Origin of the sequence: Ancylobacter rudongensis (assembly GCF_900100155.1) — a bacterium.
GTDB classification, from domain to species: domain Bacteria; phylum Pseudomonadota; class Alphaproteobacteria; order Rhizobiales; family Xanthobacteraceae; genus Ancylobacter; species Ancylobacter rudongensis.
Genome location: NZ_FMTP01000002.1, coordinates 113,718 through 338,785, shown reverse-complemented (window position 1 = coordinate 338,785; position 225,068 = coordinate 113,718). Strand labels below are relative to the sequence as shown.

The following is a 225,068-nucleotide window of genomic DNA, read 5'->3' as shown; positions in this document are numbered from 1 at the left end:
TGCCGAACTTGCAGCCGACGGCCCCGGTGCAGGCCACCAGCCCGGCGCGGATCGCGGTGGCGCTGGAGGTGAGGCCGAGCGCTTCCAGCGCCGCTTCGACGAGGGGGATGTTGGCGTCGGCGACGCCCGAAAGGATCAGATTCTGCCAGACGGTGAGGCGCAGATCGCCGTCGCCGAGATCGCGGGCGATGCGGGCAAGGCCATGCATCTGCTCCACGGTCATCTTGCCGACGGGCAGCACCACGCCGACCCAGTTCAGCCCCGCCTGCTTCTGCGGGTGGACACCGACATGGCCGAGCCGGTCCGGCACCGGACGCGGGGCGATGGCGTGGGCGGGGACGCGGTGGAGCGTCGCGCCCAGCTTTTCCTCGGTGGCCGCGAGGAACCTCTCGAAACCCCACGCATCGAGCAGATATTTCAGCCGTGCCTTTTTGCGGTCGGTGCGGTCGCCATGGTCGATGAAGACCCGCACGATGGCGTCGGCCAGCATCGTGGCGTCGGGCGGGCGGACGATGACGCCGGTGTCGCGGGCGAGGTCGAGATGGCCGGTAATGCCCCCCAGCACCAGGCGGAACCACACGCCGGGCTCCACGCCGAAGCCGTCGGCCACCTCCACCGCCTGGAAGCCGATATCATTCGTGTCCTCCAGCGCGCCGATCCGCCCGCCGCCATCGAAGGCGACATTGAATTTGCGCGGCAGGCCGTAGAGCGAGCGGTCGGCGAGGATGTGGTGGTGCCAGTCGAGCGCGTAGGGGCGGGTATCGAGCAGTTCCTGCGGGTCGATGCCGGCGGTCGGCCCGCCGGTCACGTTGCGGATATTGTCGGCGCCGGCGCCGCGCGAGGTGAGGCCGAGCCCGATCAGCCTCTCCAGCAGGATCGGCCCATCGGTGGCGGGGATCTCGCGCAGCTGCAGATTGGCGCGGGTGGTGACGTTGCTGTAGCCGCCGGCATGGGTGGCCGCGATGTCGGCCACCCCGGCGAACTGCCAGTATTTCAGGATGCCGTTGGGAATGCGCAGCCGGCACATGAAGCTGTCCTGCGTCGGCGCGACATAGAACAGGCCGTGGAACTTCCACCGGAAAATATCCGGCCCCTTGGGAAACACGCCGTCGCGGGCGTGCTGCTTCATCCGGGCATAGGAATCGAGGCCGAGTTCCTCGCGCTTGCCCTTCTCCTCGGCCACCAGCTTGCGCCCTTCCGCCTCCACGCGGGCCATGGCCCGGTGGGCGCTGGCATCAGGGCCGGTCGCAGGCGTTGCAGGGGGGAGGGCTGAGCCTGGGGCTGGCGCCGGGCTGCCGGCAAGGCCGCCCGCCGCCCGGGTGGCGGCGAGGCCGGAGACGAAGCCTTCCAGATAACGCTTCTGCTCGGCGGTGAATTCGGTGCCCATCACGCGGCCTCCGCAGTGTCGAAATCGGTCATGAAAGTGGGGCCGAAAGCGAGGTCGGCGCGCTGGGCGCCTATGTCTCGGCCGGATCGGATGAGATCGAGGTAGAACAGGCCGTCGGCGGTATCGCCGAACAACACAGCGCCGATCAGCCGGGTGCCCTGGCCATCCTGGCGCAGGATGAGGCGGCGGTAGAGGCCGATGCCGGGATCGGACAGCACGATGTCCTGCGTCCCCGCGCCGCCGGTGAAATCGCCGGCCGAGAACACATGGACGCCGGAGACCTTGAGGTTGGTGGCGGTGATGCTGCCCTCATAAGCGGCGGCTCGCCCGGCGAGGCAGCGGGCGAGCACGCGGGCATGGTCATAGGCGGGTTCGACCAGCCCATAGACCTGTCCGCGATGCTCGGCGCATTCGCCGATGGCGTGGATGTCGGCGTGGCTGGTGGCGAGCCCGTCATCGACCATGACGCCCCGGTTGCAGTCCAGCCCGGCCGCGCGGGCGAGGTCGGCATTGGGCCGCACGCCGCAGGCGACGATGACGAGATCGGCCGGCAGGAGCCGCCCGTCGCTGAGGCGCAGGCCCGCGACACGCCGGCCCTCGGCGCTCTCCTGACCCTCGATCGCGGCGGTGGAGGCGCCGAGCAGGACTTCGATGCCGCGCGCCTCGACGGCCTGTTTGAGCAGGGCCCCGGCGCGCGGGTCGAGCTGGCGTTCCATCAGCCGGTCCATCAGATGGATGACCGTGGTCCGCGCGCCCGCAGCCGCGACGCCGGTCGCCGCCTCCAGCCCCAGCAGGCCACCGCCGATGACGATGGCGCGGGTGCCGGGCTTGGCGGCGGCCAGCAGAGCGTCAACATCCGCCCTTTCGCGGAAGGTCATGACACCGGGAAGCTCCATGCCCGGAATCGGCAGGCGGATCGGGTGCGAGCCGGTCGCCAGCACGAGCTTGGAGAAGCCCAGCGACGAGCCATCCGCAAGGTTCACGCGGTTCCGTTCGGTGTCGATGGAGAGGGCGGGGCGCCCGTAGATCAGCGTGACGCCGCGCGCCTGCCACCAGTCGCGGTTGCGCAATTCGATGTCGCCGGCCGTGACCTCGCCGGCCAGCAGCGAGGAGAGCAGCACGCGGTTGTAGGCAAGGTGAGGCTCGGCGCCGATCACGGCCACCGAATAGCGGCCGAGGCCCTGGTTCGCCAGTTCCTCGCAGAACTTGGCGGCGGCCATGCCGTTGCCGATGACGATGAGGGGGGCGCTCATGCCGCCCTCACGCCGCTTCGACGAAGCGGTGGCGCTCATAGAGAAACTTGAGCACCGCCTCGCGGCATTTGAGGTAGGCCGGGTCGGTGACAAGTTCCAGCCGGCGGCGCGGCCGGGGCATCGGCACGTCGAGCACGTCACCGATATGGGCGGCCGGGCCGTTGGTCATCATCACGATGCGGTCGGAGAGCAGCACCGCCTCGTCGACGTCATGAGTGATCATGATCACGGTGTTGCCGAGGCTGGCATGGATCTGCATGACGGAATCCTGCAGATGCGCGCGGGTCAGCGCGTCCAGCGCCCCGAAGGGCTCGTCGAGCAGCAGCACCTTGGGCTGCATGGCCAGCGCGCGGGCGATGCCGACGCGCTGCTTCATGCCGCCGGAGATTTCCGAGGGGCGCTTGTCCCGGGCATGGCCCATCTGCACGAGATCGAGATTGTGCAGGCACCAGTCATGGCGCTCGGCGCGCGACTTCACGCCGGAGAACACCTTGTCGACCGCCAGCCGCACATTGTCATAGACGCTGAGCCAGGGCAGCAGCGAGTGGTTCTGAAACACCACGGCGCGGTCGGGGCCGGGGCTGTTGACCTCGGCTCCCTCAAGGATCACGCCGCCATGGGTGGCCGGTGTCAGCCCGGCGACGATGTTGAGCAGCGTGGACTTGCCGCAGCCGGAATGGCCGATCACCGAGATGTACTCGCCCTTGGCGATGTCGAGCGAGACCTCGCGGAGCACGTCGGTCGTGCTGCCGCCGCGCGCGAAGGATTTGTCGATGTGGTCGAGCTTGAGATAAGCGGTCATGGGGGCCTCCTCAGGCGGCAAGGTCACGCGGCCTGCGTGCCGCGGGTGACGAAGGCGCCGATGCCGGCCACGATGCGGTCGAGGATGAACCCGACCACGCCGATATAGACGAGCGCCACGATGATGTCGGACAGGCGCGAGGAGTTCCACGCGTCCCAGATGAAGAAGCCGATGCCGACGCCGCCGGTGAGCATCTCGGCCGCGACGATGGCGAGCCAGGACAGGCCGATGCCGATGCGCAGGCCGGTGAAGATGTAGGGCGCCGCCGCCGGCAGCATGATCTTCCAGAAGAACTCCAGCGCGTTGAGCCGCAGCACCAGCGCGACGTTGCGGTAGTCCTGCGGGATGTTGCGCACGCCGACCGCCGTGTTGATGATCACCGGCCATATCGCGGTGATGAAGATCACGAAGATCGCCGAGGGGTTCGAGTCGCGGAAGGCGGCGAGCGCGATCGGCAGCCAGGCGAGCGGCGGCACGGTGCGCAGCACCTGGAACACCGGGTCGAGGCCGCGCATCGCCCAGATGGACTGGCCGATGACCACGCCGAGCGCGATGCCGACCACCGCCGCCAGCCCGAAGCCGATCGCCACGCGCTGCAATGACACCAGCACCCGCCAGCCGAGGCCGATATCCTGCGAGCCGTTGACGAAGAACGGGTTGACGATGAGATCGTAGGATTCCTGCCAGATGGTGGAGGGCGGTGGCAGCGTGGCGCCGGGGCCTGCGCACAGCAGTTCCCAGATGCCCAGCAACAGCAGCAGCACGAGTGTCGGGGGCACCACCGAAACGGCGAACCCATACGCCATCGTCTGAAGGCGGTTCGGCTTTGCGGCCTTGCGCGGCATGGCGAGCGTCACGACGTCGGCGCTCTTCGGCCGGGGAGCGATAGCGGGCTTGGTCTTCAGGGCGGAGACGGACATGCGGGGGTCCTTTATCGGGAGGAGCGGCGTGCGGCCGCTCACGCCACGCGCTTGATGTCGAGGCTGGCGAGGTAGGCGGTGGGGTTCTCGGGATCGAACACCTTGCCGTCGAAGAAGGTCTCCTTGCCGCGCGACGAACCCGCCGGGACGTCGGTGATCCCCAGCGCCGAGGCGGCGGCGCGCCAGATGTCCTCGCGGTTCACCGTGTCGACGAGACCCTTCACGTCGATGGCCGGGTCGAACTTGCCCCAGCGTATGTCCTCGGTGACGAACCAGGCGTCGTGGCTCTTGAAGGGATAGGAGGCGTGGTCGGCCCAGAACCGCATATACTGGTCGGAACCCTTCACGACGCGGCCATTGCCGTAGTTAATGTCGCCGCGCGTGCGGCCGATGATGTCGGCAACCGGCACGTTGAACCATTGCCGCTTGCCGACGATGGCCGACATCTCTTCCTTGTTCGCCATCTGGTCGCACCATTGCTGGGCTTCCATCACCGCCATCACGATCGCCCGGGTGGCATTGGGATTGGCATCGACGAAGTCGGCGCGCATGCCGAGCGCTTTCTCCGGATGGTTCTTCCAGAGTTCGCCGGTGGTGCAGGCGGTGAAGCCGATGCCCTGGTTGACGAGCTGCTCGTTCCACGGCTCGCCCACGCAGAATGCGTCCATGTTGCCGACCTTCATGTTCGCCACCATTTGCGGCGGCGGCACCACGATGGTGGAGACGTCCTTGTCGGGGTCGATGCCGGCGGCGGCCAGCCAGTAGCGCAGCCACAGATCATGCGTGCCACCGGGGAAGGTCATCGCGACCTTCACCTCCTTGCCGGCCTCCTTTTTGGCGGCGAAGGCGGCCTTCAGCGCCGAGGCGTCGGCGGTGACATTGAGATCCTTGTAGTCGTTGGAGACCGAAATCCCCTGCGCGTCGAGATTGAGCCGCGCCAGGATATACATCGGGGTCGGCACGCCGTTCTGCGTCACCTTGCCGGTGGAGATGAGGTAGGGCATCGGCGAGAGGATATGAGCGCCATCAATGCCGTTGGCGGCGCCGCCGAGCACGAGGTTGTCGCGGGTCGCGCCCCAGGAGGCCTGTTTGTTCACCTCGACATCGGGCACGCCATATTTGGCGAACAGGCCCTTTTCCTTGGCGATGACCAGCGGCGCCGCATCCATCAGCGCGATGTAGCCGAGCACGGCCCTGGTGGTCTCCGGCGTCGCCGCATGGGCATCCGGGACGCCGCCGGGGAAGGCCATGCGGACCGCATCGAACAGTGCGGCGGTCGCCAGCGTCGCGGCGGAGGATGTCAGCAGCGAACGCCGGGAAATGCCTTTGCCCGCCCCGGCGGGGCGGACGGACGGGCGGCGGATGGACGGAAGACGGAGTGTCATGGCTGAGCCCTCGGAAGTCTTCGAGAAGCCGCGCGTGCCATGGAAGCCAACGCGGCGACGAAACGCATCGAATTGCCGATCCCGACGGGTTGAACCGTCGCGGAATCAGCATCTTTGCTGCAGACCCACCGCTGGGCTTCGAAAGGAAAATGCCGGGGTCATCGTTGGCCGACCGGCACGACTACCCATACAAGACCCGTGCCAGTCTCTGGCTCTATTCCAAATCCGGTTCAGAAGTCATGTGACATCAGATACTTGCGCGGCCGCGTCACCGTGTGTTCCTGGGCTGGCAACGCGGTGTCGTCGGGGCGAGAGCGGCGCAAAGTCAGGCATCATGTGGCGCGCAATTGCGCAGGCGGTCTATGTCGATCTCACGCGCCGGAGATAATCGTCGATGTCGTCGGGGGTGAAGGGCTCGCCGAACCGGGTATTCACCGGGTCTCCGGCCGGCCCGGATGACACGGGAGCGGTGCCCAGGGCAGCATCATAGACATCGGCGCGATAGACCGCCCCGGCCTCCGCGGCGCCGGCGGCCGAAAAAGCGGTCTGCCCCGCCCGCACCATCTGGGCGTAGATCCACGCGGCGTGGCGGGCATCGGGCCGACTGGCACCGTCGCGATGCAGCACGAGGAAGTCGCGGTTCTCGCGTGGCAGCCCGGCCTGCGTCGTGTCCAGCCGGCCCTGCAGGATGCGGCCGAGTGTTTCCGCCGGCAGTCCCAGAAACTCCGGGGACGACAGCAATTGGGCCAGTTCGACATGGTTGGCGGCCGTCTCGCTCCAGCGCGCGGCCGCGTGCAGCGCCCGCACCAGACGGCGCAATACGTCCGGCTCCGCCTCGGCGAACCGGGCGTGGACGCCCAGCACCTTTTCCGGCGCCCAGCCAAAGATCTCCGGCCCGAGCAGGGCGATGCGCCCGACGCCGGCTTCCACCGCCACCGCGTTCCAGGGCGAGCCGACGCAAAAGCCGTGGATCAGCCCGCTGCGCAGGCTCTCCACCGTGAAGGGGGGCGGCACCACCACAAGCCGCACGTCGCGGTCGGGATCGAGCCCGCCCGCCGCCAGCACATGACGCAGCATGTAGGTGTGGGTGGAGAAGGAGTAGACGGTGGAGAAGGTGAGCGGCTCCAGCCCCTGCGCGGCCCGCGCACGCACCATCTGGCCCAGCGCCTGCGCCACGCCGAGGCCGGACGACAGGTTATGGCCCGTCGCTTCCATCGCCTCATAGATCGGGTGCGCAAGGGTGATGGCGCTACCGTTCAGGTTCAGCGCGAAGGGAGCCACCAGCGGCACGCGGACATGGCCCAGCCCGAGGCTGGAGGCGATGGCGAGCGGCGCCAGCATGTGAGCGCCGTCGAGCAGGCCGACATTGACCTTGTCGCGAATATTGGCCCAGGACACCTCGCGGTGCAGGTCGAGTTCCAGCCCCTCGGCGGCGGCGAAGCCGAGCTTGGCGGCGGCGACCAGCACGGCGGCGTCGGTGAGGGGGATGAAGCCGATGGCGAGTCGTCTCATGTTTTATGCGGCCTCATTTGAACAGGTCCGCCGCGGTGATGACGGATTGGGCAATGTCAACCATGCGCTTCTTCTCGTTCATCGCGGTTCGACGCAGCAACGCATAGGCAGCCTCCTCGTCGAAACCCTTCATTTTCATCAGAATGCCCTTGGCCCGATCGAGCGTCTTGCGCTCCTCAAGCGCGGTGCGGGTCTGTTCCAGCTCGTCGCGCAGTCGCGAGAAAGCCCGGAACCGGCTGATCGTCATGTCCACGATCGGCCGCACGCGCTCCTTCTTCAGCCCGTCGACAATATAGGCGGACACCCCGGCCTCGATCGCCGCCTCGATGGTGGAGGAATCCGACTGGTCGACGAACATGGCGACCGGCCGCTTCACTTCGCGGCTGACCTGGAACATCTGCTCGACCACGTCACGGCTGGGGTCTTCGAGATCAATCAGGATCACGTCGGGGTCTATGGCATGTAGCCGGGCGAGCAGGTTGGTGTGCTCCGCCAGCCGCATGACGTGGACATAGCCGGCTTCGCGCAGTCCCGCTTCGAGGATGGCGGCTCGTAATGGGCTGGCATCGACGATGACGATCTTCAGGCCGGGATCGTTCGTCAGGTCTTGGCGCAAATCGAAATCCACGGTCCACGTTCGAGGGAACGGCGAGCGGTGGAGCTAGCAATCTTTGCGCCATCTCGCCTTTTCGCGGCCCGGGCTGCCGATTGCTGCGGGGTCGGGGAGGCGCGATGCGGAGCGGCTCGGTCCCGTTTCACGCCAAGCCGCGTCGCAATACGGCCAGCCAATCCGCCTCTGTCACGACCCCCAGCGGGCGACCTGCCGCGTCGACGATGAAGACCGCGTGGGCGCCGTCAACGGCGAAGCGGTCGAGGAGACCGACGGCCGGCGTTTCCGGCGATGCGGTAACGGCGGCGGTCATCAGTACCTCGAGCGCCTCGCCGGGGGTCGCGAGTTCCCGCAGCCCGATCGCGCCGACAATTCGTCCGTCGTCGTCGAGGAGGGGCAAGCGGCGCACATCGTGCTGGACGAGCAGCGCGCGCACCTCATCCAGCGGCATGGCGAGGGGGGCGGCAACGACGCCTGCGTGCATGATGTCGGCGCAGGTGAGGTCCCGATAGGAACGCGCCAGCGCTTTCTGCTCCATCTCGCGCAGCAGCCGCTCAAGGTCGTTCACGTCGATGTCGAAGGTCTCCCCGGTCCGATCGAGGGCGGCGGCCAGATCGGTGCGGCTGAATGTCCACGGCAGTTCGTTCTTCGCCTTGGCGGGCGGCGCGGCGACATGGGGATAGGAGTGCCCGGAAAAGCGGTGATAGATCCAGGCCGAGGCGACAAGAACGACCGCGTTGAGCCCGACCGGAAGAAGCGGGAAAGCGTAGCTTGAGGACGCGCCCGCGAAGAGACCCACGAGGGCGGCCGCCCCGCCCGGCGGATGCAGGCAGCGCAGAAGCGACATCAGGCCAATCGCGGCACCCACCGCCAGGCCGGCGGAAAGCGCCGAAAGCGGCATCGTATGAGCGACCAATAGCCCGACCAGTGCGGAAAGGGTGTTGCCGCCGATCGCCGGCCAGGGCTGCGCCATCGGGCTGGCGGGCACGGCGAACAGAAGCACGGCCGAGGCGCCCATGGGTGGCACCAGCCACAGCGCCTGCTGCCCGTCGGTCGCGGCGAATCCGCAGATCAGTCCAGTCAGCGCGATGCCGGCCAAGGCGCCTGTGCACGCCAGCGTTCGGTCACGCAGATTCGCGCCCGCCAGGATGGGCCGAAACAGTTTCAGGCGGGAGCTTTCGGACACGATGACCTCGGAAATGTCGTTAGGGCGTAAGGGTTTCACGGCCGGACCTGCGCGACATGGATCGGCAGCCGTCCGGCTGAACTCCAGAGCTGAGCGGCGATCAACGACGGGGGAATGTCGACGCTCATGCTATCCTCTCCCTCGGAGCGCCGGCGCCGAGAGACAGGATCAGGTGCTGGAAGCCGTGTTTGCGCTCCACAACACTGGCGAGGGTGTAATTGTCCAGCACAGCGAAAAAAGCCGCCATCGCCTCGTCCAGCACGGGCGACACGCCGCAGCCGCCCGACAACGCGCAGCCGCCGCAATCGACCAGATCGACATCATCCTCGGTGTGACGCAGCAATGCGCCGATGCGAATCTCGCTGGCAGGCCGCGCCAGCCGGTAGCCGCCGGTCCGGCCGCGCACGCTCGCGACATAGCCGGCTTTTCCGAGGTCGTGCAGGACTTTGACCAGATGGTTCTGCGAAATGGAATAAGCGGCCGCGATCTCGGAAATCGCGCAGAGCCTGTCGTTGCGGGCCGCGAGGTACAGCAGCGCGCGCAGGGCGTAGTCGGAATAGCGTGTCAGTTGCATGGCCGCCTGTCTGGACAGTTTCCAGTCCGCTGATACTTGTATATCATATACATGATTAAAGTGGAGGCAAGCATGACCGAAAATGGCGCGAAAACAGACAGTCATGAACGCGCACTAGGCAAGGCGGTGCGACCCTTCGCGATCGAGAGCCGCCGCAAGGAGAGCGAGGTCATCACCTCGTTCGTGCTGCGCCCGCTCGACAAAGAGCCGCCCGCCCCACATGTCGCCGGCCAGCATCTGACGCTGTTCGCCGATATCGGCGCCGCGGGCCGGCAGAAGCGCAACTACACCATCTCGTCCGCGCCGAATGGCGAGACCTACCGTATCTCGGTGAAACGCGAGCCGGAGGGGAGGGTGTCGACATGGCTGCACGACGAAGCGGTCGTGGGCACGATCCTCGACATCGCGCCACCGGCCGGCGCCTTCGTGCTCCCCACAGGCGATGAGCGCCCCCTCGTCCTGCTGAGCGCCGGCGTTGGGCTGACGCCGATGGTGGCGATGCTCGAGGCCCTTGCCGCCGCGAACCGCAGGCTCCCCCTGCAGTTCGTTCATTGCACGCAGAGCAACGCGACCCACGCCTTCCGCGAGCCTGTGCGCGCGCTTGCCGCCGCTGTGGGGGCTGAGACAACCTTCTTCCATACGCGGGCAGGCAAGGAGGAGGTTGCCGGGCGAGACTTCGACATCGCCGGACATTTGACGCTGGACTGGCTGCAAACGCATTCCCCGATCGCCGAAGCCGATTACTTCCTCTGCGGCCCACGGGCCTTCCTCAGGAGCTTCGTGCCGGGCCTCGCCACATCAGGCGTTCCTGCCGAGCGCCTCCATTACGAGTTCTTCGGAGCGGTGGAAGACCTGTTCGACGAGTCCGCGTCGGCCCCGCCCTCGGCTCCACCTACGGCTCCCACTGTGGCGGCCCGCCGCTCGCGCGCCGGTGCGGGCATTGCGCGCCAGGCGATCGGCGACGCGTTGATCGACAGCCCGGCCGATGCCGTCGTCGCCAGCGACGCCGAGGGCGCGATCACGCTGTGGAACCCGGGCGCCGAGCGCATCTTCGGTTTCACCGAGCAGGAGGCTCTTGGAAGCTCGCTCGACATCATCATTCCCGAGCCGTTCCGCGCGCGGCACTGGGAGGGATACCGCGAGACCGTCGCCTCCGGCCAAAGCCGCTATGGCGCCGGCGACATGCTTTCCGTGCCCGGCCTCACCCGGGACGGGCGGCGGATCTCGCTCGAATTCACCATCGCCCTGCTCAAGGACGAGGCCGGCAAGGTGACCGGCATGGTGGCCGTGCTGCGGGACATCACGCCGCGCTTCGAGGAAATGAAGGCGCTGAAGAAGAAGGTGGCAGAGTTGCAGAGGCCTTCGGAGGGGTGATGGAAACAACGCGGAGTTGTCATTGCCTACAAAGCACTGGATGCCAACGGATCGCTTCGGACGGTCGCAAACGAAAAAGCCGCCGAAACCAAAGGGTTCCAGCGGCTTTTCGGTAGTCCCCGAACCGTCTGCGACGGTTAAATGGTGCCCAGGAGAGGACTCGAACCTCCACGGTGTTACCCACACGGACCTGAACCGTGCGCGTCTACCAATTCCGCCACCTGGGCATGTGCCTTGCGGCACGGCGGCGAGAGATAGTCGTGTGGACTCCCTCTTGTCAACGCACCTTTCGCCCGAGATGCCACGAAGCGGTGGAAATCTCCCTCGCCCGGTCCCGCGCCGGTCCCATGCGCGCCGCGCGCCGGCCCTCGGGGGGCGGTGCGCGCAAAAGCCCGGCATGCCGGCGCGCGCGGACGCTGGACGCTGCCGCAGCGGCGCGCTAATCGTCGTGGCATGCCAATGCCGGGCCGGGAGACGTCACATGGTCGACACCACGAGGGAATTGCCGCTGGAGAGCGAGGCCGCGCTGGTGCGCCGGGCCGCGCCGATGGAACGGCTGGTGACGGTCTATGGCGGCTCGGGCTTTGTCGGCCGCCATGTGGTGCGCGCGCTGGCGCGGCTGGGCTGGCGGGTGCGGGTGGCGGTGCGCCGGCCCGATCTCGCCGGCCATCTGCAGCCGCTGGGCGCGGTGGGGCAGATCATCCCCGTCCAGGCCAATCTGCGCTACCCCGCCTCGGTGCTGCGGGCGGCGGAAGGCGCGGAGGTGGTGATCAACCTCGTCGGCGTGCTGCATGAGAGTGGCCGCCAGAGCTTCGAGGCGGTGCACGCCTTCGGCGCCAAGCAGGTGGCGCTGGCGGCCCGGGAAGTCGGCGCGCGGCTGATCCACGCCTCCGCCATCGGCGCCAGCGCCGATTCGGAAGCCTTCTATGCCCGCAGCAAGGCGGCGGGCGAGGCGGCGGCGCTGGAGACGGTGCCCGGCGCCGTGGTGATGCGCCCGTCCATCGTGTTCGGGCCGGAGGATGATTTCTTCAACCGCTTCGCCGCCATGGCGCGGCTTTCCCCGGCGCTGCCGCTGATCGGCGGCGGCGGAACCCGCTTCCAGCCGGTCTTTGTCGGTGATGTCGCTGACGCCTTCGCCAAAGCGGTGGACGGGCAGGCGCGGCCGGGCACGGTCTATGAGCTGGGCGGGCCGGAAGTGAAGACCTTCAAGCAGCTGATGGAACTGCTGCTGGCCGAGATCGACCGCAAGCGCCTGCTGGTGCCGATGCCGTCGGGGCTGGCCTCGTTCAATGCCCGCCTGCTCGAAATGCTGCCGAACCCGCTGCTCACCCGCGACCAGGTGCGGCTGCTCGGCTATGACAATGTGGTCTCGGAGGCCGCCAAGGCCGAGGGGCGCACGCTGGAAGGGCTGGGCATTGCGCCCACCGCGCTCGGCGCCATACTGCCGGGCTATCTCTGGCGCTACCGCAAGGCCGGCCAGTTCTCCCGGCCGGAAGCGGCCTGATCTTCCGATACGGGGTATAGAAAAGCCGCCGACGCGCCCGCGCCGGCGGCTTTTTCATGCGTCCCGGCTTGCCTCAGCCGACCAGCGCCAGCGCCACCAGCCCGGCGCCGCCCACGCCGATGCGCCACCAGCCGAAGGGCGCGAAGCCGTGGCGGGAGACGAAGGCGATGAGGCTGCGCACCACCGCCAGCGCGGCAATGAAGGCGGCAATGAAGCCGACCACGATCAGGGCCGTGTCGTCGGCGTTGAGCGCGTCGTGATTCTTGTAGAGGTCATAGGCGAAGGCGCCGGTCATGGTCGGCAGGGCGAGGAAGAACGAGAATTCCGCCGCCGCCGGCTTGCTGGCCCCCAGCAGCAGCCCGCCGACAATGGTGGAGCCCGAGCGCGACACGCCGGGAATCATGGCGAGGCACTGGATGAAGCCGATCTTCAGCGCCAGCTTCGGTGGGAAGGCCATGGCGTCCTCATAGGCCGGCTTCATCTTCAACGTATCGACCCACAGCAGCACGATGCCGCCGAGAATCAGCATGATGCAGATCAGCGCCGGCGTTTCGAACAGCACCTCCTTGATGAAGCCATGGGCGAAGGCGCCGATAACCGCCGCCGGCAGGAAGGCGACGAGGATGCCGAGGACGAAGTTGCGCGAGCGCGGGCTCGACGGCAGTGTCAGCAGCACCTTCAGGAATCGCTGGAAATAGACCACGACAAGGGCGAGAATCGCGCCGAGCTGGATGACGACCTCGAACACCTTGCCTTCGCTTTCGAAGCCGAGGAAATGGCCGGCCAGCAGGATGTGCCCGGTGGAGGAGACGGGCAGGAACTCGGTAAAGCCTTCCAGCAGGCCGAGAAGGAAGGCTTCGAGCAAGGTGCCGAACGACATGAGGCGCTTTCCGTGGGAGAAGATGTGCAAGGGGCGGGCGCCGCCGCGCGGGGCGACGCGGGCGCATCCTGTCCGCTTCGCCCGGCCCGCGCAACGTGACGCTGTGGCAGGTGGCGCGGAGGGCTTGGCGACAGCCGCCGGAAATAAAGGAGCGTTGCCGTAGGCGCCGAGCTGCGGCAGACATGAATCCGCCTCAACTGGCGGGTTCCCTCAGTTTTGGTCGGCGTTGCCGTAAAATGGCGGCGTTTGGGGAGTTTTCAATGAAAAGTCTGGTGGCGGGCGCCCTGCTGTGGCTGGCGCTTGCGGGGGCCGCGGTGGCGCAGGACCGCGGTTATGTGACGACGAATGTAAATTTGCGGGCCGGGCCCGGCACGGATTACCCGGTGGTGGTCGTGCTGGGCGAGGGCGCGCCGCTCACCATTTTCGGCTGCCTCAGCGACTATAGCTGGTGCGACGTGGCGGTGGACGATGTGCGCGGCTGGGTCGCGGCGGCCTATATCGAGACGGATTATCGCGGCCGGCGCGTGGAATTCTACGATTACGCGCCCACCATCGGCGTGCCGATCGTCGCTTTCAGCTTCAATGATTACTGGGGAACCTACTATCGCGGCCGCCCCTGGTATTCGACCTATGACCGCTGGGGCCCGCCCTACCGGCCGGGCCCCTATCCCGGCCCGCGTCCGGGACCGGGCTGGGGCCCGCCGCCTCCGGGTGGCTGGGGTCCTCCGCCTCCCGGAGGGTGGGGCCCCCGTCCGCCAAACTGGGGGCCGGGCCATCCCGGTTGGGGCGGCCCAGGCAAGCCGGGCGGACCTGGTGGTCCCGGCTGGGGTGGACCGGGCAAGCCCGGTGGGCCGGGCAATCCGGGTGGCCCCGGCTGGGGCGGTCCGGGCAAGCCGGGCGGTCCCGGAGGTCCGGGCGGACCTGGCGGTCCCGGCTGGGGTGGACCGGGCAAGCCCGGCGGCCCCGGTGGTCCCGGCAATCCGGGGGGGCCCGGAGGTCCGGGCGGACCTGGTGGTCCCGGCTGGGGCGGTCCAGGCAAGCCGGGCGGTCCCGGTGGTCCGGGCAATCCCGGTAATCCCGGGCGTCCGGGCGGTCCGGGTAATCCCGGCGGCCCGGGTTGGGGTGGTCCGGGGGGGCCGGGAGGTCCCAATGCCGGCCGTCCGCCGGGTGGTGGCCGCCCTGAGCAGGGGCGTCCTCCGGGCGGCGGCCGTCCCGAGCAGGGCCGTCCTTCCGGTGGTGGTCGTCCTGAGCAGGGCCGTCCGCCGCAGCAGGGCCAGCGTCCGCCGCAGGGCCAGCCGCAGCAGGGGCAGAAGCCCGGTCAGGTGCGGGGCCCTTGCATCAAGGGGTCCCCCAACTGCGCCAATTGAGAGCCGGCGCGGGACGCCCGGCGGCTTCCGCCGGGTCCGCGCTGCCGCGCAGAGCGGCGCGATGCCCGGGGAATACGGCCGGGCATCACTGTCGCACCCTTGAAATAATCGCGCCGCTCCTGTAGAGGGTGCGGCCTTCAAGAACCGCCCGGCTACAAGGGCTGCCGTGGCGGTTCGAACGCTCACACTAGATTGGGCCGGGACATCCCCTCGCGGGAGCGCCGCCGGCCGTGGAGATCGAGCCAAATGCCCAAGATGAAGACCAAGTCCGGAGCGAAGAAGCGCTTCAAGCTCTCCGGAACCGGCAAGGTGATCATGGCCCAGGCCAATAAGCGCCATGGCATGATCAAGCGCACCAACAAGCAGATCCGCGACCAGCGTGGCACCACGGTCATGTCCGAGCGTGATGCCTTCAACGTTCGCAAGTTCTTTCTGCCCAACGGCTGACGCCAGCCTTAGCCAGTCCCAGGAGAAATTCCCATGGCACGTGTCAAGCGCGGCGTAACTTCTCACGCCAAGCACAAAAAGGTGCTCAAGGCGGCGAAGGGCTATTATGGCCGCCGCAAGAACACCATCCGCATCGCCAAGCAGGCCGTCGAGAAGGCGCAGCAATACGCCTATCGCGACCGTAAGGTTAAGAAGCGTAATTTCCGCGCGCTCTGGATCCAGCGTATCAACGCCGCGACCCGCGAGCTCGGCTTCACCTATGGCCGCTTTATCGACGGTCTCAGCAAGGCCGGGATCGAAGTCGACCGCAAGGTGCTCTCGGATATCGCCATCCACGAGCCCGCCGCCTTCGCGGCGCTGGTCGAGCAGGCCAAGGCGGCGCTTGAGAGCGCCGCAGCGGAAAAGCAGGCCGCCTGATCTTTCGGCAGTGCCGAGACCAAAATCGAGAAGCCCCGCGCGCGAGCGTTGGGGCTTTTCGCGTTGGTGTAGCTCGGCTAAGACACCGCGGGTCAGGTGCTGTCATCCTCTCGCGCCGTCATCCTGAGGTGCCCCGCGTGGGCGGGGCCTCGAAGGATGTCGTCCCAGATGAACATCCTTCGAGGCTCACTGCGTTCGCGCCTCAGGATGACGGCAGGCGGGCGGAGGTCATGGCCTCCGTTCCGCCTCTTCCCTTCTGTCCACATCGCATTGCCGTCGAGGTCGATTCATGTCTGTTGCTGCCCTTCCCGATCTCGACGCGCTGGACCGCGAGCTGACCGCCGGCATTGCGGCGGCGGCCGACGAGCCGGCGCTGGAGACGATCCGCGTCGCCGCCCTCGGCAAGAAGGGCTCGGTTTCCGAGCTGCTGAAGAGCCTGGGCAGCATGAGCCCGGACGAGCGCAAGAGCGCCGGCCCGGCGATCAACGGCCTGCGCGACCGGCTCAATGAGGCGCTGGGCGCCCGCCGCACCGAACTCAAGGCCGTCGCGCTGGCCAAGCGCCTGGAGACCGAGCGCGTCGACGTCACCCTGCCGGTGCGCGAGACGCCCGCCGAACAGGGCCGCCTGCACCCGATCAGCCAGGTGATCGACGAACTCACCGCCATCTTCGCCGATATGGGCTTCGCGGTGGCGGAAGGGCCGGACATCGAGGACGACTTCCACAATTTCACCGCGCTGAACTTCCCCGAGGGGCACCCGGCGCGCGAGATGCACGACACCTTCTACCTGCCGACACGCGAGGACGGCTCGCGCCTCGTGCTGCGCACCCACACCTCGCCGGTGCAGGTGCGCACCATGCTGGCCAACAAGCCGCCGATCCGCGTCATCTGCCCCGGTCGCACCTATCGCTCGGACAGCGACCAGACCCACACGCCGATGTTCCACCAGGTGGAAGGGCTGGTCATCGACAAGGGCTCCAATCTCGGCCACCTGAAGTGGATTCTCGAAGAGTTCTGCAAGGCGTTCTTCGAGGTGGACAATGTGAAGATGCGGTTCCGCCCGTCCTTCTTCCCCTTCACCGAGCCGTCGATGGAGGTCGACATCCAGTGCGACCGCTCGCGCCCGGGCGAGATCCGCTTCGGCGAGGGCTCGGACTGGCTGGAGATTCTCGGCTGCGGCATGGTGCACCCGAATGTGTTGAGGAATTGCGGGCTGGACCCGGACGAGTATCAGGGCTTCGCCTGGGGCATGGGCATCGACCGCATCGCCATGCTGAAATACGGCATGCCGGACCTGCGCGCCTTCTTTGAGGCGGATGCACGCTGGCTCGCCCATTACGGCTTCCGCCCGCTCGACTTCCCGACACTGGCGGGAGGGCTGAGCGCGTGAGCAAGGCACCCGTCTGGTCGATCGAACGACTCACGGCAATGGAGACGGCGCAGCTCAAGCAGCTGCTCGCCAATGCGCAGGCGCGCGGTGCCGACGCGCTGGCGGCGCAGTGCGAAGAGGTTCTGGCCACGCGCGGCCCGGTGAAGAAGCCGGCCGGCACCTCCTCGACCTCTTCACCCGGCAAGCGTGCGGCGCGGGACTATGTCTCAGTGTTCCATTTCGTCTGCGAGAATGACCGCGGCGTCAGCACCGATGGCGAGGGCTTCTTCTGGACCGGCTCCTGGGTCGTGCCCGAGGACGAGGTCATCAAGAGCATGAATGCGGGCGGCAAGCTGGCGCTGCACGGCTCGCGCGCCGACAGGTCCTATCGCCAGGGCAAGATCCTCGACTATCGCAAGAGCGATGGCGATTCGGCGAAGAAGCGGAATATCGGCTTCGAGTTTCTGGTGGCCGCCGACGACGTGCCCCTTGCCTGGCCCGGCGGCGGGACGGGCGAGAAGGGCTACACCTGGGCCAGCCACGCCCAGAGCAAATGAACGAGCGGAACGGTAGGGCACTCCCATGAAATTCACCCTCTCCTGGCTGCGCGAGCACCTTTCCGGTGACTATTCGCTCGACGACGTGACCGGCGCGCTCAACCGCATCGGACTGGAAGTCGAAGGCGTCGAGGACAAGGCGGCCAAGCTGCGCGGCTTCACCATCGCCTATGTCGTCTCCGCCGTTCAGCACCCCAATGCCGACAAGCTGCGCGTGTGCATGGTCGACACCGGCGCCGGCGATCCGGTGCAGGTGGTGTGCGGCGCGCCGAACGCCCGCACCGGCATGAAGAGCGTGTTCTCCCCGCCCGGCACCTATGTTCCCGGCAAGGACATGACGCTAGGCATCGGCACCATTCGCGGCGTCGAGAGCCGGGGCATGCTGTGCTCGGCCGCCGAGCTGCAGCTCTCGGAAGACCATGACGGCATTCTCGACCTGCCCGAGGATGCCCCCATTGGCGCGACCTATGTCGACTGGATCGGCCTTGACGACCCGGTGATCGAGATCGCGGTGACGCCGAACCGGGCCGATGCGCTCGGCGTGCACGGCATCGCCCGCGACCTCGCCGCCGCCGGGCTCGGCACGCTGGTCGAGGACGAGATTGCCCCGGTGCCGGGCGTGTTCCCGTGCCCGGTCTCGGTGACGATCGCGGAGGACGCGCCATGCCCGGCCTTCGCGCTGCGGCTGGTGCGCGGGGTGAAGAACGGCCCCTCGCCGGACTGGCTGCAGGCCAAGCTGCGCGCCGTCGGCCTGCGCCCGATCAACGCGCTGGTGGACATCACCAACCTTCTGACCCTCGACCAGAACCGCCCGCTGCATGTGTTCGACGCCGCCAAGGTGCAGGGCAACCTCGTCGTGCGCCGCGCCATGGCGGGCGAGAGCCTGCTGGCGCTCGACGGCAAGACCTATGGGCTTGATGAGACCATGTGCGTCATCGCCGACGACCGGGCGGTGGAATCGCTCGCCGGCGTGATGGGCGGCGAGGAATCGGGCTGCGACGAGGCGACCGTCGATGTGCTGGTCGAATCCGCGCTCTGGGAGCCGATCAACATCGCCCAGACCGGCCGCAAGCTGGGGCTGAACTCGGATGCGCGCTTCCGCTTCGAGCGCGGCATCGACCCGGCCTTCACCCTGCCGGGGCTGGAACTGGCGACCAAGCTCATTCTCGATTTGTGCGGCGGCGAGCCGTCCGAGGTGGTGCTGGCCGGAACGATCCCGGACACCACGCGGGTGATCGCGTTTCCGCTCGCCCTGACCGAGAAGCTGACCGGGCTGGTGGCCGAGGACGACGAGCAGGTGGCGATCCTGCGCCGGCTCGGCTTCTCCGTTGCGGGCACGGGCGGCACGGTAGAGGTGACGCCGCCCAGCTGGCGCGGCGATATCGAGGGCAAGGCCGATCTGGTGGAGGAGGTGATCCGCATCGCCGGCCTCGACCGCGTGCCCTCGCTTCCCTTCCCGCGCGACGAGACGGCCCGCAAGCCGGTGCTGACCACGCTGCAGCTGCGCACCCGCAAGGGCAAGCGGGCGCTGGCGGCGCGCGGGCTGGTGGAGGCCGTCACCTGGTCCTTCGTGCCGAAGGCGCAGGCGGAACTGTTCGGCGGCGGCAGCGCGACGCTGGCGCTGGCCAACCCGATCGCCGCCGACCTCTCCGACATGCGCCCCAGCCTGCTGCCGGGCCTTGTCCGCGCGGCGCAGGCCAATGCCGATCGCGGTTTCGGTGACGTGGCGCTGTTCGAGCTCGGCCAGGTGTTCAAGGGCGACCGGCCGCAGGACCAGTTCATCGCCGCCACCGGGCTGCGCCGGGCCAGCGCCAAGCCTTCGGGCGCCGGGCGGCACTGGGCCGGCAAGGCGGGCGCGGTCGACGCGTTCGACGCCAAGGCCGATGCGCTGGCGCTGCTCGCCGCCTGCGGCGCGCCGGTGGCGAACCTTCAGATCTCGACCGATGCCCCGGAATGGTTCCACCCCGGCCGCTCCGGCACGTTCCGGCTCGGGCCCAATGTGATCGGCCATTTCGGCGAGCTGCACCCCTCGGTGCTGGAGGCACTGGACGCGGCCGGGGACGGCAAGTCGCCGCTGGTCGGGTTCGAGATCCTGCTCGACCGCATTCCCGAACCGAAGGCCAAGGCGACGCGGGTCAAGCCGCTGCTGGAGCTTGCCGCCTTCCAGCCGGTCGAACGCGACTTCGCCTTCGTCGTGCCGCGCCATGTGGCGGCGGGTGACATGGTGAAGGCGGCTGCCGGCGTCGACCGCAAGCTGATCGCCGGGGTGAACGTGTTCGACCTCTATGAGGGGCCGGGGATCGACGCCGACAAGAAGTCGGTGGCGCTCTCGGTGACGCTGCAGCCGCGCGAGAAGACGCTGACCGATGCCGAGATCGACGCGGTGGCGGCTAGGATCGTCGCCGAAGTGACGAAGAAGACCGGCGCCACGCTGCGCGGCTGAGGCGATAGACGCTATCCCCCGGGCTTGGCCCGGGGATCCACGTCTTGTTTCGGTTCGCTCGGAAATCGTCGATGTCCGGGCCCGGTCCGGTCCGGACGGTGGTGGCGAGCCACCGGTCCCGCCCCCGTGAGGGGGCGGGTGCGGGTCAGCTGGCCCGGTCGCGGCAGTACTTGACCACGGTGGCATCGAAGCTGCCCGGGCGGGCCATCACTTCGGCACACTGTTCGCCTTTTTGCCTGCGATCGGTCTTGGACGAGGAACTGCCCGGCGTCGTTCCGGTCGTGCCGCCCGGCGTTTCGGTAGCGGGCGTTTCGGTGTTGGGAGTTTCTCCGCCGGGAGTCTCGCCACCGGGGGTCTCGCCGCCCGGAGCCTCGCCGCCCGGAGCTTCGCCATCGGGAGCCTCGCCACCGGGAGCCTCGCCGCCCGGAGTCTCGCCACCCCCACCGGGAGTCTCGCCGCCGCCACCGGGCGTGCCGCCATCACCACCGGGAGTACCGCCGCCGTCACCGCCCGGGGAGCTGTTGTCGCCGCCGCCGGAACCGCCACCGGGCGATCCGCCGCCGCCGCTGTCGCCGCCGCCGCCATCGCTGGAACCACCATCACCGGAGCCGCCGCCCGTCGCGTAAGCCGGAACCGCCACCATCAAGCAGGCGGTAAGCATGCCAACGCCGATGAGGCGGGCGTTAAGTCGGATAATATTCTTCTGTATATTCTGCACGTGATGCTCACAAGGAAAGACGCGTTCAGGAAATCTTCAGCATCGTCCGTGCAGACAACAAGGGAAGTCTGAATTTAGTTTCAAAATATATCGTCGACAATATTAAATTATATTACACAATTGGGATAGAACTGTCCGTAAGCACGGAACTGTTTTCGATGGTGGAATGATCTTCCGGGCTCGTCGTCCGTCGCGCCTTACGCCGGCCCGTCGCCGAACAGGCGCAGCGCCCGGGTGGCGGCGGCCTCGCCGGAGGCCCAAGCGCCGCCCAGCGTGCCCCAGCCGCTGACAGGCACATACTCGCCGGCGAGGAAGATCCGGTTCTGCACCGTATCGGCAAAGACGCGGCGCTGCGCGCCCTGGCCGGGCAGGGCGGCACTGAGCGCGCCGCGGACCAGCGGGTCCTGCCCCCAGTTCGAGGCCACGACCTCCGATACCACCGCCTCCGCCGTGGGGAAATTCGCCCGCAGCCAGTCGCGCGCCAACGGCAGCGCCGCCGCCGCGCCCTTTTCGGCAATGGTCCGCGCGGGGGCGTCGCCAAAGGTGAGGACATGCAGGTCGCTGCCATTGATCCGGCCGCGCAGCAAGGCGGGTGGGGCGGTGCCGGCCGCCGTCAGCACGGCTTCATTGGGCTGCAGCGCCAGCGGATTGCCGGGAAGCAGGAACGCCACCTGTTCGAGATGCCCGGCGGGGATTGCCCGCAGCGCTGTGACGAGGCGCGCCGGCAGGCCGGGATTGAAGCGGATCGCCCCGGCCGCCAGCACCGGCGCCGGCACCGCCAGCACGATGGCGCGCGCCCGGATCGGCGTGCGCTGCCCGCGCACCGAAACGCTGTGGAAGCGCCCGCCATGGGTGACGAGCGTGACCGGCGCGTCCTTCTGCACATTGAGCCAGGCGCCGAGGCCCTCCATCAGCGTGCCGATTCCGGCCGGGCTCGTGGTGTCGTCCGGCGGGGCGTCGCGGCGGGCGAGATCGAGCGCGGAGAGGGTGGCGAGCGATCGCCCGCAGCCCAGCGGGCCGAGGAACTGCGCCACCGTGGCGGCCCAGGGGCCATTCGCTCCGGGCGTGCCCTTGGCCGGCGGCGGCGCGTTGGCGAGTGCCTGCGCGGCGGCGATATCCTTGCCGCCATCGACCGATGTCAGCATGTCGCGCCGCGCCGTGCCGAGCGCCGATGCGAAGGCGTCATAGGCGCTCTCGCGCACCTCGCGGCCATGGGCGAACAGGCGGCGCCCGGAGGGCAGGGCGATCAGCGTCTGCCCGGCGCCCTGCGCGCTGGCGGCGAGCGTGCCTTCGCTGCGGGCAAAGCCCCCCGCGCCGAGATCGACCCTGAGGCCGAAGGCATCCTCGGTCCGAGCCCGGCCGCCCAGCCTCGGCGAGGCCTCCAGCAGCACATAGGAGCGCTTGGCCTCGGCAATGCGCCGTGCCGCGGCGATGCCAGCGGCGCCGCCGCCGATGATGACGACCTCGACATCGCTCGCGCCGGTCTGGGCGAGGGCGGGCGCGGGCAGCAGCGCGGCGGAAGCGGCGGCGAGGAAATGGCGGCGGTTCAGCGTGCCGGGGTGGCGCGGTCGGGTCATGCGGCAAGCACTCAAGCGGTGAGGCGCGCAGGCTAGCACGCCCGGCCCATCGGGCGAAGCTGCGGCGCCGCCGGATCGGTCCGCGCGCGCCGATGCCGGCTAAGCGCTTGGCGTGAATCATGTTTTGTTCAGGGGAGAACGAATCGGGACTCACGGCTCGGTGCAGGAATGCAAGGGCCTCGATCGCCCGCGCCGGCGGCCGACCTTGCGTCATTGCCTTGAGAGATCGGGCGGCGCGCCCTACTTACGTGCGGTCGCCAGAGGGGAACTTTGATGCTGCGGGACGCGATCACGGCTTTCGCCCAGACCTTTTCGCCGGCCTATCGCCGGGTGCTGCTGCGCTCCGTCGGCCTCGCCATCGGTCTGTTGGTCGCGCTGGGCATCGGCGCGCATTACGCGCTGACCTATTTCGTGACGCTGGATCTGCGCTGGGCGGAGATCACGGTCGATATCCTCGCCGCCTTCGGCATCTTCATCGGCGCGATCTTCCTGGTTCCGCCCGTGACCTCGCTGGTGGCCGGGCTTTTCCTCGACGATGTCGCCGCGCAGGTGGAGCGCACCGATTTCCCGCTGGAGCCGGAAGGGCAGGCGCTGCCGATCGGCCGCTCGCTGGTGCTGACGCTGAAATTCTTCGGCGTGATGCTGGCGGTGAACCTCGTCGCGCTGCTGCTGCTGCTGGTGCCGGGGGTGAACCTCGTCGTGTTCTATGTCGCCAATGGCTATCTGCTCGGGCGGGAATATTTCCAGCTCGCGGCGATGCGCTACCGCAGCGAGGACGAGGTGGCGCTGATGCGCCGGCACCATGGCGTCGGCGTCTTTCTCGGCGGGCTGGTGATCGCCGCCGTGGTGTCGGTGCCGATCCTCAACCTGATCACCCCGGTCTTCGCCACCATCTTCATGGTGCGGCTGCACAAGCGGCTCTCCCGGCAGGGCTGAGGCTCAGGCCGGGGTCTTTTCCGGCCAGCGGCAGAGATCGGCGATCAGGCAGCGCGAGCAGTCGGGCTTGAGTGCCTTGCAGACATAGCGCCCGTGCAGGATCAGCCAGTGATGGGCGTGCAGCAGGAAGCGTTCGGGAATCGTCCGCTCCAGCCCCAGTTCCACCTCCAGTGGCGTCTTGCCCGGCGCCAGCCCGGTGCGGTTGGCGATGCGGAACAGATGGGTGTCGACGGCGATGGTCGGCAGGCCGAAGGCGATGTTGAGCACGACATTGGCGGTCTTGCGGCCGACGCCGGGCAGCGTCTCCAGCGCCGCGCGGTCGGCCGGCACCTGCCCGCCATGCTCGGCGATGAGGCGGCGGGAGAGCTCGACCACGTTCTTCGCCTTGCCGCGATAAAGGCCGAGGGTGCGGATGTGCTGGGCCACGCCCTCCTCACCCAGCGCCACCATCGCCTGCGGGGTCGGGGCGGCTTTGAACAGGCCGCGCGTCGCCTTGTTGACGCCGACATCGGTCGCCTGCGCCGAGAGCACCACCGCGACCAGCAGGGTGAACGGGTCGTGATAGTCGAGTTCGCCCTCCGGGTGCGGGTTGGCCGCCTCGAAGCGGGCGAAGGCGGTGGCGATCTCCTCATGGCTCCACGGACGGAAGGCGCCGCCCAGCGCGGCGGCCGCCGCATTGGCCACCGCGCGCCGGCGGGCGGGGCGGGTGGCGGCCTGCGCCTCCAGCACCGCCCGGGCCGGGCTGGTCTTGGAGGTGCTCGCCTTCGGCCTGCCGACCTTGGCCGTGCTGACCTTGACCGTGCTGACCTTGACCTTGGCGCCGTCGGGCACCTTTTCCGAGGCCTTGGCGCGGCGCGCGGAGGTGCCGTCGCGCGGGCCGGCCTTCGCCGCCGGCCGCGTTCGCGGGCGCGCGTTACGACGCACCGAATCCTTGTCCTCATCCGCCATTTTCGACCTATAATGCCCGCCCATGAGCGCTGCCAATACCGCCTCCCCGAATGAGAGCGCCGGCTTCGACGAGCCGGAACTGTTTTCCGTGCGCTACCAGCCCCATCGCTCGCTCGGGCCGCGCGGCTTTCTGGTGGTGATGTGCATCGTCGCCGGCATCAGCTTTGTCTGCGGCCTCGCCTTTCTGATGATGGGGGCATGGCCGGTGTTCGGCCTGTTCGGGCTCGACGTTCTCGCCATCTGGTGGGGTTTCCGGCTGAATTTCCGCGCCGCCCGCGCCTGCGAGGAAATCACTGTGACGCCGAGCGTCATCCGGCTGCGCCATGTCGCGGCGGATGGCACTGAGTACCGGGAGGAGCTGAACCCGCTCTGGACCCGGCTGACCTGCGACGAGATCGAGGATTTCGGCGTGCAGCGGCTGGCGCTGGAGATGCGCGGCCGGCCCTATGTGGTCGGCAGCTTCCTGCACACGGCGCAGCGCGAGGAACTGGCGGAGAACCTGGCCCGGGCGCTGGCCGAGGCCAAGCGTGGGGTGGCGCGCTCGGTGGTCTGACGGTTCCGTCGAAATCGGGTGGCCCGGGGCTGGCGGGCGTGGTCGGATGCAGCCAGCTTGAGGAGAACGCCCGTGCTCGCGCCCAATCTCGACGCCGCCCACCCCCTGGAAATCGCCGCCGCCGATTATGAGATCGTGCGCCGCGCGGTGGAATATGTGAATCTGCGCTTCCGCGACCAGCCGGAGGTGGAGGAGATCGCCCGCGCCTCCGGCGTGCATCCGCGCGCGCTGACCGAGCTGTTCCGCCGCTGGTGCGGCCTCACCCCGAAGGACTTCCTGCAAGCGGTGACGATCGACGCCGCCCGGCGGGTGCTGACCGAATCCGACAATGTGCTTGATGCCGCCTATGAGCTCGGCCTTTCCGGTCCGGGGCGGCTGCACGATCTGTTCGTGGTGCATGAATCCATGTCGCCCGGCGAATGGAAGACCGGCGGCGCCGGGCTGGTGGTGCGCTACGGCTTCCACGCCTCGCCCTTCGGCAGTGCCCTCGCCATGGTGACGCCGCGCGGCCTGTGCGGCCTCGCCTTCGCCGATGAGGGCGAAGAGGACGCGGCGCTGGCCGACATGCGCCGGCGCTGGCCCAATGCCATCTATATCGAGGACCCGGTGGCCACCGCCCCCTATGCGGCGCGCATCTTCGATCGCGGCGCCTGGAGCCCGGACGATCCGCTGCGCATCGTCTTCATCGGCACCGATTTCGAGGTGAAGGTGTGGGAGACGCTGATGCGCATTCCGCTCGGCAAGGCCACCACCTATTCCAGCATCGCGCAATGCGTGGAGAAGCCGAAGGCCGCCCGCGCCATCGGTGCGGCGGTGGGCAAGAACCCGATGTCCTTCGTCGTGCCGTGCCATCGCGTGCTCGGCAAGAACGGCGATCTTACCGGCTATCACTGGGGGCTCACCCGCAAGCGCGCCATTCTCGGCTGGGAGGCGGGGCAGCTGTGCAAGGAATGGGGCGGCAGCTGAGCGCCCGCGCGGGCTAGATCATTTCACTGTTTCATTGAAACGGTGGAATGATCTAATTCGTTGTCTTGTCGCGTTTTCTTCACGCGAACCGGTATCCACTTCGCTCGAAAACGCTCTAACGCTGCCCGGCGATGGCCGGATGGCGGGCTTCGGGCAGCGGGAACAGCGCGTCATAGGCCCAGTTGAACGCGAAGGCGTAGACGAGGAAGAACACGGTCAAGGCGAGGTCCATCAGGAAGGCCTCGACCAGCCCGACGCCGAGATACCAGGCGACGAAAGGCACCAGTACGAGCACGAGGCCAGCCTCGAACAGAAGGGCGTGTACGACGCGCAGCCCCAGCGTCTTGCGCACCGAGCCGCGCAGCCGCGCCAGCGCATGGTCGAAGCCGAGATTGAACACATAGTTCCAGCTGGCGGCGATCAGCGCCGCGCCGGCGCCGATGGCGCCCATGTCGAACATCGGCACGCCGAACACCCACGCGCCGAGCGGGGTGATGAGCGACAGAGCGATGATCTCGAAGCTGACGACGTGGCGGATGCGATCGGCGGTCCCGCGCATGACGGTTTTCCCCTTCATGTCGGGCCGTCCCGCGTGGGTTCCCGGGAGGGGGAAGCCGTCTTCACATCGCTCATATGGGTCTGCTTCCGTCTGCGGCAAGGCCGGCCGGCGACGCGCGCCGGCCGGGAGGCAAGCCGGCGATCTGCCGGCAAGGTCTGCCCGCGAGGCAAGCCGGCACGGTCAGCCGGCGAGGTCGGTGATGCTCTCCACCGTCGAATCCGCCTTCAGCCGGTAGATAACAGGCGCGCCGGTGGCGAGTTCGCGATGGGTGATGGTCTCGGGCGTGTGCTTCTCGAGCACCATGATCAGCGCCCGCAGCGAATTGCCATGGGCGGCGACCAGAACCCGGTTGCCCTGCAGCACCTTCGGCAGGATCTCGGTGACGTAATAGGGCAGGGTGCGGGCCACCGTATCCTTCAGGCTCTCGCCGCCGGGCGGGGGCACGTCATAGGAACGGCGCCAGAGATGCACCTGCTCCTCGCCCCATTTCACCCGGGCATCGTCCTTGTTGAGGCCGGACAGGTCGCCATAGTCGCGCTCGTTCAGCGCGAGGTCGCGGGTGATCGGCAGGTCGGTCTGGCCAAGCTCATTCAGTGCGAGGTCCAGCGTCTTCTGCGCCCGCGACAGCTGCGAGGTGAAGGCGATGTCGAACTGGTAGCCCTCCGCCTTCAGCCGCGCGCCGGCCTTCTTCGCTTCCTCGACCCCGAGGGCGGTGAGATCCGGGTCGCGCCAGCCGGTGAACAGGTTCTTGAGGTTCCACTCGCTCTGGCCGTGGCGCACGAGGACGAGAAGGCGTTCGGACATCGGGTCGTTCTCCGGGTCGATCAGAAGTCGGTGAGGCCGAGGACATCGGTCATGGAATAGAGGCCGGGCTTGCGCCCGCGCGCCCAGCGGGCGGCGGCCAGCGCCCCGCGGGCGAAGATGCCGCGATCCTCGGCCTTGTGGGCGAGTTCGATCCGCTCGCCGGCGCCGGCGAAGATCACATTGTGCTCGCCCACCACCGTGCCGCCGCGCAGGGTGGCGAAGCCGATATCGCCCGGCTGGCGCGGGCCGGTGAGGCCGTGGCGGGTGAACACGCCATTCTCCGCCAGCGTGACCCCGCGCCCCTGCGCGGCGGCCTCGCCCAGCAGCAGCGCGGTGCCGGAGGGAGCGTCGATCTTGCGGTTATGGTGCATCTCGACGATTTCGATGTCGAAATCCTGATCGAGCGTGCGCGCCACGCGCCGTACCAGCGCGGAGAGAAGGTTGACGCCGAGGCTCATATTGCCCGAGCGCACGATGGCGGCATGGCGGGCGGCGGCGGCGATGCGCGCCTCCTCCTCCGGCGAAAAGCCTGTCGTGCCGATGACATGCGCGATGCGCGCCTGCGCGGCGAAGGCGGCATAGGCGACGCTGGCGGCGGGAATGGTGAAGTCGATCACCCCGTCGGCGGCGGCGAACAGCGTCAGCGGGTCGTCCGAGACTTTGAGGCCGAGCGGCGGCAGGCCGGCGAGCTCGCCGGCGTCGCGGCCGAGGAATTCGCTGCCGGGCTGGTCCACGGCCCCGACCAGCAGGAGATCGGGCGCCTCGCTGATGGCGCGCACCAGCACCCGGCCCATGCGGCCCGAGGCCCCGACGACGACGAGCCGCATCTGCGTCATGAACGCCAACTCCCTGTTTCCACGCGCGGTATAGCGGCGTTCACCCGCCACGAAAAGTGCGCTATCACCTTACATTCTTCGCCTCAGGACACCGAGTGTCTTGACGCCTGCGCGGGGCCCCTGTACAGCTCGCGCAACTTTACGAAGGAGCGGCGCCGCAATGCGCAAGAATATTACCCTTATCGTAGGATGGCGCGTCGCCGCGGAGTTGGCCTAACGGCTGCTCCGCTCAACGGTGACGCGCGGAAATGGCCCCTGACGGGGCCTTTTGATTTTCTGGCACTCCCTCGACCCTTCCGCAAACGACGCAAGAGACGACGAGCGTAAAAAGGAACAAGACCATGATGCGCGAGATGACCGGCGCCGAAATGGTGATGCAGGCCCTGATCGATCAGGGTGTCGAGCACATGTTCGGCTATCCCGGCGGCGCGGTGCTGCCGATCTATGACGCCATGTTCCACCAGAACCAGGTGAAGCACATTCTCGTGCGGCACGAGCAGGGTGCGGTGCACATGGCGGAGGGCTATGCCCGCTCCTCCGGCAAGGTGGGCGTGGTGCTCGTCACCTCCGGCCCCGGCGCCACCAATGCGGTGACGGGCCTCACCGACGCGCTGCTCGATTCCATTCCGCTGGTCTGCATCACCGGCCAGGTTCCGACCCATCTCATCGGCTCGGACGCCTTCCAGGAGTGCGACACGGTCGGCATCACCCGGCCCTGCACCAAGCACAACTACCTCGTCCGTGACATCAACGACCTCGCCCGCGTGATGCACGAGGCGTTCTATGTCGCGCAGAACGGCCGCCCGGGTCCCGTCGTCGTCGACATCCCGAAGGACGTGCAGTTCGCCAAGGGCATGTATGTCGGGCCGGAGAACATCCAGCACCGCACCTATCAGCCGCGGCTGAAGGGCGACCCGGAGAAGATCAAGACGGCGGTCGAGATGCTGGCCAAGGCCAAGCGCCCGATCCTCTATACCGGCGGCGGCGTGATCAATTCCGGCCCCGAGGCGAGCCGCCTGCTGCGCGAATTCGCCCGGCTGTCCGGCTATCCCGTCACCTCGACGCTGATGGGCCTCGGCGCCTTCCCGGCCTCCGACCGGCAGTGGCTGGGCATGCTGGGCATGCACGGCACCTATGAAGCCAACATGGCTATGCATGATTGCGACGTCATGGTGTGCGTCGGCGCGCGCTTCGACGACCGCATCACCGGCCGCCTCGACGCCTTCTCGCCGGGCTCGAAGAAGATCCACATCGACATCGACCCGTCCTCGATCAACAAGAACGTCAAGGTCGACCTGCCGATCATCGGCGATGTGAAGCATGTGCTGGAAGACATGCTGACCGTGTGGCGCGGCATGAAGGCTGAGCCGGACCGGCAGGCGATCGCCTCCTGGTGGGGGCAGATCGACAAGTGGCGGGCCCGCAAGTCGCTGGCGTTCCAGCCCTCCGACCGCATCATCAAGCCGCAGCAGGCCGTCCGGGCGCTGTACAATGCGGTGAAGGACAAGGACGTCTACATCACGACGGAAGTCGGCCAGCACCAGATGTGGGCGGCGCAGCACTTCCACTTCGAGGAGCCTAACCGCTGGATGACCTCCGGCGGCCTCGGCACCATGGGCTATGGCCTGCCGGCGGCGATCGGCGCGCAGGTGGCCCATCCCGACAGCCTGGTGATCGACATCGCCGGCGAGGCCTCGATCCAGATGTGCCTGCAGGAAATGTCGACGGCGCTGCAGTTCAACCTGCCGGTGAAGATCTTCGTGCTCAACAACGAATATATGGGCATGGTGCGGCAGTGGCAGGACCTGCTGCATGGCGGGCGCTACTCCCATTCCTATTCGGAATCGCTGCCGGACTTCGTCAAGCTGGCCGAGGCCTATGGCGGCGTCGGCATTCGCTGTTCCAACCCGGCCGATCTCGACGGGGCGATCCAGGAGATGCTGAACGTCAACCGTCCGGTGCTGTTCGACTGCCTGGTCGACAAGATGGAGAACTGCCTGCCGATGATCCCGTCGGGCAAGCCGCATAACGAGATGATCCTGCCTGATCATCCCGAGGCGCTGGACGAGGCCATCGACGAGGAAGGCAAGATGCTGGTGTGAGGTGCGTTTTCGTCGCCTTCGCTTCCTTCCCTCATCCCCGGGCGCGACCCGGGGACCCAGTGTCCGGGTGACGCCGACGTCTGGGTGGCCGGGTCAAGCCCGGCCATGAGGAATGATGGATATTTCGCTTTTCAGCAGCCCCCTTTTCAGAGTGCCCCATGCCTCCCGTTATCGAGCCTGCCGAGCGCCACACCCTGTCCATGCTGGTCGACAACGAGCCGGGCGTTCTCGCCCGCATCGTCGGCCTGTTTTCCGGGCGCGGCTACAACATTGACAGCCTGACCGTCTCCGAGGTCAGCCATGCCTCGCACCTCTCGCGCATCACCGTCGTGACCACCGGCGCGCCGCCGATCATCGAGCAGATCAAGAGCCAGCTTGATCGTCTCGTGCCGGTGCACCGGGTGGTCGACCTCACCGTCGCCGGCAAGTCGGTGGAGCGCGAGCTGGCGCTGATCAAGGTGCGCGGCAAGGGCGAACTGCGCCAGGAAGCGCTGCTGATCGCCGACAGCTTCCGCGCCCGCACGGTCGACACCACGCTGGAGAGCTTCGTGTTCGAGATCACCGGCAAGCCGGAGAAGATCGACCAGTTCGTCTCGCTGCTGGAGCCGCTCGGCCTGGTCGAGGTCTCGCGCACCGGCGTTGCCGCCATCGGCCGCGGCGCCGAGGGCATGTGAAGGACAGGCGCGGCGGCCCGGCCTGCCGCGCCGCCGCCCTCAGCCGGCGAAGCCGCCTGAGGTGAGGAAGGCGTGCTCTTCCTCCGACATGGCGCGGCCCAGCACCGGATTGCGGTGCGGGAAGCGGCCGAAATCGCGGATGATGTCGTGGTGGATGACGGCGTGGTGCAGGCCTTCCTCATCGCCCGCCGCTTCGCAGAGCGCGACGCAGCGCTGCTGGTCCGCCAGCTCCTCCGAATGCATGAATGGCACATAGAAGAAGCGCCGCTCCGGCAGCTCGAAGGCGCGGTCGAAGCCGCGCGCGATGGCGGTATCCGCTACCGCGCGCGCCTGTGCGTCGGTGGCGAAGGCCCGTTCCGAGCCACGGAACAGGTTGCGCGGGAACTGGTCGAGCAGCAGGATCAGCGCGTAGCAGCCCTCCGCCGTCTCCTCCCAGCCCGTCAGCGTGCCGGCGGCCGCCGCCTCATAGGCGGTGAGGAAGCGGGCGCGGATGGCGGCGTCGAAGGCATCGTCCTTGGCAAACCAGCGGTCCGGCCCGGCCTCGCGCCAGAACGCGATGATGTCGTCGGCGGTGGGCAGGCTTATGTTCGGCAGGGGCATGGCGGGGGCTCCGTTTTCTGTCGACGGTCCCGGATAGGACGGCGCGCGGGCTAAAGTCGAGCCCCACGCCTGTGCTGCGCTGCACACGAACGCTTGGCCTGTCCGGTCAAGCCGTGTGAAGATGGTGTTTCGCGGGGTGCGTCGCGGCGCCTCGCGCCGTCGCCACGCGAGAGCGACGGAGGCGTGGGAAACGTGAGCGAGCGTGCAGGCGCGGTGCCGGCGACGGCAGCAGGCAAGCCCCTGTGGCTGATGGCGGCGCCGTTCATCTTCCTGCTGTTGTGGTCGGGCGGCTTCGCCGTCGGCAAGATCGGCATCCTCTCCACCGGCCCCTTCACCCTGCTGGCGATGCGCTATGGGCTGGTGCTGGTGGTGCTGCTGCCACTGCTGGCCTGGTTCCGCCCGGCGCGGCCCCGCACGCGGCGGGAATGGCTGAACCTGTTCATCGTCGGCTTCCTGATCCAGGTGCTGTATTTCGATTTGAGCTATTTCGCCTTTCGCTATGGCATTTCGGCCGGCGCGCTGGCGCTGATCGTCTCCATGCAGCCGATCGTGGTCGGCCTTGCCGCGCCGGTCTTTGCCGGCGAGCGCGTCGGCCTGCTGCGCTGGGGCGGGCTGCTGCTGGGCCTTGCCGGCGCCGGGCTGGTGATCGTCTCGCGCGCCGCCATCGAGGTCACCTCGCCCGGCGTCATCCTGCTGGCGGTGGGCGCGCTGCTCGCCATGTCCACCGCCTCGCTCTATGAGAAGCGCCACGGCATCGCCCAGCACCCGCTGGTCACCAATTGCGTGCAATATGCCGTCGGCTTCGTGTTCACCCTGCCACTGGCGCTCCTGCTCGATGACGGCCATGTCGACTGGTCGGTCCCCTTCGTGGCAGCGCTGGCCTATCTGGTGATCGGCAATTCGCTGATCGCCATCTCGCTCTATCTCGCCATGATCCGCGCCGGCGAGGTGGCGAAGGTCTCGGCGCTGTTCTTCCTGGTACCGCCCTGCTCGGCGCTGATTGCCTTTTTCCTGCTTGGCGAAGAGATGCCGCTGCTCGCCTGGGCCGGCATGGCGCTGGCGGCGTCCGGCGTCGCGCTGGCCTCGGCGCAGCCCCTGACATGGCGGGCCCGCCTCAACGCCCTTCGCCGCCGCTGATGGGGGAACACCGCCGGCCCGCTTGCGGAGTGGCGGGCGGTGCTGTACGAGAACCGTAACGTACGGTACGGACCCTTTCCGCCCATGGCTTTACCCCCGGACACGCAGGACGAGACGTTCACGGAGCGCCAGCAGGCGGTCCTCGACGCCGTGCTCGCGCTGATGGTGGAGCAGGGCGGCGAGCTGACCATGAACGCGGTGGCGCGCCGCGCCTCCTGTTCCAAGGAAAGCCTGTATAAATGGTTCGGCGACCGCGACGGGCTGCTGACCGCGACCGTGCGCTGGCAGGCCTCCAAGGTCCGCACCGGCAATTATGACCGCACCCGTCTCGACGCGCTCGCCCTGCGCGACAGCTTCATCCGCTTCGCGGCCAACTGGCTCGGGGTGATTTCCAGCCCGACCTCGATCGCGCTCAACCGCTTCGCCATCGCGCAGGCCGGCGCGCGCGCGCCGGGCGGCGGCCTTGGCGCGATCATGCTGGCCAATGGCCGCTTCGCCATCGGCGCCCGGCTGAAGCCGGTGCTGGAGGCCGGCCGCGAGGCGGGGCTGATCGACTTCGACGACACCGAGACCGCCTTTCGCAGCTTTATCGGCCTGGTCGGCCGCGACGTGCAGATCCGCCTGCTGCTCGGCGACACGCTCAGCCTGACGCCGGCGGAGATCGAGCGCGACGCCGCCCGCGCCACCGACCAGTTCCTCGCCCTCTACGGCACGGCCAACGCCGCGCCGGCCTGCCAAAAAACCAACGCATGACACAAGGAGACACCCATGCGCGTTTATTACGACCGCGACGCCGACGTTAACCTGATCAAGGGCAAGAAGGTCGCCATCATCGGCTATGGCTCGCAGGGCCGCGCCCATGCGCTGAACCTCAAGGAATCCGGCGTCAAGGAGATCGCCATCGGCCTGAAGCCGGGCTCGGCGACCGCCAAGAAGGTCGAGGCCGACGGCCTCAAGGTGATGACCGTCGCCGACGTGGCCAAGTGGGCCGACCTGATGATGATGGCCACCCCGGACGAGCTGCAGGCCGACATCTACCGCGACGAGATCGCCCCCAACATCCGTGACGGCGCCGCCATCGCCTTCGCCCACGGCCTCAACGTGCATTTCGGCCTGATCGAGCCGAAGGCCTCCGTCGACGTGGTGATGATCGCCCCCAAGGGCCCCGGCCACACCGTGCGCGGCGAATACCAGAAGGGCGGCGGCGTGCCCTGCCTCGTGGCCGTGCACCAGGACGCCTCGGGCAATGCGCTCGACCTCGGCCTCAGCTACGCCTGCGGCGTCGGCGGCGGCCGCTCGGGCATCATCGAGACCACCTTCAAGGAAGAGTGCGAGACCGATCTGTTCGGCGAGCAGGTGGTGCTCTGCGGCGGCCTCGTGGAGCTGATCCGCGCCGGCTTCGAGACGCTGGTGGAAGCCGGCTACGCCCCGGAGATGGCCTATTTCGAGTGCTTGCACGAGGTGAAGCTGATCGTCGACCTCATCTATGAGGGCGGCATCGCCAACATGAACTACTCGATCTCCAACACCGCCGAGTGGGGCGAGTACGTCTCCGGCCCGCGCATCATCACCGCCGAGACCAAGGCCGAGATGAAGCGTGTGCTCACCGACATCCAGACCGGCAAGTTCACCTCCGACTGGATGCAGGAATACAAGGCCGGCGCCTCGCGCTTCAAGGGCATCCGCCGCCTGAACGACAGCCACCAGATCGAGCAGGTCGGCGAGAAGCTGCGCGGCATGATGCCGTGGATCGGCGCCAACAAGCTGGTCGACAAGTCGAAGAACTGAGGTTTTTCGCTTTCGGAAACAACGTCATGGCCGGGCTTGTCCCGGCCATGTTCGTTCCCGGCTACCAAATGTTGTCATCCCGGCCGAAGGCGAAGCCGCAGAGCCGGGATCGCCGGCAGAGATAGCCGCTTCCCGCACGCGATCCCGGATACGGCCTTGTGGCCGTTCCGGGATGACGATTTGGGGTAAGTCTGGGTCCCCGGGTCAAGCCCGGGGATGAGGGCGGGGGAGGGAGCGCCAGAAGGACGGCAGCGAACGGCAGGAATTGCCCCGCCTCAGGCCGCCGCCTTCAGCCCCGGCTCATTGGCCCTTCTGGCCCTTGTGGTAGACCACATAGACATAGACCGGGATGTCGAGCTCGCTCAGATGCCGCGCGATCAGCGGCTTCACCTCGGCCCAGTCCAGCCCGCCGACGCCGGTGGCGAGGCGCGGCAAGGCGAGGCTGGCGATACCTTCCGCCTCGACATGGCGCGCCAGCGCCTTCAGCGCGTGGCCGACATTCTCGGTCGTCGCCCGGCCGGGCCGGCCAAGCGCGTTTTCCGCCGCTTCCTGCGTCAGCAGATTGACGATGCGCGCCGCGCCGCCCTCTTCCGCCACGCCACTCCACACCCAGAGCCCGCCGGCCTTGGGGTTCTCGATGCGGCAATAATGGCGGAAATCCTTCGCCAGCGAGGGATACCGCTCGCGCAGCGCCAGAGCGAGGCCGGTGTCGAAATGATCGTTGGGCGCCACGCCATGGGCGATCGCGGCGGCGCCGCTCAGCAGGATGTCGCCTTCCACTTCGTGGATCTTGGCCATTGGGGTTCCTTCCTCGGCTGCGTTGGTTGCGCCCTGTGTCGGGGAAGCCGGGCCCGGTGTCGTTGAGGAAACGCAAGCCCGGTTCGCTCGCGAGCCAGCTCAGTAGCCCAGCGCCTTCACCGCCGCGGCGCCGGGGCCGAGGATCACCAGCGCCCACAGCATGGCCGAGGTGATGTTCACCATCTGGAACTGGAAGGGCGGCATGGCGAACATGCCGGCGATCAGCGGCACGATGGCGCGCAGCGGGCCGGAGAAGCGGCCGAAGAACACGCCCCAGATACCGTAGCGCAGGAAAAGGCGCTCGCCGCGTGCCAGCCCTCCGGCGAAGCGGTTGAGCGGCCAGCGCTGGCGGGCGCTGCCCTTCAGGCGGAAGCCGATCCAGTAGGACACGCTGTCGCCCAGCGCCGCGCCCGCCGCCGTTGCCGCCCAGACCGGCAGCAGCGGCACGCCGCCGGCGGCGATGAGCGGGGAGAGGCCAAGCAGGACGAAGGTGGCGGGAATGACGAGCGAGACGATGACCAGGGATTCGCAGAAGGCGAGCAGGAAGGCGACATAGGGCGCGTAATGCGCATGGGCCTCGACGAAGGCGATCACGTCGCGGGCATAGGCGTGAAATTCCGGCACGCGGCTAGAGCCGGTCGCGCAGGGCGTAATAGCTCATGCCGGCCACCAGCAGCGGCCAGCGCATCAGCGGCCCACCGGGGAAGGCCGGCACCGGCAGGCGCGCCAAAAGGTCGAACTCGCCGAGCTGGCCCCGCACCGCCTCGCCCAGCAGCTTGCCGAAATAGGGCGCCAGCATCACCCCCTGGCCGGAATAGCCGGCGGCGGTGAGCACGCGCGGCGAGAGCTTCCGCACGAAGGGCAGGCGGGTCATGGTGATGCCGAGAATGCCGCCCCAGCCATAGTCGATGCTGACATCGGCGAGCTGGGGGAAGATCTTCAGCATGTAGGGGCGTACGAACGCGCCGGGGTTGGGCCGAAGCCCGCGCTTGTAGCTCTCGCCGCCGCCGAACAGCAGGCGGCCATCGCCCGAGAGACGGTAGTAATTGACGACGAAGCGGCTGTCGGCCACCGCCGCGCCGTTGGAAATGATCTCCCGCGCGCGTTCGCCGAGCGGCGCGGTGGCGGCGATGTAGTTGGCGATCGGCATCACATGGGTGTCGACCCGGCGGTCGAGCCCGTCCTGCAGCCCGTCGCCGCATTCCAGCACCCAATCCGCCTCCACCGAGCCGGCGGCGGTGATGACGCGCACCTTCGCACCTTCCTCGATGCGCAGCGCGCGGGAGCGCTCATAGAGCCGGGCCCCGGCCCGCCGCGCCGCCTCGGCGAGCCCGAGCGCGAGGTTGAGCGGGTGCAGATGGCCGCCGCCATGGTCGATCATGCCGCCATGATAGGCGTCGGAGCCGACCATCTCCCGCAACTCCTCGCGCGTCAGCGGCGCGGCGTGGGGATAGTCGTAGACCTCGTTGAGCTTTCGGGCATAGGCGTGGCTATGGGCGACATAGCCCGGCTTGTGGTCGGCGACGATGAGGCCGGGGCGGACGTCGCAGTCGATGGCGTGGCGCGTGATGAGATCGTGCAGCAGCGCCTTGGCGTCCTCCGCCATCCGCCAGAGCGCCTTGGCATCGTCGAGGCCGACACGCGCCTCCAGCCAGTCCTGGTCACGGCGCTGGCCGGTGTGGATCTGCCCGCCATTGCGGCCCGAGGCGCCCGAGCCGACGCGCCCGGCTTCCAGCAGCACCACGTCGAGCCCGGCCTCGGCCATATGCAGCGCCGCCGACAACCCGGTATAGCCGCCGCCGATGACGCAGACATCCGCCCGCGCCCCGCCCTGCAGCGGGGGGAGGGGGGAGGAGCGGTTGGCCGTGGCAGCGTACCAACTCGTGGGGTGATCGGTTTCGGACGCCATGCCTGCCTCTTGCCGGGCTTTCATCGCCGCGCGAACAGCCGCTCGATATCGGCGAGCGCCAAAGTGACGAAGGTCGGCCGGCCATGATTGCACTGGGCGGCGTTGGGCGTTTCTTCCATTTCGCGCAGCAGGGCGTTCATCTCCTCCACCCGCAGCCGGCGGCCGGCGCGGACCGAACCGTGGCAGGCCATGGTGGCGGCGATATGGAGAAGCCGGCGCTCCAGCGGCAGCGCGTCGTCCCATTCCGCCGCGTGCTCGGCGAGCTCGCGCAGCAGGGCGGTGATGTCGGCATCGCCGAGCAGCGCCGGCACCTCGCGCACCAGCAGCGCGCCGGGGCCGAAGGGTTCGATCACCAGGCCGAGCTTTTCCAGCGCCGGCGCCCGTTCCGCCAGCCGCGCCGCCTCGGAGGGGTCAAGCTCGACCACCAGCGGCACCAGCAGCATCTGCCGAGCGAGGCCGTCGCGCGCCATGGCGGCCTTGAGCTTCTCATAGACGATGCGCTCATGGGCGGCATGCTGGTCGATCACCACCACCCCGTCGCGGGTCTGGGCGATGATGTAGGTCTCGTGCAGCTGCGCCCGGGCGGCGCCGAGCGGGCGCTCCAGCGCCTCCGGAGCGGCCGGGGCGGCATTGGCGCGGGCATCGGCCGCGGGGGCGAGGGCGAGGCCGAGGCCGAGGCCATCGAAGCCGCGCCCGTCAGCGCCCGGCAGGTCGAAATCGAAGCGCGACGGCGCCTCGCGCAAGCCGGCCTCGGTCGGCGCGCTGCCGGCAAAGCCTTCCGGTGCCGCCCAGGAGCGCGACCAGTCGTAATTCCCCGGCCGCGCCTCGGGCCGGTAATCGGTCGAGAAGTCGCGCCGGGCGAACTGGGTCAGCCGGTCGGCGGCGGTGGAGGTGGTGCGCGGCACCCCTGAGGTGAGCGCGTCGGTGAGGGTGCGGACGATCAGCGCGCGGATATTGCCGGCGTCGCGAAAGCGCACCTCGGTCTTGGCGGGGTGCACGTTCACATCCACCTCGCGCGGGTCGAGGTCGAGGAACAGCGCCGTCACCGGGTGGCGGTCGGAGGGCAGCAGGTCGGCGTAAGCGGCGCGGATGGCGCCGATCAGCACCTTGTCCCGCACCGGGCGGCCATTGACGAACAGATATTGCGACAGCGAATTGGCCTTGGAATAGGTCGGCAGGCCGGCCAGGCCCGACAGCCGCGCGCCCTCGCGCAGCCCCTCGACATCGAGCGCGTTGCCGCCGGCTTCCTGCCCGAGCACATCGGCGATGCGGGCGCGCCGCCCGGCCGGGTCGCGCGCGCGGGCGGGCCAGGTGAGGGGCGGGCGATCATCGGTGACGAGGGTGAAGCCGACGTCGGGCCGGGCGAGCGCGAGGCGCTTGACCGCATCCACCGCCGCCGCCGTTTCGGCCCGTTCGGATTTGAGGAATTTCAGCCGCGCCGGGGTGGCGAAGAACAGGTCGCGCACCTCCACCCTTGTGCCGAAGCCGAGCGCCGCCGGGCGCACCGGGGATTTGACCCCGCCCTCGACGCGGATTTCGAAGGCGCTGTCGGCCTCGCGCGGCCGGCTGGTGATCGACAGCCGCGCCACCGAACCGATGGAGGGCAAAGCCTCGCCGCGAAAGCCGAGCGTGTGGATGGCGAGCAGGTCCTCGCCATCAAGCTTGGAGGTGGCGTGGCGCTCTACTGCAAGGGCGAGGTCCTCGGCATTCATGCCGCAGCCATCGTCGGTGACGCGCATCAGCCGGCGGCCGCCGCCATCGATGATGATCTCGACCCGCGTGGCGCCGGCATCGAGCGCGTTCTCGACAATCTCCTTCAGCGCCGCCGCCGGGCGCTCGACCACCTCGCCCGCGGCGATGCGGTCGACCAGGGTGGAAGGCAGAAGGCGCAGCGGCATGAGGAGATCCGGCAAGGTCCGATTCGGGAGGCGCGTGCGGGCACTATAGCAGGGGCGCGCGGGCGATGCCCGGTCGGGTGGGCCATGGATGGCGTCTCCGGCCATCGACGTCCTGATGTGCCGGCGCAGCCAGAGCGTCCCTCATGCCCGGGCTCGACCCGGGCACCCAGGCTTCACCGTTGGCGCCAGCATGGGAGTCTGGATTCCCGGGACACGCCCGGGGATGAGGGAAGGCAATAGGCTGGAGGGGACGCGCGGGAAGCGGCGCGGCGTGAGGCGGCCCCGGCCTACCCCGCCGCCGCCAGCCGCTCGGCCTTCTGGCGCTCGATTTCCTGCCGCTTGGTCATGATCGAGACGACGATCACCACCACGGTGACGATGGCGATGAGGATGGTGCAGGCGGCGTTGATTTCCGGCGTCACGCCGAGCCGCACCTGGCTGTAGATCCGCATCGGCAGGGTGGTGGCGCCGGGGCCGGTGGTGAAGCTGGCGATGACGAGGTCGTCCAGCGACAGAGTGAAGGCCAGCATCCAGCCGGAAATCACCGCCGGCAGGATGATCGGCAGCGTCACCACGAAGAAGGTCTTGAAGGGCGGGCAGCCGAGATCGAGCGCCGCCTCTTCCAGCGAGCGGTCGAAGGTGACGAGGCGCGACTGCACCACCACCGAGACGAAGCACAGGGTGAAGGTGATGTGTGCCAACGTGATGGTCCAGAAGCCGCGGTCGATGTCGACCGCCACGAACAGCAGCAGCAGCGACAGGCCGGTGATGACTTCCGGCATCACCAGCGGCGCATAGACCATGCCGGAGAACAGGGTGCGGCCGGTGAAGCGGCCATAGCGGGTCAGCGTGATCGCCGCCAGCGTGCCCAGCACGGTCGCCACCGTGGCGGTGAGGAAGGCGACGCGCAGCGTCACCCAGGCGGCGTCCAGCAATTGCTGGTTCTGGAACAGCTGCCAGTACCAGTGGGTGGAGAAGCCCGCCCACACCGTCACCATCCGCGAGGCGTTGAAGGAGTAGATCACCAACAGGACGATGGGGATGTAGAGGAAGGCGAACCCCAGCGCGATCGAGGTGACGTTGAACCAGGAGAGTCCCTTGCGCATCAGCGTCTCTCCACTTCGCGGGCCTGGAGGTTCTGGTAGAAGACGATCGGGATCACCAGCACCAGCAGCAGCAGCACCGCCACCGCCGAGGACACGGTCCAGGAGCGGTTCACCGAGAATTCGGTCCACAGCACCTTGCCGATCATCAGCGTGTCCGAGCCGCCGAGCAGATCGGGGATGACGAACTCGCCCACCGCCGGAATGAAGCAGAGCAGGCAGCCGGCGAACACGCCCGGCAGCGAGAGCGGCCAGGTGATCTTCCAGAACGCCGCGAAGGGCGGGCAGCCGAGATCGGCGGCGGCCTCGAGCAGCGTCTCGTCCATCTTTTCCAGCGCCGCGTAGAGCGGCAGGATCATGAAGGGCAGGTAGGAATAGACGATGCCGATATAGACCGCCGTGTCGGTATTGAGGATCTGCAGCGGCGCGTCGCGGTTGATGATGCCGAGCGCGAACAGCAGCTGGTTCAGCAGCCCCTCGGGCGAGAGGATGCCGATCCAGGCATAGACGCGGATCAGGAACGAGGTCCAGAACGGCAGGATCACCAGCATCAGCAGTGTCGGGCGGAGCGATTTCGGCGCCCGCGCCATGCCATAGGCGATCGGGTAGCCCACCAGCAGCAGCAGCAGGGTGGAGATGCCGGCGATCCAGAGGCTGGAGCCGTAGGCCTCGATGAACTCATTGTCCCAGGAGAGCACATAGCCGTAATTCTCGAAGGAGAGTTCGGCGAAGGCCTCCTTGAACGCCGCCCAGCCTTCCGCCAGATCGAAGGTCGGGAAATAGGGCGGCTGGGCGATGGCGTCCTGCGACAGGCTGATCTTGAAGACGATCAGGAACGGGACGAGGAACAGCGCCAGCAGCCACAGATACGGAACGGCGAGGACCAGCCATCGCCCGGTCGCCTTGCTTGCCATCGGGGCCTCCTCAGCTGGTCAGGACCACGCCGGCATCGGGCGAGAAGTACACATAGACCTTGTCGTCCCAGGTGATGGGGCGCTCGACCATGCGGGTGAGGTTGGGCTTGGCGGCCTTGACCCGGACGCCGCCGGGCAGCTCGACATGGTAGATCGAGAGGTCGCCGAGATAGCCGATGTCCCAAATCTCGCCCTGGACGCAATTGACGTTGGTATCCGCCGGCGGATCGAGCTCGACCCGCATCTTTTCCGGCCGCAGGGCGATGGCGACGCTGTCGCCGGGCTTGGCGGCGCAGTCCTGGGCGATGCGGAAGCGCCGCTCCGGCGCCGCCACCGGGCGCAGCGTCACCATGCCGGGCTCGACCGTCTCGACCGTGGCGTCGAGAATGTTCACGTCGCCGACGAAATCGGCGACATAGCGCGAATTGGGGTGCTCGTAGATCACCGCTGGCTGGTCGACCTGCACCAGGCGGCCCTGGTTCATGACCGCGATACGGTCGGCCACCGTCATCGCCTCTTCCTGGTCGTGGGTGACGATCAGGAAGGTCATACCGAGCTCCATCTGGATGTCCATGAGCTCGAACTGGGTCTCCTCGCGCAGCTTCTTGTCGAGCGCGCCGAGCGGCTCGTCCAGCAGCAGCACCTTCGGCCGCTTGGCCAGCGAGCGGGCGAGCGCGACGCGCTGGCGCTGGCCGCCGGAAAGCTGGTGCGGCTTGCGCTTGGCGAATTTCTCAAGCTTGACCAGCTTGAGCATTTCCTCGACCCGGGCGTCGATCGCGCCCTTTTCCATCCGGTCCTGCTTCAGGCCGAAGGCGATGTTGTCCCACACGGTCATATGCGGGAACAGCGCGTAAGATTGGAACATCATGTTGGTCTGCCGCTTGTAGGGCGGCGTTCCGACGAGGTCCTGTCCGGCCAGGGTGATCTGGCCCTCGGTCGGATCCTCGAAGCCGGCGAGCATGCGCATCAGCGTGGTCTTGCCGCAGCCGGACGGGCCCAGCAGGGCGAAGAATTCGCGCTCATAGATGTCGAGGGAGAGGTTGTCGACGGCCACGAACTCGCCGAAGCGCTTGGTGACGTTCTTGTAGCTGATCAGCGGGACGGCCTGCGGGTCGTTCCAGGGAGCGAATTTCCGGCGGATGCCGCCAATGGTCTTCTGCGTCTTTTCGGCGACGCCGGTGCTCATGCTGACTGATCCCGTTTCCCCCGCCGGCTATGTCGGCCGGTAGACGCTAACCGGCTTCTCGTGACGGCTCAACGGCAGAATGCGAACAATTTTACCATGCCTTTAAAGGTGGCGACGCGCCGCCGCCTTGACGGCCATAAGCGGGGCGTGATTGCCTCTGGCGGCGCAGAAAGCGCATCAGGAAGGCAATCATGGCCAAGAAGAAGCGTTCCGACAAGGACGCGGTCGACAATCCCCGCGGTGTGGCGTCCCTCGCCGAGGCGAAGGCGTGGATGGGCGCGCGCGGCATCACCGAGATCGAATGCGCCGTCCCGGACCTTGCCGGGGTGGGGCGCGGCAAGATCATGCCGGTGTCCAAGTTCCTCTCGGGCCCGACGATGAACCTGCCGCTCAGCGTGTTTTTCCAGACCATCTCCGGCGACTACCCGCCTTATGACAACCTCGTCGATTCGGTGGTGGTGGACAGCGATCTGGTGATGGAGCCGGATTTCTCCACCCTCGCCATCGTGCCCTGGGCGCAGGACCCGACCGCCCAGATCATCCACGACGCCTATCACCGCGACGGCCGTCCGGTGGAGCTGGCGCCGCGGCAGGTGCTGAAGAACGTGGTCGATCTCTACGCCAAGAAGGGCTGGAAGGCCGTGGTGGCGCCGGAGATCGAGTTCTACCTGGTCGAGCCGAACATCGACGCCGACTACCCGCTGAAGCCGCCGATCGGCCGCTCGGGCCGGCCGGAAATCGGCCGCCAGTCCTATTCGATCCAGGCGGTGAACGAGTTCGACGCCCTGTTCGAGGACATGTACGATTATTCCGAGGCGCAGGGCCTGGAGATCGACACGCTGATCCATGAGGACGGCGCGGCGCAGATGGAAATCAACCTGCTGCACGGCGATCCCATCGTGCTCGCCGACCAGGTGTACCTGTTCAAGCGGACGATCCGCGAGGCGGCGCTGCAGCACAAGATCTACGCCACCTTCATGGCCAAGCCGATCGCCGACGAGCCGGGCTCGGCCATGCACATCCACCAGTCCATCGTCGATGGCGAAACCGGCAAGAACATCTTCTCCGACTCGGATGGCGACCCGACGCCGGAGTTCTTCTCCTTTATCGCCGGCCAGCAGCGCTATCTGCCGGCTGTCATGTCGATCCTCGCGCCTTACGTGAATTCCTATCGCCGGCTGACGCGCGATTCGATGGCGCCGATCAACGTGCAGTGGGGCTATGACAACCGCACCGCCGGCCTGCGCATTCCGCCCTCCTCACCGGCGGCGCGGCGGGTGGAGAACCGGGTGCCGTCCTCCGACGCCAACCCCTATCTGGTGATCGCCGCCTCGCTCGCCTGCGGCTATCTCGGCATGGTGGAAGGGCTGCGCCCGACCGAGCCGCTGGAAGCCGACGCCAAGGGCCTCGATTTCGAGCTGCCGCGCGGCCTGCTCGAAGCGGTGGCGGCGATGCAGCATTCCGAGGAGATCGCCACCGTGCTCGGGCCATCCTTCGTGAAGACCTATACGGCGGTGAAGCAGACCGAGTTCGACACCTTCATGCGGGTGATCTCGCCCTGGGAGCGGGAATATCTGCTACTGAACGTGTGAGGCAGGGCCCCCTCCCCGCCGGGGAGGGGGCCGTTATCGCCAGCCTGCTTCGAGGCCGGCCTTGCGGCCGGCACCTCAGCATGACGAAGGGCGTGACGGGCAAGCCCAGCCGGCACGCCGTCATCCTGAAGTGCGAGCGCAGCGAGCCTCGAAGGATGCCGCACAGGTTCCCGAACCGCGGGGATCACGTTTCCAACGGCCTCGACCGCTCACGCCTCCACCTTCTCCTCGGCCAGGATCTCCCGCACGCGCGGGATCACCTTGGTGCCGTAGAGCTCGATGGCGCGCATCATCCGCGCGTGGGAGAGCGGCCCGGCGCTGTATTTCAGGTCGAAGCGCTGGAGGCCGAGCGTCTTCGCCGTCTTCGCTATCTTGCGCGCCACGGTTTCCGGCGATCCAAGATAGAGCGAGCCGTGCGCGATCTCGTGCTCGAACGCGTCGCGGCCATAGGCAGGCCAGCCGCGCTCGGCGCCGATGCGGTCATGCATGCGCTTGTAGTCGGCATAGAACTCCTCGCGCGCCTGCGCATCGGTCTCGGCGATATAGCCATGCGAATGCACGCCGACCGGCAGCCTTTCCCCGCCGAGCTGGCCCACCGCCTTGTGGTAGAGCTCGACATAGGGGGCGAAGCGGGCCGGGTTGCCACCAATGATGGCCAGCATCATCGGCAGGCCATAGCGCGCCGCCCGCACCACCGATTCCGGCGAGCCGCCCACCCCGATCCAAGTCTTCAGCGTGCCCGTTTCCACCAGCGGATAGACGTGCTGGCCCTTGAGCGGCGGGCGCAGATCACCCTGCCAGCTGACGCCCTCCGGCGAGCCATTGTCGCGCAGCAGCGCGGCGAACAGGTCGAGCTTCTCGGTGAACAGCGCCTCATAGTCCTGCAGGTCGAAACCGAACAGAGGGAAGGATTCGGTGAAGGAGCCGCGCCCGAGAATCACCTCCGCCCGCCCGTTCGACAGCGCATCCACCGTGGCGAAACGCTGGAACACCCGGATCGGGTCGTCGGAGGACAGCACCGTCACCGCCGAGCCGAGGCGGATGCGGTTCGTGCGCGTGGCGATGCCGGCCAGCACCACTTCCGGCGCCGAGACGGCGAAATCGTCGCGATGATGCTCGCCCACGCCGAAGAAATCGATGCCGACCTCGTCGGCCAGAACCGCCTCCTCCACCACATCGCGGATCACCTGCGCGTGGGAGAGTGCCTTGCCGTCGGCGCCTGACGTCACGTCGCCGAAAGTGTCGAGGCCGAGTTCGAGAAGCTGTGCCATGGGAGAGGGTCCCCTTGTCTCCGGCATCGTGCCGGCGCTCCCCATATGGACCGGACCGCGCGGGCGTGCATCCCCGCCGGTGCAAGGACGGGATTTCACTTTCGCAAACACGTGCAGGCAGAAAAAAAGCCCGCTGGACCAGCCAGCGGGCTTCAAGTCGGCGACACGAGGGGGTCGATGTCGCCGTAGACTCGGTCGGCCTGATGTGGCCGCGAAGGAGTGGCGGGCATGATCAGCCGCAGGAGACGGTATCGTCGCGGCGCGGGGTGACAGGCATATGGCTGGCGGTGCCGTCGCGGCGGGATTCCTGACGCGCGTTCTGCGCCGCATCCTGGCGGGCGGCCTCACGCAGCGCCTCGCGCATGGTCATGCGGCGGGCGGCGCGGCGTTCCACCGCACGCACCACGAGCAGGGCGGTCGGGTCCTGCCAGAGCGGGCCGGACGAGGCGTCGAGCACATCGCCGCGGGTGAGGCCGATGTCGCGCAGCATGCGATCGTCGAACCCGCCGAGCTGGGCGAGATGGCGCCGGCGGGCAACCGCCTTGATGAACTGGATGGAACCCATGACAACGGCGATCAGCAGACCGCTCGCCGCGGTACCGAACGAGGAGAACGCGGTTCTCCGAACTTCGCCAACATACGACATCGTAACCTCCATGTGCCGGCCGCGCAGCGACGACGTTGGGCTTTCTGATCGCGGGAAGGCGCTGGAGCCACCCGATATCGACATCATCCGTTCGCGGCGGGATTGTTATGGAGGACGGCAATCGATCACACTAGCGAATGTTTATGATCGCTGATATCATCAACGTTGATGATAGGCCGTCGTGAGGGCTCCGATGAGCGTGTTGCTGGACATTGATCAATTAAGAACATTCATTGCAATCGCTGAAACTGGCAGTTTCACGAAAGCCGCTGACGTGGTGCACAAGACCCAGTCGGCGGTGTCGATGCAGATGAAGCGGCTGGAGGAGCGGGTCGGCCGGGCCATCTTCGCCCGCGATGGGCGCGCCTCGCGCCTCACCGACGAGGGCGACCGGCTGCTCGATTATGCCCGCCGCATCGTCAAGCTGAACATCGAGGCGATGGCGAGCCTCGCCTCGGCCGAATTGTCGGGCCGGGTGCGGCTTGGCGTGCCGGACGACTATGCCGACCGATACCTGCCCGAGATCATGGCGCGGTTCTCCGCCACCCATCCCAATGTCGAGCTGACCGTGGTCTGCGATCCCTCGACCGATCTCATCGACCGCATCGACACCGGCGATCTCGACCTCGCCATCATTACCGATTGCGAGACGATGAATCGCGAGACCGAGATCATCCGCCGCGAGCAGCTGCTCTGGGTCGGCTCCACCCGCCATTCGCTGCATCTGGAAACCCCGGTGCCGCTGGCGCTGGGGCGGCAGACCTGCAATTGGCGGCAGGAGGCGATCTCGATGCTGCAATCCGCCGACCGGCCGTTCCGCATCCTCTACACCTCGTCCAACTCGACGGCGGTCTCGGCGGCGGTGCTGGCCGGGCTCGCCATCTCGGTGCTGCCGGAATCGGGCCTGCGCCCGGGCATGCGGGTGCTGGGGCCCTCCGACGGCTTTCCGACGCTGGCGCCCTGCCGCATCGGCCTGCTGCGCAACCGGCACGAGGCCTCGCCGCTGGCCGATGCGCTGGCGCATCATATTGTGCAGGGGCTCGACAATATTTCCGAGACGGCGATCGCGGCGGAGTAGGCCTCCCCCGCGCGTGGCTGTGCCTCAACAGGCGTCTGCCTCAATAAGCATCCTCGACGAACACCGGCTCGACCGAGCGGTTCCACGCGCCCTCATAGCGCGCCAGCAGCAGCTCGGCCGGGGTCTGGCCGGCTTTGAGGCTGGCCTCCAGCGGGGCGAGGAAGCGGCTCTCGTCGCGGCCCTGGCTGTCGCGATAGTCGCGGCGGACAAGGCCGGCGCGGGCGATCTCGACCACGTCGCGCGCCAGATCCAGCATCGAGCGGCCGGCGATCTCCGCCTTGAAGCCGAGCCGGGGCACGTCGTCGCGCAGCTTTTGCCGCTCCTCGGCGCTCCAGCCCTTGGCGAGGTCCCAGGCGGCGTCGAGGCTGGTGGTGTCGTAATAGAGCCCGGTCCACAGCGCCGGCAGGGCGCACAGATTGCGCCACGGCCCGCCATCGGCGCCGCGCATTTCGAGGTAACGCTTCAGCCGCACCTCGGGGAAGATGGTGGAGAGGTGGTTGGCCCAGTCGGAGACGGTGGCGCTATCGCCCGGCACGGCCGGATGCCGGCCGGCGAGCAGGTCGCGGAAGGACGAGCCGGCGACGTCGATATAGGCGTCGCCGCGCTTGATGAAATACATCGGCACGTCCAGCGCGTAGTCGACATAACGCTCGAACCCCATGCCGTCCTCGAAGGCGAAGGGCAGCATGCCGGCGCGGTTATTGTCGGTGTCGCGCCAGATTTCCGAGCGGAAGGAGAGGAAGCCGTTCGGCTTGCCTTCGGTGAAGGGCGAATTGGCGAAGAGAGCGGTGGCCACGGGCTGCAGCGCGAGGCCGACGCGCAGCTTCTTCACCATGTCCGCCTCGGAGGCGAAATCGAGGTTCACCTGCACGGTGCAGGTGCGGAACATCATGTCGAGGCCATGCGTGCCGACCTTCGGCATGTAGTTCGACATGATCTTGTAGCGCCCCTTGGGCATCACGGGCGTTTCCGCCAGCGTCCATTTCGGGCTCATGCCGAGGCCGAGGAAGCCGAAGCCCAGCGGCGTCGCCACCTCGCGCACCTGGTCGAGATGGCTGTTCACCTCGGCGCAGGTCTCGTGAATGGTGATCAGCGGCGCGCCTGACAGTTCGAACTGCCCGCCCGGTTCCAGCGAGATTGCCCCGCCGCCGACCGTATCGGCGAGGCCGATAATGGTCTCGCCTTCCATGATCGGTTCCCAGCAATTCAGCGCCTGCATACCTTCGAGCAGGGCGCGGATGCCGTTGGCGCCTTCATAGGGCACCGGCTCATGGCCCTTCAGCGTAAAGGGAAATTTCTCGTGCTCGGTGCCGATCCGGAATTTCGACGGCGCCTTGCTGCCCGCTTCAAACCAGGCGACGAGTTCGTCGCGGCTTTCGATGGGCTGCGTGTCGATCTGGTCTCGCGCCATAGGGAACTCCGGCCGGCATGCTGGGCGCGCGACCATACACAGGCGCAGGGCCGGCGCAAATCACGGTAACTACCGACCGAAAATGGAGATTGCGGCGCCGCAAACGGCCCTTCAACCTGCCGCTGCGTTCGCCCGAATCCGCCCCCTATTGGGCCGAGGCGTGAGTGAGCCAGGTATTTACCGCCTTCAGCCCTTCCGCGCGATTGCCCGTGCGGTGGGCGGCTTCCTGAAAGACGGCGATCTGGATGTCGGCGCTGGTGCCACTCAGCATGATGGTGCGCAGATGTTCCAGCTCCGCCCGCCCGCCGAGCGCGTCGGCATCATCGGTCAGCTGGTCGATCAGACGCTCCACCGCCTGCGCGACCGGCACCGCCTCGCGGGTGTGGCGATCGACGAAGCTGCCATGGATGCCGTAGCGCTGGGCCCGCCACTTGTTCTCCACCGCGATGGCGCGGTCGACCGCGTCAATGCCGGCATTGAGCTTCGGATTGCGCACGAGATGGCGCACCAGCGCCCGGTACAGCGCGGCGATGGCGACCGAATCCTCCACCCGGGTGCAGCTGTCGGGGGCGCGCAGTTCCAGCGTGGGCTGCTTCTCCGAGGGGCGGATGGTCCACCACACATAGCTCGAATCGCGGATCGCCCGCGCCGCCACCAGCGCGTCGATATAGTCCTGGTAATCCCTAGCGCTCTCGAACAGTTCCGGCAGGCCGGTGCGGGGCAATTCGTCATAGGCGGCGAGGCGATAGCCCATCAGGCCGGTGCGGCGGGATTCCCAGAACGGCGAGGAGGTGGAGAGCGCCACGAAGACCGGGAGATAGGGCAGGATGCGGCGCATCACGTCGATGCGCTGGTCGGCGTCCGGCAGTTCCACATGCACATGCATGCCGCACAGCAGGTTGCGCTCGCCCGGCATCTGCAGATCGTGCATCAGCCCGTCATCGCGCTGGGTCGGGGGGCGCTTGCCGCTCTGCCAGCTGGCGGTGGGGTGGGTGCCGGCAGCGATGAAAGCGAGATCGAACCCCGCGCTTACCTCGGCGAGGCTGCGGCGCAGGCCGTGCAGCTCCCGCCTTGCGTCGGCGGCGGCGCGGTGCGGGCGGGTCATCACTTCGATCTGGGCGTGCAGCCTTTCGCCGCTGACGCCGGGGCCGAGCGCCGCGCGCACCGCTCCCATATAGGCGGACGGCATCCGCCTCAGGGCGCTTTTGCTCGCCGTGTCGACGACGAAATACTCTTCCTCGATGCCGATGCGGTACTCTTCCGTGCTGGTCCCGGGCATGGCGTCCTCCCCGCATTCATTCCAGATCGCGCGTCGCATCACAGCTTAGCCGGCAGAGAATCAGCTTGCTTGGCGGCGGGGTGAGGGATGATGGAAAAGTAAGACCGTAATGTGACCTTTCAAAAGTGCGGGTAATTGAGAATATAACGTGTATTTACTCTAATTGAGAGGATGTTTTTTGTTTATTTGTTGCAAATCCATGCCGGCTTCTGTGGTGTTTCTGCGGGGCGGGCGGTCAGGGCGCGGCCTGCCGGGCGGCCTCCACCAAAGCCAATGCCGCCACGGCGGCGGTGTCGGCGCGCAAGATGCGCGGGCCGAGCGACAGCACCACGGCGCCCGGACGGGTGGCCAGCAGGCGGCGCTCCTCGTCGGCAAAGCCGCCTTCCGGGCCGATCAGCACCGCGAGCGGGCCGGCGATCGCGGCGCGCAGCGGCGCGAGCGGGTCGGCCTGCGGCGCCGCCTCGTCGCAGAACACCAGCACCCGCTCGGGCGGCAGATCGGCGAGCCAGCGCGGCAGCGTGACCGGCTCCAGCACGTCGGGCGGGGTGAGGATGCCGCATTGCTCGGCGGCCTCGATGACATTGGCGCGCATGCGCTCGGTGTTGACGCGCGTCGCCTGGGTGCGGCGGGTCATTACAGGCACCAGCCGGCCGGCGCCCATCTCCACCGCCTTCTGCACCATATAGTCGAGCCGCGCATGCTTGAGCGGGGCGAACACATAGTCGAGATCGGGCGGCGGGGTTTGGCGCCGCAACAGGGCCTCGCAGCGCAGCAGCACTTCGCGCCGCCCGCCCGCCTCGCGCACCGCGCGCCACTCGCCATCGCGGCCGTTGAACAGATGAAGGTGCCCGCCCACCGCCAGCCGGATCACGTCGGAGACATAATGCGCCCGGTCGCGGTCGAGACTGACCTGCGCGCCCTCGGTGAGCGCATCGTCGACGAACAGCCTCTGGGCGCGGAAATCATAGGGTTCGGCGGTGGAATCGGCGGGAGCGCGGGTCATGGGGCGTTTTTTGTCCGTAATATGCAGGCAATATCGCGTGCGCCGTGATGTTGCCCAATCTTTCATGCCTCTGTATCACGCTTGGTCAATGACACGGCACCGATCGACCTCCTGATGAGAGATTGGCCTTTGAACAGTCACCCGATGCGCCTGCGGGCGGGCTCCGCGCTGGCGGCCCTGGCGGGCCTAGCGCTTGTCGGCCTCCTGGGCACCCTTCCGGCCGGCGCGCAGTGGATCGGCGCCCCTGGCGGCTCGACCGACGGCGCCTCCTCGGGCGCGGTGACGATCGAGCCGGCGCCGCAGGCGGAATTGCCGGCCGCGCAGCCGTCACCGGGCTTCAGCCCGAGTGTCGCCCCGGGCTACTCGCCCGGTATTGGCGCTCCCGGTCTTGGCGCCGCCCCCGGGGTGAGCGCGCCGCAGCAGGCGGGTCCGGACGCCGCCAATTGCCATGGCCGGATCGCCGAGCTGCGCGAGGATCTCGAAAAGCGCGGCGGCGCCCTCCAGTCGGCGTCGAAGAAGAAGCTTCCGCCCAGCGAGCTGTGTCCGATGTTCCGCAGCTTCGCCAGCGCGCAGCAGGCGTTCTATTCCTTCCTCAACACCAACAAGGCCAAATGCGGCGTGCCGGACGATGTGCTGGCGAAGTTCAAGGAGAACGTCACCTCGGTGAACTCGACGCGCAACCGCGTCTGCGAGGTGGCCAAGCTGCAGGAGAGCGGCGGCGGCGCCGGCCCTGGCGGCCCGCCCCCACAGGGCTCGGTATCGGCGGGCCTCGGTCTGTCGACCGGGCTGCCGACGATGGAGGCTCCTCCGGGCGGCGTGTTCGACACGCTCGGTGGCGACGCGCTGCGCTGAGCCGATGACGACCGCCGCGCCGTCTCCCGTCGCGCCGGCCCCGGCCGATTCGTCCGGCAATTGGGTCGATCGCTACGCCCCCGCCGCGCTGCGCCCCTTTCTCCGCCTTGCCCGGGCCGATCGGCCGATCGGCAGCTGGCTCCTGCTGATTCCCTGCTGGTGGTCGCTGGCGCTCGCCCTGCGGGTGCAGGCGGAAAGCGGCGTCGCTGCCTATGGGCAGGCGGCGGTCTGGGCGGCGCTGTTCACCCTCGGTGCGGTGGCGATGCGCGGCGCCGGCTGCACCTGGAACGACATTCTCGACCGCGACATTGACGGGAAGGTGGAGCGCACCCGCTCGCGTCCGCTGCCCGCCGGGCAGGTGACGCTGACGGGCGCGGTGCTTTTTCTCGCCCTTCAGTGCCTGGTGGGGCTGGTGGTGCTGCTCTGCCTGCCGGGCTTCGCCATCGCGGTGGCGCTCTCCTCGCTCGGGCTGGTGGCGGTCTATCCGCTGATGAAGCGGGTGATGTGGATTCCCCAGCTGGTGCTCGGCCTTGCCTTCTCCTGGGGCGCGCTGATGGGCTTCGCCGTGCTGCTGGAGGCGCTGCCGCCAGCGGCCCTGCTGTTCTATGCCGGGGCGGTGCTGTGGGTGGTGGGCTATGACACCATCTATGCCCATCAGGACCGCGAGGACGACGCCATTGTCGGGGTGAAATCCTCCGCCCTGCTGTTCGCCGGCCAGACACGCAAATGGCTGGTCGGGCTTTATGGCGCGGCGGTGGTGCTGATCGGACTTGCGCTGGCGAGCGCGGGGGCGGGGCCGACGGCCTGGGGCGGGCTCGGCATCTTCACCGTGCAGCTTGTCACCCAGATACGCCGGCTCGACATTGACGATCGCGCCCTGTGCCTGCGCCTGTTTCGCTCCAACCGCGACGCCGGGCTGATCCTGCTTGCCGGCCTCCTCGCCGACGCGCTTCTGGCCTGAGCGCCCGCCCGGCCCGGGAGGCCGCGGGAGGTTGCTGCGGCGGGGCAGGTGGTGCTAAGCAGCGCAAACCTTTCAGAACCCACGGTTCCCATGAGCATCCGCCTGCATCGCGGCGATCTTGTCGATCTCGCCCGCTATACCCCCGACAAGGCCCCCTTCGTCGCCATCGACACCGAGACGCTCGGCCTCAAGCCGCACCGCGACCGGCTGTGCGTGGTGCAGCTGTCGCCGGGCGACGGCACCGCCGATGTGGTGCAGATTCCCGCCGGGGCGGGGCCGGGCAGCGCGCCGAACCTCGAAAGCCTGCTCACCGACCCGCGCAGCGTGAAGCTGTTCCATTATGCCCGCTTCGATGTGGCGGTGCTCGGCAAGACCTTCGATCTCACCGTCTCGCCGGTGTGGTGCACCAAGATCGCCTCGCGGCTGACCCGCACCTATACCGACCGGCATGGGTTGAAGGAGCTGGTGCGCGAACTGCTCGGCATCGACCTGTCGAAGCAGCAGCAGAGCTCGGACTGGGCGGCCGAGGAACTGAGCGACGCGCAGCTGCACTACGCCGCCTCCGACGTGCTGCACCTGCACGCGCTGCAGGCCCGTCTCGCCGCCATGCTGGCGCGCGAGGGACGCGGCGAGCTGGCGCAGGCCTGCTTCGAATTTCTGCCGACCCGCGCCAAGCTCGACCTCGCGGGATGGCCGGACGAGGATATTTTCGCGCATATGTGAGCGTGCCGCCTGACAATCGCCGGCTTCTCGGGCGAGTGGGAAGCATGCGGCCGCTCCGGCTTGCGCCTTTGGTCGGAAGCCGCCATCTTGAGCGGCGGCCGGGGTGCGGAGGTGGCCGTCAGCCGGGGATGAACCGTCGCGCATGAACAAGCATGTCGAACCCCCCGTTTTGCGGGGCGCGAAAGCGAGCGAGCCGGTGGAGCGCCGCGTGCCGACTCACGCCTCCGCTCCTGGCGGCTCGCGCGGCCCCTCGCAGGCCCAGCTGTTCAAGAACGCGCGGCGTCACAGCCGCCGGGTGCGTTTCTTTCGTGTCGCCCTGCCGCTCGGCGTGGTTCTGGCGCTCGGCACCACGCTGGCGATCAATTATCTCGATCCCTTCACCCTCGCCGTCGACCTGCCCTTCGACCTCGGGCGGGTGTCACTGTCGGGCACGCAGGTGAAGATGGAGTTTCCCCGCCTGCATGGCTTCACCGCCGATAATCGCGGCTACAATGTTTCCGCCTTCTCCGCCTCGCAGGACCTGACGCAGCCCAACCGAATCACCCTCGACAAGATCGAGGCCAAGCTGGAACTGGCGGACAAGGGCTGGGCCAACCTCACCGCCATCGGCGGCAGCTACGACACCAAGACCGAGAATCTCACCCTGGATGGCGGCGTGACCTTCGACACCTCCTCTGGCTATGGCGGGCGGCTGAAAGAGGCCTCGATCGACATCAAGGGCGGCACGATGGTGTCGAACAGCCCGGTCGAGCTGACCTATCTCGACGGCAAGCTGACCGCCGACACGCTGGAAGTGTCGCAGAAGGATTCACGCGCGCTTCTGGTCGGCAATGTGCAGCTGGACTTCAAGATGCCGGTAGCCGACGCGCCGGCGGCAGCGCCTGCGGCCGGCAAGGCTGCGCTGGCGCCGGCGGTCGAGGCCGGCGCCGCCGGCACACATCCGTGACCCTGCCCTCATTGAACCCTCGGCGCGGGGCGGCTAGACATGTCGGCATGAACATGCCCCTCGCTTTCAGCCGTGCCGGCCTTGCCGCCCTTGTCATCGCCGCCGGCCTCGGCCCGCTGGCCTCGGCCGCCCAGGCGCAAGGCAACAATGTCCCGAACGCCCTGCAGGGCTTCGCGGCGAATCGCGACGCGCCGATCCGGATCAACGCCAACAGCCTGGAAGTGCGCGACCAGCAGAAGCAGGCGGTGTTCAGCGGCAATGTGGTGGTGCAGCAGGGCGACACCACGATGCGCTGCAAGGAACTGGTGGTTTTCTACGACGGCAAGGAAACGGGCGGCAAGGAGGCGGCGGCGCCGTCCGGCGACGCGCTGGCCGCCGGCAGCCCGATCAACTCGTCCGCCATCCGCCGGCTGGAAATCAACGGCTCGGTGGTCGTGACCACCAAGGAACAGACCGCCACCGGCGACCAGGGCGTGTTCGAGACCAAGGCGAACACCATCACCCTCACCGGCAACCCCGTCGTGCTCACCTCCGGGCCGAATGTCATTCGCGGCAAGAAGCTGACCGTCGACCTGACCAGCGGGCTGTCGCGCTTCGATGGCGGCCGCATTGAAAGCCTGATCGTGCCCAACAGCATGGGCAGCGGCGGCGGCCTGCCCGGGGGCAAGCCGGCCGCGCCGGCCGCCAAGCCCAAGCCGGCGCCGTAAGCCGCCCGCGGGACCGGCTCGCGCCTCTTGCGAGCCCGGGCGGCGCCCGGCTGAGCGATCCCCGGCGCTACGGGTTTCCGCCCAGGGGTCATGGGTATGCAAACACCCGTTTCCGGGTTCCGCCTGACTCTGCCCCCATTTCGGCCCGGTTCTTGCATCGCGATTTGCCAGCGGCGCGCCGAACGTTTATCACCTTCCGGGTGGTGATCTCACCACGGAGGGTGCGCGTGGGACTTTTCTCGACGATCGTCGGACGTGGCAAAACAGCGTCGCAACGTTCCGAGTCCGCGTCCGCGCCGGTGCGCGGCTTCGGCAGCCATGACGAGGCGGCGCCCGAAGCCGACGACATCGAGGCGCGTTTCCAGGCCGATTTCGAAGCAGCGCTGGCGGCGGATCTGCGCGCGCCGCGCGAGGCGCCGTCCGTCCGCACGGCCGAATCGGCTCCGGCCAGGTCCACTGTGACGGCGTTCCGCACGCCTGAGCCGACGGTGGGCGAACAGCGCATGCTGAACGCGGTCGGCCTTGCCAAGAGCTATGGCGGCCGGCAGGTGGTGCGCGGGGCCAGCCTGCATGTGCGGCGCGGCGAGGCGGTGGGCCTGCTGGGGCCGAACGGTGCCGGCAAGACCACCATCTTCTACATGATCACCGGCCTCGTGAAGGCCGATGCCGGCCGCATCGAGCTCGACGGCCACGACGTGACCCACCTGCCGATGTACCGCCGCGCCCGCCTCGGCGTCGGCTACCTGCCGCAGGAAGCCTCGATCTTTCGCGGCCTGTCGGTGGAAAACAACATCCGCGCGGTGCTGGAGGTGGTGGAGCCGAACCGGCGCGAGCGGGAGCGCCAGCTCAACGAGCTGTTGGAAGAGTTCCGCGTCACCCATGTGCGCAAGTCGCCCTCCATCGCCCTGTCCGGCGGCGAGCGGCGACGGGTGGAAATCGCCCGCGCGCTGGCCTCGCGCCCGACCTTCATGCTGCTGGACGAGCCCTTTGCCGGCATCGACCCCATCGCGGTCGGCGACATCCAGGCGCTGGTGCGCCAGCTCACCGAGCGCGGCATCGGCGTGCTGATCACCGACCACAATGTGCGCGAGACGCTGGGCCTGATCGACCGCGCCTACATCATCCACTCCGGTTCCGTGCTGATGGAAGGCTCGCCCGAGGAAATCGTGGCGAGCGAGGAAGTCCGCCGCCTCTATCTCGGCGAGGAGTTCCGTCTGTAGCATGGACCGCTCCCCGCCCACCGCTGTTGCCGCCGCCCGTGGAGAGTGCGCGCCATGTCGCTAGGTCCGCGTCTCGAATTCCGCCAGACCCAGTCGCTGGTGATGACGCCGCAGCTGATGCAGGCGATCAAGCTGCTGCAGCTCTCCAATCTCGATCTGGTGGCCTATGTCGAGGCGGAGCTGGAGCGCAATCCGCTGCTGGAACGCCAGACCGAGCCCGAGGGCGAGCGGGCCGGCACGGGGGAGGGCGAGGCCGAGGCCGGCGCGGTGCGCGAGCGCACCAGCGATGCCGATCTCGACCCGAGGGCGGAAGCCGCCGGCGAACGCGACATGCGGGACGAGCGCGACGGCCGCGACGAGCGGGTGTCGGACTGGCTGGAAGAGCGGCTCGACACCAGCCGCAGCGCCATCGAGGACCGCCTCGACACCAGCATGGAGAACGTCTTTCCCGACGATACCGGCCGTGAGCCGGTGGCCCCGCAGCCCAGCGGCGAAGGGCCCTCCTATTCCGAATGGACCGGGACGGGCGGCGGCGGGCAGGACGCCGAGGGCTACAATCTCGAAGCCTTCGTCTCGGCGGAGACCTCGCTGGCCGACCATCTCGAAGCCCAGCTGGTGCTGGCGGTCAGCGATCCGGTCGAACGCCTCATCGGCCTCAACCTCATCGACCTGATCGACGAGGCCGGCTATCTCTCCGCCGACCTTGCCGGCGTCGCCGAGCGGCTCGGCGCCCCGCTGGCGACGGTGGAGAAGGTGCTGGCCGTGGTGCAGACCTTCGACCCGCCCGGCATCGGCGCGCGCTCTCTGGCCGAGTGCCTGGCCATCCAGCTGCGCGAGCGCAACCGCTACGATCCCTGCATGGCGGCCTTGCTGGCCCATCTCGAACTGCTGGCACGGCGCGAATTCGGCACGCTCAAGCGCGTGTGCGGCGTCGACGACGAGGACCTGGCCGAGATGGTCGGCGAAATCCGCCGGCTGAACCCCAAGCCGGGCCTCGCCTTCGGCTCCGGGATCATCCAGCCGGTGGTGCCGGATGTGTTCGTGCGCGGGGCGACCGACAACTGGCTGGTCGAGCTCAATTCCGAGACCCTGCCGCGGGTGCTGGTCAACCAGGCCTATTATTCCCGGGTGCAAAAAATCACCCGAAATGAGCGCGAAAAGGCCTTTCTCTCCGACTGCATGCAGACGGCGACCTGGCTCACCCGCTCGCTGGACCAGCGCGCCCGCACCATTCTCAAGGTGGCGACCGAGATCGTGCGCCAGCAGGACGCCTTCCTCTCGCTCGGCGTGCAGCACCTGCGGCCGCTGAACCTGCGTATGGTGGCGGACGCCATCGGCATGCACGAATCAACCGTCTCGCGCGTGACGTCCAACAAATACATGTCGACGCCGCGCGGAATCTTCGAGATGAAGTATTTCTTCTCGTCCTCCATTTCGTCCTCCGATGGCGGCGAGGCGCATTCGGCGGAATCGGTGCGCTTCCGCATCAAGCAGATGATCGAGGCGGAGAGCCCGGACGACGTGCTCTCCGACGACACTCTGGTGCAGCGCCTGCGCGAGGCCGGCATCGACATTGCCCGCCGCACGGTGGCGAAATATCGCGAGGCGATGCGGATTCCCTCCTCCGTGCAGCGCCGGCGCGAGAAGCAGGCGGCCGCCGCCGCCGGCTGAGCCGGCCGGCACGGGGGCGCGAGGCGGGTTCAAACCGGCTTCACACAAGCTTCACACACGCTGTCCACCGCTTCTCGTTGACACTTTCCTTCGCGGCTCATACCTCTTAGTGGCACCGGCCGGGCATGTTAGGGAGTTCGGGCAGGGCGAGGGGCGATTTCGCGAACGCTTCCCGACCCGCCCCAGCAGAAGGACTAGTCACGATGCCGCTGCGGGTTTCAGGAAAAAATCTCGACGTGGGCGAAGCTCTCAGGCAGCGCGTTTCCGATCGCGTCGCCGGGGCGATGGACAAGTACTTCGACGGTGGCTGGTCCGGCCACGTCACCGTAGCCCGTGAGGGTTCCGGCTATCGCGCGGACTGTGCACTGCATCTCGACAGCGGGACGGTGCTGCAGGCCCATGCGGACGCGCAGGACCCCTATGCCAGCGCCGATGCCGCCGTGGAGCGGATCGAGACGCGGCTGCGGCGCTACAAGAGCCGGGTCAAGCGCCGCGCCGGCAATGGCGAGGGCACGAGCGAGCCCGCCCCGCGCGGCGAGACCGTTCCGCTCACCGTCTTCTCGGCACCCGACCACGAGGATACCGAGCCCAGCGAGGGCTGGTGCCCGACCGTGGTTGCCGAGGCAACGGCCAACCTGCCGCGCCTCTCGGTGAGCAACGCGGTTCTCGAACTCGACTTCACCGGCGCCACCGCCCTGGTGTTCCGCCATGCCGGCCATGGCCGCATCAACGTCGTTTACCGGCGCGGGGACGGTCATGTCGGCTGGGTAGACCCGCCGGCCAACGCCCTGGCGGACGAAATCCATTGATCACCCTGCCTCATGGGAAGCGCGCGGCCGCTGGAGCGGCTCGCGCGCTTCGTCTCGCCCCGACCCGGATCGCCACGCCGCGGATCGTCTCATGGCTCTGAACGACATACTGGCCCCATCCGCCGTGTTCCCGACCCTCAAGGTCGGCAGCAAGAAGCAGGCGCTGCAGGAGCTTTCCGCCCATGCGGCGGCCTTGCTGAAGCGTGACGAGCGCGAGATCTTCGAGACGCTGAACCAGCGCGAGCGCCTCGGCTCCACCGGCGTCGGCAACGGCATCGCCATTCCGCACGGCAAGCTGGCCAAGATGGACAAGCTGTTCGGCATGTTCGCCCGGCTGGAGCGGCCGATCGACTTCGAGGCGCTGGACGGCGAGCCCGTCGACCTCATCTTCCTGCTGCTGGCGCCGGAGGCGGCGGGTGCCGATCACCTCAAGGCGCTGGCGCGGGTGGCCCGGCTGCTGCGCGATCCCGAGACCGCCCGCAAGCTGCGCCACTGCCGCGACGCGCAGGCGATCCACACGCTGCTGACCGGAACGGCGGCCACCGACGCGGCATAGAACGCCGGCGGCGTCGGCCTTCGCCGGACAAGATGCGGGCGGGTGATGACTTTCCCCGCCCCGCGCCCTACCTCAACAGGGTCAGACGTCAGGAGCCTCGCCATGCCCGAAACCCTTCCCGCCAGCCTCGCCCTTTCCGCCGGCCAGTGCCGGGCGGCGCGCGCCCTGCTCGGATGGAGCGTCGCCGAGCTGGCCGAGAAGGCGCGCGTGACCCCGGCCTGGCTGGAGGCCTTCGAGCGCGGCGGGGAGACGGTGGACGATTTTGACCCCGGCGAGGCGGGGAGGATGCTGCGGGCGCTGGAGGAGGCCGGCATCGAACTGCTCGCGCCGGGCCAGGCCAGCACCGGCGGCGGTCCGGGCCTGCGCATCCGCCAGCAGGGCGGCTATATCCCGGCCGAGCAGCTCTCTTCCGCCAATGATGGCTGACCCGCGCGCGTCATCCCGGCCGGCCCTCAGGGCCGATCCGGGATTGCTGGAGCCATTGAGGTGCCGTCCCTGTCCTTCGCCGCGCCGCTGCGATTGATGGAAACGCCCCTGCGACGGAGCGCCCCTCACCCCAACCCTCTCCCCGACGGCGAGAGGGAGAGAGTGGCTCCCGGCCGCTCTACGGCGTGATCGCCACCTTCAGCACGCCGTCGCGCTGGTGCGAGAACAGGTCGTAGGCGGCCTCGATGTCGTCCAGCTTGAAGCGATGCGTGACCAGCGGCTTGAGGTCGACGCGGCCGGAGGCGATGACGTCGATCAGCCGGCGCATGCGCTCCTTGCCGCCGGGGCAGAGCGTGGTGACGATCTTGTTGTCGCCCAGCCCGGCGGAGAAGGCGCCGAGCGGAATGGTCAGGTCGGTGGAATAGACACCGAGCGAGGACAGCGTGCCGCCGGGGCGCAGCACCTTCAGCGCGCTGGCGAAAGTGCCCTGGGTGCCCAGCGCCTCGATGGCGACATCGACGCCGCGCCCGTCGGTCAGCGCCATGATCTGTTCGACCACGTCGCCCTGCTTGAAGTCCACCACATCGCTGCAGCCGAGCTGGCGGGCGATGGCGAGCCGCTCCGGCACGGTGTCGACGCCGATGATGCGGGTGGCACCTTTGAGCTTGGCGCCGGCGACGGCGCACAGGCCGATCGGGCCGAGCGCGAACACCGCCACGATGTCGCCGATCTGCACCGCGCCGCTTTCGGCGCCGGAGAAGCCGGTGGACATGATGTCCGGGCACATCAGCACTTCCTCGTCGGAGAGCGCATCCGGCACCGGGGCGAGATTGGCGAGGGCGTCGGGCACCAGCACATATTCGGCCTGGGTGCCGTCAATGGTGTTGCCGAACTTCCAGCCGCCCATCGGCTTGAAGCCGTGCTTCATGCCGGGCCCGTCCTGCGAGCCGCAGCCGCACAGGCAGGCATAGGAATAGCCTGAGGGGGTGATGGCGCCGGCGATCACCCGCTGGCCCTCGGCATAGCCCGTCACCTGCGAGCCGAGCTTCTCGATGATGCCCACCGGCTCATGGCCGATGGTGAGGCCGCGGGCGACCGGATACTCGCCCTTGAGGATGTGCACATCGGTGCCGCAGATGGTGGTGGTGGTGATGCGCACCAGCGCGTCGAGCGGCCCGATTTCGGGAATCGGTTTCTCATCGAGGACGATTCGGCCGGGTTCGACGAAGATGGCGGCTTTCATCTTGGGCATGGCACTCTCCTGCGGTTGACGCGCGCGATCCTCGCGCGGTCGACAGGGGGCGGCCATGACAGGGGTCAAAAGCCGGCGATCTAACCCTGCAGGACGTTAACGCGCCAACCCGCAGGAAGATGCCTCAGCGTATGCCGCGCTCGGCCATCAGCCGGATCACCGCCGCCCTGAGGTCGCCGATGCCGAAGCCTTCGCGGCTGGAGGTGGGGAAGACGATGGGAAAGGCCGCCGGGCGCCGGGCCAGGCCCGCCTGCGTCTCCGCCACCCGTTCCGCCAGCTCGTCCGCCCGCAGCTGGTCGGCCTTGGTCAGCACAACGGCATAGGAGACGGCGGCCTTGTCGAGCCCGTCCAGCACCTCGCGGTCGATCGGCTTCAGCCCGTGGCGGGAATCGATCAGCACGAAGACGCGGGCGAGATTGGCCCGCCCGCGCAGGTAGGCGTGGACGGTGGCGGTCCAGGCGTCGACCTTGTCCTTCGGCGCCTTGGCGAAGCCATAGCCCGGCATGTCGACCAGGGTCAGCTCCGGCCCGAGGCCGAAGAAGATCAGCTCCTGCGTGCGCCCCGGCGTCACCGAGGTGCGGGCCAGTGCCTTGCGCCCGGTCAGCGCGTTGACCAGGCTCGACTTGCCGACATTGGAGCGGCCGGCGAAGGCGATCTCGATCGAGCGCATCGGCGGCAGCGTGGCGATGGTGGGCGCCGCGGTGAGGAAGGTCCACTCGCCGGCGAAGAGGCGCCGCCCGGCCTCGATCTCGTCGGCCGTGAAGGCCGACGCAGCAGACGTATCGTCGGCCTGTTCCATGGCGTTCAAAGTCCCCGCATCAGCCGGCCTTCGGCTTCTTCGTGCGGACAAAGATGCTCTTCACATTGTCCCACAATTCCACCTTCACGCCGTTCTTGCGCATGATGATCGACTGCTGCAGCACCGAGAGCGTGTTGTTCCATGCCCAGTAGATGACGAGGCCGGAAGCGAACGAGGCCAGCATGAAGGTGAAGACCAGCGGCATCCAGTCGAAGATCATCTTCTGCGTCGGGTCCGGCGGGGCCGGGTTCAGCTTCATCTGCGCCCACATGGTGCAGCCCATGATGATCGGCCAGACGCCGAGCATGAGGAAGTGGCCGATGACCGGCACTGTGCCGGGATCCCACGGGATGAGACCGAACAGGTTGAAGATGGTCGTCGGGTCGGGGGCGGAGAGATCGCGGATCCAGCCGAAGAACGGCGCGTGCCGCATTTCGATGGTGACGAACAGCACCTTGTAGAGGGCGAAGAAGACCGGGATCTGGATCAGGATCGGAAGGCAGCCCGCGACCGGGTTGATCTTCTCCTTCTTGTAGATCGCCATCATCTCCTGCTGGAGCTTGACGCGGTCGTCGCCATAGCGCTCGCGCAGCGCCGCGATCTCCGGCTGCACCGCCTTCATCTTCGCCATCGAGGCGTAGCTCTTGTTGGCGAGCGGGAAGAAGATGCCCTTGAGCAGCACGGTGACGACGAGGATGGCGACGCCGAAATTGCCGACGAAGCGATAGATCCAGTCTATCACCAGGAACAGCGGCTTGGTGATGAAATAGAACCAGCCCCAGTCGATCAGCAGGTCGAAGCGGTCAATATTGTACTGGGCCTGGTAGCCGTCGACCAGCTGCACCACCTTGGCGCCGGCGAACAGGCGGCCATCGGTGGAAGCCTTGGCGCCGGGCGCCACGGTGACGGCGTCGCCGAGGAAATCGGTCTGGTAGGTCAGGTCATTGCCGTTCTGCGCGGCGGAGAACCGGGCCTGCACCTTCTCGGCCGAGCCGGGGATGATGGTCGCGGCCCAGTATTTGTCGGTGATGCCGAGCCAGCCGCCGACCGAGGGGAAGGTCTGGCTGCGGGATTCGGCGATGGCGCTGTACTTGATCTCGTGCAGCCCGCCCTCGGAGGTAACGCCGATCAGGCCCTCATGCAGGATGTAATAGCCGAGCGTGTGCGGCGTGCCGTGGCGCGAGACCAGCGCATAGGGGTGCAGCGCGACCGGCTCGGCGGTGGTGTTGTCCACCTCATCAAGCACATGGAACATGTAGTTGGCATCGATGGAGAGGGTGCGGCGGAAGGTGAGGCCGGCACCATTGTCCCAGGTCAGCACGAGCGGCGTCTCGGGGGTGAGGCGCGCGCCTTCCGGGGCGGTCCACAGCGTGTCGCCGGCCGGCACCGCGACATTGGCGCCCGCGCCCGGCACCCAGCCGAATTCGGCATAGAACGGGTTCGGCCCGCCCGAGGGCGAGAGCAGCACGATGATCGGGCTGCTGTTGTCGACGGTCTCGTGGTAGCCCTTCAGCGACAGGTCGTCGATGCGCCCGCCACGCAGGGCCACCGAGCCGATGACGCTCGGCGTCTCGATGGCGATGCGCGGCGTGCGGGCCAGCGCCTCGGCCCGGGTCATCGCCCGCGGCGCGGTGCCGGCGGCGGTGGGGGCCGCGGTGCCGGGCGCGGGAGCCTGCGAACCGGCCTCGCTGCCGGCCTGGCCCGGCGCGGCGGCCTGCTGGGCCGCCTGCTGCTGGGCGGCCTGGCGCTGCTGCTCCATCTGCGGCACGCCGGAGAAGAACTGCCAGGCAATGAGCACCGCCATCGACATGACGATGGCGAGGATCATATTGCGGTTTTCGGACGTCATGGCAGGGGCTCTCCGTCGGCGCGCGGCGGGCTCTGCGCAGGCTCGCGCGCAGGCTTCGGCGGGCGCCGGCTTCCTGAGTGAAGGCGGGCGATTCCCCGCTCTATGTCGTGGATGAGGGCGGTGAAAGGCGTGCCGAGCGCGGCGCGCCGGGCGACGATCACATAGTCGAAACCGTCCTTGGCCGCGCGTGGCAAGGCGTCGCGGGCCGCCGCGCGCAGGCGCCGGCGGATACGGTTTCGTACCACGGCATTGCCGTGTTTCTTGGTAATGGTGAGGCCGATGCGGGCCGGCGCCTCATCGGCGCGGTCGCGGCCCTGAAGCAGGAGCGGCCCGGAATTGGCGCGCAGCGCGGACGCTGCGGCCAGAAAATCCTTGCGCTTGACGAGCCGGTCCATGATAGGGCGCCGATCCTCAGGCAACAGAGGGGCGCGCCCCAGCCATGTGGGGTCGAAAGGCTCGGTCAGGCCGACAGGCGCTTGCGGCCATGGGCACGGCGCAGATTGATGATCTTGCGGCCGGTGCGGGTCGCCATGCGCGCACGGAAGCCGTGCCGGCGGGCGCGCACGAGCTTGCTCGGTTGATAAGTGCGCTTCACGGGTCTTTCTCCGCTTGTTCGATCTGCCGCCCTGATGCCGGAGGTTTCCCGTTCCGGCACGCCACGGAACCAGCCGGGGCGAAAATCGCAGATGCGGGAAGCAATCCAACGGCGGGGCAGCCGTGGTTGGGCGGCTTATAGGGGGCACTCCTGCCCAAGTCAATGCGCCAATCCCGGTTGCATCGACCAATCCACCTTCCCGCGCTCCGCTCCTCTGCTGCTTCCGCGGGGGCATGCGCGGTGGGCCATGCCAAGCCGCCAGCTAACGCGATAGGCTTCCGCAAAAGGCTAACGCAAAAGCGTTGCCATCGGGGCGCCTCTGGCAACGGCGCTCGCCCGCCTTACATGAATGTGATCGGGCGCGGGAGGCGGGCCAGGGAGGGGGAAAGGCCTGCGCTTTCCTGATCCGGCGTCGTTTCCCTGCCGTAATCCTCCCATCCGATGGCGCGCGCGTCGGGCCCGGGAGGGGCGGCGCGGGAGCGGAAGAAGCGTTGTTTGGCATGAAGAAGCGTTCGCAAGCCGGGACCGATGGCGTCGCCGTGCCCGCCCTTACGGCGGGCGGTACCGACTCGCGTCCGGGCGGCGGCGGGCTGCCGTCGGGGACGACGGGGTTCGGCGGCACGGACGGGACCGCCGCGCCACGGCTTTGCGAGGGGCGCGGTTTCCATCTCGGCCTGTCCGGCAAGCTGCTGGCCTTCACCCTTGCCTTCGTGCTGCTGGCGGAGGTGCTGATTCTGGTGCCGGCCGTTGCCGCCTTCCGGCTCAACTGGCTGTCCGACCGTCTCGCTTCCGCCCGTACCGCCGCCCTCGTGCTCGACGCGGCGCCGGATGGCATGATCTCGCCGCAGCTGACGCAGGAACTGCTGCGCAGCGTCGGCGCCATCACCGTGGCGCTCAAGCGTGACAATACCCGCCGGCTGCTGGCCTCCTCCGACATGCCGCCGGAAGTCGACCACCACGCCGATGTGCGCGATGTCGGGCCGTGGCAGGCGGTGCGGGAGGCGTTCGACACGCTGCTTTCGCCGGATGGCCGGGTGATCCGCGCCGTCGGCAACCCGCCGCGCGGCGAGGGTTTCGTCGAGATCGTCATCAGCGAGACGCCGCTGCGCAAGGCGATGCTGCGCTTCACAGGCAATGTGCTGCTGGTGTCGCTGGTGATCGCCGCCCTTACCGGCGCGCTGGTCTATCTCGGCCTCGCCTGGATGTTCGTGCGGCCGATGCGCCGTCTCACCCAGCGCATGGTCGCCTTCCGCCTCAACCCGACCCTGCCGGTGCTGGACCTGGACGACGACCGGCGGCTGGACGAAATCGGCCAGGCCGAGCGCGAGCTCACCACCATGCAGCGCCAGATCGCCGAGACGCTGCAGCAGAAGAACCATCTCGCCGCGCTGGGCCTTGCCGTGTCGAAGATAAACCACGACCTGCGCAATCTTCTGGCCTCGGTGCAGCTGATTTCCGACCGCCTCGCCGACATACGCGACCCGGCGGTGCAGCGCTTCGCCCCCAAGCTGGAAGCGGCGCTCGACCGTGCCATCGCCTATTGCGAGCACACGCTCGCCTACGGCAAGGCGCAGGAGCCCCCGCCCGAGCGGCGCATGGTGGCGCTCGCCCCGCTGGTGGCGGAAGTGCGCGACACGCTGGGCCTCGGCGTGGGGGAGGACGGTACCGGCATCGGCTTCGTCGAATCGATCGACCGCGACCTGATGGTCGATGCCGATCCGGACCAGCTTTTTCGCGTGCTGCTCAATCTCTGCCGCAACGCGGTCGAGGCGCTGCGCGCCCGTGCGCCCAACGACGTCGCCCGCGACCAGATCCGCATCACCGGGCGACGCGAGGGCGCCATTGTCGTCATCGAGGTCGCCGATACCGGCCCGGGCGTGCCCGCGCGGGCACAGGCGCATCTGTTCGAGGCGTTCCAGGGCTCGGTGAGCCGGGGCGGCACCGGGCTCGGCCTCGCCATCGCCGCTGAGCTGATGCAGGCGCATGGCGGCGATGTGCAGCTGGTCCCCGGCACGATCGGCGCTACCTTCCAGCTGCGGGTGCCCGATCGCCCGGTCGATCTCGACGCTCATCGGGCGTTGCGATCCTACGGCTGAGGGCGCGGGGGCGCAGCGCCGAGAGAGGACGCGATTTGAAAATGAGCTCCACCATGGTCGGCCCTGCGCCGGCCATCCTCAGCCGGCGGGGCCTTCTGGGCGCGCTGGCGGCGTCGGTTCCGCTGATGGCGGTGCCCGCCCTTGCCCAGCCCCAGCTCGCCACCCCGGTGATTCCCGGCGCGCCGGGCGCGACGCCCACAGACGTGACCATCGAGGGCCACATCCTCCTTGTCGACGGCCAGCCCTTTGCGGTGCGCGGCGTCGCCGGTGACGGGCCGCTGGCGCTGCTGCCGGGCCTCGGCGCCACCACCGTGCGCAGCTATGGCGAGGACCCCGGCCCGCTGCTCGACGAGGCCGGCAAGCTCGGGCTGAAGGTGATCGCCGGCCTGTGGGTCGGCCAGCCGCGGCAGGGCGCCGACTACACCGATGCCGCCTTCCGCGCCCGCCAGCTGGCCGAGCTGGAAGCCGTGGTGACCAAGTATCGCGACCATCCGGCGCTGCTGATGTGGGGCATCGGCAATGAGGTGGAGGTCGATCTCGACGATGATTCGGCGGTCTGGCCTGTCATCGAGGAGGTGGCCGCGATGGTCGCCCGCGTCGATGCCAGGCACCCGCCGCTCGCCGTGCTGGCCGAGACCGGCACCGACAAGGTGGAGAAGCTGCGCAAGGCGGCCCCCAGCATCAGGGTGCTCGGCCTGAATTCCTATGGCGACGCGCTCTATTCCGTGGCCGAGCGGGCGCGCAAGCAGGGCTGGGACGGGCCGATCATCATTACCGAGCTGGGCGCGCTCGGCCAGTGGCAGGCGGCGCACGCGCCCTGGGGCGCGCCCTTCGAGCCGAGCTCGACCCAGAAGGCGATTCAGCTGCGCCGCTATCTCGCCGCGCTGGAGGAACAGGGGGCCGGCACCATTCTCTTCCTCTGGGGCCAGAAGCAGGAGGTGACGCCGAGCTGGCACAGCCTGCTGCTGCCGGACGGCGTGTGGCTGGAGGCGGCGGAAGCCATGGCGCAGGCCTGGGGTGGCCAGCCGCCTGGCGGCAACCAGGCGCCGCGCATCGCCTCGTTGCGGGTGGCGGGGGAGCCGAGCGCGCCCTTCGCCCGCTGGAGCGCGGACGAGGAGGGCGCCTTCACCCTCGACGCCCTCGAGCCCGATGGCGACCTGATGGAGGTGCGCTGGTTCGTCATGGCGGAAAGCGACGACCGCGGCATTGGCGGCGACGCCGAGCAGGTGCCGGCGCTTTTCCCCGATTCGGTGCGCCAGAGCGGGCCGACCGGCGCCCGGCTCTCCGGCCTCAAGCCGGGCCATTACCGCATCTTCGTCGAGCTGCGCGACGGCAAGGGCGCCGGCGCCACCGCCAACATGCCGTTCGAGGTGCAGTAAGGACCGCGCCTGAAGCCGGCGGGGCGCCGGGGCCCGGCTGGCGATGCCTGGCCAATGGCGCCTGGCCGGCGCGGCCCGGTTGGCCGAGGCTCTCGGCGGAGGATCCCGGCCAAGACTCCCGGCCAAGACTCTCGGCTCGGCCAAGCCTCCTGGCTGGGGATCTCGGCTGAGAGCATTGGAGGCAAAGGCTTCGCACGGCCATGGCTCGGGACGACGGCGTGGGGCGTCGACGCGCGGAGGACGACGGGCGGCCGCACGTTTTGGAGGGGACAAAGCCCCTGGCCGGCCGCTCTTCTCCTGGCGCGACGGGCCTCGGGCGTCAGCGCCGGCCGCGCGGCAAGCCTGTGGGAAGCCTGTGGCTAGGCTGTGGATAGTGCGCTTCGTTTGCACGGCGTCTTGCAATGCGCACGCAAACGGGGTAGCAGACGGGCCCTCGCGGTTGGTTATCACCTGTTGCCGACCCGCCGCGAACAGGCTTCCTCCTTCATCGGCAGGAAGCCGGGCGCCCGTAGCTCAGCTGGATAGAGCACCAGACTACGAATCTGGGGGTCAGGAGTTCGAATCTCTTCGGGCGCGCCATTACTTAGCATCGGACTGAGCCTCCCGTTTGGCAGTCTGTTTTGCAAACTCCGTTTCCAGAACGTTCTCCAGCTTGGCAATTGCGCTGTCCGCCATCGTGCTCGTGCGGGCGAGATACTTGTCGAGAATCTCCTGCGCGCGGCGCAGGGTGTGCCCGGTCACGGCGACGATCTCGCCGAGGTTGCAGCCGGCCTGAAAGAGCATGGTGACGGTCGTTCCGCGCAGATCGTGGAAGTGTAGATCCTCGATGCCCGCCGCCTTGCAGGTGGCTTCCCACTGGTCGGCGAAGTACCGCTTCTTGAACGCCCGGCCGGTCTTGGTGGTCAGGATCAGGGTCGAGCGCTTGGCGAGGCCGTCGAGCGTGTCCTTCAGCGCCTTGGTGCAGCGGATGGTGATGAGGCGCCCCTCCCGCCCGGCACGGCGTGACTTGCCCTGGCGCAGTGTGATGCGCGCGCCGTCATAATTGCCCCATGCGAGGCGCAGGAGGTCGCCCTGGCGCTGGCCCGTATGCAGTGCTAGCACGAGACCCAGCTGCATTTCTGGCGACGCTACCGCCATGAAGGCGTCGACATGCTCCGGCAGCCAAATCTTGTCAGAACGGTCGCCCTGATACGCGCGATCGAAGCCCTGCAGGACATTCACGTCCAGCGGGCCGTCCTTTGCTGCCCACGAGAGCACACGCGCGAGAATCGTGACGCGGTTGTCGGCTTCACGCGGCTTGTCGGCGGAAAAGGTGTCGTGCCACTTCAGCACGTCGCGACGAAACGCCTTGTCCTGCAGCGCGAGGACAGGGCAGGTTCCGTACTCGCCATCCCAGAAGGTGAAAATCCGCCGATACTCGGCCTTCGTGCTCTCGGCCAGCCGGCGCCACTTCGCGGTCTGCTCGAAGTCACGGAACAGGCCGGCCAGTGTGCCGGCCGTCCGGTTGCGCATGCTCGCTTCCGCCTCAGCGATCGAGGCGAGGAAGGCGGGCGAACCGGGCTCGCCGGCGAGGCGTTGCCCGCTCGCCCGGTGATAATAGTACGTCGCCTCCTTGCCGCTCGCGAGCCTGCGGCGGATCGTGTTGATACCTGAGAGCTTAGCGCGCATTGCCCGCCTTCCACTTTTCGTAAGGCGAAAGCTCCATCGCCGGCGAGGCAGCTTCCGCGTCTTCGCCGACGATCTCGATCCGCCCGTCGGGATGGGTGATAAGGCGCGCCCGCGCATATCCCGCCGCCCGCGCCGCCTTGAACAGGCGGGTGGCGTCAGACTGCGGGATGAGGGCAGGGCGCTTCGCCATCGTTTTCAGAGCCCCTTGCTTGTTGCGAGATAGACGACCTTCGCCGGGGCATTTGCCCCGGCGATCTGGCGCTCGACGTCGGCGATGGCGGCGGCGAGTTCGCTGTCGGTGCGATACTCCACCTCCTTGCCGTCGGTGTAGCGCAGGCGGCGGACGCCATCGGCGCGCACTGAGCGCAGCCGGGCAAGGCGGTCTTCGAGGCTGTCCCTGACCGCCATCACGCGCCCTCGTTCTTGTAGAGGCCACGGAAGTCGATGACGCCGCAGCCGAAGTCGAGCCCGGCGGCAACCTTGACGGCGCGGGTGTCGAAGTCGATCTCGGTGCGGATCTGCGGCCCCTCAGCGCCGGAGACGTAGCCATAGACGAGGCTGGGCGCCGCAGCGGGGTCCGCCATGACGTACCAGACCGCGCCGGTGATGTTGGCGTCGACCACCAGCTCCATCGTGCCCGCCCACGGGTTCACATCGCCCGCCTTGGCGGCGGTGATGGCGGCGAGCACCTGGCGGGCGGCAAGCTCGGTGTCCGGCCCAACCACGAGGAAGCGGGGGGCGAGGTTGAGCGGCACGCCGTCGAGGCTCTTCTGCTTGCGCAGCGCGGCGACGGCGAGGGCGACCGAGGCGGCCGAGAGGACGGCGCCGGCAGCGGCCTTGTTGCCGTGGTCGGCATGGAACAGCGCCTTGCCGTCCGAGAGGGCGGCATTGGCGGCGAGCAGGCCGTAGACGCGGGCATTCTCGTCGCTGGCGGCGCGGATGGCGATCATGGAGGAGAAGTCCGCCAGCGCCGACAGGTCGTCATTGATGAGGGCGCGGCGGCCGATGGCGATGCCGGCATTCAGCTCCTTCGCCCGCACCTTCTCGCGGTTCTCGGAGAGGGTGCCGTATTTCAGCTCGCCGCCCTCGTTGGTCTCCCGGAAGGTCGGGAAGTCGCCGATGCGCAGGAAAGAGTGGTCGCGGAAGTCGGTGAAGGACCGGCGCGCGGCGATCAGGCGATAGGTCGGCTCGGCGGCGGCGTAGTTGGCGAGCAGGGCCTTGTTGGCCGCGTCCGCCAGCAAGAGCGGGAAGTCGCTGGTGGAATGGGCGCCGACGGCGCGCTCCATCAGCGCGTTCTGGTCGCGCAGGTTAAGGCGTTCGCCGCGCGCCTGGGCGAGGTCGCCGATCATGTCCAGCATGCGGAAGCCGGCATAGGCGCGCGAGCGCCCCTCCAGCTTCACCCGGCCGGGGGCGAGGCGATGGGCGAGAGCCTCGCCCATGGCGGAACGGATCGCCGCCGGGTCAGTGTGATCCTGAGTGACCGTCGCCACGGTCGGGTGGAAGGTCTGCAGCGGGGCGCTGCGGGCCTGCATGGCGGCGAAGGCGGCGCCACGGGCGGCGTCGGTGGTGGCGTTGGCGTCGATCTGGCTGTCGATCCAGCCCTGGTCGAGGCCGGCGACGTTGGCGATGGAACGGATCTCCATGTTGATCGCCGCCCGCTCTGCAGCGGCCGGCGGGTTGAGGGACGGCGCGGGGGCCGGGGTGGAATGAGCGGGCGCGGGCGCCGGCTCGGTGCTGACCGTCATGTCGTGGCTCCTGATGCCTGCATGCGGGTCGGCGGGGACAACGACGAGGCTGGCCTCGATCAGGGTGAAGCGCTCGGCCACCTTCTCGCGGCGGCCGGTCTTCGCATTGGTGCGCTCGGACCAGCGCTCGACGCCGTAGCCGATGGAGATGCCGAAGGTGGCACCGTCCGACAGCTCGGCGGCGATGCGCCGGGAGCGGGGATTGTGGCGGGAGAGCGTGGCGCGCCCGAGGAGGTCCCCGCCGACCACGCGCAGCGTGTCGACGTTCCCGAGCTGGCGGTCCACGCTCTCCCTTCCGTGGCTGTCGAGCAGGGGCACGCGGGCGGGCCACGCCGGCTGCGACAGGAGGAGAATCTCGTCATAGGGGCCGCGCACGTCCCAGCGCTCGACGGCGGCGCCGGTGGAGAGCACGGCCTCGAAGGTCTGGCTGTCGGCATCCCAGCTGGAGGCGGGAAGCGGCGCGCGGCGGGTGAGGATCTCGGCGGGAGCGTTCATGCCACGGTCTCCTCGATCGCCGGCGTCGGCTTGGCCGTGGCGGGCGCGGTGAAGGCGAGGCCGAGGCTCGCCTCGCGGGCCTTGTCGGCGGCGATCTCGGCGTCGAGCGCGCCCACATCCATGCCGCGCGCCGCCACCGCCTCGCGGCGGCTCATCAGCCCGGCATTGATCGCCTCGATCTCCGCCTGTACGTCCTTGGCCGGGTCCACCCATTGCTGCTTCGGGGTGATCCAGCGCACCGGGAGCAGCTCCTGCGGGCGGGCGGCAAGCCGGCCCTGCAGGCTCTCGATCATCGCCCAGCGGCGCCAGATGGGGCGCAGCGCTTGGAAGACGATCACATTGTGCTGGGTCATCTCCACCCGGCGGCGCCACTCGACGAGGCCGGCGCGGATCGAGGAATAGTTGACGCTGGAGAGGTCGCCGGTCAGCACCTCATAGGGCAGGCCGAGCGCGGCGGCGATCTCGTGCAGGGTGATGCGGGCGAAGTCGTTGGCCTCCTGCGCGATAGCGGGCGGGTTGGAAAAGGTCACGTCCTTGCCCGGCGGCAGCACCACCATGGCGCCCGGCTCCAGCGAGCCGATCAGCGCCTCGCCCTGCGTCTCGCCGCCGAAGGGCGCGGTGCCATCCGTGGTGGTGATGAGGCCGGCGAGAAGCGCGCCGACCTTCTGGCGGGTGAGCTGGGCGCCGTGCCACTCGTCATGCTCGGCCAGCCGCAGGATCGCCGGGGCGAACCACGACACGCCGCGCACCTGGCCGGGGAAGTCGGGGCGGAACAGATGCACCACGTCTTCCGCCGGCACGCGCACCGGCTGAAGGTTGAGGCCGAGGCCGATCTCCGGGCGCTCCTTGACGATCCAGTAGGCGACGCGGGAGCCGAACATATCGAACTCGACGCCATTGACGATGCGCCCGCCCTGGGGGAGCGGGCGGGTGAGCGAGGCATCCAGCTGGTCGGGATCGAGCACCCGAATGCGCAGGCCCGCCGGGGTGGCGATCAGCAGCGCCAGCGCCTCGCCATCCACCACCATGCCGCCCACCATCAGGGCCGTGAGGCCATAGAAGTCCATCAGGCCGTCGGCGTCGGCCTCGTCCGTCCAGGCCGTCCAGCGCGCCGCCAGCGTGCCGGTCACGGCCGGGACGATGCCCGTGCCGACCAGCGCCGCCACCCACGCCGCCTTGGCAGCCGCCGCGTTCGGGTTGTTCGCCACCAGATAGCGGGCGCGGTAGCCGAGGGGAGCACGGGCCGCCTGCGCGGCGCCGTGCTGGTTGCGCATCCCGCCCCAGCCGGTCGCGCGCCGGCCCGTCGCCGCGCCCTCATAGGAGCGCGAGGCCGGGCGCAGCGCGCTCTTGGCGCGGTCAAAGAGGGAGGAGACGAGGCCCATCATCACGAGGCCTGTTCGTTGGACAGGAGGTCGCGAAGCGGCTCGGGAAGGTCGAGGGCCAGCTTCTTGAGGTCGAAAACAAGCGCCTTGCCGCCCGCATAGGCGGGGATGCGATTGAGGTCGTCGAGTCGAACAACTCCGAACTTGCCGGGCTCGATCCCGATGGGGGACGGGTGGCCGTCCTCTTCGGGCCAGGCGATCGCATAGGGCATGTCGCGGTACGCGCCGTAGCTCTCGACCAGCCAGGCGATGACGTAAAGGTTGAGCAGCGAGGCGATGTGAAGAGCCGCGCTCAGTTCGACACGTAGCGTCGTCAGCGACTTCGCCAGAGCGAGCGTCGTGACCTCGCCACGCAGATACAGCCACGTCGGGCGTTTGAGCTGCTTGATCTTCTCCAGATCGCGCGTCCAGCCGTTCTCCAGCGGCACCACGCCGAACCCGGTCAGCAGACCACGGTGACGCCAGTCGCGCAGGGTCTCCGGGGTGATGCCGGTCAGTTCGCGGATCTGCTGGGGCGAAAAGTACTGCATGGGAGCTCACACCATTGGACGATGCAACGGTTATAACCATCGCATCATCCAACGGTCAAGTGCGGCCGGTGATCTTTCGGCGCTTCTCATGCGATCCGCCACCCGTTCAACGCGCCGCCCCATTGCTCCATCAGCCCCTCCGCGTCGGCGATCCCGTCTTCCGCCTGGTCGTGCTCGCAGTCGCAATCCCAATGGCCGGTGCCGCCAGCGAACCCTTCGGGCCGGCCATCTTCCCAGCCGAGCGAGGGCTCGCCATCGCTGTCCGGCTCATCATCGCCGCCGTCTTCCTCGTCCGGGTTGCCGTCCAGCTCGTCGAGCAGCCCGATCAGCGCCTCGATCGTGCGCTCGGCCCGCTCGCGCAGGCGCTGGCGCTCCACCATCACGAACTCGCGGGTGTGGGCGTTCATGGCCGCGCCTCCCGGCACAGCTGGGAAAGGGAGCGGCGCAGCGCGGCGAGGAACAGGTCCTCATAGGTCACGCCGCCGTCCGTCTCCTGCGTGCCGAGCGGCAGGTCGCGGCGCACGCCGCCCTGGCCGGAGCCTTCGACATAGGCCACCAGAGCGTACAGGCCGGCGAGCGAGGTGGGCGCCGTACCGAGCATCTCGGCATAACCATGGTCGGCGGTGCGGACCAGCACGGCGAGCCGCTCCTCGTCCTCTTCCGTCACGGCCGGGCAGGCGCGCACCGGCTCCATCAGCCGCTTATGCCAGGCGATGCGGGCGAAGATCGGATCGGGCGGCGCCGCCATTGCAACGGCACCGGCGGGAAGGCTGACCAGTGCCGCGCCGAGGGCGAGCGCCTGGCGCCGGCTGGGGGCGAGGGGTTGGCCACTCATGTCCGCCCCTCCGGTTGGGAGACGCGGGGTTTGCGCCAAAGGTCGATCGGCTCGGCGCGCTCGTCGAGGAAGCCGCCGGCGCGCAGGCGCGGATCGGCCTGCCACTCATAGGTCAGCCGGCTGGCATAGACCCACGCCTCGGCCGGGCGCCCATGCGCGGCACGCCGCGCGCCGGCGCCCTCCAGCCTCCAGCCATCACCCGGCGCCGCCAGCTCGTCCATGGCGGCGGCGAAGGCCAGCCACGCCGACCGGGCGCGCTGCAGCGGGTCGGCGGGGGTGATCGGGACCGGCGCCGCAAGGCTTGGGGTCGGCACTGCCAGCGCCAGAACGCCCGTCGGCACGGTCACAAGCGCCGCGCCAAGGCAAAGCGCCTGGCGCCGGCTGGGAACAAGGCTCTCCCGTTCGCGAACATGGCTGTCCATGCGCGTGCTCCTCAATGGTGGGAAGGTTGAAAGGCCGGCGAACGCCGCCGGCGGCTCGATGACGAAGGGGCGTGGCGCGCACCGCGCTGCCCAGGAATCCCAGCGCGGGCCGGCCGGCCGCGCCACGCCCCTCCGGGCCGGGGCCTCAGCTGATGGTGGGTGCGGTGCCCTCCGGCGCGCTGGCCAAGATCAGCGCGCGGAGGCCAGAGGCACCCATCCGCCGGGCGAGGCCCCTGCCGGTGGCGGGCGGGGTGCGTTCCACGCCGGGCAGGAAGTCCAGCGCGCCTTGACGGACGCGCGGCCCCGGATGCCCAGCGTGCGCTTATCCGAACGCACCCCGCCCATCCGGCTAGGAGCCTTCAGCCACATGGCTGCGGGGCCGCATGGGGCTCGGCACACCACGGCCAAGCGCCGCGCGCCGGCTGGGGACGTACCTCACCCGTTCGCGTTCATGGGTGCCCATGCGCGTGCTCCTGTGATAGGAATGGATCAACAGTTTATGTTGATAGGTTGATTGACTGCGGTCGTCAACAGAAAATGTTGATCCAATGACGCCAGCTCAGAGCCGTGCGGCCCGCGCACTCATCGAATGGACGCAACCGCAGCTCGCCTCCGCAGCGGGCCTCGGACTGTCCACGGTCGTTGACTTCGAGAAGGCTCGTCGAGCTGTCTCAGAGGAGGCGGTGTCGGCCATCCAGCGCGCGCTGGAGGGGGCTGGCGTCATCTTCGTCGCCGAGAACGGCGAAGGGCCGGGGGTGCGGTTGAGGAAAGAGCGGCCGTGAACCCTCCCGAGCAACCGCTAACGCTTACGCGAGAGCAAGCGGCAACACGCCAGATCGAAGCAGCGATCGCGGCCCTTGAGTATGGCGGCTTTGATGTCGCCATCACTCTGGCAGGTGCCGCCGAAGGCATGTTCGACTTTCGGAAAGAGGACACGATCTTCGATGGTCTGGTGGCCTCCGAACGCGCGCTGGCACGCTTTAGCCGTAAGGAATGGATCGCGCTCCTGAATTGGGAGCTCACTTGGCTGAAGCATTCGAGCGATCGGACCGAGCCTGTCACGATCGAACTCGACGCCGCCGCGTTCATGATTGCCAGGGCGGCGAGTAAGCTGACGAAATGGACGCCGCCGATTGAGGAGTTTCGGGTGTGGTTCGTGAAGCGGGTGAACGGCACCTGAATCTAATGAATAAGTTGATACGAATAGACTCAATTCGACGGTGTGACGATAGAGGGAGATGAACCTATAGCGAATTAAGATCAAACAAAACAACCAACGGACGCTTACGTTTCTCCGGAGAAAAATATGCTTATAGATATATTCGCCAGACGCTACGAAAGCACCGCTATTTTTAGATCATTCGATGACAGAGATAAGAGATTAATAGTTCAGTCGTTCCGAATTTTATCAGAGGATTTATTTCCATACTACGATGATGGAAAAGAGATTGCTTATAACGTAGAGATTTGGACGCGACTTCACAGAGAGCTATCAAGAGAGCTAGGACTTATCGAGCTTGCTCCACAATGGTACTCGTACAATATTAAATGGAATGGAAATGATACTATTCAAACTCATAAAAATACGATGATTAAAATATGCGAAAATTGGATGAATCAGCCAATTTCCGGATCTCCAGATGTTCATATTAAAGATCGTATCAGCTTGATTGAGCTTGGATTTAGGCTAAGGGAGAATCAAATAGCCACGAGGCACAGCAAACCAGTTTCAGTTATTGAGAAAACGCTCGCCTCTCTTAGGAGGGCCGACTTAAATTTGCCCAAAGATCAGATCCAAGCTGTGCATAGGATGCGAGAGCAGGAGCTTTCTGATTTTCGCTCATCTGTTGAGGAGTTGAACGCTCGGTTCACCCAAGCGGGTTATCCTATTAATTATCACAATGGTTATATTCAAATATCGAATGAAGGATTAGTGCAAAAGGAAGTTGAGTCTCCATTTTGGTTAATATTATCGTCTCCGATTTGGAAGAACGTCGATCACGACATGAAAGAGGCGTTGGATTTACGAGATTCTAATGGACGCGATCCTGCATTCTATGCCGCTCGCGCCCTTGAAAGTACGATAAAAATAATATCAGAACAAAAAGGATGGACGCACGGCAAAGAGAAAGGTGCACACAACTACATAGATAATCTTGCCTCGAAGGAAAATTCATTCATTACGCCGTGGGAAGCCATTTTACTCAAGGAATTTTTTACTAAGATTAGGAATCCTCTAGGGCATGGGCCTGGGAGTGCCGAAATGCCAGTCCTATCGCGAGAGCAAACACAGTTTGCAATCGAATTTGCCATGATATGGATAAAATATCTCGTTGTCCGAATGTAGCGGTCCTTTCTGTTGGAATCTAGTAGACCGCTTTGGAAGATAATTCCGTGTTATAGTTCTTCTGGAAACATGCTCTGCTTCGCGTCCGTTGAAACGGAGAGCGCCGCATTCCGCCGCGCCAGCGTTTCGCGATACTCCTGCGCTTCCACGTCCCTGAAGAACGCCGAGGCGGGCGCCAGCCGCTTAACAGCCGCCTCGACATCGTCGATGCTCGGCACCCGGAAGAACTCCTTGCGGCTGTTTTCGGTGTTGATGCGGCCCCGGTTGAACTCAGCATGGAGCGCCCGCTCCAGCGCCGGCGCATCATCGCTGTAGATGATGGCGTGGGTGTCGAAGAAAAACGGCACGCTGGCATCGCCAAGCTCGCGCACGCGGTCGTTCGGATCGAGGCGCCGGGTCAGGCCGATCTTTACCACGTCCGCGCCAAACGAGCCGACATTCGAGATGATGTAGACGTAGCCGGAGCGGGTGCGTTCGGCCATCGCCTGGGCGCGCTCGGCTTTCGCGTGAGCCTCTGCGAGATCGCGCTCCAGCACCTGTATCTGCGCCTCGAAGGCTTCCAGCTTTTGCCCCTGAAAGCTCGCGGCCTCCGCCCTGGCTTTCGCCAGCAGGCGCTCATACCGCGCCTCCTCGTCCTGGGCGCGTTCGAGATCGCGAAGCAGCTTCTGCTCCTCGCGGGCGAGCCGAGCGGCCTCCGATCGTTCCTCGCGCTCCTGCTTCGCCCGTTCACGGTGCTCGTGGGTGAGATACAGCTCCCGCAGCTTCAGCTTCGCGTATTCGCTTCCAATGAAGATCTTGTTGGATTCGTTCAGCTTGTCGATCTGCTCGGACGCGCGCTCTATCCGCTTTTCCATGGCGTTGATGTTGTTCCACCGGGCATTGGCGATGGCCGCGTCGCACTCATTGTTGAAAGCCCGCAGGGTGAGCCGGATGTTCCGGTTGGTCATCGTTCGGCCCTTGGCCTTGCTGCCGTCCACTGCCCACTCGATCGGACAGACGACGGCGGTGCCAGCCGCCACCAGCTCCTTCTGCAGGCCCCGCACCTTCAGGATTTCGGCCTTGTAGGCCTCGCTGTCGGTGAAGTCGAAATGCGGCTCGTAGACGCCCATTTCTGCAAAGGCCAGGCGCTCGTCGAAGATCGCGACTTCGGCCGCCAGGCGCTCATAGGTCGTCCGCTTGTCCTTGTAGTCCGTCCGCAAGGTCGAGAGCTGGGTTTCAGCCTGGGCCGTCTCGGACCGTAGCTTTTCCAGTGTGCCCGTAGCCTCGGTGAGTGCCTGCGTGATCGTGCGGTGCGCCTCGGCCCTGAGCCGCTCTATCTCGGCCTCGACATCGAGAACGGGCTTGAATCGTTGTTCGAGGGCCGCGAGCTTCCGGCGGGCGCGCATCAAGCCTAGCGCCAGGGCGACCAAAACCGCGAGGAGGACGAAGGCGACGAGTGCCGCGATCACGAGGATAAGCGGCTGCAGTTCAACCGTCATGGCACCATCCGCACGTTACAACTCTCGGACGGTACTGCCTTGCCCAACGGCAGCCAAGGGGTGCTTGCGCCATGCGGCCGGGCAGCGAAGTCGACACGACGCCTATCGCTGGCGCAATGGCCCAATGAACTCACGCGAGACTCTAAGCGTGCTGTTTCGTATAATTGAGCGTGAGCCCACCGGAGGAAAGCGCAGTGAAGCGACTAACGCTGTTTTTTCTGTCGACCGCCCTTGCACTGCCGGCTCATGCGCAAACATTGCCTAATGTCTCACCCGAGCAGATTGAGCAGTTGCGCGCCCTGTACTTGCGACGCCTCGACGCTTGGGTTGCGACGCGTGACATGTCTAGTATTCAAGCCGAAGTTGTCGGCAATTGCGGAAAACTAATGTACCTTCGCGATCCATCGATGGGTAAGTCAACTTCGGTGGAAATGAAGGATACGTTGGACTTCAGGATTGACGTCTGCACGAAAATGACGATCCACAGGGTGGAGCCGCAGCCGGAATTCGCGAACCCAGAGATTATAAAGATAATCTGCGGCGATATGCCTAAAAACGAACCTGTATTCACCCGACTTTGCGTGGCTTCAAATTTGAAATTGCGATAGTCGGCCTTTTTAACTGTATATTATACGATAATTAGACGTCAGTTATCGCGATGCCCTCCGCCTGTTCTCTCGATTGTATAATTTCGTCCCATTTTGCGAGTTCAGCAACATGGCCATCATGGTTGGCCATCATATTTATTGGAATGAATGCGCCAACCCTAGATAAAAGACGTCCCGTGTCCGCATCCCAAATTTGAATCTCCCCATTACAGAAATAATCCCAGATAAATCTACATATTTGTTTTCCATTTCGTACTGCCGCCGCGCTACCATCATCGTGCAGGATGAGGCTGCTATCGATGTCGAACTCGAGCCTCTCCGCCGCGAAATTCAACCAGAATGTTAACTCAGCGAGTCCGTCCGCGCTTCGATAAACCAACTCAACGCGCTGATCTGTGATACCTATTCGTGCCGGTATCATCCCCTCGAATAATGGGAACGGCTCACTGCGACGGAGTCGAAAATTGATGATGGGAAGGTCAATAGAACCTTCAAATTCAGGAGGTATTCCGGAGCGACTTGCCTCAATAACAGTGTGCGGAACTATGCCCTTCCATCCCCGCAATTCAAATAGATGCTCTTTCCAGATTGTTTGCGTAGTTTGTATACCTAGATGCTCCTCGATCGCCAAAACTGCCAGCGCCTCGATTATCGGCAACTCTGCCTCTAGCCGCCGTGAGTCGCGCGGGTCGTCGGGATCTATTACCGGCTCTGAACTGGCGTGCGCGATAGCATGTCGCCCCGAGTCCCTGAGATGTTCGCCGATATCGCCCTCAACTGTCGCCTTCAATTTTTCGATGGCTTTCTTGGCGCGGTGACCATCGAGCTTGTCGATATTGTCGGTTACCCAAGTGCCTCGGATCTTGCCGTTCGGAATGGCTGTCTCCAGCACCCGAAAGAATGAAAGGAATGAGTAGCCAGGGTGGTTTAGTCCCCGACCTTCGCGCATGAGCGCTAGCGCAAGCTTGCCACGCGGACTTTCAATCGTAGGCAGATCAGACAAATCAAAGTCTTCGCGAATTGCATATCCTAACCCCAGCCGCATCCCCATCATACGTGGAATATTGCCGCCGCTCATCTGAACCACTGTTGCGCCGGCGTTTTCAAGCCACGTAAGGACGCTCAGTGCACGGTGTAGAAGGGCTAGGCACTCATCATGATCCATGTCGGATGGTTTTCTGGTAGCCAGTCCAGGGTAGCAGTCCGTTGATAGTGGCATCACCCAGACCTGACGGCCCTCGAAGATGAATGCTTGCGGCTTCGTAGGCCAAGCGGTTCGGGATTCGATGTTAATACACAACCACTCACCATTGACCTTTAGGTCAGGAGTCTCCGCGAGCGCGTCATGGAACGATTTCACTTGGAGGTTCAGCATTGCTTCAACTTCCCCGCTGCGCGCGATTGAGCGGCAGCGTGGCATCTGACGGGGGTATCAGCAATAGCTCCGCCTAAGCCCCCTCACCCCACCCAACTCGACCGCACCACGGCCGGCGCCCGGCGCATTACTTCGCCGGCAGGCTCCGCTCCCACAGCCCCAGCCCGCACCTCCGCCCCTTCCACCTTGCCCACCATCTCGGCCAAGCTCATGCCGGCGGCATAGAGCCCGTGCAGGGCGGCCGTAGCGTAGACGCGGCAGTCGAGGGGCTCGTTGCGCACGCCGGGGTCGGGCACCCACTCGATGCGGGCAACGCCGCGCGTGTAGCGGCGCACCGGGCGCTCGGCGACGAGGCCGGTGAACCAGTGATAGTCGCGCTCGGCCGGCCAGTGGCAGGCGCCGGGGCCGCCATCGACGATGCGCAGGCGCGAGAGCAGGCCATGCTTGAGCGTGTCGACGCCGACAATGTGCACCGGGGCGAGGCTGGCGCTGCGCAGCTTGGGCGGGCGCTTCGGCCAGGGCGGCACACCCGGCCCGCCTCGGCCCTTGATCGCCCATATCCGGCGGTTGAGCCGCTCGGCCGAGAACCGCATCACCTGGTCGGTGCGGTGCCCGCCGGAATCGATCGCCACGGCGAGGATCGGAAGGTCGGGGACGGCCTTCTGGTGACGGAAGCGACGGGCGAGCAGGCGATCGAGCGCCGCCCACACCTCGGGGCGCGAGGTGTCGCCGTGCAGGATATCGTAGTCGAGCGACCAGCTGGCTTCGCCCCGGCCCCAGCCGACGAACTCCACCTCGATGCGGTCGTCCTGGGTGTCGACGCCGGCGGTGATGACGGCGACGCCTTCCGGGAGCAACTCGGTCCATGCCGGGTCGCAGGCGATGCCGCGTGAGGCGAGACTATCAGGCGCCAGCGGCGCCATGTCCCGGTCTTCATAGGCCTCGCCGAGCTTGAGGTTGGTCCATGTCTTCAGCCGCGCCGGGTCGCGCTTCGAGGTGAGGAAGTCGGCGGCGATCTCTCCCCAGCTCTCAAAGGGCGAGTACAGCGCCGAGAGGTGGAAGCCGGCGGTGAGCCCGTCGCCCTGGGCTGTCGGCCGCCACTCGCCCTTGGCCAGCATGGCGGGCTTGTCCGCCTCCTCGATCACCCCGCCACAGGCCTCGCAGGCATAGAACGCCTTGCGCGGCTCGCCCTCCGGCCAGGTCACGCCGCGCCAGCTCAGCGCCTGGTGCGTGCCGCAGTGGGGGCACGGCACGAAGTAGCGGCGCTGGTCGCTCTCGGCATAGGCCTTCTCGATCCGTGACACGCCGGCCTCGGTCGGGGTGGAGATGAGGAAGATCTTGCGCCGCCCCCGGAAGGTCACGGTGCGCTGCACCGCCAGCGCCACCGGGTCGCCCTCGCCATCGGCGTCCGCCGGGAAGGCGTCCACCTCGTCGAGCACGAGATAGCGCGCTGGGGTGGAGCGCAGGCCGGTGGCGGAGTTGGCGCCGGTCATGATGAGGGCGCCGCCGGGGAACTCCTTCAGCCCCACCGTATTGCCGGGATCCTTGGAGCGGGCCGGGGCGATGCGGGAGCGCAGGGCAGGCGTGCCCTCGATCAGCGGCTCGATGCGGGTGCGCGAGTTACGCCGCACCATGTCGATGGAGGGCCAGACGGCGAGGATGAGCCCCGGCGCGTGCGCGACCCAATAGCCGATGGCGTTGAGCCCGGCCTCGGTGCCGCCGGTCTGGGCTCCCTTCATCAGCACCACCCGCTCGACGGGCGAAGCGGTCGAGAGGCAGTCCATGATCTCGGCGAGATAGGGCACGCGGGCGGTGCGCCACGGGCCCGGCTCGGCATTGGTGCCCGGCAGGGTGCGGTTGGCGTCCGCCCATTCGGTGACGGTCAGCTGCAGCTCCGGCCGCAGCCCCCGCCGCCAGGCCGCATCGACCAGCTCGGCGGTGAGCTCGGCCAGCGTCGCCTGGGCAAGGTCAGTCATCGGCGGGTTTCCCAAGCTCAAGGGTGCCGATGTAGCGCAGGATCGCTGCGAGCTTCTCGGCGTACATCTCCGGCCATGGCTCGGCAAAGTAGAACTCGCGGATGTGGCTCATGTCGTCTTCCAGATCGCCGACGTCCAGGTTCTCGGGATATGCGTCGAGGCTCACGTCCATTTCTTCGAGAGGCACCTCCCAGTACAGTGAGTGTTCGACCTGCAGGACCTTGGCCTCGTGACGGGCAAGGGACGCACGGAGAGCGTCCATGGCCGCCAGCACGTCCTTCATCGCGATAGTCGCGCTCATGCGTCGTCTCCTTGCCAGTCATCATCGCTGGCGCCCAGCTTATCGAGAGGAAGGTCTGCCAGCACGTTGAGCTGGGCGCGCACCAGCCGGTCCAGCACGGCGACGGTGGCGGCAAGGTCCGCCCCGGTGGTGGAGGCGATGTCCGGCGCGGCCCGGTTCACCCAGCCGAGCCAGGCGTCGCGCTCGAAGCGGGCGCGGCTCTCAATCGTGCGCAGCGTCGCCGCCCGGTCGATCAGCGCACGCCCCATGCGCTCGGCCTTCAGCCGGGCGATCTCCGCCTCCGCCGCGTCGCGAACGGCCCGATGCGAGACAAGAGCCGGCGGGGTGGAAGCCGAGGAAGCCGGGCCGTCGAGCGAGGCGCGGCGCCGGTTGGGGTCGACATTCTCGGCCACCCACGCCTTGCCCCGCGCCACATGGATGCGCCCGTTCGGCTCGACGGGAAGCCCGCCGGCTATCATCTGCGACACGCGCCCGGCAGAGACGCCGATCGCCTCGGCAAAGCCCTTCTTGGAGAGGGTTTCCGCCGGCTTCCCGGTCACGTCGCCGAAGAGGGAGGAGCCATGCAAATCCTGCATTCTCAACCCTTTCTCAAGCCGGAGACTTTAGGACTCAATCCCGCCCCGTCTAGCGAACTCAAGCGCTCCCGCCGCCCGCATACAGGGACCGGGGGGAGGACCCGCGACAGGCGCCGCAGCTCCGCCTCGATCTCCGATTTGGCCTCGTGGAACGCCTCGGGGTCACGGTGGCTCGGCACCAGCCGCCGCACCCGGTCCGCCAGCTCGACCAGCACGGCCGGCATGGGTGTGGCGGGACACGGGACATCCCCTTTAGGGGGATGTCCCGTGTCCCGTTCCCACCGGGACTCCCGGGACTGTCCCGCCGGGACATTCATGTCCCGCTTCAACGGATTAGCCATGCCCACGGCTCCCACATTGCCACCTCGCCCTTGCTCGACAGGGTCTCCCGAGCCCGTTGGAATGCCTTCTTCTTCGCCTCCTGTGTGTCGCCGAGACCGCGCCGGTAGGCGTACTCACGCCACACCTCCACCGACACGATCTTCACGCCATTGGGGATTTGCCCGCCGGGCGAGGGCTGGCCCTGCTCGACCAGCGCTGCCTTGAGGGCTTCGAGCGCGATGCGCGCTGCGTCGGGTAGCCGCGTGGTGCCCTTCGACTCGCCGGTGCTCGCATCCGTGGGAGCGATAATGCAGGAGGTGATGTCGTCACCGTCCTCATCCGTCCCGAGAACCGATTGCAGCAGCTCGTACTTGAAGGGCGCGATATCGCCGCCGTCCTTCACCTTCGCGATCTTGCCTGCACACACACCCGTCTCGTGACGGGTGATCTCTATCGCCGCATCCACGGCGCCCAGCAGGGCATTGGAGCCCCGCGCGCCGCGATCGGTATCCTTGCCGGAGTGATGCACGACGAGGACGTGGCACCCCAGCTCGCGCTGGATACGCTCCGCCTTCTGCACCACCACGTTGATGTCGCGCGCCTTGTCCTCGTCGCCCGAGCCGATCATGCGCGAGAGCGTGTCGAGCACCACCAGCCGCAGCGGCGCGCTCATGCGGGCCTGGTGGTCCTTCACATCGGCGATCAGCGTCTCGACGCCTTCCTCGTCGTCATAGAGGTTGACCGAGGAAGGGACGAGCACGAAGGGCTTGCCCGCCTCGCCATCCTTCTCCTGCCGCCACGCCTTCATCCGCATCAGCATGCCGGCGCCGCCCTCGCCGGAGACATAGACCACTCCGCCCGCCGCCACCCGCTTGCCGAACCAGTCGCGGCCATGGGCGACGTGCAGGGCAAGGTCGAGCACGAGGAAGCTCTTGGAGGTGCCGGGCGGGCCGTAGACGGTGGAGAAGCCGCCCTCGATCAGCAGGCCCTTCACCAGCCAGGAGAGCGGCGGCTGCTTGTCCTCGTCGCCCCACCACACGGCCGGCAGCCGGGTCGCCGCCGCCGGGCGCCAGTCCGGCGCCGCTTCCGTCAGCCGGTGCAGTTCCTCCACCGTGCCGCCGGCCTGCAGCCAGTCCGAGACGTCGCCCTTGCGCGGCAGGTTCGGCAGGGTGAGCACGCGCACCCGCGTCGCCACCGGCTGCAGCGCCCGCGCCACCTTCTCGGCGTGCTCGCGGCCGGGATCGTCATTATCCGGCACGATCACCACATCGGCGCCGACGAAGTGCTCGACGAAGTCCAGCTTCCACTTGCCGGCGCCGCCGGCATTGCAGGTCGCCGGTACGTTGAGGGTGCGCAGGCGATCGACGTCCTTCTCGCCTTCGACGATGAAGACGGTGCGTTCCGAGCCGATGGCCTCGATCAGCTCGGGGAGATGATAGGGCACCGGGCGCACGCCCTGCAGGTTCCACGCGAAGCCGCCGGCGCCGTCCGGCCGGCGCTGGCGGAACTCCTTCGGCTCATAGCGCACCACCTCGAACAGCAGCGCGCCGGCCTCGTCGACATAAGGGTAGGTGGCGACGATGCGCCGCCCGGTAGAGGGCGCCTCCGGCCGGCCGGCGAAGTCGGGGAAGGTCTGCTTCAGCCAGCTCAGCGCGCCCTCGCGCCCGCCGCCCTGCAGCCGGGCGATCAGGTCGAGCACGCCGCCGCCTTCGCCGGCCTCATGGTCCGCCCATGTGCCCTTATGCGGCCCGCCCACCTTCACCGACAGGCTGCCATGGGTGCCGAAGCGAAGCTCGTCCTTCGACGACATCGCCCGGTTCGGCTCCCCTAGAAGCCGCCCCGCAACCGCCGCCATCAGGTCGGGAAAATCGGTCATGCCGCCCTCCCATGATACCGGGTAAGACGGTTTGCGAAACCTATGCTAAGCCATTGAAAAGTATAGGCTCGGCTTGGCGGCGTTTTGCGAGAAGTCGGCGCCGGAACAACGGGCCGGGACCGACTACGAATCTGGGGGTCAGGAGTTCGAATCTCTTCGGGCGCGCCACTTCCGTACAAAACTGCGAACACCGTTCGCCGCCGCTCCGACGCGTGATGCGGCAGCACGCGTGCGCAGACGGTCCGACTTGTTCCCCATCCGCCGAATCTCTGACCTGCTCACCACCTCGACCCACTGAGCGAGCGTGCGCAGATGGCCGCGGTGATATTCACCGGCCTCTATGCGCAGCTTGGCTCGCGCGACCTCGGAGAAGTCCTTCAGGCTCTCGGCGATGATCTTCGGGGCGACCGGCTCGACCGCCATTTGCGTGCGCTCGGAGTCGGCCCGCCACCTCCTGCAGATCGGCGAGACCCGCTCCGGCGCGGTCGGCCTGGATGCCGCCGCCCGGCTCACCGCCGGCAGGTCGTCCGCCCGGCCTTGCGCCCTCATTCCTCGCGGAAGGCGCGCATCAGCTGGTCCTTCAGCGGTTTGAGGAAATAGGAAATCGCCAGCCGCGGCTCGGTATGGATGAACACTTCCACCGGCATGCCGGGCACCAGTTGGAGCCCGCCGAGCTTCGCCACCGAGGCGGGGTCGAGGGTGATTCGCGCCGTGTACCAGCTTTCGCCGCTGGCCGCGTCGACCAGCACATCGGCGGAGACCTGCGTCACCGTGCCGGCCAGCTCGGGCGTGGTGCGCTGGTTGAAGGCGGTGAGCCGCAGCACCGCCGGCTCGCCGGTGTGGACCTGGTCGATGTCGCGCGGGCGCAGCCGCATCTCGGCCACCAGCGCGTCCGCACTCGGCACGATCTGCATCAGCGTTTCGCCTGGCGCGACGACACCGCCGAGTGTGTGCACGGCGAGGTCGTGGACGACGCCGGCCTGCGGGGCGTGCACCTCCATTCCCTGCAACCGCTCGAAGGCGGCGATCCGCTGCTCGGCAAGCTGGGCCAGACGGAAGTCGATCTCGCTCAGGCTGGCCATCGCCTCGGCCTGCCGCTGCTGGTCGATCTCGATGATCGCAAGTTCCGTCTCGGCGATGCGGGCCTCGGCGCGGGCGATCTCGGCGACGAACTGGCCATGTTCGCCGGTGAGCTGGGCACGCAGCCGGCTCAGTTCCGCCACCTGGCCGAGGGTGGCAAGCTCCTTGCCGTGCAGCGTGGTGACGCTCTCCAGCTCGCGCGCGTTCCAGGCGAGTTCCTCGGTCTTGGCGTCCCGGCGCTCGGCCAGCCCCTCGACCTCGCGGTGGATCTGGGCGATGCGCGCCTCAAGCTGGCGCTTCTGCCCGGCGCCGAGGTCGCGGCGGGCCTTGAACAGCGACTGCTCGGCGGCGACGAGAGCGGCGGCACGGCCGGAGGGATCATCGGCGGGCTGCAACTCCTCGGGAACGGCGAGGCGCGCCGTGCCATCGCGCTCGCCGATGAGCCGCATGCGCCGGGCGACCAGATGCCGGATCTGGTCTTCGACGATGGCGAGGTTGGCTCGCGTCAGCGTGTCGTCGAGCCGGACCAGCACTTCCCCTGCGGCCACCCGGTCGCCGTCGCGCACGGTGATGGCGCCGACCACGCCGCCGTCGCGTGCCTGCACCTTCTTCACCCGCCCGTCCACTTCCAGCGTGCCGTTGCCGATCACCGCGCCGGCGAGTTCCGTCGTCGCCGCCCAGCCGCCGAGGCCGCCGATGAGCAGGGCGATGACGCCGAAGCCGAGCGCAAGGTCGCGCCGGATCGCGCGGGCGGCGGGGGAGATGGCGCGGGCCGGAGTTTCGGGGGGCGTGACAGTGTGCATCGGCTACTCCACCGGCATCTTCAGCCGGGCGAGGACCTCGTCCCGCGGCCCGAGATCGGCGACCCGGCCCTCCTTCAGGATCAGCAGCTGGTCGAGCGTGCCGAGCAGCTGCGTTCGGTGGGCGATGGCGATGACGATGGCACCGCCTTCGCGCGCGGCGCGGATGGCGGCGGCGAGCGCCGCCTCGCCATCCCGGTCGAGATTGGCATTGGGCTCGTCGAGCACGATGAGAAAGGGCTTGCGGTAGAGCGCGCGGGCCAGCCCGATGCGCTGGCGCTGCCCGGCCGAGAGCGCCATGCCGTCAATCCCGATCCGCGTGTCGTAGCCTTCGGGAAAATGCAGGATCATCTCGTGGCAATGGGCATTGCGGGCCGCCGCCAGCACCTCCTCTGCCGGGGCCCCTGGTTCGAAGCGGGCGATGTTCTCCGCCACAGTGCCGTCGAACAGCTCCACATCCTGCGGGAGATAGCCGATATGGCGGCCGATCGCCTCCGGCGGCCACTGCTTCAGCTCGGCGCCATCGAGCCGGATGGTGCCGCGCAGGCAGGGCCAGCTTCCCACCAGCGCCCGGGCGAGGCTCGACTTTCCCGAGCCGCTCGGACCGGCGATGCCGAGGCCCTGCCCCGCCTCCAGCCGGAAGCTCGCCTCCCGCACCACCGGCTGTGCCACGCCCGGCGGCGCGACGGCGATGTGCTCCACCGCGAGGCTGGCCGCGGGCGCCGGCAGAACCAGCTTCTCGGCATCGGGGGGGCGCGCGAGCTGCGTCTCCAGCCGGGCGCGGGCCTGCCGCGCGGCGATGAAGCCGCGCCAGTTGGCGATCGCCTGCTCGACCGGGGCCAGCGCCCGGGCGGTGACGATGGAGGCCGCGATCATCACGCCCGGCGAAAGCTGCTGGCGGATCACCAGATAGGCGCCAAGACCGAGCACCGCCGATTGCAGCGCGAGCCGCAGCGCCCGGGTGAGGCCGCCATGCAGCCCGGCAATGTCGGCGAGGCGCAGGCGCAGCCGCGCATGCTCGTCATTGATCCGGCTCCAGCCGGCGGCATAGGCCGGGGCCATGCCCATGGCGCGCAGCACCTCGGCATTGCGCCGTCCCGCCTCCAGCCGGTCCTGGCGGCGGATGGCGAGGCCGGCGCTCTCGCGCACGGGCGCGCGCATCGCCCACTCGCTGGCAAGCGTGCTGGCCATCAGCAGCAGCGAGCCGGCCACCGCCAGCCAGCCCAGCCAGGGATGGAAGGCGAACACCACGACGAGATAGACCGGTAGCCAGGGCAGGTCGCACAGCGCCACCGGGCCCGGCCCGGCGAAAAAGCCCCGGATCAGGTCGAGATCACCCACCGGCCGGGCGGGCGTGCCCGGCGGCGCGGCCAGAGGCAGTTCCAGCGCCAGCCGGAAGCTGGCGGACCCGAGCCTCTCGTCGATCCGCTCGCCGATCCGGGCGAGCACACGGCTGCGCAGGATCTCGATGAGGCCGAGACAGGCATAGAGCCCCATCACCAGCACGCCCAGCGCCACCAGCGTCGGCACGCTGCCGCTGGTCAGAACCCGGTCATAGATGAGGATCATGAACAGCGGGCCGGTGAGCATGAGCAGGTTGCTCACCCCGCTCAGCACCCCGACGCCCAGGAAGGCGCCGCGCACCTCGCGCAGCGCCTGCGCCACCGGGGTGCCGCCCCGGGCGGACAGGTCATTCACGATCGGTTCCGCGGGCCGGCTCTGGCGTCCGGGTCCACCGCGTCGGGGCGATGGCCGGTGCATGGCTTGGACGCGCATTCATGGGGCGGCGGCTCGCGGAGAGTGAACGGAACGCGGTACGCGGATGAAACACCTTGGCGTGATGACACTCCCGCAACCATCCCGTTATATGCTACCTCTAACTGGCTTTCATCAAGGGAGTTCTCCGATGAGCACGACAGCCAGCCTCGATCTTGCCGGCCAGGACGCCACCTCCGGGGCCGCGCCCTCCAGCGTCACCAGCATGGGGAGCGGCGTCGACGACCGGCCAACGGAGAACATCAGCATCGATTTCGGCAAGATCGAGGGCACGTCGAGCGATACGCTGGGCAGTGGCACCGACGACCGGCCAACGGAGAATATCAGCCTCGATTTCAGCAAGATCGAGGATATGTCGAGCGATACGCTGGGCAGTGGAAACGACGACGGCAGTCGGCCGATCGAGGACATCAGCATCAGCTTTAACAAGCTACCTGAGCGGTGGTCGAGCGACGCCTCGTCGTCGGAGGGCGGCGGCACGGCGGGCCTTGACGACGACGGCAATCGGCCGATCGAGGACATCAGCATCAGCTTCAACAAGCTACCTGAGTGGTGGTCGAGCGACGCCTCGTCGCCGGAGGGCGGCGGCGCGGATGATTTCGTGCTCCAGTCCGATGCGGCCGGCGAGGACGCATCGTCCGGCCTGCTGGATTTCTCCGGTGTCGGCGACGACGCGCGGGCCGAGGGCGAGGAGTTCCTCACCTTCGACGCCCCCGCCGGCGCGCCGCCGGAAGGCGACAGCGCCACCCTCTCGGCGTTCGAGGCCGCGCATGCGGACCCGACCGGCGACCGCATCGAGGACGTCGTGGCCGCCCCGCGGCCGGTGGCCGACGATTTCATCGCCTAGAGCCCTTTCCGATCGGGCGGAACCCTGGCGCGGCGTGCCTGATCAGGCCCTGGCCGCCGCCGCCACGTCACGCCGGCGATCGAGCATATTGTCGACCGCCGGGGATGGCTTGCCTGCAAAGTGGCCGGGGCGGCGCCTGTAGCCGATCTGCGCCCGGATCAAACTCCCGGGCCCGCGCGTTCATTCTCCGCCCGTGTCGGGAATGGTGAGCAGCTGCCCGCACGCCTTGCAATGCACCGCATCGGGCTCATGGCGCATCAGCGCGCAGGTCGGGCAACGGAACGAGACCTTGTAGGGGCGGAACAGCGCTTGGGCGAGCCGCACGAAAAGCGAGATGCCGACGATCATGGTGACGATCGCGGTCAGCTTGCCGGCCGGGCCAGGAAGCGTGATGTCGCCGAAACCCGTCGTCGTGATGGTGGCGACGGTGAAGTAGAGCGCGTCGATCCACCCCTCCATGCCTGAGCCCGGCCGGGCGAAGACCGTGTAGATGAAGCCGGTGATGACGAACAGGCAGGTGACGAGGTTGATGCCGGCGCGGCCGACATCCTCCCACTCGCCATAGCCGCGTCGGCGCAGCGCGCGCCAGAAGATGTCCTTCTGCGACATCGACCACAGCCGCAGGATCCGCAGGAAACCCAGATTCGCCAGCCAGAGCGGCGCGAGCAGCGTCGCGAGGACGACCAGATCGACCCAGACCACGGGCTGCCGAAGCCAGCGCCCGAAATGGACCGACGCGATCGCCCGCGCCGAGAGATCGGCGGCAAGCAGCAGGGCGACGGCGTAGTCGATCCACAGATAACCCCGCCAGTGCTGGAGCACCGGGCCCAGAATGAAGAAGCCGACGATGACGAGGTCGATGCTGGCGACCGCCCATTGGAAGCGGGTCGCCCGCCGGTCGGTCCCCGCATAGAGCTCGCGCAGGCCCCGGCGCCATCCGGAACGGGTGGCCGTGCCGTCGTCGGGGTCGTGTGCGTTCTGGCGTTGCGCATCCAGCAGCGCGGCCACCGTCGGCCCCTCGCCGTGAGGCCGAAGACCGTTCGCCTCGCCGCCCGGGCGGGCCGTCGTTCCGCTGGTGCCCGTCTTGCGCTCCATGAATCCCCCCGGTGCATCCCCCGGTGTGCATCCGCCGGTGTCGATGCGAAGACCATAGCGCAGCCGCGATCCGGGCGTGCCGGATCATGCCACCGACGGAACGCCTGCTATTGATAGAGCGCGCGCATCTCCCGGAAGGAGATCAGCTGCCGCTGCCGGTCGTCCCACAGCGTCAGCCGCACGCAGCCGAAACTCTCCCAGAGCGTCAGCCGCCCGACATCGCGCAGTTCCGGATGGTCGCGCAGCACTTCCGGCAGCCGGTAATAGGGAATGCGGGCGCACAGGTGATGCACATGGTGCATGCCGATATTGGCGCTGAACCAGCGCAGAACGGCTGGCAGGTCGTAATGCGACGAGCCGTGCAGCGCCGCCTCGTGGAATTCCCAGCTCTCATTGTCGTCCCAGTGCGTGCCCTCGAACTGGTGCTGGACATAGAACAGCCAGACCCCCGCGGCCGCGCCCAGGATGACGATCGGCAGGTGGACCAGCAGGAACGGCCCGATGCCGAAAGCCCACATCAGCAGCCCCGCCGCGACGGCGATGCCGAGATTGGTCGTCATCGTGCTCACCCACGGCGTCCAGCCCTTGCGGGTGAAGCCGACCGGCAGGCGGCTCTCCAGCAGAAAGACGTAGATCGGGCCGATGCCGAACATCACCAGCGGGTGGCGGTACAGGCGATAGCGCAGCCGTCCCCAGCGCGAGCGCGCCAGATATTCGTCCACCGTCAGCGTGTCGATGTCGCCAATGCCGCGGCGGTCGAGGTTGCCGGCGCTGGCATGGTGGATCGCGTGACTGCGACGCCAATGGTCATAGGGCGTCATCGTCAGCACGCCGATCACCCGGCCGGTCCAGTCATTGCCGCGCCGGTTGCCGAAGAACGAGCCGTGGCCGCAATCGTGCTGGATCATGAACAGGCGCACCAGCAGCCCCGCCGCCGGGAGGATGAGGAGCGCGTACAGCCAGAACTGATCCAGCTTCAAAGCCGTCAGCATCGCGGCCCAGGCAAGGGCAAAGGGCACGGCGGTGATGAGAAGTTCGCGGACGCTGCGGCGCGGATCGGACTGGCGGTAGTCGTTCAGCCGGCGCGCCCAGCTTCGCGCATCGGCCTTCGCGAGCGCGCTTTCACCTAACATCAACATCTGCATCTCCGTCTCTGCGCACCTCGATCGCGCGTGTCCGGGCGGCTCGTCGATGTTCGTGGGGTGAGGCCGCGCGTTCGGCACGGCGAAGTGCGCATTCAAGCACGGAACAGTGTTGAAAATGCGCGGCAGCCGTCACTTTGTCGCTCGCTGCCGCCCGATGGCGCAAAAAAGGTGTGAATTCGCGCGGCGAGCGGACCCCGGCCGTCCCCGGAATTTACGCGCGGAATAAAGGAGTTACCACGTTTACCGCCGGGGTCCGATCGCGACGCTTATTCACACGCAGCGCCGGCTGAAACCTCCGCAAATCCGCGCCCGGCGATCAGCCGCGGGCTTCGTCCTTGCGGCCGGATTCGAACAGGAACCAAGTGCGGCGCTCGGTCTCGTCGATCCAGTTCTCGATCAGGCTGGCGCTGGCGACATCGCCGTGCTCGTCGCACAGCGCGTGGGTGGCGCGCAGGAAGCCGGTGAGCGCGACATTGTCGCTGCGCAGTTCGGCGAGCATGTCCTGGGCGGTGACGAAATCGGCGTCGTTGTCCTCAATCCGCGACAGGCGGGCAATATGGCCGACCGAGCGCAGCGTCGTGCCGCCCAGCTTGCGCACGCGTTCCGCGAGTGCGTCGGTCATGGCGAAGATCTGGTCGCCCTGCTCGTCGAGCATCAGGTGATAGTCGCGGAAATGCGGGCCCGACAGGTGCCAGTGGAAGTTCTTGGTCTTGATGTAGAGCGTGAACACATCGGCCAGCAGGGTGGTCATGGCGGCGGCGAGGTCGGCCACGGCGTTGGAAGGCAGCGAGGTGGGGGTGGCCAGCGGTGCAAGCCGGCGCTTCTTGGTGGCTTCGATATCCATGACAGGCTCCATAAAGTGGGTTCGGGGTTGCGGTCTTTGAGACATGGCAAGGCTGAGCATGCGCCGCGAAAGGGCGTGCGTCTTGCCGGCTTGAACGGTCGGCTCGTGCAGGCGCGCGCGCCTAATGGGGGCGAGGCCGGCTTCTGAGCGCTTCGAACACGAAGCCCATGATGGTGTCGGCGTCGAACGGCTTGGCAAGGAAGCCGAGGGCCCCGCCCTCCTGCGCCCGTCGCCGCACCCGCTCCTCGGGAAAGCTGGTGATGAAGATGACCGGCAAGCCCGCGCCACGCGCGCGCAGAACATCGAACAGCTCAATGCCGCTCATGTCAGGCATCTGAACATCGGTGATCAGGCAATGGGCCTGCGGCATGTTCGACGAGGCGAGAAAGGCTTCTGCCGAAGCAAAAACGCTCGTCCTGAAGCCGAAAGAGCGGATAAGGCTTTCGATGGCCACGCGCACCGATTCATCATCATCGATGATGGCGATCATCGGAACGTCAGACACGGGATATCCCTTTCGCGGTCAAAGCGGCACGCCTTGGCGCGTCCCGATGACAATGGCGCGAAAGATCCGAAGTTCACATTATACGGAGGTTTGGAATTCAGGCCTTTGTGATGCCAAGGCCGAGCGTTTCCGCCATGCGCACCAGATCCGCCAGGGACTTCGCGTTCATTTTGCGCATCACATGGCCGCGATGAATCTTCACGGTGATTTCCGACAGATTGATCTGAGCCGCCACCTGCTTGTTCATCAGCCCGGAGGTCACAAGCGACATCACTTCCTTCTCGCGCGCGGTCAGTGACTGGTAGAGGGCGCGGATGTCGGTCGAGGCCTTCTCGGCCTCGCTCTGCCGGCGGTCGTTCTCCAGTGCCGTCGCCACGGCGTCCAGCATGTCCTGATCGCGGAACGGCTTGGTCAGGAAGTCGACCGCGCCGGCCTTCATCGCCCGCACCGTCATCGGAATATCGCCGTGCCCCGTCATGAAGATGATCGGCATGTTCATCGGCGATGACGCGATCTGCGACTGGAAGTCGAGCCCGCTGACGCCCGGCAGGCGAATGTCCAGCACCAGGCAGCGCGGCACGGCGGGGGGCTTGGCGGCAAGCAGTTCGGCGGCCGAGCCATACAGCTCGACGCGCAGCCCGACCGAGCGGAACAGGCTGCTGAGCGCCTCGCGCAGCGCCTCGTCATCATCGACCACGATCACCGTGGGCGCGGGCGGAGCGGCGGGCGTGCGGCTGGAGGACGACGTGGACATCACGGCACCTGTTCCTTCAGTGCGGGCAGTTTGACGGTGAAGCTCATCCCATGATCGGCATTGGCCGCGAAGGATATGCGGCCGCCATGGGCTTCGATGATGGAGCGGCAGATCGACAGCCCCATGCCAAGCCCTTCCTTCTTCGTGCTGTAAAAGGCGGTGAAGAGCTGGCCCGCGCTCTGCGGGTCGACGCCGATGCCGGTGTCGCGCACCTCAAGCAGGGCGCCGCACTCCCCACCGCCCTCGCGGGCCTCGCGCGTGGCGATCAACAGTGTGTGGGCGCGTCCCGAGACGCTGGCCATGGCCTGTATGGCGTTCATCAGCAGATTGATGACGACCTGCTGAAGCTGCACGCGATCGCCTGAAATGTCGGGCAGCGCGGCCTTGAGGTCGAGCCCGACGCTGATGCTGTGCGACGCAGCTTCCCGCTCCACCAGCGCCAGCGCGTCCTCGACGACGTCGTTCAGATTGACCGGCATGTGATCGGGGTCGGCACGGCGGGCCAGCGCCCGCAGGCGGGCGATCACGTTGCTGGCGCGCTTGCCATTGCTGATGATGTGCTCCACCGAGGCGCGGGCTTCGCCGAGGTCCGGCACCTCGCGCCCGAGCCAGCGCAGGCATGCCTCGCCATTGGTGACGACGGCGGCGAGCGGCTGGTTGACCTCGTGAGCGATGGAGGCGGTGAGTTCGCCCATGGTCGCGACCCGCGTCGCGTGCGCCAGCTCGGTCTGGGCCTTTTGCAGCATCGCTTCCGAGCGTTTGCGTTCGGTGATGTCGTTGTTGGTTTCCATCACCGCCACCGGACGGCCGGCCTTGTCCATCTGCAACGACCATCGACTGAGAACAGTCACCTGTGTGCCATCGCGCTTGAAGTGCGTCAGTTCGCCGGACCATTGGTGGTCCGCCAGCAGCGCGGCCTGGATACTGGCCGGCGTGTCGGGAAACCGGGTGCGCAGCAGGCTGGCGGCCATCTGGCCAAGCGCTTCCGCCCGGCTCCAGCCATAAAGCTCTTCCGCACCCTGGTTCCAATAGGTGATCCGGTCGGCCAGATCGCGCACGAAGATGGCGTCATGGGTGAGGTTCAGCAGGTTGGCCTGCTCGCGCAGCGCCGACGTCACCTGCTGGTTTCGCAGGGTCAGGAGACTGGTGATGGTGATGGCGGAGAGGCTCACGCCCAGCCGGACCAGCGCCGAGCTTTCCCAATCATGCTGGTGGACGATCAGAAAGCTGATGCTGGTAAGGGCGATGCACCCGCCCGAGACCGCCAGCACGCCGCGTCGCCCGACGAAGTGGGCCGACGGCATGATCACCGCGACGTAGAGAACGGCAATGGCGGTGTCGAGCGGCGTGAGCGTATCGACGGCGAAGATCGGTGCGGCCATGATGAAGGCGATGACCGGGAAGAAAAAAGGAGAACCCGCTCCGTTCTCCGCGCGCGTACCTTTTATAGCCACGGGCCCCCCTTGCTGCCGCCGCTGTACTCAGCTCGTCATGACGCATCGTCAGATCGCGCATGACGGTTCAACACGCCAAGTAAAGCTTTCTCTTTCGCACGGTCTAGAACAGAAGCCAGAAACGGGGCAACGGGCGTTTCCCCTGGCGGCGAGGGCAGACCACACGCACCCGGCCGCGCCCCTGCGTGTGGTCGGCCACGTCGGCATGCGTGGCGCGGCCACGAAATATACCAAAGTATGAAGTTTGGCATCCAAGAGCATATTGAATGAAACGCTCGTACAATTTTGCATAGCGGGGATGCGTCTACTCTCAACTCATCGAATTGCCTGATGATCTTGAGAGGAATTCAGATGCATTCCCCAGTCGCTACCACATCAGTAAACGGCGTGTATTGCCAGGCCATTGAGCGTCTTCAGGAAGCAGACGGCGAGATCAACGCCATTGACCGCAATGCGCGGGTCCGGTCGGCCCTGCCGAAATGGCGCCTCAAGCGCGTCATCGAATATGTGAACATGAATCTCGCCGAGCGCGTCAGCCTCGCCGACATGGCCGGCGCGGCCGGGCTCAGCCGGATGCACTTCGCCGCCCAGTTCAGGGTCGCGACCGGGCTGCGTCCGCACGACTTCCTCCTGCGCCGCCGCATCGAGCTGGCGCAGGAGCTGCTCGCCGGGACCAACCAGCGCATCATCGACATCGCCCTGGCGGCCGGTTTCCAGACGCAGGCGCATTTCACCACCGTGTTCAAGCGCCTTGTCGGCGACACGCCGCGCCAGTGGCGTGTGACGGCGGCGCGCCAGTCCAATGCCGTGAAGCCGCGCCACCGTCCGCTTGCGGAACACGCGCCGCGCGCCAGCCTCGGGCTGGTGGCGGGCATCTGGGAAGGCTCCGCAAAGGCGGCCCCGCCGCGCTACGGCGTCGCGAACTAGCTGGCGGCAACGTCGCCTCCATGGCCCCGCCCTCGCTCCCGATCGGAGGCGGGCGCGGCTTCCGTCGCCGGCCCGGAACCCCGGGCCGATCCGCTCTCATTCCATTCCTGCCGTCGGCTCGCCGCATCCTGCGGGGGCGCGGCCTCTCCTGGAGAACTGCCATGACCAGCTATGTCACCACCAAGGACGGCGTCGAGATCTTCTTCAAGGACTGGGGCCCGAAGGACGCCCAGCCCATCGTCTTCCATCACGGCTGGCCGCTGTCCTCGGACGATTGGGACGCGCAGATGCTGTATTTCCTCGGCGAAGGCTTCCGCGTCGTCGCCAGCGACCGTCGCGGCCATGGCCGCTCGGCGCAGGTGAGCGAGGGCCATGACATGGACCATTACGCCGCCGACGTCTCCGCCGTGGTCGAGCATCTCGACCTGAAGAACGCCGTCCATATCGGCCATTCCACCGGCGGCGGCCAGGTCGCGCGCTATGTCGCCAAGTTCGGCCTGCCGCAGGGCCGCGTCGCCAAGGCGGTGCTGGTCGCCGCCGTGCCGCCGATCATGCTGAAGACCGCGGCCTATCCCGGCGGCCTGCCGATCGAGGTGTTCGACGGCTTCCGTTCGGCGCTGGCCGCCAACCGCGCCCAGTTCTACATCGACGTCGCCTCCGGCCCGTTCTACGGCTTCAACCGTGACGGCGCCAAGGTCTCGCAGGGCGTGATCGACAATTGGTGGCGCCAGGGCATGGCCGGCAGCGCCAAGGCGCATTACGAGGGCATCAAGGCGTTCTCCGAGACCGACCAGACCGCCGACCTCAAGGCGATGACGGTGCCGACCCTCGTGCTGCAGGGCGATGACGACCAGATCGTCCCCCACAAGAACGCCAGCGCGCTGCAGGCGGAACTGCTGCCGAACCCCACGCTGAAGGTCTATCCCGGCTTCCCGCACGGCATGCTGACCACCCATGCCGACGTCATCAACCCGGACATCCTCGCCTTCATCAAGGGCTGAGCGAGCGCCGACCGTCCTCCAACCTGCGGCGATGCCTTGACGGGCATCGCCGCTTTTGTCTGGCGGCAAGCGCCCGAACCAGGCGGCAAGGCGGGCTCAGCGCAGCATGGCCGGCAGGTTCTGCGCCATGAAGTCGACGAAGGCGGCCAGCTTGACGGGAAAGCCGGGACCGCCGGGCCACACGGCGGAAACCGCGCGCTGATTGGCCGTCTGGTCGGCAAGAAGCGGCCGCAGCGCGCCGCTTTCAATGTGCTCGTCGGCCCAGAAGCTGGGCAGGCAGGCAATGCCCAGCCCGTCCAGCGTGGCCATCAGCAGCATCGCATAATGGTCGGCGACCAGCTTGTTGGACAGCCCGGCATTCACATGCGCCTTGTCCGGTCCGAGCGGCCAATTGTCGATGCGCCGGCTGGAGACGTTCCGATTGCGCAGGCAGGCGTGGCCGAGAAGATCCTCGATCGTCTGCGGAACGCCGCGCCGCTCCAGATAGGCGGGCGCCGCCACCAGCCGCAGGCTGAACACGCCGAGCCGCCGGGTGAGCAGGCGCGAATCCTGCAGCGGACCGATGCGCAAGACGACATCGTAGCCCTCCTCGACCAGATCGACGATCCGATTGGTGTAACTGACGTCCAGGTCGATGTCGGGAAAGCGCGCCATGAACTGGAGGAAAACGCGGTTCCAGCGGTCGCTCACCACGGGGGCACTGACGCGCAGCTTTCCGCTCGGCGTCGCGTGGACGCTCGACAGCCGGGCTTCCGCCGAGGCGAGCTCCGCCATGATGCGGCGGCAATGGTCGAGAAAGACGACACCTTCCGGCGTCAGCCCGATGCTGCGGTTGTTGCGATGAAACAGCCGGATACCCATGCGCGCTTCCAGCCGGACGATAGCCTTGCCAATGGCCGAGGCGGTGACGCCGAGAACCCGGCCCGCCGCCGCATAGCTCCCGGAATCGTTCACCTGAACGAATACTGAAATACCATCCAGCTTGTTCATGCGGAATTCTTGTCCGCATCATCCGGCATCCGATCCCGGTTTCGCACGCTCATCAAACTACCTAGCCTCCTGCGTCCGCCGGCGGATGAAAGAACTGGGACGATGCCACCAAGCAAAGGCGAGCTGACAATAGGGCAGGGCCGTTTCGGCGAGCGCATCATCACGCATCCCGACATGGCCGGTTCCCCGATTGCTGGGATCGTCGTGGCCGGTCTGGCGCCCTGGCAGCAGCGTCGCGCCACGGACATGATGCAGGCGCGGCTCGGCGGCCCGCTCACGATCAAGGAGATCGCGCGCGCCTGTCAGATCACGCCCAGCCATTTCGCCCGCGCCTTTCGCGGCACTTTCGGCCGCGCACCATATCGCTACCTGACCGATCTCAGGATCACCGAGGCCAAGCGGCAGATGATGGAGACCGACCTGCCACTGACGACCATCGCCATGATGTGCGGCTTCACCGATCAAAGCCATTTCACCCGCGTGTTCCGGCGCCTGGTCGGCACGAGTCCCGGCCTGTGGCGGCAATCCTTCAGGAAATAGGCCCCGAGGCGTCTGGCGGGCATCATGGCGGCTACTCCCGCATGGCGCAATCAGCGGTGGCGGGCGCCCCTGCGAAGCGGTCGGCCAGCCAGCGAACCGCCATGTCGGCGCCCCGGCGCGCGGCGGTGCCGTGGTCGACCCCCGCCATCTCGACATAGCGGACACGCCGGCCCGTCGCGCACAGATGCTTGACGTAGCGCCGGGTGATCGACGCCTCGACGATCGGATCGGCCCCGCCTTGCAGCATCAGGATCGGCACGTCGCGCTGCGTCTCCGGCGTGCTGTTGCGCGCGATCAGGCGGCCCCAGACCGTGGCATCGCCGGGCTCGGTCGCCAGGAAGCCGCTGCGCTGGAAGCCGAGGCTGTCGAGCCCGAGCTGCAGGTCTTCGAGCGGACCGAGGCTGCAGACCTGCGCAATGGCATCAATGGCCGCGATCGCTTGCCGATCGGCGATTTTGTCGATCGGCGCGCCGTAGAAGCGCTGCCATGACCAGATGGCATAGGAGGCGATGACCCGCCCCGCCGCCGTTTCGGCGTCGGCGCGCAGAAGCCGGCGAAGCTGGGTCGGGGCCGATACGGCGGCGCTGCCGACCAGGGTCAGTTCCGGCGCGTAGCTGCCGGCGATCGAGGCGACGAACAGGGCGCCGTGCCCGCCCTGCGAAAAGCCCCAGGCGGCATAGCGCCGGCCCGCATCGGCCTGGGGCAACTCCCGCACGGCACGCACCGCGTCGATCATCGCGCGGGCGGTGCTGACGCCGTCGAGATAGGGGTGAACGCCGGCTGAGCCGAGGCCGGGATAATCGGCGGCGACCACGACAGTGCCGTTGGCGAGCATCTGCGTGAGGCCCAGCGTCGCCCCGATCGCCCGTTCCACATTGAGCGAGGGCGCACAGTCACGGGCGACGCCGGTCGTGCCATGCCCCCATGAAACGACGGGGCGACCCGAGGCTGGGGCGGGACCATTGGGAATGATGGCAAGGCCCGAGACGATGACCGGCGCGTTCCGCGAGGTGCGCGAGCGGTAGAGAATGCGGTAGACCGAGCCATAGCGGTAGAAGCCGGGCACGGGGGTCGCCGCCACCAGCACGCCGCGCCGGGGCGCTGCCGTGTCGGAAGCGAAGGCCGCCGCGCCCGGCAGCGACAGGAGAACCGACAGCGCCGCCGCGATGCAGAGGCGGAAAACCTGCGTCCGTGCCATCGTCGTTTCTCACTTTCCGTCCGTTGGAACGCCTCGACCGGAGAACGCCGCGTCAGGAGCCGGCATGGCGGCCATAGGCGCCGTGCTCGTGAACGGTCTTGCCGCGAAACACCCAATAGGCGTGGGCCTGATAAGCGAGGACGATCGGGATGATGACCGCGACCCCCACCGCGAGGAAGGCGAGCGACTGTGGGTCGGACATGCCGTCCCACACCGTGACGTGGCGCGGCACGAGATAGGGCCAGAGGCTGACGATGAGCCCGATCAGCCCGAGCGCGAACAGGGCCAGCGCGAGCAGAAAGGTGCGGGCCTGCGCGCCTTCCCAGATCCCGCGCCAGAGCGCGACGATGACGGCAAGCGTCACCAGCGGCACGGGCGCGAGCAGGGCGAGATTGGGAAAGGCGAACCAGCGCGCCGCCACCTCCGGCACGCTCCAGGCGCTCCAGGCGCTCACCAGCGCCATCATCGCGGCCGTGAGGATGAGCGCGGCATGGGCGATCTCGCGGGCGAAGACCTGCGTCGCGCCGTCGGTCTTCCAGATCAGCCAGCCGGCGCCGATCAGCGCGTAGCCGCCGACAAGGCCGGCCCCGCACAGCACGCCGAGCAGGCTGAGGAAGCTGAACGGACCGCCCGAGAACATGCCGTTTTCCACCGGCACGCCATTGATCAGCCCGCCGAGGATCAGCCCCTGGCAGAAAGTGGCCAGCACCGAGCCGGCGAAGAAGGCGATGTCCCACACCAGGCGGAAACGCGTCGCCTGCAGGCGGAAGCCGAACGCCACGCCGCGGAAGATCAGCGCGAACAGCATGAACATGATCGGCAGGTAGAAAGCCGGCAGCAGGATATAGTAGCCGGCGGGGAAGGCGGCGAACAGCAGCGTGCCGCCCATCACAAGCCAGGTCTCGTTGCCGTCCCACACCGGCTCGATCGAGGTCATCATCAGGTCGCGATCGGCGTCGCGCGGGGCGGCGAGGAACAGGATGCCGACGCCGAGATCAAGCCCGTCGGCCAGTACATAGACCGTGACGCAGAACACGGCGACGGCGGCGAAGACCAGCGGCACAGTGTCCGCCTGCAGAAGTTCGGTCATGGTCAGGCCCTCGCTGGGTCGGTGCCGCGCGCGGGCGACGGGACGGGAGACGTGGTGAAGGCGCCGAGTGTGCTGCGCTCCATGCCGGGATGCTCGCGCGTCGGCGGCGATGTATCGATCGGGCCCTTCAGGGCGACCCGCCCGGCGAACCAGACGAAGGCCAGCAGCAGCACATTGTAGACGGCGAAGAAGATGAGGAGGCTGGTCGTCACCGCCCCGGCCGCGACAGGCGCGGCGGCATCCGCCGTGCGCAGCGCGCCATAGATGATCCAGGGCTGCCGCCCCGCCTCCGTCACCGTCCAGCCCGCCAGCACCGCGAGGAAGCCGAGCGGTGTCGTCGCCATGGTAAGGATCTGGAACCAGCGGGCGGTGAACAGTTTTCCGCGCAGGCGAAGGACGAAGCCGGTGATCGCGGTCGCCAGCAGCACCACGCCGATGCCGGCCATGATGCGGAAGGCGAAGAACACCACCGGCACATAGGGCTGGTCCGCCGGCGGCACCGCCTTCAGCCCCTGCACCTGCCCGTCCCAGCTATGGGTGAGGTAGAGGCTGGCGAGGTGGGGAATGTCGATGGCGTAGAGGTTCTTCTGCGCCGCCATGTCCGGCCAGGCGATCACCGTCATCGCCGGCCCCTTGGTGGTCTCCCACAGGCCCTCCATCGCCGCGAGCTTGGTCGGCTGCTCGACCATGGTGTTGCGGCCATGCATGTCGCCGATGACGATCTGCAGCGGCGCCAGCACCAGCGCCAGCCACAGCGCCATCGAGAACCCCGTGCGCGAGGCCGCCACATGCTGGCCGCGCCAGAGATGGAATGCCGAGACGCCGGCGATGACGAAGGAGCAGGTCAGGAAGCTCGCGCACACCATATGGGCGAGGCGATAGGGGAAGGACGCGGTGAAGATCACGTCCCACCAGCTCACCACATGATAGATGCCCTGGGCATCGGCCACCGCGCCGGCCGGGGTCTGCATCCAGCTATTGGCGGCGATGATCCAGGTGGAGGAGATCAGCGCCCCCATCGCCACCATCAGGCAGGCGAAGACATGCGCGCCCTTCGACACCCGCCCCTCGCCGAACAGCATGATGCCGATGAAGCCGGCCTCCAGGAAGAAGGCAGTCATCGTCTCATAGGCGAAGAGCGGCCCCAGCACATTGGCGACCGAGCGCGAGAAGCCGGCCCAGTTGGTGCCGATCTCGTAGCTCAGCACGATGCCGGTGACGACGCCCATGCCGAAGCCGAGCGCGAACAGCCGCATCCAGAACCGCATCAGGTCGCGATAGACCGTGTTGCCGGTGCGCCACCACAGGGCGCTGAGCACGGTGACGAACCAGGCGGTGCCGATGGTCAGCGTCGGCCACAAGATGTGGAAGCCGATGGTGAAGGCGAATTGCAGGCGGGAAAGCGCGACCGCGTCCATCTCACTGCGCTCCCGGCTGGGTGGTGGTCTTCACGAGGCGCACCGGCACCCCCTTCGACGAGGGGGTGAAGCTCTGCGGGTCATGCGCGTAGAGCGGCACCAGCGGGTTGGTCTCGGGGTAGTAGGCGGCGCAGCTGCCATCGGGGAAGCTGTAGGGCACGATCCTGAAGCCGCGCACCGCCCGCGCGATGCCGTCCTGCGACAGGGTGAGGATGTCGACCCGGTCATCGGCCTTCAGGCCGCGCCGGTTCATCTCCGTCTCATTGAGGAACAGCACGTCGCGCTGGCCGTAGACGCCGCGATAGCGGTCGGAGAGCGAATAGAGCGTGGTGTTGTACTGGTCGTGGCTGCGCACCGTGGTCAGCCACAGCGCCTGCGGATCATCGACGGCGGGGTCCTCGCACAGCCCCTCGCAGACCAGCAAATTGGCTTTGCCGGAGGGCGTTGCCCAGATCCGCTCGCGCGCCAGCGAGGTGAGGTGGAAGCCGCCGGGCTCCTTGATCCGCTCATTATAGCCCTGGAAGATCGGGAACACCGCCTCGATGTCCTCGCGGATCCGCGCATAGTCGGCGATCAGTTCCTCCCACGCGACCCTGGAGCCGGCGCCGAGTGTGGCGCGGGCCATGCCGGCGATGATGGCGGGTTCGCTCTTCAGCTGCTCCGAGGCCGGGCGGTTGTGGCCGCGCGAGGCATGCACCATCGACATGGAATCCTCGACCGTGACCGCCTGCGGGCCGCCGGCCTGCTCGTCCAGCTCGGTACGGCCGAGGCAGGGCAGGATCAGCGCCTCGCGGCCATGCACGATATGGCTGCGGTTCAGCTTGGTGGCGATGTGGACGGTGAGGTCGAGCCGGCGCATGGCGGCCTGGGTCTGCTCCCAGTCGGGAATCGCGGCGGCGAAATTGCCGCCCAGCCCGATGAAGACCCGGGCCTCGCCGCGCACCATGGCCTCCAGCGCGGTGACGACGTTGTGGCCGGGCGCACGGGGAGGCGAAAAGCCGAAGCGCGCCTCAAGCGCATCGAGCAGGGCATCGCTCGGCACTTCGGTGATGCCGACGGTGCGGTCGCCCTGCACGTTGGAATGGCCGCGCACCGGGCAGATGCCGGCACCCTCGCGGCCGATATTGCCGCGCAGCAGCGCGAGGTTGGCGAGTTGCTGGACGTTCTGCGTGCCGTGGCGGTGCTGGGTGATGCCCATGCCGAAGACGAGGATCGCCCGCTCGGCCTTCATATAGGCGTCGGCGGCGAACGCGATATCGGCACGCGCAATGCCGGATTTGCGCTCGATATCCCCCCATTGCGTCGCCTTCAGATCGGCGATCAGCGCGTCGATGCCAATGGTGTGGCCGTGGATGAAATCCCAGTCCAGCACCGGGCCCCGTCCCTCCGTGCGGGCGCTCTCGTCCGCCTCGACCATCCGCTTCATCATGCCCTTGATCAGCGCGACATCGCCGCCGACCCGGACCTGGTACAGACGCTGGGAAATCGGCGTCGAGGTGAGGGTCGCCATCTCCACCGGGTTCTGCGGCGCCTGGAAACGCTCCAGCGCCCGCTCGCGGAACGGGTTGAACGACAGGATGGTGGCGCCGCGCCGCGAGGCGTTGCGCAGGTCCGTCATCATGCGCGGGGAGTTGGTGCCGGGATTCTGGCCGAAAATGAAGATGCAATCGGCCTTCTCGAAATCCTCCAGCAGCACCGTTCCCTTGCCGACGCCGAGCGACTGCGGCAGGCCGACGCTGGTGGCCTCGTGGCACATGTTGGAGCAGTCGGGGAAGTTGTTGGTGCCGTATTCGCGGGCGAACAGCTGGTAGAGAAACGCGGCTTCATTGGAGGCGCGGCCCGAGGTGTAGAAATCCGCCATGTTCGGGTCCGGCAGCGCCTTGAGATGGCGCGCGACGATGGCGAAGGCCTCGTCCCAGCTCACCGGCACATAGGTGTCGGTATAGGCGTCGTAGCGCATGGGATGGGTCAGCCGCCCCTGCATTTCCAGCTCGAAATCGGTAAAGGCCTCCAGCTCGGAGACAGTGTGGGCGGCGAAGAAGTCGGGCGTGCAGCGCTTCGTGGTCGCCTCCCACGCCACCGCCTTGCCGCCATTCTCGCAATATTCAAACGGCGAGGGGTTCTTCGGGTCGGCCCAGCCGCAGCCGGGGCAGTCGAAGCCGCCATGCTGGTTCATGCGTGCGAGCGTCGCCATGCCGGAGAGGGCGATGTCCTGCTCGGCAAGGGCGGTGCCCATCGCCTTCAGCGCGCCCCAGCCACCGGCCGGCTCGTGATAGGGACGAATAGTCTTCACAACGCCCATGAAAGTCTCCTACCGCATGGCTTGAGAGATCGGTCGGCGTGTCACCGCCATGGGAATCGCTGCGCTAAAGAAGTTCGCTCAGCCAGCCCGTCGTTATCTAAAGACGAGAGCGGGGGCGGATAAATGATCTCATCATATGCGGGCAATAAACCTAGGTATTACGGCTTCTGCTCATGGTGGGTGTGACCGCCCGTTTCGCCCGCACCGCGCGGGCGGGGTGACGGGGGCGGGCGTTCAGCTCGCGGCCCGATCCCGCGATCGGGCAACGGGCAGACCCGTGGACGGGTGGGCGGCGCGGCATACCAAAGTGCGATGCGCCCGTACCGCTGTATGATTTTCCCTCGCCGCGCAGTGCCTATGCTGGCTCAACGATCCTTGGGAGCGAGCCCGGCAAGGCTAGAGATGAGCGACGTATATCAAAGGTCCTTTGGCGCGTTTGGCCGCCCGCTTGCAGTCGTCGCTGCGGCGCTGGCGCCTGTTTCCTTCCTGGGACCCCGCCTCGTGTTCGGTCTGCGCCTCGCTACGTCCGTGTCTCTCGCGCTTTACATCACCTATTATCTCGAACTGCAGAACTCGTTCTGGGCGGCGACGACCGCCGCCATCGTCTGCCAGCCCAATCTTGGCGCCTCGCTGCAGAAAGGGCGCTACCGCGCGATCGGCACCATCATTGGTGGGCTGGTGATGGTGGCTTTGCTGGCGGTGTTCCCGCAGCAGCGCAACTCACTGCTGTTCTGCCTGGCGCTGTGGTGCGGCCTGTGCGGCTTCGCGGTGGTGATGCTGCGCAACTTCGCCTCCTATGCCGCCGCCCTTGCCGGCATTACGGCGGTGATCATCTTCGCCGACACGCTGGCGGACCCCGGCACGGCCTTCTTTCTCGCCGTCATTCGCGTGGGCGAGATCTGCATCGGCATCGCGTCGGCCGGGTTTGTGATGGTGCTCACCGATTTCGGCGCCGCGCGGCAGCTTCTCGCCCGCACGCTGCGGCAGACGGCCGGGCAGGTCGCGTCCGGCTTCATCGCGACGCTGGCCCAGAGCGGCGAGACGCCCGAGCTTGTGTCCGCGCGACGCGGCGTGACCCGGAACCTTGGCACGCTTCATACCCAGATCGACGCCGCCATCGGCGAGTCCTCCTATCTCCGCTCCCGCGCCGGCAATCTCCAGATCATGATGGAGGCGCTGGTCGGCGCCCTGGTCGGCTGGCGCAATGCCGGCGCCCATCTGGCGCTGCGCGGGGGCTGTCCGGCATTGATCCGCGCGCAGCTGCTGCCGCTGCTGGAGCGCATCGACCTGGCGCAGCTCGACCGCGCGCCCCGGCAGCTGCGCCAGACCGTCGAGGAGGTGAGGGCCCAGCTGCGGGCGCTTCCCATCGCCGATTCCGCCAGCTGCATCGTCATCGAGGCGGCGCGCGACGTCGTGTCCGGGCTGGCCGGCCTTATCGACGGGATTCTTCTGCTGCGCGATCGCAGGAGCCCGCGCCTGAAGCCACCCCGGAATCCCTTCGTCATCGCCGATGCGCTGCCGGCTCTGCTGAACGGGCTGCGCGTTTTCGCGGCGGTGCTGGCGATGTCGGCCTTCTGGGTGGTGTCCGCCTGGCCGAACGGGGCCTTCGCCATCGTGTTCGCCGCCGTCGCCACGCTGGTCTTCGGCGCGTTCGGCGACCAGGCCCGGGCGGGGGCGAAGGACTATGCGCTGGGCGCGGCCTTGATGGCCGTTCTGGGCGGCGTGCTCTATTTCGGCGTGCTGCCGTCGCTGTCGACCTTTCCCGCTCTCATCGCACTGATCGTCCTCCTCTTCGTTCCACTCGGGATGCTGCAGGCGGGGAGCTGGCACAGTGTCGTCTTCCTCGCCATGTCCATCGCCTCGCTGCCGCTGCTCGGGGTGGGAAACCCGATAACCTACGACGCCGTCAGCTATTTTAACCTTGCGCTGTCGATCGTTAGCGGCACCGTCATCGGCACGCTGTTCTTCGTCGTCATGCCGACGATTCCGCCGCCGCAGCGCGCCCGCCGCCTTCTCGCCCTCTCGCTCCGCGATTTCCGCCGACTGGCAAGCAAGGGGTCGGCTGATTTTTCTCGCTGGAACAAGCTGTTAGCGCGGCGCGCCGAGGCGCTGCCGCCGCAGGCGACGCCGGAGGAAGCCGGCGCGCTAATGGCGCTGCTCGCGCTCGGCCAGGCCGTCATCCATCTCAGGGCCCTGCTTCCCGACGAACCCGCTGCCGGCCTGCTGGCGCACGCTCTCGCTTCCCTCGCCGAAGGGCGGACCGCTAAGGCTAAGGATTCATTGCAGAAATTAGCAGAGGTGGCGGGTGCGGGGGCAGCCGCCCCGGGCGCCGCACCTGCCGCACCGCTTGTCCAGGCGCGTGCGGCGGTGGAGGTGATCATCGATGCCATCGACCTCCACACCGAATTGCTTACGTCGCGCGTCGACACGCGCGCGCTCTTCCTGTCGAGCTTCAGTTGAGAAAGCAGGAACCCATGTACACGGAGATCAACATTCTCGGGGTCTATGTCGCTCCCTTCGCCGTAATGATGCTGGCGGCCTGGGTGGCGACATTTCCATTAAGCCTGGTGGCCAATCATTTCGGGATTTCCCGTCGGGTATGGCATCCCGGCCTGTTTAATCTCTGCATCTACATCATCATTCTTTCACTCATCGTCCTTTATGCGGGGCCGCGGCAATGACCATGATCCATCCGGCCGATGACCGGCCATCGCCATTTCGATCCATGCTGTCGGTCTTGCTGACCCTGTCCGCCCTCGCCGCCGCCATCCTGCTCGGCTGGTGGATGTGGCAGGCCTATATGACAAGCTCCTGGACGCGCGACGGCACCGTGCGCGCCTATGTGGTGACGGTCACGCCGCAGGTCTCGGGCCGCATCGTCGAACTCCCGGTCAAGGGCGACCAGTTTGTGCGCAAGGGCGATCTGCTGATGGTGATCGAGCCTGACGACTACCAGATCGCGCTCGCCAATGCCGAAGCCGCCGTCGCCCGCGCCAAGGCCGATCTCGACAACAAGCAGGCGGAATCGCAGCGGCGCGCCCAGCTCACCGCCATTGCCGTGTCCAAGGAAGAGCAGCAGAGCTTCGCGGCCGTGGCGGACATGGCGGCGGCGGCGTATCAGCAGGCGCTCGCCAATCGCGACCAGGCCAGGCTGAACCTCGGCCGCACGCGGATCGTCTCGCCGGTGAATGGTTACGTCACCAATCTTCTCGCCCAGCCCGGCGACTATGCCACCAACGGGCAACGTGTCCTCTCCGTGGTGGACAGTGACAGTTTCTGGGTCGACGCCTATTTCGAGGAATCGGTGCTCAGCGGCATCCATGTCGGCGACACGGCCCGGGTCGCTCTCATGGCCTATCCCCAAAAGCTGACCGGCAGGGTCACGGGCATTGGGCGCGGCATTGCCGTTCCCAATGCGCAGCCCGATGGTTCCGGCCTTGCCACGGTCAACCCGGTCTTCACCTGGGTCCGGCTTGCCCAGCGGGTGCCCGTGAGGATCGTCCTGGACCATGTTCCGCCGGACATCACGCTCGCGGCCGGCCTTACCGCGACCGTATCGATCGTAGCCTCTTCCGAAGCCGGAGAGGACGCGAGAGGGCCGGGCGAAGCTGCAAGCGCGCCGGTGGTGGCGCCGCCGGTAAATAAGTTGCCTTGACCTGGCAAAGAGTCGCGCGCGACGGCGTTGTTGGCAGGACGTTGCCACTGCACCGGCATGCGCTCCCGGTAACGGGCGGCTTGATAAAGCCCCCTATGATACCTGAACATCTGGCGCCCAGATTTTCATAAGAGGGCTGGGCAAAAACGGGCGGCATCGCTGGTCAGCGAGAAGGATTATTGGACGTGCGCCAGGACACGATGATTTCGATCATCGACGATGATGACGCTGTGCGAGCCGCAACCGCCAGCCTTGTTCGATCGTTGGGTTTCAGGACGAGCATGTTCGCTTCGGCCGACGATTTCCTCCGCTCGCCGCAGGTGCGTGACAGCAATTGCGTGATCACCGATGTGCAGATGCCGGGCATGTCTGGCCTCGAACTGCAGAACCGCCTTCTGGCCGAAGGGCATCACGTGCCGCTGATCTTCATCACGGCTTTCCCCGAGGAACGGGTGCGCCGTCAGGCGATGTCCGCCGGGGCGGTCGGTTTTCTCAGCAAGCCTTTCGACGGCAACGACATGATCGACTGCATCGACAAGGCACTCAACCGAGCCGGCTGAAGCGGAAGGCTTCGCCCGGTTCCGCGCATGAGCGGGCGAACCGGACAGCCGGTGTCCAGGCTCCTTCTATCTTCGCGTCCAGCGCCAGAAATTACAGGCCCATCGATCGCCATTCGGCGGCCGGGCCGGTTATCGCGACAGGAGCAGGGGATGAAGATCGATCTTTCCGGCAAGTCCGCCCTCGTCACCGGCTCGACCGAGGGCATCGGTTTCGCCATCGCCAAGGGCCTCCAGGAGGCGGGAGCGCGCATCGTCATCAATGGCCGCACCCCGGCCAAGGTCGACGTCGCCCTGAGCCGCCTCGGTGGCTCGGCACGGGGGCGCGCGATTGATCTCGGTACGCCGGACGGCGTGCGGGAACTGATCGCGAAGGAGCCTTCCTTCGACATCGTGGTGAACAATCTCGGCATCTTCCAGCCCTCGGACTTCTTCGACACGACAGACGAAGTGTGGGAACGGCACTGGCAGGTCAACGTCATGTCAGGGGTGCGCCTCGCCCGGGCCTATCTGCCCGGCATGGCCGCGCGCGGCTGGGGCCGCATGATCTTTCTGGGATCTGAATCCGCCTTCAATATTCCGGTGGAGATGGTCCATTACGGGGTGAGCAAAACCGCCGATGTCGCGCTTGCCAGAGGTCTGGCCAAGCGGATGGCCGGCACCGGCGTCACTGTCAATTCGATCCTGCCCGGGCCGACCCTGTCCGAGGGCGTGGCCGAAATGCTCAAGGCCGACGTCGCCAGCGGGAAGACCCTGGAACAGGCCGGGGTCGACTTCGTGAAAGCGCACCGTCCGACTTCGATCATCCGCCGGCCGGCCTCTGTCGAGGAAGTGGCGAACATGGCGGTCTACATCGCCTCGCCGCTCGCCTCGGCCACCACCGGCGCCGCGCTGCGGGTCGATGGCGGCGTGATCGACTCCCTCATCTGACGGCCGGCGAGGAGCGCCCCTCATGAACGCTCGCATCCTCATTGTCGGCGGCTCGATCGGCGGCCTGTTCGCCGCCGTGCTGCTGAACCGCGCCGGCTTCGATGTCACCGTCACCGAACGCTCAATCCACGGTCTGGAAGGACGCGGCGCCGGGCTCGTCGCGCAAAGCGAGGTCTTCGATATCCTTCGCGAGGTCGGCGTCGCGCACATGGTGCAGATCGGGGTGGAGGCGCGCGAGCGGATTTATCTCGACCGCGCGGGCGACATCATCCATCGGCAGCGCACGCCGCAGACGCAACTGTCCTGGGACGTGCTGTTCCGCACCTTTCGCGAGTTGCTGCCCGATAGCCACTACCAGAAAGGCCAGCGTGCGGTCGACATCCGGCAGGGCTTAGAGGGCGTGCGGGTGCGCTACGCCGATGGCGGCGAGGAGCGGGCGGATGTTGTGATCGGCGCCGATGGTATCGGTTCCGCGGTGCGGTCCGCCGTCTGCGGCCCGCACTCCCTGCCGGGCTATGTCGGCTACGCCACCTGGCGTGGCCTGGTGCCCGAAGCTGAAATCCCGTCGGCGGCCGCCGAACAGCTCTTCGAGCGCTTCGCCTTCTATGAAGTGCCCGGATCGCAGATTCTTGGTTATCTCGTGCCGGGATCAGACGGCGCGACCGCTGTCCGCCGTCGCCGCTATAACTGGGTCTGGTACCGCCGCTACACACCTGATGAACTCCACGCGGTGCTGACCGACGCCGGCGGGGTGCGTCGTCCCTTCTCGCTCGCCCCCGGTCATATGCGGTCCGAGGTCGTCGCCGCGATGCGTGCCGATGCCGAGCGGCTGCTGCCGCCCTCCTTCGCTGCGGCCGTTGCGGCCGAGCCCCGCCCTTTCATTCACGCCATTTTCGATTATGCGCCGGCCCATATGGTCGCGAGCCGCGTGGCGCTGATGGGCGATGCCGCCTTCGTGGCGCGCCCGCACACTGCGATGGGCGTCGCGAAAGCCGCCGGCGACGCTTTCGCCCTGCGCAATGCCTTGCGCGCAACACCCGACATCGAGGCCGCCCTTGCCGCCTATGAGGCGGAGCGAGCGCCGGTCGGGCGCTCGATCGTCGCCTATGGGCAGCGGCTGGGGCACTCCCTGGGTTAGCCTGCCGACCCTTGCAACGGCCGCAGGCTCAGCGCCGGAACCATGCCAGCGCCTGAAGGCCTGCCGCAACGGCGGCGAAGCCGGTGCCGAGGACGCTCACAAGCAGCCAGCCCCCGGCTCCCCAGACCACGGTCGCCAGCGCGGAACCGAGCGCGCCACCCAGGAACATCGCTCCCATCAGCACCGTGTTGAGCCGGGCGCGCGCTTGCGGACGCAGGGAGAAAACGATGTGCTGGTTGGAGACCAGCGCTGTCTGCATGCCGAAATCGAGCAGAATCACGCCCACAACCAGACCGGCCAGCGAGCCCCAGACGCCGAACACCGCCCAGGACAGCAAGGTGACGGCGGTGCCCAGGACCACGGCCCGGCTCGGCCCATGCCGATCGGCGAAGCGGCCGGCGAGCGGGGCGGCGAGAATGCCGACGGCGCCGACCAGACCGAAGAGGCCCGCGACATCCGCTCCAAGGCTGAACCGTGGCTGTTCGAGGCGGAAGGCGAGGATCGTCCAGAACACGGTGAAAGCGCCGAACAGCGCAGCCTGCGTCAACGCTGCCAGGCGGAGCGCCGGAAACGCGAACCAGAGATGCCAGATCGAGTGCAGCAGCCGGCCATAGCTCATTCGAGAGTCTGGCGGGCTGTGCGGCAGGATCGCCGCCATCAGGCCTGCCGCCGCCAGGGCCATGGGGACAGCCAGCCAGAACATTTCCCGCCAGCCGCCATGGGTGGCGACAAACCCCGCCAGCGTGCGGCTGAGAAGGATGCCGGTAAGCAGACCGGCCATCACCGTGCCGACGGTCGCCCCGCGCCGCTCCGGCGCTGCCATATGGGCGGCGAGCGGTACGATCTGCTGCGCGACGGTGGACGCCAGGCCGACGAGAAGCGAGGCGAGCACGATCAGCAGCGCGCTCGGTGCCAGTGCTGCCAGCACCAGTGCGGCGGCAAGCACGATGAACTGGCCGACGATGAGACGCCGACGCTCCATCAGATCGCCCAGCGGCACCAGCAGGAAGAGGCCGAGCGCGTAGCCGAGCTGGGTCGCGGTCGGTATCGCGCCCGCCAGGCTGCCCGGCAGGTCCTGCTCGATCAGGGCGAGCATCGGCTGGTTGTAATAGATATTCGCGACGGCGATGCCGGAGGCGGTAGCCATGGCGAAGGTGGTGCCCGCGCCGATCCTGGCCTTCACAGCTGCGCCATTATCGATCTTCTCGTGTTTCGACATCGCCCCTATTCCTGCATGTGAGGGAGCCATCTCGGCTGTCGTGCGCAGGAAAATTAGGACCGCGCGGAGGCTACTGATATCGGCCGTTCGGTTGCTTGCCTCATACGTGAGTGTGCGTGGCGGTAGTCACGCCGTTTCCGGCGGCGAGAGATAGTAGGTTTCGGCGAGATCGGTTTCCCGCATCAGAGTTCGCGCGAGATCATTTGAGATGTGTCGCTTGCGCGCCATGCCGATGACGGCGGCGCGCTCCGCCCGCAGGGCCAGGAGGCGCAGCGCGCGCTCGTCCTGCCGCGCCTGTTCCATCTCGCCCCGATCGTCCTTCGGCGCGGCTTCGGCGTGGCCGGACAGGTGTTCGAGGCGGCGCTGATAGTCCCCGGTCACACGCGCCGCGGCGGCGATGAACCCCGTCTGCGGGTTGGCGCGCTCAGCCCCGGCGGTCGCGACCGCCGCCAGCGCGGCCTGGGTGGCCTGGATGCGCGCTTCCAGCGCGGCTTTGCTGCCGTCGGGCTCCAGCGGAGAGGTCACACCGCGCAGCAGACGCGGCAGGGCCAGATTGGCCAGCACGAGCGAGGTGACGATCACGCCTGCCGCCAGGACGATGACGAGGTCGCGGGCCGGAAATGCCGTGCCGTCATATCCGGTAAGCGGAATGCTCATCGCTCCCGCCAGCGTGACCGCCCCCCGCACGCCAGCCACCGACATGGCGGCGACCAGACGCCAGTTCGGCCGAGGACCGATCGCGTCGCCGCCGATCGCGTCGCCGCCGGGCCGGCGCAGACGGATGATGGCGGTGACCCAGACGAAGCGGAGCAGCGCCAGCGCCACGGTGATCAGCGTGATACAGCCCGCCAGCCACGCCAGACTTCGGTGCCCGTCCTCGGCCACGCTGGCGTTGATGTTCGCGAGCACGTTCGGCAATTGCTCGCCCAACAGAAGGAATATAATGCCATTGAGCGTGAACTGGAGCGTTTCCCAGACGGTCGTCCGCCGAAGGCGCGTCATCGGAAGCGTGATGCCGCGCACTTCAAGCCGGCTCATCACCATGCCGGCGGAGACCGCCGCCAGAACCGCCGAGCAGCCGGCGCCGTCGGCAATAAGGTAGGCCCCGTAGGGCACGAGCAGGCTGATGATGATCTGCGTGGATGTAACTTCGCCCAGTTGCGAGCTCACCCACGTCTTGGCGCCGGAAACGGCCCATGTCAGCGCCGCGCCGATCAGCACGCCGCCGATGGCGGTCCATGCCAGTTCGGCCAGTGCATCCCAGAAATGGAAGGTTCCCGTTACGGTCGCCGCGACGGCGAGACGCAGACACACGAGCCCGGAAGCATCGTTGAACAGTGCCTCGCCCTGGAGGATGCGCAGCATGCGGCGCGGCACCGGCACGTTCGCCACCATCGCCCCGGCGGCCACGACATCGGTCGGCGACACCACGGCCGCGAGGGCGAAGCAGACCGGGAGCGGCATCGCCGGCACCAGTACATGCAAGGGGTAGCCGATGCCGAGGACCGTGAAGAAGACGAGGCCGAAGGCCAGGGAGAGCACGGTCCCGGCATTGTCCAGGAGGTCTTCCGTGGGCACGCGCCACCCATCGAGAAAAAGCAGCGGCGGCAGGAAAAGGAGGAAGAAGAGTGCGGGATCAAGTGTCACGCTGAACGGGCCGACCCGGCCGAGCGCGGCGCCCAGCGCGATCTGGACAAGAGGCAAAGCCACCCGGTCGCGCAGCGTGCCCGCGATCCAGTGGCTCACAACGACGCCGAGCAGCAGAACAAGCACGATGTAGAAGTGATGCATGCCGGGCGCCCGCTTTCTGAACGGGCGAGGCTAGACGAACCAGACCGCGCGTCTTTCGCGAAGCCACGCTGCAAGGTGCAACGACCGAGCCGCTCAGGCACAGGCGATATCTGGAATCGTCCGCGTGGCCGGGGCCGATCCAGAACGTTGCGCCGATTGGCGGCCGGCCCTCTGCAAGAGCGGGCCGCCGGTCAGGCGGTCGCGCCCCGTGTGTGCGTCTGGTGGATCTCGATCAGGCTCGGGCCGTTGCGCTCATTGGCCGAGGCGAGCGCGGCGCCGAGTTCCCCGACATCCGCGAGACGGACCGCCGGCACGCCATAGGCCCGCGCCACGGTGAGGAAATCCGGCGCCGAGGGCTTCACGCCTTCCGGGGTGATGCCGCACTCGATCATGTAGGTCTCGATCTCCTGATAGCCGTCATTGTTCCAGACGAGGAAGATCACCTTCGCCCCCGCATCCACCGCCGAGCCGATCTCGGCGAGCGAGAACTGGAAGCCACCATCGCCGGTGAGGCAGACGATGGGCCGGCCGGGCGCGCCCAGCGCGGCGCCGATCGCGGCCGGCGGGCCATAGCCCAGCGCGCCAAAGCCGGTTGCCGCGTTGAACCAGGACAGCGGGCGGCCAAGATCGAGATAGAGATTGCCGGCATAGACCGCCTGGGTGGAATCGCCGACGATGATGGCGTCGGGCAGGGCGGCATAGATCGCGCCGATCACGCCGATCTCGGTGCGGATCTTCGGCGTCAGGCCCTGCCACGCCGCCTCGCGCACCGCCGCCGCCCGCGCCGCCCCATCGCCGGTACGGGCGGTGACGAGCGGGGCGAGGCCCTCCACCACTGCCGCCACCGTGGAGAGCACGGCAAGGTCGGCGCGGGGTTCGCGGGCGAGCTGGAGCGCGTCGATGTCGATCCGGACGAATTTGGCGAGCGGCGGGAAGCGGCCGTCGGCATACATGTCGTAATCGGTCTGGCCCATCTCGGTACCCAGCCCGAGGACGAGATCGGCTTCGGCGATCAGGTCGCGGGCCGCGGCGAGGCTCGGGCTCGCCGGCACGCGCAGGGGATGGCCGGCGAGCAGCCCGCGGGCATTGACCGTCATCACGACAGGGGCGTCGAGCCTTTCCGCCAGCGCCTGCACCGCGCCGGCCGCCGAGACGGCGCCGCCGCCGCACATAAGCACGATGCGCCGGGCGCCGTCGCACAAGCTGGCGATCTGGCGCAGCGTCGCCGGCGCCGCGCCGGGCCGCGCCGACACGGTGGCCTTGGCGACGAGCGCGCCGGCCGGCAGCGGCATCACATCGGTCGGGATCTCGATATGCACCGGCCCGGGCCGCACTGATCCCATGACGGCGAAGGCCTGCGCCACCACCGAGGCAAGCTCCGCCGGATCGTTCAGCGTCCAGGACGCGGTGGCGAAGCTCTTCATCAGCGCGGCCTGATCGGGCAATTCGTGCAGGCAGCCCAGGCCCTGGCCGAGGGAAGAGCGCCGATTGACGCCTGAAATCACCAGCATGGGCACCGAATCCTGCCGCGCCTGCGCCATGGCGGTGATGGTGTTGGTGAGCCCCGGACCGGTGATGACAAACGCGACGCCCGGCTTGCCGGTGACGCGGGCATAGCCGTCGGCCATGAAGCCCGCGCCCTGCTCATGGCGTGGGGTGATGTGGCGGATCGTCGAGCCGGCGAGCCCGCGATAGAGCTCGACCGTGTGGACGCCGGGAATGCCGAACACCACCTCGACGCCATTGGCTTGCAGGAGGTCGATCAGCGCCTCCCCGACCGTCTTAACACCCATGCCCGTTCTCCCGATCCGCCATGCCCGGCCGCGACCCGTGCGCCGCTCTCACTCTTTGTTCTTTCGCAATTCCCCTCGCAAAACCGCTCTGCGCTTTTGCGGGAATGGCTCTAGGCCCGCCGGACCTTCCGTCGCCCCGAGCGCGCGGCCAGCGCCGCCATGCGCCGGCAGGCTTCCTCGATCCTGTCGTCCGGCACGGTGAGGCTGAGGCGGATGAAATTGTTGCCGCCGGCGCCGAAGGCCGAGCCGGGCATGACCGCGACCTCCTCCTCGTCGAGCAGGGCCCAGGCGAAGTCCTCGCCGCTCATGCCGGTGTCGCGGACATCGATGACGATGAACATGCCGGCCTCGGGCGGGAAGGGCACCAGCCCCGGCGCGTCCGACAGAGCGGCGCGGATGATGTCGACGCGCCGGCGATAGGCGCGGCGCATGATCTCCGACGTGTCGACGGGATTGTCGAGCGCATAGGCGGTCATGTCGGCGATGAAGGGCTGCTGCCCGAACAGCATGGTCTCGGAAACCGAAAGCAGCCGGGCACACAGTTCCGCCGGCCCGATCGCCCAGCCGCTGCGGAAGCCCGGCGCGGCGTGCGACTTCGAGATGGAGGAGCAGGCGATGGTGCGCTCGGCCAGCGCGGGATCTTCGAAGGGCGAGGCGAAGCGGCCCTCGAGGATCAGTTCCTCATAGACCTCGTCGGAGACGATCCAGAGGTCGTGACGGCGGCACACCTCGCCGATGGCGGCGATCTCGCCGGCGGTCAGCACCGCGCCGGTCGGGTTGTGCGGCGTGTTGAGCAGCAGCACGCGGCACTGCGGGGTGATGGCGCGCTCAAGGTCCTCGGCCTGCATGTGGAAGCCCTTTTCCGGGCGCAGCGGCACGGGCACCATGTCGGCGCCGGTGGCGCGGACCACGCCTTCATAGGTGGCGTAGAGCGGATCGCCCACCAGCACCGCGTCGCCCGTCTCGACAAGGCCGAGCATGACGGCGAAAAGCGCCGTCTGGGTGCCGGGGAAGCAGAGCACGTTCTCGGCCGTCACGCCCGGCCGGCGCCGGGCATATTTGCGCACCAGCGCGTCGACCACGCCCGGCTCGCCGCGTCCGTTCGAATAGCGGTGGCGGCCGGCGGCCATGGAGCGGGTGGCCTCGGCGATCAGCCGCTCATGCGGCGGCAGGTCGGGCTCGCCGATGGTCAGTTCGATGATCGGCAGCCCCTTTTCCTTGCGACGGCGCGCCTCGACATGCACCGCCCATTTCTCGGAGCCGAGGCGGGCGAGCCTATCGGTGATGGATGCGTAGCGCATCGCGGTACTCCCGGTCGGTCTCGGTGGGGGTTGGCGGCTTGATCGGATGGCCGATCAGCGCCTCGATGGAGGAAAAGGCGATCGAGACCAGCTCGCCTTCCCCGAACAGTTCGCCGGCGAGGCAGCCTTCCAGCCAGAGGCCGTCGAGGATGCCGTTCATGGCGATGGCGAGCGTGCAGATACGCGCGGGATCGGCCGCCACGCCCCTGGCGGCGAAGAAGTCGGCCAGCAGCTGCTCCAGCTCCTGGCGGAAGCTCAGATAGCCCTCACGGTGGATCGCCGCGAGAGCGGGGTCGACGCTGACCCGGCTGATGAACGCGGCCCACAGCGACAGGCTGCGGCTGTTGGCGACCGGCTCGGTCAGGTTGACGAAGATGAAGCTGGCGAGCCGCTGCTCGGGCGTGCCGTCGAGGTTCTTCGCCTTCTCGGTCAGCCGGGTGATGAGCACCTTGTAGGCTTCCTGGAGGATGACGTCCTTCGATGCGAAATAGTGCCGGATCAGGCCCGCCGTCACGCCGGCCTTGTCGGCGATCTGCCGCACGGTCGCGCCCTGCAGCCCGGCTTCGGCAATGCAGTCGAGCGTCGCCTCGATCAGGTCGTGGCGACGCTCGGCCTCGGTGGCCCTATGGAAGTCCCGGCGGCTCATGCCGCGCGACGCAGCACCGGCCGCGTCAGGCAGGTCGGGCCACCCTCGCAGGCGATGCACAGCGCGTCGGCGGCGAAGGTCGAGACGGTGCAGCCGGCGGCCTCCATCGCGGCCTTTGTCGCGGGGAAGCCCTCGACCATGATCACCTCGCCCGGCCGTGTGGGCAGCACGTTCAGCGACAGGCCGTTGCTGGCGTGGAACTCGTCGGCGGGAGCCTCGATCAGGCGGATGCCGCGCGCCTTGAGCAGCTGGTAGAACGCCGCTGGCAGTAGCGGGGCGAAGACCAGCGCCAGGTCGTCGGCCAGCGGGCTGATGACGCTCATGAGATGCAGGCAGGCCTCTTCCCCCTGCCAGAGCGGCAGGTCGAAGCCGAGCACGGCGACCCCGTGGGGGGCGAGGAGGGCGCCCAGCTGGTCGATGCCCTCCTGATTGGTCCGCACGCCGCGCCCGACGATGAGCGTGCGCGCATCGAGCCACACGCAGTCGCCGCCCTCCACCGTGCCGGGGGCGTCGATGCGCCCGAGGATCGGAATCTGCCGCGCGGCATAGGCCCTCTCATGCAGCGCGGGCTCGTCGGCACGCAGCGGCTTTCCCATGCGCAGGATGATCGCGCCATGGTCCGACATCAGCGAGGGATCATGGGTGAACATGGCATCGGCCAGCCCGTCGCCCTCGTCGTCCAGCCAGATGATCTCGGTGCCGGACTGCTCGATCAGCTGGGCGAAGGCGCGGTACTGGTAGACCGCTTTCGCGCCGTCAAAGGTCGGGCCGTAATGCCACCGCGCGGGGTCCGCCTGCATCAGGCTGGGGCCGGGCCGGCGCATCAAGACGCGCTGCAGCGGCGCCGACATATCCTGAGACCCGAAACCCGACATATGATACCTCTTTGACGGTGAACTGCCGAAATTTTGGCACTGCACAAAAACATCGCCTACGGATTTGTTATACGCTTGAATAACTGCGAGGGAAAGTGCACGTTTAGCCTGTGAGATGGGTGCGCGGAGCGGTGGCCCGCCATTTGCCTCGGGGTTCCGGCGATGGTTGGTGGCGGTTTCGGCAGGGATGAGGGAGACGGCATGAGCCAGATGCCTTGGTGTCAGCCTCCGGAGGCGCCCATCCGATGACGGAGCGCGCCGAGGCCATCGCCGTTCGCGACCTTTACAAGCGCTTCGGGGCGCTGGAGGTCCTCAAGGGCATCTCGCTCACGGCGCGCGAAGGCGACGTCATCGCCATCATCGGCGGCTCTGGCTCGGGCAAGTCCACCTTCCTGCGCTGCATCAACATGCTGGAAGTGCCGAGCCGCGGCTCGGTGGCGATCCGTGGCGAGGAGATCGCGCTCAGATCCGACCGCCTTGGCGGCCTCACCCCGTCGGACCGCCGGCAGGTGCAGCGCCTGCGCGCCCGCCTCGGCATGGTGTTCCAGAGCTTCAACCTCTGGCAGCACATGACCATCATCCAGAATGTCATCGAGGCGCCGGTGCATGTGCTCGGCGTGCCGAAGGCCGAGGCGATCGAGCGCGGCGAAGCGCTGCTGCGGCGCGTCGGCCTGTTCGACAAGCGCGACGTCTACCCGGCCTTTCTTTCCGGCGGCCAGCAGCAGCGCGCGGCCATCGCGCGGGCGCTGGCGATCCAGCCGCATGCGATGCTGTTCGACGAGCCGACCTCCGCCCTCGACCCGGAACTGGTCGGCGAGGTGCTGGGCGTCATCGGCGATCTGGCGCAGGAGCAGCGCACGATGATTCTCGTGACGCACGAGATGAAGTTCGCCCGCAACGTCGCCAGCCACATCGTGTTCCTCGCCCACGGCGTGATCGAGGAACAAGGACCGCCGGAGCAGATCTTCGGCGACCCGAAGTCGGAGCTGCTGAAGAAGTTCATCAGCTCCAGCCACTGAAAAAGCCCGGGAACCAGAGGGGAAAACGATGAAACACGCATTCAGGACGATGATCGCCGCCACCATTATCGGCCTTGCCGGCGCCTGTGGCGCGGCCGCCGAGCCGCTCAAGGTCGGCTTCGCCGCCGAGCCCTATCCTCCCTTCGCCTCGCCCGATGCCAGCGGCAACTGGGAAGGCTGGGAAGTCGAGTTCATGCAGGCCATGTGCAAGCAGGCCAAGCTCGAATGCGTCATCACCCCCGTCGCCTGGGACGGCATCATCCCGGCGCTGACCTCCAAGAAGATCGACATGATCGTCGGCTCGATGTCGATCACGCCGGAGCGCCTGAAGACCATCGACTTCTCCGACAAGTACTACAACACGCCGACCGGCGTGATCGGCCCGAAGAGCGAGAAATTTGCCGCGACGCCGGAAGGCCTCAAGGGCAAGACCATCGGCGTGCAGGTCGCCACTATCCACCAGGACTACGCCACCAAATATTTCGGCGGCGCCGGCGCGACCGTGAAGGAATACCAGACGCAGGACGAGGTCAATGCCGACCTCGCCGCCGGGCGCCTCGATGCGGTGCAGGCCGACGCCATCGCGCTCGACGCCTTCCTCAAGTCCGACCAGGGCAAGCAGTGCTGCGACCTGAAGGGCAATGTGAAGGATGACCCGGAAATCCTCGGTGCCGGCGTCGGCGTGGGCCTGCGCAAGGGCGACACCGAGCTGAAGGACAAGATCAACGCCGCGATCAAGGCGATCCGTGCCGACGGCACCTATGACACCTTCTCGAAGAAGTATTTCGACTTCGACGTCTATGGCGGCTGAGCGCTAGGGGGCTGGGCCGGGCCGGCGCCCGGCGCCGGCCCGTGCGTCTCCACGTCCGAGAGGGGCTCATGGCGGCTGACATGATCAATTGGAGCCTGCTGGCACTCGAGCCGCCCGGCTGGGGCGGCGTGCTGCTCGCCGGCCTGATGAACTCGATCAAGATCGCGCTCGGCGGCTATTCGCTCGGGCTCGTGCTCGGCACTGGCGGCGCCTTCGGCAAGCTCTATGGCGGCCCGGTGCTGCGGGACCTGATGGAGGTCTACACCACCGTCGTGCGCGCCGTGCCCGAACTGGTGCTGATCCTGCTGCTCTATTACGCCGGCACCGACCTGCTGAACCGCGTCAGCGCCGCGCTCGGCTATGGTTCGGTCGACATTAGCGGGCTGGCGGCGGGCATCTTCGTCATCGGCGTGGTGCAGGGCGCCTATTCGACCGAGGTGCTGCGCGGGGCGATCCTCGCCGTGCCGGCCGGCCAGATCGAGGCGGCGCGGGCTTTCGGCATGTCGCCGCTGATGATCATGCGGCGCGTCACCCTGCCGGCCATGCTGCCGCATGCCCTGCCGGGGCTCTCCAATCTCTGGCTGATCTGCACCAAGGACACCGCTCTGCTAGCGGTGGTCGGCTTCAGCGAGCTGACGCTGGTGACCCGTCAGGCGGCGGGTACCACGAAAGCCTACATGCTGTTCTTCTGCGCGGCGGGCGTGCTCTATTTGCTGCTGACGCTGGTCTCCAGTCTCATCATCCGTGTCATCGAGGCCCGCGCCCGGCGCGGTTGGGCGGCACGATGAAGGGCGAGCGAGGAGCCAGCGCGCCCGAGGCGCGGGTCACGCTGCCGCCGGAGGAGAGCACGCTCGACGCGACCGCGCTGACCAGCCTGCCGCGCGGGCGGGCCCTGCTGGAGCCGCACCGCATCGCCCTGATGGCGGTGGCAGCGGGGATCGTGTTCTGCGCCGCCTGGTTCATGCGCTGGGACTGGCTGCCGCAATATGCCGGGGCGATCGCCTCAGGGGTCGGCGTCACCCTGCTCATGCTGGTGAGCACCTCGCTCCTCGGCTTCTTCTTCGCTGTGCCGATCGCGCTGGTGCAGGTGACAGGCCCCTGGTGGCTGAGCCTGCCGGCGCAGGGCTTCTGCACGGTCATCCGCGGCACGCCGCTGCTGCTGCAGCTCTGGCTGCTTTATTACGGGCTCGGTTCGCTGTTTCCGCAGTTCCCGGAAATCCGGCAGTCCTTTCTCTGGCCCTATCTGCGCGAGGCCTGGCCCTATGGCGTGGCGGCGCTGACCCTCTCTTTCGCGGCCTATGAGGGCGAGGTGATGCGCGGTGCCTTCGCCGGCGTGCCCAGGGGCGAGCTGGAGGCGGCCCGCGCCTATGGCATGAGCCGCTGGAAGCTGTTCTGGCGCATCTGGCTGCCGCGCGCCGTGCACCGCGCGCTGCCCACGCTCAATGGCGAGACGGTGCTGCAGCTGAAGGCCACGCCGCTGGTGGCCACCATCACGGTGATCGATGTCTATGCGGTCATTTCCAAGATCCGGCAGGTCACCTATCTGACCTACGAGCCGCTGCTGCTGCTGGCGCTGATCTACCTGATTCTGACCGCCCTGCTCGTCGCGGCGTTCCGCTATTTCGAGAAGAGAATACCAACCCGGAGTGCCTGAAGATGAACGTTCGCGTCCTGCTCACCAACGCAATGCCCGAGCTGGTCGCGCTGCGCCGGGACCTGCACGCCCATCCCGAGCTCGGCCTTGAGGAGGTGCGCACCTCCGATCTCATCGCCCGCCAGCTTGACGCCCTCGGCTACCAGGTCACGCGCGGCCTCGCCCGGACCGGGCTCGTCGCCACGCTGTCCAACGGCAGCAGCGGGCGTTCGGTCGGCGTGCGTGCTGACATCGACGCGCTGCCGATCCTTGAGGAGACAGGCCTGCCCTATGCCAGCAAGACGCCGGGGCTGATGCATGCCTGCGGCCATGACGGGCACACCGCCATGCTGCTGGCCGCGGCGCGGGCGCTTGCCGAGCGGCGGCATTTCGATGGCACGGTGCATCTCATCTTCCAGCCGGCGGAAGAGAATTTCGGCGGTGCGAAGATCATGGTGGAGGAGGGGTTGTTCGACCGCTTTCCCTGCGACGCGGTGTTCGCCCTGCATAATGACCCCGACGTGCCCTTCGGCACTTTCGTGTTTCGCGACGGGCCGATCATGGCGGCGGTCGACGAGTGCCGCATCACCGTCCATGGCCGCGGCGGGCATGGGGCGGAGCCGCAAGCGACCGCCGATCCCATCGTCGCCGGGGCCTCCATCGTCATGGCGCTGCAGTCCATCGTCGCGCGCAACATTCACCCGATGGACCCGAGCGTGATCACGGTCGGCGCCTTCCATGCCGGGGCGGCGAGCAATGTCATCCCCGAGCGCGCCGAGCTGGTGGTCGGCATCCGCTCCTTCGATCCCGGCGTTCGCGACGAGCTGGAGCGCCGCATCCGGCTGATCACTGAGGGACAGGCGGCGAGCTACGGCATGAGCGCGACGGTGGATTATCAGCGCAGCTATGACGCTACCATCAACCACCCCGCCGAGACCGCTTTCCTGCGCGAGCTCGCGACGCGCTTTGCCGGGCCGGAGAAGGTGCGGGAGATGGCGCGCCCCAGCATGGGCAGCGAGGATTTCGCCTATATGCTGAAGGCGCGGCCGGGCAGCTATTTCTTCCTCGGCGGGCGGATGTCGGAGGCCGACCGGCCGCTGCATCACCCCGGCTACAATTTCAATGACGACCTGCTGCCGATCGGCGCCGCCTTCTGGACGGAGCTGGTCGAGGCCTATCTGAAGCCGGTGTGAGCGGCGGCGTCGCGCGAAGGACGAGAAGCGATGCGCCTCCCCTCGACACAGGCCCTGCGGGCGCTGGAAGCCTTCGCCCGGCACGGCACGCTCTGGCAGGCAGCCGCCGAGCTGAACATCACCCGCAGCGCGGTCAGCCACCAGCTGCGCTTCCTGGAACAGGATCTCGGCTTCGACCTGCTGCAGCGGGCCGGCAAGGGCGTGATGCTGACGCCGCAAGGCAAGCGCTACGCCGCCGATGTGCGCATCGCGCTGGCGCTTATCGCCGATGCCGCCGTGCACTATGGCGATCGCGGGCTGCTGCAGGGGGCGATCACGGTCAGCTCGACCCCGGGCTTTGCCACGTTCTGGCTGTGTGTCCATGTCGCCGAGTTCCGCCAGCTGCATCCGGGCGTGACGCTGCGCATCGTGACGCCGCCGCGGCTGGAGGATGTCGAGGCGCCGGGCGTCGACGCCTTCATCGCCTATGGGGATGGTGACTGGCCGCGCCACAGCGTGGAACTGCTCAGCGTCGTCGACTTCATGCCGGTGTGCAGCCCGGTGCTGCTCAACCAGCTTGGCGGCCTCAACGAACCCGTCGACGTGCTGCGCTCGGTGCTGCTGCATCTCGACGGGCTCGGCGACTGGCTCACCTGGCTGACGGCGGCCGGCGTGGTCGGGCCGCGCACGGATCATGGAGTGATCTTCTCCGACATGAACCTCGTGCTGGCGGCGGCGCTTGCGGGGCAGGGGATTGCCATCGGCGACAATTTCGTCTGCCGGCAGGCGGTCGAGACCGGGCGGCTGGTCGTGCCGTTCGATCTCACCATCCGTGCCGCGCGGGCCTATTATTTCGTCACGCCGCGCGACCGTCCGGGCAATCCGGCGATACAGGCCTTCGCGGCCTGGCTGAAATCGCGCCTCGTGCAGACCGCGCCTGTCATGCGCAGTTGAGTGATGCATTCCTGGGCGGCTCAACTGACGTGCCCAGGACGTCGGCAATGGGGTGAATATTATTCACGCCACATGGGATTTTTATTCATTTGAGGTGAGTGGATCGCGAGATTAGGATTTCTACATAGTAACGGAGCGCGCAGCGAACTTGAGCAAACGGGCTGTCGGGTTGCAGGTGATCGGGATCGGCAAGTCCTTCGGCCACTTCACCGCGCTGAAGGACATCACGCTCGACATCGCCCCCGGCGAGTTCCTGACCCTGCTCGGTCCCTCCGGCTCCGGCAAGACCACCTTCCTCATGGTGCTGGCCGGCTTCCAGGCGGCGAGCGAGGGCCGGCTGCTCAGCGACGGCGTCGACATCACCCGCAGCCGGGCGGAGGACCGCTCCTTCGGCATGGTGTTTCAGGGTTACGCCCTGTTCCCGCACAAGAGCGTCGCGCAGAACATCGCCTTTCCGCTGCAGGTGCGCGGCGTTGCCCGCGAGGACATCGCCCGCCGGGTCGACGCCATCATCGCCCGCGTCGGGCTGGTGGGGCATGAGAACAAGCGCCCCGCCCAGCTTTCCGGTGGCCAGCAGCAGCGCGTGGCGCTGGCGCGCGCGCTGGTGTTCGAGCCGCCGGTGCTGCTGCTCGACGAGCCGTTCTCGGCGCTCGACAAGCATTTGCGCGGGCGCATGCAGGAGGAGGTGGCGCGCCTGCATGGCGAGTTCGGCACCACCTTCGTCTTCGTCACCCATGACCAGAGCGAGGCGCTGTCGCTGTCCTCGCGCATCGCCATCTTCAATCATGGCCGGCTGCTTCAGGTCGGCGCGCCGCGCGACATCTATGAGCGGCCATCGAGCCGGTTCGTCGCCGAGTTCCTCGGGGAGATCAACCTGCTCCCCGTCGAGGCCATCGGCCATTGCGCGCGCGGCACCAGCGGCCTGTTCGAGGAGGTGCGCCTCACCGCGCCACGGCATGAAAACCTCAATGGCAGCGCCGTGCTGGCGGTGCGGCCCGAGCACATGTCGGTCAGCGCCGAGCCGCCGGCAGAGGGCAATGGCGTTCCCGCCCGGCTCGCCGGCACCACCTATCTCGGCTCGGCGATGCGCCTTGCCTTCGCCACAAGCAGCGGCACCCCGCTCACTGTGACCCTGCCGAGCGAGGCCGCCGGCCGCATCCTCGATCGCGGCCCGGACTTCTGGGTCACCTGGTCCTTCGACAATGGCTTCCTTCTTCCAGAGCAAAGCTGAAAACAGCAGGAGCACGCCGTGAACGACGCATTCCAGAAAGACTGCCTCGACATTCTCGCGGCGAAGGCCGCGCGTGGCGAGATCGACCGCCGCCGCTTCACCCAGCTCGCCGCGCTGATTTTCGGCGGCGCCCCGCTGCTCCTGCGCACGCCCGAGGCGCTGGCGCAGGTGCGCCAGCTCGTCCTCGTCAACTGGGGCGGCGACGCGCTGAAAGCCTATGACAAGGCCTATGGCCAGCCCTTCGAAAAGGCGACCGGCATCGTCGTCAAGGAGGACGGCACCGGCCCGACCGAGGGCGCCATCGCCGCCCAGTTCAAGAGCGGCAAGCCGACCTGGGACATCGTCGATGCCGACCCGTTCTCGGCGATCTCGCTCGGCAAGCAGGGCATGATCGAGCCAATTGACTACAGCGTCGTCGATAAATCGAAGATGCGCCCCGGCTTCGACTGGGAATACGCCGCCTCGACCTATTTCTTCTCCTATGTCCTGGCCTATGACGCGGAGAAATACGGCGCCAACCCGCCGAAGACGATGGCCGACTTCTTCGATGTGAAGACGTTCCCGGGCAAGCGCACCATGTATAAATGGGGCGCGGGCATGTGGGAGGCGGCGCTGCTGGCCGATGGCGTCGCTCCCGACAAGCTCTACCCGCTCGATCTCAAGCGCGCCCATGCCAAAATCGCCGCGCTGAAGCCGGAGGTCGTCGCCTATTGGGGCGGCGGCGCCGAGAGCCAGCAACTCATGCTGAGCGGCGACGCCTCGATGGGGCTGATCTGGTCGACCCGCGCCTCGCTGATCGAGAAGGATTCCGGCGGGCAGATCAAGTTCACTTGGAATCAGGGACTGCTGTCGCCGGGCGCGCTGGCGGTGATCAAGAACAACCCCGGCGGCAAGGAGAACGCGATGAAGTTCATCGCCTCGACCTCGGTGCCCGAGCGCCAGCTCGTGATGTTCGAGATGCTGGGGCAGGGGCCGGCGAACCCGGCGACCGATGCGCTGATCCCGGCCGACCAGAAGCGCTACAACCCGGTCGACCCCGCCAACATGAAGAGCCAGGTCGCGCTCGACATGCCCTGGTACGCCGACAATTACGGCGCGGCGCTGGACGAGTTCACCCGGGTCATCTCGGCGTGAGCCGCGCGCCCTTCCGCGCCGCGCGCGGAGGGGCTGCTCCATCGACGGATCAAACCATGCGCAGTTCCTCGGCATTCTGGCCCGCACTCGCCCTGACGGCACCTCTGGTGCTGTTCCTGGCGTTTGCCTATGCCCTGCCGTTCCTCGGCGTGGCGCTGTGGAGCGTCACGCTGCCGGAGCCGGGCCTGGGCCAGTATGAGCGGCTGGTCGGCGATCCGCTGGTGCAGTCGGTGTTCCTGCGCACCTTCCGCATCTGCCTCATCGTGACGGTCATCGCGGTCGCCTGCGCCTATGCGGTCACCTATGTCTGGGTGCGCGGCTCCCGGCTGCAGCGCCGCCTGATCGAGATCTGCATCTTCGTACCGTTCTGGATCTCGCTGCTGACGCGCGCTTTCGGCTGGCTCGCCCTGCTGTCGACGCGCGGCATCGTCAATGCGTCGCTGCAGGCGCTCGGTCTCACCGACGGGCCGCTGGCGCTGGTACGTAACGAGCCGAGCGTGATCGCCGGCATGGTGCATGTGCTCATCCCCTTCGCGGTGCTGCCGCTCGCCTCGGCGATGCGGACGGTGGACGAGCGGATGCTGCTCGCCGCGCGCGGCATGGGCGCCTCGCGCCTGCGCATCTTCTGGTCGGTGTTCCTGCCGCTGACGCTGCCCGGCGTGATCGGGGCGACGCTGATCGTCTTCGTGTTCAGCCTCGGCTTCTTCGTCACCCCGGCCATTCTTGGCGGCGGGCGGTCGATCATGGTGGCCGAGCTGGTGTATCTGCGCATGTTCCAGAGCCCCGACTGGGGGCTGGGCGCGGCGATCAGCGTGGCGCTGGTCGTCATCGTCGCGGCGCTGATGGGCCTGCTCGCGCGCTTCGCCCGGCTCGGCCTGACGGGGGGCGGGCGATGAGGATCCAGCGCCCCGGCCCCGTCGCGGTCGTGCTCGCCCTTCTGGTGGGGGTGTTCCTGCTGCTGCCGCTGCTGGCGGTGGTGCCGATCTCGTTCACGCCCGGCCGGCTGCTGACGCTGCCCAAGGGCAGCCTTTCGCTGACCCATTACCGCACGCTGTTCGAAAACCCGGACTGGCTGCGCAGCATCCTGCTGAGTGCCCGCATCGGCCTGTTCACCAGCGTCCTCTCGACCACGCTGGCGACCAGCTTCGCGCTCGGCATCTGGATGCTGCAGCCGCGCTTTTCCCAGCTTCTGGTCGGCTTCGTGCTGCTGCCGATGATCGTGCCGCCGGTGGTCTCGGCGATGACGCTGTATTTCCTGCTGACCGGCATGTCGCAGATGTCCCATTCCATCGGCTTCGACAGCGTCATCGGCGTGACCCTCGCCCACACGGTGATGACCGTGCCCTTCGCGGTGGTGATGGTGCTGGTGGCGCTGGCGCAGGTGGACCGGCGCATCGACCTCGCCGCGCGCGGCATGGGCGCGAGCGTCGCCCAGCGCATCTTCCACGTCATCCTGCCCAACATCGCCTTCGGCGTCGCGACGGCGGCGCTGCTGGTGTTCGTCCTGTCCTGGGAGGAGATCGGCGTGACGCTGTTCATCACCAGCGTCGACGCGATCACCCTGCCGCGCCTGATGTGGATGGGTCTTCGCGACAATGTCGATCCGGCGATCGCTGCCATTTCGGTGGTGCTGATCGTCGTCACCCTGCTGGTCCTGCTGGCCCGCATGGCGTTCCAGCGCCGCCCGGAATTCGAGGAGGAATGAGATGGACGAGGTATTCGGCCGCAAGGACATGATCAGTCCGTCCCGGCTCAAGGAACTGAGCCTCAAGTCGGATGTCTCGGGCTTCATCCAGCTCGGCAGCCATCTCGGTGCGCTCGCCGTCACCGGCGCGGCGCTCTGGTTCAGCTGGGGCAGCTGGTGGATGGTGCCGGCGTTCATCGCGCACGGCATGCTGATCAACTTCCTCTATGCCGGCCAGCACGAGATGAGCCATTCGACGGTCTTCAAGACCAAGGGCCTCAACGAGTTTTTCGGCCGCCTGTTCGGCTTCGTGCTAATCTATCCCCGCGATTTCGACCAGATCCAGCACTTCGCCCATCACCGCTACACCCAGGACTGGGAAGGCGACGGTGAACTGGGCCGCGAGCGCTACTCGATGCTGTCCTATCTGCTCTGGGTGCTGGGCCCGACCTATTGGTACACCCGCATCCGCCGCGTCATCCGTTTTTCGCTCGGCATCGTCAGCGAGCACTACATTCCCGCCGACCAGCACCCGAGGGTGATCCGCGAAGCGCGCTGGCATATGGCCGGCTACGCGCTGATCGCCGTCCTTTCCGTGGCGACGGGCAGCTGGATCGCGGTCAAGCTCTGGCTGCTGCCGATGCTGGTCATGAAGCCGGTGCACCAGCTGCAGAACACCATCGAGCATCTCGGCCTGCCGCATATCGACCAGATCACCGAGAACACCCGCACGACGCGCACCAACGCGATCATGCGCTGGATGTGCTGGAACATGCAGTTCCACACCGCCCATCACGCCTTCCCCGGCGTGCCGTTCCACCGGCTGCCGGACCTGCATCGCACCATCTTCGTGGAGAAGGGCCGCAAGCCGCATTCCATGACCTATCTCGGCTTCCAGCTGGCGGTGATCAGGGCGTTCTGGAACGGGCGCACCGAGGCCGACTATCCCGACGACAAGATCTGGATCATGGACGACACCGACCTGGAGCCGGTCGGGCCTCGCACCGCGAAGCAGGCCTGACCCATGCCGCTCAAGGTCTACCAGTCGCTCTGGGCCACCGAACGGCGCCGCCCCGGCACGCCGGAGCGGCCGGTGGCCGAGCGCTTCGACGCGGTGAAGGCGGCCGGCTTCGACGGCATGGCAATCGATCTCGGCGCCATGGACATCGACGCGGCGCGTGAAACGGTGCCGGAATTCGCCCGCACCGGGCTTGGCGGGCTGCTGACGGCCTTCCCGCGCTCGATCGAGGAACTGCGCCCGGCGCTGCACCTCGCCAAGGAGATCGGCGCGCCCTTCGTCATCGTCATCGGTCAGGTGATGCCGCTCTCGGTGGCGGAGATGGTGCCCGTCATCGAGGCGTGGATGCGGATCGGGCGGGAGGAGGGCGTGCCGCTTCAGTTCGAGACCCACCGCAACTGCATCACCAACGACATGTTCGCGACGCTGCTGCTGCTCGACGCCATCCCCGAGCTGCGGCTCGCCGCCGACCTGTCGCACTATGTCGTCGACCGCGAGATGATGCTGCCGATCAGCACCGCGTATCAGGCGCAGGTGGGCCGGCTGCTGGAGCGCTCGGACAGCTTCCAGGGCCGGGTGGCCAATCGCTGCCAGGTGCAGCTGCCGCTGCATTTCCCCCAGCACCAGCCCTGGGTCGCCGTGTTCCGCGACTGGTGGCGGCGTGGGTTCACCTCATGGCAGGCGCGACACGGCACTGACGCCGACTGCCTGTTTCTGTGCGAGCTCGGGCCCCGCGACTACGCCATCACCGATGCGCAGGGCGAGGAATTGTCGGACCGCGCGGAGGAAGCCCTGCACCTGCGCCAATGGGCGCTTGAGGACTGGGACGCCGCCGCTGCGCGCCCCGTTGCCGAACCGAACTGAGGAAAAGCCATCATGGCCGTTGCCAGCCTGAGCCCCGATATGAGCGCCGCCGAATGGCAGCAGCGGGTCGACCTCGCCGCCTGCTACCGGCTGCTCGCGCATTACCGGATGACCGACCTCATCTACACCCATTGCACCGTGCGGGTGCCCGGCGAGCCGGGGCGGTTTCTCATCAACCCCTACGGGCATCGCTGGGAGGAGATCACCGCCTCCTCGCTGGTGAAGATCGATGTCGACGGCAACAAGGTCGGCGACAGTCCGCACCGGGTGAATCCGGCCGGCTTCACCATCCACTCCGCCGTGCACATGGCCCGGCACGACGCCGCCTGCGTCATCCACACCCATACCCGTGCCGGCATGGCGGTGGCCTCGCTGAAGGAAGGGCTGCTGCCGCTCAACCAGATCGCGCTGCAGTTCTATGGCCGGCTGGGCCTGCATGACTATGAGGGCATCGCGCTCGACCTCGACGAGCGCGCGCGCATCATCGCCGACCTCGGCACGCATTGCGGGCTGCTGCTGCGCAATCACGGCCTGCTCACCGTCGGGCGCAGCGTCGCCGAGGCGTTCAACCTGATGTTCTATCTGGAGCGCGCCTGCGAGGTGCAGGTGGCGACGCTTTCCATGGGCCGCGAGATCGTGCTGCCACCGCGCGAGGTCTGCGAGAAGGTCGGGGCGCAATACGACCAGATGAATTTCGACGATGGCGACCTTCAGCTCGAATGGGACGCCCATCTGCGCCTGCTCGACGACATCGATCCCTCCTACCGCACCTGAACATTCAAGGGATCAGCAAGATCCGAAAGCCCGGGAGAACCGCACATGAGTGCCGAAACCCACGCCGCCAGCGGTGGCATGTTCGACTGGACGCTGCCGGCCAGCGATTATTGCGATCCCGCTCTCTACCAGCGCGAGCGCAAGGAGATCTTCGCCCGCAGCTGGATGCTGTTCACCTGGTCGGAACGGCTGAAGAACCCGGGCGACTATGTCTCCGGCACGCTGGCGGGCTACCCCGTCTTCGTCATCCGCGACGATGACGGGGTGGTGCGCGCCTTCCACAATGTGTGCCGCCATCGCGGCGCGCAGCTGCTGGAGAAGGAGGAAGGCCATTGCGGCAAGCTGGTGGTCTGCCCCTATCACAGCTGGAGCTTCACCCGTGACGGCGCCCTGAACAAGGCGGTGGATTTCGGCGAGGGCATCGCCTTCGATCCCCAGGCCTGGGGGCTCTATGCCATTGATGCCGAGGAATGGCGCGGCCTCGTGTTTCTGCGCATCGCCCGCGGCGACGAGAGCCTCATCGACTGGCTCGGCCCGATCCATGCCATGGCGGCGGATTATCCGCTGGAGCAGCAGCATTATTTCATGTCGAAGGATCGCGACTGCGCCGTCGACTGGAAGGTCTATGGCGAGAACTATCTCGAATGCTACCACTGCCGGACCATGCATCCGGGCCTGTGCCAGTCGCTGGATATCGACAATTACCGCATCGACACCTATGCGACGGACAAGTTCTTCCACCTGCACGCGCCCAAGCGCGATGGCGGGTTGACGCGGGGCCTCTATTTCTACCGCTTCCCTTTCCTGATGCTGAATCTCTACGACTGGGGCTCCTCCATCGCCACCGTCGAGCCGCTGGGGCCGGGGCGCATCCGCCACATCAACTGGTACTTCTTCAACGACGTCTCGCCGGAGAAGGCGGAGGCGAACCGCCAGTCGGCGGAATGGTCGGCGCAGATCGTGACCGAGGATCTCGACATCATCACCGGCGTCCAGCGCAACCTCGAGGCCGGCATCTACACGCGTGGGCCGCTCTCGCCGAAATACGAATACGCGGTGAAGGCCTTCCAGAACATGTGCCGCGACGGGCTCGCACCGAAGGCCCCGCTGCGGGGTGTCGCCGCCGAATAGTGCGTGCCGCCTTCGGGCCGGGTCCAGTCAGATTGGGGTTGAAGCGATGAGTGCCGACATCACCGTAGGCAAGGTTTACGACGCGATCATCATCGGCGCCGGGCATAACGGGCTCGTCTGCGCGAACTATCTCGCCAAGGCCGGGCAGAAGGTGCTGGTGCTGGAGCGGCGCGACGTCGTTGGCGGCGCGGCGGTGACGGAGGAGATCGCCCCCGGTTTCCGGGCCTCGATTTTCTCCTATCTGATGAGCCTTCTGCACCCGCGCATCATCCGCGAGCTGGAGCTGAAGCGGCATGGGCTCGAAGTGCTGCCCTGCTCGGACATGGTCTCCCCGCTCGACGGCGACAACTACATCCTGTTCTCCGACAACATCGCCAAGTCGCAGGCGAGCTTCGCCCGCTTTTCCCAGCATGATGCCGATATCTATCCCGAATTCGACCGCTATCTGAACGAGGCGGCCAACATCGTGCGCAAGCTGCTGTGGGAGACGCCGGTCGATCCGACCAAGCGCGACTGGCGCACCTTCAAGGACGGCGCCTCGCTGCTGTGGCGCCATCGCAAGATCGGGCGGAAGATGTACCGCATCGTCGATATGCTGACGATGAGCGCCTATGACTTCCTGCGCGAATGGTTCGATGACGACCGCATCATGGCGGTGCTGGCCTATTACGCCTCGATCGGCACCTTCGCCGGGCCGAAAACCCCGGGCTCGGCCTATGTCATCATGCACCACATCATGGGCGAGCATGAGGGCGCCGGCGGCTGGGGCTTCATCAAGGGCGGCATGGGATCGATCACCCAGGCGCTGGCCGCCTCGGCGCGCGAGAAGGGTGTCGACATCGTCACCGGCGCGCCAATCAAGGAAGTGCGCATCCAGAACGGCCGCGCGACGGCGGTCTCGACCGCCACCGGCGAGAGCTATGCGGCGAAGACCATCATCTCCAATGCCGACGCCAAGACGCTCTATCTCAACCTTGTCGGCGAACGGCACCTGCCGGAAGAGGTGGTGCGGGAGATCAAGGGCTACCGGACCTTTTCGACCGCCTTCAAGATGAACATCGCCTGCGAGCGCCCGCCGCAATACCGCATTCTGGACCGGGTGCGGCGCGAGGGGACGCTCGGCAGCTTCGACTACCCGACCTACATGCACATCGCGCCCGATATCGACTATCTGGAGCGCGCCTATGACGAGGCCAAGCATGGGTGGTACTCGTCGCGCCCCTTCATCACCCCCGTGGTGCCGACCATGGTGGACACGACGCTGGCGCCCCCGGGCAAGCATGTGGTCAATCTGTTCGGCGGCCACGCGCCCTATACGCTGAAGGGCGGCGACTGGGCGAACGAGAAGGAGAACTTCCGCAAGACGGTGTTCGACACCATCGAGGAGTACGCCCCCGGCTTCCGCGACGATGTCATCGAGGCGCAGCTGCTGGTCGCGCCTGATATCGAGAACATCGTCAACCTGCCGCAGGGCCACATCTTCCACGGCGAGCTCTCGACCGACCAGCTGTTCTTCCAGCGGCCGGTCTCTGGCTATGCCGATTACCGCACGCCGGTGAAGGGGCTCTATATCTGCGGCTCCTCCATGCATCCCGGCGGCGGCGTCTCCGGCATTCCCGGCTTCAACGCCGCCCGCGAAGTGCTGCGGGACATCAAGGCGCGGCGGAACTGAGCGGCCCGGCGCGTCGCCGCAGCCGGCTGATCAATCGGCCATCTGCGCTTCCTGCTGGAGCGCGGCCAGCAGCGTCATGAATCGTTCGCCCTGCACCAGGACATGGGCGCGGATCCGGTCGGCGGCGCCCGCGCCATCGCCGGCGAGCAGGGCCTCCAGAATGGCCTCGTGCTCGGCAAGAGAGTTGGCAATCCGGCGCGGCACCTTCAGCTGGAGCCGCCGATAGGGTTGCAGGGCGGTCTGCAGCCGTGTCGCCTCGGCCCGCAGCACGCGGTTGCCGGTCGCCGCGTAGATCGCGGCATGGAAATGAGCGTTGGCGGGGTAATAGGCATCGTCGTCGCCGGCGGCGACCGCCTGCTGGCAGGCGACATGCGCCTCCGTAATCGCCGCACGGTCCGCCGGTCCCAGCCGCTGCGCCGCGAGCCGCGCGCAGGAGGCCTCGATCTCCGCCATCAGCTCGAAGGATTCGACCAGTTCGCGCGGGCCGAGCAGCGCCACGAATGCCCCCCGCCGGGGGCGCATCTCGATCAGGCCGGAGGCGGAGAGCTGGATCAGCGCCTCGCGGATCGGCGTGCGCGACACGCGGAAGCGCTCGGCGAGGCCGGCCTCGTCAAGCCGTTGCCCCGGGCGCAGCCGTCCGGCGACGATGTCTTCCTCAAGGGCTTCGCGAAGCCTCGGCGTCTGTTCACCACGCACGGCATACCTCCGCACAGAGAGAGCCATTTTCCCTGCTGCAATGCAAGAGGCGTCATCTTGTATACTTGATGGTTGACTGGAGATGCAAATCCGTCATCATTCCATACAGGGGCCGCGTTCCAACGTGGCCATGGGCAAAATTCCACCATTGGAACGGCCATGGGATCGAACACCTCCTTCGTGGCAGACCTGCTCGCCTCCATCGCCGAGCGTGGCCGCACGCTGCTCGACCGTTCGCACCGGGTGAACGGGGCGACGCGGGTGGAGACGCTGGCCGAGCGTTGCCAGACATTGCTGTCCGGGCGCGGCGAAGCCTCAGGCGTCGCCCTCGCCGCCGACATCCTCGACCGCTACGCCCATATGAAGACCGGCGAGTCGATCGCCTTCTTCGAGGTGCTGGCCGAGAAGTTCGGGCCTGACAGCGAACGCCTCGCCGCCGCGATCGAGGCCTATGGCCGGAATAGCCCGTCGGCCGTCGCCGATCTGCACCGGGCGAGCGAGCCGCGCCGGCAGGAGCTTTTTCGCCGCTTCAACCTCGCGCCGGGCGGCACGCTTTCGCTGGTGCGGATGCGCGAGCAGCTAATGGAGGCGATGGTCCGCCGGCGCGACCTCGCCGAGGTCGACCGCGATTTCGCCCACCTGTTCTCCTCCTGGTTCAATCGCGGCTTTCTGGTGCTCAAGCGCATCGACTGGTCGACCCCGGCCAATGTGCTGGAGAAGATCATCCGCTATGAGGCCGTCCACGCCATCCGTGACTGGGACGACCTGCGCGCGCGGGTCGATTCACCGGACCGGCGCTGCTACGCCTTCTTCCACCCGGCGCTGGTCGACGAGCCGCTGATCTTTGTCGAAGTCGCGCTGATGAAGGAAAGCCCCGGCGCGATCTTCCCCATCCTCGATCCGGCCCGCCCCATTTTGCGGCCGCAGGACGCCACCACGGCGGTGTTCTATTCCATCTCCAACTGCCAGAAGGGCCTTGCCGGGGTTTCCTTCGGCAATTTCCTCATCAAGCAGGTGCTGGACGAAATCGCCCGCGAACTGCCGGCGCTGACCACCTTCGTCACCCTGTCGCCGGTGCCGGGCTTCCGCAAATGGCTGGACGCCGAACGCCGGGCCGACGAGAGCCTCGTCCTCTCCGCCGCCGACCGCAAAGCGCTGGAGGCGCTCGACGCGCCGGACTGGGCGGAGAAGCCTGAGGTGCGCGAGGAACTGGCGGGCGTGCTCGCCCCCATCGCCGCCTATTACTTCCTCGCCGCCCGCACGCCGAAGGGCGCCCCCGTCGATCCGGTCGCCCGCTTTCATCTGGGCAATGGCGCGCGGCTGGAGCGTATCAATCCCATGGGCGATCTTTCGCCCAAGGGCATCGCCCAGGCGGCCGGGCTGATGGTGAACTACCGCTACACGCCCGCCGATATCGAGAAGAACCACGAAGCCTTTGCCGGAAAAGGCGCGATCGTCGCCAGCCCGCAGGTGCGCAAGCTGCTCAAGGTCGATCCCGCCTCCCGTGCCCTCGTTCCCGTCACCTGAAAAGCGTCATGTCCGACAATCATCTGTTCTCCGGCCTCGCATCCGCCGCCCCCTCGCTCGACAAGAAGCTGGCCCTGCTGGCGAACGGTTCGGCCGTCACCTATGGCGAGATGCTGGCGCTCTCCGCCCGGCTCGCCGGCCTGCTGGTGGCACGCGGGGTGAAGCCGGGCGACCGGGTGGCGGTGCAGGTCGAGAAATCCTGGCCCTGCCTCGCCCTCTATCTCGCCACGGTGCGCGCGGGCGCGGTCTACCTCCCGCTCAACACCGGCTACACCCTCAACGAGGTGCGGTATTTTCTCGGTGACGCCGAGCCGGCGCTGTTTGTCTGCCGGCCGGAGATAGAGGCCGAGGCCCGCGCGCTGGCGGGGGAACTCGGCGTGGCCGGTGTCGAGACGCTTGATGGCGAGGGGGCTGGCTCGCTGATGGACGCGGCGGCCGGCTTCCCGTCTGACTTCGACGACGTGCCGCGCGGGCCGGATGATCTTGCCGCCATCCTTTACACCTCAGGCACGACCGGCCGCGCCAAGGGCGCCATGCTCAGCCATGGCAACCTGCTGTCCAATGCGCAGGCGCTGAAAGACTGCTGGCGCTTCACCGAGGCCGACGTGCTGATCCATGCTTTGCCGCTGTTCCACACTCACGGGCTGTTCGTGGCGGTGAACATCGTGCTGCTGAGCGGCGCGTCGATGTTCTTCCGCGCGAAGTTCGACCCGCGCGAGGCGATCGAGCTGATGGGCCGCGCCACCTGCCTGATGGGCGTGCCCACCTTCTACACCCGCCTGCTCGACCAGCCGGGCCTGACGCGCGAGGCGACCGCGCACATGCGCCTGTTCGTCTCCGGCTCGGCTCCGCTGCTGGAGGAGACGCACCGGGCGTTCCGCGAGCGCACCGGCCATGCCATTCTGGAGCGCTATGGCATGACCGAGACCTGCATGAACACCTCGAACCCCTATGAGGGCGAGCGGATCGCCGGCACGGTCGGCATGCCCCTGCCGGGCGTATCGGTCCGGATCACCGATCCCACGACCGGCGCCGAACTCCCCGCCGGCGAGATCGGCATGGTCGAGGTAAAGGGCCCGAACGTGACCAAGGGCTATTGGCGCATGCCGGAGAAAACCGCCAGCGAGTTCCATGACGGGTTCTTCATGACCGGCGATCTCGGCCTTATCGACGCCCGCGGCTATCTCAGCATTGTCGGCCGCGGCAAGGACCTCGTCATCACAGGCGGCTTCAACGTCTACCCCAAGGAAGTCGAAGGCGAGATCGACGCCATTGACGGCGTGGTGGAAAGCGCCGTCATCGGCGTGCCGCATCCCGATTTCGGCGAGGGCGTCACCGCCGTCGTCGTGACGGGCAAGGGGGCTGATCTGACCGAGCAATCCATTCTCCAGGCCCTCGAAGGCCGGCTGGCGAAGTTCAAGCAGCCCAAGCGGGTGTTCTTCGTCGACGAATTGCCGCGCAATACGATGGGCAAGGTGCAGAAGAACATTCTGCGGGACAGCTACAAGGACCTCTACCGCCGGAGCGCCTGAGATCGTTGATCCACTGCGATCACACCGGCTCTGGAAAAAGCGACAAGGTGGCGTACAAGCCGCCCGACGAGACGATACCGAGGAAACGCCAACAGTCCGCCGGAAGGCGGCGACACGGAGGAAACCATGAACGCAACGCGACGTATCGCGCGCGCCTTGATGCTTGGCTGCGCCCTGACCCTGGCCAGCGGCCTCGCCCTTGCCACGTCGACCCTGGCGCAGGACATTACCCTGCGCGCCTCGCACCAGTTCCCGGGCGGCAAGGGCGACCCCCGCGACGAGATGGTGCAGATGATCGCCCGCGACGTCGAGGCGGCCAATGTCGGGCTGAAGATCCAGGTCTTCCCCGGCGCGTCGCTGTTCAAGGCGAACGAGCAGTGGGGCGCCATCACCAAGGGCCAGCTCGACATCACCTCTTTCCCGCTCGACTACGCCTCGGGCCGCGTGCCGCAGTTCTCTGCCACGCTGATGCCCGGCCTGGTGCGCAATTTCGACCGCGCCGACCGCCTCAACGAGTCGCCCTTCATGCAGGAGATCAAGGCGCTGATCGAGAAGAACGGCGCGCTCGTCATCGCCGATGCGTGGCTCTCGGGCGCCTTCGCCTCGAAGAAGGGCTGCATCACCGGGCCCGACAGCATCAAGGGACAGGTGACGCGCGCGGCCGGCCCCGCCTTCGAGCAGATGCTCGCCGCCGCCGGGGCCTCCATCGCCTCGATGCCGTCCTCGGAAATCTATTCCGGCATGCAGACCGGCGTGCTTGACGCCACCAACACTTCCTCGGAGAGCTTCGTCTCCTACCGCCTCTTCGAGCAGGTGAAGTGCCTGACGGCGCCGGGCGAGAACGCGATCTGGTTCATGTATGAGCCGGTGCTGATGTCCAAGCAGTCCTTCGACCGGCTCAACCCGGCGCAGCAGAAGGCGCTTCTCGATGCCGGCAAGAAGGCGCAGGCCTGGTTCGCCACGGAAGTGCGCAAGGGCGACCAGAAGCTGATCGACACCTACAAGAAGGCCGGCGTCGAAGTGGTGGAAATGTCCGCCGCCGATTACGACGCCTGGCTGAAGGTGGCGCAGGAAAGCTCCTACAAGAACTTCGCCGAGAAGGTGAAGGGCGGCGACGAGCTGATCAAGAAGGCTCTGTCCGTCCAGTAGCCTGCTCGTCCCGCGGCCCCGGCCGGGCGCCGCGGGACAAAGGCCTCCGACCTGCGACGGCGCGCCCCCGCGATGAGACGGGGGCGTCGCCCGCGCGCCGTGCCCCCTCCCTTCGACGAACGAAAGCCCCCCATGGTCAGCCTGTTCCTACGAGCGGTCGATCTCCTCTCCAAGGTCGCTGCCCTGCTTGCCGGGCTGTTGCTCATCGCGGCGATGCTGGTGATCTGCGAGATGATCTTCCTGCGCTACGTCTTCCGCGCCCCCACCATCTGGCAGACCGACTTCGTCGTGTTTTCCGCCACGGCCGCCATGTTCCTCGGCGCGCCCTATGTGCTGAAGACCCGCGGCCATGTGGGCGTCGACGTGATCGAGATCGCGCTACCGCCCGCGCCGCGGCGGATTCTCGGCATCATTGGTGCGCTGCTCGGCTTCACCTTCGCGGTGCTGATGACCATCGCCAGCGCGATGTTCTTCCACGACGCCTATGTCAACGAATGGCGCACTTCGACGGTGGCGGCCATCACCTTGTGGATTCCGCTGCTGCCGCTGCCGGTCAGCTTCGCCCTGCTGTCGCTGCAATATGTCGCCGAGCTGATCCGCCGCCTGTGCGGCGCCTATGAAGCCAAGGGTCACGCGTGATGAGCCTTTCCCCCACCTCCTCAGGCGCGCTCATCATCGGCCTGCTGTTCGTTCTGCTCGCCACCGGCATGCCGATCGCGTTCGCGCTCGGCCTCACCGCCATTGGTGGGCTGTTGATGGCGAACGGCATCGGCGTGTTCGAGGTGCTGGCCGAAACCATGTTCGCCGGCATCGCCAACCTCGCCTATGTCTCGATCCCGATGTTCGTGCTGATGGGCGCGGCGGTTGCCGCCACCCCGGCGGGCCGCGACCTCTACGAGGCGCTCGACCGCTGGCTCAACCGGGTGCCGGGCGGGCTGGTGCTGTCCAATATCGGCGCCTGTGCCATCTTCGCCGGCATGACCGGCTCCAGCCCGGCGACCTGCGCCGCCATCGGCAAGATGGGCATCCCGGAGATGCTCAAGCGCGGCTACCCGGCCTCGGTCGCCACCGGCTCGATCTGTGCCGGCGGTACGCTCGGCATACTTATTCCGCCGTCGGTGACGATGATCGTCTACGGCATCGCCACCGAGACCTCGATCGGCCGGCTGTTCCTGGCCGGCGTGATGCCGGGGCTGATGCTCACCGCCATGTTCATGGCCTGGGCGCTCTATGACTGCCGCCGCAAGAACTTCACCTTCGATATTAGCGGCAATCGCTTCAGCTTCGGCCAGAAGCTGGCGGCGCTGCCCAAGGTCACGCCCTTCCTCATCATCATCGTCGGCACGCTCTATGTGCTTTATGGCGGCGTCGCCACCCCGTCCGAGGCGGCCGGCGCGGGCGCCTTCCTGACGCTGGGCGTCGTCATCATCATGTACCGGCTGTTCCAGCCGAAGCCGATCTTCGAGATCTTCTCCTCGACCCTGCGCGAAAGCGTGATGATCATGATGATCATGGCGTCGGCGGAACTGTTCGCCTTCGCTCTGTCGTCGCTGTTCATCACCCAGACCGTCGCCGCCGCCATTGCCGGCCTGGAAGTGAACCGCTGGGTGCTGATGGCGCTGATCAACCTGTTCCTGTTGGTCTCCGGCATGTTCCTGCCGCCGGTCGCCATCATCGTGATGTCGGCGCCGCTGCTCTACCCGATCATCGTGTCCTCGGGCTTCGACCCCTACTGGTTCGCGGTGGTGCTGACCATCAACATGGAGATCGGCCTCATCACCCCGCCGGTCGGGCTCAATCTGTTCGTGGTCAAGGCGATCGCGCCGCAGGTGCCGGCCGGGCAGGTGCTGAGCGGATCGGTGCCCTATGTGGTGCTGATGCTGATGGGCATCGTCATTCTGAGCCTGTTCCCGGAAATCGCCACCTGGCTGCCCACCTATGTGATGGGTCCGCTGTAAGGGCGGTCGGCGCCGGCGTGCCGGCCCGATCCCGTCCGTCCCTGGCGGGCGCGGCCAGTCCCGTGCCGGGCGTGCGCGCCCGCGCACATTGTATTCCTTCTAAATCATTGTTATTGCGTGATAAAACTGATCCCGCTATCCACATGACGATATGACCCTGGGTCAATGTTGTCGGCATGGGACGGAATGACTGGTCGGGCCTCTACGCCACGCATCGCTCGGCGCTGGTCGCCTATGCGACGCCGATCCTTGGCTCGCGCGAGGCGGCCGAGGATGTGGTGCATGACGCCTTCCTCAAATTCCCGCCCGCGACCGAGGAGGCCGAGCGCGGCATCGGCTATCTCTACCGCATCGTCCGCAACCTTGCCTTTGACAGCCTGAAGCGGCGCAGGCTGGAATCCCGCACGCAGGCGGGCGAGCTGCCCGACTGGGCGCAGCCGGCGCCGGAAGCCTCGCCCGAGCGGCATGTCATCGACCGGGACGAGATCCGGCGCGTCGCCCGCCTGATCGACCAGTTGCCGCCCGAGCAGCGCAAGGCGCTGGAAATGTACCGTTTTTCCGGCTGTACGCTTGAGGAGATCGCCGCCCGGCTGGGTATTTCGGTGGCAACAGCCCATCGCCATGTCCGCGCCGCGCTGGCGCGTCTCGCGCAGGAACTCGACCGCGCAGGAGCGTGACAGGCACGAGGGAGATATGAAAACTGCGGCGCAGCAGATCGTCTTCTGCGTGATAAGGGTGCCGCGTCCCCCTGGGACCGGCGAATGGATGGCGATGGCGCGCCTTGACTGAGAAGAGAGCATTGTCGCTCCACGACGTGGCGGCGGACTGGCTGATACGGGTGCGGGAGGCGCCCGGCGATGCCGCGCTTGCGCGATCGCTGGCGCACTGGCTGGACGAGCGTGACGAGCATCGCCGCGCCTACGCCTCCGTCGAGCGTTCCTGGCAGATCATGGCCGAACTGGCGCCCGCTCCTGCCGATCTGCAAGGCCATGATCGGCAAGAAGCCCCGCCTCCCGCCGTCCTTGCCTTCCCGCGTCGCCTGTGGCGCCCGCTGGCGATCAGCGCGGCGCTGGCCGCCGCTCTGGTGGCTTTTCTCGCCGCTCCCGCGCTCGTTCTGCTGATGGAGGCGGACTACCGCACCGGCACGGGTGCCCGTCAGGCCCTCGCCCTCGCTGATGGCAGCCGCATCGAGCTCGGCGCCGACAGCGCGGTGGCGGTGGACATGTCCGGCGCCCGGCGCGTCGTCCGCCTGCTGGCGGGCGAGGCCTTCTTCGATGTGCGCCCCGATCCGGTGCGCCCCTTCGTGGTCGATGCCGGCGGCGTCGATGTCACGGTGCTCGGCACCCGCTTCAATGTGCGGCTCACCTCCACCGATGCCGGCGTCGAGCTGGCGGAGGGGGCGGTGAGCCTGGACTATCCCGGCCATGGGCAGGCCCATGCCCGGCTGGTGCCGGGCCAGAGCGCGTTGGTCGACCTGCGGACGGGCGCGCTCGTCACGGGCGAGATCGCGGTGGATGACATCGCGGTCTGGCGCGAGGGCCGGCTGTTCGTCCAGGACGCGACGATCGCCGCCGTGGTCGAGCAGCTGCAGCGCTACCACCGCGCCTGGATCACCGTGCCGGACGGCGCCCTGGCGCAGCAGCGCGTCACCGGCCTCTATGATCTCACCGATCCCGATCGCGCCCTGCGCGCCCTGGTGGAGCCGCATGGCGGCCGGATGCGGGAAATCTCGCCCTATATGCGGGTTCTCTCGCGCTTCTAGAAGATTTTGCCCGGCGGGATGAAAAACCGTGGCGGCTCGATCGTCTGACACCCGGGATGCGTTTGCTGAACGCACGGAACGATCTGGGGAGTAGACTTGATGAGCGCGCCGATGCGCCCCGCCGACACTGTTGCGGCGCCGTCCACACCGAACCGCCGCGCGCTGCGCCTGATGGCAACGACCGCCTTCATCTGCCTCGCCGGTGTCACGGACGGCCTCGCCCAGACGACGGCGCCGGCCCCCGTCGCCACCAGCGCGGCCCGCCCCTTCAACATTCCCGCCCAGCCGCTCGCCAGCGCGCTGAACGCTTTCGGGCGCCAGTCCGGCCTGCAGGTGACTCTGGCCTCGGCCACCTCGCGCGGCATCACTTCGCGGCCGGTGCAGGGCAGCCTCACGCCGCAGCAGGCGCTCGCCCGCATGCTGGACGGGACCGGCATCGCCTTCCGCATCACCGGGGAAGGCACTGCCGTTGTCGGCCAGAGCGCGCCGGTGGAAGGCCATGCCGGCGCGGTCGAGGGCGAGTTGCTGGACGTCGTCTCGGTCGCCGGCGACGGCATCAGCCGGGGCGGCGTGGCCGAGACGGTCATCGGCCCGCAGGCGCTGGAGCGGCTCAACCCGCAGGACCTCGCCGATGTGTTCCGCGAGCAGCCGGGCATCGAGGTCGGCAGCTCCGTGCCGATGTCGCAGAAGGTCTATGTCCACGGCATCGAGGAGACCAACCTCGCCGTGACCATCGACGGCAGCCGGCAGAACAACAAGGTGTTCCACCACATGGGCACCAACCTGATCGATCCGGGCGTCCTGAAGGCCGTGCGCGTCGATGCGGGCGTCGCCCCCGCCGATGCCGGCCCCGGCGCGCTCGCCGGCACCATCGCTTACGAGACCAAGGACGCGCGGGACTTCCTCGACGCCGACGGCTTCGGCGGCATCGGCAAATATTCCTTCAACTTCAACGGCGATACGTCGCTCGCCAACATCACCGGCTATGCCCGCCAGGGCGGCTTCGAGACTCTGGGCTATTTCAATATCGGCCAGGGCAACGAATTCACCGCCGGCAATGGCGATGTGGTGATGGGCACCAGCACCAACCTCGTCAACGGCATCGGCAAGGTGTCCTACGAGGCGCCCACCGGCGACCGCTTCAGCATCAGCTATGAGAGCGTCAGCGACGACGCCCCGCGCCCCTACCGCGCCAATGGCTCGGACTTTCCCGGCGCGCGGCCATGGGACCCGGAGCTGACGCCCTACGATATCCAGCGCCAGAACACGGTGTTCACCTATACCGACTCCACGCCCGAGGGCTGGTGGGACCCGAAGCTGGTGCTGGCCTACAGCTCGACGGAGATCTCGAAGCTCACCTATCTCAACCCCCGCTCCGGCTTGCCCTCGCCCTATACGACCTCCGGCAAGACCGACAGCTTCAACGGCAAGTTCGAGAACAAGTTCGCCTTCGGCCTCGGCACCGTCATCGCCGGCATCGACTTCTACGACGACACCGCCCAGCTCTACGATCCCTATGACGCCGCCACCGAGAAGGCGACCAATGTCGGCCTCTACGCCCAGGCGCGGCTGGAGCCGTGGGAGCGCACCCGCCTGTCCTTTGGCGGCCGCGCCGACAACCAATGGTTCACCGGCACGACCGGCGAGTCCTGGGACAATGCCGGCCTCAGCGGCAATGTGTCGGGCGAGTACGATGTGATCGAGAACTTCCTGACCGCGCGCGCCGGCTATTCCCATGTCTGGGCCGGCATTCCGCTGGCCGAGAATTTCTACATGAACCCGGCCTGGGACTATGCCGGCGGCGCCGAGCCGGTAACCTCGAACAACGCCATGGCCGGGCTGAAGGCGACCTATCAGGGCTTCACCCTTGAGGGCAGCGTCTTCCGCACCGACATCTACAATGCCCGCGTCGTCACCTACAGCAACGCCCAGTTCGGCGCGATCCGCGCCCGCGACATCGAATCGCGCGGCTTCGAGATCGCCGGCGGCTATGAATGGGAGACCGGCTTCATCAGGGTGAAATATGCCGACATCGACGTCACCATTGACGGCGTGCAGGCCGATTCCGACACCGGCAACTACCTCGCCACCCCGGTCGGGCAGATGATCACCTTCGTCGTCGCCCAGCGCATCCCGCAATGGGGCCTGACCATCGGCGGCAATGTGGAAGTCGCGCTCGAATATGACGACCTTCCCACCGTGGTGCCCGATGGCTGGGGCGACACGCTGACCACGTCGATCCCCGGCTATACCGTCGTCAACATCTATGCGGAGTACCGGCCGGTCACCGCGCCGCACCTGATGCTGCGGCTCGACGTCAACAATCTGTTCGATGAGACCTATGCCAGCCGCGGCACCTATGGCCAGGACATCGCCGATGTCGTGCCGCTCTACCAGCCGGGGCGCTCCTTCATCGTTACCGCCTCGGCGAAGTTCTGACCCGCCGATGACGAGGCGTCGCGCCGGGAAGGTCGCCGCGCTTGCCGCCCTGCTGGCCGCCGGGCTGGTGGCGCTCTGGCCGGCGGTGGCGGCCGCGCGGGAGATCGTGGACCTCGCCGGCCGCGCCGTCACCGTGCCCGACAGGGTGGAACGCCTCATCATTGGCGAGGGCCGCTATATCCCGGCCCTCGCCATTCTCGAACGCGACGACCCTATCGGCCGCGTCGTCGGCATGATGGGCGAGTATGAGCAGGTCGATCCGGCGACCTATGCCCGCTTCCGCACGCGCTTTCCTGCCATCGCCGGGATTCCCCGCTTCGGCCGCGCCTCGGCGGACAGCTTCAGCCTGGAGCGGGCCCTGGCGCTGCGCCCGCAGGTCGCCATCTTCGGCGTCGACGGCCACGGCCCGGGAGCAAGCAATGCGCGGGTGATCGAGGTGCTCGAACAGGCCGGCGTGGCCATCGTCTTCATCGATTTCCGCACCGATCCGCTGGTCAGCACGCCGAGGAGCATCGAGGTGCTTGGCGCCGTGCTGGGGCGGGAGGAGGAGGCGGCGGCATTCATCGCCGAGTGGCGCGCCGCCTATGAGGAGGTGCGCGATCGGCTGGCGCGGCACCGCCCACCGGCGCCGCGCGTCTTCATCGAGAGCCGGGTGGGGCTGATGCCCTGCTGCGAGACGATGGTGCGCGGCATGATGGGCGATTTCGTCACCGCGGCAGGCGGCACAAACCTCGCCGCCGGTGTCATCCCCGCCGATGCCGGCACGGTCAGCCTGGAATATCTGCTGGTCAATCCGCCCGACATCTATGTCGGCACCGCCATAGGCAGCGCGTCGAGCCCGCCCGACAGCCCGTGGATCGCGCTCGGGCCGGATGTCGCGCCCCGGCAGGCAGCCGCCAGCCTCGCCCGCGCCACCGGGCGCGTCGGCATCGCCGAACTGTCAGCGGTGAAATCCGGCCGGGCCTTTGCCGTGTGGCACCATTTCTACAATTCGCCGTTCAATGTCGCGGCGCTGCAGGCCTTCGCCAAATGGCTCCACCCCGAGCTGTTCGCCGATCTCGACCCGGAAGGCCTGCTGCGCCGGCTGCACCAGCGCTTTCAGCCCTTCCCGCTGGAAGGGACCTACTGGACCGCGTTGCCGCCCTAGGTCGCCACGCGACGGTCGAACATCCAAGGCGGCCACGATAACAACGCTTGTGTCGCGTCTACATGTCGGCTATCGTCGACATATGGACACAGATCACGCTCTCTCCGCCTTTGCGGCGCTCGCGCAGCCGACCCGGCTCGACGTGTTCCGGCTGCTTGTCGCCCATGAGCCGCAGGGGCTGGCGGCGGGTGAGATCGCGCGGCGGCTTGATGTGCCGCACAACACGCTCTCCACCCATTTCGGCATTCTCGCCCGCGCCGGGCTGATCGTGGCGGAGCGCCAAAGCCGGCTCATCATCTACCGCGCCCAGCTGGAGGCGGTGCGTCATCTGGCCTCCTTCATCCTGAAGGATTGTTGCGGTGGCAAGCCGGAGATCTGCGCCCCGCTGATCGCCGATCTTCAGCCCTGCTGCTCCGGCGGGACGCAGCCCGCAGACGCCTATGACGCCCAAGGAAACTCCACCAAGGAGGCCTGCGATGTCGCCTGACCGTGCCGACGTCACGATCTATCACAACCCCGCCTGCGGCACCTCGCGCAACGTGCTGGGGCTGATCCTCAATGCCGGTATCGCGCCTGTGATCATCGAGTATCTGAAGACCCCGCCGACCCGCGAGCAACTGGTGGCGCTGATCGCGCGCATGGGCATTCCGGTCAGCGCCCTGCTGCGCGAGAAGGGCACGCCCTATGCCGAGCTCGGCCTCGACGATCCCACGCTCGGCGACGAGGCGCTGCTCGACGCGATGATGGCGCATCCCATCCTCATGAACCGGCCGATCGTCGTCACCCCGCGCGGCGTCAAGCTGTGCCGGCCGTCGGAGAGCGTGCTCGACCTTCTCGACGCCCCCCAGCGCGGCGAATTCCGCAAGGAAGACGGCCAGCTGGTCATTGATGCCCACGGCAACCGCGCCGCCTGAACCGAACCGGAGCCCTCATGTCCCAGACCCTGGCGCTCACGCCCCGGCCCGCGCGGCTGTCCTTTCTCGACCGCTACCTCACCGTGTGGATCTTCGCGGCGATGGCGCTCGGCGTCGTGCTCGGCACGGTGTTCACCGGTCTGCCGGAGGCGCTGAACACGCTCTCGGTCGGCTCCACCAACATCCCCATCGCCATCGGGCTGATCCTGATGATGTACCCCCCGCTCGCCAAGGTGCGCTACGAGGAGCTGCATCGGGTTTTCGCCGACAAGCGGGTGCTGGTGCTCTCGCTGGTGCAGAACTGGCTGATCGGGCCGACGCTGATGTTCGCCCTCGCGGTGATCTTCCTGCGCGACTACCCGGAATACATGACCGGGCTGATCCTCATCGGGCTGGCGCGCTGCATCGCCATGGTGCTGGTGTGGAACCAGCTGGCCAAGGGCGACAACCAGTATGTCGCCGGGCTGGTGGCGTTCAACTCGATCTTCCAGATCCTGTTCTTCTCCACCTATGCCTGGCTGTTCCTCACCGTGCTGCCGCCCTTGTTCGGGCTGGAGGGCAGCGTCGTCGATGTCAGTTTCTGGACCATCACCGAGGCGGTGCTGATCTATCTCGGCATTCCGTTCCTGGCCGGCTTCCTCACCCGCCGCATCCTGATCGCGCGCAAGGGACCGGACTGGTACGCCAACGTGTTCCTGCCCAGGATCAGCCCGATCACGCTCGGCGCGCTTTTGTTCACCATCGTCGCCATGTTCAGCCTCAAGGGCGGCGATCTCGTGCGCCTGCCGATGGACGCGGTGATCATCGCCATCCCGCTGACGATCTATTTCGTCGTCCAGTTCCTCATCAGCTTCGCCATGGGCCGGCTGATCGAGGCGGATTATCCCCGCACCACGGCGATCGCCTTCACCGCCGCCGGCAATAATTTCGAGCTGGCGATCGCAGTGGCCATCGCCGCCTTCGGCCTGGCCTCGCCGGTGGCCTTTGCCGCCGTCATCGGGCCGCTGGTCGAGGTGCCGGTGCTGATCCTGCTCGTGCATGTCGCGCTGCGGCTCGGCAAGAAGTGGTTTCCAGCGACCGCGCCCGGTGGCTCCTAAAGGGCGGCGGGGACGGCGCGACGGGCTTTCTTCGATAAATGTCGAAATAGGGATTGACCGCGCGCCGCACCTGCTCCTAACCTATTTCCATGAATCTCGAACAAGCCTCCCGCCAGCTTGAAGCGCTGGGCAATCCGACCCGATTGCAGATCTACCGGACGCTGGTGCGGGCGGGCCACGCCGGCCTGCCGGTCGGCGGCCTGCAGGAGCGGATCGGCATCGCCGCTTCCACGCTGTCGCATCATCTGAAGCGCCTCGTCGACACCGGGCTGGTGACGCAGGAGCGCCACGCCACCACGCTGATCTGCCGCGCCCATTATCCCGCCATGGACGCGCTGATCGGCTATCTCGCCGACGAATGCTGTGCCGATGCCGCCTGCGTCGCCTCCGAGGCCGCGGCGAGCTGAAATTCTGGGCCTATATTTCCAAGATACCGGAAGGATAGAAAATGGACCCCGCCTCGACGCCCGACCTTCCGGTCGCCATCATCGGCGCCGGGCCCGTCGGGCTGGCCGCCGCCGCCCATGCGGTGCGGCGCGGCCTCACGCCGCTGATCTTCGAGCGTGGCCCTTCGGTGGCGACGGCGCTGCGCAGCTGGGCGCATGTGCGTGTGTTCACGCCGTGGCGATACAATGTGGACGCCGCCGCCCGGGACCTGCTGCTGGAACAGGGCTGGCAGGCGCCCGATCCCGACGCCTTGCCGACGGGTGCCGACATCGTCCGCGACTATCTGGAGCCGCTGGCGCGCCATCCCGCCCTCGCGCCGCATCTGCGCTGCGCGGCCGATGTGCGCGCCATCGCCCGCGCCGGCCTCGACAAACTCACCACCGCCGGCCGGGAGAAGGCCCCGTTCCAGATCATCTGGCGCGATGCCGACGGGGCCGAGCAGCGCACCGAGGTGCGCGCCGTGCTTGATGCCTCCGGCACCTGGGACCAGCCGAACCCGCTTGGCGTCGACGGGCTGCCCGTTCCCGGCGAGCGCGAGGCGCAGGACCTCATCGCCTATGGCATTCCCGACATTCTGGGCCATGCCCGCGCCGACTATGCCGGCCGGCGGGTGCTGGTCGCCGGCAGCGGGCATTCCGCCATCAATGCGGTGCTGGATCTGCTGCGTCTGCAGGAAGACGCGCCGGAGACCCGGATCCTCTGGGCGCTGCGCCGCAACGGGCTGCAGAAGGCGCTGGGCGGCGGTCTCGATGACAAGCTGGCCGAGCGCGGCGCCCTTGGCCTCGCCGCCCGCCAGGCGGTCGAAACGGGCCGGCTTACCGTGCTCTCGCCCTTCGCGACGGAGCGGCTGGAGCGGGCGGGCGAGGCCCTGGCCCTCACCGCGCGGGTGGAGGGCGACCCGCGCCGCCTCACCCTTGACCGCCTGATCATCGCCACCGGCTCGCGGCCCGACCTGTCGCTGTGCCGCGAATTGCGGGCCGCGCTCGATCCGAACGTCGAGGCCCCGCTGGCGCTCGCGCCGCTGATCGACCCCAATCTCCACTCGTGCGGCACCGTGCCGCCGCATGGCGCGGCGGAGCTGGCGCATCCGGAACCCGGCTTCTACATCGTCGGCTCGAAAGCCTATGGGCGGGCGCCGACCTTCCTGATGATGACCGGCTATGAGCAGGTCCGCTCCGTCATCGCCGAGATTGCCGGCGATCACGCGGCGGCGCGGGACGTGCATCTGGTATTGCCCGAAACCGGGGTGTGCAGCACCGCCCCGCGTGAAACCGGCGCCGCCTGTTGCGCGCCTCCCACGCCGGCGATCCCCGCCGCCTCCACGGGCTGCTGTGGAGTGCCGGCGTGAGCGAGAATGTTCTTGTCGCCGGCGCTGGCGAGCATCGCCCGCCCGGCGGGCGCAGCCTGTTCGTCACCGGGCTCGGCATCGGCCAGATCTGCTCCTGGGGCTCGCTCTATTACAGTTTCCCGCTGATCGCCGAGGCGATGGGCCATGAGCTCGGCTGGTCGAAGAGCGCGCTCTATGGCGCGGCGACGCTGGGCCTCGCCTTCGCAGGGCTGGCGGCCTATCCGATCGGCGCCGCCATCGACCGGGGCCATGGCCGGGCGATCATGACCATCGGCTCGGTGCTGGCGGGCCTGCTGCTGGTGCTGTGGTCGCAGGTCGAGAGCCTCGCTTTGTTCTATGTCGCGGTGGCCGGCATCGGCGCGCTGCAAGCGGCGACGCTGTACGATCCCGCCTTCGCCGTCATCGCCCGCCGCTCCGGCCCGTCGCATGCGCGGGCGGGGATCACGGCGCTCACCCTGTGGGGCGGCTTCGCCTCCACCGTGTTCATCCCGCTGGTGCAGCTGCTGCTCGACACGGTGGGCTGGCGCGACGCGCTGCTGGTGCTGGCTTGCATCAACATCCTCGTCTGTGCCGGCTGCTACTGGTCGGTGATCGACCCCGCCGCCGATGCGCCGCCGCACCGCGCCTCCGCGTCAGTGGCGCCGCTCAGCGGCCGGGCGGCGGTGGCGTGGGCGGCGCGCCAGCCGGTGTTCTGGGCGCTGGCGGTGGCCTTCACCGCCTATTCCGCCGCCTTCTCGGCCTTCACCTTCCACCTCTACCCGATGCTGGTGGAGAAGGGGTTCGAGGTTTCCGCCGTGGTCGCCGCCATGACGCTGATCGGCCCGGCGCAGGTGGCGGGGCGCGTCGCCATCTGGGTGTTCGCGCCGCGCGCGCCGGTGCGGCTGATCGGTTCGGTCACGGTGGCGGTGTTCCCGCTGGCGCTGGTGGCGCTCGATGTGCTGCCGCCGAGCTTCCTGCTGATCGCGCTCGTCGCCCTGTTCTATGGCGCGGCCAACGGCATCACCACCATTGTGCGCGGCCTCTCCGTGCCGGAAATGCTCACCCGCGAGGCCTATGGCGCGGTGAACGGGGCGATGTCGGCGCCGAGCACGATTTCGCGCGCAGTGGCCCCGCTGGCGGCGGCGCTGATCTGGTCGATGTCGGGCTCCTATGATGGTGTGCTGCTTGCCATCATCGTCCTGACCCTGCTGCTGGCGTGCGGCTTCTGGCTGGCCGCCTTCCTGTCGCGCCGCGCATCATCCGAGGTTTCTTGATGACCACAGACGATTTCACCGAGGCGCTCGATCTCGCCCATTTCGACCGGCCGGACGCGGACAAGCTGGCGCCCGCCGCGCCGCTGACCCATCCGCCGCGCATCCTGCTGCTCTATGGTTCGCTGCGCGAGCGGTCCTATAGCCGGCTACTGGTCGAGGAGGCGGCGCGCCTGCTCACCGCCATGGGCGCGGAGACGCGTATCTTCGATCCCCGCGACTTGCCCCTGCCGGACGCGGTGCCGGCGGACCATCCCAAGGTGCAGGAACTGCGCAGCCTGTCGGAATGGTCGGAAGGGCAGGTGTGGTGCAGCCCGGAACGGCACGGCACCATAACAGGCGTGTTCAAGAGCCAGATCGACTGGCTGCCGCTGGAATATCGCGGCATCCGCCCGACCCAGGGCCGCACGCTGGCGGTGATGCAGGTGAGCGGTGGCTCGCAATCCTTCAATGCGGTGAACACGCTGCGCGTGCTCGGCCGCTGGATGCGGATGATCACCATTCCCAACCAGTCCTCGGTGGCCAAAGCGTTCGAGGAATTCGACGCCGCCGGGCGGATGAAGCCGTCGCCCTATTATGACCGGGTGGTCGACGTGATGGAGGAACTGATGAAGTTCACGCTGCTCACCCGCGAGCGCCGGGACTATTTCACCAGCCGCTACAGCGAGCGCCGCGAGGCCGCGCTCAAGGCGGCGGTGGCAGCGGAGGGGGATCTCTCCACCATCGCCATGACCGGCGCGGCCCCGACACGCTGAGGCAAGGTTCGTCGATTGCGTCGATGCGTCTCGAAATAAATGAGAACTGAACGACCGATTTTCAATGCCTTCCGCCGGGAGGTGTCCGAGACTGTCACCAAACTGTCATCTGCGGCTGGTACGGCGCAACAGCCATGGCGCACATGGCGAAAGCGGGCCTGTGCAGAAGGAAACCGGGGATGAAAGTTGGCATCAATGGCATGGGGCGGATCGGGCGCCTCGCCCTGCGCGCGGCGATGGGGGCTGCCGAGCGCCAGGCCAGCGATCCGCGCGCCGGCAACCGGCTCGATATCGTTCATGTCAATGAGCTCAAGGGCGGCGCGGCGGCGACGGCGCATCTTCTGGAATTCGACAGCGTGCAGGGTCGCTGGCGGGCGCCGATCGAGGCCGTCGGCGAGGAGGCCATCACCGTCAATGGCACGCCCATCTCCTTTTCGGCCCATGCCGCCCCGGGCGACATCCCGTGGGGCGATCTCGGCGTCGATGTCGTGCTGGAATGCACCGGCAAGTTCCTGACCCCGGCGGCGCTGCAAGGTCATCTGGACCGTGGCGCCAAGCGCGTCATCGTCGCCGCGCCTGTGAAGGACCCCTCGGTGCTCAATGTCGTCGTCGGCGTCAACGAGCATCTCTATGAGCCGGCAACGCATCCCATCGTCACCGCCGCATCCTGCACCACCAACTGCCTCGCTCCCGTGGTGAAGGTGGTGCATGAGGCGATCGGCATCCGCCACGGCCAGATCACCACCATCCACAACCCCACCAACACCAATGTCGTGGTCGACGCCCCGCACAAGGATCTGCGCCGCGCCCGTTCCGCCATGCTGTCGCTGCAGCCGACCACGACGGGGAGCGCCACCGCCATCGCGCTGATCTATCCCGAGCTGAAGGGCAAGCTGAACGGCCATGCGGTGCGCGCGCCTGTGCTCAATGCCTCGCTCACCGATGCGGTGTTCGAGATGCAACGCCCGACCAGCGTGGAGGAGGTGAACGCGCTGTTCCGCGCCGCCGCCGAGGGCCCGCTCAACGGCATTCTCGGCTATGAGCCGCGCGCGCTGGTGTCCGCCGACTATGCCCGCGACACCCGTTCCTCCATCGTCGACGGCCTCTCGACCATGGTCACCGACGGGACGCTGCTCAAGGTCTATGCCTGGTACGACAATGAGATGGGCTATGCCTGCCGCATGGTCGATCTCGCCTGCCACATGCAGAAGGTCGGGATATGAGCATGTCGGGGGCATCGGCGAGCGGGCTGCGCAACTACGCCATCGTGACGGCGGCCTATTGGGGCTTCACCCTCACCGATGGCGCCCTGCGCATGCTGGTGCTGTTCACCTTCTTCCAGCTCGGCTATTCGCCCTTCACGCTCGCCTTCCTGTTCCTGCTCTATGAGGCGGCGGGCATCGGCGCCAATTTCATCGGCGGCTGGCTGGCGGCGCGCTACGGCATCACCCGCATGCTCACCGTCGGGCTGGTGACGCAGATCGCCGGCTTCCTGCTGCTGTCTGCGGTGTCGCCGGAATGGGGCAGCACGCTGCTCGTCACCTGGGTGCTGCTGGCGCAGGGCGTGTGCGGCGTCGCCAAGGACCTGACCAAGACCGCCTCAAAGTCCGCGATCAAGATCACGGAATCGCAGGCGGGCGGGGAGGCGGAAGGCCGGCTGTTCAAATGGGTGGCCTGGTTCACCGGCTCGAAGAACGCGATGAAGGGCGTCGGCTTCTTCCTCGGCGGCCTGCTGCTGCAGCTGGTCGGCTTCCGCTATGGGCTGTGGCTGATGGCGGGGGCGCTGTTCCTGGTCATGCTCGGCGTGGTGTTCTCGCTCCCCGCCATGATGGGCAAGGCCAAGGCCAGCGCCAGCGCCCGCGAACTCTTCGCCAAGTCGAAGGGCATCAATCTGTTGGCGGCCGCCCGCGTCGCCTTGTTCGGCGCGCGCGATGTGTGGTTCGTCGTCGGCGTGCCGGTGTTCCTCTATGCCAGCGGTTGGACCTTCACCATGGTCGGCGCCTTTCTGGCGCTGTGGACCATCGGCTACGGGCTGGTGCAGGCGGCCGCCCCTTCGCTTGTGGCCCGCAGTCCCGATGGCCTGTCGCGCGAGGTGCCGGCGGCGCGCTGGTGGTCGCTGGGGCTGGCCCTCGTGCCGGCGCTGATCGCCGCCGCGCTGGCGCTGGCGCCGCCTGATCCCACGCTGGTGCTGGTCGTGGGTCTTGCCGTCTTCGGCGTCGCCTTCGCGGTGAATTCCTCGGTGCACTCCTATCTCGTGCTCGCCTATGCGGGCTCGGAGAAGGCGGCGGAGGATGTCGGCTTCTACTATGCCGCCAATGCGGCGGGGCGCTTCCTCGGCATTCTCGCCTCCGGCTTCCTCTACCAGTTCGGCGGCATCACTGCCTGCCTGCTCGGCTCGGCGGTGATGCTGTTCATCTGCTGGTTTGTCACCCTGGCGCTGCCGACGCGGGCGGATTCGCCGAGGCCGACGGTTCGCACCGTCCCCTGACCCACGCCTACGCGGCGGAGGCCGGCGCAGCGGTTGCGCCGCGCGTGTTGACGAAGAGGGCGTAGAGCGAGGTGTGGCCGCAGATGAACAGGCGGTTGCCGGCCGCGCCGCCAAAGGCGAGGTTGCCGACCCGCTCGGGCACCCGGATCTTGCCGAGGAGTTGTCCCTCCGGTGTATAGCAGTGCACCCCGTCGCCGGCGCTCGACCATAGGCGCCCGGCCTCGTCGACGCGAAACCCGTCGGGAGCATGGGGCGTCACCTCGGTGACGACCCTGCCATTGGCGAGCGTGTTGTCGGCGCGGACGGTGAAGGCGCGGATGTGGCGGTTGCCGGCCTCGCGGCCGATGCCGCCGGAATCGGCGATATAGAGCACGCTTTCATCCGGCGCGAAGGCGAGGCCGTTGGGCTGGTCGAAATCGTCGGCCACCACGGCCAGCGTGCCGTCGCGCGGGTCGAGGCGGAACACATAGCGCCCGTCCTGCTCGGACTCCGCCCGGCCGCCCTCATAGTCGGACGCGATGCCGTAGGTCGGATCGGTGAACCAGAGCGTGCCGTCCGACTTCACCACCACATCGTTGGGTGAATTGAGCCGGCGCCCCCGGTAGCGGTCGGCCAGAACGGTGAGCGTGCCGTCCGGCTCGGTGCGGGTGACGCGGCGGGTGCGGTGCTCGCAGGTGACAAGCCGCCCCTGCCGGTCGCGCGTATTGCCATTGGCGAAGTTGGAATCGGCCCGGAACACGCCGACGGCCTGCGTGTCCTCGCACCAGCGCATCAGCCGGTTATTGGGAATGTCGCTCCAGATCAGGCAGCGCTGATCGGCGAAATAGACCGGCCCCTCGCACCAGCGCATCCCCGTATGCAGCCGCTCCAGCCAGGCAATGGGGAGGACGAGGTCGCGGAAGCGGGGATCGACGATCTCGAACACATCAAGCATCGGGGTACCCTCGGTGGCGGTATGGAGAGCCTCCGGCCCTGCCGGGAGACAGATGAACCCGGCCGGCGGGCTTGCGCAACTGGTATAATGAGATACTGTTGCTACCATCGAGCGGCACAAGATCGCCGATACCTGGGAAATCCATCAAGAGCTCCACCAACGGGGCCATTGGGAGGAATGATATGCGCCTGAAAACCCTTTCGCGCGTCTGCGCGACCGCGTGTGCCACCCTTGCTCTCGTTGCCGCCGGCGCGCTGCCGGCGCTGGCCACGCCGGACAAGCCGGTGATCGCGCTCGCCAACGCCTATTTCGGCAATAGCTGGCGGCACCAGATGGTCGACGCTTTCAAGGAAGCGGCCGAGAAGGCCAAGGCCGACGGCAAGATCGCCGACTACATCATCCTGAACGGCGACGGCACCGTCGCCCAGCAGAACAGCCAGATCGCCGAGCTGATCCTGAAGAAGGTCGACGCCATCGCCGTCGACGCCGCCTCCGAGACGGCGGTGAACGGCATCATCGAGAAGGCCTGCAAGGCCGGCATCAAGGTGGTGTCCTTCGATTCCATCGCCTCCGCACCGTGCAACTGGCAGCTCAATTTCGACTTCAAGGGCTACAAGCGCGAGCAGGCCGAGTGGGTGCTGAAGAAGATCGGCGGCAAGGGCAATGTCATCGTCGTGCGCGGCGTGAAGGGCTCGGCGCCGGATGCCGACATGTATGGCGCGCAGGAAGCCGTGCTGAAGAACTTTCCCGACGTGAAGGTGGTGGCGACCGTCTATGGCCAGGCCACCGCCTCGGTCGCCCAGTCGGCGGTCGCCAATGCGCTCCCCAGCCTGCCGCATGTCGATGCGGTGCTCGGGCAGGGCGGTTCGGACGATACCGGCATCGCTCAGGCCTTCGACCAGTATGGCGGCGAGTACGCCAAGAAGATGCCGGTCATCGAGGGCGGCGGTTCCTCCAACTTCATCCAGTGGTGGGCGAAGCAGAAGGACGCCAACGGCTATTCCACCATCTCGATGAACACGACGCCTGGCATTGGCGGCGCCGCCTTCTGGCTGGCCTATGAGCTGGTCAAGGGCGCCAACCCGCCCAAGCTGATGATCATGCCGGTCGCCACCGTCACCGACGACAATCTCAAGGACTATCAGAGCCTTCCGGCCGGCGTTATCGTCAGCCCGTCCTATTCCCAGCAATGGGTCCAGGACAATCTGCTGAAGGCGAAGGCGGGCAACTGACCCGCCGGCCGACCGCTTCCTGAGGCAGACCACGGATACGCATGATGACGGCAGCTTTCTCTGCCGCGCAGGACGCTCCGGCCATCAGGGCCGGGGTGTCGGCGCCGCTTCGCCCCTCCCATGTCGCGGCCGGGACGGACGCCGCCGCGCCGGTCGTGCGCCTGTCCGGCATCTGCAAGGCGTTCGGGCCCACCCGGGCCAATGACGGCATCGACCTTATGGTCGCGCCCGGCGAGGTGCTGGGCCTCGTCGGCGGCAATGGCGCCGGCAAGTCGACGCTGATGCGCATCCTGTGCGGCGTCACCCGCGCCGATGCGGGCCGCATCGCGCTGCGCGGCATCGACATCGCGCCGGATCTCTACGACACAGGGCTGGCGCAGGCCGGCGGCATCCGCATCGTCCATCAGGAATTGTCGCTGTGCGACAATCTCTCGGTGGCCGAGAACTTCTTTCTCGAAGCGCCGGAGGCGGCGCGGGCGCTGCCGGGCTGGCGCCGCGCCTTTCGCGCCCGCGCCCGCGCCGCGCTGGACGAGGTGTTTCCCGATCACGGCATTTCGGTCGACGCCCGCGTCGCCCATCTCGCCATAGGCCAGCGGCAGATGGTGGAAATCGCCCGCGCCGTCGCCACCCCGCAGGTGCGCCTCGTCATCCTCGACGAACCGACTTCTTCGCTGGGGCTGGAGCGCAGCCGGCAGCTGCGCGCCTTCATCAAGGCCCGCACCAGAGAGGGGCTCGCCTTCATCTTCATCAGCCACAAGCTGCAGGAGGTGGTGGACATCGCCCACCGCGTTCTGGTGCTGCGCAATGGCCGTTCCGTCTGGTCCGGGCCGGCCGTGGAGGCGAGTGTGGAAGCGCTGGTTCAGGCGATGGGCGGCCCGGCCGAGGGAGTGATGCTGAGCCGCCGCGCCGCCCGCCCCGCCATCGGCGAGCGCGCGCGCGAAAGGGTCCGGCTGACCGGCGCCCTCATTGCCCCGCTCGGGCGCGACGTGGTGCTGCGCGCCGGCGAGGTGGTCGGCCTTGCCGGGCTGGAAGGCTCGGGCCAGCGCGACCTGCTGCACGGGCTGCATGGACGGCCCGGCCCGGGCATCTCCCGCGAAGGAAAGGCGAGCTTCGTCTCCGGCGACCGGCAGAAGGAGGGCGTCTTTCCGCTCTGGAGTGTGCTCTCCAACATCGCCCTCGGCCGGCTGGAAGGCCGGGCGCCGCTGGGGCGGGTCGATAACGGGCAGGAGCGTGACGCCGCCCGCGTCGCCGCCGAGAAGCTGAAGCTCGATCCCGCCCGCTTCGATTCGCCCATTCTCGATCTGTCCGGCGGCAACCAGCAGAAGGCGCTGGTCGCCCGGGCGCTGGTGGGCGAGGCCGACACGATCCTGTTCGACGACCCCACGCGCGGCGTCGATGTCGCGGCCAAGGAGGATTTCTACGCCCTCATCGGCTCGGTGGCGCAGGCCGGGCGCCTCGTCATCTGGCACTCGACGGAAGACATCGAGTTCCTGGAGTGCGACCGTGTGCTGGTGTTCGCTGGCGGGCGCATTGTGCGCGAGCTGGTGGGCACGGAGATCACCGAGCAGGCCATCGTCGACGCGTCCTTCGCCGGCACCGGCGCTCTGGAGCGCGACGCCACCGCCGGCGCGCGCGGGCCGCTGGACCGGCTGGTCGATCTCGCCCCCTTTGCCAGCCTCGCCGCCGTCTTCGCGCTGATGGCCTGGGTGAACCCGCTCACCGTCTCGATGTTCGGGCTGGAACTGCTGCTCGGTCCGGCGATCGCGCTGGTTCTGGTGGCGCTGGCGCAGATGTTCGTCGTCGGCGGCAGCGAGATCGACCTCGGCGTCGGTGCCTTTGCCGGGCTGGTCAATGTGCTCAGCGCCACGCTGCTGTTCGACACGCCCTGGCTCGGCGGGGTGGCGCTCATCGCCAGCGTCCTCGCCTATGGGCTGATCGGCGCGACGATCCAGCTGCGGCGCATCCCCGCCATCGTCGTCACGCTGGGCGCATCTTTCATCTGGCTCGGCCTCGGCTACACGCTGCAGCCCACCCCCGGCGGCGCCTCGCCGGAATGGCTGTCGGCGGCCTTCGCCTGGACACTGGCCGATGTGCCGGCCACCCTCATCCTCATCGCCGTGGCGGCCGTGATCGCCCTGGCGATCGACCGCTCGCCGCTGGGCGTTGTGCTGCGCGGCTTCGGCAACAACGCGCAGGCGATGACGCTGGGCGGCTGGTCGCCGCTGCGCTACGCTATCCTGCGCTACATGCTGGCGAGCCTGTTCGCGCTGGCGGCGGGCCTGTCGCTCACCGCCATCAACACCGCCAGCGACATCAATGCCGGCGGCCCGTTCACCCTGATCAGCGTCGCCGCCGTGGTCATGGGCGGCTGCGCCCTGATCGGCGGCATGATCTCGCCGCTGGGCGTGGTGGCGGGCGCGCTCACCCTCGCGCTGGTCGGGGCACTGCTCGGGGCGCTCGGCGTTTCCACCGACTACAATGCCGCCGTGCAGGGCTGCCTGCTCCTGTCCATGCTGGCGCTGCGCGCCGTTGCCGATCGCCGGGAGGCCCGCCGATGACCGCGCTGATGGAACGGCTGGAACGCCACCGCTGGATCTGGTCCGCCCTCGGCGTGCTGCTGCTGTGGGCGGTGCTGTCGATCACCACCGGGCGCTTCAGCCTGCATGCGCTGTCCGGGGTGGCGATCTCGGCGAGCTTCCTCACCCTCGTCGCCCTCGGCCAGATGCTGGTTGTCACCACCGGGCGCGGCAATATCGACCTGTCGATCGCCAGCGTGCTGACGCTGAGCGCCTTTGCCAGCATCGTGGTGGCTGCGGGTTCCGATGCCCGCCTGCCGCTGGCGCTGGCGGCGGTGCTCGGCATCGGCCTCGTGACCGGGCTCGCCAATGCGCTGCTGGTCGTCGTGCTGCGCATCCCCGCCATCATCGCCACGCTGGCGACCGGCTATATTCTCGCCACGGCGACGCTGATCGCCAATCGCTGGGCCGCCGGCTTCTCCATGAGCCCCTTCCTGAAGATGCTGGCCGCCGGCCGGGTCGAGGGCGTGCCGCTGATGCTGGTCATCGCACTGGTGGCGGTGGCGCTCGCCGGCCTGCTGCTGGGCCGCACCGTCTATGGGCGCCGGCTCTCCGCCGTCGGGCAGAACGAGCGGGCGGCGGCGCTGGCCGGCATTCACACGGGCCGCGTCATCGCTTCCGCCTTCCTCGCCTCGGCCCTGCTGGCGGCGCTGACGGGAATGCTGCTCGGCGCCTATGTCGGCGGCGCCTTCCTGGAGATGGGCCAGCCCTATCTGCTGCAGTCGCTCGGCGCGGTGGTGCTCGGCGGATCGCTGATTTTCGGCGGCTCGTCGACGGCGCTGGGCACGCTGTGCGGCAGCTTCCTTCTCATCCTCATCGTCACCACCATGCAGGTCGCCGGCCTGCCGGCGGGGACGCAGGACATCGTGCAGGGGCTCGTCGTCATCGCCGTGCTGGCGCTGGCGGGCGGGCGCGCGGTACGCCGACGGCGCGCCGCCCCCAAGCCGGAGGCCGTGGCACCATGACCGCCGCCACCTCTCCCGAGGCGCGCCGGCGGGCGCTGTTCGGGACCCCGGAGCTGGAGCCGCAGGCCCGCCTGCTCGAAGCCGGCGCGCTGAGCGTCGAACTGATCGGTGGCGATCTGCGCAACATCCGCTTCCACGGCATCGAGGTGCTGCGGGCGATTTCCTTCCTGGTGCGCGACAAGGACTGGGGCACCTACGCGCCGGTGCTGCACGATCTCGCTATTGAGGAGGGGGAGGGACGCTTTGCGGTCGGCTACCGGGCCGAATGCGCCGGGGCCGGCGGCGAGAAGCTGGTCTATCAGGGCCGCATCGAAGGCCGCCCGACCGGCCTCGTCTTCGAGGGCGAGGCGGTGCCGGAGGGCGACTTCCTCACCAATCGCTGCGGCTTCACCGTGCTTCACCCCATCGTCGCCCTCGCCGGCGCGGAGGTGGAGGTCGAGCATGTCGACGGGCGCCGCGTGCCGGCGCGCCTGCCTGATCTGATCGACCCGGCGCAGCCCTTCAAGGACATGCGGGCGATCACCCACACTGTCGCGCCGGGGGTGCGGGCGACCTGCCGCCTGGAGGGCGACACCTTCGAGATGGAGGACCAGCGCAACTGGTCGGACGCCTCCTACAAAACCTATGTCCGCCCGCTGGCCCTGCCCTGGCCCTATGTGCTGCCGGCCGGCGTGCCGGTGCGCCAGCGCGTGACGCTCGACATCGTCGCGGAAGCCGCCGCCGCGCCGACTCCGCGCGACGACGCGCCGGTGGTGCTCACGCCAGGCGCGACGCGCGGGCGGCTGCCGCTCTTCGGGCTGGTGATCGCGCCCGAGGAAGCCGCCGCGACGCGGGGCGCCGCCGATGAGCTGGCTCACATCGCGCCGCAGACCCTGCTGTTCCACATCGACCCCACCGCTGGGCACGGGCCGGTGGAGCTTGCGGCCTTCGCCAAGCTCGCGGCGGCGCAGGGCGGGGAAGCCGTGCTGGAATATGTGGTGCCCTGTGCCCGTCCGTTGGACGCGGAACTGGGCGACCTCGCCGGGCAGGTGGCGGCGGCGGGGCTGCGGCTGGACGCCATCGCCGTCAGCCCCTCGGTCGACCGGCGCTCGACCCCGCCCGGCAGCACCTGGCCGCCCTGTCCGCCGCTGGAGGAGGTCTATGCCGCCGCCCGCCGCGCCTTCCCGGCGCTGCGGCTCGGCGGCGGCATGTTCAGCTATTTCACCGAGCTGAACCGCAAGCGCCCGCCGGTGGCGCTGCTGGATTATGTCACCCATTGCACCTGTCCCATCGTGCACGATGCCGACGACCGCGCGGTGATGCAGACGCTGGAGGCGCTGCCCTTCATCCTGCGTTCAGCCCGCGCCCTCATCGGCGCGGACACCCCTTACCGCATCGGCCCCTCGACCATCGGCATGCGGCAGAATCCCTATGGCGCGCGGGTGATGCCCAATCCCGAGCGCCGGCGGGTGCCGATGGCGCAGATCGACCCACGGCAGGACGGCCTTTTCGCCGCCGCCTTCCTCGTCGGCACCGCCGCGCGCCTCGCCGAAGCGGGGGTGGAGAGCTTCATCGGTGCCGCTCTCACCGGCCCGTTCGGCCTGCTGGGCGAGGGCGAGCCGGGCCGCCGCCGCCCGGTCTTCCACGCCGCGCGCTGGCTGGCGGCGATCGGGGGCGCGCCGGCGATCGCCCTGGTGTCCGCCGATCCAGCGCGGGTGCTGGCGCTGGCTGGCGCGACGCAAGCCGGTGATCGGGTGATGCTGGCCGCGAACCTCACGCCACGCGAGCAGGCCCTGGCTCTGCCCTTTGGCGGTCGCGCGCAACTGCTGGATGAGACGAGCGTGCTTGCCGGCGAGGGCCCGCGCCCGGTGGCTGTCGGCACCGGAGCGCTCACCCTGCCGCCCTACGCCGTGCTGCGGGTCGAGGGCTGAGCCTTCACTCCTCACCCCTGCCGGGTGAACAGCGCGCTGGAGCGGTCGAGATGCTTGACCATCAGCGCCTCGGCGCCGTCGGCATCGTGGCGGGCAATGTGGTCGATGATCTCTTCATGCTCGACCAGGGTGACGTTCTCGCGGCCCGACCAGGTCAGCATCTCCGTGTAGTACTGGCGCAGCCAGGACAGCATCGCCTCGCTCACCGCCTCGAAGATCGAGTTGCCGGAGATCGCCGCGATCTGGGTATGGAAGCGCATGTCATAGGCGATGAACTGCTTGGGCTCGCTCACCGCCTTCGCCTGCTGGTCGAGAATGCCGCGCAGCCGCGCCACATCCTCGGCGGTGGCGCGCTGCGCCGCCTCGCGAACCATGCCGCGCTCGAAGAAGCGGCGGGCCTGCTTGAGGTGTTCCAGGCTGTCCGGCGAGGCGGAGAGTAGGATCTGCGCCGTGAGGTCCACCTGCTGGAACAGCGAGCGCGCCGAGATCTGCTGCACCCGCGCCCGCTCGCCATGGGTGATGGCGATGAGGCCGATATTGGCCAGCGCCTGCATCGCCTCGCGGATGGCGGGGCGGCCGACGCCGAAGCGCTCCATCAGGTCGCGCTCGGAGGGCAGCGCGTCGCCCGGGCCCAGTTCCCAGAGGTGATGAGCGTTTTCAGGTGGTCGAACACCTCATGGGACAGTTTTCGTCGCACTATGGTGTCGGAAACATCAGCCATTCACGCACTCCTGCCAGGTCGGGGCCGTCTCGCCGCAGATCGGCATGTTGAGCATACCAGTGGCGTCCCCGGCGGACCAGCTGCGTTGCGCCGCCTCTCCCTGTCTCAGTGCATCGCCTTGGCGCTGTAGGGCAGCCAGGTGGCGACGCCGGGCACGGCGATGATCAGGAGCACCACCGCGATCAGCGCGACGATGAAGGGCGCGGCCGCCTTGCTGCCGCGCAGCAGGTCGGTCTTGGCAATGCCGCAGGTGACGAACAGGCAGGCGCCGACGGGAGGCGTGATCAGGCCGATGGCGAGGCCGATCACGGTCACGACGCCGAACTGGATGGGGTCGATGTCGAGCCGCTTCACCAGCGGCCACAGCACCGGCACCAGGATGATGATGTTGGCGGCGAGGTCCAGCAGCATGCCGGCGACGAGATAGACGCACAGGATCAGCAGCAGCACCAGCTGCGGGTTGTTGGTCAGCTCCAGGATGAACTGCGCCGCCGCCTGCGGAATCTGTTCGCGGGTGACGATCAGCCCATACACCGAGGCGGCGGCGATCATCAGCATGACGATGCCTGTCGTGACGGCGCTGTCGAGAATAATGCCCGGCAGGTCGCGCCAGGCGATGGTGCGGTAGACATAGCGCCCGACCAGCACCCCATAGACGACCGCCACCACCGAGGCTTCGGTCGGCGTGGCGATGCCGTAGCGGATCGAGCCGATGATGACGACCGGCATCAAGAGGCCCCACACGCTGGCGCGGGTGGCGCGGGCGATGGAGCCCAGCGTCGGGCGCGGGCCGCGCTGGTAGCCCTGCCGCACGGCGATCAGCCAGGCGGTGACCATCAGCGCCACCGTCATCAGAATGCCCGGCACGATGCCAGCGATGAACAGGTCGCTCACCGAGACGCCGGTGACGACGGCGAACACGATCATCGGGATGGAGGGGGGAATGACCACCGAAATGGTCGAGGCGGCCGCCGTCACGGCGGCGGTGAAAGGCGCGCCATAGCCTTTCTTCAGCATGGGCGGGATCAGCGCGCCGCCGGTGGAAGAGGCCTCCGCCACGGCCGAACCCGTCATGCCGCCCATCAGCATGCCGGCGCCGATATTGGCGTGGGCCAGCCCGCCGCGCATCCAGCCGACCAGCGTGTCGGCGAAGTCGATGATGTCGCGGGCGATGCCGCTGCGGGCCATCAGGTGGCCGGCGAGCAGGAAGAACGGCACCGCCAGCAGCACGAAGCTGTCCATGGCGGCGGTCATCTTCTGCACCACCAGCGCCAGCGGAAGGCCGCCATAGAGCAGCGCCATCACCGAGGCCACGGCGAGGGCGAAAGAGACCGGCATGTTCAGGATGAGCAGCACGGCAAAGGCAATGAACAGGACCGTGGCCATGGTTCTTACTCCTGGGGAACAGCCGGCGAGGGCTGGCGGGGGCCATAGGCCCAGCCGATCAGGATGTCGCCGATGATGAGGACGCACATGGCCGCATAGCCGGCATAGACAGTGCTCATCGGCACGTCGAGCACGGCGGAGGGCTGGTTGCTGGTCAGGCGGAGGAAGCCGAGGCAGGCATAAAGCGTCCAGCCGCAATAGACGAGGACCAGCGCCTCGACGATCCGGCCGCAGGCCCGCTCCAGCGCCGGAACGCGCAGATAGGTCACGGCGTCGAGCGCGATATGCGCCCGCTTGGTCCAGGCGAACCAGGCCGAGAGATAGCCGACCCAGACGAACAGGAAGCGCGCCAGCTCTTCCGACCAGGTCAAGGGATCGTTGAAGACGTAGCGCGAGATCACCTGGCCGAGGCAGACGATCACCATCGTGCTCAGCAGAGCGCAGAGCACGGCGCGCGCCAGCCATTCCACGCCGGTCCAGAACTTCAAGAGCATGTCACACCTCTCCCGTGGAGGCGGGCGCCTCCGGGCTGCGGCTGCGTTGGAGGACGCATCGGCCGCTCCGACGAGGGGGCGGCAACACTGGCTTGCGAACCGGCCTCAGCCGTTAGGGCTGCGGCAAAGTTGGCTTGCGAACCGGCCGCAGCCGTCAGGGCTGCGGCCGGCGCGCGGCTCAGTTCGCGGCGGCCTTGATCTTGGCCACGACAGCCGGATCGATGTTCTTGAACGCCGAGGCGGTGTTGGCGGTCGCTTCCTGGAACGGGGTGATGTCGACCTGCTCGACGATCATGCCCTTGTCGGCCAGCAGCTTCAGCTGCTCGGTTTCCAGCCGGGCCGAGGTCTGGCGCTGGAAGGTCGTCGCCTCCATCAGGGCTTCCTTCAGGATGGTCTGCTGCGCCGGGGTGAGGCGGTCCCAGACCTGCTGGCTGAACAGCACCAGGTGCGGGCCATAGACGTGGCGCGTTAGCGTCATGTACTTCTGCACCTCCCACAGCGAGTTGCTGTAGACGATGGTGACCGGGTTCTCCTGCGCGTCGATCACGCCCTGGCTCAGGCTGGTGAACACTTCGCCCCACACCATCGGAATCGGCGAGGCGCCCAGCTCCTTGAAGGCGGCGATGTGCACCGGGTTCTGCATGGTGCGCAGCTTCATGCCCTTCAGGTCGGCCGGCGACTTGACTTCCTTCTTGCTGGTCAGGCTGCGCCAGCCATTCTCCCACCAGGCGAGACCGACAATGCCGCGGTCCTGGAACTTGGCCAGCAGGTCCTGCCCGACCTCGCCGTCCAGCACCTTGTAGGCATGCTCGGAACTCTTGAACAGAAAGGGCAGGTCCACCGTGCCGAGCGCGGGGACGAAGGCGACGAGCGGGCCGGTGGAGACCACCGCCATGTCGACCGTGCCCAGCTGCAGGCCCTCGACCATCTCGCGCTCTTCGCCGAGCTGGCGGTCGGGATAGATCTCGATCTTCAGGTCGCCCTTGCTCTTCTCGGCGACGATGTCGGCGAACTTCTGCAGGGCGATATGGGTGGGATGCGCGGTCTGCGTCCCGTGGCCGGCCTTGATGATGGTGGTGGCGAGCGCCGGCGTGGCGAAGGGCGCTGCGGCGAGGCTGAGCGCGGCGGCGGCCGCAAGGGCGATGATCCGGTTCATGGCGTTCCTGTCCCTGTTGGATTTCATGCGTCCGGGGCCGTCGAGGGCCCCGGACGAGCCGGGCGGTTGGGCCCGGTGGGCGGCCTCAGGCGGCCTTGGGCGGGTTGCAGATTTCCTCGACCGAGCGCTGCACGGCCTTGGGGTCGAAGATGCGCTCCAGCCAGCCCTCGCGGAAAATCTGCGGCCGGGCCTGGTCGATGGCATAGAGCGCGCCATCGGAGAACTTGCCTTCGGGGAAGATCTCGAAGGCGATCGCCAGCTCGATGGTGAGGTGGCCGAGCAGGAAGTCGGTGGCCGCCTGGCGCGGCACGCCGCGGCGCACCGCTTCGTCGGTGGCTTCGCGCAAGGCGAGGCAGAGCGTGGCGCCGATGGTCTCGGCCAGCGCCGGCTCCATGATGGCGATCTGCTCGACCGTGCAGCGATGCGCCCGCATGACCGGCTTGTAGATGGTGCGGGCAATCTGCTCGCACTGGGCATAATGCTCGTCCGGGCCCTGCATCAGCGCGCAGACGATGTGCTGCTTGGCATGCACCCCGCCGAAGAAGTCAGCCTTCGCCTCCTCCGTCACTTCGTCGTTGAAGATCGGCGGGTGGCAGGGATGGGTGACGAAATAGGTGACGTCGTCGCGCTTGGGCAGTTCGCCCGCATGCGGGGCGGCGGCGTCGAGCATGATGATCGCGGTTCCGGGCTTCACCTTCTCGATGAAGGTGTGGGCGATCTTGCCGATCAGCCGGTCCGGCACGGCCATGAGCACGGCGTCGGCATCGGCCAGCGCGTTGTCGCCGTCGATGCAGTCGAGGCCGGTCTTCTCTTTCAGGCGTGCACGGCCGGCCTCGGTTGGCTCGACATGCATCACCTCATAAGGCGAACCCTGGAGATTGGTGGCGAGGCGGACGCCCATCTTTCCGCCGGCGCCCAGCAAGGCGATCTTTTTCATCTGAGGTCCTCTCCCATTGATCAGTGGTTGGCGGCGCCGCCCCGCGCGGCGCAGAAGAAGTCCGGCCGGCCCATCTGGCCGCCCTTGAACGCGATTTCGAGCCCGTCATGGGCGCCTTCGGCATAAGCGCGGCAGAGCGGCGAGCCCGGCGCCAGCGGCGCCAGCGCGGTCACCGCATAGATGCCGAGCGTCATGCCGGCATGGCCCGACGTGTCGCCGCCGGAAATGACGGCGCGCGTCAGCCCCGCCCGGCGCACCACCTCGTCCAGCACGCGCCCCAGCCCGTCGCCGATGCGGGCATTGACCTGCGCCGGGGCGACACCCGCCGCCTCGATCGCGTGGCTGAGCGCCGGCACGGCCGGGTCGTCCGGCCCGCTGGCGGTGAAGACGAGCGGGTCGCGGCCGGCCTCCAGCGCTTTGAGCGCCGCCGCCGTGCCGCGCGCGATTTCGCGCTCCCACGCCTGGCAATCCACCGCGTGCGTCGCGTCGAGCCTTATGCCCTCGAAGCCGTTCGCCAGCGCGTGGTCGATCTGCACCGCCGTGATCGGCGAGCAGGAACCGGAGACGACGGCGATGTGCGCGGCCCGCGCCGGCGGTGCCGTCGGCGCTTCCGGCGCCAGCAGGCCGGCGCGGCGCCAATAGGCGACGAGCGCATATTCCAGCCCCTGCGAGCCGATGGCGAACAGCCGTTCGCCGCGATGCTCCCACACCAGCCGCCCGGCCTCGGCCAGCGTCTCGTCGTCGAGCACGTCGAGCGCAATGAGGCGGGCGCCTGCCGCGCGCTGGTCCGCGAGCTGCTGCTCGGCCCGGCCGGCCTTCATGGCGACGAAATCGACCAGGCCGACCGGCATGTCGGTCTGCCGCGACAGATGCAGGCGCACATCCGCCTCCGCCATCGGCGTCACCGGGTGGCGGGCCATGACAGGGTGCCGGTCGAGCCGGTAGCCGGTGCCGTCAATGGCGGCGAACAGATTGCCGAAGGCCTGGTAGCGGGCAATGGCCGGCGCGCCGACAATGAGCGGGTGCCAGTCCCCGCCGAGGACGCGCTCGCCGATCTCGGCGGCGCGGCCGATCGAGCCGACATGCGGCGCGGAATCGAAGGTGGAGCAGACCTTGTAGTGGCTGATCGGCGCCTTCAGCAAAGCGAGCTGTTCGAAGACCGGCGGCAGCTGCGCGTCCATCCATTCCGGTGGCTGCGCGCGGGCGACGCTGGCGATGCCGATGGCGCGCATGTCCTGGAAGCGGGCGAGCTGCGCCGGCGTCGGCGGGCCGAGGAACAGCACCGTCGGCAGGCCGGCGAAGCTCAGCACCTCCATCACCGCCGACGAGCCGGTGTAGTCGTCGCCGTAAAAGGCAATGAGCGGGCCGCCCGGCAACCGCGGGGCGGAAGCGAGCGGGGAGGGGCTCATGCCGCATAGGTCTCCAGCGCGCGGGCGAGCGCGGCGTGGTCGCGGGCATAGTCGGCCAGCGGCACGTCGCTCATCGCCGCTTCCCACGCCTCGCGCAGCGAGGCGACACCGGCGGCGGGGCCGTCCGGGTGGGCCATGATGCCGCCGCCGGCGGCGAAGATCAGGTCGGCCGTGCCGAGCGCGGCATAGGTGCCGGGCGCCTGCTTGGCCGACTGGCCGGAGGAGAACACCGGCATGGCGATGCAGGGCTTGTCGTCGAACAGCGGGGTGAGGCACGCGCGGGCGGAGGCGATCACACTGTCATCGGCCTCCGAGAACTTGTTGGCGAGGCCGTTGACATGCATGTGGTCGGCCCCCGCCAGCCGCCAGATCTTCTGCCAGGCGACATAGGACCAGCCGAGCATCGGCGCGCGGGAGAGATAGCCCCAGCCATTGCGGTGGGCGTGCAGCGGCAGCTGCGTGAACCGGCCCAGCTCGATCATGCCGACAAGGCCGACCGAGTTGAGGCTGGCCATGACGCAGGTGCCGCCCAGCTCCTGCACGAGATCGTGGCGGCGGCGCATCTGGTCGATTTCGCCGGTGAGGTTGAAGGCGAACATCACCTTCTTGCCGGTGCGGTCGGCATGGTCGTCGATGACGCGCATCACCGCGCGGACGCGGTCCTCGAACGGGCAGTGCGGGCCGTCGGACTGCAATTCGTCGTCCTTGATGAAGTCGATGCCCGCTTCCGCCAGCAGCTTCACCAGCTCCGCCGTCTCGGTCGGCCCGAAGCCGACGCTCGGCTTGACGATGGTGCCGATGATCGGACGGCCCTCGACCCCGGCGAGGCGGCGCGTGCCCTCAATGCCGAATTTCGGCCCGCCATAGGCCTGGGCGAAGGCCTGCGGCAGGCGGATGTCGAGAAGGCGCAGGCCGGAGAACTGCTTCAGTTCGAACAGATTGCCGGCGACCGTCGCCAGCAGGTTGGGCAGCGAGGGGCCGAGATTGTCCATCGGCCAGGAAAGGGTGACGCGCGCCCGCTGGATCACCCCGCCCTCGGGACGGCCGGCGCCGGGCAGGGAGGGAGCCTCCGCGGTGCCCACGAGTTCCAGCGCCTCGATCCGGGCGGCGGAGCGCTCCTTCAGTTCCGGCGTCTCGCCGGGAATGGCGACAAAGGTGCCACTGGACTGTTCGCCCGCCATGGCCTCGGCGGCGCGGCGCGGGTCATAGGCGGTCTCGATCAGATAGTCGGCTTCAATCCGGTGGGGCGCGGGCATGCGGCACTCCTGGCTCGGCACGCAAAACCGATCCGCCGCGCAAGTCTGCGCCGCCGCCTCAGCCTTCCATGCGTTTCCTCATCCGGTGAGTCTGTGCTCACTCGTATCTTGATATAGTCATTATACCAGTTGAGACGGCGAGACAAGGCCGTGCGCGCGCTTTCCCCACCCGCTGCCGGTACGATGGGAAGCGCCTATGGCGTGCGTCCTTCCGGCGCGCGGCGAGGGGCGGGCGTCCTCGCTCCGCGGAGGCGAGACGACACAGGGGCCGGTGAGCGCGCGGCCCGGAGCGCTTATGCCAGGCGCCTCACGCGGAGGCGTAAGGCCCTGCTGTCGCGTCCAAATCGCAGCTGGCGTCCAGTCGCGCCGCCAGCTGCTCGGCGATGCGGATGGCGTAGTTGGTGACATCTGGCAGGCCCATCAGCTCGCCCACCGTGCCGCGCGCCAGCGGGCCGGCGACATAGAGCCCGGGCGTCGGCACGCCCGCCGCGCCGATGGCCCGCCCGTCCGCCGCCACCTCGATGCCGAGACGCAGCGTGTCCGGCCGGGCGAGGCCGGCGCGCTCCAGCGACGCCAGCACCGGGTTGTCGGCGAAGACCCGCCCATGCGCCGGGCCGGTGGCGGTGATGACGGCGTCGAACGCGGCCTGCGTCACCTCGCCGGTGCGGCGCGCGCGCAGGGTGACATGGATGGCGTCGTCACTGAGCGTCACCTCGCGCAGCGAGGCCGCGCGCAGAGCGAGCGTGCCCTCTGTGATCCGCCGGTCGAGCACCTCTTCCACCTGCGGGGCGATGCGGAAGCGGTGCACGTCCCAGAACGGGCGCAGATGCCGCAGCAGCCGGGCGCGCTCAGGCGGCGGCAGCGCGTTCCAGATGGTGCTGCCCTGCAGCCGCACCTGGTCGAGCACGCAGTGCCAGCTTTGGCCCGCCTGTTCCGCCTCCCTCACGCTGGCGCGGATGCGGCGCACCAACTCGCCTGCCGTGCGGGTCGGGTCGGTGGCGAAGTCGCCGAACGGCTCGTGCACCAGCGCCGGATGGCCCCGCGAGCGCAGGCCCCGGCGCGAGAGCGCGACGATCTCCCCGCGATGGCCGAGCCGTTCGAGACTCGCCACGATATCGGCCATGGTGAGCCCGGTGCCGACGATCAGCACCCGGTCGTCCGGCCGCACGGCGGCCAGCGCGCCTGCCTGCCAGGGGTCGGGCACGAAGCGGGGATGGCCAGCCAGCACGCGGGCGAGGGCGGAGGGCGGGCTTGGCGGCGCATGCGCCACTGCCAGCGCGACGAGGCCGGCCTCGATGACCGCGCCGTCGCCGGTGCGGATGCGGTAGCCGTCGCCGTGCGCCTCCACCGCCTCGGCGGCGGCGGCGACATGGGTGACGCGCGGGCCGAGCGCGGCCAGTTGCTCCGCGACATAGGCGCCGAACACCGCGCGGGCGGGGAAATTGCGCCCCTCGCTGCGCCGCGCCGCCGGGTCGGCGTCGAGCGCGCCGGAGGCTTCCAGCCAGTCGTTGAAATGGGTCGGCTGGTCCGGGATCAGCGACATCCGCGTCGCCGGCACATTGATGCGGTGGCTGGGGTCGGCGGCGGAATAGGCCATACCCCGGCCGAGCTCGGTGCGCGGCTCGATGACGACGACCCGCGCCAGCGCCGGGCGCAGGCGCAGCAGGTGCCAGGCGACAGCGGCGCCGGAAAAGCCGCCGCCGATGATCGCCACCGGCACGCGATCGGCGGGTGGCTGGCCTGTGCTCATGCGGCGGAAGCGCGGGGCGTGAGGCAGCCCGAGAGGGCGAAACGGTCGGGGCCGAAATCGGCAAAGTCGTGCATGCGTGCCGCCATCATCCTGTCCAGGCCGAACTGACGCGCGCCGGCTCCGCCTCGCACCGCCAGCCTTCCTCGCGGCTGAACCCGGCCGACGAGATCAAGCTCTCGCTCGCCGCCGGCCAGCGGCTGACCAATCTGGAAGGCGGCCTGCCCATCGTCATCGACGGCGTCTGCGTCGGCGGCATCGGGGTCGGCTCGGGCAAGGGGGCGGAGGATGTCGAAGTGGCCCGCGCCGCTTTGGCCGCCATCGGCGCGGAGGACCAGATCCCGTGAAACTGCTGCACGCTCCCACATCGCCTTTTGTGCGCAAGGTCATGGTCGTCGCGCACGAGACCGGCCTCGCCGACCGTATCGAGATCGTCTTCAGCGCCGCCAGCCCGCTCACGCGCGACCCGGCGCTGACGAGCCTGAACCCGCTTGGCAAGATCCCGGCGCTGCTGCTGGACGACGGCACCGCGCTCTATGACAGCGCCGTCATCTGCGAGTATCTCGCGGCCCGCGCCGGCGACACCGCGATCTTCCCCACCGGCCCGGCGCGCTGGCCGGCGCTGACAATGCAGGCGCTCGGCGACGGCCTGCTCGATGCCGCCGTCGGCCTGCGCTATGAGAGCGTGATGCGCCCGGCGCAGCTGCGCTGGCCGGACTGGTCGCAGGCGCAGATGGCCAAGATCGTGGGCGGGCTCGACGTGATCGAGCAGGCTGTTCACACCGGCCTGATCGGCCCGACACTCCACCACATCGGCCTGATTACCCTTGGCTGCGCGCTCGGCTATCTCGACTTCCGCTATGCGGATTTGCAATGGCGGCAGGGCCGTCCGGCGGCGGCGGAGTGGTTCGCCGGCTTCGACGCCCGCCCTTCCATGGCCGGCACCCGCCCGCATGAGCGCGTGGCCTGATCCTCTCGAAAAAGCGTTGGATATCATGAGCCTGCCGCCCGTCCGCCTGCTCGTCCTCAGCGGTGCCAACACCAATCTCTACGGCCTCGACCCCACGGGCCCCTATGGCAGCCTGACCCTTGAGGATATCGCGCAGGACTGCCGGGCGCGGGCGCAGGCCCTTGGCGCAACAGTGGATTTCCGCCAGTCGAACCATGAGGGCGTGCTGGTCGACTGGATCCAGGAGGCACGCACAAAGGCGGACGGCATCGTCATCAATGCCGGCAGCCTGTCCTACACCTCGATCGCCCTGCTCGACGCCCTCGCGGCCGTCGGAAAGCCGGCGATCCAGGTGCATGTGAGCAACGTGTTCCAGCGCGAGCCCTTCCGCCACCACGCCCCCCTGACGGCCGCGGTGATGGGCTGCATCATCGGGCTGGGCCCCTCCGGCTATGGCGTCGCCGTCGAGGCGCTGATCGGGCATATACGGAGAAAATGAAAAGTCAGTTCATTGTTTTAGAAAGATAATTTAACATATTGTGCTGCACTACAATATGACTCTATGATCCTCCCTCTCGACGGCAGGAGGGATCATGCTCAGGCTCGGCTACAAGGCGTCGGCGGAACAGTTCGACGCGCGCAAATTGCTCGACTATGCCGTTCTGGCGGAGCGCTGCGGCTTCGATTCCGTGTTCGTCAGCGATCATTTCCAGCCCTGGCGCCACACCGGCGGCCATGCCCCCTCGGCCATTGCCTGGCTCGGCGCGCTGGGGGCCTCGACCTCGCGCATCGTCATGGGCACCAGCGTGCTCACCCCCACCTTCCGCCACCACCCCTCCATGGTCGCCCAGGCCTTCGGCACGCTGGGTCAGCTTTACCCCGGGCGCGTCATTCTGGGCGTCGGCTCGGGCGAGTCGCTGAACGAGGTGCCCGCCACCGGAGCGCCCTGGCCGGAGATGAAGGAGCGTTTCGCCCGCCTGCGCGAGGCGGTACGCCTTATCCGCCAGCTCTGGAGCGAGGAAAGAGTGAGTTTTGAAGGCGCGTTCTACAAAACCGAGCGCGCCACCATTTATGACAAGCCGGAACAGCCGGTGCCGATCTACATTGCCGGCGCCGGTCCGATGGTGGCGAAGTTTGCCGGTCGTGCCGGCGACGGCTTCATCTGCACCAGCGGAAAATCCTGGGATCTATACCGCGACACGCTGCTGCCCAACGTCGCCGCCGGGCTGGAGGAGGCCGGGCGGGCCAGGGACTATGACCAGATGATCGAGATGAAGGTCTCCTTCGACACCGACAAGGCGCGGGCGCTGGAAGACACGCGGAACTGGGCGGCGCTGGCGCTGTCGCCGGAAGAGAAACACTCGATCGGCGACCCGCTGGAGATGGAGCGCCTCGCCGATGCGCTCCCCGCCGAAAGGGCGGCCAGCCGCTGGATCGTCTCCGACGATGCCGACGAGCATGTCGAGCGCATTCGCCCCTATGTCGAACTCGGCTTCCGCCATCTCGTGTTCCACGCCCCCGGCGAGGACCAGGAGCGGTTCTTGCGCCTCTATTCCAGCGCCGTGCTGCCCAAGCTGCGCGCGGCCTTCGGCTGAGCCATGGCGACAGCGTCCGCCCGCCTCGAACTGATCGCGCTGCCGGGCTTTCCCCTTGTCGACCAAGGGGATGACCTCTGCCGGTTGGTCGTCGAGGGGGCCGCGCGGGCCGGCGTGGAGTTCCAGGACGGCGATGTGGTCGTGCTGGCGCAGAAGGTCGTCTCCAAGGCCGAGGGGAGGCTCGTTGACCTCGCCACGGTCACGCCTTCCGGCGAAGCAAAAACGCTGGCCGGCCAGGTGCTTAAAGACCCGCGTCTGGTCGAGCTGGTGCTGCGCGAAAGCCGCCGCGTGGTCCGCGCCCGGCCGCATGTGCTGATCGTCGAGCACCGCCTCGGGCTGATCATGGCCAATGCCGGCATCGACCAGTCTAATATCGACGCCGGTGGCCGGGAAATGGCGCTGCTGCTGCCGCAGGACCCGGACGCCAGCGCGGAAAGCCTGCGGGCGCGGCTTTATCAGGCGAGCGGGGCGACGGTCGGCGTGGTGATCAACGACAGTTTCGGCCGGCCCTGGCGGCGCGGCACGACGGGAACCGCCATAGGCGCGGCCGGCCTGCCGGCGCTGATCGACCGGCGCGGCGACCCGGATTTGTTCGGCCGGGCCCTTCAGATTACCCAGATCGGCCATGCCGACGAGATCGCCGCCGCCGCCTCGCTGCTGATGGGGCCGGCGGATGAGGGGCGGCCGGTCGTGCTGCTGCGCGGCCTCACCTGGCGCGCGCCGCCGAACCCCGCGGCGGCGCTTCTGCGGCCCGAAACCGAGGATCTTTTCCGATGAGCGGGCAGGTGATCGCGCTTTCCGGCGGCATTGGCGGTGCCAAGCTGGCGCTGGGCCTTGACCGCGTGCTGGCGCCGGGGGAGCTGACCATCATCGCCAATACGGGCGACGATTTCCGCCATCTCGGCCTGCACATCTCGCCCGATATCGACACGCTGCTCTACACGCTGGCCGGGCTCGACGACCCGGTGAAGGGCTGGGGGCGACGCGACGAGAGCTGGACCTTCATGCGCGCGCTGGCGGAGTTGGGCGGCGAGACCTGGTTCCAGCTCGGCGACGGCGATCTCGCCATCCATGTCGAACGCACGCGGCGCCTGGCGGCGGGCGAGACGCTCTCGCAGGTGACGGAGGGGCTGAGGCGCCGGCTCGGCATCGGCGCGCGGATCGTGCCGATGACCGACGAGCCGGTCGCCACCCGGGTGCAGACCGATGAGGGCTGGCTGGATTTCCAGCATTATTTCGTCCGCCGGCGCTGCGAGCCACGGGTGATCGGGCTCGATTTCGCCGGGGCGGACACGGCAAGGATGGCGCCGGAGGCGGCGGCGGCGTTGGCCGATCCGGCCCTGCGGGCCGTTATCCTGTGCCCGTCCAACCCCTATCTCAGCGTCGATCCCATTCTCGCCGTGCCCGGGATGCGGGCGGCGCTGGCCGGGTGCGCCGCGCCTGTGATCGCCGTCTCGCCGATCATCGCCGGGCAGGCGGTGAAGGGCCCGACGGCGAAGATGATGGCCGAGCTGGGGCTGGAACCCAGCGCGGCGACTGTGGCGCGCCACTATGCCGGGCTGATCGACGCCTTCGTGGTCGACGAGGCGGATGCCAGTCTCGCGATCGCGGGAGTGCAAGTTGCGACGACCCCGACGCTGATGCGCAGCCTCGACGACAAGCAACGCCTTGCCCGTTTCGTGCTCGGCCTTGCCGACGGCCTGGCGGCGCGACTTGCATGAACGCAAAGACGGGTGGCATCTGGGCGGTGGTGCCGGTGAAGCCGTTCGGTCTCGCCAAGCAGCGGCTCGCCAGCGCCTTCACGCCCATCTTCCGCCAGGAACTGGTGCGCGCCATGCTGTGCGACGTGCTCGCGGCGCTGCGGGAGGCGCGGGGGCTGGCCGGTTTTGCCGTGATCACCGCAGATCCGCAGGCCGGCCGGTTGGCGCGGGACCGTGGCGGCCGCTGGCTGATCGAGAGCGAGGTGCGCGGCCTTAACCCTGCGGCGTCGGAGGCGGCAGCCCGGTTCGGCGCGGAAGGCGCCGCCGGCCTGCTGGTGCTGCCCGGCGACCTGCCGGCCGTCACAGCGGGCGAGATCGACGCGCTCATTTCCAGCCACGGTTCCGGCAGGGCGGCAAGCCTCATTGCGTCGCAGGATGGGGACGGCACCAATGCCCTCCTACTGTCCCCGCCACAGGCGATGGGCTTTGCCTTCGGGCCTGGGAGCTTCGCCCGGCACCAGGCCGGCGCGGAGGCACTCGGCATCGTGCCGCAGGTGCATGAGTCTGCACGCTTTCCCGGTTTCGCGCGCGATATCGACACGCCGGACGAGGTGCGCCGGCTGACGGACCTTCGGCCCGGCTCCCATACCGCCCGACTGCTCGCATCCGGGCACTGCTCATAATCGGTGCAGCCTCGATAGACGAGGCGACGTTTTGTGCAGACGCGATAGGAGAGGCTCCTGTCGAACCCAGTTATCCTGAGTTTCTATAAACCAGCACACTTTGGCACAGAACTTGGATGGATCATCGGCATAGCCCTGGAGTGCCGGATGTCGTCCATAGCCTTTGTCTCCGTTTCCAAGCGCTACGGCGAGGTCGCTGCGGTCAGTCAGCTGGACCTAGCCTGCGCGTCGGGAGAAATGCTGGCGCTGCTCGGCCCCTCGGGCTGTGGCAAGAGCACGACGCTAAAGATGGCGGCGGGCATTGAGGCCGTCTCGGCGGGCGAGATTTATTTCGGCGAACGGCCGGTGTCGCGCCTTGCGCCCGGGGCGCGCAACATCGCCATGGTGTTCGAGGACTATGCCCTCTACCCCCGCATGACGGTGTGGGAGAATGTCGCCTTCCCGCTGAAGGTGCGCGGCATCACCGGCCAGCCGGCGGCGCAGCGCATCGGCGAGGTGCTGCAACTCCTCGGGTTGCGGCAGATGGCGGAACAGGACGTGCGCGGCCTTTCCGGCGGCGCCCAGCAACGCGTGGCGATCGGTCGGGCTCTGGTGCGCGATCCTGACGTGATCCTGTTCGACGAACCGCTTTCCCATCTCGATGCCGACCAGAAGGTGCAGCTGCGTGCCGAGATCAAGCGGCTGCAGAAGCTGCGGCAAGTGACGTCCATCCTGGTCACTCATGACCAGACTGAGGCCATCGCCATGGCCGACCGGGTGGCGGTGATGAACCATGGCGTGCTCCAGCAGGTGGGGGCGCCGCAGGACCTCTATGAGCGCCCGGCCAATCTCTTCGTCGCCAATTTCATCGGCGAGCCGCCAATGAACCTGATGGAGGCGACTCTTGCCGAAGCCGGCCGCGTGATCGGCAAGGGTTGGAACGCGCGGCTCGGTCCGGCGCGGCTCGGCACGCTGCCTTCTGGCGGAACCGCCATCATTGCCGGCATCCGTCCGGAGAACATTGCGGTGCGCGGGCCAGACGCGGCGGGGGAGGCGCGCGGCACCATCGTCTATCGCGAGCCGCGCGGCGATGCCGACATTCTCACCGTCGCCCTCGCGGAGGCGGGGGAAGGCGCAGTGAAGCTCGTTGCCGAGATCCCCGGCCCCGCGCCCTGGCGGGCGGGCGACCGTGTGACTCTGGGTATAGACGAGACGCGGCTGCTGGTCTTCGACGCGGCCAGCGGACGAAACCGGGAGGCTCTGCCATGAGCGCATCGGTTTCGTCCGGGCTTGCCGCACGCGGCATCTCGAAGAGCTTCGCGCAGCAGGTTCTGCATAATGTCGGCATCGACATCGCGCCGGGCGAGCTTGTGGCGATCACCGGGCCCTCGGGCGCCGGCAAGAGCACCTTCTGCCGCATCCTTGCCGGCCTTGAGCAGCCCGATGCCGGCAGCGTGACGCTGGGCGGCCGTGCTCTCGCAGGCGTGCCGCCGCAACAGCGGCGCGTCGCGCTGATGTTCGAATCCTATGCGCTCTATCCGCACCTCACCGTGCACGGAAACGCACTCTCTCCGCTGCAGGCCCCAAGCGGCCGGCTCGATCCGGCCCTCGCCGCCGCGCGCGTCGACGAAGTGCTGGAGCTGCTGGAAATACGCCATCTAGGCGAACGCCTGCCCGGTGCGCTCTCGGGCGGGCAGAAGCAGCGCGTGGCGCTTGCTCGAACCTTGGTGCAGGTGCCGGATCTCTACATTCTCGACGAGCCGATCTCGCATCTCGACGCCAAGCTGCGCCACAAGCTGCGCGGCGAAATCCGCCGCCGGCTCGCCCGCCAGGAGGCGCCGACCCTGTGGTCGACGCCGGACGGCATGGAGGCGCTGTCTGTCGGCGACCGCGTGGTGGTGATTGATGGCGGGCGGGTCGAGCAGGTCGGCACTCCGGAGGACATCTGGCAGCGGCCGGCCAGTACACGAGTTGCCCGGCTTCTTGGTGATCCGCCGATGAATTTGATCGAGGGGCAGCTGGCGCGAGAGAGCGGCACAGTGTTCTTCACCCGCCGTGATCTGCGGATCGCCTTGCCCGCCGCCCTCGTCCGGGTCGCCGAGCAGGCCGGGAGCGAGGGCGTCAGTCTCGGCGTGCGGCCGGACGATATCGCCTTCGCCGCTGCGGATGCGCCCGGCGCGGTGGGCGCCGAAATCTATTCCAACGAGCCGTTCGGAAAGCACGCCATCGTCACTCTCGATCTCGGCGCCCTGCTCGCCAAGGCGAAGACGAGCATGGCCATTGCCGCCTCTCTCGGGAGCGGCGCGGGCGATGGCATCGGCCGGTCGGTGGGACTGATGTTCCCGAAGGACGGTCTTGCGCTTTTCGACGGGACGACGGGCCGCGCGCTGCCCGGCACTTGAAGCCGCTGACGACAAACAGAGGGAAAGAGCGATGAAGAGCAGGTTCTGGTGTTTCGCCGCCGCCTTGGCGGCCTCCACGGTGCTGATGGCGCCGCTTGTGCCGGCGCAGGCGGACGACACGTCCTTCTATGCCGAGGCGGCCAAGCCCTATAAGGGCAGCACGATCCGCGTGCTCGACGAGATCACGCCGCTGCAGGAAACTCTGTCCAAGATCGTCCCGGACTTTGAGAAAGAGACCGGGATCAAGGTGGAGTGGGAACTGCTCAACCATTTCGAGGTCATCAACAAGGGCCAGGCCGACATGCTGTCCGGCCGTGGCTATTACGACGCCATCATGCTGCACGGCTTTCAGCTCGGCCCGATGATCTCGGCCGGGGTGATCCGCGAGCTGAATGATTTCGTTGCCGATCCGAAGCTCGCCAACCCCAACCTCAATTCGGCGGACTTCATCCAGAACCCGTTCAAGACGGCGGCCTTTGTCGGCGAAAAGCAGTATTCCTTCATCAACTGGAACTACAACCAGATTTACTGGGCGCGCGCCGACCTGCTGAACGATCCCGGCGAGAAGGAAGCGTTCAAGGCCAAGTATGGCTATGAGCTGGCGCCGGCCGCCACCATCGAGCAGATGCGCGACATCGCCGAATTCTTCACCCGAAAGAAGGGCGCGATGCTCGCCGGCAAGCCGCTGGAGAGCGATTTCTACGGGATCGTGCTTGAGGGTATCAAGGGCGGCTCGACCTTCCCGACGCTGTGGAACAATTTCGTCAAGAACTATGGCGGCAACCTGATCGACGCCGCCGGCAAGCCGGACTTCGACAGCCCGCAGACCGTCGCCGCGCTGAAGATGTGGCACGAGCTCTGGACCTTCGCCCCGCCCGGCATCGCTGAATATTCGCTGGTCGACGTGCCGACCGTGATGGGCAATGGCATCGCCGCGCAGTCCATCGCCTGGTCGGACTTCGTGCTCGGCATCGACAAGCCCGGCGTCTCGCCGCTCGCCGGCAAGTTCGTCTACGGCCCGATCCCGATCAAGGCCGGCTCGACGGAGCGCTACGCCGAGGCCGAGCCGTCGGTCACCGTCATCAGCGCCGCCTCCAAGAATCCCGAGGCCACCTTCATCTTCCTGCAGTGGCTTGCCGACAAGAAGCAGCAGGACAAGCTGATCGCCCTCGGCTCCGGCGGTGTGCCGATCCGCGAATCCTCCTGGGCGCTGCCGGCGATCACCGGCTCGGCCAACAAGACGCTGTATGTGGCGATGAAGGCGACCCTCGACGTGGCCGAGGCCAAGCCGAAGATGCCGAAATTCTACGAGATCTACGACGTGATGAGCGGCGTCGCGCAGGAAGTCGGCCTTGGCCGGATCTCGCCGGAAGAGGGCGCGAAGAAGGGCCAGGCGGAACTCCTAAAGCTCTGCACCAGCTGCCTGCTGTGAACGGCCTGGCTTGATCGATTGAACTGAACAGGATCGGCTCCCTCTCCCCCATGGGGGAGAGGGATGGAGCGAGGGGCTCGCCGCTCCCTCCAGATGCCGCGGCCTCGCTTCGCGGGCGGGGCAATGCGTGCCGAAACCCGGAGAACGGACCTATCCATGGCAAGCGCAAGCGACACGATCACCCCAGCGGAGGGCGTCATTCGGGCGCCGCGCGAGCGGCTCTGGTACCCCTACCTTCTCATCGCGCCGTCGATGATCATGCTGGTCGTGGTCTCGCTCGTGCCGTTCCTCTACACGATCTATCTGAGCTTCCACGCCGCCAAGTTCGGCCGCGTGACCGACTTTGTCGGCTTCGACAATTACGCGGTGCTGCTCACCGATCCGCGCTTCTGGAACTCCATCGGCGTCGCCGCCACTTTCGTGCTGATCGCGGTGCCGGTGGAATTCATGCTCGGGCTGGCCGGCGCGCTGGTGCTGAACCAGAATGTGCGCGGGCGTTCCCTTCTGGTGCCGCTGCTGTTCATGCCGACCATGATGGCGCCGATCGTGGTCGGGCTGCTGTGGAAGATCATGCTGGCCGGCTCTTGGGGGTTTTTCTCCTACAATGTGCTGGAACGCTTCAATCTGCTTGAGGGGACTTCGGTCTTCGCCTCGCCCGAATACGCCCTCTATGCGCTGATCTTTGTCGATATCTGGCAGTGGACGCCCTTCATGATGCTGGCCTTCTTTGCCGGCCTGCAGGCGCTGCCCACGGGTCCCTATCGGGCGGCGGCGGTGGATGGCGCGAGCCCGTTGCAGATGTTCTTCCACATCACCCTGCCGATGATGACACCGCTGCTGGCGGTCATCGGGCTGCTGCGCTTCATCGACGCCTTCAAGGTGTTCGACACCATCTACATCCTCACCGGCGGCGGCCCGGGCATTGCCACCGAGACGCCCTCCATCCTCGCCAACAAGATGACGTTCGAGTTCTGGAACATCGGCGAGGCCTCGGCGCTCGCAGTGCTGGTGTGGCTCGCCTTCTTTGCCTTCTGCAATGTCTTCTACCAGGTCGCCAAGAAGCGCCTGAACGCCTTCTGAGGAACCCCGCCATGGCCGAAGCACAAAGCCGCCCCGAAGGCTCGACGGCACTGCTCTGGACCAGCATCACGGTCGTCTACGCCGCCATCATGCTGTTTCCCATCTTCTGGATGGCGTCGATGATGGTGAAGCCGAACGACGCCATGTTCGCACGGCCGACGCAGTTTCTGTTCGTGCCGACGCTGGAGCATTTCAGCTACGTGCTTGAGCACGGCTTCCACTGGTACCTTTTGACCTCGTTCCTTCTGTGCACGGTGTCCACCGCACTGGTGGTCATCATCGGCACGCCGGCCGCCTATGCTTTTGCCCGCTTCGAGATGCGCGCGAAGGATGACCTGTTTCTATTCATCCTCGCCTCGCGCATGGCCCCGCCAGTGTGTCTCGTCATTCCCTTCTACCTGATCTTCGCCAAGGTCGGCCTGCTCGACACCTTCCTCGGGCTGACGCTGGCCTATATGACCTTCAACCTGTCTTTCTACATCTGGGTGCTGCGCTCCTTCTGCCGCGATTTGCCGGTGGAACTGGAGGAGGCGGCGGCGCTGGAAGGCTGGTCGAAGCCGCAGATCTTCCGCCGCGTGGTGTTCCCGCTGCTGCGCAACGGCATCGTCGCCACGGCCGTGCTGTGCTTCATCTTCGCCTGGAACGAGTTCCTGTTCGCCTTCATGCTCGGCGGACGTGCGGTGCAGACGCTACCCGTGTCCATTCCCAAGCTCATCACCTCGCAGGGCGTGCGCTGGGGCGAGATGGCGGTGGTCGGCATGACGGCGCTGCTGCCCGTCCTCGCAGTGGTCTTTGTCTTGCAACGTCACATCGTGCGCGGCCTCACCCTCGGCGCGGTGAAGGGATGATCGGAATGAACGGGATCAACGCTTACAAGGATCCGAAGCTGCCGCCACCGATCGAGGTCGCGGACGGACCGGAATGGGTCGAGGCGCTGACGATCCTCGACCGCGACGTGGCGCATACGCTCCTCGCCGCCGCCCGCACCCTCTATCCACATGACGGGCTGCCCGAGCGGGTCTATCGCCGCGTCATCCTGCATTTCGACCGAATGGCGTCACACTCGCCCGCCGCCGCGCAGTCCTTCGCCGAATTCGTCGACCGCGCGGACGCGACGATGCCATTGCCCTTCCGCGAACTGTCAGAGAGCTACCGGGTGGCGGTGCTGAAGGAGATGGAGACCAGCGCGGCCTTCCGGCTGGTCCAGCGCTCCACCGTCCGCTTCCTCTATGACGATGTCGAGGTCTGGCAGGCCTTCGGCTATGAGGGCGCCTCGGTGCATCTCGGCGGGTATGTGGCGCGCGGCTTCAACGATCTCGACTGGCTGCCGGAACCTCCGGCCGGCGTCTGATTCCGCTCACAGCAAGGGTGCCAGGATGACACAGTATGAACTCGACGATGCCGGCGTCGTCGTCATCATCGGTTCCGGTGCGGGCGGCGGCACGCTGGCGCATGAGTTGACCCGCCGCGGCGTCGATGTGGTGCTGCTGGAAGCCGGCAAGCATCTGACTGCCGAGGATTTCGTCAATGACGAATGGGGCGGCTACGAGATGCTGTCCTGGCTCGACAAGCGCACGGCGTCGGGCGACTGGCGCGTCGCCCGCGACCATCCGCTGACGCCGAGCTGGAGCTGCCAGGTGGTCGGCGGCACCACCACGCACTGGTCCGGCTGCTGCTACCGCCTGATCGCCGACGAGATGCGCGCCCGTACCGTTTATGGCGACATTCCCGGCGCCAGCCTGATCGACTGGCCGCTCACGCTGGACGAACTGGAGCCCTATTACCACCTCGCCGAGGCCAAGATGGGCGTGACCCGCACCAATGGCCTGCCCGGTCTGCCGGCGAACAACAATTTCAAGGTGATGTATGCGGGGGCCACGGCGCTGGGGCTGAACGCCTCGACAGGACGGCAGGCGATCAACCCCATCCCCTATGACGGTCGCCCGGCGACGATCCAGGACGGATTCACCGTCACGGGCGACAAGGTGGGCTCGCGCTGGTCGACGCTGAATGTCGAGATTCCGCGCGCCCTCGCCACCGGAAAGCTGGAGCTGCGCCCGCAAAGCCGAGCGGTTTTCATCGAGCACGATGCGGCCGGCAAGGCGTCAGGCGTGGTCTATGTGGACGCGGCCGGCACGCGTCACCGGCAGAGGGCGCGGGCGGTGGTGCTGGCGGGCAATTGCGTGGAAAGCTCCCGCCTGCTGCTGCACTCCGCCAGCGGGATGTTCGCGCATGGGCTGGCGAATGGCCACGGCAATGTCGGACGCTATTATCTGCGCCACATCATCCAGACCGTCTGGTCGGTGTTCGACAAGCCGGTGAACATGCACCGCGGCGAGATCATGACCGGCATGGTCGATGATTTCGTTCGCCATGACCCCGCGCGCGGCTTTGCCGGCGGCTATTATGTCGAGCTGAACTCCATGGGGCTGCCGACCACCGCCGCCTTCCTCGATCCGGGCTGGTGGGGGCGCGATTTTGCCGGCGTCATCGAGCAATACGCGCATATGGCCGGCATGCTGCTTTCCGGCGAGGACATGCCGCAGGCCGGCAACCGCATCACGCTGACCGATGAGCTCGACGCCTTCGGCGTGCCGGTCGCCAACATCCATTATGACGAGCACCCCAACGATTTGAAGATGCGCAGCCATGGCTACAAGACCATGACCGCCATCCATCAGGCGGCGGGGGCAAAGCGCTCCATCGAGGCGCCGGCCTATCCCGCCAGCCACAATCTCGGCTCCAACCGCATGAGCGCGAAAGCCGAGGACGGCGTCCTCGACGGGCAAGGCCGCGCCCATGAGGTGCCGAACCTGTTCATCGCCGATGGCAGCGCCTTTGCTACCGGCGGCGCCTGCAACCCGACGCTGACCATCGTCGCGCTGGCGATCCGGCAGGCCGATTTCATGACACGCCAGATGGCGGCCGGCGCGCTGTGAGCGAGGACTTCACCGAACCGACGCTGGCCTATTGGCAGGAACTGGCCAACGAGCCTCCCGCGCGCTTTTCCTTCACCCCGCCGCATCGCCATGGCTATCCGGTGCGGCTGGCGGACGGGCAGGTTCTCGTTCTGCCGCTGCGCCGCCTGCCCGATGGCGTCCACGCCGCCGCCTCACTGATTGCCAACCAGGCCTCGCATGCGGTGGTGAGCTCTCTGGCCGATGCGATGGCGCAGGAGGCGCGGGCGCTCCAGGCGGACTGCGTCGTCGGTCTGCCGACGCTCGGCCTCTCCTTTGCCGCCCTCGTGGCGGAGCGGCTGGGGCAGCCGCGCTACGTTCCGCTCGGCTACTCCAAAAAGTTCTGGTACCGCGACGACCTCTCAGAACCCGTATCCTCCATCACCAGTCCGGAGGCAGGCAAGCACCTGCGGCTCGACCCCAACCTGCTGCCGCTGGTCGAGGCGCGCCGCGTGCTGCTGGTGGACGACGCGATCTCGACCGGAGCGACCGCACGCGCCGCCGGCCGCCTGCTGGAGAGGGCCGGCGCGAGCCTTGCCGGCATGGTGGTGGCGATGAAGCAGACCAACCGTTGGGTAGCCCCGATGGAAGGCATGCTGGCTCCCGAGCAGGTGCGCGCCGCCTATGGCTGCCCGCTGTTCACCCTGCGCGCGGACGGATGGTGGCCAGTCGACGCGACCTTGCCGGACCTGCCCTGAGTGCCCGTCACCCCTTTGTCTGCGCCTCTCGTATTGCCTCCCATACCCGCGCGGGGGTGAGGGGCATGTCGAGATGGGTGATGCCCAGCGGGGCCAGGGCATCCACCACTGCATTGACGAGGGCGGGCGGCGCGCCGATGGCGCCGGCTTCCCCGGCGCCCTTGATGCCCAGCGGGTTGGTCGTGCAGGGCACGTTGTGGGTCGAGACATCGAAGAAGGGCAGGTCGTCGGCGCGCGGCAGGCCGTAATCCATGAACGAGCCCGAGAGCAGCTGGCCGCTATCGGGATCGTAGACCGTGCGCTCTATCATCGCCTGGCCGATGCCTTGGGCGATGCCGCCATGCACCTGCCCGCTGAGCACCAGCGGATTGAGCGTGCGGCCGAAATCGTCGACCACCGTGTAGCGTTCCACCGTGATGTGCCCGGTCTCCGGGTCAACCGCGACCTCGCAGACATGGGCACCGTTCGGGAAGGTGCCGGCCAACTGCTCGAAATCGCCGACGCCTTCCAGCCCGCCCACCTGCGCGGCAACCTCCAGCAGCCCGACATGACGGTTTGTGCCGGGCACCCGGAAGATGCCGGCATCGAACTCCAGCTCGCGCTCGTCGACGGCGAGAATATGCGCGGCCTCCCGGCTCGCCTTGCCCAGAATCGCCCCGGTGGCGAGGCGCAGGGCGCCGCCGCCATGCACCATGGAGCGGGAGGCCACCGTGCCGCCGGCGGAGGGCAGCGGTTGGTCGGTGTCGCCCGTCTTCACCGCGATGCGCGAAGGGTCGATGCCCAGCGCTTCGGCGGTCATCTGCACATAGGTGGTCTCATGTCCTTGTCCGGTCGACTGGGTGCCGACATGGACGACGACACTGCCGTCAGTGCCGATCTGCACCACGGCGCCCTCGTTGCCCGGCACGCCGGTGCGCTCGATGTAATAGCCTAGGCCTATGCCGCGCAGAAGGCCGTCGCCTCTATCGCGCCGGGCTGAAAAGCCCTCCCAGTCCGCCGCCCCAAGGCCCGCCCTCATCACGCTGGCGAAGTCGCCGGAATCGTAGACGACGCCGGTCGCGGTGCGGTGGGGCATAGCCTCGGGCGCGATCATGTTGATCTCGCGCAGCGCGATCGGGCTCAGGCCGATCTCCCGCGCCGCCTTGTCGACCAAACGCTCGATGAGATAGGCGGCCTCCGGGCGGCCGGCGCCGCGATAGGCGTCCATCGGCGCGTTGTTGGTGTAGGCGATGCGAACATCGGTGGCGACGGACGGAATGACATAGACACCGGGTGCCATGGGCGGGCCGGAGAGGGTTGGGCAGTAGACGCCGAAGGCGGAGAGCGCGCCGCCGGCGCTCGCCAGCGTCTCCACCTTCAAGGCGGTGAAGCGGGAGTCGGCATCCAGCCCCAGCGTGGCACGGGAGAGATTATCGCGCCCCTGCGTGTCGGAGAGAAAGGCCTCGGCACGGCTCGATTGCCAGCGTACCGGGCGGCCCAGCTTGCGCGCGGCATAAAGCACGAGCGCTTGTTCGGGATAGGGAATGGCCTTCATACCAAAGCCGCCGCCGACATCCGGGGTGATGACGCGCAGCTTTGCCGCCGGCAGGCCGAACACGCCCTCGAACATGAAGTCGCGGATCATGTGGCTGCCCTGGCTGCCGGAAACCAGGGTGAACTGCCCGCTCTGGCCGTCATAAAGGCCGATGGCGTTGCGCGGCTCCATCGAGGCGACGACGATGCGGTTATTGACGAGCTCCAACTCCACCACCCGGGTGGAGGCCTGGAGCGCGGCGTCCACCGCCGCGCTGTCGCCGAGCTGCCAGTGCAAGGCGAGATTGCCGGCGGCTTCGTCGAACAGCAGGGGCGCGCCGTCCGCCAGCGCCGCCTCCGGCTCGACCACGGCGGGCAGGTCGGAGATGTCGAGCTCAACGGCCTCGGCGGCCTCGATGGCGGCACGCGCGGTTTCCGCCACCACGAAGGCGACCGGCTCGCCGAGATAGCGCACCTTGCCGGCGGCCAGCAGTGTGTGCGCGGGCAGAGGCATACGCCCGCCCTCCGCGTGATCCAGCACGATGACGACGGGGAGGGCGCCGATCCCGTCATTGGCGAGGTCTTGCGCGGTGTAGACGTCCAGTACGCCGGGCATCGCGCGGGCGGACGCGGTGTCGACGCCGTTGATCACTCCGTGGGCGAGAGGGGAGCGCACCACGCAGGCGAACGCCTCGCCCTCAAAGCGGTGGTCGTCGGTGAAGCGGCCGGTGCCGGTGATGAAGCGCAGATCCTCCACCCGGCGAAACGGCTGGCCAACCCCGAATTTCATGGCTTTCCCTTTCGGCTTCCGATCAGAGTGGCGCGCAACGAAGCAGTCTCATAGCTGCATCTTTTCTAATCATTCTATCTATGTAAAGATAAGCACATATCGCACGATAGTGTCGATAATCGAATGAGATAGTATTTTGCGGGAGTGGTCCCGCGGGAGTTGCTTATGGTCGCCCAAGGGCAGGATGGCGAGCGTTCCGGCGGTGCAAAGGCGCATAAGGGCGTCGGCGCCTCGGTTCGCCGCAAGGAGGATGCCCGCCTGCTGGCCGGGCGCGGGCGCTTCATCGGCGACATGCGATTTCCGGGCCAGCTGGAAGCGGCTTTCCTGCGCTCGTCGCTGGCCCATGCGCGCATTAAGGCAGTGCATATTCCGGCGCATCTGGAAGGGCGCGCCTTCGTCCATGCCGACATGGCGGGTGTGAAGGACATTCTGGCAAAGACCGGGCTGCCGGGCTTTCGCGTCTCCGCCCAGCCCTCGCTGGCGAGCGGCAAGGTAAGGTTCGTCGGCGAGCCGGTGGTGATGGTGCTGGCGGAAAACAGGGCGCTTGCCGAGGATCTGTGCGAGGAAATCGAGGTCGAGTACGAGGAGCTGCCGGCCAATGTCGACATGCTGCGCGCCGCCAAGGACGGCGCCGCGCTGATCCATGAGGACTGGGCGGAAAACGTGTTCCTCGTCTCCTCGACCGAGAAGAATTTCGACGAGACGCTCAAGGGCGCGCCGATTCAGGTGACGCGCGAGGTGCGCACCAGCCGGCAGTGCATGGCTCCGCTGGAGGGCAAGGGCTGCATCGCCCTGTTCGACCGCACGGTCGAGCAGCTTACCTTGTGGACCTCCACCCAGATGCCGCACATCGTGCGCTCGGGCTTAGCCGAATGCCTCGGGCTCGACACCCGCAAGATCCGCGTGGTGGCGCCCGATGTCGGCGGCGGCTTCGGCTGGAAGGGGCTGCTGCAGCCCGAGGAAGTCTGCTGTGCCTGGGCGTCGCTGAGGCTCGACCGGCCGGTGAAATGGCTGGAGGACCGCCGAGAGCATCTCATCGCCGCCGCCAATTGCCGCGAGCATCACTATGTGATGACGGCCTATGCCGACACCGAAGGCCGCCTACTCGGGCTGGAGGCGCAGGCACATGTCGATGCCGGCGCCTATTCGGTCTATCCCTTCTCCGCCTGTCTTGAGGGCGCGCAGGTGGTGTCGAACCTGCCGGGGCCTTACAATCTGCCGGCCTATCGCTGCCGCACCTATTCCGTCTGCTCCAACAAGCCGCCGATCGTGCCGTATCGCGGCGTGGCGCGCACCGGCGTGTGCACGGCGATGGAGCTGATGATCGATGCGGTGGCGCGCGCGGCCGGGCTGGAGCCCTATGAGGTGCGCCAGCGAAATCTGGTGCGCCCTGACCAGATGCCGTTCACTTCGATCACCGGCAAGGATTTCGACATGGGCGACTATCCCGAAAGCCTGCGACGGGCTTTCGCGATGATCGACCATCAGGGGGTTCGCGCCCGCCAGCAGGCGGCGGAGGCGGACGGGCGGCGCATCGGGCTCGGCTATGCCGTCTATTGCGAGCAGGGCGCCCATGGCACGTCGGTCTATCATGGCTGGGGCATTCCGATGGTCCCCGGTATCGAATCCTGCGGCGCCCGGCTTACCCCTGATGGCACGCTGGAAGTCCGGATCGGCAGCCAGAGCCATGGCCAGTCGATGGAGACGACGCTGGCGCAGGTGGCTTGCGAAGTGCTGGGCATCGACCCCGAGCTCGTCAATGTGGTCCATGGCGACACCGCCATGACGCCCTATTCGACCGGCACCTGGGGCTCGCGCTCGGCCGTCATGGCCGGCGGAGCGGTGGCGAGCGCCTGCGAGCGGCTGGCCGGCCGTATTGCCCGGATCGGGGCGCATCTGTTGCAGGCGCCGCTTGAGGCCGTGACGGTCCGCGACGCCCAGGTGATCGGCCCGCAGGGGTCGGTCAGCTTCCGGGAGGTGGCGGCAACCTGGTATCTCGCGCCGCAGAACCTGCCCGCCGACATCGACCCGGACGGGCTGGACCTCGTCGCCGGCTACCGCCCGACCGTCGACACGGGCACTTTTTCCTATGCCGCCCATGCCTGCGTCGTGGCGGTGGCACCGGAGACGGGGGAGGTGGAGATCCTTGACTACGTCATCGTCGAGGATGGCGGTGTGCTGCTCAACCCGATGGTGGTGGACGGCCAGATCTATGGCGGCACCGCGCAGGGCATCGGCACAGCGCTTTATGAGGAGATGATCTATGATGGTCACGGCCAGCCGCTGGCCTCGACGCTGGCGGACTACCTCCTGCCCGGCGCAGGCGAGATGCCGGATGTGTGCATCGCTCACATGGAAACGCCGTCGCCCAATACGCGCTTCGGCCAGAAGGGCATAGGCGAGGGCGGTGCCATTGCCCCACCGGCGGCGATCGGCAATGCGATCAACGACGCGCTGGCCGGGCTCGGCGCTGAGATGACCGTCTCGCCGATGACGCCGCGCCGGGTGCGCGACGCGGTCGAGGCGGCGCGACAGAAGGCGTCAGCGGAAAGCCGATCAGTGGGAGGGTTCGCGTCGTGAAGGCCGCGCGGTTCGACTATCTGCGCCCGGTCGATTGTGCCGGTGCCATTGCCGCGCTCGAGGATGCCAGCGCCCGGCCGATGGCCGGCGGGCAGAGCCTCGGCCCAATGCTCAATCTCCGCCTCTCCCGGCCGGGTTGCGTGGTCGACATTTCCCGCCTGCCCGAGCTGCGGCGGGTCGAGGAACGCCCGGACGGGATCCTTTACGGCGCCGGACTGACCCATGCCGAGTTTGAGGACGGCGCCGTGGCGGACCCGACGCCCGGTTTTCTCGCGCGTATTGCCCATGGCATCGCCTATCGCGCTGTGCGCAATCGCGGCACCATCGGTGGCAGCCTTGCCCACGCCGATCCTGCCGCCGACTGGCCGACGACGCTCGCCGCTCTTGGCGCCCGGGTGCATCTCGCCGGACCGGCTGGAACACGGGAGCTGCCGGTCGAGGCGTTCATCCTCGGCGCCTTCGAGACGGCGCTTGCGCCCGGCGAGATCATCGCCGGGATATTCGTCCCGCGCCGCTCGGCGAGGGCACGCTTCGGCTATCGCAAGTCCTGCCGCAAGGTCGGCGAGTTCGCCGAAGCGATGTGCGCGGTGCTGGTCGACCCGGAAGGCGATGTTCAGCGTCTCGCCATCGGCGCCACGGAGGCGCGGCAGCTGGTGATCGCCGAGGCCGGCACTGCCATCAATTCCCCCGAGGTCGTCGACGACATTCTCCGCGCGGCCGGCCTTGCCGCCGATCCGGCCACATTCCGCTTGCGCCGCGAGGTTGTACGGCAAGCGATTGCCGCGCTGGCAACGAAAAGCCAGCCTGAAGGTCAGCCCGCATGAAGCCGATCCGCCTTTCCGTCAACGGCCGCGACATCGAGGTCGAGGTCGAGCCGCGCCAGCATCTCGCCGATTTCGTGCGCGAGGAATTGCTGCTCACCGGTACGCATCTGGGGTGCGAGCATGGTGTATGTGGGGCGTGTACCGTGCTGATCGACGGCGCTCCCGCCCGTGCCTGCATCGCCTTTCCCGTCGCGCTTGATGGTGCCGCCATTACAACGGTGGAAGGGTTGGCGGACGATCCCGTTGCCGCCCGCCTGCGCGAGGCCTTCATGGCGGAGCATGGGCTGCAGTGCGGCTTCTGCACGCCGGGGATGCTCATCATGGCGCGCGACATCGTGCTGCGGCGCCCTGGTGCGGATGATGCGGCCATCCGTCATGAACTGGCGGGAAATCTGTGCCGTTGCACCGGCTATATCGGCATCATCCGCGCCGTCCGGGCGGTGGCGGCCGAGCGGGCCAAGGCCGGCGAGGCGGCGGTGGTGACGCGCAGCGGGGCGGTCGCTCCCCCGCTCCACATCTCGCCGCTGACCTTGCCGGTGGCTCCGGCGCGGCTTCCGGACGGGCAGGATGCGCGCCCCGGCCGAAGCGAGGACAAGCCGGCCGCCGGCGCGGGTTTCGTGCCGGAACCTTTGCGCAATCCGGTGGAGTTGGTGCAGGACTTCGAGGTGCCGGCGAGCCGGGCACAGGTCTGGGCGCTGTTCCAGGATCCGGCACAGGTAATCGCCTGCCTGCCGGGCGCGCGGCTGACGGCACCGAGCGACGGGCGCAGGGTGAACGCGGAAATGCTGGTGAAGCTCGGGCCGATCCAGGCCGCCTTTGGCGGCACAGGAGTGATCGCTGCCGATCCGGCGAACTGGACCGGGACGATCGAAGGCGGCGGTGTCGATCGGCGCAGCGCGACGCGGGTTCAGGCGCGGCTGGTCTATGGTCTCGATGAACTGCCGGGAGCGGCGGCGACGCGGGTTCGGGTGGAGGTGGCCTATGTGCTGCAGGGCCCGCTCGCGCAGATGAGCCGTGGAGCGCTCGCGCGCGATCTGGCCGCGCGCCTGACGGCGGCGTTTGCGACCAATCTGACCGCCCTGCTGCGGGGCGAGACCGCCCCGGCGCAGCCTGCCCCGCTCGATGCCGGGTCGCTGCTGTTCTCGCTGGTGAAGGACTGGCTCAGGCGCCTGTTTCGGCGGGCCTGAGGGCCCGGCAGACTCGCCTGTCGATATTCAGCCCAGCAGGTCGATGTCGAGCTGCACGCAGTCGCCGCGATAGACGATATCGGCGACATAGATCACCACGTCGTTCTCGTCGGTGATGACCAGATGGGCCTCGACGGTGGGGAAGCCGATCCCGGTGGCGAGCAGGTTCGCCACGCGGGGCTCCACCGTGCCGACGATGAAGGACTGCCGGGCGCGCTTCACCTTCAGCCCCTCCAGCGAGGCGACCACGGCGATGGTCGGCTCGCGGTCGAAGCGGGCGGGGGCGAGTTCATACAGCGCCGCGTCGAAATGCACCCGGGCGAAGGAATAAGGCTGGCCGCGGCGGGACTGCACGCTTTCCAGATAGCGGTAGCGCGTGGCCGGAGTGCCGTCTTCCGGCCGAATCGTCGGCGGGGCGGGCGGCGTCGCCACGGGCAGGAAGCGCGGAATATTGGCGCCGATCGTGCCGGCCAGCGAGTGCCATTTCAGGTCCAGCTTCAGCCAGCGCTTATCCTCGACCGAGGCGGAGACGAAGGTGCCCTTGCCCTGAATGCGGCGCACCAGCCCCTCGCCCTGCAGCACCTCCACCGCCTGGCGCACCGTGACGCGCGCCACCTGGAACTCGGCTTCGAGTTCCTGCAGCGTCGAGATCTTCTCATTCGGCCCCCACACGCCGTCCTCGATGCGGCGGCGGATGACGCCGGCGATCTGCAGATAGCGCGGCACCGGGCTGCGGCGGTAATCGGGATTGACCGTCGCGGCGGGAGAATCCTTGAGCATGGTCGTATCGGTCCGCTCGCGCCGCCTCGATCGGCGGCCTCTCGTAAGGGAAGAATCGGCGAAGTCGTTCTATCTTCGGTATCATGAAATCCTATTCGCCGGGCGGGTTAGCTGCTTTCCAGTGCGGTGACAACGCCCGAGATGAGATTCGCCTGGTAGAGCGCCGCCTCATCAATGCGTGCGCCCTCGCGCACCGGAACCAACGAGGCGACCAAGCGTGCGATGTCCGCCTCCCGCGCGCGACGGGCCTCTTCTCCCTCGGCAACCGTGACCGCCCGGAAGTGGACGAGCCCTCCCGGCATCAGGCCACCTGCGAGCGGCAGATCGGCCGAAATAACGGTGGCGATCTTGGCGTAGCCGCCGATGGTCTGATGGTCGGCGAGCAACAGGATGGGCAGGCCGGAGCCCGGCACCTGGATCGCCCCGGTGGCGATGCCGTCGGAGACGATGTCGGCGCCGTGCCGGAACGCGAGCGGCGGGCCTTCCAGTCGCATCCCCATGCGGTCGGCCTCGCGCGAGATGCGATAGGGCGTGGCGAAGAAGGCGGCCACCGCCTCATCGGTAAAGGCATCGGCCTGCGGGCCGGGAACCGCGCGCAACGTGACCTCGCCGGCGACGCGCGGGGGCGAGGGGAGTTCGAGGCAAGGTCCCTGCGCTTTCCCCTTGCCGAGGAGCAGCCGGTCGCCCGAAGCCAGCGCGCGGCCTTCATGCCCGCCGAAACGGCCCTTGAGATCGGTGGAGCGCGAGCACAGCACGGGCGGCGTGTCGACGCCGCCGGCAAAGGCCAGCACCGCGCAGCCGGAGCCTGCGAGCGCGCCCACCCGCACCTGTGCCCCCTCGGGCACGTCGATGGCGCGCCAGGCCCCATAGCGCCGCGTCTCGTCGCCGAGCGTAACCTCAATGCGCGCCTGCGCCCCCGCCAGCGCCAGCCTTGCCGGTCCGCCGACGACCTCGAAGGCCGGACCGGCAAGGCGGATCTCCAGCCCTGCCTGTCCCGCCTCATTGCCAACCAGGGCATTGGCGAGCCGGAGCGCCGTTCCGTCCAGCGCGCCGCAGACCGGCACGCCATAGGCCTGGAATCCGTGGCGGCCAAGGTCCTGGACGGTTGTTTGCGGGCCGGGCTGCAGGATGTGCAGGCGGGCGGTCATGCCGATCCACCTTCCAGTTCGGATTCATAGCGGCCCCGGGCGACGGCCTCGGCGATTGCGGCATGCGCTCGGGCATCCACCGGCACGAATCGCACCCCGTCACCCGGCGCGAACAGGGTCGGCGGCGACTGCGCCGGATCGAAGAAGCGCAGCGGTGTTTGCCCGATGAGGTGCCAGCCTCCCGGCGATTCGACGGGGTAGATGCCGCTCATGCGCTGGGCGATGGCGACCGAGCCCGGCGGTACGCGCACGCGCGGGCTGGTCCGGCGCGGAAGGTCGAGCACCTCCGGCAGGTCGCCGAGATAGGCAAATCCCGGCAGGAAGCCCTGCACATAGACCCGGTAGAGCGTGCCGGCATGGAGGGCGATCACCTCCGCTTCGCTCAGCCCCGTCGCGGCAGCCACTTCGGTGAGATCCGGGCCCGCCTCGCCGCCATAGAGCACGGGAATCCGCCAGATGCGTGGGGGCGCCTGCCCGGCCTCGTCCTCCAGTTCCAGGCCACCGATGAACCTTTGCAGCGCCTGCGCGCTGGTGGAGAGGGGATCATAATGAACCAGCAGCGAGCGGAAGCTCGGAACGGTTTCCACCAGCCCCTCCGGCCGGGCCTCGGTCAGGAGGGCGGCGGTGCGGTGGACCAGTGCATTGATCCCCGGATCGATGCGGTCGCCGAATTCGACGGCGAAGGCGGAGTCGCCCACGGGCAGGAAGCGTGCCCGGGCGTCGATCCGCCTGGCCGTCATCGCCTCTGCGTCCACCATCCCCGCCTCCCCAGCCACCTCGCGCCTTGCCGCTGTCTGGCAATCATACTAATGTTAGTACGTTTCGACTTGAAATGCATGATTATATAATGTGTTAATGTCAACAGGACCTAGGGTGTCGGGAGGCTGGCCGTGGCGAAGCGCATGAATATCAACGCCGATATGGGCGAGGGCTACGGCCATTATGACATCGGCAATGACGACGCGATCCTGAAGATCGTCAAGAGTGTCAATGTTGCCTGCGGCCAGCATGCCGGCGATGCCACGGTCATGCGCGACGTGTGCCTCAAGGCCAAGGCGAACGGCGTCTCGGTGGGGGCCCATCCGGGCTTCAACGACGTCTGGGGCTTTGGTCGCCGGCAGATCCGGATGAATGCCGACGATCTCGAATATCTCGTCGCCTATCAGCTCGGCGCGCTCGCTGGCATGGCCGCCTATGCGGGCGTGAAGGTGACGCATGTGAAGCCGCATGGCGCCCTCAACAACATGTGCGCGGTCGACAAGGATTATGCGCGCGCCGTCGGCCGCGCCATCAAGGTGGTCGACCCCTCGCTCTATTACCTCGCTTTGTCGGGCACCGAGATGGAGAAGGCGGCGATCGATCTCGGCGTGCCGCTGTCACGGGAAGCCTTCATCGACCGGCTCTACGAGGATGATGGCAACCTGCGCTCGCGCGTACATGCGGATTCGATGATCCGCGATCCCAAAGTGGCGTCGGAGCGTGTCGTGCGCATGGTGCTGGATGGCGAGATCATCTCGGTGAACGGCAAGAAGATGCCGACCAGGTTCGATTCGCTCTGCGTGCACGGCGACGAGCCGAGCGCCATCGCGGTGGCATCCGCCTGCTGCGAGGCGCTGCGGGCGGCCGGCGTCGAGCTTGTCACCCTGCCCGAGATGATGGCGGGCTGAACCGATGAGCGGCGCGCGGGGAGAGGCGGTGGTGCTTCCGGGCGGGCGCCTCGACGAGGCGGCCGCCCTTGCGCTCTCGGACAACACCGATCTCGTGGGGCTGATGGCGCGTGCGGCGCGGCGGCGCGATGCCGGTTTCGGCGGCACCGTCACCGTCTCGCGAAAAGTGTTCATCCCGCTGACCCAGCTCTGCCGGGATGTCTGCCACTACTGCACCTTCGCTCATCCGCCCCGCAGGGGACAGCGCGCCTTCCTCACCCCCGGCGAGGTGCTGGAGATTGCCCGCGCCGGCGCGCGGATGGGCTGCGACGAAGCGCTGTTCACGCTCGGCGACAAGCCGGAGCGGCGTTACGCCTTGGCGCGCGAGGAGCTGGCGGCCCTCGGCCATGCCAGCACGCTGTCCTATCTGCGCGCCATGGCGGCGCTGGTGCTGGAGGAGACCGGCCTGTTGCCCCACCTCAATGCCGGGGTGATGGACGAGGCGGAACTGGCGAGCCTGCGCGACGTGTCGGCCTCCCAGGGGCTGATGATCGAGGCCACCGCCGAGCGGCTGTCCGCCCGGGGCGGCCCGCATTTCGGCTCGCCGGACAAGCTGCCGGCCGTGCGTCTTGCCACGCTGGAGGCGGCGGGCCGGGCGCGGGTGCCCTTCACCACCGGCATCCTGATCGGGATCGGCGAGACGCGCCGCGAACGCATCGAGGCGCTGCTCGCCATCCGCGCCGCGCATGAGCGGCACGGGCATGTGCAGGAAGTCATCATCCAGAATTTCCGCGCCAAGGCCGGCACCCGAATGGCGAGTGCGCCGGAGCCCTCGTTGGAGGAGCATCTGTGGACCGTTGCGGTCGCCCGGCTCATCCTCGGGTCGGATGTCTCGATTCAGGCGCCGCCTAATCTCCAGCCGGAGGGGTTGAAAGCGCTGATCGAGGCCGGCATCAATGATTGGGGCGGCGTGTCGCCGGTGACGCCGGACCATGTGAACCCGGAGGCGCCCTGGCCGGCGCTGGCGGCTCTTGGGGCGGCGACCGCCCGCGCGGGCAAGGTGCTCGCGCCCCGTCTCGCCATCTATCCCGGCCATATCGCCGACCGGGCGACGTGGCTCGATGCCCGCGTCGCCCCTCATGTGCTGCGCCGCGCCGATGCGGCCGGTCTCGCGCAAGAGAGCGGCTGGCGGGTTGGGATGGCGGGCGAGGGTGCGGAAGTGGTCGAATGGCCGGCCGCACCGGCGCTTGCCGGGCCGGACCACGGGCTCGATGCCGTCCTCGACCGCGCCTTCGCCGGGCGGGAACTGAACGAGGCGGAGATCGCCCGCCTGTTCGACGCGCGCGGCCACCGTGCCCGCCGGGTCTTCGAGGCCGCCAATGCGCTGCGCCGGGAGACGGTGGGCGACACCGTCTCCTACGTCGTCACCCGCAACATCAACTATACTAATGTCTGCGCCTATAAATGCGGCTTCTGCGCCTTCTCCAAGGGCCGGCAGAACCAGCATCTGCGCGGCAGGGCCTATGAGCTCGACCTGGCCGAGATCCAGCGCCGCACGCGGGAGGCCTGGGCGCGCGGCGCCACGGAAGTCTGCATGCAGGGCGGCATCCACCCGGATTTCTCCGGTGAGACCTATCTCGCCATCCTGCGCGCGGTGAAGGAGGCGGTGCCTGCGATGCATGTGCACGCCTTCTCGGCGCTGGAAGTGCGCCACGGCGCGGCGACGCTCGGCTTGCCGGTACCGGAATTCCTGCTGCGGCTGAAGGAGGCGGGCCTCGGCAGCCTGCCCGGCACGGCGGCGGAAATCCTCGACGATGAGGTGCGCGCGCTCATCTGCCCGGACAAGCTGACCACGCAGGAATGGCTGGAAACGGTGGGCGACGCCCATCGCGGCGGGCTCAAGACCACCTCGACCATCATGTTTGGTCATGTCGACACTTACGCGCACTGGGCGCGCCACCTGCTGCGCCTGCGCCGCCTGCAGGCCGAGACCGGCGGCATCACCGAATTCGTGCCGCTGCCCTTCCTGCACATGGAGGCGCCGCTGTACCTGAAGGGCGGCACCCGGCAGGGGCCGAGCCGGCGCGAGGCCCTGCTGATGCATGCGGTGGGGCGGCTGGCGCTGCATCCGCTCATTCCCAACGTGCAGGCCTCCTGGGTCAAGCTGGGCGCTGGGGGGCTGGTCGAGGCGCTGAAGGCGGGTGCCAACGACATTGGCGGAACGCTGATGGATGAATCGATCAGTCGCGCCGCCGGCGGGGCGCATGGGCAGGAGTTTTCGCCCGACCGAATGGAGGCGGCGATCGGCGCCGCCGGCCGGCTCGCCCGCCAGCGCACCACGCTCTACGCCGATGCTCCCTCGCGGCAGAAGCAGCGCTCCTACGCCGCCGAGCCGCTGAGCCCCCGGGTGGAGCCGGCGGCCGGGAAGTTCGCGCGGATAGGAAGTCTTGCCGTGCGGCGGGGCTAAACCGTCCGCGAGGCCGTGGGCGGGATCAGTAGGGGATGAAGGGGCCGCCCCACGGACCGTAGTCGAACGCCATCTGCTGGTTCATCATGGCGGTCATCTGCTGTTCGCTGGCGAGCTGCTGCTGGAACACCATCTGCTGATAGGCCGCGAAATTGTCCTGCGTGCCGTAATAGATGCAGCCGCACACCGTCGGGTCGGCATAGAGAAACACCGGCTGGCCGTTCTGATTCTGAACGGTGAACTTATGAGGCGGCAGGCTCTGCAGCGAGGCGATCTTTGCCGGTGTATCGGCGAGGCGGATCTGGAAACCGGCGGCGGAGAGCATGTTCTCCTTCTGCTGGGTCGCCGTCACGCAGGCGGCGGTCGTAACGCCGATGAGCGTCAGTGCCGCGATCGCAGACATCTTCACGGTAGCGTCTCCTGAACGGTTGGCAGTTCCTGGATGGCGCACCGTATCAGGAGGGAAAAGCGAGTCGAGCGGCGCCTCGATTCGTCGTAAACGCCTGAGCACGGCTCGCAGAGTCGCCCTTCACTTCCGCAATAGCGGCAGTACCTCATGGGCGAGCAGGTCGACCTGCTCTTTCTCATAGCGCCACGGTACGAAGACGATCTTCTTTACGCCCGTCGCGACATGGGCGGCGATCTGCTCGGCGCATTCGGCCGGCGTGCCGACAATGGCGCTGTCGAAGCTGGACAGCGAGCCCTTGGACAGGTCCCATTCGGCATGCAGCCATTCCTGCATCTTGGGCATGCCGACCTCACGCGGGCCGACATAGATCGGCAACTGGTTGAGGCTGTACAACTCGGCCGGGTCGCGGCCGGCCTCTTCCGCATAGGCGGAGATCTTGCCCCAGGCCTCGGAGTAGGAGTCTGGCGTGTAGAAATAGGTCAGCCAGCCGTCGCCCCTGGTGGCGGCGCGCTTGAGAACCACATCGACATAGCCGCCAATGAGGATGGGCGGGTGCGGCTTCTGCACCGGCTTGGGGAACATCACCGCGTTGCGCAGGTTCAGTTCGTCCCATTCGCCACTGACGGAATCCTCGGTCCACAGACGCTTCAGAATGTCGAGGTTGCGGTCCATGATCTTGCCGCGCCGCTCATAGGGAATGCCGACGGCGTCGAATTCGCGCTTGTACCAGCCCACCGCCGCGCCGAGCATCAGGCGACCGTTCGAGATCAGGTCGATGGTGGAAAGCTGCTTGGCGAGGATGACCGGGTTGCGCAGTGGCAGCACGAGCACGCCGGTGCCGATCTTGATCGTCTTGGTGCGGGCGGCCACCGCCGTCAGCAGGGAGAGCGAATCGAGGATCGGAAAATGCGGGTCGGTGCCGAGCAGGATGTGGTCCCACACCCACAGGGACTCGAAGCCGAGCTCCTCCATCCGCACGCCGTAGTCGATCAGCGCCCCCGCGTCCGGAAGCTCCGGGAAACGGGTGAAGTTGCGCATCGCCACGCCGAAGGCCGGCACACTCATGATCGTCTCCAAGCTTCCGGATGGCGGCACTTCAGGCCGTGTAGAGCTGTTCGGGATCGAGTTCGCGAAGGATGGCGAGCTCGTTCGGGGTCGGTGCAGGCGTGACCTCGACATCGTCGGGCACCGGCAGCTCGAAGCCGGTATTGGCCTTGATGTCGGCCGCCGAGACGCCGGGGTGGAGCGCCAGCACCGTCATGGCGCGGCTTTCCGCCTCGAAGCCGAGAATGCCGAGATCAGTCACCACCCGGAACATGCCGCCGGCGGGCAGGCCGGCCTGGGCCCGCGTGTCGCCGCCGTCGAGAAAACCGGGTGAGGTGATGAAATCCACCTTCTCCACGAAGCGGCGTTTCTCATGCTTCATGGCGACGATCATGTCGGCGAGCGAGGCGATGTCGTTGCCGCCGCCGGTGCCGGGCAGGCGGATCTTCGGGTTCTCGGCATCGCCGATGAAGGAGGAATTCAGATTGCCGAAACGGTCGATCTGCGCGCCGCCCATGAAGCCGACATCGACATAGCCGCGCTGCAGCAGCAGCAGCACCTCGGTGATCGACACCAGCATGTTGGCGCGGCGCGAGCAGCGCTGCTCATTGGTGGAGGGCGGCAGCTTGCCCGCTTCCACAAACGGCCCGATCACTCCGCCCTCGAACAGAATGGTAAGGCCCGGTGCATGCGTCTTCTGGGCGAGAATCGCGGCCAGAAGCGGAATGCCGACGCCGGCGAACACGGTCTGCCCATCCTTGAGCAGTCGGGCGCTCATCACCGCGAGCAGTTCGGAGCCGGTATAGGCCGGTGCGACGGAGAGGCTGATGCGGGCGCGTTCAGTCGTCATAGATGCCACTCCCGCGGCGCTGGGCATCGAGCAGTTCCGCCATGCCGATGCGGCTGAGGTAGTCGGCCCAGTTTTTCGGCTCGTGATAGAAGCGGTCGAGATAGGCCTTGGCGCCGGTATCTGCGTCCCTTGCCGTCATCTGCGCATAGAGGTCCATGTGGGTGTAGAACGGCTCGTAGAGGCCGTAGCATTCATGCGGCGCGCAACCGAAAGGCACCTCGACCACCGCATCCACCGTGAAGAAGCCAATCTTGGTCTGGTCCGGATGCCGGCGGATCTGCTCGTTGGAGACTATGCGCTCGGTGGTGAGGATCACCTTGTTGGCCGCCATCGCCATGTCGATATCCATGAAGGTCAGCCCGTCGATCTGGGCGTTGCCATAGGCGTCGCAGCGCTGGACATGGATGATCGCGACCTCAGGGTTCAGCGCCGGCACCAGCAGCAACGTCTCGCCGGTGAAGGGGCATTCCATCGTCTTGGCGCCCTCAGTGCGGTCCAGCACGCCCGAGCCGAGCATTGAGCGCATCGGCATGAAGGGCACGCCCATGGCCCCGGCGCGGTAGCGCAGGCCCATCGCCATGTGGCTCCATTCCTCGAAGCGGGCGCGCTTGGACTCGGTATAGGCGCGCATCACCTTGGACACGCCCCACACGATGCCCTGGCTGAACCATGAGGTGATGATGTGGCGGGAGACGCCCGAGGCGTAGAGCAGGTCGCCCTCGGTGGAGACGATGGAGCGCGAGACTTCGAGGTCGCGCTTGCCGGCGCGGATCAGCGCCCAGATCATTGCCATCGGCGTGCGCGAGGCGGTGCAGCCGCCAATGGCGAGGCTGTCGCCATCCGCCACCAGGGCTGCCGCCTCTTCCAGTGACATCACCTTGTCGCGCAGGCTGCGGTCGCGCGCGCGGGTCTTCTGGCGCAGGTCGAGATAGGAGGGAATGCTCACATGTCTCTCCTACGCCGCTTGCACATTGCCGATGTCGCGATTCATGCGGGTGATCAACTCGTCAAAGACGTCGAGATGGGTCCGCAGCCCGCGCCAGAAACTCTGGTTCCGGCGCCGCTCGAAATCCTCGACGCTGATTCCCTGCTGCTCGACCCAGGTGTAGTAGCCGAGGTTGAACACGCGCTGGCGGTCGCGGTGATCGAGCTCCAGCACATGGTCGGCGCCGGCGCCGAGCAGATGCTGGCCAAAGGCCTCCGCCGCATCGATCTGGTCGTAGCGGCCGCCTTTCTTGGTGAGGTGGGCGGCGAGTTCGCTCGGGTACAGCTCGGAGCCGTCAGTGGCGATGGTGAGGATGACGTCCTCCACGCCGAGGTCGAGCCGGCGCGCGGTCTTGATGGCCGCGAGCACATTGCCGATGCCTGATAGCCCGAGCGCGGCGAGGCCGGCCAGTGTCGCCGTGTCCACCCCGCGCCGCTCTGCGAGATAGGCGCGTCCGGCCGGGGTTCCGAACAGCAAAGCGAGATCGTCCGAGGCGGCATCGGAGACGCCGGCGACAATGTCGGTATTGGTGACGTTGTGGATGAGGGGAACGTGCTTGTCGCCGATGCCCTGGATGTTGTGCTCGCCAAAGCCGTTATAGAGCAGGGTCGGGCACTCCACCGGCTCCATGGCGACGATGCGGGCCCCATATGTCTCCTTGAGGTGGTCTCCCGCCCCCAGCGTGCCGGCCGAGCCGGTGCCGGCGACGAAGGCCGCCAGCCGCAGCCCGGGCGCGCCCGCGCTCAACGCCTCGAACAGTGCCCCGGCGGCCGCGCCGGTGACGGCATAATGGCCGAGGTAGTTCGGGAACTCCGAGAACTGGTTGAGGATGAAGTTGCTTTCGTCCTTCGCCATCACCGCGCAGGCGTCGTAGATTTCCTTCACATTCGATTCCGTGCCCGGCGTGCGCACGATATCGGCGGGGTCGGTGACCCATTTCTCCAGCCAGTTGAAGCGCTCAGCGCTCATCCCGCCCGGCAGCACGGCAACGCCGTGGCAGCCGAGAATGCGCGAGATAGCGACGCCGCCCCGGCAGTAATTGCCTGTGGAAGGCCATACGGCGCGGTGATGGGTGGGATCGAACGTGCCGGTGACGAGGCGCGGGGCCAGGCACGCATAGGCCGCCAGCACCTTGTGCGCCTGGATCATCGGGAAATGCCGGCCGAGCATCACCACGATTCGCGCCGGAACGCCGGTAATGGAACTCGGCAGCTCGATATGCGCCGGCACAGTGCGGCCAGCGAGCGTTGCCGCCTCGTTGAACCAGTGCAGGCCAAACAGATTTCGCGCGTCCGGGGCGTTCCTGTCTGCGGCCTCGGCCAAGGCGCGCGCGCCGGAGGGCATTGTCGCCGGCGCCGCCAGTTCGGAGAAGCGCGGCAACACGATGCCGCGCGCGCGCAGATGCGCGACAGTGCGTTGGTAGGTCGAGGCATCGGCGACGGCGGAGGGCAGATCGAACGGGTTCATGCGTTTCCTGCGAGGCGGCGAGCGAGGGTCGGCGACGCGACGAGTTTATATGATACTAATGATAGAACCATTGGTGCAAATTATTCTTATATCTCCGCGATTAAATCGACAGGTAAGCCTCGCTGACGGTCGGATCGCGCGCCAGTTCCGCCGAGAGTCCGGAGCGGGTGACGCGGCCGCTCTCGACGATATAGGCCCGGTGGGAGAGCTCGAAGGCGGTCATTACGTCCTGCTCGACAAGGAGGATGGTCTGGCCGGCGCGGTTCAGCGCCAGCAGCGCCTCGCTCAGATGCTCCACCATGCGCGGCGAGAGCCCGAGCGAGAGTTCGTCGATCATCAGCAGGCGCGGGCGGGACATGATTCCGCGCCCAACCGCGCACATCTGCTGCTCGCCGCCCGAGAGGGTGGTGGCGTCCTGGCGCTGACGGTCGCGCAGGATCGGAAACAGGTCGAACACCCAGTCGAGGTCGCGTGCGATCTCCTGCCGGTCGGTGCGCAGATAGGCACCGAGCATCAGATTGTCGCGCACGGTGAGGCCCCGGAACAGGCGGCGGCCTTCCGGCACATGGGCGAGGCCGGCCTTGAGCACGACATCGGGCCGGGCACCTTCGATCGGGACGCCGTTGAAGCGGATCGTGCCGGCCTGCGGGGCCAGCTGACCGGAGATGGTACGCAGCAGGGTGGTCTTGCCGGCGCCGTTCGAGCCGACCAGGGCGACGATTTCGCAGGGCTGGACCACAAGGTCCATGCCCCACAGCACCCGGATCTGACCATAGCCCGAGGTCACGCCTTCCAGTGCCAGCATCGGCTCAGCCATGGTTGAGCTCCTTGAGGCGCGCGGCGAACTTGGCGCCGAGATAGGCTTCGATGACACGCTCGTCGGCGACGATCTCGGCGCTCGGCCCGTCGGCGATGAGCTGGCCGTGATGCAGCACCAGCAGGCGCTTCGACAGCGAGAGGACGACCTTCATCAGGTGCTCGATGATGAGCACGGTGACGCCGCGCTCGGCGATCTTGCGGATGAGGGCGAGGGCGCCGTCGATCTCGGACGAGTTGAGGCCGGCATTGACCTCGTCGAGCATCAGCACTTTCGGGTTCATGGCGAGGCTTTTGGCCAGTTCCAGCCGCTTGCGCGCCGCCAAGGCGAGATTGGCCGCGGGCCGGTCCGCCAGCGCGTCGAGGCCGACGAATTCGAGGCTCTGCATCGCCATGTCGCGCGCGTCGCCCAGCGAGCCGGCCCCGGCGCCAAACAGCGCGCCGGCGGTGACATTTTCCAGCACCGTCATCGCCGGGAAGGGCTGGACGATCTGGAAGGTGCGGGCGAGCCCGCGCCGGGCGGCCTGATAGGGCTTCTGCAGCCCGACATCCTCGCTTTTGAACAGGATGCGGCCGGAGGAGCGGCGCAGATTTCCGGTGACGACATTGACCAGCGTGGTCTTGCCCGCCCCGTTCGGTCCGATGAGGCCGACGACTTCGCCCTCGTTCAGCGAGAAGGAGACGTCGGTAAGGGCAGCGAGCCCGCCGAACTGCTTGGAGACGCCGTCGAGGCGCAGGATGGGCTCGATCATTCCCGGCCCCCGATCTTGGCTGCACGCAGCCGCCGCAGCGCGCGCAGGCTGAGCAGCCCGCCCGGCAGGAAGAAGATAAGCAGCACGATGACGACGCCGAGGATGGCGCGGTTCCAGTCGAGGAAGTTCGCCCAGAACAGTTCCTCCAGCAGCACGAAGGCGGCGGCTCCCAGCGCCGGGCCGAGAATGGTGCCGGCGCCGCCGAGAAGGGCCATGACGACGACCTTCACCGTCATCACGATCTGGAAGGAGTCGGTTGGGTCGATATAGCCGGTCCATGAGGCATAGGCCGCACCCGCGGTGGCGCAGAACATGGCCGAGAGCGTGTAGGCGGCGATCTTGTAGACTGTTGTGTTGATGCCGACCATGGCGGCGGCATCCTCGTTCTGGTGGATGCAGCGCAGGCCGAAGCCGAGGCGCGAGCGGTCGACGAGGATCGTGGCGATGAGGCTGGCGAGCAGGATGGCGAGCATCACGAAGAGGAAGAAGCGCATCAGCTCTTCCGGCGGCCAGGACATCAGCGGGAGGTTGAGCCCGTCGCCGCCGCCGGTGAGGGTCGACCAGGAGGAAACGACCAGCCGGCACAGCTCCACCACGGCAATGGATCCGATGGCGAAGTAATGGCCGCGCAGCCGCAGGATGATGCCGCCGAGCAGCGCGGCGAAGGCGGCGACCACCACTGTCGCGATGGCCCAGGCAAGGCCCATCGGAATGCCGTGGCGCTGGCAGATCGCCCCGACATAGGCGCCGAGGCCGAAAAAAGCGGCGGTGGAAAAGGAGGGATAGCCAGTAAAGCCGCCGATGAAGTTCCACGAGGTGGCCAGCGCCCCATACATGGCGACGATGGCGGCGGTGCGCACGACGTAATTGTCGGCATAGAGCGGCGTGGTGGCGAGCACGAGAAGGCCGGCAACCAGGGCGGCGTAAAGCGGAAAGCCGGATTTCATTCGTACCCCCTGACGCCGACGAGGCCGGTGGGCCGGGTGAGCAGCAGCACCAGCATCAGCACGAAGCCGGCGGTGATGGCCTGCTGCGGCCCGAACCAGTGGCCGGCGAAGCTCTCGACCAGCCCCAGCACCAGCCCCCCGACCAGCGCGCCCGGCACTGAGCCGAGCCCGCCCACCACGCAGACCACGAACGCCTTGCCGAGCCAGATGCCGGTGACATTGGTAGTGATGGGGAAGACGGTAGCAAAGACCACGCCGGCCACGCCCGCCATCAGCGCGCCGATCCCGAAGGTGATGGCGTAGATGCGGTCGGTGCGGATGCCCATCAGCTCGGCGGCGGAGCGGTCCATCCGCACGGCGACAATGGCGCGGCCGATCGAGGAGCCGCGCATCACCGCATAGAGCAGCAGCGTCATCGCCAAGGCGAGGCCGGTGCCGACGAGCCGGTCCACCGGAAGGACGATGGAGCCCAGTTGCACCGCGCCGAGATCGAGCGTGATCCGGCGCGGGGTCGCGGTGAACCAGTAGGTCATCGCGTTGTAGAGGATCATGTCGAGGCCGAAGGTCAGCGTCAGCGTGGTGAGGACGGGAGCGCTCACCACCCGGTTGATCACCAGCTTCTGCAGCGCGAAACCGAGCGCGAACATCAGCGCCGCGACGACGGGCAGCATCGCCACGGGATGAATGCCGTAGAGATGCCAGGCGAAAAAGGTGAGGTAGCCGCCAAGAATGATGAACGAGCCGTGGAGCATGTTGATGACGTTCAACACGCCCCAGACCAGCGAGAAGCCGACCGCCAGGCACGCATAGAGCGCACCGAGCATCAGGCCGTTGGAGAGGATCTGCAGGTAGATCGCCATGTCACTCTTAACCGCTGCCGCCCTTGTCGCTGACCCGCGCTCGCGGCCCGTGGGCGGGCCGCAAGACTGAAGAGGGCGCGCGCCGGACGATCCGCCGCGCGCGGGGAAGACGAGCCGGTCAGGGCATCGCGATCATGTCGGCATTCTTGATCTCGGCGGGGGCGAGCACCTTGATCGTCTGGTCCTGCACCTGGATGATCGGCAGCTCGCGCGAGAGGTTCATGCCGTTGGGGCCGAACTTGATTGGGCCGTAGAAAGTCTGGATGTCGGTCGCCGCGATGGCGTCGCGCACCTTGGCCTTGTCGAGCGAGCCGGCGCGGGCGAGCGCGTCGACAATGACCTCGCCGGCCGCCGCGCAGGAGCCGTGCACATAATCCGGGTCGCCCTTGGTGCGGGCCTTGAAGTCCTCATAGAAAGCGGCCGTGGTCGGCCATACGCCCTGGCCCTCATAGCTGGTGAGGTGATGCCACCAGCTTGACGAGGAGATGCCATTGGCCAGCGGGCCGAGGCCGTCGGTGAACTCCTTGTAGGACGGGCCGGTAACCATGGTGACGATCTGCGCGGTGACGCCAAGGTCCTGCATCTGCTTGCGCGCCAGAATGAGGTCCTGAGTGTAGCCGGTGATGTAGATCCAGTCGGGCTTGGCGGCCTTGATCGAGGACAGCGCGGCGGCATGGTCCATGGTGCCGACGGGATAGAGTTCCTTGTAGGCGACGGTCAGCCCGCCCGCCTCGGCTGCCTTGGCGATGCCTTCGGCCATGGATTTGGGGAAGACGTCATCGCGGCCGAGCACCGCGATCGACTTGGTTTCCGGGAACTTCTCCTTGAAGAACTTCACCATGGCGGTGGTCATGCCGCCATTGGGGGAGAGCGTGCCGAACAGATATTTCAGCGTCTGGTCGTACACGCTCTCGGAGGAGGCGACGCAGGCGATGGTGGGTATCTGGTAGCGCTCGCCGACACCGGCGACGATCTTGGTGTGGCCCGAGCCGAAGGGCGAGAACAGGAACTGCACCTTGTCGTCGTTGATCAGCTTCTCGGCGAGCTGGGAGGCCCGTTGGCCTTCCGACTGGTAGTCATATTCGATCAGCTCCACCTTGAGCTTCTTGTCGCCGACCTGGATGCCGCCGCCGGCATTGATCTTCTCGACCCACATCTTCCAGACGACATCCTGCTTGTGGCCTTCGTCGGCGAGGCCGCCGGTGAGGGCCAGCGGCGCGCCGATCTTGATCGTCTCCTGCGCCAAAGCGGGGGAGTTCAGCGCGGCGGCGAGAAGGCCGGTGGCGACGCCGCCGGCCAGCAGGCCGGCACGTGCGGAGCGAAGGATACCGTGAGCGAACATGCGATTGTTTCCTGTGCTGGAAATGCCAAAGGGTCGCTGCGGCCCCTGCCCGGCGGGGCCTCCGTGTCGCGCGCCACAGGCGCTGGCGGGTCAGCGCCGGCACCGCATGGTATGGTGTGCTATGTAACCATACCAATGAGGAGGATTTGCTCAATATTTAATGGTGTTGATGAATGCGTTAATTTTGGGCAGCCGGCGGTGAACAAGGTGGCAATCCGCTCCCGCCGCTGGTCTCGTCAACGGAAATGGCAACCTTGGCCGTGGCTTGGGAGGTGGTGCAGCGGTTGGCACGAGCGTTGCTAGCCGTTCGGGGACGTCTGTGCCCGGCGTCCCTATCGCCGCCCGCGGTCAGGCGGGGCGAGGCGGTCGAGTGGTTCTTGCGCGTGGCGTCCGCGCCGGCGCGCGGCTTTTGAGGCAGGTGGCACATGGAACTGACCGGCGCGCAGCGCATCGAGGCTCCCCGCGAGGTGGTCTGGCAGGCCCTCAACGATCCGGACATTCTTCGCCGGTGCATTCCTGGCTGCCAGGAACTGGTGCAGGCCTCGTCGACCGCCTTCACCGCGCGGGTCGTCCTCAAGATCGGGCCGGTAAAGGCCAGCTTTTCCGGCGCGGTGACGCTGTCCGACCTTGATCCGCCCGGCCGCTACCGCATCACGGGCGAGGGGCAGGGCGGCGTCGCCGGCTTCGCCAAGGGCGGTGCCGATGTCTGGCTGGAGCCCGAGCCGGACGGCGCCACGCTTCTGACCTATGCGGCGCAGGCCATGGTCGGCGGCAAGATCGCGCAGCTGGGCGCGCGGCTGATCGACAGCACCTCCCGCAAGCTGGCGGGCGAGTTCTTCAGCGCCTTCGCGCAGATCGTCGCCCCGCCCCCGATTCCGGCGCCGGCCCTGCCAAGCGAGGCCGCGCCGTGATCGGCCCCCAAACCGCAACCGCCGCCGGAACGCGGGAGTAGTGCGATGCAGCCGACTTCATTCAAGGACACCTCGCTTGTGCGCGCTCCGGCGCACCCGCTCGCCTTGAGCGTCAACGGGGCTGCCGTTTCCGTCACGGTGGATGTGCGGACCCTGCTGGTGCAGCTGCTGCGCGACGAATTGCGGCTCACCGGCACCCATGTCGGCTGCGACACCAGCCAATGCGGCGCCTGCACCGTGCTTGTCGATGGCGCGGCGGTGAAAGCCTGCGCGGTGCTCGCTGTTCAGGTTGAAGGACGTGAGGTGCGGACGATCGAGGGCGTGGCGACGGCGGAGACGCTTCACCCCATGCAGGAGGCGTTTCGCGAGCATCACGGCCTGCAATGCGGTTTCTGCACGCCGGGGATGATCCTCGCCGCCATGGACATGGTGCGCCGTCACGGTCCCGTTCTCGACGAGGCGACGGTGCGGGCCGATCTGGAGGGCAATCTCTGCCGTTGCACCGGCTACCACAACATCGTCAAGGCGATCATTGCCGGGGCACGCGCCATGGGCGCCGGTCCGGCGGTCGGGTTGGACTAGGAGCGCGCCATGTTCGCCTTCACCTATCACCGCCCGGACACCCTGACGCAGGCCGTCGGCCTGCTGCGCGGGCGTGAAGAGGCAAAGCCGCTCGCCGGTGGACAGACGCTCATCGCCACCCTGAAGCAGCGGCTCGCCGCCCCGAGCGACCTTGTCGACCTTGGCGCCCTGCCGGCACTGCGCGCCATCGCGCGCGTTGACGGACGGCTGGTCATCGGCGCCATGGCCCGCCATGCCGATGTCGAAGCCTCGCCTCTGGTGCGCGAAAGCCTGCCCGCGCTAGCGGCGCTGGCCGGATTGATCGGCGATCCCGCCGTGCGCAATCGCGGCACGCTCGGCGGCTCGATCGCCAATAACGACCCCTCGGCCGACTATCCCGCCGGGTGCCTCGCACTCGACGCCACCATCGTCACCGACCGGCGGGAGATCGCGGCTGCCGATTTTTTCATTGGCCTGTTCGAGACCGCGTTGGAGCCGGACGAGATCATCATCCAGGTCGCCTTTCCGCTGGGCGGGGAGGGGACTTATGAGAAATTCCGCAACCCCGCCTCGCGCTATGCCATGGCGGGCGTGTTCATCTGGCGGGGCCAGGCTTTGCCGGGCGAGGGCCCGGTGCGCGTCGCCGTCACCGGGGCCGGGCAGGGCGGCGTTTTCCGCTGGAGTGAGGCGGAGGCGGCGCTTGCCGCTCACTTCTCGCCCACGGCGCTGGCAGGTCTCGTCCTGTCGGGGGATGAAATGATCGAGGACATTCATGGCAGCGGCGCCTATCGCGCCCACCTCGTCGGCGCGATGGCCCGCCGCGCGGTGGCGCGGATGACGCAGGCCGGCGCCTGATCGGAGCTGCGGTTGCGCGGCGCTTGAGCCGATGCCGCGGGGCTGCCGAAGTGTCAGAACGGCAGCGGGTTGCCGTGGCGGTCGAAGAAGCCGCCGCTATCGGCCGGGCCCAGTCGTGCCAGGCCTGCCAGCAGGTCGCGCGCCGCTTCGGCGGGGGAGAGCGGCTCCAGCCCCACCTTGGCGAAGGGGCGGGACAGCGGCGTCGACACCGTGCCGGGGTGCAGGGCGACGCACACCGCCGCGCCATGGGTGCGCTTCAGCTCGATGGCAGCGCAGCGCACCAGCTGGTTGAGCGCGGCCTTCGAGGCGCGGTAGCTGTACCAGCCGCCCAGCCGGTTATCGCCGATGCTGCCAACCTTGGCCGACAGCGTCGCGAAGACGGCGGGCGCGCTGCGCGGCAGCAGGGGCAGGAGGTGCTTCATCAGCAGCGCCGGCCCGATGGCGTTGATGGCGAAGGACCGCGCCATTGCTGCCGGGTCGATCGCCCGCAGCGCCTTCTCCGGCTGCAGCGTTTCATCGGACAACAGTCCGGTGGCGTCCAGCACCAGATGCGGCGTTCCCCGTTCCGCGACGTGGCGGGCCACTTGCGCCACCGTCGCCTCTTCAAGAAGATCGAGCCGGGGGACGGACTGGCGGGAGAGGCCGATCACCGCGTCGAAGCCGCCGCCTTCTATCAGAGCCTCGCGCAGCGCCGCGCCGATGCCACCGCTGGACCCGATGACCACAGCGAGCCTCACCTGTGCGTCTCCTCAAAGCGCCGGGCCAGATTCTGCAGGCGTGGCCGCAGGCGCAGGAAGCCGGTATAGGCCCGCTCGAGCAGGGACAGAATGTGACGGTTGCGCGCCGCGAGGCCCAAGGGCCTCAGCAGCGGAATTTGCCGCCACATCGCGGCAAAGGCCGCCGCGCCGGTCAGCAGGCGCCCGTCCTCGCTGGCGTGCAGGCGTGCCAGCATTGCGCCGCGATCGACCGGGCAGGAGTCGGCCGCCTCCAGATCGATGAAGGCGATGCGCCCGCGATGGTCGAGGCGCTTCATCAGGGCGATCTCGCGCCGGCACAGCGGGCATTGGGAATCGTACCAAACCGTCACCGCGTTCATGGCAGACCCCGCGTGAGACGCTCGGCGAGGTCGAGCGCGGCCAAGCACACTTCCTCGATCCGGCTGGAGGTGGCCCAGTCGCCGGTGGCGGCCAGCGAGCCGTCCGGCGCGATCCATGGACCGGGCCGGCTGGCGCGCTCAACCAGCGCCGAACGCCAGCGGTGCGCCCTCACCAGGGCCGGCTCGGGCAGCTGGAAGGGCAATGCCGCCCGCAGCGCATGCAGCAGGAGCGGCGCCAGCAGCTCCGCCGGCGTGTCGCAATGGAGCCGCGACCAGCGGCTGCGGGTCTGGGCGACGAGGGTGGTGCGATCGCTCGCACGCCCGGGCTTGGAGCTGTCGATGGTGATCCAGCGCAGCGGCCCGCCCCTCACCCGGGCGGCGATCCACCCCTGGTGCCAGGGCATGTCGAGCGCGACCATCAAGGCGTGGCGGGGCTTCATCGCGGCCTCAGGCAGGGCGGCCCCGCCCGCCGCCGCGCCGAACAGGACCCGGCTCTGATGCGCCGGCGCGGTCGAGACCACGAGGTCGAACGTGCCCAGCGCCTCGCCGCTGACGCTGCGGAGCGCGTAGGGTCCCGCGCCGGCATCGAGTGGGGCGACATCGGTCCCGACCCTGAGATCAATGTCCGCCGCGAGATGCGCTGCGAGGGCACTCATGCCGGGCACGCCGACCAGCAGGCGTTCGGATGGATGGCGGATGCCGGTGACACGGTCGGCCTGGAGGTTGACCACTGCTCCAGGCCACTCCGCCACCACCCCTGCATCGAGCAGGGGCGCCAGCCAGGCCAGGAAGGCCGGCGTGCGTGCCGTGAAGCAGGGCGCGCCATGGTCGAAGCGGTAGACGCCCTCGCGCCGGGTGGCGGTGCGCCCACCAGGGCCCCGCGCCTTCTCGAACACGGCGATCTCCGCCCGCCCTTTCAATGCGTGGGCGAGCGTCAGTCCGGAGAGGCCAGCACCGATGATGGCGATGCGCTTCATGCCGCCATCCCGATCCACCCGCAGGCGCTCACCACCACCGCGCTGATGGCGACCCGCAGTTGCCAGAACCAGCCGGCCCACACCCCGCGTGCGCGCAGATGCCGGTCGACGCCGAGCAGCGCCGCGAAAATCACCGCCAGCAGCAGGAAGCCGGGCTGCGGCGTCAGCAGCGCGGCCAGCCAGGCGAACAGCGCGGCGACGTTGCTCAGCAGGAAGAGCCGGACAGCCAGGGGTTCGGGCGCGAACAGCGCCGCCCCCCAATGCATGCCGCAGACGAAGGAGGCGATCACGGCGCCATAGATCTGCACGGTGCCGATCCCGCCGAGCCGTGCGGCATCGGCGATGGCGGCCAGGAACGGCAATGTCCCGGCCGCCGCGAGCAGCCAGGCGGTGACGCGGACGGCAGGGGCAGGGGTCAAAGAGGCAGCAGCCGGGCTCATGCTGCTTTTACGGTGCGCCCGGCCGCCCGGATCAGGGCGCCTCCAGACGATCTGGCGCTCAGCGATAGATCAGGCCCGCCAGTGCCGCATAGAGCGGGATCCCGATCACCACATTCAGCGGAAAGGTGACGGCGAGGGAGGCGGCCAAAGCGTAGGCGGCATTGGCCTGCGGCAGGGCGAGGCGAACCGCCGCCGGAGCGGCGATGTAGGAGGCGCTTGCCGCCAGCGTCGCCAGTATGATCGCCCCGCCCTCCGACAGGCCGGCCGCAGCCCCGGTGAGCAGCCCCAGCGCGCCATTGACCAGCGGCGCGGCAATCGCGAAGGCCAGCAGTCGGCCGCCCGCCTTCCAGGCCTCGTCCGCCTTCTCCGCCGCGACGATGCCGAGCTCAAGGAGGAACAGGCAGAGGAAGCCGAGGAACAGATCGCCGAAGAAGGGCTGTACCGGAGCCATGCCGGCCTTGCCGATCACCCCGCCAATGGCGAGACCGCCGACCAGCAGCAGGAAGCTCTTGGAAGAGACCACCTCGCGCAGGGCGGCGCCAAGCGAAGGCTGGGCGATGTCCGCCGTGGCGGCGCCCGACCGATCCTCCGACCCGTCCCTGACCATTCGGGCCAGCAGCAGTGCGACGACGATCGCCGGGGCTTCCATCAGCGCCAATATGGCGGTCATGAAGCCTTCATGGGGGATGCCGGCCTGGGCGAGATAGCTCACCACCGCGATGAAGGTGACGGCGGAGACCGAGCCGTAATGCGCGGCGAGCGAGGCGGCGTCCGCCACGCTAAAGCCGGCGGCCTGGCGCAGCGCGAGGAAGCACCAGAGCGGGATGAACAGGCCGAGTGCCAGCGCCGCGCCTGCCGGCGCGGCGAAGTCCACCCAGCGCGTCTCCGCCAGCTCCGCCCCGCCCTTCAGCCCGATGGCGAGGAGCAGATAGATCGAAACCGCCTCGAATACCGGCGCCGGTACGCGCAGATTGCTGCGCAGGGCGCAGGCGAGCGCTCCCAGGCCGAAACACAGGACCGGAGGCGAGAGCAGGGCGGCACTGGCGAGCGACATGGGGGCTCCCTCGTCTGACGGGGCGTCGTGGACAGGCAAGAGCCGGGCGCGGCACCGCTGTGCGCGGCGGCCGGCCCGGCCCTCGAAGGCTTCAGGGGAAGGCCGGCGCCGTAGCGCCGGCCTCGGGATCAATGGGCGCCAAGCCCGGTCTTGCGGGTCTTCCACAGGGAGAAGACGACGCCACCGGCGATCATCGCCAGCGTGACCGAGAGCGAGACCGCCGGGTCGAGCTTGCCGTAGAAGTAGTTCCAGAAGATCTTGCCGCCGATGAACACCAGCACCAGCGCCAGGGCGTATTTCAGGTACTCGAAGCGGTGCACCATGGCGGCCAGCGCGAAGTAGAGGGCGCGCAGACCGAGGATCGCCATGATGTTCGCGGTGAAGACGATGTAGGTGTCGGTGGTGATGGCGAAGATCGCCGGCACCGAGTCGACCGCGAAGACCAGGTCGGCAATGTTGATGACGACCAGCGCCAGGAACAGCGGCGTCACCCAGAGCACCATCTTGCCCGTCACCGGGTGCGGCTGGCGCACGATGAAGCGCTGGCCGTGCAACTGGGGCGTCACCCGCAGGACCCGCGAGAGCAGGCGAACCACCGGGTTCTTGGAAATGTCCTGCTCGCCTTCCTTGACGATCAGCATCTTGATGCCGGTCGCGACGAGGAAGGCGCCGAACAGCAGCAGCACCCAGTCATATTCCTGCACCAGCGCAGCGCCGACGCCGATCATGAGGCCGCGCAGCACCAGCACCGCGATGATGCCCCAGACAAGGGCGCGGTACTGGTAGATGCGGGGAATGGCGAAGTAGCTGAAGATCAGCGAGATGACGAAGACGTTGTCGATCGAGAGCGCCTTCTCGATCGCATAGCCGGTGAAGTACTGCATGCTGGCGTCGGCCCCTCGCGAGTACCAGACCCAGCCGCCGAACAGCACGGCGACGAAGATATAGAACAGCGAGAGCCGGAGGCTTTCGCCGATGCCCAGTTCCTTGTTGCCCTTGTTCAGCACGCCGAGATCGAAGGCGAGCAGGACGAAGACAATGGCGAGGAAGCTCAGCCAGAGCCAGGCGGGCGTGCCGACGATGTCGGCCGTGATCAGTGATATCAATGTGTCCATCGGGTCCTCGGTTCAGCCCCCACGACACACGCCGACACGCCGGCCGGCGGCGCCGGGCAGGCGCCGCAGGTCGTTCGCGCGGACGTGCGCTGGGGAGTGCGGGTAGGGGGAGGACCGACATGGCGGCGCGATGCCGTCAGAGGGACCCGGACCTCGGGTTGGAAGGGATTAGGCGGGGACGTGGCGCTCAGCGCAGCGGCGGGAGGCTCAGATCAGTGAAGCGCCCTGGCCGGCGCGATACCCTCACCTCGGCCATATCGCGCCCTTCACGGCGGATATAGTCGATCTGCGCCATCAGCTGGCGCTTGATGCGCCTGAGCGCCATCATGCGCTCGCCGTCAGGCTTGTCGCGCCGGCGCTCGGCCGCGAGCTCGACATCGAGCATCTGGCTGCGGGTCGTCAGCGATTTGAGGAACTGGTCCACGTCACCCTCCTTTCGATGAGGGCAAGATGACGTGGACGGGCCCATAGTTCCAATGCATAGTCTCAATATCATCGATAGATCGGAACTATCGGCTATGGCCTTCCGTCCAACCCACCGCCAGCTCGAATACGCCGTCGCGCTGGCCGAGACCGGCCATTTCGGCGCGGCGGCGCGGCGCTGCCATGTCTCTCAACCGACTCTTTCCGTGCAGATCGCCCAGCTGGAGGCGCAGCTTGGCGCCACGCTGTTCGACCGCACGCCCGGCCGCGTGCAGCCCACCGCCATTGGAGAGCGGGTCATTGAGGCGGCGCGTGCCGTGCTGCTGACGCTGGATGATATCGTCGCGGTGGCGGCGAGCGGGGCGCGCAATCTCGGCGGGCTGATCCGGCTCGGGGTGGCGCCGACCTTCGGGCCCTATTTCCTGCCTTACCTGCTGCCGCCCCTGCATGCGCGCTATCCGGCGCTGCAAATCTACATCAAGGAGGAGCGGCCGGCGGCGATCTTGCGCGAGGTGGTCTCCGGCGCGCTGGACTGCGGCCTGGGTCCGGCGCCGGATTCCGGCCATGCCGTCACCTTCCGGCGGCTGTGCCGCGAGACGATCTTCCTCGGCGTGCCCAAGGACCACCCGCTTGCGAGCATCGGTCATGTCGACCCCCAGGCGCTGCGGGGCGAGCGGCTGCTGACTCTCGGGCGTGGGCACCATCTGTTCGAGCGGACCCGCGAGCTTGCCGCGGCCTGCGGCGCCGACATGCGGGAGGATTACGAGGGCACCAGCCTCGACGCGCTGCGGCAGATGGTGGTGATGGGCATGGGCATGTCGCTGTTCCCCGAGCTTTATGCGCGCTCGGAATTCCGCATGGAGGACGACATCGCCCTGCTCACCCTCGACGGCTGGCCGGCCAGCCGCGACATGGGCTATTTCTGGCGCGCCGGCAACGGGCGGGCGGCACAGTTCGAGGAACTGGCCCGCGAGAGCGAAGCTGCCTGCGTGGGGCTGGGCCTCGCCTCACGTTGAACGGCCATCCCCCTCGGTGGGCGTGGCGCCGGCGGGCGTCGCCACCCCGCGCAGAAACACCCGGATGCACTCGCGCACATAGGCGCGCCGCCGCTCGCTGCCGGGCCAGTGCATCCGACCGTCGCGTGTCAGCGCGATCGATCCCCCCACCAGGTCCATCAGCATCGAGGCGGCATCGTGCAAGTCCGGTACGTCGATCCGGCCAAGCGAGCGCTGGTGGTCGAGCCAGTCGGTGAGCAGCCGGAGCACGGCGTTGCGGCCGAACTTGTCCGAGATCGCCCTGAGCTCGGGGTTCACCGCCGCCTCCAGAAAGAGGAACTGCAGAAAGGCGAAGCGCTCGCGATCGGCCTCATCGTCGATCTCGTTGAAGAAGATGCGGTCGAGGGCCTCTGCCAGAGATAGATGGTCATAGTCGCGCGGCAGGTCGATCATGCTCTCGGTATGCGCTTCGATGATCGCCGCCATGAGCGCGGTCTTGCTCGGGAACAGCCGATAGAGCGTCGTCTTCGAGATCTGGCAGCGGGCGGCCACGGTGTCGGTCGTCATCCGGGCATAGCCAACTTCGCGAAAGATCTGCAGCGCCTGCGCCACGATTTCCCTGCGCCGGGCCGAATCCGGCGCCGTCTTCGGGCGCCCGCGCCCGCGGGTCTGCAGCCCCTGCCCCTCATTTCCAGCCTGCGACAAGCGACTTCTCCCCTTCCGGGGCCCGGCGGACCGTCCGAGCGCACCAATTGACAGATCAACAGACTCGATAATATAGATACTGATCGGTACTCTATATAGGGAATTTCACTGTGGCGTCATTTCGCCCCGCGCGTTCGGCGCTCCTTCCCAGCACTCTGGCCCTGCTTCTCGCGCTCATCGGCTGCGATGGCCGCGAGGCCGGCCAGCCGCAGGGCCCTGGCGCGCAGGGTCGCCCGCAGGTCGGCGTGGTGACGGTGCGCCCGCAGTCGGTCGCCATAACCGCAGAAATGCCCGGGCGCACCACCGCCTCGGTCGTTGCCGAGGTGCGCCCGCAGGTCGGCGGCATCATCAAGTCGCGGCTGTTCGAGGAAGGGTCGGAGGTCAAGGCCGGCGACGCCCTCTACCAGATCGACCCGGCGAGCTATCAGGCCGCCTATGACAGCGCGGTGGCGAGCCAGCAGAAGGCCGAGGCGGCGGTGCCGAGCGCCCAGTCCAAGGTGGAGCGCTATGAAGGGCTCATCAAGCAGAACGCCGTCAGCAAGCAGGACTACGACGACGCTGTCGCTTCACTGGCGCAGGCCAGGGCCGATGTCGCGGCCGCCAAGGCCGATGTCGACACCGCCCGGATCAATCTCGACTACACCCGCATCACCGCGCCGATCGGCGGGCGGATCGACAAGTCGACGCTGACCCCCGGCGCGCTGGTCACGGCGAGCCAGGACACGGCGCTCACCACCATCCGCACGCTCGACCCGATCAATGTCGACGTCACCCAGTCCAGCACCAACCTTCTGAACCTGCGCCAGGCGATCCGTGACGGGCGGATCAAGATCTCCGGCGACCGCGTCCAGGTGCGGCTCGAACTCGACAATGGCGAGACCTACGCCCATCCCGGCACGCTGGAATTCACCTCGGCCTACGTCGACACGACCACCGGCACCTATGGCGTGCGGGCGCAGTTTCCCAACCCGGACCGGCTGCTGCTGCCGGGCATGTATGTGCGCGCCGTCATCGAGGAAGGCGTCGCCCCCGACAGCTTCCTCGTCCCCCAGCGCGGGGTGACGCGCAACTCCAAGGGCGAGCCGGTGGCGCTCGTCGTCAACGCCGACAACAAGGTCGAGCAGCGCGTGCTCGCCGTGTCGCGCAGCGTCGGCAACAGCTGGCTGGTTGATAGCGGTATAACCGATGGCGACCGCGTCATCGTCGAGGGCAGCCAGTTCGCCCGCCCGGGCCAGGACGTCACCCCGGTCGACGTGGTGGTGGACGAGACCACCGGTGAAGTGCGCGACCGAGGCCAGCAGAGCACGGCGCCTGTTCCCGCCGGCAGACAGGCCATGGCCGGTGCTTCCGCCGGCTCCTCCGCCGGTTCCCCGACCGCCACGTCGAACTGAAGGCGCGTCCATGTCCCGTTTCTTCATCGACCGCCCGGTCTTCGCCTGGGTCATCGCACTGTTGATCATGCTCGGCGGCGTGCTGGCGCTGAACACCCTGCCCATTGCGCAATACCCGCAGATCGCCCCGCCCACGGTCAGCGTCACCGCCTCCTATCCCGGCGCCGACGCCCAGACCGTGGAGAATTCGGTCACCAAGGTCATCGAGCAGGGCCTGACCGGCATCGACAATCTCGACTACATGTCGGCGACCTCGCTCTCGACAGGGCAGTCGACGATCACGCTGACCTTCACCAACGCGGCTGATCCCGACATCGCGCAGATGCAGGTGCAGAACAAGCTGCAGCTCGTCACCCCCCAGTTGCCGAGCGTGGTGCAGACCAACGGCATCTCGGTCGACAAGGCCTCCGACGGCTTCCTGATGGTGATCGGCTTCGTCTCGACCGATGGGCGCATGTCGTCGACCGATGTGTCCGACTATGTCGATTCCACCCTCAACGACACGCTGCGGCGCATCGAGGGGGTGGGCTCCACCACGCTGTTCGGCTCCTCCTATGCGATGCGCATATGGCTCGACCCCGAAAAGCTCTCCAAGTACCAGCTGATGCCGAGCGACGTGGCGAGTGCCATCGAGGCACAGAACACGCAGGTTTCCGCTGGCCAGCTCGGCGGCCTGCCGGCGCGGCAGGGGCAGCAGCTCAACGCCACGGTCACGGCGCGCTCGCGGCTGCAAACGCCCGAGCAGTTCCGCAACATCATCCTCAAGAGCACCACGGACGGCTCGCTGGTGCGGGTTAACGATGTGGCGACGGTGGAGCTCGGCGCGGAGAGCTACACCACCTCCTCCCGCTACAACGGCATGGCGGCGGGCGGGCTCGCCATCAATTTGGGCACGGGCGCCAACGCCATCGACACGGCGGAGAAGGTCAAGGCCGCCATCGAGCGGATGAAGCCGACCTTCCCGGAAGGGGTGGAGGTCGTCTATCCCTACGACACCACGCCCTTTGTGCTGCTCTCTATCGAGGAGGTGGTGCGCACGCTGTTCGAGGCGATCGTCCTCGTCTTCGTGGTGATGTTCGTCTTCCTGCAGAATTTCCGCGCGACGCTGATCCCGTCGCTGGCGGTGCCGGTGGTGCTGCTCGGCACCTTCGGCGTGCTGGCGCTGTTCGGCTATTCCATCAACACGCTGACCATGTTCGCCATGGTGCTCGCCATCGGCCTCCTGGTCGATGATGCGATCGTCGTGGTCGAGAATGTCGAGCGCGTGATGGAGGAGGAGGGGCTTTCGCCGAAGGAGGCGACCCGCAAGTCGATGGGCGAGATCACCGGCGCGCTGGTCGGCATCGCCACCGTGCTCTCGGCCGTGTTCATCCCGATGGCCTTCTTCGGCGGCTCGGTCGGCGTGATCTATCGCCAGTTCTCCGTCACCATCGTCTCGGCCATGGTGCTCTCGGTGGTGGTGGCGCTGGTCCTCACCCCGGCCCTGTGCGCGACCCTGCTGAGGCCGCCGAAGGAGCACGCCAAGAGCCGTGGCGTGTTCGGCTGGTTCAACCGCACGTTCGACCGCACCACAAACGCCTACCGCCACGGGACCGCCGGTATAGTGGCGCGCTCGGGCCGCTTCCTCGTGGTGTTCCTCGCCATCGCCCTTGGCATGGGCTGGATGTTCGCCCGGCTTCCCTCGTCCTTCCTGCCGGAGGAGGACCAGGGCATGCTCATCACCATGGTGCAGCTGCCGGCCGGTGCCACATCCGACCGCACGGAACAGGAGCTCGACAAGGTTCGGGCCCATTTCCTCGAGGATGAGAAGGAGGCGGTCCAGGGGGTGTTCACCGTCAACGGATTCGGCTTCAGCGGGCAGGGGCAGAATCTTGGCATCGCCTTCGTGCAACTGCGGCCCTTCGACGAACGCAAATCCCCCGCAGTGTCCGCCAGCGCGGTTGCCGGCCGGGCGATGGCGGCGCTGCACGCACGCGACGCCATGGTGTTCACCCTCATGCCGCCGGCGATCCAGGGCATGGGAAATTCCGGCGGCTTCAGCTTCTATCTTCAGGATGTCACCGGCGCCGGCCATGAAAAGCTGATCGCGGCCCGCAACCAGCTTCTCGGCATGGCAGCGCAGGACCCGCAACTCGTCGCCACCCGCCCGAACGGGCTCGAGGACGAACCGCAATTCGTCGTCGACATCGACCAGGAGAAGGCAAGCGCGCTCGGCGTGTCGCTGGCCGATATCAACGACACGCTCTCCTCGGCCTGGGGCAGCGACTATGTGAACGACTTCCTCGACCGCGGCCGGGTGAAGAAGGTCTATCTCCAGTCGGCGGCGGATTTCCGCATGCAGCCGGAAGACCTCGCCAAATGGGAGGTGCGCAACTCCCAAGGCGCCATGGTGCCCTTCTCCTCCTTCGCCTCGACGCGCTGGACCTACGGGTCGCCGCGCCTGGAGCGCTTCAACGGCGCCTCGGCGGTGGAGATACAGGGCCAGGCGGCGCCGGGCGTCTCCTCCGGCGTGGCGATGGACTCGGTGGACGCCCTGGTCGGCAAGCTGCCGCCCGGCTTCGACCATGAATGGACCGGGCTGTCGCATCAGGAGCGGCTCTCCGCCAATCAGGCGACGGCGCTCTACGCCATCTCTGTGCTGGTCATCTTCCTGTGCCTCGCCGCGCTCTATGAAAGCTGGTCGATCCCGTTCGCCGTACTGCTCTCGGTGCCGATCGGCGTGTTTGGCGCGCTGCTCGCGGCCTCGCTCTTCGGCCAGACCAACGACGTCTACTTCAAGGTCGGCCTGCTCACCACCATCGGCCTCGCGGCCAAGAACGCGATCCTCATCGTCGAATTCGCCCTCGAGCGGCAGGCGCATGGGGTGAGCCTCGTCGAGGCGACGCTGGACGCCGCGCGCCAGCGGCTGCGCCCGATCCTGATGACCTCCTTCGCCTTCATATTGGGCGTGACCCCGCTGGCGATCGCCAGCGGCGCCGGCTCGGGTGCGCAGAACGCCATCGGCATCGGCGTCATGGGCGGCATGATCGCCGCCACCGTGCTCGGCGTCTTCTTCGTGCCGTTGCTGTTCGTCGTCGTGCGCCGGGTCTTTGCCGGCAAGGCGCCGGCCAAGGAAGAGGCGCCGCCGGCATCGGCGCCTGCCCGTCCGGCCGGGGAGGCGCACGATGCTCCTTCCGCCTGATCCCCGCCGCCCCGCCACGCCCCTCATTCGCCCGTCAGGTGAACCGATGTCCCTCTCGCCTGTGATGTGTCGCCCCTTCGGTGTCGCGGCGCCGCGCCTGGCCGGCGCGCTCTTTCTTGCCGCGCTGCTCGGCGGCTGCGCGGTGGGGCCCGACTACCGCGCCCCCGGCTTCCAGCTGCCCGCCAGCTGGGGCAAGGCCTCACCGTCCGTGACCGCCACCGGCGAGGAGGCGGACAACCGCCCGCCGGAGCTCGCGGACTGGTGGAAACGGCTCGGCGATCCGACGCTGAACCGGCTTGTCGACGAGGCGATCGCGGGCAATCTCGACGTCGCCACCGCGAAGGCGCGGGTGCGCCAGGCCCGCGCCACGCGACAGCAGGCAATCGGCGCGCTGGCACCCAGCGTCACTGGATCGGGCAGCTATACCCGCGCCGACAATGGCACCAACGTCTCCGATACCGGCGACGTGACCGTCTCCGGTCCGTTCGATTCCTTCTCCCTCGGTTCCAATGCCAGCTGGGAGCTCGACCTGTTCGGCGAGAATCGTCGCGCGGCCGAGGCGGCGACCTATGGGCTGGATGCGGCGGAGGAGACGCTGCGCAACACGCTGCTCACCCTGATCGGCGATGTGGCGACGTATTATGTCGAGGCGCGCGGCTATCAGGCCCGGGCGGCACTCGCCCGCCGCACCGCCGTCTCGCAGCGCGAGACCGCCGCCCTGACCCGCACCAAGCTGCAGGCCGGCTCGGCCTCCGCCGTCGATGTCGCCAATGCGGAAGGCCAGGCGGCAAGCACCGAGGCCAATATTCCCGAACTGGAATCGAACTACCAGCAGACCGTCCATCAGCTGGCCATCCTGCTCGGCCAGCCGCCGAGCGCGCTCAACGAGACCATGAAGCGCAGCGCCCCGATCCCGACGCCGGTCAAGGCGATCCCGCGCGGCGTGCCGGCCAATGTGCTGCTCTCGCGCCCCGACGTGCGCCTCGCCGAACGCCAATACGCCCAGTACACGGCCAAGATCGGCCAGGCCGAGGCCGCGCGCTATCCCGATGTCAGCCTCGTCGGCGAAGTCACGACCTCAGCCGCCACGGTTGGCGATCTCGCCAAGAGCTCGTCGGTCAGCTGGAGCTTCGGGCCGAGCGTCAGCATCCCGATCTTCAACGCCGGCCAGCTGAAGGCGGCGGTAGACTTCGCCCAGGCCCAGCGCGACGAGTATTTCCTCACCTATCACGCCGCCGTGCTAACCGCCCTGCAGGATGTGGAGAATGCCAGCGTCGCCCTTCAGCAGGAGCGCCTCAAATATCGCAGTCTCAGCGCCTCCGCCGCGTCCTACCGGCAGGCCGTGGACCTCGCCCGTGTGCTCTACCAGAGCGGCTCGTCGAGCTTTCTCGACGTGCTCGTCGCCGAGCGCTCGGCCTATTCCGCCGACGACACGCTGCTCACCAGCCGGGTGGCCATCGCCACCGACTATGTCGCGCTCAACAAGGCGCTGGGCGGGGGCTGGACCGGCAAGGTGGACGACCGCACGCCCGCGGTGGTCGACACGCAGATGGCCCCGCGCCTGGTCTCGCTCGACCGCGCCGGCCTGAAGCCGCGCGACGCGGAGAACCAGGGAGTCGCGGAGGCTTTTGCGCATTGACGGCGCGGTGGGGCGGGAGTGCGGCGCCGGTGGCGCTCTCGCGCAACCTCCCGTAAAGGCACATTGGCGCGCCGGGAGGCCGGCGCCGCCGATGTGTCAGTGCGAGGTGGCAGGGTGGAGTTCGTGAGATGCCATTGGCAAGGCCGGGTGCCGCTGGCGCGCGTCTTCTGGTGGGACATGCTCATCGTCGGCACGCTGGTCAATCTGATCGCCGGCGGGACGGCACTGGCCGCCCATGTCGCCGGCGCCCCGTTCTGGCTCGCGGCGCTGATCTTCTTCCTGCCGCTGCCGCTGAATGTGCTGCTCACCGTCTCGGTGTGGCGGTCCGCCGGGCAGGTAGCACCCGGCGAGGGCCTGCTTGCCCGGGCGGGGGCGCTGGTCTGGCTGGCCGTGATGCTGGTCGTCTAGCGTCCGTGCCTGGGTTTGAGGAAACCGGCGCCGCCCTAGCCGGCATCTCCCGTCTCGATCCGGCGGGTCGCCAGCGATGAGCGCAGCAGGGCGGCGATGAAGACCGCGCTCATCACCAGCACGATGGTCGGGGCCGGCGCGCTGTCGAGGAAGAACGAGAGATAGACCCCCAGAAGCGACGCTCCGACGCCGATCACCAGTGAGGCCGCCAGCATGGCGCCGAAGGTGCGCGTCACCAGGAAGGCGATGGCCCCCGGTGCGATCAGCATGGCGATGGCCAGGATCAGCCCCACCGCCTTGAGCGCGCCGACAATGGCGAGCGAGATCAGGCACAGCAGGCCGTAATGCAGCAGCCCGACCCGCAGCCCGACCACGCGCGCCTGCGCCGGGTCGAAGGCGTGCAGCAGCAGGTCCTTCCACTTCACCGCTATGGCGCCGGCGACAAGGGCGGCGATGAGCGCACTCTCGCCAATGTCGCGCCAGGCGACACCGAGCATGTCGCCGAACAGGATGTGGTCGAGATGCACCTCGGTCTGGATCTTGACGTAGAGCACCAGCCCGAAGCCGAACATGCCGGAGAACACGATGCCCATCACCGTATCCTGCTTTATGCGGCTGTTGTCCTTGAGGAATCCCGTCGCCACGGCGCAGAACATGCCGGCGGCGAAGGCGCCGACCGCCAGCGGCAGCCCGACGATATAGGCGATGACCACGCCGGGGAAAACGGCGTGAGAAATGGCGTCGCCCATCAGCGACCAGCCCTTCAGCACCAGGAAGCAGGACAGCAGCGCCATCGGCACCGCCACCAGCGCCGATATGACGAGCGCATTGACCATGAAGGGGAACTGGAAGGGGGCGAGCAGGGTCTCCACCATGATCACGCCTCCTCGACCTTGAGAGCCTGCGCCGCCCGCCGCCGCGCCGCCAGCATGCCGTGCTTGGGGGCGAAGACAAAGGCGGCGAGGAAGATCAGCGTCTGCAGCACCACGATGATGCCGCCGGTGGCGCCGTCGAGGAAATAGCTGACATAGGCGCCGACAAAGCTTGTCACGGCGCCAATGGCGACGGCGATCATCAGCAGGCGCGGGAAACGATCGCTCAGGAGATAGGCGGTGGCGCCGGGCGTCACCACGAGGCAGATCACGAGGAAGGCGCCCACCGTCTGCAGCGCCGCTACGGTGGAAGCCGAGAGCAGCGTGAAGAACATGATCTTCAGCGCGGTCGGCTTCAGCCCGATCGAGCGCGCATGCGCCTCGTCGAAGAACACCGCCAGCAGATCCTTCCATTTCAGCAGGAGGATCACCAGCGAGACCACGCCGATGATCGCCAGTTGCAGCGTGTCCTCGGGGGTGATGGTGAGGATGTTGCCGAGCACGATGGTCTGGATGTTCACAGAGGTCGGCGAGAGCGACACCATGAACAGCCCCAGCGCGAAGAAGGAGGAGAAGATCAGCCCGATGATGGCGTCCTCCCGCAGCCTTGTGCGCTGGTTGAGGAACAGCATGGCGGCGGCCGCCAGCCCGCCGGAGAAGAAGGCACCGACCGCATAGGGCAGGCCGAGCATATAGGCGCCGGCCACGCCGGGCACGACGGCATGGGACAGCGCGTCGCCGATCAGCGACCAGCCCTTGAGCATGAGATAGCACGACAGGAACGCGCAGACGGCGCCGACCAGCGCCGACACCCACATGGCATTGCGCATGTACTCGTAGCCGAAGGGCTCCGCCAGAAGGTCGATCACGGGGCGTTCTCCCGCGTGCGGGGCGGGCATTCGCCCTTCTCGCCATAGAACACCAGTGGGCGCTCATCGTCGGTCAGAACCGAGATCTGGCGGCTGTCGTCATCCGCGTGCAGCCCGGCGCCGCCCAGCACGAAATGGCGCAGCACGCCGCCAAAGGTCTTTTCCAGATTGGCCTCGGTGAAGGTCTCGGCGGTCGGGCCATGGGCGAGGATGGTGCCCTTCACCAGCACGGTGCGGTCGCAGAATTCCGGCACGCTGCCGAGATTGTGAGTGGAGACCAGCATGACACGACCCTCGTCGCGCAGCGACCGGAGCAGCGCGATGATCGCCTGCTCGGTCTGCACGTCAACGCCGGTGAACGGCTCGTCGAGCAGGATCACCCGCGCATCCTGCGCCAGAGCGCGGGCAAGGAAGACCCGCTTCTTCTGGCCGCCGGAGAGTTCGCCGATCTGCCGGGTGCGGAAGTCGTTCATCCCGACGCGGCCCAGCGCCTGCGTCACCGCCTGCCGGTCGGCGGCGCGGGGGAGGCGCATGAACCCCATATGGCCGTAGCGGCCCATCATCACCACGTCCTCGACCAGCACCGGGAAGTTCCAGTCGACCTCCTCGTTCTGCGGGACATAGGCGACGAGGTTCTGCCGCAATGC

At 67.7% G+C, this 225,068-nt stretch carries 211 protein-coding genes, 2 tRNA genes and 1 pseudogene (2 of these 214 cut by a window edge); 109 read left to right on the top strand and 105 right to left on the bottom strand.

Annotation, left to right across the window (positions count from 1 at the left end):
* The 9 genes from BLO63_RS06585 to BLO63_RS06545 form a co-directional block, all read right to left on the bottom strand.
* On the bottom strand, positions 1-1,387 hold the 5' portion of the coding sequence (locus tag BLO63_RS06585; protein ID WP_091437982.1) for a NirA family protein. Its footprint begins 401 nt before the window's first position; the window shows 1,387 of its 1,788 coding nt (coding positions 1-1,387); it begins with the start codon at positions 1,385-1,387; its stop codon lies off the left edge, out of view.
* Positions 1,387-2,640: an NAD(P)/FAD-dependent oxidoreductase gene (locus BLO63_RS06580; protein WP_091437979.1), complete on the bottom strand. Its 1,254-nt coding sequence runs from the start codon at positions 2,638-2,640 to the stop codon at positions 1,387-1,389. The genes BLO63_RS06585 and BLO63_RS06580 overlap by 1 nt, the downstream gene beginning before the upstream one ends.
* A gap of 7 nt (positions 2,641-2,647) precedes the next feature.
* Positions 2,648-3,442: an ABC transporter ATP-binding protein gene (locus tag BLO63_RS06575; protein ID WP_091437976.1), complete on the bottom strand. Its 795-nt coding sequence runs from the start codon at positions 3,440-3,442 to the stop codon at positions 2,648-2,650.
* A gap of 23 nt (positions 3,443-3,465) precedes the next feature.
* Complete coding sequence (gene ntrB / locus BLO63_RS06570) at positions 3,466-4,362, bottom strand: nitrate ABC transporter permease (RefSeq protein ID WP_091437973.1); 897 nt, start codon at positions 4,360-4,362, stop codon at positions 3,466-3,468.
* Positions 4,363-4,400: 38 nt separating this feature from the next.
* Positions 4,401-5,747, bottom strand: coding sequence for a CmpA/NrtA family ABC transporter substrate-binding protein (locus tag BLO63_RS06565; protein WP_091437971.1), 1,347 nt, complete (start codon positions 5,745-5,747; stop codon positions 4,401-4,403).
* 360 nt (positions 5,748-6,107) lie between these two features.
* On the bottom strand, positions 6,108-7,259 hold the full coding sequence (locus BLO63_RS06560) for a CmpA/NrtA family ABC transporter substrate-binding protein (RefSeq protein ID WP_091437968.1): 1,152 nt from the start codon (positions 7,257-7,259) through the stop codon (positions 6,108-6,110).
* Between the two features lie 13 nt (positions 7,260-7,272).
* Complete coding sequence (locus BLO63_RS06555; RefSeq protein WP_091438786.1) at positions 7,273-7,863, bottom strand: ANTAR domain-containing response regulator; 591 nt, start codon at positions 7,861-7,863, stop codon at positions 7,273-7,275.
* A gap of 151 nt (positions 7,864-8,014) precedes the next feature.
* Positions 8,015-9,055, bottom strand: a complete 1,041-nt coding sequence (locus tag BLO63_RS06550) for an HPP family protein (RefSeq protein WP_244517682.1) — start codon at positions 9,053-9,055, stop codon at positions 8,015-8,017.
* Between the two features lie 124 nt (positions 9,056-9,179).
* The gene (locus BLO63_RS06545; RefSeq protein WP_091437966.1) at positions 9,180-9,629 is read right to left on the bottom strand and encodes an RrF2 family transcriptional regulator; all 450 of its coding nucleotides are present in this window, start codon (positions 9,627-9,629) and stop codon (positions 9,180-9,182) included.
* A 72-nt stretch (positions 9,630-9,701) separates the two neighbouring features.
* Between BLO63_RS06545 and BLO63_RS21480 the strand changes: the two genes are divergently transcribed.
* Positions 9,702-11,003, top strand: coding sequence for a PAS domain S-box protein (locus BLO63_RS21480; protein ID WP_162841773.1), 1,302 nt, complete (start codon positions 9,702-9,704; stop codon positions 11,001-11,003).
* A gap of 142 nt (positions 11,004-11,145) precedes the next feature.
* On the opposite strand, the gene BLO63_RS06535 is transcribed toward BLO63_RS21480, so the two are convergent.
* A tRNA-Leu gene (locus BLO63_RS06535) sits at positions 11,146-11,230 on the bottom strand.
* Positions 11,231-11,484: 254 nt separating this feature from the next.
* Between BLO63_RS06535 and BLO63_RS06530 the strand changes: the two genes are divergently transcribed.
* The gene (locus BLO63_RS06530) at positions 11,485-12,507 is read left to right on the top strand and encodes a complex I NDUFA9 subunit family protein (RefSeq protein WP_091437962.1); all 1,023 of its coding nucleotides are present in this window, start codon (positions 11,485-11,487) and stop codon (positions 12,505-12,507) included.
* Positions 12,508-12,580: 73 nt separating this feature from the next.
* Here the strand turns inward: BLO63_RS06530 and BLO63_RS06525 are convergent, their stop codons facing one another.
* A complete protein-coding gene (locus BLO63_RS06525) occupies positions 12,581-13,387 on the bottom strand; it encodes an undecaprenyl-diphosphate phosphatase (RefSeq protein WP_091437959.1) in 807 nt (268 codons plus the stop codon).
* A 260-nt stretch (positions 13,388-13,647) separates the two neighbouring features.
* Between BLO63_RS06525 and BLO63_RS06520 the strand changes: the two genes are divergently transcribed.
* From BLO63_RS06520 to pheT, 6 genes are all read left to right on the top strand, one after another.
* Positions 13,648-14,754, top strand: coding sequence for an SH3 domain-containing protein (locus BLO63_RS06520; protein WP_205409275.1), 1,107 nt, complete (start codon positions 13,648-13,650; stop codon positions 14,752-14,754).
* A gap of 246 nt (positions 14,755-15,000) precedes the next feature.
* The gene (gene rpmI / locus BLO63_RS06515; protein WP_091437955.1) at positions 15,001-15,201 is read left to right on the top strand and encodes a 50S ribosomal protein L35; all 201 of its coding nucleotides are present in this window, start codon (positions 15,001-15,003) and stop codon (positions 15,199-15,201) included.
* A gap of 33 nt (positions 15,202-15,234) precedes the next feature.
* On the top strand, positions 15,235-15,618 hold the full coding sequence (gene rplT / locus BLO63_RS06510) for a 50S ribosomal protein L20 (protein ID WP_018389391.1): 384 nt from the start codon (positions 15,235-15,237) through the stop codon (positions 15,616-15,618).
* A 289-nt stretch (positions 15,619-15,907) separates the two neighbouring features.
* Positions 15,908-17,008: a phenylalanine--tRNA ligase subunit alpha gene (gene pheS, locus BLO63_RS06505; RefSeq protein ID WP_091437952.1), complete on the top strand. Its 1,101-nt coding sequence runs from the start codon at positions 15,908-15,910 to the stop codon at positions 17,006-17,008.
* A complete protein-coding gene (locus tag BLO63_RS06500; RefSeq protein ID WP_244517680.1) occupies positions 17,005-17,544 on the top strand; it encodes a hypothetical protein in 540 nt (179 codons plus the stop codon). Before pheS ends, BLO63_RS06500 begins: the two co-directional genes overlap by 4 nt.
* A 25-nt stretch (positions 17,545-17,569) precedes the next feature.
* Positions 17,570-19,987 (top strand): phenylalanine--tRNA ligase subunit beta, encoded by a 2,418-nt coding sequence (gene pheT / locus BLO63_RS06495; RefSeq protein WP_091437947.1) that lies wholly within the window; start codon positions 17,570-17,572, stop codon positions 19,985-19,987.
* 145 nt (positions 19,988-20,132) lie between these two features.
* Here the strand turns inward: pheT and BLO63_RS20920 are convergent, their stop codons facing one another.
* Together BLO63_RS20920 and BLO63_RS06490 are read right to left on the bottom strand one after the other, a co-directional pair.
* Positions 20,133-20,705: a hypothetical protein gene (locus BLO63_RS20920; RefSeq protein WP_143007057.1), complete on the bottom strand. Its 573-nt coding sequence runs from the start codon at positions 20,703-20,705 to the stop codon at positions 20,133-20,135.
* A 197-nt stretch (positions 20,706-20,902) separates the two neighbouring features.
* A complete protein-coding gene (locus BLO63_RS06490) occupies positions 20,903-22,282 on the bottom strand; it encodes a flavin monoamine oxidase family protein (protein ID WP_091437944.1) in 1,380 nt (459 codons plus the stop codon).
* Positions 22,283-22,555: 273 nt separating this feature from the next.
* Here BLO63_RS06490 and BLO63_RS06485 point away from each other — a divergent pair, with 273 nt between their 5' ends.
* On the top strand, positions 22,556-23,218 hold the full coding sequence (locus BLO63_RS06485) for a sulfate transporter family protein (RefSeq protein ID WP_091437942.1): 663 nt from the start codon (positions 22,556-22,558) through the stop codon (positions 23,216-23,218).
* 3 nt (positions 23,219-23,221) lie between these two features.
* On the opposite strand, the gene nth is transcribed toward BLO63_RS06485, so the two are convergent.
* Positions 23,222-24,166 (bottom strand): endonuclease III, encoded by a 945-nt coding sequence (gene nth, locus BLO63_RS06480; RefSeq protein WP_244517678.1) that lies wholly within the window; start codon positions 24,164-24,166, stop codon positions 23,222-23,224.
* Positions 24,167-24,188: 22 nt separating this feature from the next.
* Here nth and BLO63_RS06475 point away from each other — a divergent pair, with 22 nt between their 5' ends.
* Together BLO63_RS06475 and BLO63_RS06470 are read left to right on the top strand one after the other, a co-directional pair.
* Positions 24,189-24,719 carry a DUF2244 domain-containing protein gene (locus tag BLO63_RS06475; protein ID WP_091437940.1) on the top strand — a complete coding sequence of 177 codons (531 nt, stop codon included), beginning with the start codon at positions 24,189-24,191 and terminating at the stop codon, positions 24,717-24,719.
* A gap of 72 nt (positions 24,720-24,791) precedes the next feature.
* On the top strand, positions 24,792-25,685 hold the full coding sequence (locus BLO63_RS06470; RefSeq protein ID WP_091437937.1) for a methylated-DNA--[protein]-cysteine S-methyltransferase: 894 nt from the start codon (positions 24,792-24,794) through the stop codon (positions 25,683-25,685).
* 115 nt (positions 25,686-25,800) lie between these two features.
* Here BLO63_RS06470 and BLO63_RS06465 read toward each other — a convergent pair whose 3' ends face one another.
* The 3 genes from BLO63_RS06465 to dapB all read right to left on the bottom strand — a co-directional run bounded on the left by BLO63_RS06465 (position 25,801) and on the right by dapB (position 27,875).
* Positions 25,801-26,244, bottom strand: a complete 444-nt coding sequence (locus tag BLO63_RS06465; RefSeq protein ID WP_091437936.1) for a PACE efflux transporter — start codon at positions 26,242-26,244, stop codon at positions 25,801-25,803.
* Between the two features lie 180 nt (positions 26,245-26,424).
* Entirely contained in the window at positions 26,425-27,048 is a 624-nt protein-coding gene (locus BLO63_RS06460; protein WP_091437934.1) for a 2,3-bisphosphoglycerate-dependent phosphoglycerate mutase, read from the bottom strand.
* Between the two features lie 20 nt (positions 27,049-27,068).
* Entirely contained in the window at positions 27,069-27,875 is an 807-nt protein-coding gene (gene dapB, locus BLO63_RS06455; protein ID WP_091438778.1) for a 4-hydroxy-tetrahydrodipicolinate reductase, read from the bottom strand.
* 350 nt (positions 27,876-28,225) lie between these two features.
* Here dapB and BLO63_RS06450 point away from each other — a divergent pair, with 350 nt between their 5' ends.
* Both BLO63_RS06450 and ilvN read left to right on the top strand, forming a co-directional pair.
* Positions 28,226-29,986: an acetolactate synthase 3 large subunit gene (locus tag BLO63_RS06450; RefSeq protein WP_091437931.1), complete on the top strand. Its 1,761-nt coding sequence runs from the start codon at positions 28,226-28,228 to the stop codon at positions 29,984-29,986.
* A gap of 158 nt (positions 29,987-30,144) precedes the next feature.
* Positions 30,145-30,660, top strand: coding sequence for an acetolactate synthase small subunit (ilvN, locus tag BLO63_RS06445; protein ID WP_018389404.1), 516 nt, complete (start codon positions 30,145-30,147; stop codon positions 30,658-30,660).
* A gap of 39 nt (positions 30,661-30,699) precedes the next feature.
* Here ilvN and BLO63_RS06440 read toward each other — a convergent pair whose 3' ends face one another.
* Positions 30,700-31,260: a DUF924 family protein gene (locus tag BLO63_RS06440; protein ID WP_091437929.1), complete on the bottom strand. Its 561-nt coding sequence runs from the start codon at positions 31,258-31,260 to the stop codon at positions 30,700-30,702.
* A 192-nt stretch (positions 31,261-31,452) separates the two neighbouring features.
* Between BLO63_RS06440 and BLO63_RS06435 the strand changes: the two genes are divergently transcribed.
* From BLO63_RS06435 to ilvC, 3 genes are all read left to right on the top strand, one after another.
* Complete coding sequence (locus BLO63_RS06435) at positions 31,453-32,397, top strand: DMT family transporter (protein ID WP_205409274.1); 945 nt, start codon at positions 31,453-31,455, stop codon at positions 32,395-32,397.
* 84 nt (positions 32,398-32,481) lie between these two features.
* The gene (locus BLO63_RS06430; protein ID WP_091437924.1) at positions 32,482-33,150 is read left to right on the top strand and encodes a TetR/AcrR family transcriptional regulator C-terminal domain-containing protein; all 669 of its coding nucleotides are present in this window, start codon (positions 32,482-32,484) and stop codon (positions 33,148-33,150) included.
* A gap of 15 nt (positions 33,151-33,165) precedes the next feature.
* The gene (gene ilvC, locus BLO63_RS06425; RefSeq protein WP_091437921.1) at positions 33,166-34,185 is read left to right on the top strand and encodes a ketol-acid reductoisomerase; all 1,020 of its coding nucleotides are present in this window, start codon (positions 33,166-33,168) and stop codon (positions 34,183-34,185) included.
* A gap of 300 nt (positions 34,186-34,485) precedes the next feature.
* Here the strand turns inward: ilvC and BLO63_RS06420 are convergent, their stop codons facing one another.
* The 7 genes from BLO63_RS06420 to BLO63_RS06390 all read right to left on the bottom strand — a co-directional run bounded on the left by BLO63_RS06420 (position 34,486) and on the right by BLO63_RS06390 (position 41,993).
* Positions 34,486-34,983 carry a macro domain-containing protein gene (locus BLO63_RS06420; protein WP_143007056.1) on the bottom strand — a complete coding sequence of 166 codons (498 nt, stop codon included), beginning with the start codon at positions 34,981-34,983 and terminating at the stop codon, positions 34,486-34,488.
* A gap of 99 nt (positions 34,984-35,082) precedes the next feature.
* On the bottom strand, positions 35,083-35,607 hold the full coding sequence (locus BLO63_RS06415; protein ID WP_091437920.1) for a DedA family protein: 525 nt from the start codon (positions 35,605-35,607) through the stop codon (positions 35,083-35,085).
* Positions 35,608-35,611: 4 nt separating this feature from the next.
* Positions 35,612-36,892, bottom strand: coding sequence for an NAD(P)/FAD-dependent oxidoreductase (locus BLO63_RS06410; protein WP_091437918.1), 1,281 nt, complete (start codon positions 36,890-36,892; stop codon positions 35,612-35,614).
* Positions 36,893-36,912: 20 nt separating this feature from the next.
* Positions 36,913-38,790 carry a DNA mismatch repair endonuclease MutL gene (gene mutL / locus BLO63_RS06405; protein ID WP_091437915.1) on the bottom strand — a complete coding sequence of 626 codons (1,878 nt, stop codon included), beginning with the start codon at positions 38,788-38,790 and terminating at the stop codon, positions 36,913-36,915.
* Between the two features lie 287 nt (positions 38,791-39,077).
* Positions 39,078-39,896 (bottom strand): ABC transporter permease subunit, encoded by an 819-nt coding sequence (locus BLO63_RS06400; protein ID WP_091437913.1) that lies wholly within the window; start codon positions 39,894-39,896, stop codon positions 39,078-39,080.
* Positions 39,896-40,807, bottom strand: a complete 912-nt coding sequence (locus BLO63_RS06395; RefSeq protein WP_091437911.1) for an ABC transporter permease — start codon at positions 40,805-40,807, stop codon at positions 39,896-39,898. Before BLO63_RS06395 ends, BLO63_RS06400 begins: the two co-directional genes overlap by 1 nt.
* Positions 40,808-40,817: 10 nt before the next feature.
* A complete protein-coding gene (locus BLO63_RS06390; protein WP_091437908.1) occupies positions 40,818-41,993 on the bottom strand; it encodes an ABC transporter ATP-binding protein in 1,176 nt (391 codons plus the stop codon).
* A gap of 191 nt (positions 41,994-42,184) precedes the next feature.
* On the opposite strand from BLO63_RS06390, the gene BLO63_RS06385 reads away from it, so the two are divergent.
* Positions 42,185-43,585 (top strand): glutamine synthetase family protein, encoded by a 1,401-nt coding sequence (locus BLO63_RS06385; protein WP_091437906.1) that lies wholly within the window; start codon positions 42,185-42,187, stop codon positions 43,583-43,585.
* Between the two features lie 209 nt (positions 43,586-43,794).
* On the opposite strand, the gene BLO63_RS06380 is transcribed toward BLO63_RS06385, so the two are convergent.
* Positions 43,795-44,856 (bottom strand): LLM class flavin-dependent oxidoreductase, encoded by a 1,062-nt coding sequence (locus BLO63_RS06380; protein ID WP_091437903.1) that lies wholly within the window; start codon positions 44,854-44,856, stop codon positions 43,795-43,797.
* A gap of 232 nt (positions 44,857-45,088) precedes the next feature.
* Positions 45,089-45,502 carry a DUF1127 domain-containing protein gene (locus BLO63_RS06375; RefSeq protein WP_091437899.1) on the bottom strand — a complete coding sequence of 138 codons (414 nt, stop codon included), beginning with the start codon at positions 45,500-45,502 and terminating at the stop codon, positions 45,089-45,091.
* Between the two features lie 193 nt (positions 45,503-45,695).
* Here BLO63_RS06375 and BLO63_RS06370 point away from each other — a divergent pair, with 193 nt between their 5' ends.
* Complete coding sequence (locus BLO63_RS06370; RefSeq protein ID WP_091437895.1) at positions 45,696-46,580, top strand: LysR substrate-binding domain-containing protein; 885 nt, start codon at positions 45,696-45,698, stop codon at positions 46,578-46,580.
* 40 nt (positions 46,581-46,620) lie between these two features.
* On the opposite strand, the gene BLO63_RS06365 is transcribed toward BLO63_RS06370, so the two are convergent.
* From BLO63_RS06365 to BLO63_RS06355, 3 genes are all read right to left on the bottom strand, one after another.
* Entirely contained in the window at positions 46,621-47,991 is a 1,371-nt protein-coding gene (locus BLO63_RS06365; RefSeq protein WP_091437892.1) for a glutamate--cysteine ligase, read from the bottom strand.
* A 145-nt stretch (positions 47,992-48,136) separates the two neighbouring features.
* Entirely contained in the window at positions 48,137-49,270 is a 1,134-nt protein-coding gene (locus BLO63_RS06360; protein WP_091438775.1) for a carboxylate-amine ligase, read from the bottom strand.
* A 235-nt stretch (positions 49,271-49,505) separates the two neighbouring features.
* Complete coding sequence (locus BLO63_RS06355) at positions 49,506-50,273, bottom strand: 16S rRNA (uracil(1498)-N(3))-methyltransferase (RefSeq protein WP_091437889.1); 768 nt, start codon at positions 50,271-50,273, stop codon at positions 49,506-49,508.
* A gap of 129 nt (positions 50,274-50,402) precedes the next feature.
* Between BLO63_RS06355 and BLO63_RS06350 the strand changes: the two genes are divergently transcribed.
* The 10 genes from BLO63_RS06350 to BLO63_RS06305 all read left to right on the top strand — a co-directional run bounded on the left by BLO63_RS06350 (position 50,403) and on the right by BLO63_RS06305 (position 59,144).
* Positions 50,403-51,125, top strand: coding sequence for a hypothetical protein (locus BLO63_RS06350; RefSeq protein WP_244517676.1), 723 nt, complete (start codon positions 50,403-50,405; stop codon positions 51,123-51,125).
* 4 nt (positions 51,126-51,129) lie between these two features.
* On the top strand, positions 51,130-52,086 hold the full coding sequence (gene ubiA / locus BLO63_RS06345) for a 4-hydroxybenzoate octaprenyltransferase (protein ID WP_091437883.1): 957 nt from the start codon (positions 51,130-51,132) through the stop codon (positions 52,084-52,086).
* A gap of 90 nt (positions 52,087-52,176) precedes the next feature.
* On the top strand, positions 52,177-52,809 hold the full coding sequence (locus tag BLO63_RS06340; RefSeq protein ID WP_091437880.1) for a ribonuclease D: 633 nt from the start codon (positions 52,177-52,179) through the stop codon (positions 52,807-52,809).
* A gap of 142 nt (positions 52,810-52,951) precedes the next feature.
* Positions 52,952-53,755: a hypothetical protein gene (locus tag BLO63_RS06335; protein WP_244517674.1), complete on the top strand. Its 804-nt coding sequence runs from the start codon at positions 52,952-52,954 to the stop codon at positions 53,753-53,755.
* Between the two features lie 47 nt (positions 53,756-53,802).
* Complete coding sequence (locus BLO63_RS06330) at positions 53,803-54,462, top strand: LptA/OstA family protein (RefSeq protein WP_091437879.1); 660 nt, start codon at positions 53,803-53,805, stop codon at positions 54,460-54,462.
* Between the two features lie 227 nt (positions 54,463-54,689).
* Positions 54,690-55,682, top strand: a complete 993-nt coding sequence (gene lptB / locus BLO63_RS06325) for an LPS export ABC transporter ATP-binding protein (RefSeq protein WP_091437876.1) — start codon at positions 54,690-54,692, stop codon at positions 55,680-55,682.
* A gap of 54 nt (positions 55,683-55,736) precedes the next feature.
* The gene (rpoN, locus tag BLO63_RS06320; RefSeq protein ID WP_091437873.1) at positions 55,737-57,353 is read left to right on the top strand and encodes an RNA polymerase factor sigma-54; all 1,617 of its coding nucleotides are present in this window, start codon (positions 55,737-55,739) and stop codon (positions 57,351-57,353) included.
* 203 nt (positions 57,354-57,556) lie between these two features.
* Positions 57,557-58,162: a ribosome hibernation-promoting factor, HPF/YfiA family gene (hpf, locus tag BLO63_RS06315; protein ID WP_091437870.1), complete on the top strand. Its 606-nt coding sequence runs from the start codon at positions 57,557-57,559 to the stop codon at positions 58,160-58,162.
* A 91-nt stretch (positions 58,163-58,253) separates the two neighbouring features.
* Entirely contained in the window at positions 58,254-58,718 is a 465-nt protein-coding gene (gene ptsN, locus BLO63_RS06310) for a PTS IIA-like nitrogen regulatory protein PtsN (protein WP_091437866.1), read from the top strand.
* 102 nt (positions 58,719-58,820) lie between these two features.
* The gene (locus tag BLO63_RS06305) at positions 58,821-59,144 is read left to right on the top strand and encodes a helix-turn-helix domain-containing protein (protein ID WP_091437862.1); all 324 of its coding nucleotides are present in this window, start codon (positions 58,821-58,823) and stop codon (positions 59,142-59,144) included.
* Between the two features lie 178 nt (positions 59,145-59,322).
* Here the strand turns inward: BLO63_RS06305 and BLO63_RS06300 are convergent, their stop codons facing one another.
* The 5 genes from BLO63_RS06300 to rpmH all read right to left on the bottom strand — a co-directional run bounded on the left by BLO63_RS06300 (position 59,323) and on the right by rpmH (position 63,639).
* Entirely contained in the window at positions 59,323-60,396 is a 1,074-nt protein-coding gene (locus tag BLO63_RS06300; protein WP_091437859.1) for an NAD(P)-dependent alcohol dehydrogenase, read from the bottom strand.
* A 124-nt stretch (positions 60,397-60,520) separates the two neighbouring features.
* Complete coding sequence (gene yihA, locus BLO63_RS06295; RefSeq protein ID WP_091437856.1) at positions 60,521-61,195, bottom strand: ribosome biogenesis GTP-binding protein YihA/YsxC; 675 nt, start codon at positions 61,193-61,195, stop codon at positions 60,521-60,523.
* A gap of 19 nt (positions 61,196-61,214) precedes the next feature.
* The gene (yidC, locus tag BLO63_RS06290) at positions 61,215-63,044 is read right to left on the bottom strand and encodes a membrane protein insertase YidC (protein WP_091437853.1); all 1,830 of its coding nucleotides are present in this window, start codon (positions 63,042-63,044) and stop codon (positions 61,215-61,217) included.
* Complete coding sequence (gene rnpA / locus BLO63_RS06285; protein ID WP_091437850.1) at positions 63,041-63,439, bottom strand: ribonuclease P protein component; 399 nt, start codon at positions 63,437-63,439, stop codon at positions 63,041-63,043. The genes yidC and rnpA overlap by 4 nt, the downstream gene beginning before the upstream one ends.
* Positions 63,440-63,504: 65 nt before the next feature.
* Complete coding sequence (gene rpmH, locus BLO63_RS06280; protein WP_018389439.1) at positions 63,505-63,639, bottom strand: 50S ribosomal protein L34; 135 nt, start codon at positions 63,637-63,639, stop codon at positions 63,505-63,507.
* 500 nt (positions 63,640-64,139) lie between these two features.
* Here rpmH and BLO63_RS06275 point away from each other — a divergent pair, with 500 nt between their 5' ends.
* From BLO63_RS06275 to BLO63_RS06265, 3 genes are all read left to right on the top strand, one after another.
* Positions 64,140-65,735, top strand: coding sequence for an ATP-binding protein (locus tag BLO63_RS06275; RefSeq protein ID WP_091437847.1), 1,596 nt, complete (start codon positions 64,140-64,142; stop codon positions 65,733-65,735).
* Between the two features lie 41 nt (positions 65,736-65,776).
* On the top strand, positions 65,777-67,114 hold the full coding sequence (locus BLO63_RS06270; RefSeq protein WP_244517672.1) for a glycoside hydrolase 5 family protein: 1,338 nt from the start codon (positions 65,777-65,779) through the stop codon (positions 67,112-67,114).
* Positions 67,115-67,616: 502 nt separating this feature from the next.
* Positions 67,617-67,693: transfer RNA gene (locus BLO63_RS06265), tRNA-Arg, on the top strand.
* Here the strand turns inward: BLO63_RS06265 and BLO63_RS06260 are convergent.
* The 9 genes from BLO63_RS06260 to BLO63_RS06220 all read right to left on the bottom strand — a co-directional run bounded on the left by BLO63_RS06260 (position 67,694) and on the right by BLO63_RS06220 (position 74,191).
* Positions 67,694-68,782 (bottom strand): tyrosine-type recombinase/integrase, encoded by a 1,089-nt coding sequence (locus tag BLO63_RS06260; protein WP_091437841.1) that lies wholly within the window; start codon positions 68,780-68,782, stop codon positions 67,694-67,696.
* A complete protein-coding gene (locus tag BLO63_RS06255; protein ID WP_091437839.1) occupies positions 68,772-68,972 on the bottom strand; it encodes a hypothetical protein in 201 nt (66 codons plus the stop codon). Before BLO63_RS06255 ends, BLO63_RS06260 begins: the two co-directional genes overlap by 11 nt.
* Before the next feature lie 5 nt (positions 68,973-68,977).
* Entirely contained in the window at positions 68,978-69,190 is a 213-nt protein-coding gene (locus BLO63_RS06250; protein ID WP_091437836.1) for a phage head-tail joining protein, read from the bottom strand.
* Positions 69,190-71,022 carry a prohead protease/major capsid protein fusion protein gene (locus BLO63_RS06245; RefSeq protein ID WP_091437835.1) on the bottom strand — a complete coding sequence of 611 codons (1,833 nt, stop codon included), beginning with the start codon at positions 71,020-71,022 and terminating at the stop codon, positions 69,190-69,192. The genes BLO63_RS06250 and BLO63_RS06245 overlap by 1 nt, the downstream gene beginning before the upstream one ends.
* A complete protein-coding gene (locus BLO63_RS06240) occupies positions 71,019-72,407 on the bottom strand; it encodes a phage portal protein (protein ID WP_091437833.1) in 1,389 nt (462 codons plus the stop codon). Before BLO63_RS06240 ends, BLO63_RS06245 begins: the two co-directional genes overlap by 4 nt.
* Positions 72,407-72,934, bottom strand: a complete 528-nt coding sequence (locus BLO63_RS06235) for a hypothetical protein (protein WP_091437830.1) — start codon at positions 72,932-72,934, stop codon at positions 72,407-72,409. Before BLO63_RS06235 ends, BLO63_RS06240 begins: the two co-directional genes overlap by 1 nt.
* Positions 72,935-73,020: 86 nt before the next feature.
* Positions 73,021-73,341, bottom strand: a complete 321-nt coding sequence (locus BLO63_RS06230) for a hypothetical protein (protein ID WP_091437829.1) — start codon at positions 73,339-73,341, stop codon at positions 73,021-73,023.
* Positions 73,338-73,769: a hypothetical protein gene (locus BLO63_RS21085; RefSeq protein WP_162841772.1), complete on the bottom strand. Its 432-nt coding sequence runs from the start codon at positions 73,767-73,769 to the stop codon at positions 73,338-73,340. Before BLO63_RS21085 ends, BLO63_RS06230 begins: the two co-directional genes overlap by 4 nt.
* A complete protein-coding gene (locus tag BLO63_RS06220) occupies positions 73,766-74,191 on the bottom strand; it encodes a hypothetical protein (RefSeq protein WP_091437826.1) in 426 nt (141 codons plus the stop codon). Before BLO63_RS06220 ends, BLO63_RS21085 begins: the two co-directional genes overlap by 4 nt.
* A 778-nt stretch (positions 74,192-74,969) precedes the next feature.
* Between BLO63_RS06220 and BLO63_RS06210 the strand changes: the two genes are divergently transcribed.
* A complete protein-coding gene (locus BLO63_RS06210; RefSeq protein ID WP_091437821.1) occupies positions 74,970-75,371 on the top strand; it encodes a hypothetical protein in 402 nt (133 codons plus the stop codon).
* A gap of 126 nt (positions 75,372-75,497) precedes the next feature.
* Positions 75,498-76,538 carry an AbiJ-NTD4 domain-containing protein gene (locus BLO63_RS21080; RefSeq protein WP_162841771.1) on the top strand — a complete coding sequence of 347 codons (1,041 nt, stop codon included), beginning with the start codon at positions 75,498-75,500 and terminating at the stop codon, positions 76,536-76,538.
* 50 nt (positions 76,539-76,588) lie between these two features.
* Here BLO63_RS21080 and BLO63_RS06200 read toward each other — a convergent pair whose 3' ends face one another.
* Entirely contained in the window at positions 76,589-78,016 is a 1,428-nt protein-coding gene (locus BLO63_RS06200) for an SNIPE associated domain-containing protein (RefSeq protein WP_162841770.1), read from the bottom strand.
* A gap of 194 nt (positions 78,017-78,210) precedes the next feature.
* Here BLO63_RS06200 and BLO63_RS20915 point away from each other — a divergent pair, with 194 nt between their 5' ends.
* Positions 78,211-78,624: a hypothetical protein gene (locus BLO63_RS20915; protein ID WP_143007055.1), complete on the top strand. Its 414-nt coding sequence runs from the start codon at positions 78,211-78,213 to the stop codon at positions 78,622-78,624.
* Between the two features lie 31 nt (positions 78,625-78,655).
* Here BLO63_RS20915 and mauJ read toward each other — a convergent pair whose 3' ends face one another.
* The 8 genes from mauJ to BLO63_RS06155 form a co-directional block, all read right to left on the bottom strand.
* Positions 78,656-79,999, bottom strand: coding sequence for a methylamine utilization protein MauJ (gene mauJ / locus BLO63_RS20910; RefSeq protein WP_205409273.1), 1,344 nt, complete (start codon positions 79,997-79,999; stop codon positions 78,656-78,658).
* A gap of 83 nt (positions 80,000-80,082) precedes the next feature.
* Positions 80,083-81,975, bottom strand: a complete 1,893-nt coding sequence (locus tag BLO63_RS06195; RefSeq protein WP_091437818.1) for a phage terminase large subunit family protein — start codon at positions 81,973-81,975, stop codon at positions 80,083-80,085.
* Positions 81,968-82,276: a hypothetical protein gene (locus BLO63_RS06190; protein ID WP_091437816.1), complete on the bottom strand. Its 309-nt coding sequence runs from the start codon at positions 82,274-82,276 to the stop codon at positions 81,968-81,970. Before BLO63_RS06190 ends, BLO63_RS06195 begins: the two co-directional genes overlap by 8 nt.
* The gene (locus BLO63_RS06185; RefSeq protein WP_091437813.1) at positions 82,273-82,851 is read right to left on the bottom strand and encodes a hypothetical protein; all 579 of its coding nucleotides are present in this window, start codon (positions 82,849-82,851) and stop codon (positions 82,273-82,275) included. Before BLO63_RS06185 ends, BLO63_RS06190 begins: the two co-directional genes overlap by 4 nt.
* Before the next feature lie 325 nt (positions 82,852-83,176).
* Positions 83,177-85,048 (bottom strand): AAA family ATPase, encoded by a 1,872-nt coding sequence (locus BLO63_RS06175; RefSeq protein WP_091437808.1) that lies wholly within the window; start codon positions 85,046-85,048, stop codon positions 83,177-83,179.
* Between the two features lie 138 nt (positions 85,049-85,186).
* Complete coding sequence (locus BLO63_RS06165) at positions 85,187-85,471, bottom strand: hypothetical protein (RefSeq protein WP_143007053.1); 285 nt, start codon at positions 85,469-85,471, stop codon at positions 85,187-85,189.
* A 122-nt stretch (positions 85,472-85,593) separates the two neighbouring features.
* The gene (locus BLO63_RS06160; protein WP_091437804.1) at positions 85,594-86,931 is read right to left on the bottom strand and encodes an HlyD family type I secretion periplasmic adaptor subunit; all 1,338 of its coding nucleotides are present in this window, start codon (positions 86,929-86,931) and stop codon (positions 85,594-85,596) included.
* A 3-nt stretch (positions 86,932-86,934) separates the two neighbouring features.
* A complete protein-coding gene (locus BLO63_RS06155) occupies positions 86,935-88,626 on the bottom strand; it encodes a type I secretion system permease/ATPase (RefSeq protein ID WP_244517671.1) in 1,692 nt (563 codons plus the stop codon).
* Between the two features lie 208 nt (positions 88,627-88,834).
* On the opposite strand from BLO63_RS06155, the gene BLO63_RS06150 reads away from it, so the two are divergent.
* Positions 88,835-89,551 (top strand): hypothetical protein, encoded by a 717-nt coding sequence (locus tag BLO63_RS06150; RefSeq protein ID WP_091437800.1) that lies wholly within the window; start codon positions 88,835-88,837, stop codon positions 89,549-89,551.
* A gap of 180 nt (positions 89,552-89,731) precedes the next feature.
* Here BLO63_RS06150 and BLO63_RS06145 read toward each other — a convergent pair whose 3' ends face one another.
* From BLO63_RS06145 to BLO63_RS06120, 6 genes are all read right to left on the bottom strand, one after another.
* On the bottom strand, positions 89,732-90,646 hold the full coding sequence (locus tag BLO63_RS06145) for a potassium channel family protein (protein ID WP_091437797.1): 915 nt from the start codon (positions 90,644-90,646) through the stop codon (positions 89,732-89,734).
* A 107-nt stretch (positions 90,647-90,753) separates the two neighbouring features.
* The gene (locus BLO63_RS06140; RefSeq protein WP_091437796.1) at positions 90,754-91,785 is read right to left on the bottom strand and encodes a fatty acid desaturase; all 1,032 of its coding nucleotides are present in this window, start codon (positions 91,783-91,785) and stop codon (positions 90,754-90,756) included.
* Positions 91,786-92,107: 322 nt separating this feature from the next.
* Complete coding sequence (locus BLO63_RS06135) at positions 92,108-92,635, bottom strand: Dps family protein (protein ID WP_091437793.1); 528 nt, start codon at positions 92,633-92,635, stop codon at positions 92,108-92,110.
* A gap of 121 nt (positions 92,636-92,756) precedes the next feature.
* Positions 92,757-93,125 carry a response regulator transcription factor gene (locus BLO63_RS06130; RefSeq protein ID WP_091437790.1) on the bottom strand — a complete coding sequence of 123 codons (369 nt, stop codon included), beginning with the start codon at positions 93,123-93,125 and terminating at the stop codon, positions 92,757-92,759.
* Positions 93,126-93,237: 112 nt separating this feature from the next.
* A complete protein-coding gene (locus BLO63_RS06125; RefSeq protein ID WP_205409272.1) occupies positions 93,238-93,894 on the bottom strand; it encodes a response regulator transcription factor in 657 nt (218 codons plus the stop codon).
* Positions 93,894-95,276 (bottom strand): two-component system sensor histidine kinase NtrB, encoded by a 1,383-nt coding sequence (locus tag BLO63_RS06120; RefSeq protein ID WP_244517669.1) that lies wholly within the window; start codon positions 95,274-95,276, stop codon positions 93,894-93,896. Before BLO63_RS06120 ends, BLO63_RS06125 begins: the two co-directional genes overlap by 1 nt.
* A gap of 423 nt (positions 95,277-95,699) precedes the next feature.
* Here BLO63_RS06120 and BLO63_RS06115 point away from each other — a divergent pair, with 423 nt between their 5' ends.
* Together BLO63_RS06115 and BLO63_RS06110 are read left to right on the top strand one after the other, a co-directional pair.
* Complete coding sequence (locus BLO63_RS06115; RefSeq protein ID WP_342028851.1) at positions 95,700-96,275, top strand: helix-turn-helix domain-containing protein; 576 nt, start codon at positions 95,700-95,702, stop codon at positions 96,273-96,275.
* A gap of 161 nt (positions 96,276-96,436) precedes the next feature.
* On the top strand, positions 96,437-97,276 hold the full coding sequence (locus tag BLO63_RS06110) for an alpha/beta fold hydrolase (RefSeq protein WP_091437780.1): 840 nt from the start codon (positions 96,437-96,439) through the stop codon (positions 97,274-97,276).
* A gap of 96 nt (positions 97,277-97,372) precedes the next feature.
* Here the strand turns inward: BLO63_RS06110 and BLO63_RS06105 are convergent, their stop codons facing one another.
* Entirely contained in the window at positions 97,373-98,266 is an 894-nt protein-coding gene (locus BLO63_RS06105; protein ID WP_091437778.1) for a LysR family transcriptional regulator, read from the bottom strand.
* Between the two features lie 9 nt (positions 98,267-98,275).
* On the opposite strand from BLO63_RS06105, the gene BLO63_RS21270 reads away from it, so the two are divergent.
* A complete protein-coding gene (locus BLO63_RS21270) occupies positions 98,276-98,806 on the top strand; it encodes a helix-turn-helix domain-containing protein (RefSeq protein WP_244517667.1) in 531 nt (176 codons plus the stop codon).
* A 31-nt stretch (positions 98,807-98,837) separates the two neighbouring features.
* On the opposite strand, the gene BLO63_RS06095 is transcribed toward BLO63_RS21270, so the two are convergent.
* From BLO63_RS06095 to BLO63_RS06080, 4 genes are read right to left on the bottom strand one after another with little or no spacing between them, the layout of a single operon-like run.
* Positions 98,838-100,004, bottom strand: coding sequence for a lipase family protein (locus BLO63_RS06095; RefSeq protein ID WP_091437776.1), 1,167 nt, complete (start codon positions 100,002-100,004; stop codon positions 98,838-98,840).
* A 52-nt stretch (positions 100,005-100,056) separates the two neighbouring features.
* Positions 100,057-101,094: a cytochrome d ubiquinol oxidase subunit II gene (gene cydB, locus BLO63_RS06090; protein WP_091437774.1), complete on the bottom strand. Its 1,038-nt coding sequence runs from the start codon at positions 101,092-101,094 to the stop codon at positions 100,057-100,059.
* A 2-nt stretch (positions 101,095-101,096) separates the two neighbouring features.
* Positions 101,097-102,512, bottom strand: a complete 1,416-nt coding sequence (locus BLO63_RS06085; protein WP_091437772.1) for a cytochrome ubiquinol oxidase subunit I — start codon at positions 102,510-102,512, stop codon at positions 101,097-101,099.
* 1 nt (position 102,513) lies between these two features.
* On the bottom strand, positions 102,514-104,814 hold the full coding sequence (locus BLO63_RS06080; RefSeq protein ID WP_091437770.1) for an FdhF/YdeP family oxidoreductase: 2,301 nt from the start codon (positions 104,812-104,814) through the stop codon (positions 102,514-102,516).
* A 357-nt stretch (positions 104,815-105,171) separates the two neighbouring features.
* Here BLO63_RS06080 and BLO63_RS06075 point away from each other — a divergent pair, with 357 nt between their 5' ends.
* From BLO63_RS06075 to BLO63_RS06050, 6 genes are all read left to right on the top strand, one after another.
* Positions 105,172-107,274 carry an FUSC family protein gene (locus BLO63_RS06075; protein ID WP_342028850.1) on the top strand — a complete coding sequence of 701 codons (2,103 nt, stop codon included), beginning with the start codon at positions 105,172-105,174 and terminating at the stop codon, positions 107,272-107,274.
* A gap of 14 nt (positions 107,275-107,288) precedes the next feature.
* Positions 107,289-107,495: a DUF1656 domain-containing protein gene (locus tag BLO63_RS06070; RefSeq protein WP_091437765.1), complete on the top strand. Its 207-nt coding sequence runs from the start codon at positions 107,289-107,291 to the stop codon at positions 107,493-107,495.
* Positions 107,496-107,539: 44 nt separating this feature from the next.
* The gene (locus BLO63_RS06065) at positions 107,540-108,469 is read left to right on the top strand and encodes an efflux RND transporter periplasmic adaptor subunit (protein WP_244517665.1); all 930 of its coding nucleotides are present in this window, start codon (positions 107,540-107,542) and stop codon (positions 108,467-108,469) included.
* Positions 108,470-108,669: 200 nt separating this feature from the next.
* Positions 108,670-109,029: a response regulator transcription factor gene (locus BLO63_RS06060; protein ID WP_091438761.1), complete on the top strand. Its 360-nt coding sequence runs from the start codon at positions 108,670-108,672 to the stop codon at positions 109,027-109,029.
* 150 nt (positions 109,030-109,179) lie between these two features.
* Positions 109,180-109,956, top strand: a complete 777-nt coding sequence (locus BLO63_RS06055; RefSeq protein ID WP_091437763.1) for an SDR family NAD(P)-dependent oxidoreductase — start codon at positions 109,180-109,182, stop codon at positions 109,954-109,956.
* A gap of 22 nt (positions 109,957-109,978) precedes the next feature.
* On the top strand, positions 109,979-111,094 hold the full coding sequence (locus BLO63_RS06050; protein WP_091437760.1) for an FAD binding domain-containing protein: 1,116 nt from the start codon (positions 109,979-109,981) through the stop codon (positions 111,092-111,094).
* A gap of 28 nt (positions 111,095-111,122) precedes the next feature.
* Here BLO63_RS06050 and BLO63_RS06045 read toward each other — a convergent pair whose 3' ends face one another.
* From BLO63_RS06045 to BLO63_RS06020, 6 genes are all read right to left on the bottom strand, one after another.
* On the bottom strand, positions 111,123-112,313 hold the full coding sequence (locus tag BLO63_RS06045; protein WP_091437757.1) for an MFS transporter: 1,191 nt from the start codon (positions 112,311-112,313) through the stop codon (positions 111,123-111,125).
* 126 nt (positions 112,314-112,439) lie between these two features.
* Positions 112,440-114,104, bottom strand: a complete 1,665-nt coding sequence (locus BLO63_RS06040) for a Na+/H+ antiporter (RefSeq protein WP_091437754.1) — start codon at positions 114,102-114,104, stop codon at positions 112,440-112,442.
* A 191-nt stretch (positions 114,105-114,295) separates the two neighbouring features.
* Complete coding sequence (locus BLO63_RS06035) at positions 114,296-115,897, bottom strand: 5-guanidino-2-oxopentanoate decarboxylase (RefSeq protein WP_091437751.1); 1,602 nt, start codon at positions 115,895-115,897, stop codon at positions 114,296-114,298.
* 110 nt (positions 115,898-116,007) lie between these two features.
* Positions 116,008-117,198 (bottom strand): pyridoxal phosphate-dependent aminotransferase, encoded by a 1,191-nt coding sequence (locus tag BLO63_RS06030; RefSeq protein WP_091437748.1) that lies wholly within the window; start codon positions 117,196-117,198, stop codon positions 116,008-116,010.
* A complete protein-coding gene (locus tag BLO63_RS06025; protein WP_091437745.1) occupies positions 117,173-117,844 on the bottom strand; it encodes a TetR family transcriptional regulator C-terminal domain-containing protein in 672 nt (223 codons plus the stop codon). The genes BLO63_RS06030 and BLO63_RS06025 overlap by 26 nt, the downstream gene beginning before the upstream one ends.
* Entirely contained in the window at positions 117,841-118,719 is an 879-nt protein-coding gene (locus tag BLO63_RS06020) for a dimethylarginine dimethylaminohydrolase family protein (protein ID WP_091437741.1), read from the bottom strand. The genes BLO63_RS06025 and BLO63_RS06020 overlap by 4 nt, the downstream gene beginning before the upstream one ends.
* 245 nt (positions 118,720-118,964) lie before the next feature.
* On the opposite strand from BLO63_RS06020, the gene BLO63_RS06015 reads away from it, so the two are divergent.
* From BLO63_RS06015 to BLO63_RS05945, 15 genes are all read left to right on the top strand, one after another.
* Positions 118,965-119,738 carry an ABC transporter ATP-binding protein gene (locus BLO63_RS06015; protein WP_091437738.1) on the top strand — a complete coding sequence of 258 codons (774 nt, stop codon included), beginning with the start codon at positions 118,965-118,967 and terminating at the stop codon, positions 119,736-119,738.
* Positions 119,739-119,787: 49 nt separating this feature from the next.
* Positions 119,788-120,549: a transporter substrate-binding domain-containing protein gene (locus BLO63_RS06010; RefSeq protein ID WP_091437734.1), complete on the top strand. Its 762-nt coding sequence runs from the start codon at positions 119,788-119,790 to the stop codon at positions 120,547-120,549.
* A gap of 68 nt (positions 120,550-120,617) precedes the next feature.
* Positions 120,618-121,337 carry an ABC transporter permease gene (locus tag BLO63_RS06005; RefSeq protein ID WP_091437731.1) on the top strand — a complete coding sequence of 240 codons (720 nt, stop codon included), beginning with the start codon at positions 120,618-120,620 and terminating at the stop codon, positions 121,335-121,337.
* Positions 121,334-122,203, top strand: a complete 870-nt coding sequence (locus tag BLO63_RS06000; RefSeq protein WP_162841769.1) for an ABC transporter permease — start codon at positions 121,334-121,336, stop codon at positions 122,201-122,203. The genes BLO63_RS06005 and BLO63_RS06000 overlap by 4 nt, the downstream gene beginning before the upstream one ends.
* A gap of 2 nt (positions 122,204-122,205) precedes the next feature.
* Positions 122,206-123,375, top strand: coding sequence for a M20 aminoacylase family protein (locus BLO63_RS05995; RefSeq protein ID WP_091437728.1), 1,170 nt, complete (start codon positions 122,206-122,208; stop codon positions 123,373-123,375).
* A 30-nt stretch (positions 123,376-123,405) separates the two neighbouring features.
* The gene (locus tag BLO63_RS05990) at positions 123,406-124,308 is read left to right on the top strand and encodes a LysR substrate-binding domain-containing protein (RefSeq protein ID WP_091437725.1); all 903 of its coding nucleotides are present in this window, start codon (positions 123,406-123,408) and stop codon (positions 124,306-124,308) included.
* Positions 124,309-124,483: 175 nt separating this feature from the next.
* Entirely contained in the window at positions 124,484-125,539 is a 1,056-nt protein-coding gene (locus BLO63_RS05985; protein WP_091438757.1) for an ABC transporter ATP-binding protein, read from the top strand.
* A gap of 18 nt (positions 125,540-125,557) precedes the next feature.
* Positions 125,558-126,673, top strand: a complete 1,116-nt coding sequence (locus BLO63_RS05980) for an ABC transporter substrate-binding protein (protein ID WP_091437721.1) — start codon at positions 125,558-125,560, stop codon at positions 126,671-126,673.
* Between the two features lie 56 nt (positions 126,674-126,729).
* The gene (locus BLO63_RS05975; RefSeq protein WP_091437719.1) at positions 126,730-127,569 is read left to right on the top strand and encodes an ABC transporter permease; all 840 of its coding nucleotides are present in this window, start codon (positions 126,730-126,732) and stop codon (positions 127,567-127,569) included.
* On the top strand, positions 127,566-128,378 hold the full coding sequence (locus BLO63_RS05970; protein WP_091437716.1) for an ABC transporter permease: 813 nt from the start codon (positions 127,566-127,568) through the stop codon (positions 128,376-128,378). The genes BLO63_RS05975 and BLO63_RS05970 overlap by 4 nt, the downstream gene beginning before the upstream one ends.
* Position 128,379: 1 nt before the next feature.
* Positions 128,380-129,378 (top strand): fatty acid desaturase, encoded by a 999-nt coding sequence (locus BLO63_RS05965; RefSeq protein ID WP_091437715.1) that lies wholly within the window; start codon positions 128,380-128,382, stop codon positions 129,376-129,378.
* Between the two features lie 3 nt (positions 129,379-129,381).
* Positions 129,382-130,239, top strand: a complete 858-nt coding sequence (locus tag BLO63_RS05960; protein WP_091437712.1) for a sugar phosphate isomerase/epimerase family protein — start codon at positions 129,382-129,384, stop codon at positions 130,237-130,239.
* A 12-nt stretch (positions 130,240-130,251) separates the two neighbouring features.
* Positions 130,252-131,013: a class II aldolase/adducin family protein gene (locus tag BLO63_RS05955; RefSeq protein WP_091437710.1), complete on the top strand. Its 762-nt coding sequence runs from the start codon at positions 130,252-130,254 to the stop codon at positions 131,011-131,013.
* A 45-nt stretch (positions 131,014-131,058) separates the two neighbouring features.
* Positions 131,059-132,144, top strand: coding sequence for an aromatic ring-hydroxylating oxygenase subunit alpha (locus tag BLO63_RS05950; RefSeq protein ID WP_091437707.1), 1,086 nt, complete (start codon positions 131,059-131,061; stop codon positions 132,142-132,144).
* 46 nt (positions 132,145-132,190) lie between these two features.
* The gene (locus tag BLO63_RS05945) at positions 132,191-133,816 is read left to right on the top strand and encodes a phytoene desaturase family protein (protein ID WP_091437705.1); all 1,626 of its coding nucleotides are present in this window, start codon (positions 132,191-132,193) and stop codon (positions 133,814-133,816) included.
* A 30-nt stretch (positions 133,817-133,846) separates the two neighbouring features.
* Here the strand turns inward: BLO63_RS05945 and BLO63_RS05940 are convergent, their stop codons facing one another.
* Entirely contained in the window at positions 133,847-134,512 is a 666-nt protein-coding gene (locus BLO63_RS05940) for a GntR family transcriptional regulator (protein WP_091437703.1), read from the bottom strand.
* A gap of 159 nt (positions 134,513-134,671) precedes the next feature.
* Here BLO63_RS05940 and BLO63_RS05935 point away from each other — a divergent pair, with 159 nt between their 5' ends.
* From BLO63_RS05935 to arsJ, 18 genes are all read left to right on the top strand, one after another.
* Entirely contained in the window at positions 134,672-136,039 is a 1,368-nt protein-coding gene (locus BLO63_RS05935) for a malonyl-CoA decarboxylase (RefSeq protein WP_091437700.1), read from the top strand.
* Positions 136,040-136,047: 8 nt separating this feature from the next.
* Positions 136,048-137,571, top strand: a complete 1,524-nt coding sequence (locus BLO63_RS05930) for a malonate--CoA ligase (protein ID WP_091437697.1) — start codon at positions 136,048-136,050, stop codon at positions 137,569-137,571.
* 126 nt (positions 137,572-137,697) lie between these two features.
* A complete protein-coding gene (locus BLO63_RS05925) occupies positions 137,698-138,720 on the top strand; it encodes a TRAP transporter substrate-binding protein (protein WP_091437694.1) in 1,023 nt (340 codons plus the stop codon).
* Between the two features lie 132 nt (positions 138,721-138,852).
* Positions 138,853-139,359 (top strand): TRAP transporter small permease subunit, encoded by a 507-nt coding sequence (locus BLO63_RS05920; protein WP_091437691.1) that lies wholly within the window; start codon positions 138,853-138,855, stop codon positions 139,357-139,359.
* Positions 139,359-140,678, top strand: a complete 1,320-nt coding sequence (locus tag BLO63_RS05915) for a TRAP transporter large permease (RefSeq protein ID WP_205409270.1) — start codon at positions 139,359-139,361, stop codon at positions 140,676-140,678. Before BLO63_RS05920 ends, BLO63_RS05915 begins: the two co-directional genes overlap by 1 nt.
* A 176-nt stretch (positions 140,679-140,854) precedes the next feature.
* The gene (locus BLO63_RS05910) at positions 140,855-141,355 is read left to right on the top strand and encodes a sigma-70 family RNA polymerase sigma factor (RefSeq protein ID WP_091437685.1); all 501 of its coding nucleotides are present in this window, start codon (positions 140,855-140,857) and stop codon (positions 141,353-141,355) included.
* A gap of 122 nt (positions 141,356-141,477) precedes the next feature.
* On the top strand, positions 141,478-142,440 hold the full coding sequence (locus tag BLO63_RS05905; protein WP_091437683.1) for a FecR family protein: 963 nt from the start codon (positions 141,478-141,480) through the stop codon (positions 142,438-142,440).
* Positions 142,441-142,539: 99 nt separating this feature from the next.
* Positions 142,540-144,879, top strand: coding sequence for a TonB-dependent receptor (locus BLO63_RS05900; protein ID WP_091437680.1), 2,340 nt, complete (start codon positions 142,540-142,542; stop codon positions 144,877-144,879).
* Positions 144,880-144,886: 7 nt separating this feature from the next.
* The gene (locus BLO63_RS05895) at positions 144,887-146,026 is read left to right on the top strand and encodes a TroA family protein (protein ID WP_091437678.1); all 1,140 of its coding nucleotides are present in this window, start codon (positions 144,887-144,889) and stop codon (positions 146,024-146,026) included.
* An 82-nt stretch (positions 146,027-146,108) separates the two neighbouring features.
* Complete coding sequence (locus tag BLO63_RS05890; RefSeq protein ID WP_091437675.1) at positions 146,109-146,513, top strand: ArsR/SmtB family transcription factor; 405 nt, start codon at positions 146,109-146,111, stop codon at positions 146,511-146,513.
* Positions 146,503-146,940 (top strand): arsenate reductase (glutaredoxin), encoded by a 438-nt coding sequence (arsC, locus tag BLO63_RS05885; protein ID WP_091437673.1) that lies wholly within the window; start codon positions 146,503-146,505, stop codon positions 146,938-146,940. Before BLO63_RS05890 ends, arsC begins: the two co-directional genes overlap by 11 nt.
* A gap of 17 nt (positions 146,941-146,957) precedes the next feature.
* On the top strand, positions 146,958-148,037 hold the full coding sequence (gene arsB / locus BLO63_RS05880; protein WP_091437670.1) for an ACR3 family arsenite efflux transporter: 1,080 nt from the start codon (positions 146,958-146,960) through the stop codon (positions 148,035-148,037).
* A gap of 89 nt (positions 148,038-148,126) precedes the next feature.
* A complete protein-coding gene (locus tag BLO63_RS05875) occupies positions 148,127-148,444 on the top strand; it encodes an ArsR/SmtB family transcription factor (RefSeq protein ID WP_091437669.1) in 318 nt (105 codons plus the stop codon).
* Between the two features lie 41 nt (positions 148,445-148,485).
* On the top strand, positions 148,486-149,832 hold the full coding sequence (locus BLO63_RS05870; protein ID WP_091437666.1) for an NAD(P)-binding domain-containing protein: 1,347 nt from the start codon (positions 148,486-148,488) through the stop codon (positions 149,830-149,832).
* Complete coding sequence (locus BLO63_RS05865) at positions 149,829-151,085, top strand: MFS transporter (protein WP_091438754.1); 1,257 nt, start codon at positions 149,829-149,831, stop codon at positions 151,083-151,085. Before BLO63_RS05870 ends, BLO63_RS05865 begins: the two co-directional genes overlap by 4 nt.
* The gene (arsH, locus tag BLO63_RS05860) at positions 151,085-151,837 is read left to right on the top strand and encodes an arsenical resistance protein ArsH (protein ID WP_091437663.1); all 753 of its coding nucleotides are present in this window, start codon (positions 151,085-151,087) and stop codon (positions 151,835-151,837) included. Before BLO63_RS05865 ends, arsH begins: the two co-directional genes overlap by 1 nt.
* Positions 151,838-152,016: 179 nt before the next feature.
* Positions 152,017-153,060 (top strand): ArsJ-associated glyceraldehyde-3-phosphate dehydrogenase, encoded by a 1,044-nt coding sequence (locus BLO63_RS05855; RefSeq protein ID WP_091437661.1) that lies wholly within the window; start codon positions 152,017-152,019, stop codon positions 153,058-153,060.
* Between the two features lie 2 nt (positions 153,061-153,062).
* Positions 153,063-154,325, top strand: coding sequence for an organoarsenical effux MFS transporter ArsJ (gene arsJ, locus BLO63_RS05850; protein ID WP_091437659.1), 1,263 nt, complete (start codon positions 153,063-153,065; stop codon positions 154,323-154,325).
* Between the two features lie 7 nt (positions 154,326-154,332).
* Here arsJ and BLO63_RS05845 read toward each other — a convergent pair whose 3' ends face one another.
* Positions 154,333-155,259 carry an SMP-30/gluconolactonase/LRE family protein gene (locus BLO63_RS05845; protein WP_091437656.1) on the bottom strand — a complete coding sequence of 309 codons (927 nt, stop codon included), beginning with the start codon at positions 155,257-155,259 and terminating at the stop codon, positions 154,333-154,335.
* 182 nt (positions 155,260-155,441) lie between these two features.
* Here BLO63_RS05845 and BLO63_RS05840 point away from each other — a divergent pair, with 182 nt between their 5' ends.
* The 4 genes from BLO63_RS05840 to apnL are packed head-to-tail and all read left to right on the top strand — an operon-like array spanning position 155,442 to position 161,942.
* The gene (locus BLO63_RS05840) at positions 155,442-156,491 is read left to right on the top strand and encodes an ABC transporter substrate-binding protein (protein ID WP_091437653.1); all 1,050 of its coding nucleotides are present in this window, start codon (positions 155,442-155,444) and stop codon (positions 156,489-156,491) included.
* Positions 156,492-156,532: 41 nt separating this feature from the next.
* Positions 156,533-159,049, top strand: coding sequence for an ATP-binding cassette domain-containing protein (locus BLO63_RS05835; protein WP_091437650.1), 2,517 nt, complete (start codon positions 156,533-156,535; stop codon positions 159,047-159,049).
* Entirely contained in the window at positions 159,046-160,032 is a 987-nt protein-coding gene (locus BLO63_RS05830) for an ABC transporter permease (protein WP_091437646.1), read from the top strand. Before BLO63_RS05835 ends, BLO63_RS05830 begins: the two co-directional genes overlap by 4 nt.
* The gene (gene apnL, locus BLO63_RS05825) at positions 160,029-161,942 is read left to right on the top strand and encodes a D-apionate lactonase (protein WP_091437643.1); all 1,914 of its coding nucleotides are present in this window, start codon (positions 160,029-160,031) and stop codon (positions 161,940-161,942) included. Before BLO63_RS05830 ends, apnL begins: the two co-directional genes overlap by 4 nt.
* Positions 161,943-161,953: 11 nt before the next feature.
* Here the strand turns inward: apnL and BLO63_RS05820 are convergent.
* From BLO63_RS05820 to BLO63_RS05785, 8 genes and pseudogenes are all read right to left on the bottom strand, one after another.
* Positions 161,954-162,663 (bottom strand): annotated as a pseudogene (locus BLO63_RS05820) (transcriptional regulator NanR).
* A gap of 105 nt (positions 162,664-162,768) precedes the next feature.
* Entirely contained in the window at positions 162,769-164,049 is a 1,281-nt protein-coding gene (locus BLO63_RS05815; RefSeq protein ID WP_091437641.1) for a TRAP transporter large permease, read from the bottom strand.
* A gap of 5 nt (positions 164,050-164,054) precedes the next feature.
* Positions 164,055-164,543, bottom strand: coding sequence for a TRAP transporter small permease (locus BLO63_RS05810; RefSeq protein ID WP_091437636.1), 489 nt, complete (start codon positions 164,541-164,543; stop codon positions 164,055-164,057).
* Positions 164,544-164,721: 178 nt separating this feature from the next.
* Positions 164,722-165,699 (bottom strand): TRAP transporter substrate-binding protein, encoded by a 978-nt coding sequence (locus BLO63_RS05805; protein WP_091437635.1) that lies wholly within the window; start codon positions 165,697-165,699, stop codon positions 164,722-164,724.
* A gap of 85 nt (positions 165,700-165,784) precedes the next feature.
* Positions 165,785-166,636, bottom strand: coding sequence for a phosphogluconate dehydrogenase C-terminal domain-containing protein (locus BLO63_RS05800; RefSeq protein ID WP_091437633.1), 852 nt, complete (start codon positions 166,634-166,636; stop codon positions 165,785-165,787).
* Between the two features lie 20 nt (positions 166,637-166,656).
* Positions 166,657-168,045: a four-carbon acid sugar kinase family protein gene (locus BLO63_RS05795; protein WP_091437629.1), complete on the bottom strand. Its 1,389-nt coding sequence runs from the start codon at positions 168,043-168,045 to the stop codon at positions 166,657-166,659.
* The gene (locus tag BLO63_RS05790; RefSeq protein ID WP_091437626.1) at positions 168,042-169,301 is read right to left on the bottom strand and encodes a ribulose-bisphosphate carboxylase large subunit family protein; all 1,260 of its coding nucleotides are present in this window, start codon (positions 169,299-169,301) and stop codon (positions 168,042-168,044) included. Before BLO63_RS05790 ends, BLO63_RS05795 begins: the two co-directional genes overlap by 4 nt.
* Before the next feature lie 307 nt (positions 169,302-169,608).
* Positions 169,609-171,051 carry an FAD/NAD(P)-binding protein gene (locus tag BLO63_RS05785; protein ID WP_091437622.1) on the bottom strand — a complete coding sequence of 481 codons (1,443 nt, stop codon included), beginning with the start codon at positions 171,049-171,051 and terminating at the stop codon, positions 169,609-169,611.
* A gap of 68 nt (positions 171,052-171,119) precedes the next feature.
* On the opposite strand from BLO63_RS05785, the gene BLO63_RS05780 reads away from it, so the two are divergent.
* The 15 genes from BLO63_RS05780 (at position 171,120) to BLO63_RS05710 (ending at position 184,523) form a co-directional block, all read left to right on the top strand.
* Positions 171,120-171,395: a heme-binding protein gene (locus BLO63_RS05780; protein ID WP_244517664.1), complete on the top strand. Its 276-nt coding sequence runs from the start codon at positions 171,120-171,122 to the stop codon at positions 171,393-171,395.
* A complete protein-coding gene (locus tag BLO63_RS05775) occupies positions 171,392-172,018 on the top strand; it encodes a glutathione S-transferase (protein ID WP_091437619.1) in 627 nt (208 codons plus the stop codon). Before BLO63_RS05780 ends, BLO63_RS05775 begins: the two co-directional genes overlap by 4 nt.
* A 16-nt stretch (positions 172,019-172,034) precedes the next feature.
* The gene (locus BLO63_RS05770; protein WP_091437616.1) at positions 172,035-172,496 is read left to right on the top strand and encodes a type II 3-dehydroquinate dehydratase; all 462 of its coding nucleotides are present in this window, start codon (positions 172,035-172,037) and stop codon (positions 172,494-172,496) included.
* Positions 172,497-172,590: 94 nt separating this feature from the next.
* Positions 172,591-173,592, top strand: coding sequence for a glucose-6-phosphate dehydrogenase (coenzyme-F420) (fgd, locus tag BLO63_RS05765; protein ID WP_091437614.1), 1,002 nt, complete (start codon positions 172,591-172,593; stop codon positions 173,590-173,592).
* Positions 173,593-173,595: 3 nt separating this feature from the next.
* Positions 173,596-174,369 carry a coenzyme F420-0:L-glutamate ligase gene (cofE, locus tag BLO63_RS05760; protein WP_091437611.1) on the top strand — a complete coding sequence of 258 codons (774 nt, stop codon included), beginning with the start codon at positions 173,596-173,598 and terminating at the stop codon, positions 174,367-174,369.
* Positions 174,366-175,313 carry a 2-phospho-L-lactate transferase gene (gene cofD / locus BLO63_RS05755; RefSeq protein WP_091437609.1) on the top strand — a complete coding sequence of 316 codons (948 nt, stop codon included), beginning with the start codon at positions 174,366-174,368 and terminating at the stop codon, positions 175,311-175,313. The genes cofE and cofD overlap by 4 nt, the downstream gene beginning before the upstream one ends.
* The gene (gene cofC, locus BLO63_RS05750; RefSeq protein ID WP_091437606.1) at positions 175,310-175,975 is read left to right on the top strand and encodes a 2-phospho-L-lactate guanylyltransferase; all 666 of its coding nucleotides are present in this window, start codon (positions 175,310-175,312) and stop codon (positions 175,973-175,975) included. Before cofD ends, cofC begins: the two co-directional genes overlap by 4 nt.
* 147 nt (positions 175,976-176,122) lie before the next feature.
* The gene (locus BLO63_RS05745) at positions 176,123-177,223 is read left to right on the top strand and encodes an ABC transporter ATP-binding protein (RefSeq protein ID WP_091437603.1); all 1,101 of its coding nucleotides are present in this window, start codon (positions 176,123-176,125) and stop codon (positions 177,221-177,223) included.
* Positions 177,220-178,356, top strand: coding sequence for an ABC transporter ATP-binding protein (locus BLO63_RS05740; protein ID WP_091437600.1), 1,137 nt, complete (start codon positions 177,220-177,222; stop codon positions 178,354-178,356). Before BLO63_RS05745 ends, BLO63_RS05740 begins: the two co-directional genes overlap by 4 nt.
* Before the next feature lie 31 nt (positions 178,357-178,387).
* Complete coding sequence (locus BLO63_RS05735; protein ID WP_091437598.1) at positions 178,388-179,788, top strand: extracellular solute-binding protein; 1,401 nt, start codon at positions 178,388-178,390, stop codon at positions 179,786-179,788.
* Positions 179,789-179,944: 156 nt separating this feature from the next.
* On the top strand, positions 179,945-180,868 hold the full coding sequence (locus tag BLO63_RS05730; RefSeq protein ID WP_244517663.1) for a carbohydrate ABC transporter permease: 924 nt from the start codon (positions 179,945-179,947) through the stop codon (positions 180,866-180,868).
* A gap of 11 nt (positions 180,869-180,879) precedes the next feature.
* Positions 180,880-181,716, top strand: a complete 837-nt coding sequence (locus BLO63_RS05725) for a carbohydrate ABC transporter permease (RefSeq protein ID WP_091437595.1) — start codon at positions 180,880-180,882, stop codon at positions 181,714-181,716.
* Positions 181,717-181,721: 5 nt separating this feature from the next.
* Entirely contained in the window at positions 181,722-182,219 is a 498-nt protein-coding gene (locus BLO63_RS05720) for a hypothetical protein (protein ID WP_091438749.1), read from the top strand.
* Between the two features lie 25 nt (positions 182,220-182,244).
* Positions 182,245-183,807, top strand: a complete 1,563-nt coding sequence (locus tag BLO63_RS05715) for a GMC family oxidoreductase (protein WP_091437594.1) — start codon at positions 182,245-182,247, stop codon at positions 183,805-183,807.
* Positions 183,804-184,523: a phosphoribosyltransferase gene (locus tag BLO63_RS05710; RefSeq protein ID WP_091437591.1), complete on the top strand. Its 720-nt coding sequence runs from the start codon at positions 183,804-183,806 to the stop codon at positions 184,521-184,523. The genes BLO63_RS05715 and BLO63_RS05710 overlap by 4 nt, the downstream gene beginning before the upstream one ends.
* 7 nt (positions 184,524-184,530) lie before the next feature.
* On the opposite strand, the gene BLO63_RS05705 is transcribed toward BLO63_RS05710, so the two are convergent.
* A complete protein-coding gene (locus BLO63_RS05705; protein WP_091437588.1) occupies positions 184,531-186,825 on the bottom strand; it encodes a xanthine dehydrogenase family protein molybdopterin-binding subunit in 2,295 nt (764 codons plus the stop codon).
* 165 nt (positions 186,826-186,990) lie between these two features.
* On the opposite strand from BLO63_RS05705, the gene BLO63_RS05700 reads away from it, so the two are divergent.
* From BLO63_RS05700 to BLO63_RS05690, 3 genes are read left to right on the top strand one after another with little or no spacing between them, the layout of a single operon-like run.
* Positions 186,991-189,405 carry a xanthine dehydrogenase family protein molybdopterin-binding subunit gene (locus BLO63_RS05700; RefSeq protein ID WP_091437585.1) on the top strand — a complete coding sequence of 805 codons (2,415 nt, stop codon included), beginning with the start codon at positions 186,991-186,993 and terminating at the stop codon, positions 189,403-189,405.
* Entirely contained in the window at positions 189,402-190,229 is an 828-nt protein-coding gene (locus BLO63_RS05695; RefSeq protein WP_091437583.1) for an FAD binding domain-containing protein, read from the top strand. The genes BLO63_RS05700 and BLO63_RS05695 overlap by 4 nt, the downstream gene beginning before the upstream one ends.
* Complete coding sequence (locus BLO63_RS05690) at positions 190,226-191,416, top strand: xanthine dehydrogenase family Fe-S subunit (RefSeq protein ID WP_091437581.1); 1,191 nt, start codon at positions 190,226-190,228, stop codon at positions 191,414-191,416. Before BLO63_RS05695 ends, BLO63_RS05690 begins: the two co-directional genes overlap by 4 nt.
* A gap of 27 nt (positions 191,417-191,443) precedes the next feature.
* On the opposite strand, the gene BLO63_RS05685 is transcribed toward BLO63_RS05690, so the two are convergent.
* The 3 genes from BLO63_RS05685 to pxpB form a co-directional block, all read right to left on the bottom strand.
* Positions 191,444-192,196, bottom strand: coding sequence for a GntR family transcriptional regulator (locus BLO63_RS05685; RefSeq protein ID WP_091437579.1), 753 nt, complete (start codon positions 192,194-192,196; stop codon positions 191,444-191,446).
* Between the two features lie 107 nt (positions 192,197-192,303).
* On the bottom strand, positions 192,304-193,344 hold the full coding sequence (locus tag BLO63_RS05680; RefSeq protein ID WP_091437569.1) for a 5-oxoprolinase subunit C family protein: 1,041 nt from the start codon (positions 193,342-193,344) through the stop codon (positions 192,304-192,306).
* Positions 193,341-194,102, bottom strand: coding sequence for a 5-oxoprolinase subunit PxpB (gene pxpB / locus BLO63_RS05675; RefSeq protein ID WP_091437567.1), 762 nt, complete (start codon positions 194,100-194,102; stop codon positions 193,341-193,343). Before pxpB ends, BLO63_RS05680 begins: the two co-directional genes overlap by 4 nt.
* Before the next feature lie 144 nt (positions 194,103-194,246).
* Between pxpB and BLO63_RS05670 the strand changes: the two genes are divergently transcribed.
* Entirely contained in the window at positions 194,247-195,011 is a 765-nt protein-coding gene (locus BLO63_RS05670; RefSeq protein WP_091438746.1) for a LamB/YcsF family protein, read from the top strand.
* A gap of 4 nt (positions 195,012-195,015) precedes the next feature.
* Positions 195,016-197,457 carry a 5-amino-6-(D-ribitylamino)uracil--L-tyrosine 4-hydroxyphenyl transferase CofH gene (gene cofH / locus BLO63_RS05665; RefSeq protein WP_091437566.1) on the top strand — a complete coding sequence of 814 codons (2,442 nt, stop codon included), beginning with the start codon at positions 195,016-195,018 and terminating at the stop codon, positions 197,455-197,457.
* 25 nt (positions 197,458-197,482) lie between these two features.
* Here the strand turns inward: cofH and BLO63_RS05660 are convergent, their stop codons facing one another.
* From BLO63_RS05660 to BLO63_RS05615, 10 genes are all read right to left on the bottom strand, one after another.
* Positions 197,483-197,860 carry a hypothetical protein gene (locus tag BLO63_RS05660; RefSeq protein WP_244517738.1) on the bottom strand — a complete coding sequence of 126 codons (378 nt, stop codon included), beginning with the start codon at positions 197,858-197,860 and terminating at the stop codon, positions 197,483-197,485.
* A gap of 126 nt (positions 197,861-197,986) precedes the next feature.
* Entirely contained in the window at positions 197,987-198,931 is a 945-nt protein-coding gene (locus BLO63_RS05655; protein WP_091437563.1) for an LLM class flavin-dependent oxidoreductase, read from the bottom strand.
* A 31-nt stretch (positions 198,932-198,962) separates the two neighbouring features.
* Complete coding sequence (locus BLO63_RS05650; protein WP_091437562.1) at positions 198,963-199,760, bottom strand: CoA-transferase subunit beta; 798 nt, start codon at positions 199,758-199,760, stop codon at positions 198,963-198,965.
* Positions 199,750-200,706: a CoA transferase subunit A gene (locus BLO63_RS05645; protein ID WP_091437560.1), complete on the bottom strand. Its 957-nt coding sequence runs from the start codon at positions 200,704-200,706 to the stop codon at positions 199,750-199,752. The genes BLO63_RS05650 and BLO63_RS05645 overlap by 11 nt, the downstream gene beginning before the upstream one ends.
* A 9-nt stretch (positions 200,707-200,715) precedes the next feature.
* Complete coding sequence (locus BLO63_RS05640) at positions 200,716-202,212, bottom strand: pyridoxal-phosphate dependent enzyme (protein ID WP_091437558.1); 1,497 nt, start codon at positions 202,210-202,212, stop codon at positions 200,716-200,718.
* A 100-nt stretch (positions 202,213-202,312) separates the two neighbouring features.
* On the bottom strand, positions 202,313-203,029 hold the full coding sequence (locus tag BLO63_RS05635) for an ABC transporter ATP-binding protein (protein WP_091437557.1): 717 nt from the start codon (positions 203,027-203,029) through the stop codon (positions 202,313-202,315).
* Positions 203,022-203,780, bottom strand: a complete 759-nt coding sequence (locus tag BLO63_RS05630; protein WP_091437555.1) for an ABC transporter ATP-binding protein — start codon at positions 203,778-203,780, stop codon at positions 203,022-203,024. Before BLO63_RS05630 ends, BLO63_RS05635 begins: the two co-directional genes overlap by 8 nt.
* Positions 203,777-204,727 (bottom strand): branched-chain amino acid ABC transporter permease, encoded by a 951-nt coding sequence (locus BLO63_RS05625; protein WP_091437553.1) that lies wholly within the window; start codon positions 204,725-204,727, stop codon positions 203,777-203,779. The genes BLO63_RS05630 and BLO63_RS05625 overlap by 4 nt, the downstream gene beginning before the upstream one ends.
* Positions 204,724-205,587 (bottom strand): branched-chain amino acid ABC transporter permease, encoded by an 864-nt coding sequence (locus tag BLO63_RS05620; RefSeq protein WP_091437552.1) that lies wholly within the window; start codon positions 205,585-205,587, stop codon positions 204,724-204,726. Before BLO63_RS05620 ends, BLO63_RS05625 begins: the two co-directional genes overlap by 4 nt.
* Before the next feature lie 118 nt (positions 205,588-205,705).
* The gene (locus BLO63_RS05615; RefSeq protein WP_091437550.1) at positions 205,706-206,929 is read right to left on the bottom strand and encodes an amino acid ABC transporter substrate-binding protein; all 1,224 of its coding nucleotides are present in this window, start codon (positions 206,927-206,929) and stop codon (positions 205,706-205,708) included.
* Positions 206,930-207,354: 425 nt separating this feature from the next.
* Between BLO63_RS05615 and BLO63_RS05610 the strand changes: the two genes are divergently transcribed.
* From BLO63_RS05610 to BLO63_RS05600, 3 genes are read left to right on the top strand one after another with little or no spacing between them, the layout of a single operon-like run.
* Positions 207,355-207,840 (top strand): SRPBCC family protein, encoded by a 486-nt coding sequence (locus BLO63_RS05610; protein ID WP_091437548.1) that lies wholly within the window; start codon positions 207,355-207,357, stop codon positions 207,838-207,840.
* Positions 207,841-207,885: 45 nt separating this feature from the next.
* Positions 207,886-208,422, top strand: coding sequence for a (2Fe-2S)-binding protein (locus BLO63_RS05605; RefSeq protein WP_091437546.1), 537 nt, complete (start codon positions 207,886-207,888; stop codon positions 208,420-208,422).
* A 9-nt stretch (positions 208,423-208,431) separates the two neighbouring features.
* The gene (locus BLO63_RS05600; RefSeq protein WP_091437544.1) at positions 208,432-209,256 is read left to right on the top strand and encodes an FAD binding domain-containing protein; all 825 of its coding nucleotides are present in this window, start codon (positions 208,432-208,434) and stop codon (positions 209,254-209,256) included.
* Positions 209,257-209,309: 53 nt separating this feature from the next.
* Here BLO63_RS05600 and BLO63_RS05595 read toward each other — a convergent pair whose 3' ends face one another.
* From BLO63_RS05595 to BLO63_RS05565, 7 genes are all read right to left on the bottom strand, one after another.
* On the bottom strand, positions 209,310-209,993 hold the full coding sequence (locus BLO63_RS05595; RefSeq protein ID WP_244517662.1) for an SDR family NAD(P)-dependent oxidoreductase: 684 nt from the start codon (positions 209,991-209,993) through the stop codon (positions 209,310-209,312).
* A complete protein-coding gene (locus tag BLO63_RS05590; protein WP_091437543.1) occupies positions 209,990-210,352 on the bottom strand; it encodes a thiol-disulfide oxidoreductase DCC family protein in 363 nt (120 codons plus the stop codon). Before BLO63_RS05590 ends, BLO63_RS05595 begins: the two co-directional genes overlap by 4 nt.
* Positions 210,349-211,329, bottom strand: a complete 981-nt coding sequence (locus BLO63_RS05585; RefSeq protein ID WP_091437541.1) for an NAD(P)/FAD-dependent oxidoreductase — start codon at positions 211,327-211,329, stop codon at positions 210,349-210,351. Before BLO63_RS05585 ends, BLO63_RS05590 begins: the two co-directional genes overlap by 4 nt.
* Positions 211,326-211,769 (bottom strand): DUF3429 domain-containing protein, encoded by a 444-nt coding sequence (locus tag BLO63_RS05580; protein ID WP_091437539.1) that lies wholly within the window; start codon positions 211,767-211,769, stop codon positions 211,326-211,328. The genes BLO63_RS05585 and BLO63_RS05580 overlap by 4 nt, the downstream gene beginning before the upstream one ends.
* Positions 211,770-211,827: 58 nt before the next feature.
* Positions 211,828-212,823, bottom strand: a complete 996-nt coding sequence (locus BLO63_RS05575; RefSeq protein ID WP_091437538.1) for a sodium-dependent bicarbonate transport family permease — start codon at positions 212,821-212,823, stop codon at positions 211,828-211,830.
* Positions 212,824-212,951: 128 nt separating this feature from the next.
* On the bottom strand, positions 212,952-213,938 hold the full coding sequence (locus tag BLO63_RS05570) for a TerC family protein (protein WP_091437536.1): 987 nt from the start codon (positions 213,936-213,938) through the stop codon (positions 212,952-212,954).
* 187 nt (positions 213,939-214,125) lie between these two features.
* Positions 214,126-214,362: a hypothetical protein gene (locus tag BLO63_RS05565; RefSeq protein ID WP_091437534.1), complete on the bottom strand. Its 237-nt coding sequence runs from the start codon at positions 214,360-214,362 to the stop codon at positions 214,126-214,128.
* 94 nt (positions 214,363-214,456) lie between these two features.
* On the opposite strand from BLO63_RS05565, the gene BLO63_RS05560 reads away from it, so the two are divergent.
* Positions 214,457-215,377, top strand: coding sequence for a hydrogen peroxide-inducible genes activator (locus BLO63_RS05560; protein WP_091437533.1), 921 nt, complete (start codon positions 214,457-214,459; stop codon positions 215,375-215,377).
* Here the strand turns inward: BLO63_RS05560 and BLO63_RS05555 are convergent.
* Positions 215,369-216,061, bottom strand: a complete 693-nt coding sequence (locus tag BLO63_RS05555; RefSeq protein WP_244517661.1) for a TetR/AcrR family transcriptional regulator — start codon at positions 216,059-216,061, stop codon at positions 215,369-215,371. The genes BLO63_RS05560 and BLO63_RS05555 overlap by 9 nt on opposite strands.
* 110 nt (positions 216,062-216,171) lie before the next feature.
* Here BLO63_RS05555 and BLO63_RS05550 point away from each other — a divergent pair, with 110 nt between their 5' ends.
* The 4 genes from BLO63_RS05550 to BLO63_RS05535 all read left to right on the top strand — a co-directional run bounded on the left by BLO63_RS05550 (position 216,172) and on the right by BLO63_RS05535 (position 222,680).
* The gene (locus BLO63_RS05550; RefSeq protein ID WP_091437531.1) at positions 216,172-217,452 is read left to right on the top strand and encodes an efflux RND transporter periplasmic adaptor subunit; all 1,281 of its coding nucleotides are present in this window, start codon (positions 216,172-216,174) and stop codon (positions 217,450-217,452) included.
* A 10-nt stretch (positions 217,453-217,462) separates the two neighbouring features.
* Positions 217,463-220,633: an efflux RND transporter permease subunit gene (locus BLO63_RS05545; RefSeq protein ID WP_091437530.1), complete on the top strand. Its 3,171-nt coding sequence runs from the start codon at positions 217,463-217,465 to the stop codon at positions 220,631-220,633.
* Between the two features lie 46 nt (positions 220,634-220,679).
* Positions 220,680-222,272, top strand: coding sequence for an efflux transporter outer membrane subunit (locus BLO63_RS05540; protein ID WP_244517659.1), 1,593 nt, complete (start codon positions 220,680-220,682; stop codon positions 222,270-222,272).
* A gap of 114 nt (positions 222,273-222,386) precedes the next feature.
* Complete coding sequence (locus BLO63_RS05535; RefSeq protein ID WP_244517657.1) at positions 222,387-222,680, top strand: hypothetical protein; 294 nt, start codon at positions 222,387-222,389, stop codon at positions 222,678-222,680.
* A gap of 35 nt (positions 222,681-222,715) precedes the next feature.
* Here the strand turns inward: BLO63_RS05535 and BLO63_RS05530 are convergent, their stop codons facing one another.
* The 3 genes in view from BLO63_RS05530 to BLO63_RS05520 are tightly spaced (at most 35 nt apart) and all read right to left on the bottom strand, a layout consistent with a single transcriptional unit that may run on beyond the window.
* Complete coding sequence (locus BLO63_RS05530) at positions 222,716-223,555, bottom strand: metal ABC transporter permease (RefSeq protein WP_244517655.1); 840 nt, start codon at positions 223,553-223,555, stop codon at positions 222,716-222,718.
* Between the two features lie 2 nt (positions 223,556-223,557).
* On the bottom strand, positions 223,558-224,382 hold the full coding sequence (locus BLO63_RS05525; RefSeq protein ID WP_425284324.1) for a metal ABC transporter permease: 825 nt from the start codon (positions 224,380-224,382) through the stop codon (positions 223,558-223,560).
* A gap of 35 nt (positions 224,383-224,417) precedes the next feature.
* Positions 224,418-225,068, bottom strand: the 3' portion of a protein-coding gene (locus tag BLO63_RS05520; RefSeq protein ID WP_091437521.1) for a manganese/iron ABC transporter ATP-binding protein. It continues 237 nt past the right edge of the window; only the last 651 of its 888 coding nucleotides appear in the window; its start codon lies off the right edge, out of view; its stop codon occupies positions 224,418-224,420.

Coding starts and splice junctions, on each gene's coding strand:
- BLO63_RS06125 (WP_205409272.1), bottom strand. CDS start 93,894: ATGTCCACGTCGTCCTCCAGCCGCACGCCCGCCGCTCCGCCCGCGCCC.
- BLO63_RS21080 (WP_162841771.1), top strand. CDS start 75,498: ATGCTTATAGATATATTCGCCAGACGCTACGAAAGCACCGCTATTTTT.
- cofD (WP_091437609.1), top strand. CDS start 174,366: ATGAGCGGGCAGGTGATCGCGCTTTCCGGCGGCATTGGCGGTGCCAAG.
- BLO63_RS05740 (WP_091437600.1), top strand. CDS start 177,220: ATGAGCGCATCGGTTTCGTCCGGGCTTGCCGCACGCGGCATCTCGAAG.
- BLO63_RS06260 (WP_091437841.1), bottom strand. CDS start 68,782: ATGCGCGCTAAGCTCTCAGGTATCAACACGATCCGCCGCAGGCTCGCG.
- arsJ (WP_091437659.1), top strand. CDS start 153,063: ATGTCGGGGGCATCGGCGAGCGGGCTGCGCAACTACGCCATCGTGACG.
- BLO63_RS06460 (WP_091437934.1), bottom strand. CDS start 27,048: ATGTCCGAACGCCTTCTCGTCCTCGTGCGCCACGGCCAGAGCGAGTGG.
- BLO63_RS06305 (WP_091437862.1), top strand. CDS start 58,821: ATGCCCGAAACCCTTCCCGCCAGCCTCGCCCTTTCCGCCGGCCAGTGC.
- BLO63_RS06250 (WP_091437836.1), bottom strand. CDS start 69,190: ATGGCGGTCAGGGACAGCCTCGAAGACCGCCTTGCCCGGCTGCGCTCA.
- BLO63_RS05590 (WP_091437543.1), bottom strand. CDS start 210,352: ATGAACGCGGTGACGGTTTGGTACGATTCCCAATGCCCGCTGTGCCGG.
- cydB (WP_091437774.1), bottom strand. CDS start 101,094: ATGACCGAACTTCTGCAGGCGGACACTGTGCCGCTGGTCTTCGCCGCC.
- BLO63_RS06375 (WP_091437899.1), bottom strand. CDS start 45,502: ATGTCGTATGTTGGCGAAGTTCGGAGAACCGCGTTCTCCTCGTTCGGT.
- BLO63_RS05640 (WP_091437558.1), bottom strand. CDS start 202,212: ATGAACCCGTTCGATCTGCCCTCCGCCGTCGCCGATGCCTCGACCTAC.
- BLO63_RS06120 (WP_244517669.1), bottom strand. CDS start 95,276: ATGGCCGCACCGATCTTCGCCGTCGATACGCTCACGCCGCTCGACACC.
- BLO63_RS06240 (WP_091437833.1), bottom strand. CDS start 72,407: ATGATGGGCCTCGTCTCCTCCCTCTTTGACCGCGCCAAGAGCGCGCTG.
- BLO63_RS06465 (WP_091437936.1), bottom strand. CDS start 26,244: ATGCGCGGGACCGCCGATCGCATCCGCCACGTCGTCAGCTTCGAGATC.
- yihA (WP_091437856.1), bottom strand. CDS start 61,195: ATGGAACAGGCCGACGATACGTCTGCTGCGTCGGCCTTCACGGCCGAC.
- BLO63_RS06020 (WP_091437741.1), bottom strand. CDS start 118,719: ATGTCGGGTTTCGGGTCTCAGGATATGTCGGCGCCGCTGCAGCGCGTC.
- BLO63_RS06175 (WP_091437808.1), bottom strand. CDS start 85,048: ATGACCGATTTTCCCGACCTGATGGCGGCGGTTGCGGGGCGGCTTCTA.
- BLO63_RS05950 (WP_091437707.1), top strand. CDS start 131,059: ATGAGTGCCGAAACCCACGCCGCCAGCGGTGGCATGTTCGACTGGACG.
- BLO63_RS06010 (WP_091437734.1), top strand. CDS start 119,788: ATGATCGCCGCCACCATTATCGGCCTTGCCGGCGCCTGTGGCGCGGCC.
- BLO63_RS06045 (WP_091437757.1), bottom strand. CDS start 112,313: ATGTCGAAACACGAGAAGATCGATAATGGCGCAGCTGTGAAGGCCAGG.
- BLO63_RS06400 (WP_091437913.1), bottom strand. CDS start 39,896: ATGCGCAAGGGACTCTCCTGGTTCAACGTCACCTCGATCGCGCTGGGG.
- BLO63_RS06005 (WP_091437731.1), top strand. CDS start 120,618: ATGGCGGCTGACATGATCAATTGGAGCCTGCTGGCACTCGAGCCGCCC.
- BLO63_RS06360 (WP_091438775.1), bottom strand. CDS start 49,270: ATGCCCGGGACCAGCACGGAAGAGTACCGCATCGGCATCGAGGAAGAG.
- BLO63_RS06200 (WP_162841770.1), bottom strand. CDS start 78,016: ATGACGGTTGAACTGCAGCCGCTTATCCTCGTGATCGCGGCACTCGTC.
- BLO63_RS06370 (WP_091437895.1), top strand. CDS start 45,696: ATGAGCGTGTTGCTGGACATTGATCAATTAAGAACATTCATTGCAATC.
- BLO63_RS06420 (WP_143007056.1), bottom strand. CDS start 34,983: ATGGCCAAGATCCACGAAGTGGAAGGCGACATCCTGCTGAGCGGCGCC.
- BLO63_RS06145 (WP_091437797.1), bottom strand. CDS start 90,646: ATGGAGCGCAAGACGGGCACCAGCGGAACGACGGCCCGCCCGGGCGGC.
- BLO63_RS05855 (WP_091437661.1), top strand. CDS start 152,017: ATGAAAGTTGGCATCAATGGCATGGGGCGGATCGGGCGCCTCGCCCTG.
- BLO63_RS06475 (WP_091437940.1), top strand. CDS start 24,189: ATGAGCGCTGCCAATACCGCCTCCCCGAATGAGAGCGCCGGCTTCGAC.
- BLO63_RS06330 (WP_091437879.1), top strand. CDS start 53,803: ATGAACATGCCCCTCGCTTTCAGCCGTGCCGGCCTTGCCGCCCTTGTC.
- mutL (WP_091437915.1), bottom strand. CDS start 38,790: ATGCCGCTGCGCCTTCTGCCTTCCACCCTGGTCGACCGCATCGCCGCG.
- BLO63_RS06395 (WP_091437911.1), bottom strand. CDS start 40,807: ATGGCAAGCAAGGCGACCGGGCGATGGCTGGTCCTCGCCGTTCCGTAT.
- BLO63_RS06410 (WP_091437918.1), bottom strand. CDS start 36,892: ATGGCGTCCGAAACCGATCACCCCACGAGTTGGTACGCTGCCACGGCC.
- BLO63_RS06355 (WP_091437889.1), bottom strand. CDS start 50,273: ATGACCCGCGCTCCCGCCGATTCCACCGCCGAACCCTATGATTTCCGC.
- BLO63_RS06525 (WP_091437959.1), bottom strand. CDS start 13,387: ATGTCGTTCGGCACCTTGCTCGAAGCCTTCCTTCTCGGCCTGCTGGAA.
- BLO63_RS05810 (WP_091437636.1), bottom strand. CDS start 164,543: ATGCTCTTGAAGTTCTGGACCGGCGTGGAATGGCTGGCGCGCGCCGTG.
- BLO63_RS05580 (WP_091437539.1), bottom strand. CDS start 211,769: ATGAGCCCGGCTGCTGCCTCTTTGACCCCTGCCCCTGCCGTCCGCGTC.
- cofE (WP_091437611.1), top strand. CDS start 173,596: ATGGCGACAGCGTCCGCCCGCCTCGAACTGATCGCGCTGCCGGGCTTT.
- ntrB (WP_091437973.1), bottom strand. CDS start 4,362: ATGTCCGTCTCCGCCCTGAAGACCAAGCCCGCTATCGCTCCCCGGCCG.
- BLO63_RS05660 (WP_244517738.1), bottom strand. CDS start 197,860: ATGTCTGCGATCGCGGCACTGACGCTCATCGGCGTTACGACCGCCGCC.
- arsC (WP_091437673.1), top strand. CDS start 146,503: ATGTCGCCTGACCGTGCCGACGTCACGATCTATCACAACCCCGCCTGC.
- BLO63_RS05670 (WP_091438746.1), top strand. CDS start 194,247: ATGAATATCAACGCCGATATGGGCGAGGGCTACGGCCATTATGACATC.
- BLO63_RS05600 (WP_091437544.1), top strand. CDS start 208,432: ATGTTCGCCTTCACCTATCACCGCCCGGACACCCTGACGCAGGCCGTC.
- BLO63_RS05610 (WP_091437548.1), top strand. CDS start 207,355: ATGGAACTGACCGGCGCGCAGCGCATCGAGGCTCCCCGCGAGGTGGTC.
- ptsN (WP_091437866.1), top strand. CDS start 58,254: ATGGCTCTGAACGACATACTGGCCCCATCCGCCGTGTTCCCGACCCTC.
- BLO63_RS06560 (WP_091437968.1), bottom strand. CDS start 7,259: ATGAGACGACTCGCCATCGGCTTCATCCCCCTCACCGACGCCGCCGTG.
- BLO63_RS06085 (WP_091437772.1), bottom strand. CDS start 102,512: ATGGACGCGGTCGCGCTTTCCCGCCTGCAATTCGCCTTCACCATCGGC.
- ilvC (WP_091437921.1), top strand. CDS start 33,166: ATGCGCGTTTATTACGACCGCGACGCCGACGTTAACCTGATCAAGGGC.
- BLO63_RS05530 (WP_244517655.1), bottom strand. CDS start 223,555: ATGGTGGAGACCCTGCTCGCCCCCTTCCAGTTCCCCTTCATGGTCAAT.
- BLO63_RS05730 (WP_244517663.1), top strand. CDS start 179,945: ATGGCAAGCGCAAGCGACACGATCACCCCAGCGGAGGGCGTCATTCGG.
- BLO63_RS05615 (WP_091437550.1), bottom strand. CDS start 206,929: ATGTTCGCTCACGGTATCCTTCGCTCCGCACGTGCCGGCCTGCTGGCC.
- cofH (WP_091437566.1), top strand. CDS start 195,016: ATGAGCGGCGCGCGGGGAGAGGCGGTGGTGCTTCCGGGCGGGCGCCTC.
- BLO63_RS06380 (WP_091437903.1), bottom strand. CDS start 44,856: ATGGCACAGCTTCTCGAACTCGGCCTCGACACTTTCGGCGACGTGACG.
- rplT (WP_018389391.1), top strand. CDS start 15,235: ATGGCACGTGTCAAGCGCGGCGTAACTTCTCACGCCAAGCACAAAAAG.
- BLO63_RS06235 (WP_091437830.1), bottom strand. CDS start 72,934: ATGCAGTACTTTTCGCCCCAGCAGATCCGCGAACTGACCGGCATCACC.
- BLO63_RS06030 (WP_091437748.1), bottom strand. CDS start 117,198: ATGCGCTACGCATCCATCACCGATAGGCTCGCCCGCCTCGGCTCCGAG.
- BLO63_RS05630 (WP_091437555.1), bottom strand. CDS start 203,780: ATGATCGAGCCCATCCTGCGCCTCGACGGCGTCTCCAAGCAGTTCGGC.
- pheT (WP_091437947.1), top strand. CDS start 17,570: ATGAAATTCACCCTCTCCTGGCTGCGCGAGCACCTTTCCGGTGACTAT.
- BLO63_RS05690 (WP_091437581.1), top strand. CDS start 190,226: ATGAAGCCGATCCGCCTTTCCGTCAACGGCCGCGACATCGAGGTCGAG.
- BLO63_RS06450 (WP_091437931.1), top strand. CDS start 28,226: ATGATGCGCGAGATGACCGGCGCCGAAATGGTGATGCAGGCCCTGATC.
- BLO63_RS05955 (WP_091437710.1), top strand. CDS start 130,252: ATGGCCGTTGCCAGCCTGAGCCCCGATATGAGCGCCGCCGAATGGCAG.
- arsB (WP_091437670.1), top strand. CDS start 146,958: ATGTCCCAGACCCTGGCGCTCACGCCCCGGCCCGCGCGGCTGTCCTTT.
- BLO63_RS06520 (WP_205409275.1), top strand. CDS start 13,648: ATGAAAAGTCTGGTGGCGGGCGCCCTGCTGTGGCTGGCGCTTGCGGGG.
- BLO63_RS05895 (WP_091437678.1), top strand. CDS start 144,887: ATGACGAGGCGTCGCGCCGGGAAGGTCGCCGCGCTTGCCGCCCTGCTG.
- BLO63_RS06135 (WP_091437793.1), bottom strand. CDS start 92,635: ATGGATATCGAAGCCACCAAGAAGCGCCGGCTTGCACCGCTGGCCACC.
- BLO63_RS06055 (WP_091437763.1), top strand. CDS start 109,180: ATGAAGATCGATCTTTCCGGCAAGTCCGCCCTCGTCACCGGCTCGACC.
- BLO63_RS05720 (WP_091438749.1), top strand. CDS start 181,722: ATGAACGGGATCAACGCTTACAAGGATCCGAAGCTGCCGCCACCGATC.
- BLO63_RS06075 (WP_342028850.1), top strand. CDS start 105,172: ATGCTGGCTCAACGATCCTTGGGAGCGAGCCCGGCAAGGCTAGAGATG.
- BLO63_RS05845 (WP_091437656.1), bottom strand. CDS start 155,259: ATGCTTGATGTGTTCGAGATCGTCGATCCCCGCTTCCGCGACCTCGTC.
- BLO63_RS05745 (WP_091437603.1), top strand. CDS start 176,123: ATGTCGTCCATAGCCTTTGTCTCCGTTTCCAAGCGCTACGGCGAGGTC.
- BLO63_RS21480 (WP_162841773.1), top strand. CDS start 9,702: ATGACCGAAAATGGCGCGAAAACAGACAGTCATGAACGCGCACTAGGC.
- BLO63_RS06440 (WP_091437929.1), bottom strand. CDS start 31,260: ATGCCCCTGCCGAACATAAGCCTGCCCACCGCCGACGACATCATCGCG.
- BLO63_RS05930 (WP_091437697.1), top strand. CDS start 136,048: ATGTCCGACAATCATCTGTTCTCCGGCCTCGCATCCGCCGCCCCCTCG.
- BLO63_RS06095 (WP_091437776.1), bottom strand. CDS start 100,004: ATGGCACGGACGCAGGTTTTCCGCCTCTGCATCGCGGCGGCGCTGTCG.
- ilvN (WP_018389404.1), top strand. CDS start 30,145: ATGCCTCCCGTTATCGAGCCTGCCGAGCGCCACACCCTGTCCATGCTG.
- BLO63_RS05935 (WP_091437700.1), top strand. CDS start 134,672: ATGGGATCGAACACCTCCTTCGTGGCAGACCTGCTCGCCTCCATCGCC.
- dapB (WP_091438778.1), bottom strand. CDS start 27,875: ATGCGGCTCGTCGTCGTCGGGGCCTCGGGCCGCATGGGCCGGGTGCTG.
- BLO63_RS05700 (WP_091437585.1), top strand. CDS start 186,991: ATGGTCGCCCAAGGGCAGGATGGCGAGCGTTCCGGCGGTGCAAAGGCG.
- BLO63_RS06230 (WP_091437829.1), bottom strand. CDS start 73,341: ATGAACGCCCACACCCGCGAGTTCGTGATGGTGGAGCGCCAGCGCCTG.
- BLO63_RS06430 (WP_091437924.1), top strand. CDS start 32,482: ATGGCTTTACCCCCGGACACGCAGGACGAGACGTTCACGGAGCGCCAG.
- BLO63_RS06195 (WP_091437818.1), bottom strand. CDS start 81,975: ATGACTGACCTTGCCCAGGCGACGCTGGCCGAGCTCACCGCCGAGCTG.
- rpoN (WP_091437873.1), top strand. CDS start 55,737: ATGTCGCTAGGTCCGCGTCTCGAATTCCGCCAGACCCAGTCGCTGGTG.
- BLO63_RS05910 (WP_091437685.1), top strand. CDS start 140,855: ATGGGACGGAATGACTGGTCGGGCCTCTACGCCACGCATCGCTCGGCG.
- BLO63_RS06160 (WP_091437804.1), bottom strand. CDS start 86,931: ATGCACACTGTCACGCCCCCCGAAACTCCGGCCCGCGCCATCTCCCCC.
- BLO63_RS05650 (WP_091437562.1), bottom strand. CDS start 199,760: ATGACGACTGAACGCGCCCGCATCAGCCTCTCCGTCGCACCGGCCTAT.
- BLO63_RS05815 (WP_091437641.1), bottom strand. CDS start 164,049: ATGGCCACGGTCCTGTTCATTGCCTTTGCCGTGCTGCTCATCCTGAAC.
- BLO63_RS06485 (WP_091437942.1), top strand. CDS start 22,556: ATGCTGCGGGACGCGATCACGGCTTTCGCCCAGACCTTTTCGCCGGCC.
- BLO63_RS06050 (WP_091437760.1), top strand. CDS start 109,979: ATGAACGCTCGCATCCTCATTGTCGGCGGCTCGATCGGCGGCCTGTTC.
- BLO63_RS05960 (WP_091437712.1), top strand. CDS start 129,382: ATGCCGCTCAAGGTCTACCAGTCGCTCTGGGCCACCGAACGGCGCCGC.
- BLO63_RS05840 (WP_091437653.1), top strand. CDS start 155,442: ATGCGCCTGAAAACCCTTTCGCGCGTCTGCGCGACCGCGTGTGCCACC.
- BLO63_RS05635 (WP_091437557.1), bottom strand. CDS start 203,029: ATGGCTGAGCCGATGCTGGCACTGGAAGGCGTGACCTCGGGCTATGGT.
- BLO63_RS05545 (WP_091437530.1), top strand. CDS start 217,463: ATGTCCCGTTTCTTCATCGACCGCCCGGTCTTCGCCTGGGTCATCGCA.
- BLO63_RS05915 (WP_205409270.1), top strand. CDS start 139,359: ATGAGCCTTTCCCCCACCTCCTCAGGCGCGCTCATCATCGGCCTGCTG.
- BLO63_RS05890 (WP_091437675.1), top strand. CDS start 146,109: ATGGACACAGATCACGCTCTCTCCGCCTTTGCGGCGCTCGCGCAGCCG.
- BLO63_RS05785 (WP_091437622.1), bottom strand. CDS start 171,051: ATGAGCACAGGCCAGCCACCCGCCGATCGCGTGCCGGTGGCGATCATC.
- BLO63_RS06340 (WP_091437880.1), top strand. CDS start 52,177: ATGAGCATCCGCCTGCATCGCGGCGATCTTGTCGATCTCGCCCGCTAT.
- BLO63_RS06580 (WP_091437979.1), bottom strand. CDS start 2,640: ATGAGCGCCCCCCTCATCGTCATCGGCAACGGCATGGCCGCCGCCAAG.
- BLO63_RS05585 (WP_091437541.1), bottom strand. CDS start 211,329: ATGAAGCGCATCGCCATCATCGGTGCTGGCCTCTCCGGACTGACGCTC.
- BLO63_RS06385 (WP_091437906.1), top strand. CDS start 42,185: ATGGCCAAGAAGAAGCGTTCCGACAAGGACGCGGTCGACAATCCCCGC.
- BLO63_RS05525 (WP_425284324.1), bottom strand. CDS start 224,382: ATGCGCAATGCCATGTGGGTGTCGGCGCTGGTCGGCGCCGTCTGCGCG.
- BLO63_RS05570 (WP_091437536.1), bottom strand. CDS start 213,938: ATGGACACATTGATATCACTGATCACGGCCGACATCGTCGGCACGCCC.
- BLO63_RS05945 (WP_091437705.1), top strand. CDS start 132,191: ATGAGTGCCGACATCACCGTAGGCAAGGTTTACGACGCGATCATCATC.
- BLO63_RS05790 (WP_091437626.1), bottom strand. CDS start 169,301: ATGCCCGCGCCCCACCGGATTGAAGCCGACTATCTGATCGAGACCGCC.
- BLO63_RS06115 (WP_342028851.1), top strand. CDS start 95,700: ATGCATTCCCCAGTCGCTACCACATCAGTAAACGGCGTGTATTGCCAG.
- BLO63_RS05685 (WP_091437579.1), bottom strand. CDS start 192,196: ATGCTCAAGGATTCTCCCGCCGCGACGGTCAATCCCGATTACCGCCGC.
- BLO63_RS05795 (WP_091437629.1), bottom strand. CDS start 168,045: ATGAGCCCCTCCCCGCTCGCTTCCGCCCCGCGGTTGCCGGGCGGCCCG.
- BLO63_RS05605 (WP_091437546.1), top strand. CDS start 207,886: ATGCAGCCGACTTCATTCAAGGACACCTCGCTTGTGCGCGCTCCGGCG.
- BLO63_RS05625 (WP_091437553.1), bottom strand. CDS start 204,727: ATGAAATCCGGCTTTCCGCTTTACGCCGCCCTGGTTGCCGGCCTTCTC.
- BLO63_RS05805 (WP_091437635.1), bottom strand. CDS start 165,699: ATGAACCGGATCATCGCCCTTGCGGCCGCCGCCGCGCTCAGCCTCGCC.
- ubiA (WP_091437883.1), top strand. CDS start 51,130: ATGACGACCGCCGCGCCGTCTCCCGTCGCGCCGGCCCCGGCCGATTCG.
- BLO63_RS05830 (WP_091437646.1), top strand. CDS start 159,046: ATGACCGCGCTGATGGAACGGCTGGAACGCCACCGCTGGATCTGGTCC.
- BLO63_RS05735 (WP_091437598.1), top strand. CDS start 178,388: ATGAAGAGCAGGTTCTGGTGTTTCGCCGCCGCCTTGGCGGCCTCCACG.
- BLO63_RS05995 (WP_091437728.1), top strand. CDS start 122,206: ATGAACGTTCGCGTCCTGCTCACCAACGCAATGCCCGAGCTGGTCGCG.
- BLO63_RS06545 (WP_091437966.1), bottom strand. CDS start 9,629: ATGCAACTGACACGCTATTCCGACTACGCCCTGCGCGCGCTGCTGTAC.
- BLO63_RS06080 (WP_091437770.1), bottom strand. CDS start 104,814: ATGGGCGTTGTGAAGACTATTCGTCCCTATCACGAGCCGGCCGGTGGC.
- BLO63_RS05715 (WP_091437594.1), top strand. CDS start 182,245: ATGACACAGTATGAACTCGACGATGCCGGCGTCGTCGTCATCATCGGT.
- BLO63_RS06070 (WP_091437765.1), top strand. CDS start 107,289: ATGTACACGGAGATCAACATTCTCGGGGTCTATGTCGCTCCCTTCGCC.
- BLO63_RS06150 (WP_091437800.1), top strand. CDS start 88,835: ATGAGCACGACAGCCAGCCTCGATCTTGCCGGCCAGGACGCCACCTCC.
- BLO63_RS06065 (WP_244517665.1), top strand. CDS start 107,540: ATGCTGTCGGTCTTGCTGACCCTGTCCGCCCTCGCCGCCGCCATCCTG.
- BLO63_RS05540 (WP_244517659.1), top strand. CDS start 220,680: ATGTCCCTCTCGCCTGTGATGTGTCGCCCCTTCGGTGTCGCGGCGCCG.
- BLO63_RS05870 (WP_091437666.1), top strand. CDS start 148,486: ATGGACCCCGCCTCGACGCCCGACCTTCCGGTCGCCATCATCGGCGCC.
- fgd (WP_091437614.1), top strand. CDS start 172,591: ATGCTCAGGCTCGGCTACAAGGCGTCGGCGGAACAGTTCGACGCGCGC.
- BLO63_RS05620 (WP_091437552.1), bottom strand. CDS start 205,587: ATGGCGATCTACCTGCAGATCCTCTCCAACGGCCTGATGCTCGGTGCG.
- BLO63_RS05680 (WP_091437569.1), bottom strand. CDS start 193,344: ATGACCGCCCGCCTGCACATCCTGCAGCCCGGCCCGCAAACAACCGTC.
- BLO63_RS06270 (WP_244517672.1), top strand. CDS start 65,777: ATGAGCTCCACCATGGTCGGCCCTGCGCCGGCCATCCTCAGCCGGCGG.
- BLO63_RS06165 (WP_143007053.1), bottom strand. CDS start 85,471: ATGGCGGTCGAGCCGGTCGCCCCGAAGATCATCGCCGAGAGCCTGAAG.
- BLO63_RS06530 (WP_091437962.1), top strand. CDS start 11,485: ATGGTCGACACCACGAGGGAATTGCCGCTGGAGAGCGAGGCCGCGCTG.
- rnpA (WP_091437850.1), bottom strand. CDS start 63,439: ATGGACCGGCTCGTCAAGCGCAAGGATTTTCTGGCCGCAGCGTCCGCG.
- BLO63_RS05925 (WP_091437694.1), top strand. CDS start 137,698: ATGAACGCAACGCGACGTATCGCGCGCGCCTTGATGCTTGGCTGCGCC.
- BLO63_RS06390 (WP_091437908.1), bottom strand. CDS start 41,993: ATGAGCACCGGCGTCGCCGAAAAGACGCAGAAGACCATTGGCGGCATC.
- pxpB (WP_091437567.1), bottom strand. CDS start 194,102: ATGGTGGACGCAGAGGCGATGACGGCCAGGCGGATCGACGCCCGGGCA.
- BLO63_RS06245 (WP_091437835.1), bottom strand. CDS start 71,022: ATGAACGCTCCCGCCGAGATCCTCACCCGCCGCGCGCCGCTTCCCGCC.
- BLO63_RS06490 (WP_091437944.1), bottom strand. CDS start 22,282: ATGACCCGACCGCGCCACCCCGGCACGCTGAACCGCCGCCATTTCCTC.
- BLO63_RS05835 (WP_091437650.1), top strand. CDS start 156,533: ATGATGACGGCAGCTTTCTCTGCCGCGCAGGACGCTCCGGCCATCAGG.
- BLO63_RS05975 (WP_091437719.1), top strand. CDS start 126,730: ATGCGCAGTTCCTCGGCATTCTGGCCCGCACTCGCCCTGACGGCACCT.
- BLO63_RS06015 (WP_091437738.1), top strand. CDS start 118,965: ATGACGGAGCGCGCCGAGGCCATCGCCGTTCGCGACCTTTACAAGCGC.
- BLO63_RS06365 (WP_091437892.1), bottom strand. CDS start 47,991: ATGGCGCGAGACCAGATCGACACGCAGCCCATCGAAAGCCGCGACGAA.
- BLO63_RS06110 (WP_091437780.1), top strand. CDS start 96,437: ATGACCAGCTATGTCACCACCAAGGACGGCGTCGAGATCTTCTTCAAG.
- BLO63_RS06130 (WP_091437790.1), bottom strand. CDS start 93,125: ATGATCGCCATCATCGATGATGATGAATCGGTGCGCGTGGCCATCGAA.
- pheS (WP_091437952.1), top strand. CDS start 15,908: ATGTCTGTTGCTGCCCTTCCCGATCTCGACGCGCTGGACCGCGAGCTG.
- BLO63_RS05965 (WP_091437715.1), top strand. CDS start 128,380: ATGGACGAGGTATTCGGCCGCAAGGACATGATCAGTCCGTCCCGGCTC.
- BLO63_RS06220 (WP_091437826.1), bottom strand. CDS start 74,191: ATGGACAGCCATGTTCGCGAACGGGAGAGCCTTGTTCCCAGCCGGCGC.
- arsH (WP_091437663.1), top strand. CDS start 151,085: ATGACCACAGACGATTTCACCGAGGCGCTCGATCTCGCCCATTTCGAC.
- yidC (WP_091437853.1), bottom strand. CDS start 63,044: ATGACGTCCGAAAACCGCAATATGATCCTCGCCATCGTCATGTCGATG.
- BLO63_RS06275 (WP_091437847.1), top strand. CDS start 64,140: ATGAAGAAGCGTTCGCAAGCCGGGACCGATGGCGTCGCCGTGCCCGCC.
- BLO63_RS05990 (WP_091437725.1), top strand. CDS start 123,406: ATGCGCCTCCCCTCGACACAGGCCCTGCGGGCGCTGGAAGCCTTCGCC.
- BLO63_RS05575 (WP_091437538.1), bottom strand. CDS start 212,823: ATGTCGCTCGCCAGTGCCGCCCTGCTCTCGCCTCCGGTCCTGTGTTTC.
- BLO63_RS06140 (WP_091437796.1), bottom strand. CDS start 91,785: ATGTTGATGTTAGGTGAAAGCGCGCTCGCGAAGGCCGATGCGCGAAGC.
- mauJ (WP_205409273.1), bottom strand. CDS start 79,999: ATGCTGAACCTCCAAGTGAAATCGTTCCATGACGCGCTCGCGGAGACT.
- BLO63_RS05705 (WP_091437588.1), bottom strand. CDS start 186,825: ATGAAATTCGGGGTTGGCCAGCCGTTTCGCCGGGTGGAGGATCTGCGC.
- BLO63_RS06190 (WP_091437816.1), bottom strand. CDS start 82,276: ATGAGCGCGACTATCGCGATGAAGGACGTGCTGGCGGCCATGGACGCT.
- BLO63_RS05875 (WP_091437669.1), top strand. CDS start 148,127: ATGAATCTCGAACAAGCCTCCCGCCAGCTTGAAGCGCTGGGCAATCCG.
- BLO63_RS06040 (WP_091437754.1), bottom strand. CDS start 114,104: ATGCATCACTTCTACATCGTGCTTGTTCTGCTGCTCGGCGTCGTTGTG.
- BLO63_RS05725 (WP_091437595.1), top strand. CDS start 180,880: ATGGCCGAAGCACAAAGCCGCCCCGAAGGCTCGACGGCACTGCTCTGG.
- BLO63_RS05800 (WP_091437633.1), bottom strand. CDS start 166,636: ATGAAAAAGATCGCCTTGCTGGGCGCCGGCGGAAAGATGGGCGTCCGC.
- BLO63_RS05560 (WP_091437533.1), top strand. CDS start 214,457: ATGGCCTTCCGTCCAACCCACCGCCAGCTCGAATACGCCGTCGCGCTG.
- BLO63_RS06035 (WP_091437751.1), bottom strand. CDS start 115,897: ATGGGTGTTAAGACGGTCGGGGAGGCGCTGATCGACCTCCTGCAAGCC.
- BLO63_RS21085 (WP_162841772.1), bottom strand. CDS start 73,769: ATGAGTGGCCAACCCCTCGCCCCCAGCCGGCGCCAGGCGCTCGCCCTC.
- BLO63_RS05920 (WP_091437691.1), top strand. CDS start 138,853: ATGGTCAGCCTGTTCCTACGAGCGGTCGATCTCCTCTCCAAGGTCGCT.
- cofC (WP_091437606.1), top strand. CDS start 175,310: ATGAACGCAAAGACGGGTGGCATCTGGGCGGTGGTGCCGGTGAAGCCG.
- BLO63_RS06300 (WP_091437859.1), bottom strand. CDS start 60,396: ATGCCCAAGATGAAAGCCGCCATCTTCGTCGAACCCGGCCGAATCGTC.
- BLO63_RS06565 (WP_091437971.1), bottom strand. CDS start 5,747: ATGACACTCCGTCTTCCGTCCATCCGCCGCCCGTCCGTCCGCCCCGCC.
- BLO63_RS06000 (WP_162841769.1), top strand. CDS start 121,334: ATGAAGGGCGAGCGAGGAGCCAGCGCGCCCGAGGCGCGGGTCACGCTG.
- BLO63_RS05970 (WP_091437716.1), top strand. CDS start 127,566: ATGAGGATCCAGCGCCCCGGCCCCGTCGCGGTCGTGCTCGCCCTTCTG.
- nth (WP_244517678.1), bottom strand. CDS start 24,166: ATGGCGGATGAGGACAAGGATTCGGTGCGTCGTAACGCGCGCCCGCGA.
- BLO63_RS06105 (WP_091437778.1), bottom strand. CDS start 98,266: ATGAACAAGCTGGATGGTATTTCAGTATTCGTTCAGGTGAACGATTCC.
- apnL (WP_091437643.1), top strand. CDS start 160,029: ATGACCGCCGCCACCTCTCCCGAGGCGCGCCGGCGGGCGCTGTTCGGG.
- BLO63_RS06185 (WP_091437813.1), bottom strand. CDS start 82,851: ATGCAGGATTTGCATGGCTCCTCCCTCTTCGGCGACGTGACCGGGAAG.
- BLO63_RS06575 (WP_091437976.1), bottom strand. CDS start 3,442: ATGACCGCTTATCTCAAGCTCGACCACATCGACAAATCCTTCGCGCGC.
- rpmI (WP_091437955.1), top strand. CDS start 15,001: ATGCCCAAGATGAAGACCAAGTCCGGAGCGAAGAAGCGCTTCAAGCTC.
- BLO63_RS06025 (WP_091437745.1), bottom strand. CDS start 117,844: ATGAGCCGCCGGGACTTCCATAGGGCCACCGAGGCCGAGCGTCGCCAC.
- BLO63_RS06060 (WP_091438761.1), top strand. CDS start 108,670: ATGATTTCGATCATCGACGATGATGACGCTGTGCGAGCCGCAACCGCC.
- BLO63_RS06255 (WP_091437839.1), bottom strand. CDS start 68,972: ATGGCGAAGCGCCCTGCCCTCATCCCGCAGTCTGACGCCACCCGCCTG.
- BLO63_RS05900 (WP_091437680.1), top strand. CDS start 142,540: ATGAGCGCGCCGATGCGCCCCGCCGACACTGTTGCGGCGCCGTCCACA.
- BLO63_RS06335 (WP_244517674.1), top strand. CDS start 52,952: ATGAACAAGCATGTCGAACCCCCCGTTTTGCGGGGCGCGAAAGCGAGC.
- BLO63_RS05655 (WP_091437563.1), bottom strand. CDS start 198,931: ATGAGTGTGCCGGCCTTCGGCGTGGCGATGCGCAACTTCACCCGTTTC.
- hpf (WP_091437870.1), top strand. CDS start 57,557: ATGCCGCTGCGGGTTTCAGGAAAAAATCTCGACGTGGGCGAAGCTCTC.